We start from the raw sequence: 226,459 nt of genomic DNA, 5'->3' as shown, positions 1-226,459 counted from the left end.
GCAGCCACATCCACACCGCGCTCACCGACATGGCCGGCGAGATCCTCGCCGCGCACCGCCGCGCCTACGACGTGGCCGCCGGGCCCCGCAAAGTCCTCGGGCGGGTCGCCGCCGACTTCGAGCGGCTCCTCGACGAGGCGGGCGAGCAACGCGAACGCGTCCGCGGCATCGGCATCGGCGTCCCCGGCCCCGTCGAGGCCGGCACCGGACGTGTCGTCAGCCCGCCCATCATGACCGGCTGGGACGGCTACGTGGTGCCGGACTTCTTCCGCTCGCAGTACGACTGCCCGGTGCTCGCCGACAAGGACACCAACCTGATGGCGCTCGGCGAACACCGCGCCAACTGGCCCGCGGAACAGCACCTGTTGTTCCTCAAGGCCGGCACCGGCATCGGCTCCGGGCTCATCCTCGGCGGCCGCCTGCACCGCGGTGCGCAGGGCGCCGCCGGCGACATCGGCCACATCCCCGCCCCCGGCGTCGACGAGACCTCCCCGGATGCGCTGCCCTGCCGCTGCGGCCAGTCCGGCTGCCTGGAGGCCATGACCGGCGGCTGGGCCCTCGTACGCGAACTGCGGGCGGCGGGGCACGCGGTGCGTACGACGGACGACGTGGTGGAGCTCGTCCGTTCCGGGAACGCCGACGCGGTACGGCTGATGCGGCAGGCCGGGCGGCTCCTCGGGCAGGCCCTGGCCGACACGGTCAGCCTCCTGAACCCTTCGCTGCTCGTGATCGGGGGCGGCCTCGCGTACGCCCAGGACCATCTGCTCGCGGGCATCCGCGAGGTCACCTACCGGCGGTCCCTGCCACTGGCCACGCGCGAACTCCGCGTCACGGCCTCGCCGTTGCGGCACCAGGCGGGCGTCACGGGGGCCGCGCACGAGGTCGCCGACGCGTTGTTCGCCCCGGCGGCGGTGGACGCGGCTTTGCGGTGAGGGTTGGGGCGGGGTCGGGTGGGGTCGTTGCCTTGTGTGGTGGCGGCCGGTTCGTGCTCCGGTCAGTCCAGCAGCAGGGAGTCGGTGGCCAACTCGATCGCGGCGCCGACGGATTCGGGGAGGGTGAAGGTCTCGCCCTTCTTGTACGTGGAGCGGGTGCGGTACGTGCCGTCCTGGGGGTCGGTGAGGACGACGACCTCGCCGTGCTTGCGGTCCCCGACGACGTACACGGGGATGCCGGCGCGAGCGTAGTCGCCCGGCTTCTGCTCCAGGTCGTCACGCCAGTTCGTGGATGTGACCTCGACGACCAGGCGGAAGACCGCCGGGTCATAGCACTTGTACTTCACCTCGTGCTCCCGGAAGTCCGCGTCGACGACGGCGAGGTCGGGGACCGCGTGGTCGTCGTCGCCGGTGGGGAGCCACAGTCCGACAGCTTGGACGACGTTGGTCTCATCGCCGTGCAGAGATGCCAGAGCCAAGGTCATGTCGGTGAGTGACTTCGCATGTGCGCCGTCAGCGGATGGGGTCACGATGAGTCGTCCTCCGAGGATCTCCACCCGATGTCCGGGGAGTCGCCGGGCCGCGAAATCGGCCATGTCGATGAGGCTCATCGTCGGGTCCGTCGGCGCAGCAGGGCTGGGGCGCTCGGGGGCAACCGTCATGTCCTCGCTCCTCTGGCTCGCCTCGCCGGTCATCGGCCTCACCCTCGATCGTAGGACTGGCTCAGGAACGATTCTGCCGGTCAAAGCACCCTAAAGACACCGCTGTGGTGGTCCGGCATCCGTGTGCCGGACTGCTGTGGAACGGGGCGCACGGTAGCGCGACGGGGTGCTCGTGGGTGACGGGGCGCGCTGGGCGCAGCAAACGAGGCCCGCCTCCGGGGAATCGGAGGCGGGCCTCGTGGTGTGGACGGGCGGAGCCGTCAGAGGCGTTCGGGGGTGCGGATTCCGAGGAGGGCCATGCCCTCGTGGAGGGTGCGGGAGGTGAGGTCGCAGAGGAAGAGGCGGTTCTCCACCTGCTCTTGGGTGTCGGCCTTGAGGACGGGGCAGTTCTCGTAGAACGGGCTGAAGAGGGAGGCCAGTTCGTAGAGGTACGCGGCGAGCTTGTGGGGCTCGTAGAGCTCCGCTACGGACGCGAGTGTGTCGCCGAAGTCGTCCAGGTGGAGGGCGAGGGCCCGCTCCGCCGGGGCCAGTTCGAGCTCCGGGTGGGCGACCGGGGCCGCCGTGTCGCCGGCCTTGCGGAAGATGGAGCGGGTCCGGGCGTAGGCGTACTGGAGGTAGACGCTGGTGTCGCCCTGGAGGGAGACCATCCGGTCCAGGTCGAAGACGTAGTCGCGGGTCATGGAGTTGGAGAGGTCCGCGTACTTCACCGCGCCGATGCCGACCTGCTGGGCGCGCTCCTGGATCTCGTCCTCGGTGAGGCCGAGACCGCCCGCCTCGGCCTTCTCGCGGACGACGACAGCCGCCCGCTCCACGGCCTCGTCGAGGAGGTCGACCAGCCGGACCGTCTCGCCCTCACGGGTCTTGAACGGCTTGCCGTCCTTGCCGAGCACCGTGCCGAACGCCAGCTGCTTCGCCGCACCCTCGGGCAGCCAGCCCGCCCGCTGCGCGGTCTCGAAGACCATCCGGAAGTGCAGCTCCTGGCGGGCGTCCACGACGTACAGCAGCGTGTCGGCGTGCAGCTTGCCGATGCGGTCGCGGATGGCGGCCAGGTCCGTCGCGGCGTAGCCGAAGCCGCCGTTGGACTTCTGGACGATGAGCGGCGAGGGCTCGCCGTCGGGGCCCTTCACGTCGTCGAAGAAGACGCAGAGCGCGCCGTCGGAGCGCACGGCCACGCCGGACTCCTCCAGGTCCTTCACGACGTTCTGCAGATCGTCGTTGTAGGCGCTCTCGCCGACCACGTCCTCGTCGCGGACCTCGACGTCCAGCTCGGCGTAGACCGAGCGGAAGTACGTCTTCGACTCGTCGACGATCTTGTGCCAGAGGGCGAGGGTCTCCTCGTCGCCGGCCTGGAGCTGCACGACGCGGTTCCGGGCGCGGGTCTTGAACTCCTCGTCGGAGTCGAAGAGGGCGCGGGACGCCTTGTAGAGCCGGTTGAGACGGGCCATCGCGGCCTCGCCCTCGTCCGCGGCGCCGGCCGCGTCCGAGGCGTGGTCCAGCTCGTGCGGGTGCTCGATCAGGTACTGGATGAGCATGCCGAACTGCGTGCCCCAGTCGCCGATGTGGTGCCGGCGGATCACCTTCTCGCCGCGGTGCTCCAGGATCCGCATGACCGAGTCGCCGATGACCGTGGAGCGCAGATGGCCGACGTGCATCTCCTTGGCGACGTTCGGCTGCGAGTAGTCGATCACCGAGATGCCGGGCTCCGCGGCGTACGGCACGCCGAGGCGGTCGTCCTCGTACCGCGCGGCCAGCGTGCGCAGGATCGCCGCGTCGGAGACGGAGATGTTGAGGAAGCCGGGCCCGGAGACCTCGATCTCCTTGATCTCGTCATTGGCCGGGATGGCCTCGACGACCTGGGTGGCCAGCTCCCGCGGATTGCCCTTCAGCTTCTTCGCCAGCGCCAGCAGGCCGTTGGCCTGGAAGTCGGCTCGGTCGCTTCGGCGCAGCAGGGGGTCGGCGTCGCCGGCCTCCGGCAGAGCTGCCGAGAGGGCGTCCGAGACGCGCTGGTTGACCGTGGCGGCGAGGGAAGGGACCGAAGCCATGTGTACTGCCGTTCCGTAGGTGCGTGGCGTGGTATCAGCACCCGAGTATCCCATGCGCAGACCTCGCCCCCCGCGGTGGGAGAATGGGCGCCGCAAGGCTTGCAAGCGCAGACGAGAAGGAAGTGCCGGACGTGGCTCAGACCACTCAAGAGGCCGACTGGGTCTCCCGAATCGCCGATGAGGTCATCGCCGAGGCGGAGCGTCGCGCCCCCGGCAAAACTGTCGTCTGCGCGTCGGGTCTGTCGCCCTCGGGCCCCATCCACCTCGGCAACCTCCGCGAGGTGATGGTGCCGCACCTGGTGGCGGACGAGATCAAGCGCCGCGGTGTGCCGTGCGAGCACATCCTCTCCTGGGACGACTACGACCGGTTCCGCAAGGTGCCGGCCGGCGTGCAGGGCGTCGACGAGTCGTGGAACGCGCACATCGGGAAGCCGCTGACCTCCGTGCCCGCGCCGGAGGGCAGCCCGTACGACAGCTGGGCCGCGCACTTCCGTGCCGCGATGGAGGCCTCGCTGGACGAACTGGGCGTGGAATACCGGGGGATCAGCCAGACCGCGCAGTACACCTCGGGCGTCTACCGCGAGCAGATCCTCTTCGCGATGCGCGAACGCGAGGCGATCGACGCGGTGCTGGACCGCTACCGCACCAAGGACAAGCCGAAGCCGAAGAAGCAGCAGCAGAAGCCGGCCGACGAGGCCGAGCTGGAGGCCGCCGAGGGCTCCGGCGCGGCCGGTGAGGACGACGGCTCCGGCGCGGGCGGCGGCACGTACTACCCGTACAAGCCGTACTGCACCGTCTGCGGCCGCGACGTGACGACCGTCGTCAGCTACGACGACACGACGACCGAACTCGCCTACACCTGCCAGTGCGGCCACTCGGAGACCGTGCTGCTCAACGAGTTCAACCACGGCAAGCTCGTGTGGAAGGTCGACTGGCCGATGCGCTGGGCGTACGAGGGCGTCGTCTTCGAGCCGAGCGGTGTCGATCACCAGTCGCCGGGTTCGTCGTTCGTCGTCGGCGGTCAGCTCGTGAAGGAGATCTTCGGCGGCCAGCAGCCGATCGGCCCGATGTACGCGTTCGTCGGCATCAGCGGCATGGCGAAGATGTCCTCCTCGAAGGGCGGCGTGCCGACCCCGGCCGACGCGCTGCAGATCATGGAGGCGCCGCTGCTGCGCTGGCTGTACGCGCGGCGCAAGCCCAACCAGTCCTTCAAGGTCGCCTTCGACCAGGAGATCCAGCGCACCTACGACGAGTGGGACGCGCTGGAGCGGAAGATCGCCGAGGGCAAGGCGCAGCCGGCGGACGTCGCCGCGCACCTGCGCGCCTCGACGACCGCGGCGGGCCCGCTCACGTCGACTCCGCGCCCGCTGCCGTACCGGACGCTCGCCTCGGTCGTCGACGTCACCGCCGGGAACGACGAGCAGACGCTGCGGATCCTCGGCGAGTTCGACCCGGCGAACCCGGTGCACTCGCTCGGCGAGGTACGGCCGCGGCTCGACCGGGCCGAGCGCTGGGTCAACACGCAGGTGCCGGAGGAATCCCGGACCCGGGTGCTTTCCGAGCCGGACACGGAACTGCTCGGCTCCCTGGACGACGAGCAGCGCGAGTCCCTGCGGATGCTGCTCGACGGGCTCGACGACCACTGGTCGCTGGACGGGCTGACGCAGCTCGTGTACGGCGTGCCGAAGATCCGCGCCGGGCTGGACCCGGACGCGAAGCCGACGCCCGAACTCAAGGTGGCGCAGCGGGCGTTCTTCGCGCTGCTCTACAAGCTGCTCGTCGGTGGGGACACGGGGCCGCGGCTGCCCACGCTGCTTCTGGCCGTGGGGCTGTCGCGGGTGCGGAAGCTGCTCGGCGGCTGACGGTGCCCCTGGCGGGGCGTGCCTCCGCGTTTTGGCCCGGCCCTTGGGGCCGGGCCTTTTCCTTTTGCCCCTGGCGGGGCGGGCGTTGGGTGCGGGGTGCGTGCCCTGCGCGGGTGCGGTCCGGTGTGCCCACCCGTTCCGCCCCTTGGGCGGACCAGCTGCCCACACCTCGGTGGTGTGTCCGCCCCGCGCGGCGGAGCCGCATATCCGACGCAGCCGCCCCTTGGGCGGACCGCGTGCCCACACCTCGGTGGTTAGCCGGTTAGGCCCATGTCTGTGGTGTAGCGGGTCTTGAACTCTCTTATGTGGGGGAGCAGGTAGGCCTCGCTGAGGAGGGAGCCGTCCGCGCGGGTCACCCCGTGGGCGTCGTGCAGCATGCGGGAGAGCTGGCGCGCCGTGGGGAAGTCGCCCTGCGACGCCGCGTACTGGCGGTAGGCCGTGTAGTAGAACTCCTCGAACGGTATGTCGTCCGGGATGCCGACCGGGGTGTCGTCCACGACGGGCTCGGGTTCGGGTTCCGGTTCGGGCCCGGGGCCCGGTTCCGCTTCGCGCTGGTGCGGTACGGGCGCGCCCGCCGTGCCCAGCGAGCGGCGCCGGTTGGGGCCGACCGGGACGGTGACGCGGGAGGGGTCGGAGTCCTGCGGCTCGGCCATCCGGTCCGGTTGCGCCGCCGCCTGCTGGTGTTCCGGGGCGGGTTCGGGAACGGGGCCGTGGGAGGGCTGCGGGGCGGGCTCCACCACCGGAGCCCTCACGGCCGCCGACTCCTGTGCGGGCGCCGCCAGTTCGGGCTGCTGTGCGTACGGGCCCGGGGCCGGGTCAGGGGCGGGCCCGGCCTGCCCCGCTCGTACGGCGGCTCCGTGTGAGGGGAGCGGCGCGAGGCCCGCGGCCTCCAGGCCGGAGGGGCCGGTCTCGGTGAGGGGGATGCCGTAGCGGGCGAGCTTCAGCGGCATCGTCGACTCGACGGGCGCGCGCCGCCGCCAGTTGCGTCCGTACCGGGCGCGCAGCCGCGCCTCGTACACGAGCCGGTCCTGTTCCATCCGGATGACCTCGTCGTAGCTGCGCAGTTCCCACAGCTTCATGCGCCGCCACAGCCGGAACGTGGAGGGGAAGGCGAGCAGCCAGCGCGAGATGCGGACGCCCTCCATGTGCTTGTCCGCGGTGATGTCGGCGATGCGGCCGACGGCGTGCCGGGCCGCCTCGACGGCGACGACGAACAGCACGGGGATGACGGCGTGCATGCCGACGCCGAGCGGATCGGGCCACGCGGCGGCGCCGTTGAAGGCGATGGTCGCGGCCGTCAGCAGCCACGCGGTCTGGCGCAGCAGCGGGAACGGGATGCGGATCCAGGTGAGCAGCAGATCCAGTGCGAGCAGGACGACGATGCCCGCGTCGATGCCGATGGGGAAGAACGGGGAGAAGGCCCCGAATCCCTTCCGTTCGGCGAGATCGCGGACCGCCGCGTACGAACCGGCGAAGCCGATCGCGGCGATCACCAGGGCGCCGCCGACGACGACGCCGACGAGTATGCGGTGTGTACGAGTCAGCTGTACGGGCTGCACAGGTTGTTGCCCCCACCCCTCGGTATCCGGCAGCGACCCAGACTGGCACATGCGACGAGGCTCCGAGCGCGCGGGCGCTCGGAGCCTCGTTCAGCGTGGGGGGTCCGCGGTGGCCACGAGGGGCCGGCGCGGCGTCACTTCAGGGACTTCACGGCCTCCTTGGCCGCCTTCTCCGCGCCCTTCTTCAGGTCGCCGGAGCTGGGGGTCTTCGCGTCCTCGAAGCCGGCGCCCTCGTAGTCGACAGAGACGATCACGTTGGCGGACCGGGCCAGGACGTACTCCTCGTGGTAGTCCTCGGAGTTGCCCTTGTTGTCCTTCTTCTTGGCGTCGTAGCTCAGCAGCGTCCCCTCGTCGCCGATGCCGGACACCGCGGACGACTTGACGCCCTTGTTGGCCTTGTCGCTCTTGACCTCTTCGGTCTGCTGCTTCAGGAACGCCTTCGCCTGCGCGTCGCCGGAGCCGCGCGTGGTGTCGGAGTCGAAGCGCTTGAGCGAGACAGTCAGCTGCCGGTAGTCGTACTTGTCCAGGCCGCTCCACAGGCAGGTGCCGGAGTCGGTGGTGTCACCGGTGCCGATGCGCTTGCCGGACTGGTTGTCCGTCCCCGGCACCAGGTCCTTGACGGTGCCCTTGGACAGGGTCTTGCAGGAGTCCGGCAGCGTCTTGAACTTCACGGGAGCCGCGCTCGGCGACGCGCTCTTGGAGGCCGAGGGAGAGGCCGCCTCCTCGCCGCCGCCGGAATCCGAGGAGCAGCCGGCGACGAGCAGCACGGGGAGCGCCACTGCCGCACAGGCGAGCGTCCGAGCGACTCGCGGGGCGTTTCGCGGGGATTGTCGGTGCATGGGTCCTTCGCTTCCAGGAATGGTGTGTGGCTCTTGTGTGCTGGTGTGCACACCGTGGGGACGGAGTACTGCAGAGGGAAACGGTACGCGGCCGATGGCCCGGTGTGGGCGATTCGTGGCATCAGCCACACTCGGTTTCCGTCCGGTTCGTCCGTCTGTGCGCGTCACTCCTCGTCGAAGTGCGCGGCCAGCTCCTGAGCCACTGTCCTGGCCTTGCCCTGCAGTTCCGCGCTGTCGGGAAGGCGCCGCTTGTCCGTCGTCCACTGGTCGTACGTCACCGTGGCGATGACGTTGGAGGAGCGGAAGACGAGAGTGATGTCACGGTGGACGCCCGAGTGTCGGGTGTCCAATTGGTCGTTGATGTACGCACTGTCCCCGACGCCGTCGAGCATGCGGGGCGACAGGTCGTCGCTCGGGGAAGCGGAGGGGGAGGCCCCGTCGGACGGGGAGTCCGAGGGCGAGTCCGACGGTGACGCGCCGTCAGAAGGCGAGGCGGAGGAGGACGGGGCCGCGGCCTGCGCGCGCCGGTCGCCCTGCGCGTTCTGCTGCTGCGCGCCCTGCTTCTGCGCGTTCTGGCCCTGCGCGTTCTGACTCTGCGCGTTCTGGTCCTGTGTGCTCTGCTTCTGCGCGCCGGCGCCGCTCGGGGCGTCGCTCGGGGAGGGGCTGCCGCTCTCCGCACCGGGCGAGCTCTCGTCCGCCGAGGGCGAGCCGGACGAGGGGATCTCCGCCTGGCCGGCCCGCTCGTCGTACAGCAGCTCGGCCTGCTCGTCGTCGCTGACGGACGGGTCGTACGAGACCACCCGTTCCATGTCGACCGTCAGATGGCGGGTGCCGAGCGTCGTCGCGCCCTTCCAGCCGCAGCCGACGCGGCGGTCGGTGTCGTAGGTCACCTTCGCCTTGCCCTCGTACGGGGAGGTGCCCTGCTCGCCGCTGCCGGTGCCGCTGTCGGAGGAATCCGCGCCGGGCAGCAGCTTCTTGAGGGTGCCCGGGTTCACCGCGCTGCACGGCTCGGGAAGCGAGTCGTACTTGCCGGGGGCGGCCGGGGACGCGGAGCTGCCGGTGGAGCCCGGCTTGGTGTCCTCGCCCGTGTCACCGCCGGAGGAGCCGGTGCATCCCGCCAGCCCGCCCGTCAGGGTGATGGCCAGCGCGGCGCTGATGGCGTACGTCCTGGGCCTCCGCTGCACTGCCTTGCCCTCCGGCTCGGTCGGAAACGTGGTGCCGCCAGGGGCGGCGGAAACACAATGTCTACCGCACACACGGGGCGGCCGTCCGGTCGGGCGGTGCCGATGTGGTGCAATGTCCGTCTCGCCACTCTTCGTTGAGTGCTGAGTGGATTGTTGCGCGATGTCCGTCGAGAGGGCGAGGTGCCCCGCGGAAACGGCCGCACGGACCTGACGCCCCGTCCGGAGCGCCCCGCGCGGGGCCTGTTGCCGCGCGGGGCGTACATGATGACAGCCCTGCCGGAACGGCCGGGTCCGTCCGGGAGCTACGCGGCGGGGCCCGTCCAGTCCGCGAGTGCCCGTTCCAGCTCCGCGCGGTCGGGCCGCGGGTCGGTGGAGGCCCAGGCGATGTAGCCGTCCGGCCGGACGAGGAGCGTGTGCCGGCTGTCCTTGCGCAGCTCGGCGTGGCGTACCGCCGCGTTGTGCGGTGGCGCGGGCGCGCCCGCCGGGGTGACCAGCACGAAGTGGCCGTCGCGCAGCGCCTCGTACAGCCGGCCCCCGCCGTCCAGCGCCAGGTCGGGGGCGCGCTTGCCGGTGAGCGGGTGGGTGCCGGGCGGGGCGGGGTACGCGATGCCGATGCCGGAGATCATCCGGATGGCGCGGGAGGCCACCGGGCGGGCCCTGTTGACCAGTTCGGACACGGCGGTGCGCAGGGCCGGGGCGCCGGGGCGGTTCAGCAGCGCGAGCCGGAGGATGCCGCCGCTGGCGCGCAGCACCATCGTGCCGACGGGGTGGCGCTCGCTCTCGTACGTGTCGAGGAGCGCGGCGGGGGAGCGGCCGGCGAGCACGGAGGTCAGCTTCCAGCCGAGGTTGGCGGCGTCCTGCAGCCCGGTGTTCATGCCCATGCCGCCCGCGGGGGAGTGCACATGGGCGGCGTCGCCCGCGAGGAACACCCGGCCGATGCGGTACGCGGGGGCCTGCCGTTCGTCGCTGTGGAAGCGAGAGATCCAGCGCGCGTCGTGCATGCCGTAGTCGTCGCCGAGCGCGCGGCGCGTGAAGTCCCGCACCTCCTCCAGGTCCGCGGGCGCGCTGTCGGGCAGCTGCCGTTCGCGGGCCCAGCCCATCACGCGGTGGTAGCCGTCGCCGAACCCGCCGATGAGGGCGAACGCGTCACCCCCGGCGTTGACGGTGAACGGGGACTCGGGCGCGCGGGCGAGCCGTACGTCGGCGAGCACGATGGACCGCAGCACGGACTTGCCGGGGAACGGCAGGTTGAGCGCGTCCCGCACGGTGCTGTGCACCCCGTCCGTGCCGACGAGGTACGCGGCACGGAGCGTTTCCTCGGAGCCGTCCGTGTGCCGTACGTACGCCTCGACGCCGTCCGCGTCCTGCCGCAGTCCGGTCAGCCCGGTGCCGTACCGGAAGTCGACGCCCGCATCGCGCGCACGCCGCTCCAGCAGCCGCTCCACCTCGTACTGCGGAGTGATGAGCACGTACGGGAAGCGGGTGCGCAGCTGTGTCGGATCGAGCGTGGCGTGGCCGAACAGGCGGAGTTCCTCTATGCGGTTGCCGGTCTTCAGCAGATCGTCGGCGAGGCCGCGGGCGTCCAGCGTCTCCAGAGTGCGGGCGTGGACGACGAGGGCGCGGGAGAGGTTGCTCGTGGTGTCGTCGCGGCGCTCCAGGAGGGTCACGGAGTGGCCGGCCTCGGCGAGATCTCCCGCGAGCAGCAGGCCAGTTGGCCCTGCACCGACGACGAGAGTGTGCGGACTGGTGTGACGGGGCGCCATGGGGGTGCCTTCCGTTGGGAGTCGGCGAAGTGCGCGGTGCCCAACGATTGTTGGCTTGCCGGGTGTGGGTGCGCCAGCGCTGTGCGGGGGCGGGGCGGTGTGCTCCGGGAGACCCCGCCCCGCCCGCCGTCATGAGGCGCAGTCGTCCTTCGCCGGTTTGCCCGTGAAGCGGTCGCCCAGCCATGTGACCGCGTCGTCCACGGCCAGGCGGTCGGTGGTCAGGTGTTCGCCGGGGTACACCTTCCACGTGGTGGGGACCTTCGCGTCGCAGTACGCCTTGCGCGTCGCGTCCTCCGCCTCGGTGGGGATCACCTCGTCGGCGGCGCCGCGGTACTGCAGGACGGGGAAGCCGATCTCGTGCCGGGCGCCCGAGCCCTCCGGGCCCACGCCGGCGCCGAGTTTCTGCTCGTCGACGACCTCGCCCCAGGTCTTCCCGCTCGTCCCCTTCAGGCGGTACAGCTCGTCGAGCCCGTAGCCCTCGGTGTTGAGGTTCTCGATCTTCTCGCCGGGGACGCTCGCCAGAGTCCCGGCCAGACAGACCGACTTGAGCTTCTGCTGCGCCTCCTTGCCCTTCTTGTTGAGGAGTTGGCCGAAGGGCATGTCGGGGTGCGCGGCCGACAGGCCGATGAGCGCGTCGCCCAGGAAGCCCGCGAACGGGCTCCCGTTGAGGGCCTTCGCGACCGTCTTCAGGTCGCCGGGCACGCCGCCGGACGCGTCGCCGACGATGTTCACCTCTGGCGCGTACGACTTCGCCTTCTGTGCCGCCCAGAGGCTCGCCGCGCCGCCCTCCGAGTAGCCCCACAGACCGACCCTGGTCTTCCTGCCGATGCCGCTGCCGGGCACATTCGGCGCCGCGCGGGCGATGTCGAGCAGCGCGTGCGCGGCGTCGGCGCCGGAGACGTACGGGTGGGTCCGCCCGTCCAGGTAGCCCGCGCCGTCGGTCGCGGCGACGGCGTAGCCGGCCTTGAGGGAGGCCGCGATGTTGTCGCCCTCGTACTCGTCCTGGTACTTCCCCGCGAGCTGCTTCGAGAACGCGCACTGCGGTCCCAGCCCGAGCGTGCCGGGGTGGAAGGCGACGAGCGGACGTGAACCGGGCCCGTTCCAGGCCTTCTTGGGGACGGCCACGGTGCCGGACACCGCGACGGGCTCGCCGCGGTTGTCCTCCGACGCGTACTGGACCTTCCACGCCGTCATGGGGATGTTGCCCGGGACGTGCGGCAGCCGCGTCTCCCGGCAGGAGAGGACCGCGCCGGGCGTACCGGGCACGGACGGCGGCGGGCTGTAGATCCGGCCGTCCGAGGCCGTGCAACCCGCCCCGCTCCGGGCGCCGTTGCCGCCCGCGCCGCCGCCCTCCTCGGCACCCGCCGTGACGGCCGTGGTGCCGAGGCCGGCGCCGAGCAGCGCCGCCGCGGCGGTCACGGCCAGTCCCCTCCGGCCCCTGAACAGCCCTCTGCGGCCTCTGGACAGCCCTCTCCTGTGCGTGTTTCTCGCCCTCACCAATGCTCATCCCTTCGCGAGCGGTGCCGTGGCTGATGACGGCGGCGACGCTACGGACGGCTACAGGGGGCCGATAGTTATTGGACTGACAGTCAACGAGGGGCAGTTCGTCCCCCGGGGACGAACACTCCGCCCCCGCGCACGGAACGGGCACGCAAAAAGGCCCGGGGCTCCGTGAGCCTCCGGGCCGCGTCGGCGGTGGTACGGGCCGTGCCCGCCACTACGGGATCAGGGCCACACCAGACAGTAGGGCTGGTGGCCCGCCATGTGCAGACGGTCGGAGAAGTCCCGCCACTCGTGCAGCAGTTGGTACACGTTGAAGGCGTCCTGGGGGCCCGCACGGTCCGGGACCGTGGACCAGATGAACGCCGCGGCGCCCACCGACTCCTCGCCGATGCCGCGCAGCGGATCGACGACCGTCATCGGGAGCTTCACCACGGCGTAGTCGGGGTGCAGCACGACGAGTTCGAGAGGGGGAACGCGGTAGAGGGGTATGCCCTCGATGCCGGTGAGCACCATCGCGGCCATGGTCTCGGGCTTGATCTTGGTGAACATGCCGCCCTGGCCCAGCTCGTCACCGCCGAGCTCCTCGGGGCGCATCGAGATCGGCACCCGCGCCGCTGTCGCGCCGTCCGGTGCGCCGAAGTATTTGTAGGTCACCCCCACTCGGCCGCCACCCTTGCTGCTCCCAGTTGTCCCTGCGTCTCGCCGGTGGCGTCCCCTCGCGCGCTCGGCGCCCGCGTCTGACGGCTCGCCGGTCCCCTCACCCAGTCCGCCACCGCGCTGCATGTCACCACCCGACCACTCGCGGCCACCGCCGCGCAACCCGATCATCGTCTCAGAGACCTCCCCGTCTCACGGGCCGCGAAACGCCCGGCCGTTGAACCGGGTGAGGCTCTGACACCATGGATCGCGTGACTTACTCGTACGACGATGCCCCAGTATCGCAGTCGCTCTTCGAGCGGGCTGCCGCCGTGACGCCGGGCGGCGTGAACTCGCCCGTCCGTGCCTTCCGAGCCGTGGGCGGTACGCCCCGGTTCATGGTGTCCGGCACCGGTCCGTACCTCACCGACGCAGACGGCAGGGAGTATGTCGACCTGGTCTGCTCGTGGGGGCCGATGATCCTCGGCCACTCGCATCCCGAGGTGATCTCCGCCGTACAGGAGGCCGTCAGCCGCGGCACCTCCTTCGGCACGCCCGGCGTGGACGAGGTCGCCCTCGCCGAGGAGATCGTCGCCCGGATCGCCCCGGTCGAGCAGGTCCGCCTCGTCTCCTCCGGTACGGAGGCGACCATGTCCGCGGTCCGGCTGGCCCGCGGCTACACCGGACGCGCGAAGGTCATCAAGTTCGCGGGCTGCTACCACGGCCACGTCGACGCGCTGCTGGCTTCCGCGGGTTCCGGTGTCGCCACCTTCGGCCTGCCCGACACCCCCGGAGTCACCGGCGCCGCGGCCGGCGACACGATCGTCCTGCCGTACAACGACCTCGACGCCGTGCGCGCGGCGTTCGCCGCGAACCCGGGCGAGATCGCCTGCGTCATCACCGAGGCGTCCCCCGGCAACATGGGCATCGTCCCGCCGCTGCCCGGCTTCAACCAGGGCCTGCGCGACCTGTGCACCGACAACGGCGCGCTGTACGTCTCCGACGAGGTCATGACCGGCTTCCGCGTCAGCCGCACCGGCTGGTACGGAATCGACGGCGTCACCCCGGACTTGATGACCTTCGGCAAGGTCATGGGCGGCGGCTTCCCCGCGGCGGCCTTCGGCGGCCGCCGCGACGTGATGAACCACCTCGCCCCGGTCGGCCCCGTCTACCAGGCCGGCACCCTCTCCGGTAACCCCGTCGCCACCGCGGCGGGCGTGGCGCAGCTGCGGCTGCTCGACGAGGCCGCGTACGAGAAGGTCGACGCCGTCTCCGCGCAGCTGCGCTCGCTGGTCACCGACGCGCTGGCCAAGGAGGGCGTCGCCCACCAACTCCAGGTCGCGGGCAACATGTTCTCGGTGTTCTTCACCGACACCCCGGTCACGGACTTCGCGGGCGCGAGCGCGCAGGAGACGTTCCGCTTCACCGCCTTCTTCCGCTCCATGCTGGAAGCGGGCATCTACCTCCCGCCGTCCGCGTTCGAGTCGTGGTTCGTGTCCACGGCCCACGACGAGCGCGCCATCGAACGGATCGCCGCGGCGCTGCCCGCCGCGTCCCGCGCAGCGGCGGAGGCCACCGCATGACGAACCTGCCGGGCAACGCGGCACAGCACGGCCGCGACGGGGCGAGAGACAAGACGGTCACCGTCGTGCACGTCATGCGGCACGGCGAGGTCGAGAACCCGGAGGGCATCCTCTACGGCAGGCTCCCCGGCTACCACCTCTCCGACCTCGGCCGGCGCATGGCCGACCGGGTCGCGGAACACCTCGCCGACCGGGACGTCGTCCACGTCGGCGCCTCCCCGCTGGAGCGCGCCCAGGAGACCGCCGCACCGATCGCCAAGGCGCACGGCCTGGACCTCGCCACCGACGAGCGGCTCATCGAGGCCGGCAACGTCTTCCAGGGCAAGACCTTCGGCGTCGGCGACGGCGCGCTGCGCCGCCCGGGCAACTGGCGGCACCTGTTCAACCCGTTCAAGCCGTCCTGGGGCGAGCCGTACGTCCAGCAGGTCGTCCGCATGACGGGGGCGCTCGACGCGGCCCGGGACGCGGCACGCGGACACGAGGCGGTGCTGGTGAGCCACCAGTTGCCCATCTGGATCCTGCGCAGCTACGTCGAGAACCGCCGGCTGTGGCACGACCCGCGCCGCCGCCAGTGCACCCTCGCGTCGCTGACCCGCTTCACCTACCTCGGCGACCGGATCGTGTCCGTGGGCTATACGGAACCGGCCCGCGACCTCGTACCCGCACACCTGCTGAGCAAGGGGTTCGGGGCCTGAGCAGGAACCGGACGAACGGCGAGGGGGGCGCGGAAGATCACCCGAAGGCCCATGCGAAACTTTTCACATGAGCCAGACCCGCGCCTTCCGCCGCCGCGCCGCCCTGCTGATCGCCGGGGCCGCGGCCGGCTCGCTCGTGCTGGCCGGCTGCGGCAAGGGCGAGACCGGAGCGTCCTCGGGCGACACCAAGTTCGTCCAGGGCACCGGCGAGATCACCAAGGTCGCCGACGGCAAACGGCAGGCCGCCCCGGACATCTCCGGACAGGACGTCAACGGCGGCGACTTGAAGCTCTCCGACTTCAAGGGCAAGGTCACCGTGCTGAACGTCTGGGGCTCCTGGTGCTCGCCCTGCCGCGCCGAGGCACCCAACCTCGCCAAGGTCGCGAAGGACACCAAGGACAAGGACGTCCAGTTCGTCGGCATCAACACCCGTGACCTGGACAAGGCCAACGCCAAGTCGTTCGAGCGCAATTACGGCATCGACTACCCGAGCTTCTACGACCCCAGCGGCAAGCTGATCCTGAAGTTCCCCCGCAACAGCCTCTCGCCGCAGGCCATCCCCTCCACGCTGATCCTGGACCGGCACGGCAAGATCGCCGTGCGCGCGCTGAAGGAACTCGGCGAGAAGGAACTGCGCGACGCGCTCAATCCGGTGATCGCGGAGAAGAAGTAGTGAGCACGGACCTCGCCGCCGCCGGAGTCAACCAGACAGTTCTCTCCGGCGCGCTGCTGCTCGCCCTGCCCATCGCGGTGCTCGGCGGGCTGGTCTCCTTCTTCTCGCCGTGCGTGCTGCCGCTGGTGCCCGGCTACCTCAGCTACGTCACCGGCGTCTCCGGCACCGATCTCGCGGAGGCGAAGCGCGGCCGGATGTTCGCCGGCGCCGGCCTCTTCGTCCTCGGCTTCACCGCCGTCTTCGTCTCCGGCGGCGCGCTGTTCGGCGGATTCGGCGCCACGCTGCAGGCGCACAAGGAGACCATCTCCCAGGTGCTGGGCGCGCTGACGATCGTGCTCGGCCTCGCGTTCATGGGGACGTTCGGGATGCTGTCCCGGCTCACCTCCCGCGAGTTCCGCATCCACCGCAGACCCGCCGTCGGGCTCGCCGGCGCGCCGATGCTCGGCGTGCTGTTCGGCATCGGCTGGACGCCGTGCATCGGCCCGACGCTCGCCGCCGTGCAGAGCCTCGCCTTCAACCAGGCGAGCGCGGGACGCGGCGCGCTGCTGACGGTGGCGTACTGCGTGGGCCTCGGAGTGCCGTTCGTCGTGGCGGCCCTCGCCTTCCGCCGTGCGCTCGGCGCGTTCGGCTGGGTCAAGAAGCACTACGCGTGGGTGATGCGGATCGGCGGCGGGATGCTCGTCGTCGTCGGCATTCTTCTCGTAACGGGGATCTGGGACCGGATCGTGTACGACCTGCAGGTCTGGTCGTCCGACTTCACCGTGGGGATTTAGTAATGAGCACAACAGGCGCCGGCCCGCCCGGGACCGACGACCGTACGGCCGACGGCCAGCCCGCCGACGAGAGCGAACTCGGCGCCGCCGGGGCGCAGCTGTCGACCGCGCCCGTCGAGGACGGCACGGTGCGCGCGGGCTCGTTCGGCGGGGTCCGCAGGCCCGGCCTCAAGGGCGGGATCGGCTGGTGGCTGCGCGAGGTGACCGGCTGGTTCCGGTGGATCTGGCGTCAGCTCACGTCCATGCGCGTCGCGTTGCTTCTGCTGCTCCTGCTGTCGCTCGGCGCGATCCCCGGCTCGGTCATCCCGCAGACCAACGTCGACAAGGTGAAGGTCGAGGACTTCCACAAGAAGCACGACGTCCTCGCGCCCATCTACGACAAGCTGCAGCTGTTCGACGTCTATACGTCGGTGTGGTTCTCCGCGATCTACATCCTGCTGTTCATCTCGCTGGCCGGCTGCATCGTGCCGCGCACCTGGCAGTTCGTCGGCCAGCTGCGCAGCAGGCCGCCGCGGGCGCCCAAGCGGCTCGACCGGATGCCGGCGTACGCGACCTGGCACACCGAGGCGGAGCCCGAGAAGGTGCTCGGCGCGGCGCGCGGGCTGCTGCGCAAGAAGCGCTTCCGGGTCACCACCGACGGGGACGCCGTCGCCTCCGAGAAGGGCTATCTGCGCGAGGCCGGCAATCTGCTGTTCCACATCGCGCTGATCGTGCTGCTGCTGGCGTTCGCCGCCGGGCAGCTGTGGAAGTCCGACGGCGGCAAACTGATCGTGTCCGGCGACGGGTTCTCCAACACCCTCACCCAGTACGACGACTTCAAGTCCGGCTCGCTCTTCAGCTCCGAGGACCTGGACTCCTTCGGGTTCACCATGAAGGACTTCAGCGCCACGTACTGGGAGGACGGCCCGAACAAGGGCACCGCCAAGGACTACACCGCCGCGGTCGACTACTGGGAGGGCGCGGACGGCAAGCAGCAGAAGGGGAAGATCCAGCCGAACCATCCGCTGAAGGTCGGCGACACCAAGGTCTTCCTCCAGGGCAACGGCTTCGCGCCGGTCGTCTCCGTCAAGGACGGCCAGGGCCACGTCGCCTACCGCGGTCCGGTCGCCTTCCTGCCGCAGGACAAGAACCTCACCTCGTCCGGCGTCGTGAAGGTCACCGACTACCGGGACGCCAAGAACCGCCGCGACCAGCTGGGATTCCAGGGCTTCTTCGTGCCGACGTTCGGCGGGACCGGCTCCGGCTCGATGATGTCCCAGTCGCCGGCGCTGAAGAACCCGGTGATGTTCCTCACCGCGTACCACGGCGACCTCGGCCTGGACTACGGCGCGGCGCAGAACGTGTACCAGCTGAACACCGACGAGCTGAAGCAGTTCAAGAAGAAGAACGGACAGCCGGTCGCCGAGAAGGTCCAGCCCGGCCAGTCCCTGAAACTGCCGAACGGGGCCGGCTCCCTCAAGTTCGAGGGCGTCAAACAATGGGGTCAGTTCCAGATCGTCCACCAGGTCGGCAACGGCTGGGCCCTGGCGGGAGCGCTCGGCGCGATCGGCGGCCTCGCCGGTTCGCTGTTCATCCAGCGCCGCCGCGTCTGGGTGCGCGCCGTGCCGGGCCCGGACGGCCGTACGGTCGTGGAACTGGCCGGACTGGGCCGCAGCGAGTCGGCGAAGCTCCCCGAGGAGCTCGGCACGCTCGCCGCCGACATGCAGACGGACGCGCCCGCCGTGGCGGACGACGCCGCGTCGGACGGGGCCGCATCAGACGAGAGCGGCGCCTCCGCCTCCGCCGATTCTGCTGAATCTCCTGAAGGAGCAGCCAAGTGACATTCCTCGCCGCACAGACCAACGAGGGCCTCGCCCAGATCAGCCTCTATCTGGTCTATTCCTCGATGGCGGTCTACACGCTGGCCTTCCTGGCGTACATCGCCGAGTGGACCTTCGGCAGCCGCAGCAAGGTGGCCCGCACCGCCATGGCGCTGACCGGGGACAAGGACGGCGCGGAGGACTCCGCGAGCGTGCCCGGACAGCCGAAGGTGACGGTCAAGTCGGGCAGCGGGGGCGGCACTTCGGTGCTGGAGAAGACCACGCCCAAGGTAGTCACCCGCTCCTCGGCGGGCCGCCGAGGCGACCTGCCGGACGGCCCCGGCGCCGCGGCCGGCGACGAACAGGGCGATCTGTACGGGCGGATCGCGATCTCGCTGACCGTGCTGGCGTTCCTGTTCCACGCGGGCGGCGTGGTCGGCCGCGCGCTCGCGGTGCAGCGTGCCCCCTGGGGCAACATGTACGAGTTCTCCACGGCCTTCTCGATGGTCGCGGTCGCCGCGTACCTCATCTTCCTGATCGCGAAGAAGAACGTCCGCTGGATGGGGCTGCCGCTCGTCACCACGGTCCTGCTGGACCTCGGCCTCGCCGTCACCGTGCTCTACACGGCGTCCGACCAGCTGGTCCCGGCGCTCAAGTCGTACTGGCTGTGGATCCACGTCTCGCTCGCCATCATCTGCGGCGCGCTCTTCTACATCGGCTTCGTCGCCACGGTCCTCTACCTCTTCCGCGACCCGTACGAGGCGAAGCTGCTGCGCGGCGACCAGCCGGGCAAGTTCGCCACCTCGGTGCTGGAGCGGCTGCCCTCGGCGGCCTCGCTCGACAAGTTCGCGTACCGGATCAACGCCGCGGTCTTCCCCTTCTGGACCTTCACCATCGTCGCGGGCGCCATCTGGGCCGGCGACGCGTGGGGCCGCTACTGGGGCTGGGACCCCAAGGAGGTCTGGTCGTTCATCACCTGGATCGCGTACGCCTGCTACCTGCACGCCCGCGCGACCGCCGGCTGGAAGGGCCGCAAGGCCGCGATCCTCGTGCTCGTCGCCTTCGCGTGCTTCCTCTTCAACTACTACGGCGTGAACATCTTCTTCAACGGCAAGCACTCCTACGCCGGCGTCTGACCGTTGCTTTGATCATCAAGTGATCTCTGCAATCCCGGCGTTTCCGCCGGGATGGTCCGTAACGGTGTCGCCAGAGCGCGCGTTGCGTCCTGGCGTCCTGCTGACGGTCTCCCGTTTCCTTCCCGCCCGGGGGCTGGGGACTGCGCCGCCTGCCCGCCCCTCCCGCGCCGTGTGGCGCGGGAGGGTGGTGCGGGTCTTGTGGTCGGCTCCACGGGGCTTCGACTCCGCCGAGGCGGCGTTGTCCAGGTCTCCGGCCACTCCGGTACCTGTACTGCGGGTGGTGCGGGCCGCGAGGGCGGCCAGATTCCGTGCGGCGTTGTCGTCCCGGTCCAGGACTAGACCGCAGTGCTCGCATGCGAAGACCCGTACGCTGAGGGGCAGTTTGGCTTTCACCACACCACAGCGCGAGCAGGTCTTCGAGGAGGGAAACCAGCGATCGGCGACAACGAGCCGGGTGCCGCGCCGACGGGTTTTGTAGGTGAGCTGCGATGGGGTCTCCCCTGCTCGAACGTAGTTGAGAGCTTGGGGAAGGATCTCGCCGAACGCGGCATCCGCGAGGCGGCGGGACAGCCGCCGGTTGCGGCCCATCCCGGCCACATTCAGGTCTTCGACCACGATCGTGCCGTACTCGGACGCGAGGCGAGCCGTCAGCTTGTGCAGGGTGTCCTCGCGCAGGTTCGCGACCCGGTGATGAACCGTGTTCCGCGCCTGGTTCGCCTTCTCCCAGCGCTTCGAGGGCCGCTGCCCACTCTGCCGGTCCGGGCCCTGGCGGCGCGAGACGACCCGACTGGCACGCCGCAACCGTTTCTGGGCACGGTCGAGATGCCGCGGGTTGGGCTCCGCACCAAGGGCACCGTCACTGTCCGCGAGGACCGCCAGGGTCTTGAGGCCGAGATCGACACCGACCGCCGCATCCGGGCGGGCGACCCTCGTCAGCTGGTGTCTCTGCTCAACCTGGAGGGACACGAACCAGCGGCCCCGCTGGCGGCTTACGGTCGCGGACAGGATCCGCATGCTCCCCGCATCAATGAGGGCACGCAGGTCAGCGCGGTGCTCGTGGAGCCGGACGGTGCCGACCCTGGGCAGCGTGACGTGCCGCCCGCCCGGCTCGAGGCGGATCGTGCCGGTGGTGAACCGGCACGAGAGGCGCGCTCTGCGCTTCGACTTGAACCGCGGCACACCCACCTTCGGGCCCCTGCGCCTGCCGCTCCGGGACTTCGCGTAGTTCTCGAACGCTGCGGCCGCGTGGGCCAGGCCGGTGTTGTAGGCCTCCTTGGAATTCTCCTCCCACCAGCCGGCGAAGCGCGGATCGGTGCGCTTGGCCTCGTTGAACGCCTTGCGCAGCGCGGGCAGCGACCACGACCGCCACGGTGTCAGCTCGTGTTCGCCGATGCCGTAGGACTCCTCGGCCTTGCGCTGCCACCACACGGAAGTGACATGGGCGACCGCCCAGTTGTAGGCGGCCCGCGCCGCACCCGCATGCGAGCGCAGGCGGGTGGCGGCCGTGGCGTTCGGATCCAGCGCGAGCTTGTATGCGAGGACGGCAAAGCCCGGCTGCGGCGTGAACTTACCCACCCCACCTCCCCTTCGCCCGCGCTCCGCCCCCCCGATGGACGCGGTCATACCGTCCAACGAGCCACTTCCCGCCCAGACACGCGATCGAGGAGAGAACACCCCTTCCCGTCACCCCGGAACGCCACCACACCAAAAACACCCGCTTGATCCGCGCCCCGCCACCACACCCACCGACGCCCCCAGATATTCACCGAGCACAACCGCAGCTGCTGCGACCCCGTGCGGGCCGCGCGCCCTTACTTCAGGGTGGACACCATGAGCACCGACAGCCACGTCCCGTACGGCACCGCGGAAAGCAGCGGCGAAGCCCACACCCTCCGGTACGAGCTGCGGCTTCCCCACCCTGTGGACACGGTCTGGGCCGCCGTCGCCACCCCCGGCGGACTCCGGGGGTGGCTGGCGGCGGCCGACCCGTTCGAGCCGGGGCCCGGCGGCGAGATCGCGCTGCGCTGGCAGAACACCGACCCGGACGGCAACGCGACCGTCGCCCCCGGCCGGATCACGGCCTGGAAGCGCGCCTCCATCGCGGAGTACACCGTCGACGCGCACGGCTGTATCCGCTTCGCACTGACCCCGTCCCCGGCCTCGTCCCCGGCACCGGACGCCACGGACGGGGAGGCCACGGTGCTGCGCTTCAGCAACGACTTCACCGGCTCCGACGAGGTCGTGCTCGACACCCTCGCGGGCTGGCACCACCACTTGGAGTTCCTCACCGAAGCGCTGGAGGGCCACCCCAAGGACTGGTCCACCTGGACGCTCGACCGCTGGCGCGAACTCCGCGGGGAGTACGCGGCCATGGGGCGCTAGCCCTGGAATGTCAGGCGCACGGGCCGCGCCCGCGGCTCATGCGCCGATGTCCTCGTTCCACAGGTCGGGGCGGTCCGCGATGAAAGCGGTCATCAGCGCCGTGCAGTCCGGATCGTCCAGGAGGACGGTCTCGACGCCCAGTTCCGCCAGCCAGCCGTGGCCGCCGGAGAAGGTCCGCGCCTCGCCGATCACCACGCGGGAGATGCCGAACTGCCGCACCAGGCCGCTGCAGTACCAGCACGGCGACAGCGTGGTGACCATCGTCGTCCCCTTGTACGTACGCTGCCGTCCCGCCGCGCGGAACGCCGCCGTCTCCGCGTGCGCCGACGGATCACCGTCCTGCACCCGGCGGTTGTGGCCGCGGCCGAGCAGGACGCCGTCCGCGTCGTACAGCGCGGCCCCGATCGGCACCCCGCCCTCCGCCAGCCCGGCCCGCGCCTCCGCCAGCGCGGTCGTCAGCATCTCCCGGTCGGCGTCCCGTACATGCGTGTTCATGGCGCTCGCTCTCCGCTGAAGGGCCGGCTCCGGGGGCAACGTACAAGGGGGCGGGGCTACTTGGCGGGCGGGTCCTCGGGGCCGCCGCCGTTCTCGCGGCGGCGGAGCTCGTCCTCACGGCGGCGGAGGTCGTCCTCCCAGCGGCGCAGCCCGGACTCCGCGTCCGCGGACCCGGCACCCTGGTCCGCCGGCCGGTCACGGGGCTTCTCCGGCTCCGGCGCCGGCTCCGCCTCGGCATCACGGCCGGCGCCGCCGCGGCTCTCCGTGCCGTCCGTGCCGTCGTCGCCGTCCTTGCCGTCGTTTCCGTCGTTCCGGAGCGACTTCAGGAAGTCCGGGTTGTCGTCGGGCGCCACCCACTGCCGCTCCTGCGGCTTGACCGCGCCGTACGGAGCGTTCTTCCGGGGGCGGCCCACGACGAACCATGCGACGGGACCGAGCAGAACCTGCCCGAACAGCAGGATGATGATCGCCCAGGCGACCTTGGGGAGCTTTCTGACCTCTTTTTCCGGTGTGTTGAGGCAGTCGATGAAGGCGTAGATCCACACCGCCAGGACGAGCAGAAACGGGAGATACCTGAGCATGCGGAACGCCCCCTGAGTACGAGTGCCGTGTACCGGCCAGGGTAACGGGGCGCCCGGGGGCGGAGGGGAAATGCCGATGCCCGATACTGGGGCGTATGGCATACGACGATCTCCGCTCGCTGCTGCGGTCGCTCGAGCGTGACCGGGACCTGAAGCGCATCAAGGCCGAGGTGGACCCGTACCTGGAGGTCGGGGAGATCGTCGACCGGGTGCAGAAATCCGGCGGCCCCGCGCTGCTCTTCGAGAACGTCAAGGGCTCCTCGATGCCGTTGGCGATGAACGTCTTCGGTACGGACCGGCGGCTGCTCAAAGCCCTCGGCCTGGAGAGCTACGACGAGATCAGCGAGCGGATCGGCGGGCTCCTGAAGCCCGAACTGCCGCAGGGCTTCGTCGGGATGCGCGAGGCGTTCGGCAAGCTCGGCTCGGTGGCGCACGTCCCGCCGAAGAAGGTGAAGGAAGGCCCCGTACAGGAGGTCGTGTACACCGGCGACGACGTCGACCTGGACCGGCTGCCCGCCCTGTTCACCTGGCCCGAGGACGGCGGCTCGTTCTTCAACCTCGGCCTCACCCACACCAAGGACCCCGAGTCGGGCGTCCGCAACCTCGGGCTGTACCGCCTCCAGCGGCACGACCGGCGCACCATCGGCATGCACTGGCAGATCCACAAGGACAGCCGGAACCACTACCAAGTCGCCGCGCGGCGCGGGGAGAAGCTGCCCGTCGCCATCGCGTTCGGCTGCCCGCCGGCCGTGACGTACGCGTCGACCGCGCCGCTCCCCGGCGACATCGACGAGTATCTGTTCGCCGGCTTCGTGCAGGGCAAGCGCGTCGAGATGGTCGACTGCAAGACCGTGCCGCTCCAGGTCCCCGCCGACGCGGAGGTCGTGCTGGAGGGCTGGCTGGAGCCCGGGAAGATGCTGCCCGAGGGCCCGTTCGGCGACCACACCGGTTTCTACACGCCGCAGGAGGACTTCCCGGCGCTGACCATCGACTGTGTGACGACGCGGAAGCGCCCCCTGCTCCAGTCGATCGTGGTCGGCCGGCCGCCGACGGAGGACGGGCCGCTGGGCCGCGCCACGGAGCGGTTCTTCCTCCCGCTGCTCAAGATCATCGTGCCGGACATCGTGGACTACCACCTGCCGGAGTCGGGCGGCTTCCACAACTGCGCGATCGTCTCGATCGACAAGAAGTACCCGAAGCACGCGCAGAAGGTCATGAGCGCCATCTGGGGCGCGCACATGATGTCGCTGACCAAGCTGATCGTGATCGTGGACTCCGACTGCGACGTACGGAACATGCACGACGTGTCGTGGCGGGCGCTCGGCAACACCGACTACGCGCGCGACCTGACCGTCGCCGAAGGTCCCGTCGACCACCTCGACCACGCCTCGTACCAGCAGTTCTGGGGCGGCAAGGCGGGGATCGACGCGACCGCGAAGCTGCCCGAGGAGGGCTACACCCGCGACGGCGGCTGGCCCCACATGATCGAGTCCGACCCGGACACGGCCGCGAAGGTCACCCGGCGGTGGAAGGAGTACGGGCTGTGACAGCCGCCGAAGATGTGGTGGGCCCGGAGCCCGTGGAGCGCGGCAGGGCCAAGGCATTTCTGCGGCTGGTGATGATCGAGCACTCGGTCTTCGCGCTGCCCTTCGCGTACATCGCCGCGCTGACCGCGATGTTCCTCGACGACGGCAGCGTGCACTGGTGGCAGCTGTTCCTCGTCACCGTCGCGATGGTCGGCATGCGCACCTTCGCGATGGCCGCGAACCGGATCATCGACCGGGAGATCGACGGCCGCAATCCCCGTACCGCGGGCCGCGAACTGGTCACCGGCGCGGTGTCCGTGCGCACCGCGTGGACCGGCGCGGTCGTCGCCCTCGCCGTCTTCCTCGTGGCCGCCGCGCTGCTCAACCCGCTCTGTCTCGCGCTCGCGCCGCTCGCCGCCGTGCCGATGGTGGTCTATCCGTACGGCAAGCGGTTCACGAACTTCCCGCAGGCCATCCTCGGTCTCGCGCAGGCCATCGGGCCGATCGGCGCCTGGCTCGCGGTGACCGGCAGCTGGTCGTGGGACGCGGTGGTGCTGGGGCTCGCGATCGGCGTCTGGATCGGCGGCTTCGACCTCATCTACGCCTGCCAGGACGTCGAGTCGGACCGCGCGCAGGGCGTGAAGTCGGTGCCGGTCCGCTTCGGTGTCGCGAACGCGCTGCGCGGCGCGCGCGGCTGCCACGCCGTCACCACCGCGCTGCTCCTCCTCTTCGGTGTGCTCACCGGGGCCGGCGTCTTCTACTGGCTCGGGATGCTGATCGTCGCGGGGGCCTTCCTGTACGAGCACTCGATCGTCCGGCCGCACGACATCTCCCGGGCCGACAAGGCCTTCTTCCAGGTCAACAGCTTCATCGGGATCGCACTGTTCGTGTGCGCGCTGCTCGACCTCGCGGTGCGCGGCCTGGGGATCTGACGGGCCGTCCGGCAACCGGCGCCCCGGCGGGCCGTCAATGCCAGGTGGGTCTGGCCTCGCCGGGGGCGCGGGCCGGGCCCGCCGTGACGAACGCGGCCAGGACCCCGCCGATCAGTCCGAACAGATGGCCCTGCCAGGACACTCCGCCGTCCGCCGTGGGCAGCGCGCCCCACAGGATCGAGCCGTAGAACAGCGCGACGACGCCGCCGATCGCCACATCGGTTATCCGCCGGTCCACGAAGCCGCGCACCAGGAGATAGCCGAACAGGCCGAAGACCAGGCCCGAGGCGCCCGCGGTGTTGCTGCCGGACGGCGCGACGAGCCACACGCCGAGCCCGCTGACGACGATCGTGATGAAGGCGACCGCCAGGAAACGCCCGGTGCCGCGCAGCGCGGCGAGGAAGCCGAGCACCAGCAGCGGAATGGTGTTCGCCGCGAGGTGCTCGAAGCCGAAGTGCAGGAAGGCGGCCGGGACGATGTCGGCCAGCTCGTCGGCGCGGCGCGGCTCGATGCCGTACGTGTCGAGGGCGTTCCCCGTCGCGTAGTCGACGCCTTCCAGGAGCCACAGCAGGGCCGTCCAGAGCAGGATCAGCCGGGCCGCGGGCAGCGCGCCCGAGCGCGGGGACCCGGCCGTGCGTGCGGGATGCGTCCCGCCGTACCCGTTGCCCACCATGCCTCCCCAACGTCTGTGCCACGCCTCGGGGTTCCGGCTCCGCCGGACAGCCGGGACTGCCCGGCTGCGCCGGACGGCCGGGACTGCCCGGCCGGGCCGGACCCGTAGGCGGCTGTGGCACAGCTCCAGGATGCGGTCAGTGGGCCGTCCTGCCCAGGGCGCCGTACGCGGCGGCGGCCACCAGGTCCTGCGGCAGCAGCTGCTTCGCGCCGCCGGAGGTCCACACGGGGATCGCGGCGCCGCCGCCGAGGGACAGCTTCAGCGGCAGGTGCGCGCCCGCGCCGCGGCCGCCGGGCGTGAACTGGCCCAGGTCGACGGTGAGGTTGGTCAGCTGCCCGCGCCGGATGGACAGCTCGGCCGACACGTTCTTCTCCGGCACCGAGGACGGGTCGAGCCGCACCCCGAGCGGCTTCAGCGCCGCGGCCAGGTCCTTCGCCGCCGCGCGCGCCGGCATGCCGACCCGTACGAGGTCCGCGCCGTTCCGCGAGCCGGCCTTCGTGAACGTCGCGTGGTCCGCGAGGGTCTTCTCCACGCCGCTCAGGAACTCGCGCTGCGCCTGCCCGTTGAGGCCCGAGCTGATGTCGGACGCCTCCCGCAGCCCGCTGCTCACCTCTGAGGCGGCGTGCCGCACCGTGCCGCCGCCGCCCGGCACCTTCTCCAGGGACATGGCCTGCGCGGCGCGCGCGAAGTCGGCGAAGGCGTACGGGTTCACCTGCACCCACTTGCCCTGGAGCGCGTCCCGCGCCGCGGCGAGGGAGCCGGGCAGCTTGCCGGCCAGCGCCACGGCCTCCGCGGCGCGCTGCCTGTCCCGGTACGAGCCGCCGGCCTGCTCGGCGAGGGTCTGCGGCCCGGCCCGGACGTACACCTTCTCGCCCACCGACCTGACCTCGGCGACGTCGGGGCCGCCGAAGTTGAGGGAGGCCGCCACGTCGGCCGCGTCGGAGCGCTCCATGTCCTTCAGCGGGGTCTCCGGGTCGCCGGAGCTGGTGGCCAGGGTGAGTTCGGCGCGGGAGAGCAGCTCGGCCTGCCTGTGCGAGGGGCTGCCGCCGCGGGTCTTCTCCAGGAAGGAGTACGCCTCGCGGGGCGAGCCCTGCACCGAGGCGATGACGGTCGCCGACGGTGAGTCGCCGAGTTTCTCGACGGCGCTCTTCACCTTCATACCGGTGGTCAGCTTCTCCGCGGCTCCGCACGAGGCGACGGTGAGCGTGAGCACGGCCGCGCACCCTGCGGCAGCGGCGACGCGGCGGGAACGGCGGGAGGGGAGCGGTCGGCTTGGGCGCATGCATCAGACCCAACAACATGAGCGGTGTCCCGCGCCAGTCGCCCCGTACCGCAGTCCGGATGACGGGCCGTCAGGCTCCGTTCGGGGCAGCCGTATCAGCCCCGTACGGACAGCGGTGTCAGCCTCCGTGCGGGCCGTCGGCGATGTCCTGCTGCGCCGAGCCGAGGGTGCCGCGCCAGCGCGTGTACAGCTTGTGCGGGACGCCCGCCGCGTCCAGCACCCGGCCGGCGACGAAGTCGACCATCTCCTGCGCGGACGTCGCGCCGGCGTAGAAGGCGGGCGAGGCCGGCAGGACCACGGCGCCCGCCGCGTCCAGATCCACGAGGTGCCGCAGGGTCTGCCCGTTCAGCGGTGTCTCGCGCACCGTGACCACCAGCGGGCGCCGCTCCTTGAGGGTCACCGACGCGGCGCGCTGGAGCAGGTCCTTGGAGAGCCCGAGGGCGACCCCGGCGACGCACGCGGTGCTCGCGGGGACGATCAGCATGCCGCGCACCGGGTACGAGCCGGACGACGGTCCGGCCGCCAAGTCGCCCGCGGGCCAGTGCCGTACGCGCGAGACGTCGGGGTCGTACGCGTCCGGGGTGCCGTCCGCGCCGCGGGCCAGCCAGCGCCGCAGGTCCTCCTCCGCGTGCGCGTCGCGGAAGGGGTGCCCCGTCTCGTCGAGCAGCGTCAGCCGGGAGGCGCGGCTGACGACGAGGTCCACGTCCTCGCCCGCGTCCAGCAGCGCACGGAGGACCGAGGCGGCGTACGGGGTGCCGGACGCGCCGGACACGCCGACGATCCACGGGCGGCGTACGGGTGCGGCAGTCGTATCGGTGCTCACGCCATGAGCGTACGTGCCGTGCCATCGGCTTCCGCTGGTTCCTCCGCCAGGCGCGCTTCCGACCCCCTGCGGGGCAAGCGGCGCACAGCCCATGCCTTAGATTCGTCTGCGGGGAATCGGCGTACGGACGGAAGGCACCAGGACGTATGGACGCGGTGGACAGGCAGCTCATTCAGGCGCTGCGGGAGAACGGCAGGGCCTCCTATGCCGAGCTGGGCCGGCTCGTCGGGCTCTCGGGTCCGAGCGTCACCGACCGCATCAACCGTCTGGAGACGGCGGGAGTGATCACCGGCTACCGGGCGACTGTCGACGCGTCGACGGTCGGGCTGGGTGTGACCGCGCTGATCGGCATCCAGCTGTCGGACGCCACCGACCACGAGGAGGTCGCGACACGGCTGCGGGACCTGCACGAGGTGGAGGACTGCTGGTTCATCGCGGGCGACGACTCGTACATGCTCAAGGTCCGTGCCGCCGACGTGGACGGTCTGGAGAGCATCATCCGGCGGCTCTCCGCGACCAAGGGCGTCTCCCGCACCCGCACCACGATGGTGCTCTCCACCAAGTGGGAGAACCGGGTGGGTGACCTCCCGGAAGAGTCGTAGGCGTAGTCTCGGCAAGGCGCTCGGAGGCGACATCGACAGGAGGCGCGACGGCATGGACGCTGGGCTGAAACGGGAGCTCGAGGAGAAGGTCCGCTCCGGCGAGCGGCTCAGCCGCGAGGACGGGATCGCGCTCTACGAGTCCGACGACCTGGCCTGGCTGGGCGGTCTCGCGCACGAGGTACGCACCCGCAAGAACGGTGATGTCGTCCACTTCAACATCAACCGTCACCTCAACATGACCAACGTGTGCACGGCTTCGTGCTCCTACTGCTCGTTCCAGCGGAAGCCGGGCGAGAAGGACGCGTACACGATGCGCATCGAGGAGGCCGTGCGGCTGGCCCAGGAGATGGAGGGCGACAAGCTCACCGAGCTGCACATCGTCAACGGCCTCCACCCCAACCTGCCGTGGCGGTACTACCCGCGGTCGCTGAGCGCGCTGAAGGAGGTGCTGCCGGACACGGTGTCGCTCAAGGCGTTCACCGCGACCGAGATCCAGCACTTCGAGAAGATCTCCGGGATGGACGCGGGCGAGATCCTCGACATCCTCATCGAGTCCGGTCTGGAGTCGCTGACCGGCGGCGGCGCCGAGATCTTCGACTGGGAGATCCGGCAGCACATCGTCGACCACGACTGCCACTGGGAGGACTGGTCGCGCATCCACCGGCTCGCGCACCAGAAGGGTCTCAAGACCCCCGCGACGATGCTGTACGGGCACATCGAGGAGCCCCGGCACCGCGTCGACCACGTGCTGCGGCTGCGTGAACTCCAGGACGAGACCGGCGGGTTCCAGGTCTTCATCCCGCTGCGCTACCAGCACGACTTCGTCGACATGCAGGACGGCAAGGTCCGCAACAAGCTGCAGGCCCGCACCTCGATGGCGTCCGGCGCCGAGGCGCTGAAGACCTTCGCGGTCTCCCGTCTGCTCTTCGACAACGTGCCGCACGTCAAGGTGTTCTGGGTCATGCACGGCGTGCAGACCGCGCAACTCGCCCTGCAGCACGGCGCGGACGACATGGACGGCTCGGTCGTCGAGTACAAGATCACGCACGACGCGGACAACTTCGGCACGCCCGACAAGCTGACCCGCGAGGACATCCTCGACCTGATCCGCGACGCCGGGTTCCGCCCGATGGAGCGCAACACCCGGTACGAGATCGTCAACGAGTACGACGGGCCCGACCCGGACCGGCGCGAGTCGCCGCAGCCGATGCGCCTGTGACGCACTCGGTGTGATGTACGCGGCGGTGTGACGTACGCGGTGATGTGGCGTACGCGGTGATGTGGCGTACGCGGGCGTTGACTTGAAGCGCGCTTCACGTTTCATGCTGGCGTGTGTCCGGCCGGTCCCGGGGTTCCGGGACCGGTCCCGCCGTCGCCCCGTATGAGGAGCAGCCGCCATGGAACAGTCCATCCCGCTCACGACCTTCGACAGCGCCTACGAGACGGGCACCCCGCCGTGGGTGATCGGTGAACCGCAGCCGGCGGTCGTGGAGCTGGAGCGCTCCGGCGCGATCAGCGGCACCGTGCTCGACCCGGGCTGCGGCACCGGTGAGCACACCATCCTGCTGACCCGGCTCGGCTACGACGTACTCGGCGCCGACTTCGCGCCGCACGCCCTCACCCAGGCGCGGGAGAACGCGCAGCGGCACGGCGTGGACGCGCGCTTCCAGGCCGCCGACGCGCTGAAGTTCGGCGAGACGCTGGGGGAGGAGCGCTTCGACACCGTCGTGGACAGCGCCCTGTTCCACGTCTTCGACGACGCCTCCCGCCCGGCGTACGTGGAGAGCCTGCACGCCGTCTGCCGGCCCGGCGCCGTGGTGCACGTACTCGCGCTCTCCGACCGGGAGCCCGGCTTCGGCCCGCGGATCGCCGAGAGCGTGATCCGCGACGCGTTCGGCGCGCACCCCGGCTTCACCGTCGAGTCCGTCGAGCCGTCCACGTACCGCGGCCTCGCGCCGGCCGAGGAGGCGGCGGAGCTCGGCCTAGAGCCGGGCGAACGCACCGACGTCGCGGCCTGGCTGGCCCGCATCCGTCGCATGTGACAGCCGTCGCGTCTGAGGCCCGCTTCGGAGAGTCCCTCCGTACCCGAACCGTTCTGCCGCACGACCGGAATCCGTACAGGTGCCATGAGTCTTCGCTACGTGCTCGACCCGTCCGTCACGCCCGAACTCCGCGACCAGCTGCTGCGGTTGTGGGCGGACGTCAGCAACGCGGGCGGCGCGGTCGGCTTCGTCCCGCCCGTCACGACGGACGATGTCCGGCCCGAACTGCTCAGGCACCTGACCGGCATGGCCGAGGGCTCCACCCGGCTGCTGGTCGCGCTCGACGAGGAGGGCCGCGCCGTCGGCACGGCCTTCCTCACCGTCAACCGCCGCGCCCTGAAGCGGCACTGGGTGTGGCTCTACACCGTGATGCTGCACCCGGACCGGCAGGGCAACGGCGAGGGCCGCGACCTGATGGCCGCGGCGGCCGACGCGGCCCGCGGCATGGACGGCGTCACGGCGATCCGGCTCACCTGCCGCGGCGGCACGGGCGTGGACGCGTTCTACGCCCGCTGCGGATACAAGGAGGTGGGCCGGGTGCCGGGCGCCCTGAAGGTCGCCGAAAACGATCTCCGGGACGACATCACCATGTGGCTGCCCCTCTGATCGTCCGGCGGCTCTGAGACAATCGAAGAACCGAGACAGAGTACGCAGTACGCGAGAAGAAGGTCCCCGTGAGCAACAAGTCGCACGCCACGCTCCGTTACACCCTGATGCGGCTGGGCGTCTTCGTCGGCTGCCTCGTCGTGATGGCGGTCCTCTCGTACGCCGGTGTCATCCCGGCCGGCATCGGCAAGTCCAACCCGGTCTGGATCGTGCTGATCGCGCTCGTCGTCTCGGCCCCGCTCTCCTTCGTGCTGCTGCGCAAGCAGCGCGACGCGATGTCCGAGCAGATCGTCGACGGCGTCGACCGGGCGAAGGGGAAGCTCGCCGCGAACCAGAGCCAGGAAGACAGCGCCGCGTAACGGGCCTTCGGCCCGCCCCACCGCGTACTTGGCGCGTTCCGCGCCCCTGTACCGGGATCCCGCCCGCGCGGCCAGTGCTCCGCGCCCTCGTAACGCTCGTCACACCCGCTTCCGCGCCCCGTCGGGAATCTCCTTTCCCCGGCGGGGCGTTGTGCATCGGCGTACGCAGTGCTCAAAGCAAACCTTTGGGCACGTCAAACACCCAGTGTTAACGTGATGCTCATGTCGACCGCAGCCCCCACTTCCGAGCCGCACGGCGCGCCGCCCGGTGCGCAGCTCGTGGCGCGGCTGCACGTCGATCTCTGCCGCTGTATGTCCGCGACCTGTCGCCGGGCCTGCTGAGCAGGTACAAACGGCGTCGATGCGGCCGGACAGCCTCCGGCGCACCGCTCCGCACCGCACGTGCCCCCGTCCCGTGAAATTGAGAAGCCTTACCGGAGTCTGTCCGTGTCCTCGTCATCCGCGTCCCCGGCCTCTGCCGAGCAGCAGCAGCCGGAGAGCCCCGCGCGCAAGCGCATACCCTTCCCCAAGATCCCGTTCTGGGTGCAGATCCTGCTGGGTCTCGTCCTCGGCGTGGCGCTCGGCTGGGTCGCCCGCAGCGGCGACATCGGCTGGCTCGGCACGACGCTGCAGCAGGTCGGCGACATCTTCATCCAGCTGCTGAAGCTGGCCGTCGCACCGCTGGTGTTCTTCGCGATCACCATCTCGATCACCAACCTGCGGAACGTGCACAACGCGGCCCGCCTCGCGACGCGCACCCTCCTGTGGTTCATGGCCACCTCGCTGATCGCGGTCGCCATCGGCCTGCTCATCGGGCTGGTCACCAGCCCCGGTTCCAGCACCGGCCTGTCCGCCTCGGGTGCCGCGAAGCCCGACGAGTCCGGCTCCTGGCTGGACTTCATCACCGGCATCGTGCCGACCGACATCATCACGCCCTTCAAGGACCTCCAGGTCCTGCAGATCGTCTTCATGGCCGTGGTCGTCGGCGTCGCCGCGCTGAAGCTCGGCGAGAAGGCCCAGCCGATCCTCACCCTCGGCGAGTCCGTGCTCGCCCTGCTGCAGAAGGCCCTGTGGTGGGTCATCCGGCTCGCCCCGATCGGCACCATCGGCCTGATCGGCACCGCCATCAAGGACTACGGCTGGGGCCTGATCGGCGACTACGCGACCTTCACCGCGGACATCTACGTGGGCTGCGCCCTGGTGCTGTTCGGCGTCTACCCGCTGCTGCTGGCCACCGTCGCCAAGGTCAACCCGGTGCAGTTCTTCCGCGGCGCCTGGCCCGCCATCCAGCTGGCGTTCGTCTCCCGCTCCTCGGTCGGCACCATGCCGCTGACCCAGAAGGTCACCGAACGCCTCGGCGTCCCCAAGGACTACGCGTCCTTCGCGGTGCCCTTCGGCTCCACCACGAAGATGGACGGCTGCGCCTCGATCTACCCGGCGATCGCCGCGATCTTCATCGGTGAGTTCTACGGCATCGACATGGGCATCAAGGAGTACCTGCTGATCGTCCTCGTCTCGGTCATCGGCTCCGCGGCCACCGCGGGTCTGACCGGCGCCACGGTCATGCTGACCCTCACCCTCTCCACGCTGGGCCTCCCCCTCTCGGGCGTCGGCCTGCTCCTCGCCATCGACCCGATCCTCGACATGATGCGCACGGCCACCAACGTGGCCGGCCAGGTCGTGATCCCGGTCCTGGTCGCGGCCCGCGAAAAGGTCCTCGACCTCGACGTGTTCAGCAGCGCCAAGAGCTTCAGCATGGACAACTGGGACGACGACACCGTCGCCCCGTCCGACGCCGAGCAGAAGCCCTCCGTCCCGGCCCCGGCAGGCGTCGGAGGCTGAACCGGAAGCGCGGCGGGGGCCCGTACCCGAGGGGTCTCGCACAACCGGGTTTCCGGCACGACTGACAGAGCGGAACCGGTCGTCCGCCCGTACACGCGGTTGCGTGTGCGGGCGGGCGCGTACGCTGGCTGGGGTTTGAGCGGCAGGGGTGGAGGAGAGAGCGGTGGCGACGGGTCGGCAGAGGCGGATGCCGCGGGAAGTGCGCGAACGGCAGATGCTGGACGCCGCGGTCGCGGGCTTCGCGCAGCACGGCTACCAGGCGGCGTCGATGGACGACATCGCCGAGGCGGCCGGGGTGTCCAAGCCGCTGGTGTACCTCTATCTGAAGTCGAAGGAAGAGCTGTTCACCGCCTGCATCAGGCGGGAGGGCGCGGCGCTGGTCGAGGCCGTACGCGACGGCACCCGGGAGGTCGCGGTCGGCGCCGACCAGCAGCTGTGGAACGGGCTCTGCGCGTTCTTCGCGCACACCGCGGCGCAGCCGGACGGCTGGCAGGTGCTGCACCGTGCCGGTACGCAGGGGCAGCCCTTCGCGGACGAAGTGGCCGCCATGCGTGCCGAGATCACCGAACTGGTGCGGACGCTGCTCGCGCAGGCCGCGCAGGACGCGGGCTGCGACGGCGAGCTCGCGGACCGCGAGGTGTCCGGTCTCGCCCACGCGCTCGTGGGCGCGGCGGAATCCCTCGCCGGCTGGGCCAACGACCGTACGGACGACGGTCCGACGGCGAAGGAGACCGCGGCCACGCTCATGAACTTCTGCTGGGCCGGTCTGGAGAACCTTCTCAAGGGCGCCCGTTGGCGGCCGGCCCCCCGGTGACCAGCGATCCGCTGAGGTGCAGGCGGCCGTCACCGCCCGCGCCGCGCAGCTCGAACGCGCCGTCCCGCTCCCCGTACGTGACCGTGCCGGGCAGCAGCACCGGGGCCTTGAACTCGGCCTGAGCCGTGAACCGTTCGGGCGGCGCGGCTTCCGCGAGGCAGCGCGCGAACGTCCACATGCCGTGCGCGATGTGCCGCGGGAAGCCGAACAGCTTCGCGGTGAGCGGGTGCAGATGGATGGGGTTGCGGTCGCCGGACGCGGCGGCGTAGCGGCGGCCGAGCCCGCCGGGCAGCTCCCACGTGGCGCGCACCGGCAGCGGGTCCCGCTGCCCGGGCCTGCTCCGTTCCTCCGGCGCGGAGTCCTTCGGCGCGGCGTCCGTACGGTGCCGGCACAGGTACGTGCTGCGGGACTCCCACACCGTCTCACCGCCCAGGTACGCCTCGGTGACGACCGTGAACTGGCTGCCCTTCCGGTGCGGTTCGAGCCCTTCGGCGTGTACGGCGATCTCCGGGCGGTCCGCCGTGTGCAGCGCCCGGTGCTGCGTCAGCCCGATCTCCGTGTGGACGAGACCGAGCAGCGGGAACGGGAAGCCGCGGTCGGCCATCAGTCGCATGGCGAGCGGGAAGCCGAGGATGTGCGGGTAGGTGGGCGGCAGTTGGGCGGCCGTCGGGAAGCCGCACACCTGCGTGTAGGCGCGCAGCGCCCTGGCGTCCACGGAGGCGTCGCTCAGGACGAGCCGCGTCTCGGGCAGCCGCGCCCCCTCGTACGGGCCGCGCTTGCCCGGCGACGTGAGTGCCCCGGTGGCCAGCAGCAGGGGCAGATTGGGCGGCACGGAAAGCTGCCGGTCGGCAGGACTGGGCATGGAAGTTCCCTAGGTGGTCGGGATGTTGGTCGGGAGCGGCGGGCGAGAGCGGCCACACCATGTGCGTTCCCCTCACCCCCCGCGGAGGCACGCGTTCACGGACGGCGGGTCCGGCACCCCCTTCTCCGCCGCGGCGGCACTGCGGCAGCGGGCCAGGCGAGCCGGGCACCCCTTCTCCGCCGCGGCGGCACGCGCCCACGGCGTAACGGGCCGGCGGTATGAGCGGGCAGCGACCCACGCGGCACTGCGGCAGCAGGCCGGGCGGGCCGGGGCCGCCCCCCCTTCTCCGCCGCAGCGGCACGTGCCCCACGGAGTAACGGGTCGGCGGTGTGAGCGGCGGCTAGCCACGCGGGCCCGGCCCGGCCACCCGGCGCCGCCGCGTACGGCTCGCCTCCCGTACACCGGCCTGCGGTGCGCCGCCAGGCGCTTCACGCGCCGAGGAGGCTCTGGCCGCAGACGCGGACCACCTGGCCGTTCACGGTGTTGGACGCGGGGCCCGCGAACCAGGCCGTCGTCTCCGCCACGTCGATCGGAAGCCCGCCCTGGGAGAGGGAGTTCATCCGCCGCCCCGCCTCCCGGATGAAGAACGGGACCGCCGCCGTCATCTTCGTCTCGATGAAGCCCGGCGCCACCGCGTTGACCGTCACGCCGTGCTGCTCCGCGGCCCGCGGCGCCAGCGACCGTACGAGGCCGATGATTCCCGCCTTGCTGGCCCCGTAGTTGGTCTGGCCCATGTTGCCGGCGATGCCCGCGATGGAGGCCGTGGCCACGACGCGGCCCGAACCCTCGCGCAGCGCCCCGGCCTTGAGCAGACGGTCCGTCGTACGCAGCACGCTGTCGAGGTTCACCTCCAGCACGGAGTCCCAGCGGTCCGCGCCCATGTTGGCGAGCTTGCGGTCGCGGGTGATGCCCGCGTTGTGCACGAGGACGTCGAGGCCCTTCTCCGGCAGCGTGGACGCGATGAGCTCCGACGCGTCGTCCGCCGTGATGTCCAGCGTCAGCGCGGTGCCGCCGAGCCGTTCGGCGACCCGCCCCAAGTCGTCCTCGGCCTGCGGCACATCGAGGCACAGCACGTGCGCGCCGTCCCTGGCGAGCGTGGCGGCGACCTGTTCGCCGATGCCGCGCGCCGCGCCCGTGACCAGCGCCGTACGTCCGGCCAGCGGCCGGCCCCAGTCGGCGACCGGCAGCGGCTCGCCGGCGGAGGTCTCGATGACCTGGCCGCTCACGTAGGCGGACCGCGGCGACAGCAGGAAGCGCAGGGTGGACTCGGCGCCGCGGGCCGAGGCGCCGGGCGCGAGCCGTACGAGCTGCGCGGTGCGGCCCTTGCCCGCCTCCTTGCCGAGCGAGCGGACGAAGCCCTCCAACGCCTGCTGTGCGGCGGCCTGATGGTGGTCCTCGGGGTCGGGACGGGTGCCCAGCACCACGATCCGGCCGCAGTCGGCGAGGCGGCGCAGCACCGGGTGGAGCGCCGCGTACACACCCTGGAGTTCCGAAACGGTGCGGATACCCGTAGCGTCGACCGCCACGGCGGCGTAGCGGGTGCCGTCCCGGTCCTCGCGGACCACGGGGATCCCGCAGCTGCCGAGCACCGCTGCCAGTTCCTCCCAGCCGCACGCCGACGGGTGTGCGGCGGTGAGGTGCAGCAGCGGGCCGCCCTCCAGCACGGAGCGCTCCGCCGACCAGCGGTGCAGCGGTGTGGGCTGCGGGAGGCCGAGGCGTCGGGAAAGGAAGCGGCCAGGGCCGGTGTTGGTCAGGTGAAGGTAGCGGTCGCCCATGTTCCCCAGCTCCTCGTGCTCGCGTAAATTTACTTCGGAGTAAGGTTACTTACAGGTCAGGAGTCGGTCGAGGATGAGTTCCAGCGGCCTCACACTTCCCCGGGCCCCGCGCCGCGTCGCGGTCGTCGGCGGCAGCCGGGTCCCCTTCGCACGGTCGGACGGACCGTATGCGACCTGCTCGAACCAGGAGATGCTCGGCGCCGCGCTCGACGGACTCGTCGAGCGGTACGGGCTGACCGGCGCGGGTGACGTCGGCGAGTTCGTGGCCGGCGCGGTCCTCAAGCACAGCCGCGACTTCAACCTGGCGCGGGAGACGGTGCTCGGGTCGCGCCTCGACCCGCGTACCCCGGCGTACGACATCCAACAGGCCTGCGGCACAGGGCTGCAGGCCGTCATCGCCGCCGCCAACAAGATCGCCCTGGGGCAGACGGAGTCCGCCGTCGCGGGCGGCGCCGACACCGCGAGCGACGCGCCGCTGGGCGTGCACGACGAGCTGCGCCGCATCCTGCTGGCCGCCCGCCGCGCCAAGGACTGGAAGGAGCGGGCGCGCGAACTCGCCCGCGTACGGCCCCGGCACCTCGTTCCCGAGATCCCGCGGAACAGCGAGCCGCGCACCGGGCTCTCCATGGGCGAGCACGCGGCGCGCACCGCGCGGGAGTTCGGCATCTCCCGGCGGGAGCAGGACGAACTGGCCGCCGCGAGCCACCGCAACCTGGCCACCGCGTACGACAGCGGCTTCCTGCACGACCTCGTGCTGCCCTTCAACGGTCTCGCCCGGGACCAGAATCTGCGCCCCGGCACGTCGGTGACCAAACTCGCGGAGCTGAAGCCGGTGTTCGGCACCGGCTACCCCGACGAGGCCACCATGACCGCGGGCAACTCCACGCCGCTCACCGACGGCGCGGCCACCGTGCTGCTCGCGAGCGAGGAGTGGGCCGAGGAGCGGGACCTGAAGCCGCTCGCCTACCTCACCGCGTACGAGACCGGTGCGGTGGACTTCGTCGGCGACGGCGGCGCTGAGGGCGCGGAGGGCATGCTGATGGCGCCCGCGTACGCCGTGCCGCGGATGCTGGAGCGGGCCGGGCTCGGCATGGAGGATTTCGAACTCGTGGAGATCCACGAGGCGTTCGCCTCGCAGGTGCTCGCCACCATGGCGGCCTGGGAGAAGCAGGGCCTCGCGCCCGTGGACCGGGACCGGCTGAACACGGCAGGATCCTCGCTGGCCATGGGCCACCCGTTCGCCGCGACCGGCGCCCGGATCGTCGCCACGCTCGCCAAGCTGCTGGCGGAGCGCGACGGTGCGGAACCGGGAGCGCGCGGGCTGATCTCCATCTGTGCGGCGGGCGGGCAGGGAGTGACGGCCATTCTGGAACGCGCCTGACCGCGCGCCCCGGGGCCGCCCCGCCCCGTACGCCGCTGCCGAGGAGGTACGTCATGGAGAGGAGCCGCTCGTGTCGTCCCAGCAGGTGAGTAGCGCGTCTGGCGACGCCGGAGCCGAGAACCCCGAAAGCGTCAACAGCGCTGCCGGCGCGTCCGGCGCCGAGGGCGCGGGGAGCGCCAACCCCGTTGCCGGCGCGCCCGGTTCGGCCGGCGTGACCGGTCCGGCCGCCGGCGTGCCCGGCGTCGCGCGGCTCGTCGAGCCGGAGAAGGTGCGGGTCGGCGGCACCGTGCGGGAGGTGTCCGTGCCGGCGCTGGTGTCGCCGGTCACCCGAGGGTCCCTCGGCGACATCCCGTTCACCAACGCCGCCGAGGCACCCGAGGCGCCCGTCCTCTCCCACCGCGAACCGGACGGCCGGTGGCGGGATGTGACGGCACGTGAGTTCGCCGCGGAGGTGCAGGCTGTCGCGCAGGGGTTCGTCGCGCACGGTCTCCAGCCCGGCGACCGGCTGGCCATCATGGCGCGTACGACGTACGAGTGGACGCTGCTGGACTTCGCCGGCTGGGCGGCCGGCCTCGTCACCGTGCCGGTCTATCCGACGTCCTCCGCCTCGCAGGCGCGCAGCATCCTGCAGGACGCGCGCGTACGGGCCTGCGCCGTGGAGGACGTCGAGCAGGCGCGGATGCTCAGCGCCGAACGCGGCAATCTGCCGGACCTCGAACTGCTCTGGCAGATCAGCACAGGAGCCGTCCAGCAGATCACCGACGCGGGCCGGAACACCCCCGCCGAGGCCGTCACCGAGCGGCGCGGGCGGACCACACCGGAGCACGTCGCCACCCTCATCTACACCTCCGGCACCACGGGCCGCCCCAAGGGCTGCGCGCTGACCCACGGCAACTTCTTCGCCGAGGTCGACAACGCCATCGAACTGCTCCACCCCGTCTTCCGCGAACAGGCCGGCGGCGACGACCCCTGCACCCTCCTCTACCTGCCGCTCTCGCACGTCTTCGGCCGGATGGCGGCCGTCGGCTGCATGCGCGCCCGGGTGCGGCACGGGCACGCGCCCAGCACCGGGACCGGGGAACTGCTCGACAGCCTCTCCTCGTTCCGCCCCACGTTCCTGCTCGGCATCCCGTACGTGCTGGAGAAGATCTACAACACCGCGCGCGCCACGGCCGAGAACATGGGCCGCGGCGCCTCGTTCGACCGCGGCGCGCGGATCGCCCGGCGGTACGGGACGGCCGTCGAGGAACAGGAGCACGGCCGCGGCAAGGGCCCCGGCTCCGGGCTGCGCGCGGCACGCGGGCTGTACGACGTACTCCTGTTCCGCCGTATCCGGGCCGCGCTCGGCGGCCGCTGCCGGTACGTGATCTGCGGCGGCTCACCGCTGGGGCGGCGGCTGGCCGCGTTCTACGAGGGCGCCGGCATCTCCGTATTCGAGGGCTACGGCCTCACCGAGACCACCGCCGCGTCCACCGTGACCCCGCCGCAGCGGCCCCGCCTCGGCACGGTCGGCCGGCCCATGCCGGGCACCGCCGTCCGCATCGCCGACGACGGCGAGGTGCTGCTCAAGGGCGGGCAGGTCTTCGCCGGCTACTGGGACGCCGGTACGGGAACCGTCGACGCCGGTCTCACCGACGGCGGCTGGTTCCCCACGGGCGACATCGGCGAACTCGACGACGACGGCTATCTGACGCTCACCGGCCGCAAGAAGGACCTCATCATCACGACCGGCGGCAAGAACCTGTACCCGGCGCCGTTGGAGGACTGGCTGCGGGCCCACCCGCTCGTCAGCCAGTGCCTGGTGCTCGGCGACAACCGCCCGTACGTCAGCGCGCTGCTCACCCTGGAACCGGACGGCCTGCGGCACTGGAAGCGGATGCACCGGAAGGAGCAGCTGACCCCGCACGAACTCCTCGACGACGACGACCTGCGCCGCAACCTCCAGCAGGCCGTCGACGAGGCCAACTCCCTCGTCTCGCGCGCCGAGTCCATCCGCCGCTTCACGATCCTCCCGCAGGACTTCACCGAGGACCGCGGCCACCTCACGCCGTCCCTGAAGCTCCGCCGCGCGGCGATCCTCCGCGACTTCGAGCGGGAGGTCGACGCGATGTACGCCGACTACGGCCGCCGCCCGGGCCGTTGACCCGACCCGGCCGTCGACCCGACCCGGCCGTCGACCCGACCCGGCCGTCGACCCCGCGGGGCCTGCGTGGCGGGGGCTCCGTGGCGGGCGGATAGCCTGGCCCGTCCGGTCAAGTACGCAGAAAGGCGAAGCACATGGCGGACATCATCGAGGCTGCGGCGCGGAAGGTCTTCGACCGCTACGACGTCGACGGCGACGGTCTGGTCACCGCGGACGAGTACCGCAAGGTCGTCAGCGAGCTGGGCTCCGAGATCACCGAGGCGGAGGCCCAGCAGCTGATCGACGACCTCGACGCGAACGGCGACCGCCAGATGTCGTTCGAGGAGTTCTGGAAGGCCATCAACGGCTGACACCCGCACCGCGCCGGTCCCGGCCGCCCGGTCCACGGACGACCGGGCGGCGCGGAACCGCATGCGGTGCGAAACCCCATGCGGCGCGGAACCCCACGCCGTACGGAACCCGGGGCCCGTCAGCCGTCGAGGTGCCGGGACAGCCAGTTCATGGCGAGCGGGGCGCCGGCCACCGCGCCGCTGATGTGTTCCAGGGGAAGGGCGCGGAAGGTGACGTCGGCGCCCTCGTCGCGCCAGGCGTCGCGGAGGCGGGTGCCCGTCCGGTACGGGATGAGGGTGTCGGCCGTGCCGTGGTAGAGGAAGACCGGCGCGTCGGGCGCGACCGTGCCCAGGTCGGACTCGCGCAGCCGCCTCTGCCAGTCCGGCTCGTACAGCGGGTTCTTCGTGGTGATGTCGTCGATCTTCGAGAACGGCGAGGATCCCGCGGCCAGTTCGATGCACTGGGTCTCGGCGATCCTCTTCTGGACCCTGCCGCGCGCGTTGAGGTACTTCTCCAGGTCCAGTTCGGGGAACGCCGCGTCCTGGCCGACCGCGGCCATGGCGATGAGCGCCGAGCCCATGTTGCCGTCGTTGAAGTCGGCGACCTCGTTCATGGCGGCGGGCACGCCGCCCGTCGCGGTGCCCCTGACCTTGAGGTCGGGGGCGTACGACTTGTGCAGCTGGGCCGCCCAGCTGCTCGCCTGGCCGCCCTGCGAGTAGCCCATGATGCCGACGGGCGACGCGTCGGAGACGCCCATGTCGCGGGCCTGGGGCAGGCGTTGGGCCGCGCGCGCCGCGTCCAGGACGGCGGTGCCCTCGGCCCGGCCGACCGTGTAGGTGTGCGTGCCCGGTGTGCCCAGGCCCTCGTAGTCGGTGACGGCGACCGCCCAGCCGCGGGCCAGGGCCTGCTGGATGAGGGAGCCCTCCTTGGTGGTGCCCTTCGGGAAGCCCGCGGAGGGCGCGCACTTGTCGGCGAGGCCCACCGTGCCCACCGCGTACGTGAGCAGCGGGCGCGGGCCCTTCCTGCCGTCGTCGGGGACGATGACGGTGCCGGACACGGTGTTGGCCCGGCCCGTCGCCGACGTCGAACGGTAGTGAATCTTCCAGGACTTGGCGTCCGACGGGGTCACGGGGTTCGGCAGGAAGCGCTGCGCCTGCGCGGAGACCACATCACCCGGCGCGGAGCCGGACGCGGCGCCGCCGTCCGCCGTGGCGGCGCCCCCGGTCAGCGTGGCGGCCGGCACGCTGAGCGCGACGGCCGCCACGGCGGCGCGGGCGCGCCGGGACAGTCTGCGGTGCGTACGCGGAGGCTGCGTACGGAGGTGCTGCGTACGGCGGCTGCGCGTACGGCTGCTGCGGTGCGTACGGAGGGGCATGCGGCTCTCCCGGCATCGGCTGGCTCGGCTCGTTGCCGGGAGAACGTAATGACCTGACGGTACGTCACGCGCTGACGGGAACGCTCACTTTCGCTGACCGCAGTTGCCCTGCGAGGGCATCCCCGCGAAGCGCCCCGCCAGCCAGTTCATCGCCGGGCCCGAGCCGAGGATCGCCCCGCCGACATGCTTCTGACCGGGGTAGTTGTGCCAGCTGACGTCGACCCCGCGACGGCACCAGTCGTCGCGCAGCTGCTGCCCCACGCCGTACGGAATGATCTCGTCCGCGTCGCCGTGGTACAGGTACACGGGATGGGCCGGGGACCGGGTGCCGAGCTTGTCGGCCTGTATGGCGCGCCGCCAGTCCGGCTGGTCGAGCGGATTCCGCACGGTCATGTCGTCGATGGTCTTGCCCAGCGCCGCCTGCGAGTTCTCCGCCACGCACTGTCCCCGCATGGTCGAGATGAGCTTCCGGCCCTCCTTGGTGAGGTACTTGTCCAGCCGCAGCCGCGGGTGGGCCGCGTCGTGGCCGATCGCCGACATGAAGATCAGCGCCGTGTCGGTGTCGGCGTTGTTGTCGTTGTACGCGGCCGTCTTCTCCAGATCGGCCGGGACGCCGCCGGACGCGGTGCCCTTGACCTTGAGATCGGGTGCGTACGAGCCCTGCAGCTCGGCGGCCCAGGCGCTGGCTTGGCCGCCCTGCGAGTAGCCCGTGATGCCGACGGGCGACGCGTCCGAGACGCCCATGTCCCGTGCCTGCGGGAGGCGTTGGGCCGCGCGCGCCGCGTCCAGGACGGCGGTGCCCTCGGCCCGGCCGACCGTGTAGGTGTGGTCGCCGGGGGTGCCGAGGCCCTCGTAGTCGGTGAGGACAACGGCCCAGCCGCGCGCGAGGGCGCCGTTGACCAGCGGCCCCTCGGAGGTTCTGCCCTGCGGGAGAGTGGCGGAGGGCGCGCACTGGTCGCCCATGCCGACGGTGCCGACGGCGTACGTGATCAGGGGGCGCGGCCCCTTCTTGCCGTCGTTCGGGACGATGACGGTGCCGGAGACGGTGTTGGGTCTGCCGGTCGCGGACGTGGACCGGTAGTGGACCTTCCAGGCCGAGGTGTTGGTGGGGCCGCCGGGCACGCTGCGGAAGGCGGACGGCTCGGCGCGCACGACGTCGCCGGGCGCCGGACGGTGCCCCTGCTGCGGGGCCTGCCCGGCCTGCCCGGACTGCGGGGCGTGCGGGGAGTGCGGGGACAGCGCGGACTGCCGCTCGTGCGCGGTGACGCTGCCCGCCGGTACGAGGCCCGTCAGGCCGAGCGCGGTGGTGACCGCGACCAGACGCGCGCCTCTTCTGCGGAGGTACGGCTGCATACGGTGGTCTCTCCCAACGGTCAGTGGTGCTGGGATGTACTACTTGACCGTAATGACGATTCAGTAGGGTCTGGAATGACCGAAACGCTCAACTTCCCGGCTGAATGGATTCCCCCGGACGGCCCCGGGGGTCGTGCCGGTCCAGCGGCGGAAGGCCCGGTGGAAGGCGGTGTCCTCGGAGAAGCCGAGCCGGAGGGCCAGTTCCGCTATCGGCTCCCGGCCCGCGGCGAGCGAGGCGAGCGCCGCGTCCCGGCGCACCGCGTCCTTCAGCGCCTGGAACGAGGTGTGCTCGTCCGCGAGTCTGCGGCGCAGCGTGGCCGGGCTGACCGCCAGCGCCACGGCGACCGCGCCCAGTTCCGGCAGCCGGTTCCGCTCCCGCAGTGACCGGTGCAGGGTGTGCCGTACCCGCTCGGCCACCGTGGTGTCCCACGCGCGGCGGCTGAGCAGATCCGTGGGGGAGCGGCGCAGCAGCGCCCGCAGCGTGGACTCGTCCTGGACGACGGGCGCCCGCAGCCAGCGCGCGTCGATGGCGGCGCGGGTCCAGCGCGCGTCGAAGCGCGGCACACAGCCGAGCATCGCCTCGTACTCGGCGCGGTGCGCCGGCGCCGGATAGGCGAACTCCGCCCACAGCAGCGGTACGGGCCGGCCCACCAGCCACGCGGACAGCCGGTGCCACAGCACGATCAGGCACTCGGCGAGAAAGTGGTCGCGGTCCTCGCGCAGCCGGTTGCGGACCGTGTAGCGGAAGGCACCGTCGCGCAGGTCGAGGGAGAGCTCGGGGCCCTGCGGGAACAGCCCGTAGAAGCGGATGGCGCGGCGCAGCGCGCTGCCCAGGTCGGGGCAGCCGATCGAGGCGTAGCACATCATCGCGAAGGTGCCGGTCCTGCTGCGGGCCGGGCCGAGGCCGAGGAACTCGTCCTCCGTCGCGGTGTAGACGGCGCGCAGCAGCCCGGCGAACTGCTCGGGTGTGACCCGCCCTTCGTCGTCGCCGAGCAGCAGCGGCGGGATGCGGGCGCGCTGGAGCAGCGGCGCGGTGTCGAGCCCGAGCCGTTCCGCGCCCCGCAGCGCGGCGCGGACGCGGCGCACGGTGATGGTCCGGCGGTGACTGTCCACGGAGTTCACCTCGCAGCACACGAGGTGCACGGTAACCGCGTTGAGCGCAGAGGTCAGCGGTGGTGACGTTTCCTGTCATCCCGGTGCGCAGACGGAGTGCCCAGACTCGTCTACCGTCCGCCGCGCAGCATTCGAGGGACGACCTCAGGAGAAGCCATGCCGATGGAGACGCGTCCGCACAGTCTCGCCCTGCTCGCGGAGTTCGCCGCCGACCGGTACGAAGGCCGGCCTGCGGTGCGGCACAAGACAGCGGAGGGTGCCTGGAAGAGCGCCACCTTCGAGGAACTGCGCGACGCCGTACGGGCGGTGGCGCGCGGCCTCATGGGCGGCACCGTCGGCCTGCGGGCCGGTGAGCGGGTGGGCATCCTGTCCGAGACCCGACCCGAGTGGGTGCACGCCCATCTGGCCGCTTTCGCGGCGGGCGGCGTGGTCGTACCGGTCTATCCGACGGCGGGCGAGGAGGAGGTCGCCTGGGTGCTGGGCGACTCGGCGGCGTCCGTCCTGATCTGCGAGGACGCGGCGCAGGCGGCGCGCGTGGAACGGCTGCGCGCGGAGGGCCGGCTGCCCGGACTGCGGCATGTGGTGCTGATGGCGGACATGTACGGGCTGCCTCAACCGGCAACGGTGGAGGCGCTGTTGGCGCGCGCCGAGGCCATCGGACCGGACGAGCTGTGCTCCCTCGTCTACACCTCCGGCACCACGGGCCCGCCCAAGGGCTGCATGCTGACGCACGGCAACATCACCGCGCTGCACGACGCGACCTTCCCGCTGCTGGAGAGCGGCCCGGACACCGTCACGTACCTCTATCTGCCGCTGGCGCATCTCCTCGCGCAGCTCATCGAGTGGCGCTCACTGCTGGCCGGCAGTGAACTCGCCTGCTTCGGCGGGCGGATCGAGGACGTCGTCACCGAACTCGCCGAGGTGCGTCCGACGCATCTGCCGTCCGTGCCGCGGCTGTTCGAGAAGGTGCACGCGATGGTCGAGCAGATCGCGGAGTCCAAGGGCCCGGACGGCGCGGAACGGTTCGCCGCAGCCGTACGGACCGGCGTCGAGGTGGCCGACATGCGGGCGCGCGGCGAGGAGCCGTCGGGCGAACTGCTGGAACGCTGGAAGGCGGCCGACGAGCAGCTGTACGGGCTGGTACGGGGCGTGTTCGGGGGCCGGCTCCAGTGGGCGCTGACCGGCGCGGCGCCGATCGCGCCGCAGACGCTGGACTTCCTGCGGGCGTGCGGCGTCGAGGTGTTCGAGGGGTACGGGATGACGGAGTCCGGGGGCGTCATCTCCCTCAACCACCCGGGAGCCGTGCGGTACGGCACGGTGGGGCGGCCCATCCCCGGCTGCGAGGTGCGGATCGCGGAGGACGGGGAGGTACTGGCGCGCGGCGCGACCGTGTTCTCCGGCTACCACGCGAACGGTCCCGCCACGGCCGAGGCCCTGGACGGCGACGGCTGGCTGCACACCGGCGACCTCGGGTCGCTCGACGAGGACGGCTATCTGCGCATCACGGGCCGGAAGAAGGAACTCGTCATCACCTCGGCGGGCAAGAACCTCTCGCCGTCCGAGGTCGAACTCGCCATCCAGCAGTCCCGGTTCGTGGCCCGCGCCGTCATGATCGGCGACAACAGGCCGTACCCGGTCGCGCTCATCACCCTCGACCCGGACACGGCTTCCGGGCTCGACGCGGAGGTGCTGCGGCAGCGCGTACAGGAGGCCGTCGACGCGGCGAACGCGGGGGTGGCGCGGCCGGCGCGGGTCCGTGAATTCGCCATCCTGGACGAGGAGTTCACGGTCGAGACGGGCGTCCTCACCCCCACCCTCAAGGTCCGCCGCACGGTGGTATCGGACCGCTACGCGGCCGTCATAGAGCAGCTGTACACATAGCTGTGGGCAGCTGGTCCGCCCAGGGGGCGGAACGGGTGGGCACAGCGGACCGCACCCGCGAGGTCACGTCCCCGTGCACCCGACGTACGCGTACGTCAGGCGCGGGGTGCGGAACCCTGCGCGGGTGCGGTCCTGCGCTGTGCCCACCCTGCGCCCCTGGCGCAGACTGCCCACAGCGCAGGCTGCCTACAGCGGTCAGAAGGGACGGTCGCCCGCGATGGCGACCCGCTCGGCGAGCCGCCGATGCGGGAAGTAGTCGTCCACCGCATAGTGCTGCGTCGCCCGGTTGTCCCAGAAGGCGATGTCGCCCTGCTGCCACGTGAACCGCACCTGGAACTCCGGCGTGTGGGCCTGCCGGACCAGGAACGCCAGCAGCCGGTCGCTCTCCTCGCGGCTCATGCCCTTGATGTGCGTGGTGAAGGAGGTGTTGACGAAGAGCAGCTTCCGGCCGGTCTCCGGGTGCCGCCGCACGACGGGGTGCTCCACCGGCGGGAACTCGTCCTGCATCGGGATGAGCGTCTCGTCGTCGTAGAAGCGGCGGAAGCCGGGGATGAAGTCGTGCACGGCGACCGCGTCCTGGATCCGCTCCTTCACGTCCTCGGGCAGGTTGTCGTACGCGGCGGCCATGTCGGCCCACATGGTGTCGCCGCCCACGGGCGGCACCTCGCGCAGCTGGAGCACGGCGCCCATGGCCGGCTTCTCGCGGAAGGTGACATCGACGTGCCAGACGTTCTCGAACGTCGGGACGGCGCTGTCGCCCTTGTCGAAGCGGGCGACCTCGTCCGAAGAGCCGCGCGCCAGCAGCGGGTTGGTCTCCAGCGGGCCCCAGTGCTTCGCGAAGCCGGCCTGCTGCTCGGGGGTGAGGTGCGCGCCGCGGAAGAAGAGGACCTTCCACTCCAGGAACGCCCGGTTGAGCTCTTCGAAGACCGCCGGGGCGAGCGGGCCGGTCAGATCCACGTCGCGGATCTCGGCGCCGATGATGCGGCCCTGCGGCACGACGGTGATGTGCTCGTACGGGCGGTCCTGCCAGTCCTCCGGCACGCGGTTGAGGACGCGGCGGCCCTCGTACATGCCGCCCTCGGGAATGCGGGCCTCACGCAGCGTGCAGGCCCCCTCCGGAGAGTCCTGGACGGGGGAGTTCTGGGCAGGGGTGTCCTGGGAAATGACAGTCATGGTGATCCTTGTGAGCGGTCGGAATGCGAGTTTCCGGACGGAAAGTCGAGACTCTGAGCGCGGAGTCCTCCGGAGGGAGGAACGTGCCGCAGCCTCCCGAAGGGGAGGCGCGGGCCGCAGCTAGAGACCCGACCGCTCACACCCGCGACGCCACGGCACACCGAGCAGAGCGGCGGGGGCGGTGGTGTGAGGGATCATGTTCGCCATTGTGCGAGGGCGGTGACGGCACAGTCAACCGCCGGAGGTACCGCATCGTGCCACTGAGCGCCAGGTCACAGCTTCGACGGCGACCGGGAGCACCGTGTGGGGAGACGGCGCGGGCGGAAACGGCAGAAGGGTGTTCCCGGCACGCGCGTGCCGGGAACACCCTCCTGTGTCCGGGGACTTCAGCCGGCCTTCGGCACCGGGCCGATGGCGCGGCCCGCCCACTCCGGGAGGTCCTTGGCGACCAGCCCGGCGAAGCGCGACTGCACCGCGTCCGGGAGCGGCGTCGAGCGGCCCTTGCCCTGGTCGACGTGGATGCCGAGCAGCTCCGTCGTCGCCACAGGCGCGGCCTTCTCGGCGTCGGCGTCGCCCACGTACATCTCGTGCGCGAACCGGACCTTCTTCGCGTCCGCCCCCAGAATGCGCGTACGGACGGTGAGTTCGGCACCCTCCGCCACCTCGTCGAGGTAGCGGATGTGGGCCTCGGCCGTGTACAGCGAGCAGTTGCTCTGCTCGCGGTAACGCGGCCCGAGACCGGCCTCGATCATCATCGCGTCCGTGGCGTGGCCGAACACGAGCACGTAGAACGCCTCGCTCATGTGGCCGTTGTAGTCGATCCACTCGGGGCGTACGGTCTGCCGGAAATCCGGCAGCGGCCCGTCGTTGATGCCGACCGGCTCCGCCTCGGCGGCGGCCTGTGTTTCCTTTTCGGCTGTCTGCTCGGTCACTTGGAGCCTCCCTTCGAACTACTGGGACAGTCGGCCGGTCGCCCGCAGAACGTCGATGACGCCCTGGTCGCGCTCGGCGACGAGGTCCGCGATCGAGCGCTCGCCGGCGGCCTCGTCACAGCCGTCGACCATCGCATCACGCAGCGCCTTGTCGAGCTCCGGCGCCTCGAGACGCGTCCACGGCGACTTCAGCGACGGGCCGAAGTGATCGAGCATATGTCCCATGCCGCCCTCGCCGCCCGCGAGGGCGAAGGTCAGGCAGGGACCCATGAACGCCCAGCGCAGACCGGGGCCCTCAGTGATCGAGTCGTCGATGTCCTGCACGGTGGCCTCACCGTTCGCGACCATGTGCAGGGCCTCGCGCCACAGCGCCTCCTGGAGGCGGTTCGCGATGAAGCCGGGCAGCTCCTTGTCCATCTTGATCACGGACTTGCCGGCGACCTCGAAGAACTCCGCGGCCCAGTCCACCTTGTCCTGGTCCGTCTGCTCGCCGCCGACGACCTCGACGAGCGGGATCAGGTACGGCGGGTTGAAGGGGTGGCCGACGAGCAGCCGGCTCGGGTCGGCCGCCTTCGTCTGCATGTCGGTCATCGGGTAGCCGGAGGTGGAGGAGGACACGACGACACCGGCCGGTGCGGCGGCGTCGATCTGCGCCAGCAGGTCCTGCTTCAGCTCCAGGTTCTCCGGGGCGCTCTCCTGCACGAAGTGCGCGTCGGCGACGGCCTCTTCGACGGTCGGTACGACGGCCAGCCGGTCCGGCGAGGCGCCCTCGGCGAGGCCGAGCTGCTTCAGCGCGGGCCAGGCGGCGTCGACGAGGCGGCGCAGCTTCTCCTCGGCGTCCGGCGCGGGGTCCCACGCCTTCACGTCGTAACCCTTGGCGAGAAAGTGCGCGACCCATCCGCCACCGATAACGCCCGCGCCGACACAGGCGACCCGGGCGACGTCCTGCGGCGCGACAGGAGTGGAAGTGCTCATGAGTTTTTCCTTACGGGAGAGAGAAAGTCTGTGTCCCGCCGCAGCGGCGGGTGACCACGGCGGTGCCGGCCGGCGGTCCGATGCGGGAGCGAGCCCGGTCGTCGTGGCCGGGTCCGCCCAGGACCGCCGGCCCGCCCCGTACGGGGAGCTCGCCGTCGCGGCGGGAAAGAGAGGGCGCGGAGCCCTCGGTACGGCGGAAAGGCGAGGGCGGAGCCCTCAGCGCGGCGGAAAGGCGAGGGCGAAGCCCTCAAGGCGCGGGGGTCAGGACCGGGGCTTCAGCCCCATCCGCTCGCGCGCCTCGTCAGCGGAAGCGACCTTCGCGCCGAGGGACTCGGTGATCGTGACGGCGCGCTCCACGAGCTGCGCGTTCGTCGCCTTGACGCCCTTGCTGAGGTACAGGTTGTCCTCCAGGCCGACCCGCGCGTTGCCGCCGAGCAGGATGGACTGCGCGACCCACGGCATCTGCATGCGGCCCAGCGCGAAGCTGGCCCACTCGGTGCCCGCGGGCAGCGCGTTGACCATCGCCTGGAGCACACCCGGGTCGGCGGGGGCGCCCCACGGGATGTCCATGCACAGCTGCGCGACGATCGGGTCGTCGAGCAGGCCCTCGGCCTGCAACTGCTTCGCGAACCACAGCTGCCCGGTGTCGAAGATCTCCAACTCGGGCCGTACGCCCAGCTCCTGGATCCGCTTGGCGCCCTTGCGCAGCATCTCCGTGGTGGAGATGTAGAGCTGGTCGCCGAAGTTCAGCGAGCCGCAGTCCAGCGTGCAGATGTCCGGCAGCAGGTCCTCGACGTGCGGCAGCCGGTCGAGGCCGCCGACCAGGTCGGTGCCCGGCTGGGCGCCCTTCTCCAGCGGCTGGTCGGGGTCGAGCGCCAGGTCGCCGCCCATGCCGGCGGTGAGGTTGATGACGACGTCGGTGCCGGTCTCCTTGATGCGGGAGACGGTCTCCGCGTACAGCTTCGGGTCGCGGGAGGGCGCGCCCGTCTCGGGGTCGCGTACGTGGATGTGCACCACGGCGGCACCCGCGTTCGCCGCGTCCACGGCCGAGGCGGCGATCTGCTCGGGCGTCACGGGGACGTGCGGGCTGCGGCTCACGGTGTCGCCCGCGCCGGTGAGGGCCGCGGTGATGATGACCGACTGGTTCATGGCCATGGGGATTCTCCTTCTCCGTGTGTACGGGTACGGGAACGGACCGGCAAAAGGGCAGAAACGTGCCCGGGAACGGGCAGAGACGTGTCCGGGAACGGGCAGAAAAGATCGGTGAGTTGAGGTCTCGGCTTGTCTGCGGGGCTGCGAGCGCAGCGTCCTACGCGGCGAGTTCGGCGTCGACGTACGCGAGCAGGGCCGTGCGCATCTCTTCGATGCTGGTGCCGCCACCCGGCTCGTCGCTGTCGGACCTGCCGGCGATGACCTGCGCGGCGAGGCCGTCGATCAGCGCGGTGAGGCGCAGTGCGCTGAACTCCGGGTCCACGTCGCGGAAGACACCCTGGCGGATGCCGCGGCGCAGGACGTCGGCGACGGTGCTGCGCCACACGCGGTAGTAGTGGGTGTGCAGCTGTCCGATGGCGGTGGACCGGGCGGCCTCCGCCCACAGGTCGAACCACACGAGCCACTGGATGCGCTGCTGCCGGCTGTCGGGGATCTGGAACTCGATCAAGTGCCGCAGCTCGCCCGCCGCGTCGCCCGCTTCGGCGATGTGCTCGGCACGGCGCACCGTGTCCTCGTCCATGCACCAGCGGACCGCCGCCTCCAGCAGCTCGGCGCGGCCGGGAAAGTGGTAGTGAATGGCCGCCGTGCTGGTCGTGCAGGCCTCGGCGATGTCGGAGACCCGTACGGCATGGAAGCCGTGCTCGGCGATGAGCCGCACCGTCTCCCGGACGATCTGCAACGGCCGGCCGCCCTCGGGGGCGTGCGCCGCGGTGCGCGGCACCGGCGGTGAGCCGTACGGCTCCGGGTCCTCGGGGGAAGCCGGCGCAGGGGCGTGCTCGGGGGATGCCCCTGCGCCGGAAGTCCCGGCACCCAGCAGCCAGCCCGCGTCCGCGTCGCCCTCGTCGGCGATGCGGGCGAGCTCCGCGGCGGTGAACCGGCGGCTGCCGCTCAGCGAACGGGACAGCTTCGACGGATCCATCACGATCCGCCGCGCGAACTCCCGCTGGCTGCAACCGGCTTCGGCGATCACCTGCCGCACGCGCTCGGCCACGTCTCCGCCGCTGTCGGCGACGCGGTGACCGGGTGCTTGCTGCATGGCCACCAACGTAGGCCAGTGATGAGATGAGCGCAATCCCCCGAGTGAAATTGCATCGAGCAACGGCATAAAATACGGACAGAACCCCCGCAATTGTGCAGTGATGAGCCCTGACTGATCCGCAAGTCAGTTGCCCGGGTCAACGGGCCGCCCGCCCCGGGGCGCGGTCTGCTTTCGCTGCGGGCCGGGGCGGAAAAGGTCCGAGGCGGGCCCGCGGCGCTGTGCCGCGGACCCGCCTCGGAGGGGGAACTGCGCATTCCACGAGTGGACCGGCGGAGCGTGCGTCCTACGCGGGGGCCGGGGCCGAGGAGGGGGTTTCCTTGCCGCCCGAGCCGGCGTCCGCTCCCGAACCGCCCTTCTCGCCGGGCAGCTTGAGGAACAGGGTCAGCACCAGCGCGAGCAGGTAGAGCCCCATGAAGATGAGCGTCACGCCGCCCGCGCCGACCAGCGGGAAGAACAGGCTGGCGACGGCGGGCCCGACGAACGTGGCGCCGCCCGCGCCCAGGTTGAGCAGGGCCATGGAGCCGCCCTTGTTCTCCGGGGCCATGGACGGGATGAGCGCCGAGATCGGCACGAATCCGGCGAGCGTGGCGCCGTACAGGACGCCCGCGAGGACGGCCACCCAGTAGTAGTCCGGGCCGAGCCAGGTCGGTACGAAGTACAGGACCGTCACGCTGATCGCGCAGCCGAGCGCGCCGAACGTCGCGATGGTCGTACGCCAGCCGATCTTGTCGGAGAGGGCGCCGAAGATGAGGTTGAAGAAGATGTTGGTGCCGTAGATGATCGCCAGCAGCTGGAGCCACTTGTCGGTGCCGAAGCCCACGTCGTCGGAGAAGATCCGCGGCAGATAGACCAGCATGCCGAACTCCGGCGCTGTGTTGATCACTCGGACCAGGCAGCCCACCAGCACCCGGGGGTGGGTCCAGATGATCGAGACACTGTTCTTCAGCGACTCCGCCGTGGTGACCTCGGGCGGTGCGAGCCGGTCGCCGCCCGCGCGCTTGCGGGCGCCGATGAGGGCGAAGCCGCCGCCGACGAGGATCAGTACGAGCGCGGACCACAGGGTGCCCATCTCGCCGAGCGACGGGATCGTCCAGCTGGACCAGAGCGAGCCGAGCGTGGGCAGACCGCCGGTGAAGGCGAAGTAGAACCAGCCGACTGCCGTGCCCAGCCGGGCGGTCGGCGCCGTGTCGGTGATCCAGACGAGGAAGCCGAACGCGAAGAGCGGGTAGCCGAAGCCGCGGATGCCGTACAGCAGCATCATCATCGGGTAGTTCTCGGCGCCGAGGGCGACGACGAGGTACAGCACGTCGAAGACGGCCCAGATGGCGAGGCCGACCCACATCACCCGGCGCGGCCCCCACACCTGGCACAGCGCCCCGGAGAACCAGGAGGCCAGCATGACCGCGACGCCGTACGCCGTGATCACGTAGCCGGCCCGTACGTCCGTCCCGGCGCCGTGGTCGGCCATGTAGGGGGCGATGAAGCCGCTCTCCACACCGTCGCCGATCATGAACAGCAGGACGCCGATATAGCCGAACAGCAAGGGTTTCGGCAGCCCTATGCGGTCAAGCAGCCCGCCCGTACCCGCTCCCGCGGCTCGTCCCGGCATTGCGGCCTCCACTCTGAGGTGATGTCGTACAGCCGCTGATAATCAAACTCCCTGAGAGAAATATCAAGGGGTCTGTGAAAAATAACCGCCAGGACTGTTAAGCCTCGCGCGACTGAGGGCCTCCTCAGGGGCGCGGGGAACGGCGCAGATCAGGGGCGCGGGGAACGGCGCGAACAAGGGGCGCGGGGAACTGCGCAAACCCCAGCGGTACCGCACTGTCAGCACGCACCGCACCCGAAGCGCGAAGCGCGAACCGCACCCACCGCCGGGGTCACTCCCGCTCCGCCACGCGTACATCCGTCACCTTGCCCATGCCCTCCAGCACCGCGTCGTCGACGGGCCCCGTAAGCACGACATGGTCGAAGGACTCCACGCTCTCCAGCCGGTGCAGCGCGCTGCGCCCCACCTTGCTGTGGTCCATCAGCAGCACGCTGACCGCGCCGGCCTCCCGCATGCCGCGCTTGATCGCCACCATCTCCTGCTCCTGGTGGTACGTCATGGTCCCGGTCATCGCGGAGGTGGAGACGACCGCGACGTCCACGGAGAAGCCGCCGATCATCTCCTGCGCGGGGAGGCCGATCCAGGAGTCGTGGGTACGCGAGTACTCGCCGCCGATGCAGATCAGCCGGATGTCGTCGGCGGACCGCAACTCCTCGGTGATCAGGCGGTAGTTGGTGACCACGGTCAGCGGCCCCACCTGCGGCAGCAGCCGTGCCAGCGCCAGTGCGGTGGTGGAGTCGTCGAGCATCAGCGACATGCCGGGGGAGATGAAGGAGAGGGCCTCGCGGGCCAGCGCCTCCTTCTCGCCGCTGTGCGCGTGCAGCCGGAAGTCCGAGCTGGACTCGAAGACGGTGGAGGGCTGCGCGGAGACCCCGCCGTGGTACTTGCGCAGAATGCCGCGGTCGGCCAGCTCCGCGATGTCCCGGTGCACGGTCATCAGGCTGACCCCGGTCATCTCGGTGAGCTCGGCGACGCTGGCGTCGCCGTGTGCCAGCACATGGTCGATGATCATCTGCTGTCGCTGCTGCCGCGTGGCGCGCGCTCCCCGGTCCGTCATGCACCCCATCCTGCACCGTGCGGACCTCCCGGTGACCCACCGGGAGGCTGATAGCTCTCCCACGACCCTAGTGACAAGTAACAGTGCCGGTGTTAATTTTCCATTACCGCGACGTGCTGCACCCCCGGGGGGACGACCCCGGACCCCGGCCGGGAACGGGCGGGGGGCGGGACGTCAGGGCGAGGCGAAGCTCAGTTGGGAGTGCCGATCGTGGCCGATGCAGTGGTGTTTGACATGGACGGAGTGCTCGTCGAGAGCGAGCACCTCTGGGAGGAGCTGTGGTCGGCGTTCGCCGCGGCGCGCGGCGCCCGGTGGGGGCCCGAGCAGACCAAGAGCGTGCAGGGCATGAGCGCACCCGAATGGGCCGCGTACCTCACGGAGTTCGCCGGCGGCGGCGACTCGGCCGAGGACACCGAGCGGTCCGTCGTGGACGGCATGATCGGCGCCCTGGAGGAGGGCCGCATCGACCTGCTGGACGGCGCCCGCGAGATGGTCGCGGACACCGCGGCCCGCGGCCCCATCGCCCTCGCCTCCTCCGCGCCCCGCCGCGTGATCGACGCGGTGCTGGTGCACCACGGCATCGACCACCACTTCAAGGCGACCGTCTCCAGCGCCGAGGTGCCGCGCGGCAAGCCCAGCCCGGACGTGTATCTCGCCGCGGCCGAGAAGCTGGGCGTCCCCGCGGCCGACTGCCTCGCCGTGGAGGACTCCAGCAACGGGCTGCGCGCCGCGGCCGCCGCTGGGATGACGGTTGCCGCCATCCCCAACCCGCAGTACCCGCCGGCCGAGGACGCCCTGGCGGGCGCCTCCTTCGCGGCACCCGAACACGACGCCGTACGGCGCTTTCTGATCGACCGTCTGATGGACTCCGCGAAGGAGGGTGACCGGGCATGACGACCACGGTCCTGGTTTCCGGTGACGACTTCGTCGCCCCCGAGCTGTTCACCGCCGCCCTCCACGAGGCGGCACCCGGCACCGAATTCGCCTTCCGTGAGATGCGCACGCGCTGGCCCGTCGAGCCGTTCGGCCCCGTCGGCGGTGTGAAGGAGGCCAGCGGCACCGAGGAGCAGGTCATCGAGGCACTCGGCGACGCCGAGATCGCGCTGACCCAGATGGCGCCGTTCACCCGCAAGGTCATCGAGGCCGCGCCGAACCTGAAGATGATCGGCGTGTGCCGCGGCGGCCCCGTCAACGTCGACCTGGAGGCCGCCACCGAGCACGGCATCCCGGTCTCCTTCACGCCCGGCAGGAACGCCGCCGCGGCCGCCGAGTTCGCGCTCGGGCTGATGCTGGCCGCGCTGCGCCGGATCAGCATCGCCGACGCCGACCTCAAGAGGGGCACCTGGCGCGGCGACTTCTACGCGTACGAGAACGCCGGGCTGGAGCTGGAGGACGCGACCGTCGGTCTCGTCGGCTACGGCGCGATCGGCGCCCGCGTCGCGAAGGTGCTGAACGCCTTCGGCGCCCGGGTGCTGGTGCACGACCCGTACACCGACCGGGAGAAGGCGGCGGCCGACGGCGTCGAACTCACCGAGCTGGACGACCTGTTGCGCCGCAGCCAGGTCATCAGCCTGCACGCGCGGGTCACCCCCGAGACCACGCACATGCTGAACGCGGAGAACCTCAAGCTCGTCCCGCACGGCGCCGTCCTCGTCAACTCCGCGCGCGGCGGCCTCCTCGACTACGCCCCGCTGCCCGCGCTGCTGGAGTCCGGACAGCTCGGCGCACTGGCCCTGGACGTGTACGACGTGGAACCGCCGCCCGCCGACTGGCCGTTGCACAGCGCGCCCAACGTCATCACCACCCCGCACCTGGGCGGCGCCACCCGGCAGACCGCCGAGCGCGCGGCCGCCATCAGCGCCGCCGAGGCCGTCCGCTTCCTGAACGGTGAGCCCCTCCAGCACCTGGCCAACCCCGAGGCCCTGGCCGGAGGTTCCCGGTCATGATCGTCGGGGTGGACGTCGGGACGTCGGTCACCAAGGCCCAGCTGATCGGCCGCGACGGCCGCACCACACCCGCGCACGAAGCCCGCAGCACCGTCTACACCCTGCCCGGCGGGCGCGTCGAGCAGGACCTGGACGAGGTCGTCGGCACGGTCGTCACCGTGGTGCGGTCGGCGGTCGCGGACGCTCATCTCCTGGGCGCGGACGAGGAGATCGAGGCCCTCGCCCTCACCGGGCAGGGCGACGGCCTGTGGCTGCGGGACGCCGAGGGCCGGCCCGTCGGCCGCGCCCTGTCCTGGATGGACGGGCGCGCGGCCGAGGTGCTGGACGGCTGGACCGGGAACGGTGTGGCGGCCGGCGTCCACCGCCGTACGGGTGCCGGCATGTTCCCCGGCGCGGCCGGTCCGCTGCTCGCGTACCTCGCCGCGCACGAGCCGGAGCGGCTGGAGGCGGCGGCCGTCGCCGGCTACTGCGTCGACGCGATCGTGCAGCGCTTCACCGGCGAGATCACGGTCGACGCCTCCGACGCGTCCCAGCCGTTCCTGAACGTCGGCTCCCGTACGTACGACGAGCAGGCGCTGGAACTGTGCGGCCTCACCCCGTACCGGCGGCTGCTCGCCGAGCCCGCGGCGCCCGGCGCCCTGCACCGGCTGCTGCCGAAGGCCGCCGCCGAACTGGGGCTGCCCGCCGGACTGCCGGTCTCCGCAGGGCCTTTCGACATTCCGGCCTGCGGATTCGGCGCAGGGCTGGAAAACGTCGGCGAGGGCAACCTCATCATCGGGACGACCCTGGCCAGCCAGGTCCTCACCGACGACCCCACCCCGACGGTCAGCGACGAGCCCGCGGGAATGCTGCTCGCCACCCCGTACGAGGGCCGCTATCTGCGGGTCATGCCGGCGATGATCGGCACGGCCGGACTGGACTGGCTGCTCAACCTCCTCGGCGTCGGCATCCCCGAACTGGACTCGCTGCTCGCCCAGTCGCCGCACGGCGCCGCCGGGGTGACCGCGCTGCCGTTCCTCTCCGCCAGCGGGGAGCGCGCGCCCTTCGTGGACGCGCGGGCACGCGGCCGGCTCGACGGTCTGTTGCCGACGACCGGACGGGCGGACCTCGTACGGGCGTTGTGCGAGTCCGTGGCGTACTCCGCGCGGCACTGCATGGAGACCCTCGGCGTGAACGGCACCATCACCGCGTCCGGCGGCGGCGCCCGGTCCGGCGAGTGGGCCCGGATCTTCGCCGGCGTCCTCGGCCGCGAACTGCACGTGTGCGACGACGCGGTGGGCATCCGCGGCGCGGCGCGCGTCGCCTGGGACGCGCTCGGCGCCCCCGTCGACCCGGAGGAATGGCGCGCGGGCCGCCGCGTCGTCACCGCCGACCAGGACGCCATCGACTACTACGCGCAGGGCTACGAGACCTATCTGCGCACCCTCACCACCGCCCGCGAGGGATGGAGCACGACATCCTGCGCCACGCCGGGGGACGACCCCCGGACCCCCGGCGGAGCCACACCGCAAGGAGGAGCAAGGTGACACGGCTGTTCAACGATCCCGCGTCCTTCACCGAGGACATGGTGACCGGCTTCGCCGCCGCGCACGCGGAACACGTACGCGCGGTGCACGGCGGCGTCGTACGGGCCGAGCCGGGCCCCGAGGGCAAGGTGGCCGTGCTGACCGGCGGCGGCTCCGGCCACTATCCGGCCTTCTGCGGCGTGGTCGGCCCCGGCTTCGCCGACGGCTCCGTCATCGGCAACATCTTCACCTCGCCGTCCGCGGCGCAGGCCCGCTCGGTCGCCGAGGCGGCCGAGACCGGCGGCGGCGTCCTCTTCCTCTTCGGCAACTACGCGGGCGACGTCATGAACTTCGGCCTCGCCGCACAGCAGTTGACGGCCGAGGGCATACCGGCGCAGTGCTTCGCCGTCACCGACGACATCGCCAGCGCCCCGGCGGGCGACGAGACGAAACGGCGGGGCATCGCGGGCGACTTCACGGTCTTCAAGACCGCGTCCGCCGCGGCCGAGGAGGGCGCCTCGCTGGACGAGGTCGTACGGATCGCCCGGCACACCAACGACCGCACCCGCACCCTGGGCGTGGCCTTCGCGGGCTGCACCCTGCCGGGCCAGGACGAGCCGCTGTTCACCGTGCCCGAGGGCAAGCTCGGCCTCGGCCTCGGCATCCACGGCGAACCCGGCGTCAGCGAGAGCGCGTTGGGCAGCGCCGAGGAGCTGGCGCGGACGCTCGTCGACGGGCTGCTGGAGGAACGCCCGGCCGACGCCGGCAACCGCGTCGCCGTGATCCTCAACGGACTGGGCGCCACCAAGTACGAGGAGCTGTACGTCCTCTGGGGCACCATCTCCCGGCTGCTCACCGAGGCGGGCCTCGAACTCGTCCGCCCCGAGGTGGGCGAACTCGTCACCAGCCTCGACATGGCCGGCTGCTCCCTCACCCTCACCTGGCTGGACAACCACCTGGAACACCTCTGGCTAGCCCCAGCAGACACCCCATCGTTCCGCCGAGGCGGTGTGGGCAGCTGGTCCGCCCAAGGGGCGGAACGGGTGGGCACACCGGACCGCACCCGCGAGGCCAAGTCCCCCACCCGCACAGGCCAGGCGCAAGCCGCAACCGCAGAAGGCGCCGCAACGCAAACCTCCGCGTACGCGCTCAACGCCCTGACCGCCGCAAAGGCACTGCTCCACGAGCAAGAAGAGGCCCTAGGACGGCTCGACGCCATCGCAGGAGACGGCGACCACGGCCGCGGAATGTGCAAGGGCGTCGACGCCGCAGTAACCGCAGCCCAAAAAGCACAAGCCGAAAACGCCGCCCCCGCCCCCCTGTTGGGCGCCGCAGGCGACGCCTGGGCCGCCGAAGCCGGCGGCACCTCCGGCGCCCTGTGGGGCGCAGGGCTGCGCGCCCTCGGCGCGGGACTGCCCGCCGACCGCGCGCCGGAGCCGAAGGAACTGGCCGCCGCCGCACAGGGCGCGCTGGACGCCGTGACCGGTCTCGGCAAGGCCGAGGCGGGCGACAAGACGCTGGTCGACGCGCTCCAGCCGTTCGTCACCGCCTTCACCCGGGAGCTCGGCGCCGGCACCGCGCCCGCCGCCGCGCTCACCGCCGCGGCGCGGGAGGCGCAGGACGCGGCCGAGGCCACCGCCGGACTCCGTCCCCGGCTGGGCCGCGCCCGTCCGCTCGCCGAACGCAGCATCGGCACCCCCGACCCCGGCGCCGTCTCCCTCGCCGCGGTGCTCGGCGCCGTCGCCCGACTCTCGTGAACGACACCGCCCGCGTACACGACTCCGCCTGAACGACCCTGGAGGTACCCGCACATGGCCACCGACACCTTCCGCATAGTCGTCGGCTCCGACGACGCGGGCCTCGACTACAAGGAGGCGCTGAAGCAGGACCTGAAGGGGGACGGCCGGGTCTCCGAGGTCACCGACGTCGGCGTCGGCAGCGACGAGCACACGGCGTACCCGCACGTGGCGGTCGAAGCCGCCCGCCGGGTCGCCGAAGGGGAGGCGGACCGCGCGCTGCTGATCTGCGGCACCGGCCTCGGCGTCGCCATCAGCGCCAACAAGGTGCCCGGCATCCGCGCCGTCACCGCGCACGACAGCTACTCGGTCCAGCGTTCCGTACTGAGCAACAACGCCCAGGTGCTCTGCTTCGGCCAGCGCGTGATCGGTCTGGAACTGGCCAGGACTCTCCTCGACGAATGGCTGGACCAGCACTTCGACGAGCGGTCGTCGTCCGCGGAGAAGGTGGCCGCGATCGGCTCGTACGAGCGCGGCTGCTGAGAGACCCGCTGCCGAGAGCCCCCGGCTCTGCAAGATGCCCCTGAAAAGGCAGGAGCCCCCCGCCAACGGCGGGGGGCTCCTTGGGTACTGCTATTCGGTCACGTCGCGGTGACGTTCTCCGCCTGCGGGCCCTTCGGACCCTGCGTCACGTCGAAGGTCACGATCTGGTTCTCCTCAAGGGAGCGGAAGCCAGACGCGTTGATCGCGGAGTAGTGGACGAAGACATCGGGACCGCCGCCGTCCTGAGCGATGAAACCAAAGCCCTTCTCGGCGTTGAACCACTTGACGGTTCCGGTAGCCATAAGCCCTCCCTGGGCCTATAAGGGTCGCCCTGCTCCCAGATCCCCGCTAAGAAGTCTCTGAAAACGACGAGAGCCCGCGGTCACATGCTCCGCAGGCTCTGTACTGCAAGGGAAACCAAACTGCAACTTGCTCGGGAGCCTAGCACGGGGATCCGGTGGGGTGGAAGAGTCCAAGATCTCCTGTGCGGAAGGGCGGACGGGCCCGGCAGGGACCCACGCATCGGGACGTATCGGCCCCAGGCGTACGCTCGCGACCGTGACTGTGCAACCGAGATCCCGCCCCCGCGTCGGGCACATCCAGTTCCTCAACTGCCTCCCGCTCTATTGGGGCCTCGTCCACACGGGCACGCTCCTCGATCTGGAGCTGACCCGGGACACCCCCGAAAAACTGAGCGAACAATTGGTGAACGGCGATCTCGATATCGGGCCGATCACACTTGTTGAATTCTTGAAGAACTCGGACGACCTCGTCGCGCTGCCGGATATCGCCGTCGGCTGCGACGGTCCCGTGATGTCGTGCGAGATCGTCAGCCGGGTGCCGCTGGAGGAACTGCACGACGGTTCCCGGGTCGCGCTCGGTTCCACTTCGCGCACGTCGGTGCGGCTGGCCGAGCTGCTGCTGTCCGACCGGTACGGGGTCCACCCCGAGTACTACCGCTGCCCGCCCGACCTGCCCACGATGATGCGCGAGGCGGACGCCGCCGTCGTCATCGGCGACCTGGGACTGCGGGCCTATCTGCGGGACGTGCCGGACCAGGACCTGTACGTCTACGACCTCGGTGAGCTGTGGAAGGAGTGGACGGGCCTCCCCTTCGTCATGGCCGTCTGGGCCGCCCGCCGCGACTTCCTGGAGCGCGAGCCGGAGACCGTACGGGAGGTGCACCGCGCCTTCCTCTCCTCCCGCGACCTGTCGCTGCAGGAGGTGGCCAAGGTCGCCGAGCACGCCGCCCGCTACGAGGTCTTCGAACCGGCCGTCCTGGAGCGGTACTTCACCACCCTCGACTTCCGCTTCGGGGAGCGGCAGCTGGAGGGCGTGACGGAGTTCGCCCGCCGCGTCGGCGACACGACGGGCTTCCCCCCGAACGTACGAGTCGAACTCCTCCGCCCCTGACGCCGAGGTGTGGGCAGTCGTTCCGCGGGGCGGAACGGGTGGGCACACCGGCACCGCACCCGCGCAGGGAACGCACCCCGCACCCCTACGCAGGCGCACCCCGTACAACGGGACGCGTAAGCCGGGCGCGGGGTTACGGAGTGCTGGCGGGCGCCGGTCCGCTGTGCCCACCCGTTCCGCCCCTTGGGCGGACCGCGTGCCCACAGCCGGCGCGGCTCATCCGCCGCGCGGCATAAGCTGGTTCGCCCGGGGAACGCCCCGGCACGGAAGCGTGGGGGGACACATGCAGCCGCTGGAAGCCGGCGATCCGCGGACCATCGGTGCGTACCGGCTGCTGGGCCGGCTCGGCGCGGGCGGCATGGGCCGCGTCTATCTGGGCCGCAGCACCGGCGGCCGTACCGTCGCCGTCAAGGCAGTCCATCCGCACTTCGCCGCGGACGAGCAGTTCCGCGAACGCTTCCGCAGAGAGGTCGACTCGGCCCGCCAGGTGGGCGGTTCGTGGACGGCCCCGGTGCTGGACGCGGGCCCCGAGGCGACCGTCCCCTGGGTCGCCACCGGCTATGTGGCGGGCCCCTCCCTCCAGCAGGCCGTCGGTGAACACGGCGCGCTGCCCGAGCACTCCGTACGGGCGCTCGGCGCCGGTCTCGCCGAGGCGCTCCGCCACGTGCACGGTCTGGGCCTGGTGCACCGGGACGTCAAACCGTCCAACGTGCTGCTCACGCTGGACGGTCCGCGCCTCATCGACTTCGGCATCGCCCGCGCGACCGACGGCACGGCCTCGCTGACCTCCACCGGCGTCTCCGTCGGGTCCCCGGGCTACATGTCGCCCGAGCAGGTGCTGGGTAACGGCGCGGGCGCCGCGTCGGACGTGTTCTCGCTGGGCGCGGTGCTGGCGTACGCGGCGACGGGCGAGGCGCCGTTCCCCGGCGACAGTTCGGCCGCGCTGCTCTACAAGGTCGTGCACGAGGAGCCGGAACTGGGCGGGCTCGACGGGGAGTTGCGCGAGCTCGTCGCCGCCTGCCTGGCCAAGGACGCGGCGGCCCGGCCCGCCCCCGAGGAGCTCGCCCGCCGGCTCGCGGGGCCCGCGGTCGGGCACGGTGCGGCCGGTCTCGTCCAGGCCGGATGGCTGCCCGGGCTGCTCGTGGAGCAGGTCAGCAGGAAGGCCGTCGAGCTGCTGAACCTGGAGCCGGAGGACGAGGCGGGTCCCGCGCCGGACACCGGCTCCGGCCCCGTGCCGTTCACGCAGGCGTCCGAGGGGCCCGCCGGTACGGCGCCGGACGGTGCGTTCGGACCGCCCCCGCCCCCGACGGTCACCGGAGCCCGGCCGCCGGTCCCGGCCACGCCGCCGCCCGCGCCGGACGCACCGGACGGGCCCGCGGGCGGGGCGGGAATCTCCGTGAAGTCCCAAGTGCGGCGCGAGAAGCGGGGGGTGAGCTGCACGCTGGCGGTGTCGGTGGCGTGCACGCTGGTCGCCGTGACGCTCGGCGCGTACTTCCTGGAGCTCCTCCCCGGTACGGGCGGCGGAGGCGGCGACGCCGCGAAGCCCCCGACGGGGGACTCCTCCCCGTCGGCGAGCGCGTCACCGCCCCCGGCGGGCGGCGGGTCCGGCGCGGTGCCGGACGGCTTCCTCGGCACCTGGCAGGGCGACCTCACCTCCGACTCGGACCAGCCCGTCGGCACGATGCGGATCACCATCAAGGGAGGGGACACCGGCGAACGGGTCGCCACCAGCACGGTCTCCCTCCTCGGGCAGCAGTGCCCGGGACGCTGGACGCTGGCCGACGCGAGCGAGAAGACGCTGATGCTGAAGGGGAAGCTGACGCAGAAGTCGGTGCTGTGCACGGACAGCGCGGCGGCGGACGAATTCACCCTGCGCAACAGCGAGACGCTGCGCTTCCGCTCCCACGACCCCGGGGGCGGCAACGCGACGGGCACGCTTCGCAGAGTCGACTGAGGCGTGGGTCGGCGTCCCGCCGAGGTGTGGGCGGCGGTCCGCCCAGAGGGCGGGACGGGCGGGCACACCGGACCGCACCCGCGCAGGGTTCGCACCCCGTACGTGACCGACGCGTACGCAGAGCGCGGGGTTACGGAGCGCCGGCGGCCGGCGTCCGCTGTGCCCACCCGTTCCGCCCCCAAGGGCGGACCAGCTGCCCACAGCCCGACCCCCCGGGAGGCAGGGCGTACGCTGGGGCGGACCGTACGAAGTCCGTCAGCCACCCCGGGAGGGACGCCGGTGCCCGCGAACGCCGACCTGCAGTCCGCACTCGACCGCGCCGCCGCGGGCGGCCGCCTCAGCCCCGAGGAGGCGCTGGACCTCTACCGCTCCGCTCCCCTCCACGCGCTCGGCGCCGCCGCGGACACCGCCCGCCGCCGCCGCTACGCCGGTACGGAGCACATCGCGACGTACATCATCGAGCGGAACATCAACTACACCAACTCCTGTGTGACGGCGTGCAAGTTCTGCGCCTTCTACGCGGCGCCGAAGAGCGACAAGGTGTGGACCCGCAGCCTGGACGAGATCCTGCACCGCTGCGAGGAGACCGTGCAGCTGGGCGGCACGCAGGTGATGTTCCAGGGCGGGCACCACCCGGACTTCGGCGTGGAGTACTACGAGGAGCACTTCGCCGCGATCAAGAAGCGGTTCCCCGAGCTGGTCATCCACTCGCTCGGCGCCTCCGAAGTCGAGCACATGGCGCGCATTTCGGGCGTGACGCCCGAGGAGGCGATCCGCCGGATCCACGCCGCGGGCCTCGACTCCTTCGCCGGCGCAGGCGCGGAACTCCTGCCGGAGCGGGCCCGCACGGCCATCGCCCCGCTGAAGGAGTCCGGCGAGCGCTGGCTGGAGATCATGGAGACGGCGCACACCATGGGCGTCGAGTCCACCTCCACCATGCTGATGGGCACCGGCGAGACCAACGCCGAGCGCATCGAGCACCTCCGCATGATCCGCGATGTGCAGGACCGTACGGGCGGCTTCCGCGCCTTCATCCCGTACACCTACCAGCCGGAGAACAACAAGCTGAAGGGCCAGACGCAGGCCACGATCTTCGAGTACCTGCGGATGATCGCCATCGCGCGCCTCTTCATGGACAACGTCGCGCACATCCAGGGCTCCTGGCTCACCACCGGCAAGGAGGTCGGCCAGCTGTCGCTGCACTACGGCGCGGACGACCTGGGCTCCGTGATGCTGGAGGAGAACGTGGTCTCCTCGGCCGGCGCCAAGCACCGCTCCAACCGACTGGAGCTGCTCGACCTGATCCGCAAGGCGGACCGCGTCCCCGCGCAGCGCGCCACCACGTACGAGCACCTGGTGGTGCACGACGACCCGGCGAACGACCCGGTCGACGACAAGGTCATCTCACACTTCTCGTCCACCGCGATCGAGGGCGGTACGGCTCGTCCCGAGCTGAACCTCGTCGAGGCCAACTGACCGCCCGGCAGGGCACCGAGAGGGCATTTCCACCGGCATGCTGACGATCCACCGGGGCACGGGCGTACGGGTCTCCGACGCGCCCGGCTGCCCGGTGAACCGCGGGTACGCCCTCGTCGTGTCGGCGGACCGCATCGCCGCGGTCGGCCCGTACGCGGAGCTGTACGAGGAGTTCGGCGAGGGCGCGCGGGTCCGCGAGTGGTCCGGGACGATTGTGCCGGGGCGCCACGAGCCGGACGGCGCGGCCCTGTTGGAGCACACGTACTGGCCCGACCCGCGGGAGGCCGGCGAGCTCGGCACCGAGCCGCTGACCGGTGACGCGGTGGCGGCGCTGGAGATGACCGACACCCGCTGGGGCGCCAGCGCCCGCCGCGGGCTGCAGCGGCTGCTGGCCTCCGGCACCACGTCGCTCTCCGGCGAGCTGCACCGGCCGTCGGTGCGTACGGCGGTGCAGCGCTCCCCGCTGCACCATCTCCCCACGGCCCGCGCCCACACGCTCGAACCGTCGGCGCCCGCGGACTTCGCCGTCGTCGCCGAAGAAGCCGGGCTCGCCGACGACGAGGCCGGTCCCGCCGAGGACGGAGCCGCCCTCGCCGTGGACGGTGTCTGCCTCGCCACGGTCCTCGGCGGCCGTCTGCTGCACCGCCGCCGGTGAACCGGTCCGCGCATCGCCCGCGGGCCCGTCGCCGGGGCCTTGCGTACCGCCGCCGGTGAGTCCGGCGGACCTGCCACGGACCCGCCGTCCCGCACCCGGCACAATGGGCCGGGTGACCCGTGCATCTCTGGACAAGCAGCCGCAAGAAGTCGCCGCGATGTTCGACGACGTGGCGGCCCGGTACGACCTGACCAACGATGTGCTGTCCTTCGGACAGACACGGCTGTGGCGGCGCGCGGTGGCGCAGGCCGTCGACGCGCGGCCCGGGGAGCGGGTGCTCGACCTCGCCGCGGGGACCGGCACCTCCTCGATGCCCTTCGCGGACGCCGGCGCCTACACCGTGCCGTGCGACTTCAGCCAGGGGATGCTCCAGGAGGGCAAGAAGAAGCATCCGTGGATGCCCTTCACCGCGGGCGACGCCATGCGGCTGCCGTTCCGGGACGGCGTGTTCGACGCCGTCACCATCTCCTTCGGGCTGCGGAACGTGCAGGACACCGACGCGGCGCTGAAGGAGATGCTGCGCGTGGTGCGCCCCTCCGGCGGACGTGTCGTCATCTGCGAGTTCAGCCACCCCACTTGGGCGCCGTTCCGCACCGTGTACACGGAGTACCTGATGCGGGCGCTGCCCCCGGTGGCCAGGACCGTCTCCAGCAGCCCCGACGCGTACGTCTACCTCGCCGAGTCCATCCGCGACTGGCCCGACCAGTCCGCGCTGGCGCGCAAGCTCCAGGGCGCCGGCTGGTCCAAGGTGGCCTGGCGGAACCTGACCGGCGGCATCGTCGCCCTGCACCGGGGCGTCCGGCCCTGAGGCCGTAGGGCCCCAACGCCCTTCTACACTGCATCTGTCCATCCCCCAGCCCGCGGGAGCCCTCGTGTCCGAGTCCGTCGAGACCGCCGGGAGTGCCGGAGAAACCGTCACCTCCGAGACCGCCGATGTCATCGTCGTGGGGGCCGGCCCGGCCGGGTCCGCGGCCGCGTACCACCTGGCCCGTGGCGGCCTCGACGTCCTGCTGCTGGAGAAGTCCGCGTTCCCGCGCGACAAGGTGTGCGGTGACGGGCTGACGCCGCGCGCCACCAAGCAGCTCATCAACATGGGCATCGACGTGTCCGAAGAGGCGGGCTGGCTGCGCAACAAGGGGCTGCGCATCATCGGCGGCGGGCACCGGCTGGAGCTGGACTGGCCCGAGCTGGCCAGCTTCCCGAACTACGGACTCTCCCGGACGCGCGCCGACTTCGACGAGCAGCTGGCCCGGCAGGCCGAGAAGGCCGGCGCGCGGATGTACGAGCGGTGCAACGTCGGCGAGCCCATCGTCGACGACCGCACCGGCCGCATCACCGGCGTCCAGGCGAAGCTCGGCGAGGACAAACGGCCCGTCAGCTTCCACGCCCCGCTGGTCGTCGCCGCGGACGGCAACTCCACCCGGCTCTCCCTGAAGATGGGCCTGCACCGCCGCGAGGACCGCCCGATGGGCGTCGCGGTGCGTACGTACTTCCACTCGCCCCGGCACGACGACGACTATCTGGAGTCCTGGCTGGAGCTGTGGGACCGGCGCGGCGCGCAGGACCGGCTGCTGCCCGGTTACGGCTGGATTTTCCCGATGGGTGACGGTACGTCCAATGTCGGGCTGGGCGTGCTCAACACCTCGTCCTCCTTCAAGGACATGGACTGGCGCGAGGTCCTCAAGGCCTGGTGCGCGTCGATGCCCGAGGAGTGGGGCTACACCCCGGAGAACATGACCGGGCCGATCCGCGGCGCGGCGCTGCCGATGGCCTTCAACCGGCAGCCGCACTACACGCGCGGCCTGCTGCTCGTCGGCGACGCGGGCGGCATGGTCAGCCCGTTCAACGGCGAGGGCATCGCGCAGGCCATGGAGGCCGGCGCGATGGCCGCGGAGAGCATCGTCCAGGCCAAGGCGCGCTCCACGGCCTCCCAGCGGGAGCTGGCGCTCCAGGCGTACCCGAAGGCGCTCAAGGAGCTGTACGGCGGCCACTACAACCTGGGCCGCGCCTTCGTGAAGATGATCAGCTACCCGAAGGTCATGAAGCTGGCGACCGAACGGGGCATGTCGCACCCGGCGTTGATGCGGTTCACGCTGAAGCTGATGGCGAACCTTACGGACCCCACGGGCGGCGACGCCATGGACCGCGTCATCAACGGCCTCGCGAAGGTCTCCCCCCGAGCCTGACGAGCACGTCGCGCCCCGCAGGGGGCTCACACCAAAAGGCCCCACCGCCCGAGGCGGTGGGGCCTTTCGCGTGTGTGTGCCGCTCAGAGGACGCGGACCGCGCCGGACGGGGGGTCGTAGTCCAGGTCCTGCTCGACCACGCCGGTGGAGGAGTTCTGGGCACCGATGAACTTGCCGTCACCGATGTAGACACCCACGTGGTACGCGCTGCCCTTGCCGCCCCAGTACAGCAGGTCGCCGGTCTGGAGGTTGTCCATGCTGACGTCCGTGCCCGACGTGGACTGGTCCTGCGAGACGCGCGGCAGGTCGACACCGACCTGCTTGTACGCGGCCTGCGTCAGACCCGAACAGTCGTATGCGGAGGGGCCGGTGGCGCCGGACACGTATGCCTTGCCGACCTGGGCCTTGAGGAAGCTGACGAGGCCGGAGGAGTTGCCGCTGCCGACGTTCTCCACGGCCTTGCTCACGCCGGCCAGCGGGCCGCGGTCGGAGCTGCGGGAGGCGCGCTCCTGCGCCGCCTCCTTCTTGGCCTCCGCTGCCTCTGCCTTGCGCTTGGCCTCGGCGCGGGCCTTGGCCTCTGCCTTCTCCTTGGTCTCCTTGGCCTCCTGCTGGGCCTTGGCGACCGCCTTCTCCTGGGCGTCCTGCAGCTCGTACTGCTGCGCCGTGGCCTCCATGGAGTCGGCGGCCTGCGTGGTGCCCTTGGCGATGTCGCCGGACAGGGCGGGCATCTCGACGGTGTGGGCCTGCTGGTCAGCGTCGGCAGCCCAAGAGCTGGCGGCGGTGGTCAGCGCGACGGTGCCCATCACGCCGCCGGTCACGCCGGCGCGCAGGGCCATGCTCGCCTTGCGGGACCGGGGCTTCCGGTGGCTGGGTATCTGAGCTTTCGGGGACATGGGTGCATGGGTAGCAGGAGCGTCCGGGGGTGCTCAACAAAGGTGCGATGCGCCACAGTCGTCGCGTACACGGCGAGTTGGCGTCTTAATGATCTTCTCAGAATGCCGTCTGACGCCCCCTCAATGCCCAACTACGGGGCTGTGACCATGGTGTTCTCCCTTTTGCCCGATTCCGCCTGAACGCTTACCACGGGCGTAACCCGCTGGCAAACATGGCAGCACCTGTCACTGAGACCCCGTGGCATAGGTCACGGCATGTCCGTCCCGTCGGCCCCAACTGACGGTATGAATCGGACGTTGACGATCCAACGGAACATACCGGGAGTCACTTCAACCCCGGTTCATGCTCTCTTCCCCGTCCCGGCCGGCCGGTCCCTCGTACTCCGCCGGGCACCCCGTCGCGCACTCGCCGCCTACCCGGAGTGCGCTCGGACATGTGTGTCCGAGTACCCCGGCCGGGTGCCTCCCGCGCTCGCCGGCTTGTGCCGGCGTTCACGACCTTCGCGGCGGCCAAGACCCGTACACGTCTCACCCTCAAGAGGGGCGTGCATCTATCAGTTGACGTTGTCCAGTGCGAATTTGCCATCCGATTCGGCGCCTTGATATAGCGCCACGCCTTCAAGTGGCCTGCTCAGGGCTTTCGCGTGACCGCCGGTGATCATCCGACAGCCGCCGGTGTGACGATCGGGCATGCTGAAAGCGGGTGATCCACCGTCAGGTGGTGGAGATCACAAAGGCGTTGGCGACCCCCGTGTCGCAGATCACAGACCCTCAGGCATAAGATGCCTCCCGCGAGGGCTTGTGAACTGCCTCACATAGAAGCGATCTTCTGTGGGAGACGGGCCACCGGCCCGGAGCAGTCAACGGCAGTCAGCGTCGACGGGCCCACGACGGCCAGTCCGACTGGAAGGAGCGGGGATCGGTGAACGCCTACACACCAATCCTTGTGCTGGGAGCGATCGGGGCGGCCTTCGCGATCTTCTCCGTGGTGATGGCCTCGCTGGTCGGCCCGAAGCGCTACAACCGGGCCAAGCTCGAGGCCTACGAGTGCGGCATCGAGCCCACTCCCCAGCCGGCCGGGGGCGGACGCTTCCCGGTGAAGTACTACCTCACCGCGATGCTGTTCATCGTCTTCGACATCGAGATCGTCTTTCTCTACCCGTGGGCCGTGCACTTCGACTCCCTCGGGATGTTCGGCCTCCTCGAAATGCTGGTCTTCGTCGCCCTCATCGGCGTCGCGTACGCCTACGACTGGCGGCGCGGCGGCCTGGAATGGGATTAGGGGCACAGAGCAATGGGACTTGAAGAGAAACTGCCGAGCGGCTTCCTGCTGAGCACCGTCGAGCAGGCAGCCGGGTGGGTGCGCAAGTCGTCGATGTTCCCGGCGACCTTCGGACTCGCCTGCTGTGCCATCGAGATGATGACGACGGGGGCCGGCAGGTACGACCTCGCGCGGTTCGGCATGGAGGTCTTCCGCGGTTCGCCCCGGCAGGCCGACCTGATGATCGTGGCCGGCCGGGTCAGCCAGAAGATGGCCCCGGTGCTGCGCCAGGTCTACGACCAGATGCCCAACCCCAAGTGGGTCATCTCCATGGGCGTCTGCGCCTCCTCCGGCGGCATGTTCAACAACTACGCGATCGTGCAGGGCGTCGACCACATCGTGCCGGTCGACATCTATCTGCCCGGCTGCCCGCCGCGTCCCGAGATGCTGCTGGACGCCATCCTCAAGCTGCACTCCCACATCCAGGACTCCAAGCTCGGCGTCAACCAGGAGCAGGCGGCCCGCGAGGCGGAGGAAGCGGCACTGAAGGCGCTCCCCACGATCGAGATGAAGGGGCTGCTGAGGTGAGCGACGAGCACGCGAACGGCAATGGAGCCCCCGACGGTCATGGGGTCCCGGCTCCGCGGGGCGACGACCCGGGCGAAGTGATCGGCGTACGCCGCGGGATGTTCGGCACCCGCAACGGCGGCGACACCTCCGGGTACGGCGGCCTCGTACGGACCGTGCGGCTGCCCGGCGGAAGCCACCGCCCGTACGGCGGCTGGTTCGACGAGGTGGCCGACGAGTTCGAAGGGGCCCTGGAGGAACAGGACCTGGTCCCCGAGAACGTCATCGAGAAGACCGTGGTGGACCGCGACGAGCTCACGTTCCACATCGCCCGCGAGCATCTGCTGCCGGCCATGCGGATCCTGCGCGACGACCCGGCGCTCCGCTTCGAACTGTGCACCGGCGTGGCCGGGGTGCACTTCCCCGAGGACAAGGGCCGCGAGCTGCACGCGGTGAACCACCTGCGGTCGCTCACCCACAACCGGATGATCCGCATCGAGGTGACCGCGCCGGACAGCGACCCGCACATCCCGTCCGTCGTCGACGTCTACCCGACCAACGACTGGCACGAGCGCGAGACGTACGACTTCTTCGGTCTGATCTTCGACGGTCATCCGGCGCTCACACGGATCATGATGCCGGACGACTGGCAGGGCCATCCGCAGCGCAAGGACTACCCACTGGGCGGTATCCCCGTCGAGTACAAGGGCGCCCAGATCCCGGCTCCGGACCAGCGGAGGTCGTACAACTGATGAGCACTCCCTCCACCCATGCCCCCGCGGGCATCCGCGAGACCACCGAGGGCACCGTCTACGACGTCACCGGCGGCGACTGGGACGAGATCGCGCAGGCCATCTCCTCCAGCGACGACGAGCGCATCATCGTCAACATGGGTCCCCAACACCCCTCCACACACGGGGTGCTGCGGCTGATCCTGGAGATCGACGGCGAGACGGTGACCGAGGCCCGCTGCGGCATCGGCTATCTGCACACCGGCATCGAGAAGAACCTCGAGTACCGGACCTGGACGCAGGGCACCACCTTCGTCACGCGCATGGACTATCTGACGCCGTTCTTCAACGAGACGGCGTACTGCATGGCCGTGGAGAAGCTGCTCGGCATCGAGGACGACATCCCGGACCGGGCGAACGTCATCCGCGTGCTGCTGATGGAGCTCAACCGGCTCTCCTCGCATCTGGTGGCCATCGCCACCGGCGGCATGGAGCTGGGCGCGACCACGGTGATGATCTTCGGGTTCCGGGACCGCGAACACGTCCTGGACCTCTACGAGTTGATCACCGGGCTGCGGATGAACCACGCCTTCATCCGCCCCGGCGGCCTCGCCCAGGACCTCCCCCCGGGGACCGTGGACGCGCTCCGCGAATTCCTGAAGAAGATGAAGAAGAACCTCACCGAGTACGACAAGCTCTGCAGCGGCAGCCCGGTCTTCAAGGCCCGGCTCCAGGACATCGGCCATCTCGACCTGTCCGGCTGCATGGCTCTCGGCGCCACCGGGCCCATCCTGCGCTCCGCGGGTCTCCCGCACGACCTGCGCAAGGCACAGCCCTACTGCGGTTACGAGAACTACGACTTCGAGGTCCCGACGGTCGACACCTGCGACTCGTACGGCCGCTTCCTGCTCCGCCTGGAGGAGATGCGCCAGTCGCTCCGGATCATCGAGCAGTGCATCGACAAGCTGGAGCCGGGCCCGGTCATGGTCGGCGACAAGAAGATCGCCTGGCCCGCGCAGCTCGCGCTCGGCCCGGACGGTCTCGGCAACTCCCTGGACCACATCAAGAACATCATGGGCACCTCGATGGAAGCCCTGATCCACCACTTCAAGCTGGTGACCGAGGGCTTCCGGGTGCCGCCCGGGCAGACGTACGCCGCCGTCGAGTCCCCCAAGGGCGAACTCGGCGTGCACGCGGTCAGCGACGGCGGCACCCGTCCCTACCGGGTGCACTTCCGCGACCCCTCCTTCACCAACCTCGAAGCCATGGCGGCGATGTGCGAAGGCGGCCAGGTCGCCGACGTCATCGTCGCCGTCGCGTCCATCGACCCCGTGATGGGAGGAGTCGACCGATGACCACAGCGCCCTCCGGGGGGACGCCCCCCACCTCTCTGGGCATCCCGCAGATGCCCGCGTCCGACTACCCGGACGATGTTCGAGCGCGGCTGGAGACGGACGCGAAGGAGATCATCGGCCGCTATCCCGACAGCCGTTCGGCGCTGCTTCCGCTGCTGCACCTCGTGCAGTCCGAGGAGGGGCATGTGACCCGCACCGGACAGCGGTTCTGCGCGGAGCAGCTGGAGCTGACCACCGCCGAGGTGAACGCGGTCGCCACCTTCTACTCCATGTACCGGCGCAAGCCGTCCGGGGACTATCAGGTGGGCGTCTGCACCAACACGCTCTGCGCGGTGATGGGCGGCGACGCCATCTTCGACGACCTGAAGGAGCACCTGGGCGTCGGGAACGACGAGACCACCGACGACGGCAAGGTCACCCTCGAACACATCGAGTGCAACGCGGCCTGCGATTTCGCCCCCGTCGTGATGGTCAACTGGGAGTTCTTCGACAACCAGACGCCGGGATCCGCACGGCAGTTGGTGGACGACCTGCGCGCCGGCCGCGAGGTGCGGCCGACCCGCGGCGCCCCGCTGTGCACATTCAAGGAGACAGCCCGGATCCTGGCCGGCTTCCCCGACCAGCGGCCCGGCGCCGTCGAGGCCACGGGGGCCGCGGGCGCCCCGTCGCTCGCCGGGCTGCGGCTGGCCAGGGGCGGGGAGCCGCCGTCCGGCAGCGGCACGCGAAACGGCGACCACGTCGTACCGCCGCGTGACGCGCCCCGCGACGCCGAGGAGGGGGAGTGATGACCGTGGCCGCAGAGGTCGACGAGACCAGTCCGGAGAAGCTGCTGTCCCCCGTGCTCTCCGCATTCTGGGACGAGCCGGAGCCGTGGACGCTGGCGACCTACCGCCGGCACGAGGGCTATCAAGGGCTCGGCAAGGCCCTGGAGATGCAGCCCGACGACCTCATCGCGTACGTGAAGGACGCGGGGCTGCGCGGCCGCGGCGGCGCCGGCTTCCCGACCGGCATGAAGTGGCAGTTCATCCCGCAGGGCGACGGCAAGCCGCACTATCTCGTCGTCAACGCCGACGAGTCGGAGCCCGGCACCTGCAAGGACATTCCCCTTCTCTACGCCAACCCGCACTCCCTCATCGAGGGCATCGTGATCGCCTGCCACGCGATCCGCTCCTCGCACGCCTTCATCTATCTGCGCGGCGAGGTCGTCCCCGTGCTGCGCCGGCTGCACGAGGCGGTGCGCGAGGCGTACGAGGCCGGGTATCTGGGCAAGGACGCGCTCGGCCCGGGCAAGGATCTCGAACTCACCGTGCACGCGGGCGCCGGCGCCTACATCTGCGGTGAGGAGACGGCGCTGCTGGACTCCCTCGAAGGGCGCCGCGGCCAGCCGAGGCTGCGGCCCCCCTTCCCGGCGGTCGCCGGTCTGTACGCGTGCCCCACCGTCGTGAACAACGTCGAGTCCATCGCCTCGGTTCCCGCCCTGATCCGCAAGGGCAAGGAGTGGTTCCGCTCGATGGGCAGCGAGAAGTCCCCGGGCTTCACGCTGTATTCGCTCAGCGGGCACGTGGCGGGTCCGGGGCAGTACGAGGCGCCGCTCGGCATCACCCTGCGCCAGCTGCTGGAGATGAGCGGCGGCATGCGGCCCGGGCACCGGCTCAAGTTCTGGACGCCGGGCGGCTCCTCGACCCCGCTGCTGACCGACCAGCACCTCGACGTACCGCTGGACTACGAGGGCGTCGGGGAGGCCGGGTCGATGCTCGGCACCAAGGCGCTGCAGTGCTTCGACGAGACCACGTGCGTGGTGCGCGCGGTGACGCGCTGGACCGAGTTCTACGCGCACGAGTCCTGCGGCAAGTGCACGCCGTGCCGTGAAGGCACGTACTGGCTCGTGCAGTTGCTGCGCGACATCGACGCGGGCAAGGCGGAGCGGGCCGACCTGGAGAAGATCGCCGACATCGCCGACAACATCAACGGCAAGTCCTTCTGCGCGCTCGGCGACGGCGCGGCCTCGCCGATCTTCTCGTCGCTGAAGTACTTCCGCGAGGAATACGAGCAGCACGTCACCGAGGGCGGCTGTCCCTTCGACCCGGCGCGCTCCACCGCCTGGTCCGACAGCAGCCACCCGCACACGGAGGTGTCCGCATGACTGTCACCACGTCGTCCCCCTCCGGGGGAGGGGCCGCGGGGCCGCCGCCCGAAGACCTGGTGTCGCTCACCATCGACGGGGCCGAAATCTCCGTGCCGAAGGGCACGTTGGTGATCCGCGCCGCCGAACAGCTCGGCATCGAGATCCCGCGCTTCTGCGACCATCCACTGCTGGACCCGGCGGGCGCCTGCCGGCAGTGCATCGTGGAGGTCGAGGGGCAGCGCAAGCCGATGGCGTCCTGCACCATCCAGTGCACCGACGGCATGGTGGTCCGCACCCAGCTGACCTCGGACGTCGCCGAGAAGGCGCAGCGCGGGGTGATGGAGCTGCTGCTCATCAACCACCCGCTGGACTGCCCGGTCTGCGACAAGGGCGGTGAATGCCCGCTCCAGAACCAGGCGATGAGTGCGGGCAGCGCCGACTCCCGCTTCGAGGGGAAGAAACGCACCTTCGAGAAGCCGGTGGCGATCAGCCCCCAGGTGCTGCTGGACCGGGAGCGCTGCGTGCTGTGCGCGCGCTGCACCCGCTTCTCGAACCAGATCGCCGGCGACCCCATGATCGAGCTGCTGGAGCGCGGCGCCCTTCAGCAGGTCGGCACCGGCGAGGACACCCCCTTCGAGTCGTACTTCTCCGGCAACACCATCCAGATCTGCCCGGTGGGCGCGCTGACTTCGGCCGCGTACCGGTTCCGCTCCCGGCCGTTCGACCTCACCTCCTCGCCGAGCGTGTGCGAGCACTGCGCGGGCGGCTGCGCGACCCGTACGGACCACCGGCGCGGCAAGGTCATGCGGCGGCTCGCCGCCGACGACCCCGAGGTCAACGAGGAGTGGATGTGCGACAAGGGCCGCTTCGGGTTCCGCTACGCGCAGCGCCCCGACCGGCTGACGCACCCGCTCGTGCGGAACGACGAGGGTGAACTCGTCGTCGCCTCCTGGCCCGCGGCGCTGGAGAAGGCGGCCGCGGGACTGGCGGCCGCGCGGGGCCGGGCCGGCGTCCTCACCGGAGGCCGGCTCACCGTCGAGGACGCCTACGCATACGCGAAGTTCGCGCGGGTCGCGCTCGGTACGAACGACATCGACTTCCGCGCCCGGGTGCACTCCGGCGAGGAGGCCGACTTCCTCGCCTCGCAGGTCGCGGGGCACGGCCGGGACCTGGACGGGGACGGGCTCACGTACGGCGCGCTCGAAGCGGCGCCGGCCGTCCTGCTCGTCGGGTTCGAGGCGGAGGAGGAGGCGCCCGGCGTCTTCCTGCGGCTCCGCAAGGCGATGCGCAATCACGGCCAGCAGACGTTCTCGCTGGCCACGCACGCAACTCGCGGTCTGCACAAGGCGGGTGGCACGCTGCTGCCGGCCGCGCCCGGCACCGAGACCGAGTGGCTCGACGCCCTCGCGGGCCGCGTCGGACTCGACGCGGAGGGCGAGCGGGCCGCCGAAGCGCTCCGCTCGGACGGCTCGGTGATCGTCGTCGGCGAGCGGCTGGCCGCCGTACCGGGTGGGCTGACCGCGGCCGTACGGACGGCGACCGCGACCGGCGCCCGGCTGGTGTGGATCCCGCGGCGGGCGGGGGAGCGCGGCGCGGTCGAGGCGGGCGCCCTCCCGGGGCTGCTGCCCGGCGGCCGCCCGGTCACCGACCCGCGGGCCCGGGACGAGGTCGCCGCGGTGTGGCGGGTCGCCGAACTCCCCGGCAGGTACGGGCGGGACACCGGTCAGATCGTGGAGGCCGCGGCCGCCGGTGAACTGGCCGCGCTGGTCGTCGCCGGCGTCGAGCTGCGCGATCTGCCGGACCCGGCACGCGCCGCGGAGGCGCTGGACACGGCCGGCTTCGTGGTCAGCCTGGAGCTGCGGCCCGGCGAGGTGACGGAGCGGGCCGACGTGGTCCTCCCGGTCGCCGCCGTGGCCGAGAAGGCGGGCACGTTCCTCAACTGGGAGGGCAGGGTCCGGCCGTTCGAGGCCGCGCTGAAGCCGGACCAGATGACACGGCGCGCCGTCCCGGCCGACGGGCGGGTGCTGCACATGCTCGCCGACGCCATGGACGTGCATTTCGCGCTGCCCGATGTGCGGGCCGTACGGGTCGAGTTCGACCGGCTGGGCCACGCGGACTCCGTCGCGGCCCCGGCCCCGATGGGGACGGCCCAGCCGCTGCCGCAGCCCGCGGTGGGCGAGGCGGTCCTGGCGGGCCACCGGATGCTGCTGGACCAGGGGTTGCTGCAGGAGGGCGACGAGGCGCTGGCGGGCACACGGCACGCCGCGCCCGCGCGGGTGTCCGCCGCGACGGCCGCCGAGACGGGGCTCACGGACGGCGCGTCCGTCACGGTGACGGGGCCCGCGGGCGACGCCCGCTATCCGCTGGCCGTCACGGAGATGCCGGACCGAGTGATCTGGCTCCCGCTCAACTCCACGGGCGAGGGCGTCCACAAGGACCTCGGAGCCCGCCACGGCGACCTGGTCCGCCTCGCGGCCGACCCCTCCGCAGGCGCCGGCGGGACCGGCGCACCTCCGCTCGCCGCGGGGGAAAACGACGACCGGGAGGCCACGCCGTGAACGTCCTCGCCGCGGAAGACCTCTCCATGTTCGGCACCGACCCCTGGTGGCTGGTCGCCCTCAAGGCCGTCTTCTGCTTCGCCTTCCTCATGGTGACCGTCCTGATCTCCATCGTCATGGAGCGCAAGGTCGTCGCCTGGATGCAGCTGCGCGTCGGCCCCAACCGGCACGGCCCCTGGGGGATGCTCCAGTCCCTCGCCGACGGCATCAAGCTGATGCTGAAGGAAGACGTCGTCGTGAAGGGCTCCGACAAGCTCGTCTACATCCTCGCCCCGATCCTCGGCGCCATCCCGGCGTTCATGGCGATCGCCGTGATCCCCTTCGGGCCCGCGGGCAACGAGGTGTCGATCTTCGGTACCCGCACCGCGATGCAGCTCACCGACCTTCCGGTGGCGGCCCTCTACATCCTGGCCACCTCCTCCATCGCCGCGTACGGCGTGGTGCTCGCCGGCTGGTCGTCCGGCTCCACGTATCCGCTGCTGGGCGGCGTGCGCGCGACGGCGCAGATCATCTCGTACGAGATCGCGATGGGCCTCAGCTTCGCCGCGGTCTTCCTCTACTCCGGCTCCATGTCGACCTCGACGATCGTGGGGGCGCAGTCGGACACCTGGTTCGCGTGTCTGCTGCCGGTGTCCTTCCTCATCTACATGGTGTCGATGGTCGGCGAGGCGCACCGCGCCCCGTTCGACATGCCGGAGTCGGAGGGCGACCTCGTCGCGGGCTTCCAGACCGAGTACAGCTCGATCAAGTTCGCGATGTTCATGCTCGCCGAGTACATCCACATGGTCACCGTCTCGGCCCTCGCGGTCACGCTCTTCCTGGGCGGCTGGCGGGCGCCGGCGCCCATCTCCACGTACTGGGAGGGCGCCAACCACGGCTGGTGGCCGATGCTCTGGTTCTTCCTGAAGCTCGTCGTGCTGCTGTTCTTCTTCGTGTGGATCCGCGGCACGCTGCCGCGCGTCCGCTACGACCAGTTCATGAAGCTCGGCTGGAAGGTGCTCATCCCGGTCGCGCTGGTGTGGCTGATGCTCGTCGCCACGGTCCGCGCCATGCGGAACGAGGGCATCGCGCTGGGCGGGATCCTCACCTGGGTCGGCGGAGCCGCGGTCGTGATCATCCTGGTCTCGTTCGCCGTCGACATCGTCCGCGGACGGCAGGAGGAGAAAGAGGCCGAACAGGCCCGTACGGAGGCCGAGTCGGAGGTCTTCGACCCGATGGCGGGCGGCTACCCCGTACCACCACTGCCAGGACAGACGCTCCCGCCCGTGCCCCGCAGGCGCTCGCGCGGCGAGCGGCCCCTGGTCGGCACGGGTGGCGCGGCGTCCGAAGAGTCCCACGGAAACAATGGCGATAAGGGGGCCGACGGTGCCTGACAATCCCGTGGCCGGCTTCGGCGTGACCTTCAAGGACATGTTCAAGAAGCGGCTGACCGAGCAGTACCCCGAGTACAAGAAGCCGACGGCGCCCCGCTTCCACGGCCGCCACCAGCTCAACCGGCATCCGGACGGGCTGGAGAAGTGCATCGGCTGCGAGCTGTGCGCCTGGGCCTGTCCGGCCGACGCGATCTATGTGGAGGGCGCGGACAACACCGAGGAGGAGCGCTACTCCCCGGGCGAGCGGTACGGCCGCGTCTACCAGATCAACTATCTGCGCTGCATTCTCTGCGGCCTGTGCGTCGAGGCGTGCCCGACCCGGGCGCTGACCATGACGAACGAGTACGAACTCGCCGACACGTCACGCGAGTCGCTCATCTACACCAAGGAGGAGCTGCTCGCGGGACTCGACGAGAACATGGTCGACTCCCCGCACGCGATCTTCCCCGGGATGACGGAGAAGGACTACTACCAGGGACTCGTCGCCGGCGCCGCGCCCGGTACGGAGCAGCAGACCGTCACCGACACGGGCGTCCCGCAGGAGAGCGCCGACACGTTCGGACCCGACGAGCCGGCGGCCGCCGAGGCCGAGCCGAGTGGCACCGACTCCGCGGAACAGGGGGGCCGTTGATGTCCACCGTGCTCGCGGCCTCCACCGCGGTCTCCACGGGGGAGGCCTTCCAGTTCTGGGTGCTCGGCAGTGTGGCGGTGCTCGGCGCGCTCGGCACCGTGCTGCTGCGCCGTGCCGTGCACGCCGCGCTCTGCCTCGCCGGCACCATGATCATCCTCGCGCTGTTCTATCTGGCGAACGGCGCGTATTTCCTCGGCATCGTGCAGATCGTCGTCTACACCGGCGCCGTCATGATGCTCTTCCTCTTCGTCCTGATGCTGGTCGGCGTCAGCGCGGCGGACTCGCTCAAGGAGACGCTGAAGGGCCAGCGCTGGCTGGCCGCCGGATGCGGCCTCGGGCTCGGCGTCCTGCTGCTCTCCGGCCTCGCGCAGACCCCGGTGACCTCGTACATCGGGCTCGGGCAGGCCAACGCGGGCGGCAACGTCCCCGCGCTCGCCGCGCTGCTGTTCACCAAGTACGTGGTCGCCTTCGAGGTGGTCGGCGCGCTGCTCACCGTCGCGGCCGTCGGCGCCACCCTGCTCACCCACCGCGAGAAGGTCGAGAAGACCAAGTCGCAGCGGGAGCAGGCCGAGGCGCGCGTCCGGAGCGGCAAGCAGCTGCCGCCGCTGCCGGCGCCCGGTGTGTACGCACGGCACAACGCCGTGGACCGGCCGGGCCTGCTGCCGGACGGCACCCCGTCCGAACTCACCGTCAGCTCCACGCTGCTGAGCCGGGGTCAGGTCCGCGAGGTCGATCCGGATCAGCTGCGCGGCCTGGCGGCACTGGAACAGCGCACGGCGGACCGGTTCGATCAGCAGCAGGGCGAGACGCCCCAGGAGGCGGCGGATCACCCGGACACCTCCGGCGACGACGACGCCGGCGAGCCGGCCGGCGCGACACCGCGAGGTGAGGTGCAGTGAACCCCGTCAACTACGTCTATCTCGCGGCTGTGTTGTTCACCATCGGTGCCGCCGGCGTGCTCATCCGCCGCAACGCCATCGTGGTGTTCATGTGCATCGAGCTGATGCTGAACGCCGCGAACCTCACGCTGGTCGCCTTCTCCCGCATCCACGGCAATCTCGACGGCCAGATCATGGCGTTCTTCGTCATGGTCGTCGCCGCCGCCGAAGTCGTCGTCGGGCTCGCGATCATCGTGATGCTCTACCGGTCCCGTCACTCGGCCTCGGTCGACGACGCCAGCCTGATGAAGCTGTAAGGGGTACCCACCAGTGGAATCACTGATCGCACTGCTCGTCGGCGCCCCGCTGCTCGGCGCCGCCGTCCTGCTCTGTGGCGGCCGGCGGCTCGACAGGTCGGGGCACTGGCTGGGCGTCCTGCTCTCCGGCGCCTCCTTCGTCATCGGCGCCGTGCTCTTCACCGACATGCTCGGCAAGGACCCGGACCAACGCGCCCTGCACCAGCACCTGTTCAGCTGGGTGCCGGTGGAGGGCTTCCAGGCGGACGCCGCCTTCCAGCTGGACCAGCTGTCGATGACGTTCGTGCTGCTGATCACCGGGGTGGGCACGCTCATCCACCTCTACTCGGTCGGCTACATGGAGCACGACGCGGGCCGCCGCCGGTTCTTCGGCTATCTGAACCTGTTCCTCGCGGCGATGCTGCTGCTCGTCCTCGCGGACAACTTCCTGCTGCTGTACGTCGGCTGGGAGGGCGTCGGCCTCGCCTCGTACCTGCTGATCGGCTTCTGGCAGCACAAGCCGAGCGCGGCGACGGCGGCGAAGAAGGCGTTCATCGTCAACCGCGTCGGTGACGCGGGGCTCGCCATCGCCATCTTCCTGATGTTCACCACCTTCGGCACGTTCGCCTTCGCGCCCGTCCTCTCCAACGCGACGGACGCGAGCGAGGGCAAGCTGACAGCCATCGGCCTGATGCTGCTGCTCGCCGCCTGCGGCAAGTCGGCCCAGGTGCCGCTCCAGTCCTGGCTGGGCGACGCGATGGAGGGCCCGACCCCGGTCTCGGCCCTCATCCACGCGGCGACGATGGTCACCGCCGGGGTGTACCTCATCACCCGCTCCGGCGCGATCTTCAACGCGGCGCCCGACGCGCAGACCGTGGTCGTCGTGGTCGGCGCGGTCACGCTCCTCTTCGGTGCGCTCGTCGGTTGCGCGAAGGACGACATCAAGAAAGCCCTCGCCGGCTCCACGATGTCGCAGATCGGCTACATGATCCTGGCGGCCGGACTCGGCCCGATCGGCTACGCGTTCGCCATCATGCACCTGGTCACGCACGGCTTCTTCAAGGCCGGGCTGTTCCTCGGCGCGGGCTCCGTCATGCACGGCATGAACGACGAGGTCGACATGCGGAAGTACGGCGGGCTGCGGAAGTACATGCCGGTCACCTTCGTGACGTTCGGCCTCGGCTATCTCGCCATCATCGGCTTCCCGGGCCTGTCCGGCTTCTTCTCGAAGGACCAGATCATCGAGGCGGCCTTCGCGAAGGGCGGCACCCAGGGCTGGATCCTGGGCGCGGTCACCCTGATCGGCGCGGCCATCACGGCGTACTACATGACGCGCGTGATGCTGATGACGTTCTTCGGCGAGAAGCGCTGGCAGCCGGATGCAGAGGGGCACGAACCGCACCCGCACGAGTCCCCGAAGTCCATGACGATCCCCATGATCGTGCTCGCCTTCGGATCGGTGTTCGCGGGCGGCCTGTTCAAGCTCAACGAGGGCTTCGTGCACTGGCTGGAACCGGTCACGCAGTTCGAGCACGGACACCCGCCGGTGTCCGCCGGGGCGGTCACCGCGGCGACGGTCGTCGCCCTCCTGCTCGGCGTCGGCGCGGCCTGGCTGCAGTACGGACGGCGGGCGGTGCCGGCGGTCGCGCCGCGCGGCAGCGTCCTCACCCGGCTCGCCCGGCGCGACCTGGGCCAGGACGACTTCAACCACGCCGTGCTCGTACGCGGCGGCGAGCACCTCACCCGCAGCCTGGTCTACCTCGACCACTCCGTCGTCGACGGCATGGTCAACGGGACGGCCGCCGGATTCGGCGGACTGTCCGGCCGGCTGCGGCTGCTCCAGAACGGCTTCGTCCGCTCGTACGCGGTCTCGATGTTCGGCGGTGCGGCGGTCCTGGTCGCCGCCACCCTGCTGATGAGGGCGGTCTGATTCATGTCATTTCCACTTCTGACGGCCACGGCCGCGCTGCCCGCGCTCGGGGCGATCGCCACCGCCGCCGTACCCGCGGCGAAGCGCACCGCGGCCAAATGGCTCGCGCTGCTGTTCTCGCTGGCCACGCTGGTCCTCGCGGCGGCCGTGCTGATCCGCTTCGAACCGGGCGGCGCGCGCTACCAGTTGACCGAGTCCCGCGCGTGGATCGCGGACTTCGGCGTCCGGTACGAGCTCGGGGTCGACGGCATCGGTGTCGCGATGGTCGCGCTGACCGCGCTGCTGATCCCGTTCATCGTCGTCGCCGGCTGGCACGACGCCGACCCCCTGGAAGAGGGCAACCAGGACCGGAAGCGCTGGCGGCCCACGCAGGGCTTCTTCGCGCTGATCCTCGCCGTCGAGGCGATGGTGATCATCTCGTTCGAGGCCACCGACGTCTTCCTCTTCTACATCTTCTTCGAGGCCATGCTCATCCCGATGTACTTCCTCATCGGCGGCTTCGGGGACCGTGCGCACGCGCAGGGTGAAGAGGAGGGCGCGCGGCAACGCTCGTACGCGGCGGTCAAGTTCCTGCTCTACAACCTCGCCGGCGGCCTCATCATGCTGGCCGCGGTGATCGGCCTGTACGTGGTCACCGCCGACCAGCTCGGCGAAGGCACGTTCTCCCTCCAGCAGATCACCGAGGCCCGCGCGCAGGGCGATCTGTCCATGGCGACCAGCACCGAACGCTGGCTGTTCCTGGGCTTCTTCCTCGCCTTCGCCGTCAAGGCGCCGCTGTGGCCGCTGCACACGTGGCTGCCCAACGCCATGGGCGAGGCAACGGCCCCGGTCGCCGTACTGATCACCGCGGTCGTCGACAAGGTCGGCACCTTCGCGATGCTCCGCTTCTGCCTAGGCCTGTTCCCCGGCGCCAGCGACTGGGCCACCCCCGTCGTCGTCGCCCTCGCCCTGGTCAGCATCCTCTACGGGGCGCTGCTCGCGGTCGGACAGCGGGACATCAAACGCCTCGTGGCGTACGCGTCGATCTCCCACTTCGGCTTCATCGTCCTGGGCGTCTTCGCGATGACCTCGCAGGGCCAGGGCGGCGCCACGCTCTACATGGTGTTCCACGGCATCTCCACCGCGGCCCTGATGCTGGTGGCCGGCTTCCTCATCTCCCGCCGCGGCTCCCGCCTCATCGCGGACTACGGCGGAGTGCAGAAGGTGGCGCCTGTGCTCGCCGGGACCTTCCTCATCGGCGGCCTCGCCACCCTGTCGCTGCCCGGGCTCGCCCCGTTCATCAGCGAATTCCTGGTCCTGGTCGGCACGTTCAGCCGCTACCCGGCCGCGGGCATCGTGGCGACGGCGGGCATCATCCTCGCCGCGCTGTACGTGCTGCTGCTCTACCAGCGGACCATGACCGGGCCCGTCGAGAAGGCCGAGATCAAGGCGATGCCGGACCTGAAGATCCGGGAACTCGCCGTCATCACCCCGCTGATCGCCCTCCTCGTCCTCCTCGGCGTCTACCCGCAGCCGCTCACGAAGATCGTCAACCCGGCGGTCGAGCACACCCTGTCGGACGTCCGGCAGACCGACCCGAAGCCCCAGCACCCCGTCGCCGAGCGGGGCTGGTTCTCGTACACACCGGAGCCGCACGCCGGCGGATCCGGCTCTGCCGGAGGTGACCACGAATGAGCGCGCTGGAAACAGCCGCCGCTGTCCCCAGCCTGTGGACAGTGGCGGCCCCCGGTGAACTGAAGGCGCCCAGCATCGAGTACGCGCAGCTGTCGCCGACGATCATCGTGCTCGGCATGGCGGTGCTCGGCATCGTCGTCGAGGCGTTCGCGCCGCGCCGCGGCCGGTACGTCACACAGGTGCTGCTCGCGGTGCTCGGCCTCGCCGGCGCCTTCGCCGCCGTGGTGATGCTCGCCCTCGGCGGGCACGCCAACAGCAAGGCCGCCATCGCCGGCATGGGCGCCATCGCCGTCGACGGGCCCGCCCTGTTCCTTCAGGGCACGCTGGTACTGGTCGCGCTGGTCTCGGTGTTCGTCTTCGCCGAGCGCCGGCTGGAGCCCAAGTCCCACGGCGCGCACGTCGATTCCTTCGCCGCGCAGCCCGCCTCCGTACCGGGCGGCGAGGGCGAGCGGGAGGCCGTACGGGCCGGCTGGACGACCACCGAGGTCTTCCCGCTGCTGCTCTTCGCGACCGGCGGGATGCTCATCTTCCCCGCCGCGAACGACCTGTTGACGCTGTTCATCGCGCTGGAGGTGTTCTCCCTCCCGCTGTATCTGCTGTGCGCGCTGGCCCGCCGCAGGCGGCTGCTGTCCCAGGAGGCGGCGGTCAAGTACTTCCTTCTCGGGGCCTTTTCGTCCGCCTTCCTGCTGTTCGGCATCGCCCTGCTGTACGGCTACGCGGGCACCGTCAACTACTCCGGCATCGCCCGCGTCGTCTCCGGCGCCGAACAGACCACCAACGCGGCACTCGCCCAGACCACCGGCAACGACGCGCTGCTGCTCATCGGCGGCGCCATGGTGCTCATGGGCCTGCTGTTCAAGGTCGGCGCCGTGCCGTTCCACATGTGGACCCCGGACGTCTACCAGGGTGCGCCGACCCCGGTCACCGGCTTCATGGCGGCGGCGACGAAGGTGGCCGCGTTCGGCGCGCTGCTGCGGCTGCTGTACGTCGTCCTGCCGGGCCTGCGCTGGGACTGGCGGCCCGTCATGTGGGGCGTCGCGATCCTCACCATGGTGGCCGGCGCGATCGTCGCCATCACACAGACCGACATCAAGCGGCTGCTGGCGTACTCCTCCATCGCGCACGCCGGCTTCCTGCTCGCCGGTGTCATCGCCACCTCGGAGGACGGCGTCTCCTCGGTGCTGTTCTACCTGGGCGCCTACTCCTTCGTGACGCTCGGCGCGTTCGCCGTGGTCACGCTGGTACGGGACGCGGGCGGCGAGGCGACGCACCTGTCCAAGTGGGCGGGCCTCGGGCGCCGTTCACCCCTGCTCGCCGCGGTCTTCGCCGTCTTCCTGCTGGCCTTCGCGGGCATCCCGCTGACGTCCGGCTTCGCCGGGAAGTTCGCCGTCTTCAAGGCGGCGGCCGAGGGCGGCGCGGGTGTCCTGGTCGTCTTCGGTGTACTGGCGTCGGCCATCGCGGCGTTCTTCTACATCCGCGTGATCGTGCTGATGTTCTTCAGCGAGCCGAAGGCGGACGGCCCCACGGTGGCCGTCCCCAGCATCCTGACCTCGGCGGCCATCACGGTAGGCGTAGCCGTAACCCTGGTCCTGGGCCTGGCCCCCCAATACTTCCTGGACCTGGCAGGCCACGCAGGAGTATTCGTCCGATAAGGGGCGCGGGGAACTGCGCAAACCCCACGAGAACCGCACGGCGGTCTGAGCGCACCACGCGCCCAGACCGCCGCTGCGTTTCCCGCACCCACCCGCGAAAGCGGTACGTCACCGGCCGATTTGAAGCCTCCTGAGCTCTTTCCACTGCTCATCCGTCAGCTGCGGAACGCCGCTGAGCCCGGCGTCACAGGCCCGCCGCCAGGCGGATTCGCTCACGCTCCCGGGCCGTCCCCGGAGATTCAGAAACGGCTCACGCGGCCGGACGAGGATCAAATGCGACGGACGCCCGCGGAGGGCCACCACTCCGCCGAATCGTGGGTCGCCCGCGAAGAGAAAGCCTTCGGCCGAGGCAACGGTCAAGGTCTGTCGCCAGGTCCTTCCCGGAGTGGAGCGCACGGCGATCACGCCGAGGTTCTTCTCCGGGTTGTCCGGGTCCGGCACTTTGAGATGCCGGATGGCCTTCTTCGCCGAGCTTTCGTCGATCTTGAGCGCATGTTTGTGAGTGGCCGATCCGGGCCGCCACGCATACGTCTTGAGGATCGGCCGCATGGTCTTGATCTGCTCCGAGCGCACCGCGCAGGCCACAAGCCCGACGATGGCGGGGATCGCGACGATGAAGAAGGGAGCCGCGGAGACGGGACCCTCGACCTGTTCCCACGCTGCTGTCAGAAGCAGAGGGGGAACGAACATGGCCAACGTCCACAAGGGCAAGCCCCACAACACGCGGCGCCTGATTTTTCTCCATGCGCGGAGAGTCTGAACGTCGTCGAACGCACTGTTGGCCGTTCCGTCCGACACGATGTGTACATCCTCCTTACGGCGTTACTGAGTCGGCAGCCCGCTCGGCAGGGCGCTGGGCTTGCCGCTCTTCACGAGCGTCTGCTTTTTGCCCGAGTCCCAGGTGACAGTCAGCCGCTTGTCCTGGACGCCGGTCACCTTGCCCTTGTCCCAACCGCCGCCGGAACCCTTGCACTTGAGGGCGAAGGAGAGCGGGAAGGCGTCGCCCGTCAGGGTGCCCGCGCAGGACGAGTTCTTCGAACTGCCCATGGTGACCACCTGGTTCTTGGTGATGATCAGCCCCAGCATCTCGGCCTTGCCGGTCATCGCGGCCTTGTCCATCCAGTTGCCCTGGACCTTCTTGGCGTCGCCCGTGGCCTCGCGCGGAGCCTGCGTCGGATCGGGCGGTGTCGGGTCGGACTCCGGCGTCTTCTCCGAAGGCGTCGCGCCGGACGACTTGTCCTCGCCCCCGCCGCCCCCGTCATCGCCACTGCCGCAGCCCGCCAGCACCATTCCGGCCACCGCGACTCCCGCCACCGCCACGGCCGTTCGCCTAGAAGCGCGCACGTGTTCATCCCTCCGTTTGTATTGCAGGCGCATGTCAAGCTACCGCAGCCCCCAGAGCCGCAGGACAACGCCAACGGCCAAGGGTGGGGGAGGGGAAGCGGCGCGAATAAGGGGCGCGGGCAACGGCGCGAGATAAGGGGCGCGGGGAACTGCGCGAACCACACGCGAACCGCAGCCCCCGCACCCAGCGCCCCCTCAAGGCGACAGCCGCCCACGTCATCGCGCCGGCTGAACCACCCCCCGCACCTCCCCGAGCCCAACACGCGAACCCCCACCCGCAACGCCCGGCGCCCAAGCCGAAAGCACGACCTCGTCCCCGTCCTCCAAGAACGTCCGCTCCCCGGAAGGCAGCTTCAAGGACTCCGCCCCACCCCACGTCAGCTCCAGCAGGCTGCCCCGCTCCGACGGCTGCGGGCCGCTGACCGTGCCCGACGCGTACAGGTCGCCCGTGCGCAACGAGGCGCCGTTCACCGTCATATGGGCGAGCTGCTGCGCGGCCGTCCAGTACATGGTGGAGAACGGCGGCTCCGCGATGACGTGCCCGTTCAGGGACACCGTCATCCGCAGATCCAGCCCGCCGGGACGCTCCGCCCCGGAGTCGTCCAGATAGGGGCTCGTGTCGTCCAAATACGGAAAGAGCTCCACATCCCGTACGGGCGGCGCCGTCCACGCGCCGTCCAGCGCGTCCAGCGGGGTGATCCACGGGGACACCGACGTGGCGAAGGACTTGCCGAGGAACGGGCCCAGCGGCACGTACTCCCAGGCCTGGATGTCCCGCGCCGACCAGTCGTTGAGCAGCGTCACCCCGAACACGTGCTCAGGGAAGTCCTCCAGGGGCACCCGGGACCCGAGCTCGCTGCCCGTCCCCACCACGAAGCCGACCTCGGCCTCGATGTCCAGCCGCTTCGACGGGCCGAACAGCGGCGCCTCCGCGGCCCGCGGCTTGCGCTGCCCCTGCGGCCGTACGACGGGTGTGCCGGACACCACGACGGTGCCGGCCCGGCCGTGGTAACCGATGGGCAGATGTTTCCAGTTGGGCGTGAGGGGCTCGCTGTCCGGGCGGAAGATCTTCCCGACGTTCGTCGCGTGGTGCTCGCTGGCGTAGAAATCGACGTAGTCGGAAACCGCGAAGGGCAGGTGCAGCGTCACCCCGGAAAGGGGGCGCAGATACTGCACGACGTCGCCCGCGCGCTCCGGCGCCGTCAGCCACTCGCGCAGTTCCGCGCGCACCGCCCGCCACACCGAACGGCCCGCCGCCATCAGGGGGTTGAGCAGCGGCTGCCGCAGCAGTTCCGCGTGCGGGGAGCGGAACGCCTCCGCTGCCGCGCCCGCGTCCAGTACGGAATCCCCGTACCGCACCCCGATCCGGGGCAGTCCGGGGTCGTCCGGAGTCGTAAACAGGCCATAGGGGAGGTTGTCCGGGCCGAAGGGATCGCCTTCGGAAAGCGCCAGAGGGTTCACGGCGGTCATGCGGTGGTGCCTCGCCTTCGCGTACGTCGCCGGTCAGGAGCCGGATCAGCGTACGGCCGGAACGCGGTGCCACTGAAGAGGCCGTTGACATGGCAAAGACACTGCAATGTCCGGAAACGTCTTGGCGGAATAGGACATTCGGCCTTAGCGTGCTTCGGGGTGTGGTTGGGGAGGGCCTCGTGCGACTGACGTACGAGCCGGGGCCGCGCTCGTATGAGGGGGATGAGTATCCGGTATGGGTGCGCGCTTGGACATCGACCGGTCGGTTCCAGGACTGATCGTGAAAATCGGGAACTACCCGCTGCACCACGGCGGGGTGGGGGCCATCCGGAGTCTGGGGCGCCTCGGCGTGCCCATGTACGCGATCACCGAGGACCGGTGGACGCCGGCCGCCCGCTCGCGCTACCTCAGCGAACCTTTCGTCTGGCCGACCACCGGACGGGAGCCCGCGGACGCGCTGCTCGCGGGATTACGCGCGGCGGGCCGCCGCATCGGCCGCCCAACCGTGCTGATCCCGACCGACGAAGAGGCCGCGGTGCTCATCGCCGAGCACCAGGCCGAGCTGGCAGGGCAGTTCCTCTTCCCGGAGGTGGACGCCGGCCTGCCCCGCCGGGTCGCCAGCAAGCAGGGCCTGCACGAACTGTGCGTGGAGCACGGGGTGCCCTCGCCCGCCGCCGGCTTCCCCGAGTCGTTCGCGGACGTGGAACGCTTCGCGGCCACCGCCCGGTTCCCCGTGGTGGCCAAGAACCGCGAGGCGTTCGTGCGCCGCGAGCGGCCCGCCGTGCCCGGCACCACACGGATCGGGAGCCCGCGTGAACTCCTCGCCCTGGCCCGCGGCTGGGGCGAGCGGCCCGGCGTGATCCTCCAGGAGTATCTGCCGCGGGAGCACGCCGAGGACTGGATCGTGCACGGCTACTTCGGCGAGGGCAGCCAGGCCCGCGCGGCCTTCACCGGCGTGAAGGTCCGTTCCTGGCCGCCGCACGCCGGCATGACGGCCGCCGCGTACGTCGTCGACAACCCCGAACTGGCCGAGCTGTCCGCCCAGTTCATCAAGCGGATCGGTTTCGCCGGCACCATCGACCTCGACTGGCGCTTCGACCGCAGGGACGGGCAGTACAAGCTGCTCGACTTCAACCCGCGGATGGGCGCCCAGTTCCGGATGTTCGAGAACGAGGCCGGCGTCGACGTCGTACGGGCCCAGCACCTCGACCTGACAGGCCGCGCCGTCCCCGAGGGGGAACAGCGCGAGGGCCACCGCTACGTGGTGGAGAACATCGACCCGGCAGCCTGGCTGGCGTACCGGCGCGGGGGATACACCGCGCCGCACGCGCCGGCGCGTGCGACCAGTACGGAGCTGGCCTGGGCGGCGGCGGACGATCCCGCGCCGTCCCTGCTGATGGCGGCGCGGCTGCTGGGGCCCGGTGCGAAGCACCTGTGGCAGCTGTGGAGGAGCACACCCGGGAGCAGCGGCCGGGGGAGCGCGCAGGGGAGCGCGCGAAAGCGCCGGTAGCGCGGAGCCCGGACGCGTCACAGGGGTGGATCCCCCGTACCCGTCAGGGTCCGCCGTCCGGCGGCGAGTTGGAGAGATACGCCCCGTGAGCTCACGGGGCGGTGTGTCCGGGGAGGGACAAAGCAGTGACTGACAACCGACCTGTCGTGGTCATCGGGGCCGGCCCCTACGGGTTGTCGACGGCCGCACATCTGCGGGCGCGCGGCATACCCGTACGCGTCTTCGGCGAACCGATGGTGAGCTGGCGCCACCACATGCCCGCCGGAATGCTGCTCAAGTCGACGCCCGTCGCGTCGAGCATCGACGCACCGCAGCGCGGCAGCAAACTGCTGGACTTCTGCATCGCCACGGGCGAGAAGCGGTACGAGTCGGACTGGGACATCGTCCCCGTCGAGACCTTCGTGCGCTACGGCCAGTGGTTCCAGGAGAAGTTCGTACCGGAGCTGGAACAGGTACGGGTGGTGTCCGTCGACCGCTCCGGCAAGGGCGGCGGCTTCGACGTCAAGCTCGACTCCGGCGAACAGTGCGAGGCGCGGGCCGTCGTCGTGGCCACGGGCCTGGGCGGCTGCTCCCACACCCCGCCGGAACTGGTGGCCGCCACGGAGGACGGACCGTCCCCCTCGGGGCCCGTCTCGCACGTCTCCCAGCACGCCGACATGAGTGTCTTCGAGGGACGCGACCTGATCGTCGTCGGAGCGGGCCAGTCGGCGCTGGAGAACGCGGTGCTGGCCGCCGAGGCCGGCGCCAAGTCCGTACGGGTCGTGGCCCGTTCGGCCGGCGCGGTGCGCTTCGGCGCGCCGCCGGACCGGCAGCCCCGGTTCCGCCCCGAGACGCCGTTCGGGCGGGCGTACTCGCTGTACGTCCTCAGCTACCACGCCCAGCTGTTCCGCCCGCTGCCCGCGCCGGCCCGCGAATATCTCGTACGCCGCGTCCTCGGCCCGCTCGGCGCTTGGTGGCTCCGCGACCGCTTCGTCGCCTCCGGCGTCAACGTCACCCAGGGCCAGGCCCTCCTGCGCAGCCGCTACGACACGGGCTCCCGCCGGGTGGAACTCGCCCTCACGGACGGCAAACGCCTGGAGGCCGACCACGTCCTCGCGGCCACCGGCTACCGAGTGGACCTCGCGGCCCTCGACTTCCTGGGCCACGGCCTCCGCGCCGGCCTCGGCCGCAGCGGCCGCACGGCCGCCCCCCTCCTGGACGCCGGCTACCAGTCCACGGAACGCGGCCTCTACTTCACCGGCCTCCCGGCGGCGGCGAGCTTCGGTCCGGTGATGCGCTTCGTGGTCGGCACGGAATTCGCGTCCCCGCGCCTGGCGAACTCGGCGGCCACAACCACCTGATCCGGGCCTCCGCCCCGAGCCGCCTGTCCCTCCCACCCCTGTTGGGTGGGGTTCCGGGGCACGCCCCTTCCCGCCCCACCCCTACTGGGTGGGGTTCCGGGACGCGCCCATCCCTTCCCCCACCCCTACCGGGCGGGATTCCGGGGCGCGTCCACCCCTCCCCCCCACCCCTGTTGGGTGGGGTTCCGGGGCGAAGGGGCGGACCGGGGCGGAGCCCCGACCGGGGTCCGGGGCGGAGCCCCGAAAGAAACGGGTAGGGGCGGGTCAGGGGCCAACCCCGAAGGGGCGCGGGGCACGGCGGGGCCGGACCCCCAAGGGGGCGCGTACGTCGGGTGCGGGGCGCGAACCCTGCGCGGGTGCGGTCCGGTGCGCCCACCCGTCCCGCCCCTTGGGCGGACCGCCTGCCCGCACCTCGCGCGGACTGCGTGCCGCACCTCGCGCGGACCGCGTGCCCGCACCTCGCGCGGCCCCCTAAGGGGCGCGGCCGCGCGACGCCACGCGCTCACACACAAGAGGGGTCTCAAGGGGGACCCGGGAACGGGGAGCGCGCCGCGGCCTAAGGTGGCGGGATGCACTCCACCGCGGACCCCGGAACGGCCGAGCCCACCGAGCCCCCCGGAACGCCCGAGCACGGCGCCGAGCACGGCGCCGAGGACGGCGTCGGGAACGCCGCCGAGAACGGCGTCCCGGCCGGACAGTCCCCCGCCGCCGTCCTCCACCGCGTCTTCGGCTACGAGACCTTCCGCGGGGAGCAGCAGGAGATCGTCGAGCACGTGACCGCCGGCGGCGACGCCGTCGTCCTCATGCCGACCGGCGGCGGCAAGTCGCTCTGCTATCAGATCCCCGCCCTCGTCCGCCCCGGCACCGGCGTCGTGATCTCCCCGCTGATCGCCCTCATGCAGGACCAGGTCGACGCGCTGCGCGCCCTCGGCGTCCGCGCCGGCTTCCTCAACTCCTCGCAGGATCCCGACGAACGCCGTACGACGGAGGCCCTCTTCCGCGCCGGCGAGCTCGACCTGCTGTATCTCGCACCGGAGCGCCTCCGTACGGAGTCCGCGCGCGAGCTGCTCGCCGCGGGCGAGATCTCCCTCTTCGCGATCGACGAGGCGCACTGCGTCGCCCAGTGGGGCCACGACTTCCGCCCCGACTATCTCGCCCTGTCGCTGCTGGGCGAGCGCTGGCCGGACGTGCCGCGCATCGCCCTGACCGCGACGGCGACCCACGCCACGCACCAGGAGATCACCCAGCGGCTCGGCATGGACCGCGCCCGGCACTTCGTCGCCAGCTTCGACCGCCCCAACATCCAGTACCGGATCGCGCCCAAGACCGATCCGAAGAAGCAGCTGCTGAAGCTGCTCCGCGAGGAGCACCCCGGCGATTCCGGGATCGTCTACTGCCTCTCCCGCAACTCCGTTGAGAAGACAGCCGAGTTCCTGAACAGGAACGGCGTCGACGCCGTCCCGTACCACGCCGGTCTCGACAGCGAGGTACGCGCCGCGCACCAGTCGCGCTTCCTCCGCGAGGACGGCCTCACCGTCGTCGCCACGATCGCCTTCGGCATGGGCATCGACAAGCCGGACGTCCGCTTCGTCGCGCACCTCGACCTGCCCAAGTCCGTCGAGGGCTACTACCAGGAGACGGGCCGCGCCGGCCGGGACGGACTGCCGAGCACGGCGTGGATGGCGTACGGCCTCCAGGACGTCATCCAGCAGCGGAAGATGATCGAGAGCGGCGACGGCGACGAGGCGTTCCAGCGCCGCGCCGCCTCCCATCTCGACGCCATGCTCGCCCTGTGCGAGACGGTCGACTGCCGCCGCGCGCGCCTCCTCACGTACTTCGGGCAGGAGCCGGAGAAGCCCAACTGCGGCAACTGCGACACCTGCCTCACCCCGCCCGAGACCTGGGACGGAACCGTCCCCGCGCAGAAGCTGCTCTCCACGGTCGTACGACTGCAGCGCGAGCGCGGCCAGAAGTTCGGTACGGGCCAGATCGTCGACATCCTCCTCGGCCGCCGCACCGCGAAGATCAGCCAGTTCCGCCACGACGAACTGTCCGTCTTCGGCATCGGCGAGGAGCTCGCGGAAGCCGAATGGCGCGCCGTGACACGCCAGTTGCTCGCGCAGGGCCTGCTGGAGGTCGAGGGCGAGTACGGCACGCTGGTCCTCGCCGACGCGAGCGGCGAGGTCCTGCGCCGCGAACGCGAGGTACGGCTCCGCCGCGACCCGAAAGCCGCGGCGGCGGGCGGCGGCGCCCGCGAGAAGCGGGCCAAGACGGCCCCGGCCGCGGCGGACCTCCCGGAGGAGGCGCTCCCCCTCTTCGAGGCCCTCCGCGCATGGCGCGCCGAACAGGCCCGCGAGCAGGGCGTCCCCGCGTACGTCATCTTCCACGACGCAACCCTCCGCGAAATCGCGACCCAACGCCCGGCGAGTGTCGACGAGTTGGGCGGCATCAGCGGAGTAGGCGAAAAGAAGCTCGCAACGTACGGCGAGGGCGTCCTGGCAGCGCTTTCCGCCCCGGCGGAGGGCGAGGCGGAGGGGGAGGCAGAGGGGGATGGTGCGTCGTAACGTTCGTTGAACGAGCGGTATGACGCAACATGCCCTTCAGTGCGAGCGGACCCCCGCGATGAACGCGCGCCAGGCGGCAGCGCCGAAGACGAGCGCGGGCCGCGCGATGTCCTTGCTGTCCCGGACGGGGACGATGCCGCCGGTGGCGTCGTCCGCGACCTCCAGGCAGGCGCCGCCATGGCCGTCGCTGTAGCTGGACTTACGCCACGGGGCCGCGCCCGGGAAGCCCTCGGCGACTTCCAGGCACTCGCCGCCCTGGCCGTTGCTGTGCCGGGACTTGCGCCAGGTGGCCGCGCCCGGGAAGTCCGAGGCGACCTCGACGCAGGCACCACCCTGGCTGTCGCTGTAGGTCGACTTCCGCCAGCTTGCGGTGCTCAGGTCTCGTCCGAAGGCGGGGGACATGCGGGCCGCTCCTTCATTGTCGCCGCAATCAAGTCCCGACTGTCGTCGAGCGTCAGGGACTTGACCATCAAGCGTTGGTAGATCTTCGCCAACCGATTGACTGCTCGTGGCGACTCTACAAACTCGCCCGATCCCAGCCCAGGGAGGTAGGCGGCATCCGGCCTGTCCGGGAACCCCAGCAGGATGAGGGGTGCGTCGAGCAAGCCATGATGCCCACCTTCAAGTGGGGCGACTTGAAGATCGACATTGGGGCGTCCCGACATCATCAGGAGATGGGCTAGCTGGTCCTGCATCACTGCCGGTTCATCACCGAACGGGCGGAGCAGGACGGTCTCGTCCAGGAGTACCCACAGGTCGAGCGGGCACGGCCCCTCCAGTAGCGCTTGGCGGCTGACCCGTGCTTCGACCTGCTGTTTCAGATCCTCCTCCGTGCTGTCGGGTTGGCCCGCGCGCAGCAACGTATGCGCGTAGGCGGGGGTCTGGAGAAGGCCGGGCACGAGCTGCGGGGCGAAGTACCGCATCGTGTCCGCGTGCTGTTCCAAGTCGATATACCGGCGGACCCAATCGGGGTGCCTGTCTCGATTCATGTGCCACCAGGCGACGTTGATCTCGTCCCCGGCCTTGAGGACGCGGTCGAGGTCTGCCGCCAGCGCCTCGTTCGGAGGGTCCGTCGCGAGTTCGATCTGCGCGATCCGAGTAGGGGAGACGTACACACGCTCGGCCAGATCTTGCTGTGACCAGCAATTTCCCTCGCGCAGCCGTCGGACCTTGGAGCCGAGGGCAGCCGCCAACGATGAACGTGGATCAAGTGACTTGGAGCGGCCCATGGTCTTCCCGATCTTTAATTCGCGATTCTTAAAGATGTCACCCCTAGTGATCGTACGGACACGGCGGAAGCATCGGTGGTGGAACGCCACAACTCACCACCGAGGAACCACACATGAAGCAATCACCCGAAGCTGTGCCCCTCCAAGGCCAGGTAGGCCGGCCCGTCACTGACGAACTGACTGGCCGTACCGGGGTGTTGATGGCCGTCATGTCTGCCGACGAACTGGCCTACACAGCAGGGCTGGAGCATCTGGGCCGTGCACGCTGGGTCGTGTTTCTGCGGCCGCAGGGCGGGGGCCGGGAATGGGTTACGACGCCGGACGCGGTGCGCGGCGCGTGAACGACGCCGAACGCGAGGAACTCCACTCGCGGCTCCGCAAGATGAACGCCGATTCGAGCGGTGACAGGTCCGGCAAGCGGGGGGAGGTACGGCAGTGGCTTCTCGCCTGGGTCTGCTGGGCTGTCATCGTGGCCGTCCTCGTGTACGGACTGCTCGCCGCGCGGCCTGCGCACTCATGACAGCGCTGTTGTCCGCCCTGTTGGCCTGCCTGTTCCCGCCGACGGGAGGCCGTCGTCGCGCCACGGCGCCCACCCCCGCGCCGTCGTACCCCCTCGAAGAGCAGCCCCGAGGGCTGCCCCCGCATCGCAGTCCGTACGCCCAACAGGCAATGGGGGAGCGGCCGTTCATAGCTGACGCGCAGCCTCTCGCGCGCCCGTACCTCGGTGTCCGCGAACACGAGGCGGAGCGCCGTCTCCAGGCGGAACGCCGTATCGCGCTCGAACTGGCCCTGGACGGGATCGATGTGGGCCCGTCCGTCATCCACGGGGTTCACGTCCCCCGTGACTGGCGCCTCCTCTGTGTATGACGCGCGTATGACGCGCACGAGTGGCGCGCGACCGCGCGAACTGTCCGGTTTTCGTCAACTGCGGGCGGGTGACCGTCGGGTAGGGGGTTCACAGGGGGTTCAACAAACTGTTGAATGCTGCCGCATGAGGATCTCCATCGTCTGGCCCGCGGGACGGGTCACCGCGACCCTCGCGGACACACCGACCGCCGCGGCCCTCGAGGACGCGCTGCCGATCGAGTCGTCGGCCAACACCTGGGGCGAGGAGGTGTACTTCGACATCGGACTCGCTCCGGGGCTGGAAGCCGACGCGCGGCAGGTCGTGGAGCCCGGGACCGTCGCCTTCTGGACGGACGGCGACGCCCTGGCGCTCCCCTACGGGCCGACCCCGATCTCGCGCGGCGACGAGTGCCGGCTCGCGGGCCCCTGCAACGTACTCGGGGTCATCGACGGCGACCCCCGCACGCTCGCCACCGTCCGCAGCGGCGACCCGATACGGGTCGAGCGCGCGTAACGGACAGGCGCGCGCAACGGGCAGGACTGCCGGTGGGGCCTTGAGAGGGGGAGGCCCCACCGCGCACACCCCACCGCGCACACCCGTCGCTCACGACCCGCCGCGCGGGAAACGAAATCCGCGCTACCGCCGAAATCACGACAATGACCGCCAACTGCCGCTCAGCGGATGCTGTAGGGAGGATTCCGCACCTACCGTCCGTCGGATGAGCTTCTCTCGGAGGTCGGTCCTGGCCGCGGGGGTCGGCGTGCCGCTGGCCGTGGCCACGAACGTGGACGTGAACGGGGGCGTGAGCGGGGCGGCGCCGCTGGCCGGGGCCGTGCCGCGGGACCCGTCGGAGTTCCGTCTGTCCCGGCGGCTGCGTCCCCCGCGAGGCGGCGCCCCGTACGCGGACACCGTCGACAAGCTGGCCGGTGTGCTGGAGACCGTCTCCGTGCAGGACGTGCTCGCGGACACCGGCGGCCTGCGTACCGGTACGCGCATCGGCCCGGCCGAGGGCAGGGGCATCGCCGACGGATGGGTCCGCGGCTTCGGCTGGCAGGGGCACGGGGAAGAGGACGACAGGAACGGGGACAGCGCGGTGCGCGGGTGGCGTCCGCAGGGCATCACCAGCGATCACGACGCACACGGCGGACGCCTCAGGACGCTGCTGGTGAGCTGGCACGACCGCGGCGGGAAGGTGGACAAGGGGATGCGCGTCAGCATCGTCTCCTGGTCCGGGAACGCCGAACCGGTGTACCGGCACGTGCTGTTGGCCGAGCCGTACCGGGACGCCGGGGGGCGCGCGACCTTCGCCCCGATCCGCCGGCACGCGGGCGGCATCGCCTGGTACGGCGACCTGCTGTACGTCGTCGACACCTGGGGCGGGCTGCGGGTCTTCGACCTCCGCCGGCTGCTGCGCGTACGGGACAGCACGCGGGATCACGTCGGACTGCGCGCGGCGGGGAGCGGGGACGCGCACGGGCCGGGCCACTCCGCTTTCGGCTACACGTACGTGCTGCCGCAGATCGCCGCGTACGACAACACCGGCCGGGAGTTCCGCTACACCGCGGTGTCCGTGGACCGCACGTCCGTCCCGCACAGCCTGCTTGTGTGCGAGTACACCGAGGACACCGGGCGGAGGCCGCGGGTGCTGCGGCTTCCTGCGCTCCCGGAGCGCGAGGCGCTGCCGCGGCGGATCGCGGGCGGCGAGGTGCACGGCGTCACGACGGTCAGGGCCCGTGACGACGAAGTGATCGGACGGCGCCGTATCCAGGGCGTGGCCGGAGTGCGGGGGACGTACTACTTCTCGGTGAGCGCCGGGGACAGCCGCAAGGGGAAGCTGTACGCCTGGACCCCGGGCGCCGACCGCCCCGACCGGTTGGGCCGCCTGTCCCGGGGCCCCGAGGACCTGAGCTACGACGGCACCGCCAACGTGCTGTGGACCGTCGGCGAATACCACGCCGACCGCTACGTGTACGCGGTCACGCCGAAGCGCAACGGATGAACCCGCGAAGGGTGAGCCGGCGACGGATGAGCCCGCGACGGGTGAGCCCGCGGGCCGGGGCTCACCCGTCGGAACGGCGTGCTGCGCGTCGGGTGCGGGCGGTCAGCCCGCCGTACGCGGGATGCGGCGTTCCCACGTGCGGTGGAAGAGCTCCGTCTCGCCCTCGCCGCACCACACCTCGTTGGAGGTGACGAAGTCCGTGCCGTCCGTGGTGATTTCGGAGCGGACGCGCATGCTCGTGTCCCAGCCGAGGTCGGGGCGGTGGAGGCGGATCGACCAGTCGGAGCGGGTGCGTGCGCTCAGCGGGTCGGCCTCGTTGATGACGTACGTCTCCAGCGCGTCCTCGGTGAACTCCAGCCCGTCCGGGTAGATCCGGGTGCCGCCGTAGCGCGGGTCGACCTCCAGCTTCCAGGTGCCCTCGGCGACATCGCGTACGACGCGGCGCTCCGGCCGCTGGTCGGCGGGCGGCTCCGGGTAGACCACGGCGAGGGGTTCGGACTGCTCCGGCTCCTCGAAGGTGATCGCCGGCCGCTCCGCGTCCCCGGACGCGTCCCGTACGGGAAGGTCGAGCGCGGAGTCGCCCGGGTCGACGGTCCAGCCCGCTTCGCTGCCGCGCTGCGGCCACACCCACGGCCAGTACGCGGAGGACAGCGCGAGCCGGATGCGGTGGCCGGCGGGGAAGGCGTGGCCGATGCCGTTGAGTTCGAACTCGACGTCCTCCGTCGTGCCCGGCTCCCAGTCCGCGTTCTTGTCCCGGCCGTACCGCGAGGACAGGTTGAAGACCCCGCGGGTGACGTTCGTGGAGGAACCGTCCGGTGCCACGTCGCAGACGCGCGCGATGACCTGCCCGCGCGGCACGTCGCTGGTGATCCGCAGCCGTACCTTCGGGCGCCCCAGGATCTCCACCCTCTCCTCCAGCACCGTGGAGTCGAAGCAGACCGAACGGCCGTCCTCCTCACGCTGGTCGGGCGGCAGATCGGAGTCGTTCCCGTAGGGGAAGTACCGGCCCGCGTCGACGCCCGTGTGCTGCGGCGAACGGACCACCGTCGACCCGGTGCCGGGCAGCGCGAACGAGACGGAGCCGACCGTGGGCGACGGCCAGGAGTCCTCGCCGACCCAGCGGCCCGGGAGTTCGGGGTAGACCGTGGCCGGCGGATGCGACTCGCTGATCCAGGCGCGCAGCAGCGGCTCGTCCATGACACCGGTGGACTCGTCCTTCAGCCAGTGGTCCCACCAGCGCAGCGTCTCCTGGAGGAAGCCGATGGCCGGGCCCGGCGGCAGCCCCCGGTCCGGGTACTGGTGCGACCAGGGGCCGATCAACCCCCGTACGGGCGCGTCGAGATGCTCGACGAGCCGCAGGACGGTGTCCCGGTACGGGTCGTGCCAGCCGCCGACCGCGAGCACCGCCGCCTGCACGGCGGAGTAGTCCTCGCAGACGCTGCCGTGCTTCCAGTAGTCGTCGCGCGTCTGGTGGTCCAGCCAGGTGTGGATGAACGGGTCGACCTTGTCGAGCCGGCTGAGCCACATGTCCCGCCACACGTCGCCGACGTGCGCCGGGTCCGGCGGCCGGGAGACGAAGGCGAGCATGGTCGACGCCCAGGCGTGCATGTCGACGGCGAGCACCGAACCGCCGGTGTAGTGCACGTCGTTGTCGTACCGGTCGTCGGCCGAGCAGACCGTGACGATCGCCTTGAGCGCCTCGGGCCTGCGGGCCGCCAGCTGGAGGCTGTTGAAGCCGCCCCAGGAGATGCCGAACATGCCGAGCTTCCCCGTCGACCAGGGCTGCGAGGCCAGCCAGTCGATGACGGCGAGCCCGTCGGACAGCTCCTGCTCGTCGTACTCGTCGCCGGGCATGCCCTCGGAGTTGCCGTGCCCGCGCACGTCCACGCGGACGGAGGCGTAACCGTTGCCCGCGTACCAGGGGTGGCGCTGGGAGTCCCGCGGCGCGGTCCAGTCGCTCAGCCGGTACGGCAGATACTCCAGCAGAACGGGGACGGGCTCCTCGGTCCTCGGGCGCCAGATGCGCGCGTAGAGCCGGGCACCGTCCGGCATCGGGATCCGTACGTCCTCGCACTGGATCTCGTAGGGGAAGCGGTCGTCGGGGCGGAGATACATGAGGCGTCAGTCCTGCGGTGCGGGTGCGGATGAGGGGTCGGCCGGCGCGGAGGCCGGTCTGTGGGAGGGACAGCGTCCCGAAGGGGCGCGGGGAACTGCGCGAAACCGGCCACAGCGTGAGCCGCAGCCGCCCGACACGCGTACGGGGCACACGAAGCGGGGCATGCGGTCCTCCTGCGGAGCGCTCAGTGGACGGGGTGCATGGTGCGGCGCAGCCAGGGCGCCAGTGCCATCACCACGAGGCCGAGCACGACGGTCACGGCGCCGTTCAGGCCGAAGTACGCGGGCGGGGAGAGCGTGTCGTAGAGCTTGACCGTCTGCGCCTGGATGCCGTTCGCGAGCGCGATCGACAGCATCCACAGCGCCATGGTCTGGCTGGCGAACGCAGCGGGCGCGAGCTTGGTCGTGGCGGACATGCCGGTCGACTGGAGGATGACGTCGCCGCTGCCGAGCAGCACGTACGCGCCGAGGATCCACCAGGCGGCCATCAGCCAGTGCTCGCCGGACCGTCCTGCCGTCGCCCACGCCATCAGCAGGAAGGAGAGACCGCCGAGCACGACACCGATGGCGATCTTGTTGGAGGCGTGCGGCTGCCGGCGGCCGAGTTTCAGCCAGACTGCCGCGATCACCGGGGCCGACAGCACCTCGATCAGCCCGAGCGCGGAGTTGTACCAGGTGGAGGGGAACTCCCAGCCGAAGATCTCGGTGTCCGCGTGATCGGCGGCCAGCAGCGTCACCGTCGAGTACGACTGGAACAGCACCAGGTTGAAGACCACGGACGAGGCGAACAGCACGATGTACGGCCGGAGCCTGCGCCGTTCGTGCTGCTCGACGCGGGGGCTGCGGAACATCACCGCGAAGTACACGACGGGCGCCAGCACCGACACCAGCGAGCTGATGTCGACGACCTTCGCCATGGTCAGCCAGCCCGCCGCGGTCAGCGCCCAGGCGAGCGCGGCGACCACGACGAGCCCGCCGCCGATCAGCCACAGCGCCCGGCGCATCGCGGAGGGCGGCAGCGCGAACTCGGCGTGCTTGCTGCCCGCGAGATCGCGGCGGCCCAGCACGTACTGGACGATGCCGAGCGTCATGCCGACGGCCGCCGCGGAGAAGCCCCAGTGCCAGCCCTGCTTCTGGCCGAGCCAGCCGGCGATGAGCGGGCCGAGGAAGGCGCCGATGTTGATGCCCATGTAGTAGAGGGCGAAGCCGGCGTCGCGGCGGGTGTCCTCCGTCGCGTACAGCTTGCCGACCATCGAGGAGACGTTGGGCTTCAGCAGGCCGGTGCCGACGATGATCAGCCCGAGACCGGCCCAGGTCGCCGCCGCGGCGGGAATGGCCATCGTGTAGTGGCCGCAGGCGATGAGGATGCCGCCGACGAGCACGGCCCGGTACGAGCCGAGGATCCGGTCGGCGAGCCAGCCGCCGGCGACCGAGACGAGATAGACGAACGTGCCGTACGCGGCGACCACGGAGGCGGCGACGCCGGAGGCCATGCCGAGCCCGCCGTTCGCGGCCGAGTCGGCGAAGTACAGGACGAGGATCGCCTGCATCCCCAGGAACGAGAACCGCTCCCAGACCTCCAGCCCGGAGAGCGGCAGCAGTCCGCGCGGGTGGCCCAGGAAGCTCCGGTGCCGTGCGGGGGAGTCGTCGCGAACGTCCGTCTCACCGTCGGAACGGCCGGGTGAGGGAGGCTCGGCAGGATGGCTGGATCTTGGCGGCAGTGACAAAGGTGGCTCCAGGGACGCAGCTGTTTCGGGTGCTCTGCTCCCCCGTTCTTCCGCGACGCTCCCCTGTTCTTGAGCGACAAAACGGGTAAATAGGGTGACGAGCAACATATCCCGGATATGGCTCAAGCCGCCGTCCACTACCCGGGCCCTCGCTGTGATCGTCGGGTGACCGGATACGCTGCCAGGAGATGGTGGCCGAAGAGAATTTGAGACACCGCACGATCGCTGTTGATCGTTAATTCATCGTACGCAGACAGGAGTACCCCTCGTGACCGTCGTCGGGCCCTTTGGACTGACCGTGCGGGACCAGGCTCTCGAAGCAGATGTCCAGGCCGGGTTGGCGGCTGTCGAGGAAGGTCTCATCGAGGCCACCAAGAGCGAGGTCCCCTTCGTCACGCGGGCCGCCCAGCACCTGGTGCGGGCGGGCGGCAAGCGATTCCGGCCGCTGCTGGTCCTGTTGGGCGCGCAGTTCGGCGACCCGTTCGCGCCGGGCGTGGTGCCCTCCGCCGTGGTCGTGGAGCTGACCCACCTGGCGACGCTGTACCACGACGACGTGATGGACGAGGCGGACGTGCGGCGCGGTGTGGCCAGCGCCAACGCCAACTGGGACAACTCGGTGGCGGTGCTCACCGGCGACTTCCTCTTCGCGCGCGCCTCGCAGACCCTCGCCGACCTGGGCCCGGAAGCCGTTCGCGTACAGGCGGAAGCCTTCGAACGCCTGGTCACCGGGCAGATCCTGGAGACGGCGGGCCCCGGTGAGAACGGCGACCCGGTCAGCCACTACCTCGACGTCATCGCCGGCAAGACCGGCTCCCTGATCGCCGTCGCGGGCCGCTTCGGGGCGATGATGTCCGGCGCCGACGAGAGCGCGGTGTCCGTCCTGACCCAGTACGGGGAGCGGATCGGCACGGCGTTCCAGCTGGCCGACGACGTGCTCGACATCGCCAGCGACTCCCACGAGTCCGGCAAGACGCCCGGCACCGACCTGCGCGAGGGCATCGCCACGCTTCCGGTGCTGCGCCTGCGGGAACGCGCCGCCTCCGAGGCGGCCACGCCGGAGGACCGCGAGCTGAGCGAACTGCTCGCCGGTGACCTCACGGACGACGCCCGGCACGCCGAGGCGCTCGCGGGACTGCGGGCCAGCCCCGCGCTGGAGCAGGCCCGCAGGGACACCGTCCGGTACGCGGAAGAGGCCCGCGACACCCTCGCCCCCCTCCCGGACTGCGCCGCGAAGCGCGCCCTGGCCCAACTCTCCGAAGCCGTGGTCCACCGAGCAGGCTGACCGCCCCAAAACAAGGGCCGCGGGGAACGGCGCAAACAAGGGGCGCGGGGAACGGCGCAGATTAAGGGGCGCGGGGAACGGCGCAGATTAAGGGGCGCGGGGAACTGCGCGAAATAAGGGGCGCGGGGAACTGCGCAAACCCCAGCGCGAACCGCAGCACCCACGGCCAACGCCCCCACCGGACCCCTCCCGGCTGAAGCCCCGCGCAGCGGCCGTCATACCGCAGGAGTACACAAGGTTGACTCCCCGGGCTGATGCCCGCCCCGTGGCTGATCTGGTGCCATGGAACCTTCAACCCGCCCCCATTCGTACTCACTCGGGTGAGAATGGCGCGCAGGGATGGACAAGTGCGACGCAGGAACCGCCGACACGGAGGTAGGGCACACAGATGGCTCAGATCCCGAACAGGTCCCGCAGGAAGGCCGTCCGGTACGGCATACCGGTCGCGGTCGCGGGGGTGGCCGCGGCGAGCGTCGGCCTCGTTCCCGCGATCGCCAGCGCCGGTTCCCCGGAACTCCCGAAGATCACAGCGGAACAACTCGTCGCCAAAATGGCCAAGTCGGATGTGCAGCACCTCTCCGGCACGGTGAAGACGAGCACCGACCTCGGCCTTCCCGCGCTGCCCGGCGGCGCCGGAGGCGGCGGCCAGGAGCAGGGCGGCGGCAGCCCGTTCGGCGGTGGCGGCGCCCACGGCGAGGGCGCCGGGAAGAGCGCGGAGGCCGGCAGCGGCGGTGACAGCGAGGGCGGCGGCAGCGCCGACCCGCAGCAGAAGCTCATGGAGCTCGCGTCCGGCACGCACACCATGCGCGTCGCCGCCGACGGCCCCGAGAAGCAGCGCGTCTCGCTCGTCGAGAAGGCCTCCGAGTACAGCTTCGTGCACAACGGCAAGGACGTGTGGGGCTACGACAGCGGCTCCAACTCCGCCTACCACGCGACCGCTCCGAAGAGTCCGAAGGGCGCCGACGACCGGCACTCCACCGGGAAGGGCCTGGAGAACGCCACCCCGCAGAAGGCGGCGCAGCAGGCGCTGAAGGCCGTTTCGGACACCACGTCCGTCTCCGTCGACGGCACCCAGACCGTCGCGGGACGCGATGCGTACCAGCTCGTCATCACCCCCAAGGGCAAGGGCGCCGCGGACTCCACCGTGGACGCGATCCGGGTCGCGGTGGACGCGAAGAACGGCGTGCCGCTGAAGTTCACGCTGACCCCGAAGGGCGGCGGCAAGCCGGTCATCGACACGGCCTTCACCGACGTCGACTTCGGCAAGCCGGACGCCGGCACCTTCGACTTCAAGCCGCCCAAGGGCGCGAAGGTCACCGAGCACAAGGCGCAGGAGCACGGCAAGGGCCTGCCCGGCGGCAAGGCCCTCCCGGAGGGCGAGACCCTGCCGGACGGCAAGAAGGCTCCCGGGGAGAAGGGGAAGCCGGACATGCAGGGGCTGAACGTCCTCGGCGAGGGCTGGGGCTCGGTCGCCGAAATCCAGGGCCCCAAGGGCGGCTTGGGCGCGGCGCAGGGCGGCGCCGCGGGCGGCGCGCAGGCCGAGCGGATGCTGAACAGCTTCACCAAGGAGGCCAAGGGCGACTTCGGCACCGGCCGCGTCTTCAGCACCCGGCTGGTGAACGCCCTGATGACGGACGACGGGAAGATCTACGTCGGCGCCGTCAGCAAGGAGGGCCTGATCAAGGCGGCCGACGGGGCCGCGAAGTAACAGGCAGCCGACCGCGACCGCCCGCCCGGCACCGTCCGGGCGGGCGGCGCGGACGGTCCCGACCCCGGGGAGCAGCATGGCAGTGTCCGAACCGCCGCCGTCGGCCGAGGGATCCGGCCCGCAAGCCGGCGCCGTCGTCGAGACGCGGGGCCTCAGCAAACGGTTCCGCGGCGGTCAACTGGCCGTCGACGGGCTCGATCTGACGGTGCCCCGGGGCAGCGTCTTCGGGTTCCTCGGGCCCAACGGCTCCGGCAAGACCACCACCATCCGGATGCTCCTCGGCCTGATCGACGCCACCGCGGGCAGCGCCGCGCTGCTCGGCGAGCCCATGCCGCGCGCCGCCAAGAGCGTGCTGCCGCGCGTCGGCGCCCTCATCGAGGGTCCGGCGCTCTACGGCTTCCTGTCGGGGCGCGACAATCTCCTCCGCTTCGACTCGGCCGACCCGACCGCCGACCCCCGCACCCGGCGGGAGCGGGTCGGGCTGGCCCTGGAGCGGGTGGGGCTGTCCGCCGCCGGCGCGAAGAAGGCGCGGGCGTACTCGCTGGGCATGAAGCAGCGCCTCGGCCTGGCCGCCGCGCTGCTCCAGCCGCGCGAGCTGCTGGTGCTGGACGAGCCGACGAACGGCCTGGACCCGCAGGGCATGCGCGAGATCCGGTCCCTGGTACGGGAGTTGGCGGGCGACGGCATCACCGTCTTCCTCTCCTCCCACCTGCTGGACGAGATCGAGCAGGTCTGTTCGCACACGGCCGTGATGAACCGCGGACGGCTCGTCACGCAGGGCACCGTCGCCGAGATGGCCGCCGGGGCCCGCGGCCGGCTCGCCGTCACCACCCCGGACCCCTCCGAGGCGGTACGGGTACTCAAGGAGCAGGGCCTCACCGACGTCACCGCCGACGAGGACGAGGTGACGGGGGAGCTGCCCACGACGGGCGAACCGCCGGACCTCGCCGCGGTGAACGCCGCGCTCGTCCACGCCGATGTCCGCGTACGGGATTTCGGGCTCCGGCGCGCCTCCCTGGAGGACGTCTTCGTCTCGCTCACCGGGGAGGGCTTCAATGTCGCGGGCTGATACGTCGCGGGCTGACACGCCGCAGACCGACACCAAGACCGGCGCGACGGACGCCGCTTCCGGCACCGGCGCGACGGCCGGTCCGGACGTGCCCGCCGGTCCGGCCGCGGGCCCGGACACGACCGTCCGCCGTCCCGGTGCGCTGTGGACGCTGGGTCTGTTCCGCAGCGAACTGACCGTCACCTTCCGCCGCTGGCGCAGCCTCGCGCTGCTCGCCGTGCTCGCGGCGGTCCCGGTGCTGGTCGGCATCGCCATCAGGATCGAGACGGGGGATGACGGTTCGGGAGGCGGCGGGGGGCCGGCGTTCATCTCGCAGGTCACCAACAACGGCCTGTTCCTGGTGTTCACTTCGCTCGCCGCGACACTGCCGTTCTTCCTGCCGATGACCGTCGGCGTCATCGCGGGCGACGCCGTCGCCGGTGAGGCGAGCGCCGGGACGCTCCGCTATCTCCTGGTCGCCCCCGCGGGACGGACCAGGCTGCTGCTCGTCAAGTTCGCGACGACGCTGGTGTTCTGCCTGGCCGCGACCCTCGTGGTCGCCCTGTCCGCGCTGATCACCGGGGCGCTGCTGTTCCCCGTCGGGGACGTCACCCTGCTGTCCGGGACGACCATCCCGTTCGCCGAGGGGCTGCTGCGGGCGCTGGCCGTCGCCGTCCTGGTCGCCGCCTCGCTCATCGGGCTCGCCGCGGTCGGCCTGTTCATCTCGACGCTGACCAACAGCGGCATCGCCGCCATGGCCGCGACGGTCGGGCTGCTCATCACGGTGCAGATCCTCAACACCATCCCGCAGCTCGACGGCATCCACCCGTACCTCTTCCCGCAGTACTGGCTGAGCTTCGCCGACGTGCTGCGCGACCCGGTCTACTGGGACGAGATCCTCAAGAACCTCGGCCTCCAGGCCCTGTACGCCGCGGTGTTCGGCTCCGCCGCCTGGGCGCGCTTCACCTCCCGGGACATCACGGTGTGACGGCACCGGCGCCGGGACCGGTACCGGCACCTGCGTTGCGTCAGGCGACGCAGAAGACGTTGCCCTCCGGGTCCTCCAGGACGGTCCATTCGCCCTGCGGCTCCGTGACGTGCCGCTGCACCGTGGCGCCCAGCGTCTCCAGCTTCGCCACCGTCGCCTCCCGCCGGCCCGGGCCCGCGTGCACATCGATGTGCAGCGGATTCTTCGGCCGCTCCGTGCCCTCGGCGATCCGCTGCTCCGCTTCCGGGACGCGCTGGAAGAGCAGCCGCCGGCCCTGCCCGATGCCGGTCTCCTCGTCGTACGGATCGTCGGGGTGCCGCACGGCGACCGCGTCGCGGAAATACCGCCGGCCGTCGGCCTCCGCGAGGACCGATTCGTCGATCACGCCGATTCCCAGCAGCTTGCCGATGAGGACGCTGTTGTCCTCCCGCTCGTACTCCAGCGCCGCCGCCCAGAAGGCGGCCTGCCGGTACGGATCCGCCGCGTCGACCACGAGTTTCCAGCCGAGTGCCATGAAGAACCCCTTCGTCCGTCACGCTGTGCCCGTCGAGCGCGAAATCCGCGCTCTCCCAGGGGTGCTGACGCTAGCTCAGCCCACTGACAACGGAGCGCCGGCAGGGCTCGGGACGGGGCGCCGTTCAGTCGCGCCGCGCTCCGCGGGCGAGCAGCAGCAGCGCGTCGACGAGGTCCTCGGCCGGCGACCCCGTGGCGAGTCGGCGCAGCTGCAGCCCGAGCACGAGCGCCACGACGGTGCCCGCGGCCCGTTCGGCGTCCGGTACGCCGAGCCCGGTCAGGATCCGCGCGGCCAGCCGGTCGTACGCGGCGAAGCAGTCGGCCGCCGCCGGGCGGAGCCGTTCATCGCGGCCGGCCTGCACGTACAGCTCGAACGGCGCGATCTTCCTGCTGTCGAACGTGGTGCTCTCCGCGACCTGCCCGACCAGGGCCGCCGCGCCGTCCATGTCGATCCCCTCGGCCCGGCACTGGTCGGCGAGTTCGGTGAAGTGCCGGGTCTCCTCGGTGACGAACCGGAGCAGGCTCTCCCGCAGCAGATCGTGCTGGGTGGCGAAGTGATAGGTGACCGAACCGAGCGCGACCCGCGCCTCCTTGGCGATCCGCCGGTTGGTCACGGCGCCCACCCCGTCCTCGCCGATGATGCGCAGCACGGCGTCGACGATGCGCTGCCGCGTACCGGAGGCCGCGGGCGCGTGCGGGGCGGAGGGTACGGAAGAGGGCCTGGCCATGCCGGTCATTGTTCCAGCGGACGGGTCATCTGCCGTCGGCCGGGGCGGAGGCGGGCGGCTGGGTCGGAGTGTCCGGGTCCTGAGCGTCGGATGCCGTGTCCGGTACGGCAGTTGCCGCCGCTTCGCGCAGCGCGGCCCGTCCCCGCCGGGCGTTGTGCAGCGCGTCCCAGCTGAGCAGGCACAGCGCCGCCCACACGAGGAGGAAGCCCGCCCAGCGCTCGGCCGGCATGTCCTCGTGGAAGGCCAGCAGGCCCAGCACGAACATGAACGTCGGCGCGAGGTACTGGAGCAGGCCGATGGTGGACAGCGGCAGCCGGACCGCCGCACTGCCGAAGAAGATCAGCGGGAGGGCGGTGGCCAGCCCGGAGAGAACGAGCAGCACGGCGTGCCCGGTGCCCTCGGCGGTGAAGCCCGAATCGCCGCTCGCGGTGAGGTAGACGAGGAAGCCCAGCGCGGGCAGGAACTGCACCGCCGTCTCGGCGCTGAAGCCGTCCACCCCGGCCAACTGCACCCGCTTCTTGAGCAGCCCGTACGTGGCGAAACTGAAGGCGAGGACCAGCGAGATCCACGGCATCCGCCCGTACGCGATGGCCATCACGACGACCGCGAGCGTCCCGATGCCGACGGCCACCCACTGTGCGGGGCGCAGCCGTTCGCGCAGCAGCAGGACGCCGAAGGCGATGGAGACGAGCGGGTTGATGAAGTAGCCGAGCGAGGCCTCCAGCACCCGGCCGGCGTTCACCGACCAGATGAACACGCCCCAGTTGACCGAGATGACGACCGCGCAGCCGAGGACCAGCAGGAGTTTCCTCGGCTGCCGCAGCAGCGGCCCTATCCAGGACCAGCGCCGCAGCGCGAGGAGTATCAGGACGGCCGTCGGCAGCGACCACACCATGCGGTGCGCCAGCAGTTCGGCGGCGCCGATGCCGCTCAGCGCGTGCCAGTAGAGGGGGAGGAGCCCCCACATGCCGTAGGCGGCGAAGCCGAACAGCAGGCCGGTGCGTTGCTCGCTCTGTGTTCCCACGGGACCCCTCCGGGAGGACTGCCGGACACCCCGAAGGTAGCGCCGCGCACCCGCCCCTGTCATTCCCGTTCCGCATTTTGGTCCTGTCGTCCTGCGACCCCTGCGGAGCATCCCGTACGGGGCGCGGCGGCGTGCGTCCGCGCGGCAGAAAGGGCCGGCAGCGAAGAGCTGCCGGCCCTGAAGTGCCGCACCGGGAAGTGCCGTACGGGAACGTGCGCCCCGGTGCCGTACGGAGATGTCAGCCGACGACGGTCCAGGTGTCGTTGCCCGCGAGCAGCGCGCCGAGGTCGCCCTTGCCGTTCTGCTCGACGGCCTTCTCCAGCTGGTCGGCCATCTCGGTCTCGTACACCGGGCGCCGCACGCTGCGCAGCACACCGATCGGCGTGTGGTGCAGCGTGTCCGCGTCGGCCAGCCGGGACAGCGCGAACGCCGTACCGGGGGAGTCGGCCTGGGCGTCGTGGGTGAGCACGCCGTCCGTGCCCTCCTCCGCGATGTTCACGATGCGCAGCTCGCCACTCGCCGCGTCGCGGACGACGCCCTTGGAGCCGAGGCCGTCCTCGGCCGGGCTGCCGAAGCGGATCGGCTGCCCGTGCTCCAGCCGGATCACGGCCTCCTGCGCCTGCTCCTTGTCCTTGAGGACCTCGAAGGCGCCGTCGTTGAAGATGTTGCAGTTCTGGTAGATCTCCACCAGTGCCGTGCCCGGGTGGTCGGCGGCCTCGCGCAGCACGCTCGTGAGGTGCTTGCGGTCGGAGTCGACTGTACGGGCCACGAAGGTCGCCTCGGCGCCGAGCGCCAGCGACACCGGGTTGAAGGGCGCGTCGAGCGAGCCCATCGGCGTCGACTTGGTGATCTTGCCGGCTTCCGAAGTGGGGCTGTACTGGCCCTTGGTGAGCCCGTAGATCCGGTTGTTGAACAGCAGGATCTTCAGGTTCACATTGCGCCGCAGCGCGTGGATGAGGTGGTTGCCGCCGATGGACAGCGCGTCGCCGTCACCGGTGACCACCCACACGCTCAAGTCCCGCCGCGCGGACGCGAGTCCGGTGGCGATGGCCGGGGCGCGGCCGTGGATGGAGTGCACCCCGTAGGTGTTCATGTAGTAGGGGAAGCGCGAGCTGCAGCCGATGCCGGAGACGAAGCAGATGTTCTCCTTCGCCAGCCCCAGCTCGGGCATGAAGCTCTGCACGGCGGCCAGCACGGCGTAGTCACCGCAGCCGGGGCACCAGCGCACTTCCTGGTCCGATTTGAAGTCCTTCATGGACTGTTTGCCCTCGGCCTTGGGCACGAGGGAGAGCGCGTCGCTCTCCGCGGGAATGCCCTCGGTCAGCGTTTCACCCATGGGTGATGGCCTCCTTGAGTGCGGTCGCGAGCTGCTCTGCCTTGAAGGGCATGCCGTTGACCTGCGTGTACGACTGGGCGTCGACGAGGAATTCGGCCCGGATCAAGGTGGCGAGCTGCCCGAGGTTCATCTCGGGGATCACCACCTTGTCGTAACGGCGCAGCACTTCACCGAGGTTGCCCGGGAACGGGTTCAGACTGCGCAGATGGGCCTGCGCGATCCGCTCCCCGTCGCGGCGTACGCGGCGCACGGCTGCCGTGATCGGACCGTAGGTGGAACCCCAGCCCAGCACGAGGGTGTCGGCGCCCTCCGGGTCGTCGGCCACCAGATCCGGGGTCTCGACACCGTTCACCTTGGCCTGCCGGGTGCGGACCATGAACTCGTGATTGGCCGGGTCGTACGAGATGTTGCCCGTGCCGTCCTGCTTCTCGATGCCGCCGATCCGGTGCTCCAGGCCCGGCGTACCGGGCACGGCCCAGGGGCGGGCGAGGGTGTGCGGATCGCGCTTGTACGGCCAGAAGACCTCGGTACCGTCGTCCAGCGTGTGGTTCGGACCCGACGCGAACTGGGTGCGCAGGTCGGGCAGTTCCTCGATGTCCGGGATCCGCCAGGGCTCGGAGCCGTTGGCCAGATAGCCGTCGGACAGCAGGAACACCGGCGTGCGGTACGTCAGCGCGATGCGTGCCGCGTCCAGCGCGGCCGTGAAGCATTCCGCCGGGGTGGCCGGGGCGACGATCGGCACCGGGGCCTCGCCGTTCCGCCCGTACATCGCCTGCAGCAGGTCGGCCTGCTCGGTCTTGGTCGGCAGCCCGGTCGACGGGCCGCCGCGCTGGATGTCGATGATCAGCAGCGGCAGTTCGAGGCTGACCGCGAGACCGATGGTCTCCGACTTCAGCGCGACACCCGGGCCCGACGTGGTCGTCACGCCCAGCGAACCGCCGAAGGCGGCACCCAGCGCCGCGCCGATGCCGGCGATCTCGTCCTCGGCCTGGAAGGTGCGCACGCCGAAGTTCTTGTGCTTGGACAGCTCGTGCAGCACGTCGGAGGCCGGCGTGATCGGGTACGAGCCGAGGAACAGCGGCAGATCGGCCTGCTGACTCGCGGCGATCAGACCGTAGGCCAGCGCGAGATTGCCGGAGATGTTCCGGTATGTCCCGGGCGGGAACGCGTGGGAGGCCGGGGCGACCTCGTAGGAGACCGCGAAGTCCTCCGTCGTCTCGCCGAAGTTCCAGCCCGCCCGGTACGCGGCGATGTTCGCCTCGGCCACTTCGGGCTTCTTCGCGAACTTCGTCCGCAGGAAGTGTTCGGTCTGCTCCGTCGGCCGGTGGTACATCCACGACAGCAGGCCCAGCGCGAACATGTTCTTCGAGCGGCCCGCGTCCTTCCGGCCGACGTCGAACTCCTTCAGCGCCTCCACCGTCAGCGTGGTCAGCGGCACCTCGTGCACGCTGTACGCCTCCAGGGAGCCGTCCTCCAGCGGATTCGCGTCGTACCCCACCTTGGCCATGGCGCGCTTCGTGAACTCGTCCGTGTTCACGATGATTTCCGCGCCGCGCGGCACGTCCTCGATGTTCGCCTTCAGCGCCGCCGGGTTCATCGCGACCAGCACGTCCGGCGCGTCGCCCGGCGTGAGGATGTCGTGGTCGGCGAAGTGCAGCTGGAAGCTGGAGACACCCGGCAGGGTCCCCGCGGGAGCGCGGATCTCGGCCGGGAAGTTCGGCAGGGTCGACAGGTCGTTGCCGAAGGAGGCGGTCTCCGAGGTGAACCGGTCGCCCGTCAGCTGCATCCCGTCGCCGGAGTCCCCCGCGAACCGGATGATGACCCGGTCGAGGCGCCGTACCTCTTTGCCGGTCGTGTCCGGAAAGCCCTCACTGCCTGGGTTGTCGGCAGGAGACTGCCCGGCCGGGCTACTGACCTGACTGGTCACAGTTGATCGGACCTCCCTCGAGGCGGCGGCTCGCCAGCCATCGTACGTCGGTAAGGGTCGCCTTCCTGAGACGAATCACACACTGGACAGCATTCCCGGACGCCTCTGCATTCCGGTCGGCCATCAGCAGTTCACCCCCCGGAGCGCCCCCTGGGCTCCGCATTGCGCCCTGTCCCGATGGAATCTGACAGAGCGTCAGGCCGGTTGTCCCCGTACGGATCCGCGTCCCGCCGCGGCCCCGTAAGGGTCCGGTCTACGAGTCAAGATAGGTGAGTACCGCGAGCACCCGGCGGTGATCCCCGTCACTCTGCGACAGGCCCAGCTTCAGGAAGATGTTGCTCACGTGCTTCTCGACCGCGCCGTGGCTCACCACCAGCTGCTGGGCGATCGCGGAGTTCGTACGGCCCTCGGCCATCAGCTCCAGCACCTCGCGCTCCCGCGGGGTCAGCCCCGCCAGCACATCCTGCTTGCGGCTGCGGCCCAGCAGCTGCGCGACCACCTCCGGGTCGAGTGCGGTCCCGCCCTCGGCCACCCGGACCACCGCGTCAACGAATTCACGCACGTCGGCTACCCGGTCCTTCAGCAGATAGCCGACCCCCTTGCTGGATCCGGCCAACAGCTCCGTCGCGTACTGCTCCTCCACGTACTGCGAGAGGACCAGCACCCCGAGCCCCGGATGCGCCGCGCGCAGCGCGATCGCGGCGCGCACGCCCTCGTCCGTGTGCGTCGGCGGCATCCGTACGTCGGCGACCACCACGTCCGGCAACTGGTCCGCGTCCGCGAGCTCCCGAACGGTCTTGACCAGCGCGTCTCCGTCGGACACCCCCGCGACGACCTCATGCCCCCGGTCGCGCAGCAGCCGGGCGAGCCCCTCCCGCAACAACACCGAATCCTCGGCGATGACCACGCGCACTCTTCCGCCCTCCACCCCAACACCCTGACGAGACGCCCCAAGCATCCCAGAACGGACGCGAATTGTGGCCTCACCCCAACGCCGTAAAACCCCCTCACCCCCGTCTCCCACTCCGGGTGGGGTGCGGGGCGAAGGGGCGCAGGGGGTCCGGGGCGCAGCCCCGAAGAGGGCCAGGGGCGCAGCCCCGAAAGAAACGGGTAAGGGCGGGCCAGGGGCCAATCCCTCGGCGGGCCAACGGCGTTGACCGCACGCGCGAAGGGGCCCGGCCAGAATTGGCCGAACCCCTCCCACCCCCGTGCCCCGTCAAGCAGCGCCGCCCCTAACGGCCATCCCGCCAGGGCAACTGCGCCGTCACGACAGTCGGCCCCCCACCCGGCGACCGCAACGTGAGCAGCCCGTCCACCGACGACAACCGCTCCGCGAGCCCGGCCAGCCCCCCGCCAGGGGAAAGCGTCGCGCCCCCCGCCCCGTCATCGGAGACCTGCAGCATCAGATAGTCCCCCGTACGCCACAGCTCGGCCGTCGCACTCCGAGCCCCCGCGTGCTTGCTGATGTTCTGCATGAGCTCCGACGCCGTGAAGTACGCGATCCCCTCGATGGCCCGCGCCGGCCGCTCCCCGTCCAGGTCGTCCGTGACGGCGACCGGTACGGCGCACCGTGACGCCAGGTGCGACAGCGCCGCGCCGAGCCCCCGGTCGGTGAGGATCGCCGGATGGATCCCCCGTGCCAGGTCCCGCAGTTCCTGCAGCGCGATCTTCACCTCGCCGTGTGCCCCGTCGACCATCCTGGCCGCCGCTTCCGGGTCCTCCAGGAGCTTCTCCTTGGCCAGCCCCAGATCCATGGCCAGCGCCACGAGCCGCGCCTGCGCCCCGTCGTGCAGATCGCGTTCGATGCGCCGCAGGTCCGCGTTGGCCGTGTCGGCGACCGTGCCCCGGTCCGTCTCCAGCTCCGCGATCCGCGTCGCGGAGCGGGAGGGGCCGAGCAGCCCGTACACCATCAGCCGGTCGACCTGCGTGAGCCCGCGTACGAGCCAGGGCGTGCCCAGCACCAGCACGAGCCCCACCGCGGAGAACGCCGCGATCTCCGGCGGAGAGTCCACGTACCAGCCGTTGCCCTGGCCGTCGTCGAAGAGCTGCACCCCGGACTGGTCGGTGTACGTGGGCAGCACCCATCCCCACGCCGGATACAGGAACGCGCTCCAGCCGGCCGTGAAGAAGGCCAGCGACACCGAGAAGTTGAGGACCGCCCAGGGGAAGTGCAGGACGCTGAACAGCGCATGACGCCACGACACCCCGCTGCGCAGCAGCGCACCGAGCCGGCCGAGCAACCCCGGCTTGCGCTGCACGGTCCGCAGCGGCTCCGGCGACGCCACGTGCAGCCCGAGCAGCGACCGCGCCCGCAGCCGTTCCACGGCGCCGAACCCGCGGCACGCCTCCAGCCAGAAGGCCAGCAACGGCACACCGATGAAGGTGATCAGCAGCCCGACCCCCAGGGAGAAGAGCGTCACGCTGAAGCAGAACGCCGCGACCGCCACGGGAAAGCTCGTCAGCACGTACAGATACTCGCGCCAGGTGCGCCCCTCGAACGGTGCACGCAGTACGGCGGGCACCCGGCTCCGCTTCGCCGGCCCGGCTTCCGGCCTCTCCACCATGCCCACGCTTCCGAAGATGTCTGTCACGGCACTCTCGTCTCTCCTCATGCAGCCCCGACGGCCCTTACGGCTCCGGTGACTTGAGCGGTCCGACGGCCTGTGCGGCTCCGGCGGCCCCTGCCCCGAAGCCCGTACGGGTCTCGGGGTACTCCCAAGCATCGGCGTCCGTACCGCCCCGGACCATGGCGTGAGCAGGCGTCTCGGGGTGGGGTTCCCCCTACCGTTCCTGGTTCCGTTCCCGCCAGGGGAGCTGCGCGGTGACGGTGGTCGGACCGCCCGCCGGGGACTGGAGCGTGAGCATCCCGTCGACGGCGCGCAGCCGTTCGCCCAGCCCGGCGAGCCCGCTGCCGGCCGCGGCGGACGCGCCGCCCTGCCCGTCGTCCTCGACCTGGAGCAGCAGCCGGTCCCCGCTGCGCCACAGGTCGAGCGAGGCCGTACGCGCCCGCGCGTGCTTGCTGATGTTCTGCATGAGCTCGGACGCGGTGAAGTACGCGATGCCCTCGATGGCGGACGCGGGCCGCTCGCCCAGATCGTCCGTGACGGCGACCGGTACGGCGCACCGTGACGCCAGATGGGACAGCGCCGGCCCCAGACCGCGGTCGGTGAGGATCGCCGGATGGATGCCGCGGGCCAGGTCGCGCAGTTCCTGCAGGGCGAGTTTCACCTCGCCGTGCGCCTCGTCGACCATCTTGGCCGCGGCCTCCGGGTCCTCCAGGAGCTTCTCCTTGGCCAGCCCCAGGCCCATGGCCAGCGAGACCAGCCGGGCCTGCGCCCCGTCGTGCAGATCGCGTTCGATGCGCCGCAGGTCAGCGGTCGCGGTGTCGGCGACCGTGCCCCGGTCCTCCTCCAACTCCGCGATCCGGCGCTCCAGTTCGTCGGAGGGCGACAGCAGCGCCCGTACCATCCCGCGGTCGACGTTCGTCAGCCCGCGCGCCAGCCACGGCAGTACGGGCCATCCGACGAACAGCGACACCAGGGTGACGGTGAAGGTGAACCACCCCCACGGCAGCCGGATGAACAGATACAGCGCGTGCCGCCACGCCACCGAGTCACGCAACTGCAGCCACAGCCAGGCGAAGAACCCCGACTCCCTGCCCCGCAGCGGGCTCGGCTCCTCGACCCGCACCCCCAGCAGGGCCCGCGCCCGGGCCCGTTCCAGCCTGCCCAGCTGCCGGCAGCCGAGCAGCGTCAACGCGAGCAGCGGCAACCCCACCACGGTGACGGACAGCGCGGCACTGATCCACAGAAAGACGGTGATGTAGAGGAAACCGAGCAGATCGACCGGCATGTTGCCGAGCAAGTGCGCGATCTCGCGCCACGTCTGCGCCTCCAACGCGGCCCGCGGCGGCGGCAGCCGGCCCTCGACGGCATCCCGTACGGGGCCTGCACCGGTGTCCCCTACGGACTCCGGGCCCTGTGCGGGGTGCCCGGTCTCCTGCCCGGAGTGTCCGGTCTCCTGTCCGGAGTGTCCGGTCTCCTGTCCGGAGTGTCCGGGCCCTCGGCCGGCCCCCTGTCCGGCCTTCTGAAACTGTGCGCTGGCGGTCATGCGCCAAGAGTGCCCTGCCCGCCCCCTGGTGACTATGGGGTGAATCGGTGCGTGACGGTGGGGTTTTCCCCACCGGGGCCGCACCGGACGAACCGGGAACAAGCCGCGCCGCAGAGTGACGCACCGGTCCGGCGGGAGAGGCGAAGGGCCTAGACTCCCGTGCGTACAGATCGTCGAACGCGGACACCACCACAGCGAGCGAGTAAGGACGGGCGAGGGACGTGCCGGACTATTTCCACGGCTACTCGGTCGTCGGGCTGGTCGCGGTCGTCGGGGTGCTCTTCGTCGCCGCGGCCTTCGGATCCGGACGGCTGCTGCGGCCGGTGGTCCCCACGCGGGAGAAGCTGCTGACGTACGAGTGCGGCGTCGACCCGGTCGGCGACGACTGGGCGCACACGCAAGTGCGCTACTACGTCTATGCGTTCCTCTACGTGATCTTCGCAGTCGACTCGGTCTTCCTGTTCCCGTGGGCGACGGTCTTCGCCGCGCCGGGCTTCGGCGGCATCACGCTGGTGGAGATGTTCATCTTCCTCGGCTTCCTCACCGTCGGCCTGCTGTACGCATGGAAGAAGGGCGTCCTGGAATGGACGTAACGCAGACGCCGCACAGCACTTCCGGTGCGCCGGGCGCTTCGGGCGCCGGCGCCCCGGTGGACCTCCCCGACCCGGTGCCCCCGTCGGCCCGGGCCGGCGCCGCGCCCGCGGGCAAGCTCGGGGTGCTCTCGCGGCTGGCACCAGAACCGATGAAGGTCGTCCTCAACTGGGGCCGCCGCTACAGCCTCTGGGTGTTCAACTTCGGGCTCGCGTGCTGCGCCATCGAGTTCATCGCCGCCTCCATGGCCCGGCACGACTTCATCCGGCTCGGCGTGATCCCCTTCGCACCGGGGCCGCGGCAGGCCGACCTGATGGTGGTCTCCGGCACCGTGACGGACAAGATGGCGCCCGCGGTGAAGCGGCTGTACGAACAGATGCCGGAGCCGAAGTACGTCATCTCCTTCGGCGCGTGCTCCAACTGCGGCGGCCCGTACTGGGACTCGTACTCCGTGACGAAGGGCGTCGACCAGATCATCCCGGTCGACGTGTACGTACCGGGCTGCCCGCCGCGGCCCGAGGCGCTGCTCCAGGGCGTGCTGAAGCTCCAGGAGAAGATCTCCCGCGAGTCGACCGCCGACCGGTACGCGGCCCCGGCCGCCGAGGGACGCCCCTCCAACGCGGCACTCACCAGCGGCCTGGTCACCCCGCCGGCTCCGGCGGACGCGGCCGGTGCGGAGGGCACGGACGGAAACGAGGGCACGGAGGGGAACGGCCGGTGACCGAGCCGAACAAGCCCAACGACCCGACCACCCCCGTCCCCCCACCAGACGACACCACCGAGACGGAAGCGGCCCAGACGGAATCCGCGAAACCGGCGGCTGAGCAGGCGGAGTCCGCGCAGGCTGAAGCGGAACAAGCCGGGGCGGAAGCCCCGCCCGCGGCGCCCGTCGGCTGGCTTCCCGCGAGCGCCGAGGACCTCTTCGGCGAGGGCGCGACGGCCGAGGAGTCGTACGGGCTGCTCACCGTCGACGTGCCGCCCGGCAGCTGGCTGCCCGCGCTGGCGACCGCCCGCGACCAGCTGGGCTGCAGCTACTTCGACTGGCTGAGCGCCGTCGACGAACCGGGCACGGGCTTCCGCGTGTGCGCCCACGTCGTCGCGCTGCCCGCCGCCGCGGGTGACGGACTGCACCGGCTCGTGCTGCGCACGACCGTCCCGCACGAGACGCCGGAACTGCCGACCGCGACCGGCGTGTACGCGGGCGCGTCCTGGCACGAGCGCGAAACGCACGAGATGTTCGGCATCGCCTTCGCGGACCACCCGCACCTCGTACCGCTGCTGCTGCCCGACACCTTCGAAGGGCACCCGCTGCGCAAGGACTTCGTGCTGGCGGCACGCGTCGCCAAGGCCTGGCCCGGCGCCAAGGAGCCCGGCGAGTCCGGCCACGGCGGGCCCAAGCGGCGGCAGATGCTGCCCCCCGGCGTACCCGACCCGAACGAGTGGGGCCCGCTCAAGGGCCAGCTCCCGCCCGTACCGGCGCGCCCGGCACGCGGCCGCGCCCGTACGGAGGGGGCCGCCGGTGAACGCCCGGCCCGCCGCACCCGCAGCGCGAGCGCCGGCTCGGCGAGCCAGCAACGCGCGGCGGCCGCACCGTCGGAGGGCACACCCGCGGAGGGTGCGGCCACACCGGAGCCGCCCCGTTCCACGGACGCCCCCTGGCACAAGCCGGCCCCGTCCGACCAAGCCGAGCAACCGGCACAGCCCGAGCAACCCGCACCGCCGGAGCAACCCGCACAGCCCGAGCAACCGGAGCAGCCGGAACGCGCCCCGGAATCCGAGAGGAGGGACGACGCCTGATGGACGTCCTCGACGTCGTACTCCGCCTGCTCGCCGTCCTGGTCGCCTTCCTCGTGCTGCCGCTGCTCGTGGGCCAGTCCGAACACAAGGTCATGGCCCATATGCAGGGCCGCGTCGGCCCCATGTACGCGGGCGGCTTCCACGGCTGGGCCCAACTCGTCGCCGACGGTGTCAAGTTCGCGCAGAAGGAAGACATCGTCCCGGGCGGCGCCGACCGCCGCATCTTTCAGCTCGCGCCTGCCGTGGCGCTCATCCCGTACCTCCTCGTCCTCGTGGCCATCCCGGTCGCCCCGGACGGCGGCGTCATCCAGGACCTCGACACCGGCATCTTCTTCGTGCTGGCCGTCATGGGTGTCGGCGTGCTCGGCTCGCTCATGGGCGGCTGGGCGTCCGCCAACAAGTTCTCCCTCCTCGGCGGTCTGCGGACCGCCGCACAGCTGATGGCGTACGAGCTGCCGATGCTGCTCGCCGCGGCGTCCGTCGCCATGGCGGCGGGCACCCTGTCGCTGCCCGGCATCCTCGACGCCTGGCAGTGGTGGTGGCTGCCGTGGCAGGTCATCGGCGGCGTCGTCTTCTTCGTCGCCGGTCTTGCCGAACTGCAACGGCCGCCGTTCGACGCGCCGGTGGCCGATTCCGAGATCATCTTCGGCGCCTACACCGAATACACGGGACTGCGGTTCGCGCTGTTCCTCCTCGCCGAGTACGCGGGCATCGTCATCCTCTCCGCGCTCACCGCCGTACTCTTCCTCGGCGGCTGGCACGGTCCGTTCGCCGGTGAACTGGGCTGGGTGTGGACGCTGCTGAAGACGGCGGTCCTCGCCTTCGGCGTCATCTGGCTGCGCGTCACCTACCCGCGGCTGCGCGAGGACCAGATCCAGCGCATCGCGTGGACCACGCTCGTCCCCCTCGCCCTGTTCCAGATCGCGCTCACCGGCGTCGTCAAGGTGGTGATCCAGTAATGCCCATCCCCGGAACCGGCCTCGCCAAGGGCCTGGCCGTCACCCTGCGCACGATGACCCGGCGGTCCGTCACCGACCACTATCCCGACGCCCAGCCCGAACTGGCCCCGCGCACCCGCGGCGTCATCGCGCTGTTCGAGGAGAACTGCACGGTCTGCATGCTGTGCGCGCGCGAGTGCCCCGACTGGTGCATCTACATCGACTCCCACAAGGAGACGATGCCGGCGGCCGCGCCGGGCGGACGCGAGCGCAGCCGCAACGTGCTGGACCGCTTCGCCATCGACTTCTCGCTCTGCATGTACTGCGGTATCTGCATCGATGTCTGTCCTTTCGACGCGCTGTTCTGGTCACCGGAGTTCGAGTACGCGGAGACCGACATCCGCGACCTCACCCACGAGCGGGACAAGCTCCGCGACTGGATGTGGACGGTGCCCGAGCCGCCGGCCCTCGACCCGAACGCGGAGGAGCCCAAGGAACTCGGCGCCGCCCGCAAGACGGCCGACAAGCTCGCCGCCCAGCAGCAGGAGGCCGAACGGCAGGAGGACGAGCAGTGACCCTCGCCGCAGCCGCCCCTCAGGGCTTCCTCTCACCCACCGGGGTGGAGATCGTCTTCGTGCTCGTCGGCCTCGCCACTCTCGGCGCGGCCCTCGTCACCGTCACCACCAAACAGCTGGTGCACGCAGCGCTCTGGCTGGTGGCGGCGCTCGGCGGCATCGCCGTCGAATACCTCCTCCTCACCGCGGAGTTCATCGCCTGGGTCCAGGTGCTGATCTACGTGGGGTCCGTCGTCGTGCTCCTCCTCTTCGGGCTGATGCTCACCAGGGCGCCCATCGGCCGTTCCCCGGACGCCGATTCGGGCAACCGCTGGATCGCGCTGGCCGTCGCCGTGGCCGCCGCGGCGACGCTGGTCACGCTCGTCGTCGATGCCTTCAGGGCCACCTGGATCGACCTCGACTCGGCCGTGCTGGGCTCCACCCGCGTCACCGGCGTCGCCCTCTTCCGGCACTGGGTGCTGCCCTTCGAGGCGCTCTCCGTCCTCCTCCTCGCCGCACTCGTCGGCGCGATCGTGCTCTCCCGCAGGGGCACCCCCGAGGCCGAGGACACCCCCGAGACCCCGCCCTCCCGCAAGGCTGCGTCCTCCGCCAAGGACGCCTCCGAGCACAACTCCGAGGAGGGGGACGCCTGATGCACCTCGCCTATCCCGCGGTCCTCGCCGTCCTCCTCTTCTGCACCGGGATCTACGGAGTCCTCGCGCGCCGGAACGCCATCCTGGTGCTCATGTCGGTCGAGCTGATGCTCAACGCCGTCAATCTCAATCTCGTCGCCTTCGATGTCTGGCTCCGCGACACCCTGCACACGGGCCAGGCCCTCACTCTCTTCACCATCGCCATCGCCGCCGCCGAGATCGGCATCGGCCTCGCCATCGTGCTGCTCGTCTACCGCAACCGCGGCAGCTCCGATGTCGACGGCCTCCGGGACCTCCACGAGCCGGAGGGACCCGACGCGACCGGCGGTTCCGACGGAGCCCCCGGCGGCTCCGACAGTCCCGACGGCCCCGTGCCCGGGGACGGTTCGAGCGATACGGAGAGTGTGGCACCCGCCACTGACAGCGCCCCCGGAGGCGCTTCCGCCGCCGCCCCCGACCAGGTCACCCCCACCCGGAGGCAGACCGCGTGACCACCACGACCCTCGCCGCCCTCGTCCCGCTGCTGCCCTTCCTCGCCGCCGTCGCGGGTCTGCTCCTCGGCCGCCGTGTCCCCGGACTCGTACAGCCACTGGCCGTACTGCCCACGCTTCTCGCGACCGTCCTCGCCGTCCTCGTCGCGGCCCGCCAGGGCGGCGGCACGGCGCTGCGCGCCTCCACCGAGCTGACCCCCACGGGCAACGCGTCCCTCCCGGTCGAACTCGCCCTGCACCTGGACGGTTTCGCGGTGCTCGTCGCCGTCCTCGTCGGCGTCGTCGCGTCCTGTGTGCAGCTCTACTCCACCGGCTACCTCCGCGACGACCCGCGCTACTCGTCGTACGCGGCGCTCGTCTCGCTGTTCACGTCGGCGATGTTCCTCGTCGTCTACAGCGACGACCTCATCGTGCTGCTGGTCGGCTGGGAAATCATGGGCATCTGCTCGTACTTCCTCGTCGGGCACTACTGGGAGACGCAGGCCGCGCGGGCCGCCTCGATCAAGGCGTTCCTCGTCACCAAGTTCGGCGACGTGCCCTTCCTGATCGGCATCCTGGCGCTGGCCTCCGAGGCGCACAGCTTCCGCATCAGCGAGATCACCACCCGGCTCACCTCGACCATCTCCGGGTTCGAACTCGCGCACCCCACCGTCATCGCGCTGCTGCTGCTGGCCGGAGTCGCGGGCAAGTCCGCGCAGTTCCCGCTGAACATCTGGCTGCCCGACGCGATGGCGGGCCCCACCCCCGTCTCCGCGCTGATCCACGCCGCCACGATGGTCGCGGCCGGCATCTACTTCGTCGCACGGCTGCTGCCCGTCTTCGCCGCCTCCGCCGCGGCGCTCGTCGTGCTGGCCGTCATGGCCGCCGTCACGATGGTCGGCTCGGCGCTCGCGGCCCTCGCACAGGACGACATCAAACGCGTCCTCGCCTGGTCGACCATCGGCCAACTCGCCTACATGGCGGGAGCACTGGCCGTACTCGACCGCGGCGCGGCCGTCTTCCACCTGCTGTCGCACGGCGCGTTCAAGGCGCTGCTGTTCCTCGCCGCCGGCGTCGTCATCCACGCCGCCGGTACGAACTCCCTCGCCGCGATGGCCCGGATGGGCGGCATCGCCAAGCGCGCCCCCGACGCCTTCTGGACGATGACCGTCGCGCTGCTCGCGCTCGCCGCCGTCCCGCCGTTCGCCGGGTTCTTCTCCAAGGAGGCCGTGCTCGGCGCCGCCGAACACGCGGCGGTGGGCGAGGGACACGGCGTCCCCACCGCGGCCGGCTGGACCGTACTGGCCGCGGGCCTGCTCACCGCCGTACTCACCGCCGCCTACGCGGCCCGCCTCTGGCTGCTCGCCTTCCGCGGCAACACGTCGGCCGCCGTCGCCGAGAAGCCCGCCGAGGCAACAGACGAACACGCCCGCCAGCCCGTCGTCATGAACGCCGTGCTGTGGGTGCTCGCCGTCCCCTCCCTCGCGTTCGGCATCCTCTACGGCACGCTCCCGCAGTGGTTCGACGGCGGCTCCCTCGGGCCGACCCTCACCACCTCCGTGCTCGCCACGGCCCTCGCCCTCGCCGGCGGCATCGTCATGTACGCGGCCTGGCGGCACACGACCGCGCGCGCCGCGGCCCGCGCGCCCCTCGGCGCCGTCGCCGCGCACCCCGGCGCCGACCCGGCGGTCTCCGAGGCCGAGGCCATCGCCAGCCACGAACCGGCGTACGGCGACCGGGCGTCCGCGCCCGACCCCGCCGACCCGGGACGCCTCCTGCTCGGCCCGCTGTACCGGCACGCCGCGCACGGCTTCCACCTCGACGCCGCCTGCCAGGCGCTCGTCGTCCGCCCGACCCGGGGCGCCGCCCGGCTCGTCCGCTTCCTCGACCGCGAGGTCGTCGACACCTACGTGCGCGGGGCTGGGCTCGGCCCCCGCGTCCTCGGCACCCTCGTACGCCGCGCACAGACCGGCAATGTGCAGACCTACCTCGGCGCGCTGCTCGCCGGCTCCCTCGTCCTCGCCGTGGCCCTCGTCATCCTCGCCACCGGAAGCGGAGGAGCCTGACCGTGATCGCACTCCCCGGCACCGCGATGCAGCTGCTGCTCGTCGCCGTCGTCGCCGTTCCGCTGCTCGGTGCGCTCGCCGCCCTGCTGCCCGCCCCGCCCGGACTCGGAGGCCGCGGGCCCGACCAGGCCGTACTGCGGCACGGCGTCACTGTCACCGGTGTCGTCCTGCTCGCCTCGGTGCTGCTCGCCCTCGGCTTCGACCACGACAAACCGGCCGCCATGCAGGCCGAGTCGAACGTCGACTGGATCCCGGCACTCGGCATCCGGCTGCACTTCGGCATCGACGGGATCTCGCTGCCGCTGCTCGTCCTGACCGCGCTGCTGACGTTCCTGTGCGCGCTCTACAGCTACTTCCGCATGCCCGCGGGCCCGAGCCCCAAGGCGTTCGTCGCGCTCATCCTGGTCCTCGAATCGGGCACCCTCGCGACGTTCGCCGTGCTCGACCTGATGCTGTTCTTCCTGGCCTTCGAGATGGTCCTCATCCCGATGTACTTCCTCATCGCCCGCTGGGGCGGCGAGAACAGGGCGAAGGCAGCCTGGAAGTTCATCCTCTACACGCTGCTCGGCTCCGTCGTGATGCTGCTCGGGCTGCTGCTCATCGGTCTGAAGGGCGGCACGTTCGACATGGTGGCCCTGGCCACCGACGGACACTCCGGCCTGACCCGCACGACCCAGCTGATCGCCGTTCTCGCCGTCGGCATCGGACTGGCCGTCAAGGCGCCCATGTGGCCGCTGCACAGCTGGCTGCCCGACGCGCACACCGCGGCGCCCACCGTGGGCTCCGTCCTGCTCGCCGGCGTGCTGCTGAAGATGGGCACCTACGGGTTCGTACGGATCCTGCTCCCCGTAACACCGGACGGCATGCGGACGTTCGCCCCCTATGTGGCCGCCTTCGCCGTCGTCGGCATCATCTACGGATCGCTCGCGTGTCTCGCCCTCGCGCGCCGGGGCGCGCGCGGCGACCTCAAGCGGCTCATCGCGTACTCGTCCGTCGGGCACATGGGTTTCGTGCTGCTGGGCATCGCCTCCATGACGCACACCGGCGTCAACGGCGCACTGTTCGCCAACATCGCGCACGGCCTCATCACCGGCCTGCTCTTCTTCCTCGTCGGCGCCCTCAAGGACCGCACCGGCACGACGGATCTCGACGCACTGTCCGGCAGCGCGGGAACGGGCGCCGCACTGTACGGACGCACCCCGCGGTTCGGCGGACTGCTGGCCTTCGCCGCCGTGGCGTCCCTCGGACTGCCCGGACTCGCGGGATTCTGGGGCGAGATGCTCGCGCTGCTCGGCGCGTTCCACCCGGCGGACGGACTCAGCCGGCCCGCCTTCCTCACCTTCATGGTCCTCGGCGCCCTCGGCACCCTGCTGACCGCCGCGTACATGCTGGTGGTCGTGCGACGTGTCTGCATGGGCGACCCGCAGACCGCCCCGCACGGCGACGCACAGCCCGTCCGCGAGGAACTGACCTCCACAGCGCCGGAGAAGACGGCGACCGCGGACAGGACAGCGGCCGCGGACAAGACAGCCGCCCCGGAGGCCGCCGCACCCGACGCGACCGGCGTGCAGGAGGAGACGGCCGTGGCCGCCCTCCCCGACGTCCGTCCGTACGAACTGGCCGCCTGGACGCCGCTCGTCGCCCTCACCGTCCTCGCCGGACTGTGGCCCGCGCTCCTCCTCGGGCTCACCGATCCGGCCGTGCAGCACCTCCTGCCAGGAGTGTCCCGATGACCGCCGCCACCACCGAACTCGCAGCGAACGCCGTCCAGTCCGTCGACTGGCTCGCGATCGCGCCGCCCACCGTCACCGCCGTGGCGGCGCTCGTCCTGCTGGTCGCCGACCTCTTCCTGGAAGGCTCGCGCAAGCGGCTGCTCGGACCCGCGGCGGCGGTCTTCCTGGCCGTCGCCGTACTGACGCTGATCCCGGTCAGCACGCACAAGGGCGAGACCTTCTGTCTCACCCAGGGGTCGCACGCCTGCAGCTACTACGCCGACTCCTTCACGCTCGTCATCCAGTTCCTCGTCCTCGCCGCCGGGTTCGTCACCGCACTGCTGTCGATGCCCGCGGTGCGCGAACAGGGGCTGCCGCCGGGCGAGTTCTGGTTCCTGCTGCTGTCCGCCACCGCGGGCGCCGCACTGATCCCCGCCTCGCGCGACCTGGTCACCCTCGTCGTCGCCCTCGAAGTGGCCTCCCTGCCGGCCTTCGCACTGGTCGGACTGCGCCGCGGCGACCGCCGTTCGTCCGAGGCGGCACTGAAGTTCTTCCTGTCGTCGGTGACCGCCACCGCCGTCACCCTGCTCGGTGCGAGCTTCGTGTACGCGGCCACCGGCACGCTCCACCTGTACGAGGTCGACAAGGCCCTCGGACACACCGACCCGCAACTGCGCACCCTCGCCACGACGGGCATCGTGCTCACACTCGTCGGCTTCGCCTTCAAGGCCGCCGTGGTCCCGTTCCACTTCTGGGTGCCCGAGACGTACGTCGGCGCCCCCGTGCCCGTCGCCGCGTTCCTCTCAGTCGTCGGCAAAACTGCCGGACTCTCCGGCCTCGTCCTGCTCACGGTGCGCGGCTTCAGCTCCCTCGCGGACGTCTGGGGCCCGGCCCTCGCGGTGCTCGCCGCGCTCACGATGACTCTCGGCAACGCGGCCGCGCTCCGCCAGCGCCCCGGCCGGTCTCGCGGCGCCGTACGCCTGCTGGCCTGGTCCTCCGTCGGACAGGCGGGCTATCTGCTGGTGCCCCTCGCCGCCGCCGCGCAGGACGCGGGCCCGGAGACCGACCTCGCCCTCGCCTCCGTCGGCGCCACCGTCGCCTACCTGCTGATGTACGCGGCCGTGAACCTCGGCGCCTTCGCCGTCGTCGCCCACGTGGCCCGTACGCGCAGCGCCAACCGGCTCGACGACTACCGCGGCCTGTACGCGTCCCACCCGCTGGCCGCGCTCGCGCTGGCCTTCTTCCTGCTCTGCCTGGCCGGCCTGCCGCCGGGCCTCATCGGCCTGTTCGCCAAGGTCGCCGTGTTCTCCACGGCCGTCGGCAACGGACTCGGCTGGCTCGCGGTCGTCATGGCCGTCAACGTCGTCATGGCGCTCTACTACTACCTCCAGTGGACAGCGCTGCTGTTCCGCCCGGCCCCGGCGCACGCGCCCGCGCGCACCCGTTTCTCCGCGCCGCTCGCGACGGCCGTCGCCCTCACGGCAGTTGCCGCGGTCGTCCTCTCCCTCTGGCCCGAACTGGTCCTCACGTACGCGGGCGGCGGCCTCCAGTGACACCTCCCGCCGCCCGCCCCCTCTGACCTGACCCGGGCTGCGCCTGCGTGACCTGGGCTGCGTGACCTGGGCTGCGCTGACCTGGGAACTGGAGCACTCCGCCTCGCGTTGACCACTACGTGAGGGTCCACTGGAGAGGTGGGACGACCACCTGGCTCAGGGTTCCCCTGCCGCACCACCTGGAGGGCGTACCGTGCACCGGCACAACGGGCTGAGGACGGCTTTGCTCCTCGGGGGCTTGTCCGCTCTCATCATCGTCATCGGAAGTTTCTTCGGCCGTGCGGGCCTTGTCCTCGCCCTGCTCATCGCACTCGGCGTGAACGCCTACGCGTACTGGAACAGCGACAAGATCGCCCTGCGCGCCATGCGGGCCCGGCCCGTCAGCGAGTTCGAGGCCCCGCAGCTGTACCGCATCGTCAGAGAGCTGTCGACGGCCGCGCGGCAGCCGATGCCCCGGCTCTACATCTCACCGACCCAGGCGCCCAACGCGTTCGCCACCGGCCGCAACCCGCGCAACAGCGCGGTGTGCTGCACCGAGGGCATCCTTCGCCTGCTCGACGAGCGCGAGCTGCGCGGCGTCCTCGGCCACGAGCTGAGCCACGTCTACAACCGCGACATCCTCATCTCGTCCGTGGCGGGCGCGCTCGCCTCCGTCGTGATGTTCCTGGTCAACTTCGCCTGGCTGATCCCCTTCGGCCGCTCGGACGACGACGAGGGGCCCGGCCTGTTCGGCATGCTGCTGATCATGATCCTGGGGCCGCTCGCGGCCTCGCTCATCCAGCTCGCCGTCTCCCGCTCCCGGGAGTACGAGGCGGACGCGTCCGGCGCCCAGCTGACCGGTGACCCGCTGGCGCTGGCGTCCGCGCTGCGCAAGCTGGAGTCCGGTACCCAGCAGGCGCCGCTGCCGCCGGAGCCCCGGCTGGAGACCGCCAGCCACATGATGATCGCCAACCCGTTCCGCCGCGGCGAGGGTGTCAGCAAGCTCTTCTCCACCCACCCGCCCATGGGCGAGCGCGTGGCCCGGCTGGAGAAGATGGCAGGGTGGCGCTCATGAAAACGCTGCTGAACCTGATCTGGTTCGTGTTCTCCGGCCTCTGGATAGCGCTCGGTTACGTGCTCGCCGGCGTCATCTGCTGCGTCCTCATCGTGACGATCCCGTTCGGCATCGCCGCGTTCCGGATCGCCGGCTATGTGCTGTGGCCGTTCGGCAGGATGACGGTCGAGCGGCGCGGCGCCGGTGTCGCCTCCGGCATCGGCAACATCATCTGGCTCGTGTTCGCGGGCATCTGGCTCGCCATCGGGCACATCACCGCCGGCATCGCCTTTTGCGTGACGATCATCGGCATCCCGTTCGGGATCGCCCACTTCAAGATGATCCCCATCTCCCTGATGCCGCTGGGCCGGGACGTCGTCCCCACCCGGTCGCCGACGGCCTACCCGCACTACCGCTGGTAGCCGGCCGTGCCGGCGCGCCGCGCCGGCACGGACCGCACGCCGGCCCACGGAACCGCTGGTCAGCGGTAGTTGACGAACTGCAGCGGGAAGTCGAAGTCCTTGCCCTTGAGCAGCGAGATGACGTCCTGCAGGTGGTCCCGGCTCTTCGAGGTCACCCGGAGCTCATCGCCCTGAACCTGGGCCTTGACGCCCTTGGGGCCCTCGTCCCTGATCGTCTTCGCGACCTTCTTCGCCTCGTCCTGGGAGATACCTTCCTTCAGGGACGCGAAGATCTTGTACTCCTTGCCGGAGGGCTGCGGCTCGCCCGCGTCCAGCGCCTTCAGCGAGATCCCGCGCTTGATCAGCTTGCCCTGGAAGATGTCGAGTACGGCCTTCACGCGCTCCTCGGAGTTGGCGCGCATCTCGATCTTCTCGCCCGACCAGTCGACCGTGGCGCCGATGCCCTTGAAGTCATAGCGCTGCGAAATCTCCTTGGCCGCCTGGTTGAGGGCGTTGTCGACCTCCTGCCGATCGACCTTCGAGACGATGTCGAAACTGGAGTCGGCCATGGTGAGTTGGCTCCTCGTATGTAGATCGGTCGGGGAATGCGGGCCTTGCGGACCGCCCCGCCAGCCTAGCCATCCCCCTGGTGCTCCACGGCTGATCAACCGGGTGGCGAACCACCCCCCGTCATCGGGTATGGTTTACACCGTTGCCACGGAGCACCGCCCACAGCGGCGCCCCACGGCGGCATTCCCAGGCGGTGTGCCCGAGCGGCCAAAGGGAGCAGACTGTAAATCTGCCGGCTCAGCCTTCCTAGGTTCGAATCCTAGCGCCGCCACAGCTGGGAAAAGGCCCCCGACTTCCGAGTCGGGGGCCTTCTCTGTGTGCCGGGTGTGCCGTTCCTTTTGCCGCGGGCGGCGGCTCAGCCGCCCGTCACCTCGGCGACGGCCTTCTGGATCGGGGTGTCCCCGCCGATCAGCTCCAGCGTGCGGCCCGCCGTGCCCGGCGTGTCCAGCAGCCCGACGAGCACCGCGGCGACATCGTCGCGCGTCACCTCGTCCCGCCCGGTCTTCTCCGCGAGCCGCACCAGGCCCGTGCCCGTGTCGTTCGTCAGCAGGCCCGGCCGCAGGACCGTCCAGTCGAGGTCGTCCCGTGCCCGTACGGCGTCGTCCGCCGCGCCCTTCGCGCGCTGGTACGTCGCGAAGACCGGGTCCATGCCCTCCGGCGTCCCCTGCAGCGAGGCGTCGGCGCCCATCGACGAGACGATGATGTACCGCCGTACGCCTGCCTGTTGGGCAGCGTCGGCGAAGAGCAGCGCCGCGTCCCGGTCGACGGTCTCCTTCCGTTCCGCGCCGCTGCCGGGTCCCGCGCCCGCGGCGAAGACCGCGGCGTCCGCGCCCTCCAGGTGCTTTGTGACCTCTTCCACAGAGGCCGATTCCAGGTCGCATACGACGGGCTCGGCGCCTGCCGCGAGCAGGTCGCTCGCCTGCTCGGGCCGCCGGATGACGCCCGCCACCTCGTCCCCGCGTCCGGCGAGCAACCGCTCCAGCCGCAACGCGATCTGACCGTGTCCACCAGCGATAACTGTGCGCATGTCACCGACCGTACGCCTCCCGGTACGCAGCCTGGGTGATCGGCGCCGGAACGGGTGCCGAACGGTCAGCCCTGCGCCTGCCGGGGCAGATCGAGCTCACCCGTGGGGGCGATGTCGCAGTACTCCCGCACTGCGCTGGTCCGTGCCACGACACGCCCCCGGTGCACGACCACCCGGCTGTACGCGAGCGACAGCACGCCCGCCAGATCCTGCCCGCGCACCGCCAGCAGTTCGGCCGGAAAACCGGCCTCCACACGGACCTTCGGCAGGCCCATGGCCCGCCGGGCGCCGGCGGCGACCGTGTCGTACGCGCCCTCAGGACGGGCCTCTCCGTGCGACGCCAGCAGGTAGGCGGCCTCCAACGGGTCGCCCCTGCCCACCTCGTTGGCCGCGTCCCGCAGCGCCCCGCTGCCCGCGGCCACCGGTACGCCGGCGGCGGCGAGCAGCCGTACGGGCGGCAGGGCGGCGGGGCCGGACGGGGAACGGCGGCCCACCGCCCCGCAGTTGCCCTGCGGCAGGCAGATGACGGTGACTCCCGCCGCGGCAAGCTGGCCGGCCGCGCGCGCCGCCGCCTCCTGCGGCAGCCGGGCCAGCCCCGCGCACGGTCCGATGGCGACGTCCGGCCTGAGCCCGCCCGCGGCGGCTGCCAGCCGGGCCAGCCGGGCCGGGTCGTCGCCCTCGGTGTGCAGATCGACCGCGCAGCCGTGTTCGGCGGCGACCTCCAGCACGGCGTCGACGTAGCCGCCCGGGTCCGGGTCCAGGTCGGGGCAGCCGCCGATCACCGTCGCGCCCATCTTCACCGCGTCCCGCAGCACCGCGAGCCCTTCGGCGCCCGCGGCCCCGGTCAGCAGCCGCGGTACGGCGACGGTCTGCAGCTCGGTCAGTCCGCGCAGCGCGTGCCGGGCCTGCAGTACGGCTTCCAGGGAGCGCAGTCCGGCCACGTCGCCGACGTGCACGTGGGTGCGCAAGGCCGTGGCGCCGTGGCCGAGTTGGAGCAGCGCGGCCTCCGTCGTACGCCGCTGGAGTTCCTCGGGGGTGCAGGCCGGCGGCCCGTCGGGTCCCGGGAGTCCGGCGGTGAGCGCCGTGTCGTAGTGCGCGTGCGGTTCGGCGGGGGCCGGCAGCAGCAGATAGCCGGACAGGTCGACCCGGGCGCCCTGGGACGGCAGTTGTCCCGGCGCGAGGCTGCCCGCCGTGCCCACGGCCTCGATCCGGCCGCGGCAGATCCGTACGTCGACGGTGCGTCCGTCGGCGAGCCGCGCGCCGCCGAGCAGCAGCGGGGGAGTGGCGGTCGGCTCCTGCTGACTCTCGGCCATCGGACTCCCCACGGCTTGCTGGACGGTTCTGGTGGCCGGTGATCCGGTCGGTGACGCTGCCCTGTGATCGCGTCAAGATCACGCGACGCGGAACGAGCCTAGGACGGGCTCGGGGCACCGGCAGGGAGGAGCCGAATAGTCGTACTGGTGTGGTGTGCGGGGCAGTTGAGAGGCCGTGCGGCAGTGGTGGCGGGGGTGCCCCCATACCGATTTCACCTTCGGCGGCCAAGCGTGTAATGTCTTCATCGCTCGCCCCAATAGCTCAGTCGGCAGAGCGTCTCCATGGTAAGGAGAAGGTCAGCGGTTCGATTCCGCTTTGGGGCTCTGATGTGAGAGGTCATCCGTCGAAAGGCGGGGGCCGCCGCATCGCGGCGGTGTAGCTCAGTCGGTAGAGCAAGCGGCTCATAATCGCTGTGTCACCGGTTCAAGTCCGGTCACCGCTACTTCACCGACAGTAGCCGGTTGTAGGCTCGGTCCTCCGATCGGCTACTCTTTCTGTGTTCAATCCGTCCGTCCGTCAAGGAGCACTTCTCGTGGCTACCACAGACGTCCGCCCGAAGATCACGCTGGCCTGCGTGGAGTGCAAGGAGCGGAACTACATCACCAAGAAGAACCGGCGCAATCACCCGGATCGCATGGAGATGAAGAAGCACTGCCCGCGCTGCAACGCGCACACCGCGCACCGCGAGACGCGCTGATCAAAGCACTGTGACGAGGCCATCCCCGAATTCGGGGATGGCCTCGACGCGTTGGCGGCCGCCTGTTCACGGGGGCCGCCGACGCCGTTCCGCATTCCGCACTCAGCCGCAGGAGGTGCCGCGCCCATGGCGCTCGACCAGTCCTTCGTCGGGCGGAGTTATCCGCCCACCCGCCCGTACGAGGTGGGCCGCGAAAAGATCCGCGAATTCGCGGAGGCCGTCGGCGACGGCAATCCGGCCTACACCGATCCGGAAGCCGCGAAGGCGCTGGGCCATTCCGATGTGATCGCCCCGCCGACCTTTGTGTTCTCGATCACCTTCCGGGCGGCCCAGCAGGTCATCGAAGACCCGCAGTTGGGTCTGGACTACAGCCGGGTGGTGCACGGCGACCAGAAGTTCGCGTACGCGCGCCCGGTGCGCGCCGGCGACCGGCTGACCGTCACCTCGCGCATCGAGGGGGTCAAATCGCTGGCAGGCAACGACATCCTGGACGTCCGCGGCGAGGTGCACGACGAGGCGGGAGAGCTCGTGGTGACCGCCTGGACCAAGCTCGTGTCGCGCGCGGCCGAGCCTGCGGCAGAGGGGGCGTGAATCCGATGACGGCGAAGATCGCGTACGCGGATGTGGAGAAGGGCACCGAACTGCCCGCGCAGTCCTTCCCCGTGGACCGGGCGACGCTCGTGCGGTACGCGGGCGCGTCGGGCGACTTCAACCCGATCCACTGGAACGAGCGGTTCGCCAAGGAGGTCGGTCTCGACGACGTGATCGCGCACGGCATGTTCACCATGGCCGAGGCGATCCGCGTGGTGACCGACTGGACCGGCGACCCGGGGGCCGTCGTCGAGTACGGCGTGCGGTTCACCAAGCCGGTCGTCGTCCCGGACGACGACAAGGGCGCGGTCGTCGAGGTCACCGGCAAGGTGGCCGAGAAGCTCGACGACGACGCGCGCACCGTACGGGTCGATCTGACGGCGATCAGCAACGGACAGAAGGTGCTGGGCATGTCCCGCGCCGTCGTCCGTCTCGCCTGACACACGGACTCGCCCGACGGGTATGGGCGCGCGGGCGCGGAGGGGCGGCGACAGGTCGCCCGCCGGAACGCCCCGCGCGCCCTCTCGTACTCTTGAGCGCGTGCAGGAACTTCACGACGCCCCTCTCGCCCCGCTGACCACCTTCCGGCTCGGCGGCCCGGCCACCCGGCTGATCACCGCCACCACCGACGACGAGGTGATCGCGGCGGTCCGCGAGGCCGACGCGGCCGGTACGCCGCTGCTGCTCGTCGGCGGTGGCAGCAACCTCGTCATCGCGGACGAGGGCTTCGACGGCACCGCTGTGCGGATCGCCACATCCGGCGTCGGTCTGACGGGCAGCCGGCTCGAACTCGCCGCCGGCGAGAACTGGTCGGACGCCGTCGCCCGGACCGTCGAGGCCGGTCTGGCCGGTGTCGAGTGCCTGGCGGGCATCCCCGGTTCGGCGGGCGCGACGCCCATCCAGAACGTCGGCGCGTACGGGCAGGAGGTCTCCTCCACCATCACGGAGGTCGTGGCCTACGACCGCCGTGCCGGCGAGACGGTCACCATCCCGAACGCCGACTGCGGCTTCTCGTACCGGCACAGCCGCTTCAAGGCCGAGCCCGAGCGCTACGTCGTGCTGCGCGTCCGCTTCCGGTTGGAGGACGCCGGCGGCATGTCGGCCCCTCTCAAGTACGCGGAGACGGCGCGCGTTCTGGGCGTCGAGCCCGGCGACCGGGTGCCCGCCGCCACCGCCCGCGAGACGGTGCTGAAGCTGCGCGCCGGCAAGGGCATGGTGCTCGACCCGGAGGACCACGACACCTGGTCGGCAGGCTCCTTCTTCACCAACCCGATCCTGGCCGACGCCGAGTTCGAGGCGTTCACGGCGCGCGTCGCCGAGCGGCTCGGCGACGATGTGGCCGCGCCCGCCTTCCCGGCGGGTGAGGGGCTGACCAAGACCTCCGCCGCGTGGCTCATCGACAGGGCGGGCTTCACCAAGGGGCACGGCGACGGGCCCGCACGGATCTCCACCAAGCACACGCTCGCCCTGACCAACCGCGGCGGGGCCAGTACGGAGGACCTGCTCGCGCTGGCACGCGAAGTGCGCGACGGCGTGTACGAGGCGTTCGGCGTGACGCTCGTCAACGAGCCGGTGACGGTCGGCGTCAGCCTTTGACCCGGCCCGTTCCGAGGCCGGCGGCAAACGGCTGACCGGCCGTCAGGAGGCCACGCCCACCGACTGCTTCACGGTCGTCTCGTCGTCCAGCATGGCGAGCATCGCGCACGCCAGATCGGCGCGCGAAATGGAGTGACCGCGCGCCACCACCCCGTCGAGGCTCGTCCGGTACGTGCCGGTCAGCGGCTTGTCGGTGAGCTGCGGGGGCCGCGCCACGGTCCAGTCCGTCGCGCTGTTGCGGATCTCCTCCTCCATCAGCGCCAGATCCGCGTAGACCGCTTTGAAGGCGCGGCGTACGAGCGGCCACATCACGTACCGGAAAACCGCGCTCTCGTCTGCCGGAATCTTCCCGACGGGTGCGGCGCTCACGGCGACATAGCGCCGCACGCCTTCGGCCTCCAGCGCGCGCAGGATGGCGCGCGTTCCGGTGGAGGCGATGCCCGCCGCCTTGTTGTTCGGCGCCCCGAGTCCCGAGAGGGCCGCGTCCCTGCCCTCCACGGCGGGCCGCAGTGCTTCAGGATCCGTCACGCCGGCCTGGACGATCTCCAACTGCGCGTGCTGTACGGGCAGCCGGTCCGGGTTCCGTACCACTGCCGTGACCTCGTGCCCCGCGTCGAGGGCCTGCCGCACCAGCTGCTGTCCCGTACCGCCGGTGGCGCCGAAGACGGTGAGTCGCATGACGTTCCCCCTCAGGGTGGGTAAGTGTTCACTCACCACTAGAGTGAGTGCATGCTCACCGGGAAGTCAACGCGGGACCGCATCCTCGACGCCGCCGCCGAACGGATGCGCACCATCGGTCTGGCCCGTGCCACCACGAAGGAGATCGCCCGCGCCGCCGGCTGCTCGGAGGCGGCCCTCTACAAGCACTTCACCAGCAAGGAAGAGCTCTTCGTGCAGGTGCTCAAGGAGCGGCTGCCGCGCCTCAACCCGCTGCTCGACGAGCTCAACTCCGGTACGGCGGGGGAGCGGACGGTCGAGGAGAACCTGGCCGACATCGTCCGTCAGGCGGTCCTCTTCTACGAACAGAGCGTCCCGATAGCCGCCTCCCTCTACGCCGAACCACGGCTCAAGGACCGGCACTACAGGGCGATGGCGGACATGGGCATGGGCCCGCACATCCCCGTGACGGCCCTGACGGACTATCTGCGCACGGAGCGCGACGCGGGCCGCCTCCGCGCCGGCGCCGACCCCGAGGCCGCCGCCACCCTCCTCCTGGGCGCGTGCAGCCAGCGGGCGTTCCTCGCCGACTTCAGCCGCACCACGGGACAGGAGCCGTCCCCGGTCGACGAGTTCGCCGAGGCGCTGGTCCGTACGGTCCTGGACGGCATCGCCCAGGGGTGCGGGTCCTAGGGGCACACCCTCAGGACCCGCACCCCCGATTCCCCTACGGCAGCTGTGCGAGTGCCTCGTCCCACGCGGACGGGGCGGCCACCAGCCCCCGCAGGCCCCTCATCTGACGGGGCGGCACCCCGATGCCCAGTACGCCGACGGCCCGTCCGGCCTCCCCGTACAGGGCGACCAGTTGCAGCGGGTCCTTGCCCAGCACCCGCACCTCGACGGTGTCGGCGCGCTCCAGCGAGCCGTACGCCTGGAGCTTCAGGCCGAACTGGTCCGACCAGAAGTACGGCACGGGCCGGAACGCCTTCCGCTCCCCGAACCGCGCACCGGAGTCCTCTCCGGCCTCCTCACCGTCCGCAGCGCCGAAGCACTCCGCGAGCAGGTTGCGTGCCGCCGCCATGCCCTGCTCCGTGGCGTTCATACGGTGCTCGATCCGCAGCGAGCGGCCGAGCGTCTCGTGCTCCCAGCGAGCCACGTCCCCGGCCGCGTAGACGCCGGGCGCCGCGGCGCAGTACGCGTCACACTGCACGCCGTTCACCGGGTCCGCGTCGAGGCCGGAACCCTCCAGCCAGTCGACCGCCGCGTCGGAGCCGACGGCGACCAGCACGGTGTCGCCCTCGACGACAGTCCCGTCCGCGAGCCGCACTCCGGTCGCACGTCCGCCCTCCTGGAGGACACCGTCGACACGCTGACCCGTGTGCAGAGTGACGCCCTGTTCGCGGTGCACCTCTGACAGCAGCGCCCCGACCCGCGTACCGAGCATCCGCTCCATGGGTGCGTCCCCGGTGCCGGTGAGGGTCACGTCGTGCCCCAAGTCGCGTGCCACCGCGGCGGCTTCGGTGCCGAGTACGCCCGTACCGACGACCACGACCCGCCGCCCCGGCGTACGGAGCCGCTCCCGCAGTGCGAGCGCGTCGTCCAGGGTGCGCAGCACATGCACGCCGTCAATGCTGTCCGACCCCGGGAGCCGCCGTGCGCGCACGCCTGTGGCGATGACGATCCCCGCACAGTCCAGCACCGCGCCGTCGTCCAGCGTGACCCGCCGTGCCGCAGCGTCCAGTGCCACGGCCCGGGTGCCCAGCCGCAGGTCGAGCCGGAGTGCGTCGAGCTGTTCGGCCCCGCGCAGGGCGACCCGTTCGGCGTCCCACTCGCCGCTCAGCAACTGTTTGGACAGCGGCGGCCTGTCGTACGGTGGCCGGTCCTCGTCACCGATCAGGGTGATGTCGCCGTCCCACTCCGCACGCCGCAGCGCCTCGGCCGCGGAGAGGCCCGCGGCCGAGGCGCCGACGACGGCGATGCGCGAGGTCACTCGCTCACCGTGATGACGGCGGCCGGGCAGATGGCCAGCGCCTCCCGTACGGCCTCGTGCTGTTCGGCCGGCGGGTTGGCGTCGAGCAGTTCGACGATGCCGTCCTCGTCACGCTGGTCGAAGACCTCGGGCGCGACGAGCACGCACTGGCCGGCGGCACAGCATTTGTCGGCGTCAAGGGTGATCTGCATGGTGCTTCTCCTTAGGGAACTTCGGAACGTCGGGGGTTCGGAACGTGGGGAGGTCCGGAACGTCGGCGGGGAGTCCGTCACCAGGTGACGGGCAGCGAGTGGCAGCCGTAGATGGCCATGTCCGTACGGAAGGGCACCTCGTCCAGCGGCGCGGCGGGCTGCATGCCGGGGAAGCGGCGCAGCAACGTACCGATGACGACCTGGAGTTCGGCGCGCGCGAGCGCCTGGCCGAGGCACTGGTGGATGCCGTAGCCGAAGGCGACGTGGTGCTGGGCGTTGGGCCGGCAGACGTCCAGCTTGTCCGCCTCGGGGAAGGTCTCCTCGTCCCGGTTGGCGGAGGGCACGGCCACGATGACGCCCTCGCCGGCGCGGATGATCTGCCCGCCGACCTCGACGTCCTCCGTGGCGGCACGGCGCGGGCCGTTGCGGATGATGCTGTGGAAGCGCAGCAGCTCCTCCACCGCGCCGCGGATCAGCGTCGGGTCCTGACGCAGCCGTTCCGCCGTGTCCTGGTCGAGCATCAGGCTGAGGGCGCTGAGCCCGATCATGTTGGCGGTCGTCTCGTGGCCCGCGACGAGCAGCAGCCCGGCGAAGGCGACGATCTCCTGGTGGTTCAGCTCGTCGTTCGCCTCGCGGTCGGTGATGAGCCGGCTGAGGATGTCGTCGCCCGGCTGCTCGCGCTTGGCGTCCACCAAGCCGCTGAGGTAGCGCGTGAGTTCACCGCGCGCCTTGTCGCGCTCCTCCTCGTCGATCTCCCGCGCCAGCAGCTTGCCGGTCAGCTCCTGGAACAGCCCGTGGTCCTCGTACGGCACGCCGAGCAGCAGGCTGATGGCGAGCGAGGGCAGCGGCAGGGCGAGCGTCTCCACGAGGTCGACGGGGCGCTCGGCGGGGTCGGTGCGCTCCATCGCGTCGCACAGTTCGTCCGTCAGGCTCTGCAGTGTCGGCCGCAGCGCCTCGACCCGTTTGACCATGAAGTCGCGCGTCACCATGCGGCGCAGCCGTGTGTGCTCGGGCGGGTCCATGCGGATGAACCCGCGGACCGCCGCGGAGCCGGCCGCCGCGCCGCCGGTCATGCCGCTGAGCGGGTAGCCCGCGCGCGTGGTGTCGGAGCTGAAGCGCTGGTCGCCGAGGATCGCGCGGATGTCGGCGTACCGGGTGGCGAGCCATGCCCAACTGCCGTCCGCCAGCGACACCTTGGACAGCGGCTCCTCGACGCGCAGCCGTTCGAGCCCGGCCGGCGGGTCGAACGGGCAGCCGGAGGGCGGTTCCACGGGCAGGGGCTCCAGTGCGGTGGCGTTCATGCCGCTCCTTCTCTGACGTCTCGGGCGATCGACTAACACGCGTTAGCTTACGCATGTATCAAGAGGCGCCGCGCGACCAGGTCGCCGTAAAACGGCCCGGAAAAGCGCAATCAAAATGGAGAAAAAGGGCATACCGCAGCCGTCGACGGCACCCGAACTCATCGAGAATTAAGAGAAATCCGCAGAGCCCGCAGCCGTGTACGCACGGCCACCGCCCCGGCGGCGCTTCCGCCTCAGCGGTCCAGCAGCAGTTCGAGCAGCTCGTCCACGAACCGGTCCAGCCGCGCCGGATCCTTCTGCCGCGGCATCACATGCCACAGCGAGACCCGCCCGTGCACCGCGGCCCACAGCACGTACGGCGCCTCGTCCCACGAACACCGCACCGGACGGCCGGCGTCCTCGCACCGCCGCAGCGCCTGGCTCCAGCCCTCCACCAGCACCCGCGCGGGGTGCTCGGGCAGCCGCTCGGGGCCCACCGGGGTCTGCGAAGTCGCGTACATCAGCCGGTACTTGGCCGGGTGCGCCACCGCATAGCGGCAGTACGCCCGCAGCTGCGCGCGCAGCCGCTCCACGGGATCGCCGCCGCCGTCCGCGCCGGCCGCCTCGTCGTCCGCCTCCGTCATGGCCGCGGCCAGCCGGTCGTAGCTCTGCGCGAGAGTCGCCCACACCAGCGCGGTCTTGTCGGGGAAGTGCCGGTAGATGCTCGGCGCGGCGATCCCCGCCTCGCGCGCGACGGCCCGCAGCGACAGCGCGTCCTCGCTGCCGACCTGCTCCAGCAGCCGCTCGGTGGCCTGCAGCAGTTCCTCGCGGAGACGCTCGCCCTGGCCACGCGGGTTACGCGGCCGCGCCCCCGCAGGCCGCTCCGCATCCGCCGCACGCTCCGCACTCACAGCCCGCTCCGCCACTGTCCGTCACCTCCGCACTCCACAACCCACCGTAGCGAGGTGTGGGCGATCGGTCCGCCCGAGGGGCGGAGGGGGCACCTCCCAGCGTTAGCTGGGGGAGGGCGGGCACACCGGACCGCACCCGCGAGGTCAGGTCCCCACGCACGCAACGCCCGCACAGCGAGACCGGCGCGACCGCCACAACCGGCCGTCAGCCCACCCACGCATCGATGTCCCGAAGCACACCCTCACGCACACCCGCCGGCATGGCCGCCGCCCGCACCGACTGCCGCGCCAGCTCCGCCAGTTCCACGTCGGTGAACCCGTGCGACTGGCGCGCGATCTCGTACTGCGCCGCAAGCCGCGAGCCGAACAGCAGCGGGTCGTCGGCGCCCAGCGCCATCGGCACCCCGGCGTCCCACAGCGTCCGCAGCGGTACGTCCTCCGGCTTGTCGTACACCCCCAGCGCCACGTTCGACGCCGGGCACACCTCACAGGTCACCCCGCTCGCGGCGAGCCGTTCCAGCACCCGCGGGTCCTCCACGGCCCGTACGCCGTGCCCCACCCGCTGCGCCCGCAGATCGTCCAGGCAGTCCCGCACACTGCCCGGCCCGGACAGCTCCCCGCCGTGCGGCGCCGCGAGCAGCCCGCCCTCGTGCGCGATGGCGAAAGCCCGGTCGAAGTCCCGCGCGAATCCCCGCCGTTCGTCGTTCGACAGTCCGAAGCCGACGACCCCGCGGTCCCGGTAGCGCACCGCCAGCCGCGCGAGCGTACGGGCGTCCAGCGGGTGCTTCATCCGGTTCGACGCGACCAGCACCCGCATGCCGAGCCCGGTGTCCCGCGAGGCGCGTTCCACGGCGTCGAGGATGACCTCCAGCGTCGGCGTCAGACCGCCCAGCCGGGGCGCGTACGACGTGGGGTCGACCTGGATCTCCAGCCAGCGCGACCCGTCCCGCACATCCTCCTCGGCCGTTTCCCGCACGAGCCGCTGGATGTCCTCGGGGGTGCGCAGACAGGACCGCGCGATGTCGTACAGCCGCTGGAAGCGGAACCAGCCGCGCTCGTCGGTGGCCCGCAGACTCGGGGGTTCCCCGCCGCTCAGCGCCGCCGGCAGCCGGACGCCGTACTTGTCGGCGAGCTCCAGCAGCGTGCCGGCCCGCATCGAGCCGGTGAAGTGCAGATGCAGATGGGCCTTCGGCAGGTCTCCGAGGTCTCTCGTCGCGGCGTCCCCGCGGGCACGGAAGCTCTCCATCCCAAGATCCTGCCGTATTGCCATACCGCCAGGAAGACCGGATCCCCGAACGAGTGCTTGCCCGAACACGAACTCGGGCGGACACCCGCCGAGTTCGGCAGGTGCCCGCCCGGAGCGGTACGGGGAGCGCGTCAGTCGCGCGCCTCCGCCAGCAGCTTCTGCATCCGCGAGACGCCCTCGGCCAGATCCTCGTCGCCCAGCGCGTAGGACAGCCGCAGGTAGCCCGGCGTACCGAACGCCTCGCCCGGCACCACCGCGACCTCGGCCTCCTCCAGGATCAGCCCGGCCAGCTCGACGCTGGTCTCCGGCCGCTTGCCGCGGATCTCCTTGCCCAGCAGCCCCTTCACCGACGGGTACGCGTAGAACGCGCCCTCCGGCTCCGGGCAGACCACGCCGTCGATCTCGTTCAGCATCCGCACGATGGTGCGCCGCCGCCGGTCGAAGGCCTCCTTCATCTTCTCGACCGCGTCCAGGTCGCCCGAGACCGCCGCGAGCGCCGCCCGCTGCGCCACGTTGCTGACGTTGGAGGTCGCGTGCGACTGCAGATTGGCCGCGGCCTTCACCACGTCCTGCGGGCCGATGATCCAGCCCACCCGCCAGCCGGTCATCGCGTACGTCTTGGCCACGCCGTTCACGACGATGCACTTGTCGCGCAGCTCCGGCACGACCACCGGCAGCGACGTGAACTCAGCCTCCCCGTACACGAGATGCTCGTAGATCTCGTCCGTCAGCACCCACAGCCCGTTGTCCGCGGCCCACCGGCCCACGGCCTCGACCTGCTCACGGGTGTACACCGCGCCGGTCGGGTTCGACGGCGAGACGAAGACCAGCACCTTCGTCTTCTCCGAGCGCGCCGCCTCCAGCTGCTCGACCGAGACCCGGTAACCCGTCGACTCGTCGGCCACCACCGGCACCGGCACACCGCCCGCGAGCCGGATCGACTCGGGGTACGTCGTCCAGTACGGCGCCGGGACGATGACCTCGTCGCCCGGGTCCAGGATCGCGGCGAACGCCTCGTAGATCGCCTGCTTCCCGCCGTTGGTCACCAGCACCTGCGAGGCCTCGACCTCGTACCCGGAATCACGCAGCGTCTTCGCGGCGATGGCCGCCTTCAGCTCCGGCTGGCCGCCGGCCGGCGTGTAGCGGTGGTTCTTCGGGTCGCGGCAGGCCTCGACCGCCGCTTCGACGATGTAGTCCGGCGTCGGGAAGTCCGGTTCACCGGCGCCGAAGCCGATCACCGGACGCCCGGCGGCCTTCAGGGCCTTCGCCTTGGCGTCGACGGCGAGCGTGGCGGACTCGGAGATCGCACCGATCCGGGCCGAGACGCGTCGTTCGGAGGGGGACTGTGATGAGGGAGTCGCAGCGGTCATGGAGGCATGTTCCCAGACCGCGCGGACGCCGGGCACCGTCCTGTGCGGGACCGCACAGCGGCATGCGCGGGAACCGGCGCGGGACCCGGGATCATGGGCCAACGGCTGCCCCCGCGTTACGTGTTCGACGCCTGGCCACGAAGCACGTACACTCCTACGTCGTTGGCCTTCACGCCCACCGATTCCGGTTGCGTCACGCGCTGTTCCGGATGGGGTAAGTTGAGGGACCACAAAGGGTCGTAGCTCAATTGGTAGAGCACTGGTCTCCAAAACCAGCGGTTGGGGGTTCGAGTCCCTCCGGCCCTGCTCCACACATCGTCACCAAGGTGTGTGTGCTTGCGTACGTACTGAATTGCACCGCCGTGCGGCCGGGCCGGACGCCGCAGGGCACCCGACCCGGACAGGTGAGGACGAGTGACGGAGATCACGGACACCACCGAGGTCCCCGAGCCCGGAGGGTCGTCGGACGACAAGAAGCCGCGGCGCGGGGGCAAGCGCGGCAAGAAGGGTCCGTTCGGCCGGCTCGCGCTCTTCTACCGCCAGATCGTCGCGGAGCTCCGCAAGGTCGTCTGGCCCACGAAGCAGCAGCTCTCCACGTACACCTGGGTCGTGATCGTCTTCGTCGTCGTCGTCATCGGCATGGTGACCGTGATTGACTATGGGTTCACCGAAGCCGTCAAGCGCGTCTTCGGCTGAGGCACCCGCGGAGGCGCCGCCCCGCGGTGCTTTCCGCATGTTCGACCCCTTGAAGCCAGGAAGAAGCAGCCACCGTGTCTGACCCGAACCTGAACGACGCCGTCGACCCCGCCGAGGGCGATGACACCGCGCGCGACATCGTCGAGGCGGCAGACAGCGTCGACCAGGCGGAAGCTGCCGAGGCCGCGGCCGGCGAAGCGGCCGAGGAGGCCGCGGTCCACGTCGAGTCCGACGCGGTCGCGGAGACCGCCGAAGACGTCACGGAGGAGACGGCCGAGGAGGCCGCCGAGGCTCCCGAGCAGGAGGAGCCGGCCGACCCGATCGCCGAACTCCGCCAGGAGCTGCGTTTCCTCCCCGGCGAGTGGTACGTGATCCACACCTACGCGGGTTACGAGAACCGCGTGAAGACCAACCTGATGCAGCGGGCCGTCTCGCTGAACGTCGAGGACTTCATCTTCCAGGCCGAGGTGCCGCAGGAAGAGGTCGTCCAGATCAAGAACGGCGACCGCCGCACCGTCCGGCAGAACAAGCTCCCCGGCTACGTCCTGGTCCGGATGGACCTGACGAACGAGTCCTGGGGCGTCGTGCGGAACACCCCCGGCGTCACCGGCTTCGTGGGCAACGCCTACGACCCGTACCCGCTGACCCTCGACGAGATCGTGAAGATGCTCGCCCCGGAGGCCGAGGAGAAGGCCGTCAAGGCCGAGGCCCAGGCCGAGGAGGGCAAGCCCGCCGGCGGCCCGAGCCGCAAGGTCGAGGTCCAGGTGCTGGACTTCGAGGTCGGCGACGCCGTCACGGTCACCGACGGCCCCTTCGCGACCCTCCAGGCGACGATCAACGAGATCAACGCCGACTCGAAGAAGGTCAAGGGCCTGGTGGAGATCTTCGGCCGGGAGACCCCGGTCGAGCTGAGCTTCGACCAGATCCAGAAGAACTGACCGGTCCCGCCGGGCGGTTCACAGAAGACTTCCGACAGGTCAGACGGGCTCAGAAGAGCCCGTCTGACCTGCTGGTTTCAGCGCGCACCACGGTACGGGCTATCGTGGTGCGGTATGCCTCCATCCGGATGACGGGTGGAGGAGAATCACCTCTCACTAGGACCCGGAGAGAGTTATGCCTCCCAAGAAGAAGAAGGTCGCGGGGCTTATCAAGCTCCAGATCCAGGCCGGCGCCGCGAACCCGGCTCCGCCGGTCGGCCCGGCGCTGGGTCAGCACGGCGTCAACATCATGGAGTTCTGCAAGGCCTACAACGCCGCGACCGAGTCGCAGCGTGGCTGGGTCATCCCGGTGGAGATCACGGTCTACGAGGACCGTTCCTTCACCTTCATCACGAAGACCCCGCCGGCCTCGAAGATGATCCTCAAGGCCGCCGGCGTGGACAAGGGCTCCGGCACCCCGCACACCACCAAGGTCGCGAAGATCACCCGTGACCAGGTGCGCGAGATCGCCGACACCAAGATGCCCGACCTCAACGCCAACGACATGGACGCCGCCGAGAAGATCATCGCCGGCACCGCGCGTTCCATGGGTGTCACCGTCGAGGGCTGACACGGCAGTTCACCGTTCCGCGGTGAAGCCTCAGCACCCCGTGGCAGGGCCTGCGCCGGCCCGCACCACGACTCCGTATCCGTCCCGCGGTGAGCCCCGCGGGGACAACTGCCAGGAGCAGAAGTGAAGCGCAGCAAGACACTCCGCAACGCGGACGCCAAGGTCGACAAGACGCGGCAGTACGCGCCGCTCGAGGCCGTGCGTCTCGCCAAGGAGACCTCCACCGCCAACTTCGACGCCACCGTCGAGGTCGCCTTCCGTCTGGGCGTCGACCCGCGCAAGGCCGACCAGATGGTCCGCGGCACCGTGAACCTCCCGCACGGCACCGGTAAGACCGCCCGGGTCCTGGTCTTCGCGACCGGTGACCGTGCCGCGGCCGCGGAAGCCGCGGGCGCCGACATCGTCGGCTCCGACGAGCTGATCGACGAGGTCGCCGGCGGCCGCCTGGACTTCGACGCCGTCGTCGCCACCCCGGACCTCATGGGCAAGGTCGGCCGCCTCGGCCGCGTGCTCGGTCCGCGTGGTCTGATGCCGAACCCGAAGACCGGCACCGTCACCCCGGACGTCACCAAGGCCGTCACCGAGATCAAGGGCGGCAAGATCGAGTTCCGTGTCGACAAGCACGCGAACCTGCACTTCATCATCGGCAAGGCGTCCTTCGACGAGCAGCAGCTCGTCGAGAACTACGCCGCTGCCCTCGATGAGATCAACCGGCTCAAGCCGTCGGCGGCCAAGGGGCGTTACATCAAGAAGGCGGCCCTGACCACGACGATGGGCCCCGGCATCCCGGTCGACCCGAACCGCACCCGGAACCTCCTCACCGAGGAGGACCCGGCCGCGGTCTGACCTTCCCGGTCACCGACCCCGCCGTACGAACGGCCCCGAAAGCGGATTTGGAGCTTTCGGGGCCGTTCGCGTATTGTCATTGCGAAGCCAAAGACCGCTGGTCGTCGCCGTACTCGTTCCGAGAGTCGGCGGCCGAAGGATCCGCTAGCTGCGGGCGACCCGCGCAGGTGTCGAGGAAAGCAAGTCTCCCGGTGTGTCCGCATGTTGTGCATGCTGCCCCGGTAGAGCTACGCCCCGCGCCCTGCGTTGGGGCGTTTCGTTTTGTCCAGCCCCTTCCGAGCGGTCCTCATCACCCGGAAGGAGGCCGAGGCTCATGGCGCGAGAGCAGGTCGCACCTGAAAAGATCGATGCCGTTGAGGAGATGACGGACAAGTTCCGGAACTCCAACGCCGCAGTGGTCACCGCGTACACCGGGCTTTCCGTGGCCCAGCTCCAGCAGCTGCGCCGCTCGCTCGGTGAAGGCGCTCAGTACCGTGTGGTGAAGAACACGCTGACCAAGATCGCGGCCAATGAGGCCGGGATCAGTGAGCTGGACGAGTTCCTTGTGGGCTCGTCTGCCGTCGCCTTCGTGACCGGTGACTCGGTCGAGGCGGCGAAGGGTCTCCGTGACTTCGCCAAGGACAACCCCGCCCTCGAGATCAAGGGCGGCATGGTCGACGGTGCGCTGTACAGCGCCGCCGACCTGAAGATGCTCGCGGACCTCGAGTCCCGTGAGGTGCTGCTCTCCAAGCTGGCAGGCGCCATGAAGGGATCCATGGCCAAGGCCGCGGCGACCTTCGAGGCCCCGCTCACGAAGTTCGCCCGCACTGCGGACGCGCTGCGCAGCAAGGTCGAGCAGGGCGGTGCCGAAGCTTCGGCTCCCGCCGAGGCCGAGTAACGCGCTCCGGCGCAGACCTCGGTCGCAGCGGGCCGGCAAGCCCGCCGAAATCACACATCCGGCACCAGCCGATCTAGTGGAAGGACCGCCACCATGGCGAAGCTCAGCCAGGACGAGCTGCTCGAGCAGTTCAGCGACATGACCCTCCTCGAGCTCTCCGAGTTCGTGAAGGCCTTCGAGGAGAAGTTCGACGTCGAGGCCGCCGCCCCGGCCGCCGCCGTTGTCGCCGCCCCCGCGCAGGGTGGTGGCGAGGAGGCCGCCGAGGAGCAGGACGAGTTCGACGTCATCCTCGCCGGCGCCGGCGACAAGAAGATCCAGGTCATCAAGGTCGTGCGTGAGCTGACCTCCCTGGGTCTCAAGGAGGCCAAGGAGCTCGTGGACGGCACCCCGAAGCCGGTCCTCGAGAAGGTCTCCAAGGACGCCGCGGAGAAGGCCAAGGCCTCCCTCGAGGAGTCCGGCGCCTCCGTCGAGGTCAAGTGACTTCAGTCGCATGACCCCGGGTCGGATGACCCGTTTCCAAAGGGCGATCACCCGTACGGGTGGTCGCCCTTTGGCGTGGCTGCGACGCTTACGTTGTCTCGTCGGCAACGGCAGGTATGGTGATCTTCGTTGCCCTGGGGGCCTTGACGTACGGCACGCAGCGCGCAATTCTCGGGACGCGTCGTCACATCGGTCCGGTAACCGAGGCATGGATCGAAGGCGTAGCGGGAAGTGTTGCGGCAAGCAGGATCCGACCCGGCGAATCGAGGCCGCCGGGGAGGCGGCGCGGCATCGGAGAACAACAAGGAGACCTCCCGGAGGAGAGATTGCCACCGGCTGGAGGCGGAGACCGGAGCGTCACCCGGTCTCCGGAAATCTGCTCTGGACATCAGTGGGCCTTGTGGCTACACTGACCCTTTGCGCTGCCTGATAGCTGCCCCCTGTCCGTCACCAGGGGCACCGGTATGCGCGCAGAGAGTCCGAGCCCTCGGAAGGACCCCCTCTTGGCCGCCTCGCGCACCGCCTCGACCTCCAATTCGAACAACGGCGCCAGCACTGCCCCGCTGCGTATCTCCTTTGCAAAGATCCAGGAGCCCCTCGAGGTTCCGAATCTCCTTGCGCTCCAGACCGAGTCCTTTGACTGGCTGCTCGGCAACGACGCCTGGAAGTCCCGCGTCGAGGCTGCGCTGGAGAGTGGACAGGACGTCCCGACCAAGTCCGGTCTGGAGGAGATCTTCGAGGAGATCTCCCCGATCGAGGACTTCTCCGGGTCGATGTCGCTGACGTTCCGCGACCACCGTTTCGAGCCCCCGAAGAACTCCATCGACGAGTGCAAGGAGCGCGACTTCACGTACGCGGCTCCGCTCTTCGTCACCGCCGAGTTCACCAACAACGAGACCGGCGAGATCAAGTCCCAGACAGTCTTCATGGGCGACTTCCCGCTCATGACGGACAAGGGCACCTTCGCCATCAACGGCACCGAGCGTGTCGTCGTCTCGCAGCTGGTGCGCTCCCCGGGCGTCTACTTCGACAGCTCCATCGACAAGACCTCCGACAAGGACATCTTCTCCGCCAAGATCATCCCGTCCCGGGGTGCCTGGCTGGAGATGGAGATCGACAAGCGCGACATGGTCGGTGTGCGCATCGACCGCAAGCGCAAGCAGTCGGTCACCGTTCTGCTCAAGGCGCTCGGCTGGACGAACGAGCAGATCCTCGAGGAGTTCGGCCAGTACGAGTCGATGCGCGCCACCCTGGAGAAGGACCACACCCAGGGTCAGGACGACGCGCTCCTCGACATCTACCGCAAGCTGCGTCCGGGCGAGCCGCCGACCCGCGAGGCCGCGCAGACGCTGCTGGAGAACCTCTACTTCAACCCGAAGCGCTACGACCTGGCCAAGGTCGGCCGGTACAAGATCAACAAGAAGCTCGGCGGTGACGAGCCGCTGGAGTCCGGCGTGCTCACCAGCGCCGACATCATCGCCACGATCAAGTACCTGGTGAAGCTGCACGCGGGGGAGACCGAGTCGCAGTCGGCCGAGGGCGACACGATCGTCATCGAGACCGACGACATCGACCACTTCGGCAACCGCCGTCTGCGGAACGTCGGCGAGCTCATCCAGAACCAGGTGCGCACCGGCCTGGCCCGTATGGAGCGCGTCGTCCGCGAGCGGATGACCACCCAGGACGTCGAGGCGATCACGCCGCAGACGCTGATCAACATCCGGCCGGTCGTCGCCTCCATCAAGGAGTTCTTCGGCACCAGCCAGCTGTCCCAGTTCATGGACCAGACGAACCCGATCTCGGGTCTCACCCACAAGCGCCGTCTCTCGGCGCTCGGTCCGGGTGGTCTGAGCCGTGAGCGGGCCGGCTTCGAGGTCCGTGACGTGCACCCCTCGCACTACGGCCGGATGTGCCCGATTGAGACCCCTGAAGGTCCCAACATCGGTCTCATCGGTTCGCTCGCCTCGTACGGCCGGGTCAACGCCTTCGGCTTCGTCGAGACGCCGTACCGCAGGGTCCACGACGGCATCGTCAGCGACGAGGTGGACTACCTCACCGCCGACGAGGAGGACCGCTTCGTGATCGCCCAGGCGAACGCGCCCCTCACCGAGGACCAGCGCTTCGCCGAGGAGCGGGTGCTGATCCGCCGCCGTGGCGGCGAGGTCGACCTGATCCCGGGCGACGACGTGGACTACATGGACGTCTCGCCGCGCCAGATGGTGTCGGTCGCGACCGCCATGATCCCGTTCCTCGAGCACGACGACGCCAACCGCGCGCTCATGGGCTCGAACATGATGCGCCAGGCGGTGCCGCTGATCAAGGCGGAGTCGCCGCTGGTCGGCACCGGCATGGAGTACCGCTGTGCGGTCGACGCCGGCGACGTCATCAAGGCCGAGAAGGAGGGTGTGGTCCAGGAGGTCTCCGCGGACTACATCACGGTCGCCAACGACGACGGCACGTACACCACGTACCGCATCGCCAAGTTCACCCGCTCCAACCAGGGCACCTCCTTCAACCAGAAGGTGCTCGTGGACGACGGCGCCCGCGTCGTCGAGGGCCAGGTGCTGGCCGACGGCCCGTCCACCGACGAAGGTGAGATGGCGCTCGGCAAGAACCTGCTCGTGGCCTTCATGCCGTGGGAGGGCTACAACTACGAGGACGCGATCATCCTCAGCCAGCGTCTGGTGCAGGACGACGTCCTCTCCTCGATCCACATCGAGGAGCACGAGGTCGACGCCCGTGACACCAAGCTCGGCCCGGAGGAGATCACCCGGGACATCCCGAACGTCTCCGAAGAGGTCCTGGCCGACCTCGACGAGCGCGGCATCATCCGGATCGGCGCCGAGGTCGAGGCCGGCGACATCCTCGTCGGCAAGGTGACCCCCAAGGGCGAGACCGAGCTGACCCCCGAGGAGCGGCTGCTTCGCGCGATCTTCGGCGAGAAGGCCCGCGAGGTCCGTGACACCTCGCTGAAGGTGCCGCACGGCGAGACCGGCAAGGTCATCGGCGTCCGCGTCTTCGACCGCGAGGAGGGCGACGAACTGCCCCCCGGCGTGAACCAGTTGGTGCGCGTCTACGTGGCGCAGAAGCGCAAGATCACCGACGGTGACAAGCTCGCGGGCCGGCACGGCAACAAGGGCGTCATCTCGAAGATCCTGCCGGTCGAGGACATGCCGTTCATGGAGGACGGCACCCCGGTCGACGTCATCCTCAACCCGCTGGGTGTCCCGTCCCGGATGAACCCGGGTCAGGTCCTGGAGGTCCACCTCGGCTGGCTCGCCAGCCAGGGCTGGAACGTCCAGGGGATCGACGAGGAGTGGGCGCAGCGCCTCACCGAGATCGGCGCGGACGACGTCAAGCCGGACACCAACGTCGCGACCCCGGTCTTCGACGGTGCCCGCGAGGACGAGATCGCCGGCCTGTTCAACGCGACGGTGCCGAACCGCGACGGCGACCGGATGGTGCAGCCGTCCGGCAAGGCCCACCTGTTCGACGGCCGTTCCGGCGAGCCGTTCCCGGACCCGATCTCCGTCGGGTACATGTACATCCTCAAGCTGCACCACCTGGTCGACGACAAGCTGCACGCGCGCTCGACCGGTCCGTACAGCATGATCACCCAGCAGCCGCTGGGTGGTAAGGCCCAGTTCGGTGGCCAGCGCTTCGGTGAGATGGAGGTGTGGGCCCTGGAGGCGTACGGCGCCGCGTACGCACTGCAGGAGCTGCTCACCATCAAGTCCGACGACGTCACCGGCCGCGTGAAGGTCTATGAGGCCATCGTCAAGGGCGAGAACATCCCCGAGCCGGGCATCCCCGAGTCCTTCAAGGTGCTCATCAAGGAGATGCAGTCGCTCTGCCTGAACGTGGAGGTGCTGTCCTCGGACGGTATGTCCATCGAGATGCGTGACACCGACGAGGACGTCTTCCGCGCGGCGGAGGAGCTCGGTATCGACCTGTCCCGGCGCGAGCCGAGCAGCGTCGAAGAGGTCTGACGGGCCCGGAGGGAGCGCCGACACCATGGCGCTCCCTCCGCCCCGCGACCCCGTTCAGACCACCATTGACACGACCCTGAGAGGGATTGACGAGAGTGCTCGACGTCAACTTCTTCGACGAACTGCGAATTGGCCTCGCCACCGCTGACGACATTCGTCAGTGGTCGCACGGTGAGGTCAAGAAGCCGGAGACCATCAACTACCGCACCCTCAAGCCCGAAAAGGACGGACTCTTCTGCGAGAAGATCTTCGGTCCGACCCGGGACTGGGAGTGCTACTGCGGGAAGTACAAGCGCGTCCGTTTCAAGGGCATCATCTGCGAGCGCTGCGGCGTCGAGGTGACCCGTGCCAAGGTGCGCCGTGAGCGGATGGGCCACATCGAGCTCGCCGCCCCGGTCACCCACATCTGGTACTTCAAGGGCGTCCCGTCCCGGCTGGGTTACCTGCTGGACCTGGCGCCGAAGGACCTCGAGAAGGTCATCTACTTCGCGGCGTACATGATCACGTACGTCGACGAGGAGCGCCGTACCCGCGACCTGCCCTCCCTGGAGGCGCACGTCGGTGTCGAGCGTCAGCAGATCGAGCAGCGCCGTGACGCGGACCTCGAGGCCCGCGCCAAGAAGCAGGAGTCGGACCTCGCCGAGCTGGAGGCGGAGGGCGCCAAGGCGGACGTCCGCCGCAAGGTGCGCGAGGGCGCCGAGCGCGAGATGAAGCAGCTCCGCGACCGCGCGCAGCGCGAGATCGACCGCCTCGACGAGGTGTGGAACCGCTTCAAGAACCTCAAGGTGCAGGACCTGGAGGGCGACGAGCTGCTCTACCGCGAGCTGCGCGACCGCTTCGGGACCTACTTCGACGGCTCCATGGGCGCCAACGCTCTGCAGAAGCGCCTGGAGACCTTCGACCTGGACGAGGAAGCGGAGAAGCTCCGCGAGGTCATCCGTACCGGCAAGGGCCAGAAGAAGACCCGCGCGCTGAAGCGCCTCAAGGTCGTCTCGGCGTTCCTGCAGACCAGCAACAGCCCCAAGGGCATGGTGCTGGACTGCGTGCCGGTGATCCCGCCGGACCTGCGTCCGATGGTGCAGCTGGACGGTGGCCGCTTCGCGACCTCCGACCTGAACGACCTGTACCGCCGCGTCATCAACCGCAACAACCGTCTGAAGCGTCTGCTCGACCTCGGTGCGCCCGAGATCATCGTGAACAACGAGAAGCGGATGCTCCAGGAGGCCGTCGACGCGCTCTTCGACAACGGCCGCCGCGGCCGCCCGGTCACGGGCCCCGGCAACCGTCCGCTGAAGTCGCTGTCCGACATGCTCAAGGGCAAGCAGGGCCGCTTCCGTCAGAACCTGCTCGGTAAGCGCGTCGACTACTCGGCCCGTTCGGTCATCGTCGTCGGCCCGCAGCTCAAGCTGCACCAGTGCGGTCTGCCGAAGGCCATGGCGCTGGAGCTCTTCAAGCCGTTCGTGATGAAGCGTCTGGTCGACCTGAACCACGCGCAGAACATCAAGTCGGCGAAGCGCATGGTCGAGCGCGGCCGCACGGTCGTGTACGACGTGCTCGAAGAGGTCATCGCCGAGCACCCGGTGCTGCTGAACCGTGCGCCGACCCTGCACCGCCTCGGCATCCAGGCCTTCGAGCCGCAGCTGGTCGAGGGCAAGGCCATTCAGATCCACCCGCTCGTCTGCACCGCGTTCAACGCGGACTTCGACGGTGACCAGATGGCCGTGCACCTGCCGCTGTCCGCGGAGGCGCAGGCCGAGGCCCGCATCCTGATGCTGTCCTCGAACAACATCCTCAAGCCGGCCGACGGCCGGCCGGTGACGATGCCGACGCAGGACATGGTCCTGGGTCTGTTCTTCCTCACCACCGACGAGGAGCAGCGCACGACCATCGGCGACGGCCGGTCGTTCAACTCCACCGCCGAAGCGATCATGGCCTTCGACGCCGGGGAGCTCTCGCTCCAGGCGAAGATCGACATCCGCTTCCCGGTCGGCTCCACCCCGCCCGCGGGCTGGACCCCGCCGGCGCCGGAGGAGGGCGAGCCGGAGTGGCAGCCGGGCGACGGTTTCCGTCTGCACACGACGCTGGGCCGGGCGCTCTTCAACGAGCTGCTGCCGGAGGAGTACCCGTACGTCGAGTACTCGGTCGGCAAGAAGCAGCTCTCGCAGATCGTCAACGACCTGGCCGAGCGCTACCCGAAGGTGACCGTCGCCGCGGCGCTGGACAACCTGAAGTCGGCCGGTTACTTCTGGGCGACCCGTTCCGGTGTCACCATCGCCATCTCGGACGTCGTCGTCCCGGACGCCAAGCCGGAGATCATCGCCGGTTACGAGGCCCAGGACGAGAAGGTCCAGAAGCAGTACGAGCGCGGTCTGATCACCAAGGACGAGCGCACGCAGGAACTGATCGCGATTTGGACCAAGGCGACCAACGAGGTCTCCGAGGCGATGAGCGACAACTTCCCGAAGACGAACCCGATCTTCATGATGGTCGACTCGGGCGCCCGAGGGAACATGATGCAGATGCGTCAGATCGCGGGTATGCGTGGTCTGGTGTCCAACGCGAAGAACGAGACCATCCCGCGGCCCATTAAGGCGTCGTTCCGTGAGGGTCTCTCCGTGCTGGAGTACTTCATCTCCACGCACGGTGCCCGTAAGGGTCTCGCGGACACCGCCCTCCGTACCGCGGACTCCGGTTACCTGACGCGTCGTCTGGTCGACGTCTCGCAGGACGTGATCATTCGCGAGGAGGACTGCGGCACCGACCGCGGCCTCAAGCTGACGATCGCCTCCAAGGGCGCCGACGGTGTGCTGCGCAAGGCGGAGGACGCCGAGACCAGCGTGTACGCACGCTGCCTCGCCGAGGACATCGTCGTCGACGGCAAGGTGCTGGCCCCGGCCGGCACCGACCTGGGCGACGTGCTCATCGACGAGCTGGTCCGGCACGGTGTCGAGACGGTCAAGACCCGCTCGGTCCTCACCTGCGAGTCCGCCGTGGGCACCTGCGCGATGTGCTACGGCCGTTCGCTGGCCACCGGCAAGCTGGTCGACATCGGCGAGGCCGTCGGCATCATCGCCGCCCAGTCGATCGGTGAGCCCGGTACCCAGCTGACGATGCGTACCTTCCACACCGGTGGTGTGGCGGGTGACGACATCACCCAGGGTCTGCCGCGTGTCGTCGAGCTCTTCGAGGCCCGTACGCCCAAGGGCGTCGCGCCGATCTCGGAGTCGGCCGGCCGCGTGCGGGTCGAGGAGACCGAGAAGACCAAGAAGGTCGTCGTCACGCCGGACGACGGGTCGGACGAGACGTCGTACCCCGTCTCGAAGCGTGCCCGTCTGCTGGTCGGCGACGGTGACCACGTGACCGTCGGCCAGGCGCTGACCGTCGGTGCCACCAACCCGCACGACGTGCTGCGCATTCTCGGCCAGCGCGCGGTGCAGGTGCACCTGGTGGGCGAGGTCCAGAAGGTCTACAACTCGCAGGGTGTGTCGATCCACGACAAGCACATCGAGATCATCATCCGGCAGATGCTGCGCCGTGTGACGATCATCGAGTCCGGCGACGCGGAGCTGCTGCCGGGCGAGCTCGTGGAGCGCATCAAGTTCGAGGGTGAGAACCGTCGCGTCGTGTCGGAAGGCGGCCACCCGGCCTCCGGCCGTCCGCAGCTGATGGGTATCACCAAGGCCTCGCTGGCCACCGAGTCGTGGCTGTCGGCGGCGTCCTTCCAGGAGACGACCAGGGTCCTGACCGACGCGGCGATCAACGCCAAGTCGGACTCCCTGATCGGCCTCAAGGAGAACGTCATCATCGGTAAGCTCATCCCGGCCGGTACGGGCCTGTCCCGCTACCGCAACATCCGGGTCGAGCCCACCGAGGAAGCCAAGGCCGCGATGTACTCGGCCGTCGGTTATGACGACATCGACTACTCGCCCTTCGGTACGGGATCCGGCCAGGCCGTCCCGCTGGAGGACTACGACTACGGTCCGTACAACGCCTGAAAGCACGGGAGTTGAACTCCTGAGCTGATACACAGAGGGCGGTCACCCCTATCGGGGTGGCCGCCCTCTGTGCAGTATGAGCGGTGGGGGTGGTGCGGATGCTGGCGGGCGACGCGGACCGGGAGCGGGCCGCCGATGTTCTGAAGGCCGCTTTCGCCGAAGGGCGGTTGCTGAAGCCGGAGTACGACCAGCGGCTCGCGCACGTCATGGCGGCCCGTACGGTCGAGCAGCTGCGGCAGTTGCTCGAGGACCTGCCGCACGGCCCCGGGCTCGGCCAGCCGCCCGCGGTGCCGCCCTCCCTCACCGCCTACTCGGCCCGGCCGCCGGCGCCCTACAGGCCGTACGCGCCCCGCCCGGTGAACGGCGCCGCGACCGGCGCGCTGGTGTGCGCGCTGCTGACGCCGATGACGTTCGGGCTGAGCGGGATCCCCGCGGTGATCCTCGGGACCCGGGCGCGTGCGGAGATCCGGGAGACGGGGGAGCGGGGCGAAGGCGCCGCCGTGGCCGGCCTCGCCGTGGGGTGGCTGGCGCTGAGCGTGATGGCGATGATCCTGTTCATCGTCCTTGTCACAGCGGGGCGTTGACGCCGCGGGTGTCCGAATTCGCTGCCGCGTGGGTACTTGTTTTGACCGGGGACGACGCGATAGGTACGCTCTGACCTTGTGCCTGGGGTATCCCCTGCGCTCCCGTATGCGCGACGACGCACGGGAAGCACAGATGGCGACACCGAAATCTGCACTTCCTCCGCCTTGGCGGAAGTGTGCAGTCTTCGACACACCCGACCTCGTGGGTCGGGAAGGTGTTCCAGGTTAGCTTTACCGAGACTGGCACACAGAAACCGGAGAAACGGTGCCTACGATCCAGCAGCTGGTCCGCAAGGGCCGGCAGGACAAGGTCGAGAAGAACAAGACGCCTGCGCTTGAGGGTTCACCCCAGCGTCGCGGCGTCTGCACGCGTGTTTTCACGACCACCCCGAAGAAGCCGAACTCGGCCCTGCGTAAGGTCGCGCGTGTGCGTCTGACCAGCGGGATCGAGGTCACCGCTTACATTCCGGGTGAGGGTCACAACCTGCAGGAGCACTCGATCGTGCTCGTGCGCGGTGGCCGTGTGAAGGACCTGCCGGGTGTTCGCTACAAGATCATCCGCGGCTCCCTCGACACGCAGGGCGTCAAGAACCGCAAGCAGGCTCGCAGCCGCTACGGCGCCAAGAAGGAGAAGTAAGAATGCCTCGTAAGGGCCCCGCCCCGAAGCGACCGGTCATCATCGACCCGGTCTACGGTTCTCCTCTGGTGACCTCCCTCATCAACAAGGTGCTGCTGAACGGCAAGCGCTCCACCGCCGAGCGCATCGTCTACGGCGCCATGGAGGGCCTGCGGGAGAAGACCGGTAACGACCCGGTCATCACCCTGAAGCGCGCGCTCGAGAACGTGAAGCCGACCCTCGAGGTCCGCTCGCGTCGTGTCGGTGGCGCCACCTACCAGGTTCCGGTCGAGGTCCGCCCCGGCCGTTCCTCCACTCTCGCGCTGCGCTGGATCGTGGGTTACTCCCGCGCCCGCCGCGAGAAGACCATGACCGAGCGTCTGATGAACGAGCTGCTCGATGCCTCCAACGGGCTCGGTGCCGCCGTGAAGAAGCGCGAGGACACCCACAAGATGGCCGAGTCCAACAAGGCCTTCGCGCACTACCGCTGGTAGTCGCTCACCCCATCGAGACCGAGAGAAGACGACAGCCTTATGGCTACCACTTCACTTGACCTGGCCAAGGTCCGAAACATCGGGATCATGGCCCACATCGACGCGGGCAAGACGACGACGACCGAGCGGATCCTGTTCTACACCGGTGTCTCGTACAAGATCGGTGAGGTCCACGACGGCGCTGCCACGATGGACTGGATGGCGCAGGAGCAGGAACGCGGCATCACGATCACGTCTGCCGCGACGACCTGTCACTGGCCGCTCAACGACGACGACTACACCATCAACATCATCGACACCCCGGGCCACGTCGACTTCACCGTCGAGGTGGAGCGTGCGCTTCGCGTGCTCGACGGTGCCGTGACGGTGTTCGACGGTGTCGCCGGCGTTGAGCCGCAGTCCGAGACCGTCTGGCGTCAGGCGGACCGGTACGGCGTCCCGCGCATCTGCTTCGTCAACAAGCTGGACCGCACGGGCGCCGAGTTCCACCGCTGCGTCGACATGATCCAGGACCGCCTCGGCGCGGTGCCGCTGGTCATGCAGCTCCCGATCGGTACCGAGTCGGACTTCAAGGGCGTCGTCGACCTCGTGTCGATGAAGGCCATGGTGTGGTCCGCCGAGACCAAGCTGGGCGAGGCCTACGACACGGTCGACATCCCCGACACGCACGTCGAGGCTGCCGACGAGTGGCGCGGCAAGCTGCTCGAGGCCGTGGCGGAGAACGACGAGGAGATGATGGAGCTGTACCTCGAGGGCCAGGAGCCCGACGAGGACCAGCTGCGTGCGGCGATCCGCCGTATCACCCTCGCCTCCACCGGCGTCGAGGGCACGACCACGGTCACCCCGGTGTTCTGCGGTACCGCGTTCAAGAACAAGGGCGTTCAGCCCCTGCTCGACGCGGTCGCCCGTTACCTCCCCTCGCCGCTCGACGTCGAGGCCATCGAGGGCCACTCCGTGAAGGACTCCGAGGAGATCCTGAAGCGGCGTCCCTCGGAGGACGAGCCGATGTCGGCGCTCGCATTCAAGATCGCGAGCGACCCGCACCTCGGCAAGCTGACCTTCCTCCGGGTCTACTCCGGCAGCATCAAGTCCGGCACCCAGGTGCTGAACTCGGTGACCGGCAAGAAGGAGCGCATCGGCAAGATCTACCGGATGCACTCGAACAAGCGCGAGGAAATCGAGTCGGTGAGTGCCGGCGACATCGTCGCCGTCATGGGTCTCAAGCAGACCACCACCGGTGAGACCCTCTGCGACTCGAGCAACCCGGTGATCCTGGAGTCGATGGAGTTCCCGGCCCCGGTGATCCAGGTCGCCATTGAGCCCAAGTCCAAGGGCGACCAGGAGAAGCTCGGTGTCGCGATCCAGCGGCTCGCCGAGGAGGACCCGTCCTTCCAGGTGAACACCGACGAGGAGACCGGCCAGACCATCATCTCCGGCATGGGCGAACTGCACCTCGACGTGCTGGTCGACCGCATGAAGCGGGAGTTCAAGGTCGAGGCCAACGTCGGTAAGCCGCAGGTGGCTTACCGCGAGTCGCTTCGCAAGAAGGTCGAGAGCATCGACTTCACCCACAAGAAGCAGACCGGTGGTTCCGGGCAGTTCGCCAAGGTGATCATCGACGTCGAGCCTCTTGAGGGCGACGGCTACGAGTTCGTGAACGCTGTCACCGGTGGTCGCATCCCGCGGGAGTACATCCCGTCCGTGGACGCCGGCTGCCAGGAGGCCATGGAGTTCGGCGTTCTCGCCGGCTACCCGCTGACCGGCGTCCGCGTGACGCTGCAGGACGGGCAGTACCACGACGTGGACTCCTCCGAGATGGCGTTCAAGATCGCCGGTTCGATGGCCTTCAAGGAGGCTGCCCGGAAGGCGAGCCCGGCCCTGCTGGAGCCGATGATGAAGGTCGAGGTCACCACGCCCGAGGAGTACATGGGCGACGTGATCGGCGACATCAACTCCCGGCGTGGCCAGGTTCAGTCCATGGAGGACCGGAGCGGAGCCAAGCTCGTCACCGGCCTGGTCCCGCTGTCGGAGATGTTCGGCTACGTCGGAGACCTTCGGAGCAAGACCTCCGGTCGCGCGAACTATTCCATGCAGTTCGACTCCTACGCCGAGGTTCCCCGGAGCGTCGCAGAGGAGATCATCGCGAAGGCCAAGGGCGAGTAACGCGGCTCTGCCGCGCATTCTCCAACCCTTAAGCTGGAGCAAAGGCATTCGGGGCATTCCGGTGCACACCGCCCAACAGGCGGTGTGCACCGGGCCCCGCTAGCCCGCCCCCAAAGCGAACAGGTCAAGGGCGTCCCCCTCGGGGTCCTGACCGGTTCGGTACGACCACCTGAACCCCTCCGCAGAATGTGGAGGGTGTACAGCACCAGTCCACAGGAGGACCCCAGTGGCGAAGGCGAAGTTCGAGCGGACTAAGCCGCACGTCAACATCGGCACCATCGGTCACATCGACCACGGTAAGACGACTCTTACCGCGGCGATCACCAAGGTGCTGCATGACAAGTACCCGGAGCTGAACCAGGCTTCTGCGTTCGAGAACATCGACAAGGCGCCGGAAGAGCGCCAGCGCGGTATCACGATCTCGATCGCGCACGTCGAGTACCAGACGGAGAACCGTCACTACGCGCACGTCGACTGCCCGGGTCACGCGGACTACATCAAGAACATGATCACCGGTGCCGCCCAGATGGACGGCGCCATCCTCGTGGTCGCCGCCACCGACGGCCCGATGCCGCAGACCAAGGAGCACGTGCTCCTGGCCCGCCAGGTCGGCGTGCCGGCCATCGTCGTCGCCCTGAACAAGGCCGACATGGTGGACGACGAGGAGATCATGGAGCTCGTCGAGCTCGAGGTCCGTGAGCTTCTCTCGGAGTACGAGTTCCCGGGCGACGAGACCCCGGTCGTCAAGGTCTCCGCGCTCAAGGCGCTGGAGGGCGACGAGGACGCCGCTCAGGGCATCCTCAAGCTCATGGACGCCGTCGACGAGGCCATCCCGTCGCCGGACCGTGACACCGACAAGCCGTTCCTGATGCCGATCGAGGACGTCTTCACCATCACCGGTCGCGGTACGGTCGTCACCGGCCGCATCGAGCGCGGTGTGCTGAAGGTCAACGAGAACGTCGACATCATCGGCATCAAGGACACGAAGACCTCGACCACCGTCACCGGTATCGAGATGTTCCGTAAGCTCCTTGACGAGGGCCAGGCCGGTGAGAACGTCGGTCTGCTGCTCCGCGGTATCAAGCGCGAGGACGTCGAGCGCGGCCAGGTCATCATCAAGCCGGGCTCGGTCACCCCGCACACGGAGTTCGAGGCGCAGGCGTACATCCTGTCGAAGGACGAGGGTGGCCGTCACACCCCCTTCTTCAACAACTACCGCCCGCAGTTCTACTTCCGCACCACCGACGTGACCGGCGTCGTGACCCTCCCCGAGGGCACCGAGATGGTCATGCCGGGCGACAACACTGAGATGAACGTTCAGCTCATCCAGCCGGTCGCCATGGAGGAAGGCCTCAAGTTCGCCATCCGTGAGGGTGGCCGTACCGTGGGCGCCGGCCAGGTCACCAAGATCCTGAAGTAATTCCGGATCAGGGTCACTTGACCTTTGGAAACCCCACTCACCGTCAGGTGGGTGGGGTTTCCCACTGCCTGGCTCGGGGCCCGCGGCCGAGCCGCTATTGACACATACTCCGATTGGCCTTGACCGACCGGCCTGTGGCACACTGTCCAGGTTGCTCGGTTGAGTGCCGATGCCGCGCGCCTCCCGCCGGGAGGACTGGAAGCGAGTCCCAGAGTATTCGTCGCCTCTTATCAGGGGCGGAAATACGGGAATCTTCCGGGAAGCGTGGGAGGGGCTTCAGCCAGGCACCCGGTGGGCTTCAACCCCCGACTCCTTCCCTAGGGACATCTCCTCGGAGAAATCCGGGAGGGTTACGACACGCCCGACCGCGTGGGTCGGGCACGGGGTGAAGACCCACGGGTTCCAGAGCGTTACGAGAGACAGGACTACGAAGTAGCCATGGCGGGACAGAAGATCCGCATCCGGCTCAAGGCCTACGACCACGAGGTCATCGACAACTCGGCGAAGAAGATCGTCGAGACGGTGACCCGTACCGGTGCGTCGGTCGCGGGCCCGGTGCCGCTGCCCACTGAGAAGAACGTGTACTGCGTCATCAAGTCGCCGCACAAGTACAAGGACGCGCGCGAGCACTTCGAGATGCGTACCCACAAGCGTCTGATCGACATTCTCGAACCGACCCCCAAGACCGTTGACTCGCTGATGCGCCTGGACCTTCCGGCCGGCGTCGACATCGAGATCAAGCTCTGAGGGGTGTCGTAGAGATGGCTAAGCAGATCAAGGGCGTCCTGGGCGAGAAGCTCGGCATGACTCAGGTCTGGGACGACAACAACCGCGTTGTCCCCGTGACCGTCGTCAAGGCCGGGCCGAATGTCGTGACCCAGGTCCGCACCGCAGACAAGGACGGCTACGAGGCCGTTCAGATCGCCTTTGGCGAGATCGACCCGCGCAAGGTGAACAAGCCCCTCAAGGGCCACTTCGCCAAGGCCGATGTGACCCCGCGCCGCCACCTCGTGGAGCTGCGCACCTCCGACGCCGCCGAGTACACGCTCGGCCAGGAGATCAGCGCCGAGGCTTTCGAGGCCGGCTTCAAGGTCGACGTGACCGGCAAGTCGAAGGGCAAGGGCTTCGCGGGCGGTATGAAGCGGCACGGCTTCCGTGGTGGCAAGGCCTCCCACGGTGCGCACCGCATCCACCGCAAGCCGGGCGCCATCGGTGGCTGTGCCACCCCGGGCCGAGTGTTCAAGGGCACCCGCATGGCCGGCCGCATGGGCAACGAGCGGGTCACCACCCAGAACCTGACCGTCCATGCCGTTGACGCGGAGAAGGGCCTGCTGCTCATCAAGGGCGCAGTCCCCGGTCCGAACGGCGGCCTCGTCCTGGTCCGTACGTCGGCCAAGGGGGCCTGAGGTAACGATGAGCACCATTGACATCCTTTCGCCGGCAGGCGACAAGACCGGGACCGTCGAGCTCCCCTCGGAGATCTTCGACGCGCAGGCCAGCGTTCCGCTGATCCACCAGGTCGTTGTCGCGCAGCTGGCCGCGGCCCGTCAGGGCACGCACAAGACCAAGACGCGCGGCGAGGTCCGCGGCGGCGGCAAGAAGCCGTACCGCCAGAAGGGCACCGGCCGTGCCCGGCAGGGCTCGGTGCGTGCACCGCAGTTCGCCGGCGGTGGCACCGTCCACGGCCCCGTCCCGCGTGACTACTCGCAGCGGACCCCGAAGAAGATGAAGGCCGCCGCCCTGCGCGGTGCCCTCTCCGACCGGGCCCGTCACGAGCGCATCCACGTCGTCTCCGGCGTGGTCGAGGGCGAGTTCTCCACGAAGGCCGCCAAGTCCCTGTTCGGCAAGATCAGCGAGCGCAAGAACCTGCTCCTGGTGGCCGAGCGCAGTGACGAGGCCGCGTGGTTCTCCGCCCGCAACCTGCCCCAGGTGCACATCCTGGAGCCGGGCCAGCTGAACACGTACGACGTGCTCGTTTCCGACGATGTGGTCTTCACCAAGGCCGCCTTCGAGTCCTTCGTGGCCGCGCGTACGAAGACCGAAGGGAGCGAGGCCTGATGGCTACGCGACACCCGAGCATCGCGCCCAAGGCTGCGAAGGCGGCCAAGGCCGCTCGCAAGGCCAAGGCGGCCCGGATCGCCGTCGAGGGCAAGAACACCGTCGAGACCCCGGCGAGCAAGGCCTTCACCGACCCGCGTGACGTTCTCGTCAAGCCGGTGGTTTCGGAGAAGAGCTACGCGCTGCTGGACGAGAACAAGTACACGTTCATCGTCGACCCGCACGCCAACAAGACCCAGATCAAGCAGGCCGTCCAGGCGGTCTTCTCGGTCAAGGTCACCGGGGTCAACACGATCAACCGGCAGGGCAAGCGCAAGCGCACCCGCACCGGTTACGGCAAGCGTGCCGACACCCGGCGCGCCATCGTGACCCTCGCCGAGGGCGACCGTATCGACATCTTCGGCGGTCCGGTCTCCTAACGGAGACAGGATCGTCCGATATCGGACGAGGACTGAGAAATGGGTATCCGCAAGCACAAGCCGACGACCCCGGGCCGTCGTGGCTCCAGCGTCGCCGACTTCGTCGAGATCACGCGGTCCACGCCGGAGAAGTCGCTGGTCCGCCCGCTGCACAGCAAGGGCGGCCGTAACAACGCCGGTCGTGTGACCGTTCGTCACCAGGGCGGTGGCCACAAGCGCGCCTACCGAGTGATCGACTTCCGTCGTCACGACAAGGACGGCGTGCCGGCCAAGGTCGCGCACATCGAGTACGACCCGAACCGCACCGCGCGCATCGCGCTGCTGCACTACGCCGACGGCGAGAAGCGCTACATCCTCGCGCCGGCCGGCCTGAAGCAGGGCGCCCGCGTGGAGAACGGCCCCGGGGCCGACATCAAGCCGGGCAACAACCTGGCGCTGCGCAACATCCCGGTCGGTACGACCATCCACGCCATCGAGCTGCGGCCCGGTGGCGGGGCGAAGCTGGCCCGTTCCGCGGGTGCTTCCGTGCAGCTCCTCGCGAAGGAGGGCCGCATGGTCCACCTCCGCATGCCTTCCGGTGAGATCCGGCTGGTCGACGTCCGCTGCCGCGCCACTGTCGGCGAGGTCGGCAACGCCGAGCAGTCGAACATCAACTGGGGCAAGGCCGGCCGTATGCGCTGGAAGGGCGTTCGCCCGACCGTCCGCGGTGTGGTCATGAACCCGATCGACCACCCGCACGGTGGTGGTGAGGGTCGTACCTCCGGTGGCCGGCACCCGGTGTCGCCGTGGGGTCAGAAGGAGGGCCGTACGCGCTCGCCGAAGAAGGCCAGCAACAAGTACATCGTCCGCCGCCGCAAGACGAACAAGAAGCGTTAGGAGGCGGGTCTTTAGATGCCGCGCAGTCTCAAGAAGGGACCCTTCGTCGACGACCACCTCATCAAGAAGGTGGACACGCAGAACGACGCGGGTTCCAAGAACGTCATCAAGACCTGGTCTCGCCGCTCGATGATCGTCCCGGCCATGCTCGGCCACACGATCGCGGTGCACGACGGCCGCAAGCACGTCCCGGTGTTCGTCACCGAGTCGATGGTCGGCCACAAGCTCGGCGAGTTCGCGCCGACCCGCACCTTCAAGGGCCACGTCAAGGACGACCGCAAGTCGCGGCGTCGCTGACCGGCGGGTGTGAATGACTATGACTGACACCGAAGGGACAACCATGGAAGCCAGGGCCCAGGCACGCTACGTGCGTGTCACGCCCATGAAGGCCCGCCGTGTGGTGGACCTTGTCCGCGGCATGGATGCCACGGACGCTCAGGCGGCCCTGCGTTTCACCCCGCAGGCCGCGAGCGTGCCGGTGGGCAAGGTGCTGGACAGCGCCATCGCCAACGCCGCGCACAACTACGACCACACGGACGCCGACAGCCTCTTCATCTCCGAGGCGTATGTCGACGAGGGCCCGACCCTGAAGCGGTTCCGGCCGCGCGCCCAGGGCCGCGCCTACCGGATCCGCAAGCGGACGAGCCACATCACCGTGGTCGTGAGCAGCAAGGAAGGAACCCGGTAATGGGCCAGAAGGTAAACCCGCACGGGTTCCGGCTCGGCATCACCACGGACTTCAAGTCCCGTTGGTACGCCGACAAGCTGTACAAGGACTACGTCAAGGAAGACGTCGCGATCCGTCGCCTGCTCACGCAGGGCATGGAGCGGGCCGGCATCTCCAAGGTGGAGATCGAGCGCACGCGTGACCGCGTCCGCGTCGACGTCCACACCGCCCGGCCGGGCATCGTCATCGGCCGTCGCGGCGCGGAGGCCGACCGTCTCCGGGGCAACCTGGAGAAGCTGACCGGCAAGCAGATCCAGTTCAACATCCTCGAGGTCAAGAACCCCGAGACGGATGCGCAGCTGGTGGCCCAGGCCGTTGCCGAGCAGCTGTCCTCCCGCGTCTCCTTCCGTCGCGCCATGCGCAAGAGCATGCAGACGGCGATGAAGGCCGGCGCCAAGGGCATCAAGATCCAGTGTGGTGGCCGTCTCGGCGGTGCCGAGATGTCGCGTTCGGAGTTCTACCGCGAGGGCCGCGTGCCCCTGCACACGCTCCGCGCGAACGTCGACTACGGCTTCTTCGAGGCCAAGACCACCTTCGGCCGCATCGGCGTGAAGGTCTGGATCTACAAGGGCGACGTCAAGAACATCGCTGAGGTCCGCGCCGAGAACGCTGCCGCCCGTGCGGGCAACCGCCCGTCGCGCGGTGGCGGCAACGACCGCCCCCGTCGTGGTGGCGAGCGTGGCGGCCGCGGCCGTAAGCCGCAGCAGCAGAATGCCGCCGCTGCCGAGGCCCCCAAGGCCGACGCAGCTGCCGCTCCGGCTGCTGAAAGCACCGGAACGGAGGCCTGACCACAATGCTGATCCCTCGCAGGGTCAAGCACCGCAAGCAGCACCACCCCAAGCGCAAGGGCATGGCCAAGGGTGGCACCGAAGTTGCTTTCGGTGAGTACGGCATCCAGGCCGTCAGCGGCGCGTACGTGACGAACCGTCAGATCGAGGCAGCTCGTATCTCGATGACCCGTCACATCAAGCGTGGCGGCAAGGTCTGGATCAACATTTACCCGGACCGCCCTCTCACCAAGAAGCCCGCCGAGACTCGCATGGGTTCCGGTAAGGGTTCGCCTGAGTGGTGGGTCGCGAACGTCAAGCCCGGTCGGGTGATGTTCGAGCTGTCCTACCCGAACGAGAAGATTGCCAAGGAGGCGCTGACCCGCGCCGCCCACAAGCTTCCGATGAAGTGCCGGATCGTTCGGCGCGAGGCAGGTGAATCGTGATGGCGGCCGGAACCAAGGCGTCCGAGCTGCGCGAGCTGGGCAACGAGGAGCTTGTCGGCAAGCTCCGCGAGTCCAAGGAGGAGCTGTTCAATCTCCGCTTTCAGGCGGCGACCGGACAGCTTGAGAACCACGGCCGTCTCAAGGCCGTGCGCAAGGACATCGCCCGGATCTACACCCTGATGCGTGAGCGTGAGCTGGGCATCGAGACGGTGGAGAGCGCCTGATGAGCGAGACGAATGTGACTGAACAGCAGAAGCAGGAGCGTGGCTTCCGCAAGACCCGCGAGGGTCTGGTCGTCAGCGACAAGATGGACAAGACCGTCGTCGTCGCCGTTGAAGACCGCGTGAAGCACGCGCTGTACGGCAAGGTCATCCGCCGTACCAACAAGCTCAAGGCGCACGACGAGCAGAACGCTGCGGGTGTCGGCGACCGTGTCCTCCTCATGGAGACCCGGCCGCTGTCCGCGACCAAGCGCTGGCGCATCGTCGAGATCCTCGAGAAGGCCAAGTAGGCAATTCCCGCAAGGGAATCCCACAAATTGCAGCCTGGGACTTCCCAGGGCTAGTTCCGCCAGGCTTGGCAGGGGCCTCCTCCTTCGTGGAGGAGCCCCTGCCGGGAACCGGCAGACGATCAGGAGATAGACGTGATCCAGCAGGAGTCTCGGCTTCGCGTCGCCGACAACACGGGTGCGAAGGAAATTCTCACCATCCGTGTTCTCGGTGGCTCGGGCCGGCGCTACGCGGGCATCGGTGACGTCGTCGTCGCTACCGTCAAGGACGCGATCCCGGGCGGGAACGTGAAGAAGGGCGACATCGTCAAGGCGGTCATCGTGCGCACCGTGAAGGAGCGCCGCCGCCCCGACGGCTCGTACATCCGCTTCGATGAGAACGCGGCCGTCATCCTCAAGAACGATGGCGACCCCCGCGGCACCCGTATCTTCGGCCCGGTGGGCCGTGAGCTGCGCGAGAAGAAGTTCATGAAGATCATCTCGCTCGCGCCGGAGGTGCTGTGACCATGAAGATCAAGAAGGGCGACCTGGTACAGGTCATCACCGGTAAGGACAAGGGCAAGCAGGGCAAGGTCATCGCGGCCTTCCCCCGCGAGGACCGCGTCCTGGTCGAGGGTGTCAACCGGGTCAAGAAGCACACCAAGGCCGGCCAGACCGCTCGCGGTTCGCAGACCGGCGGCATTGTGACGACCGAAGCACCCGTCCACGTGAGCAACGTGCAGCTCGTCGTGGAGCACGAGGGCAGCAAGGTCGTCACGCGCGTCGGGCACCGCTTCGATGAGGACGGCAACAAGATCCGCGTTGCCAAGCGGACCGGTGAGGACATCTGATGACTGCCACCACTGACTCCCCGCGCCTCAAGCAGCGCTACCGCTCCGAGATCAAGGACCAGCTGCAGGAAGAGTTCTCGTACGAGAACGTCATGCAGATCCCGGGTCTCACCAAGATCGTGGTCAACATGGGTGTGGGCGACGCCGCCCGCGACTCCAAGCTGATCGAGGGTGCCATCAAGGACCTCACCACGATCACCGGCCAGAAGCCGGCCGTGACCAAGGCCCGCAAGTCCATCGCGCAGTTCAAGCTGCGTGAGGGCCAGCCGATCGGTGCCCACGTGACCCTGCGTGGCGACCGGATGTGGGAGTTCCTGGACCGCCTGCTGTCGCTCGCGCTGCCGCGCATCCGCGACTTCCGCGGGCTGTCGCCGAAGCAGTTCGACGGCCGGGGCAACTACACCTTCGGTCTCACGGAGCAGGTCATGTTCCACGAGATCGACCAGGACAAGATCGACCGGGTCCGGGGCATGGACATCACCGTGGTCACCACGGCGACCAACGACGACGAGGGTCGTGCCCTCCTTCGTCACCTCGGCTTCCCGTTCAAGGAGAACTGACATGGCGAAGAAGGCTCTGATCGCCAAGGCTGCGCGCAAGCCCAAGTTCGCGGTGCGTGCCTACACGCGCTGCCAGCGTTGCGGCCGCCCGCACTCCGTCTACCGCAAGTTCGGCCTGTGCCGCGTGTGCCTTCGCCAGATGGCGCACCGCGGTGAGCTGCCGGGCGTGACCAAGAGCTCCTGGTAATCCTCCCTTTCGGGAAGACCAGCCAGGACTCTCGGTAAGAGCTCAGGGACGGCGGGAGCCCGACCCCGCATGGCTTAGCCTTGTGTGGTTGGGCCCCCGTCGCCCATGACCGTCCGCGGGTCACCCCCCGCGAGAAGACGCTTACTACGCCGTAGGTCCCCGCACCCCACCCGTCCCGTCCTGATACGGGGAGAGGGAGGGCGCATACAGGAAACCCCGGCGAGAGAGGCCGAAGGCCATCACATGACCATGACCGATCCGATCGCAGACATGCTGACGCGTCTGCGGAACGCGAACTCGGCTTACCACGACTCTGTCGTGATGCCGCACAGCAAGATCAAGTCGCACATCGCGGAGATCCTCCAGCAGGAGGGCTTCATCACCGGATGGAAGACCGAGGACGCCCAGGTGGGCAAGAACCTCGTACTTGAGCTGAAGTTCGGTCCGAACCGCGAGCGCTCGATCGCCGGCATCAAGAGGATTTCGAAGCCGGGTCTGCGGGTCTACGCGAAGTCCACCAACCTGCCGAAGGTTCTCGGCGGCCTCGGCGTGGCGATCATCTCCACGTCGCACGGTCTGCTGACCGACAAGCAGGCGAGCAAGAAGGGCGTGGGTGGGGAAGTCCTCGCCTACGTCTGGTAACGGAAGGGAACGGAGGAAAAGCAATGTCGCGTATCGGCAAGCTCCCCATCCAGGTTCCCGCCGGTGTGGACGTCACCCTTGACGGCCAGAAGGTCGACGTGAAGGGGCCCAAGGGCAACCTGTCCGTCACCGTCTCGGAGCCGATCAAGGTCGCGAAGGACGAGGAGAACGGCAACATCGTCGTCTCCCGCCCGAACGACGAGGGCAGGAACAAGGCCCTGCACGGCCTGTCCCGCACGCTGGTGGCGAACATGATCACTGGCGTGACCACGGGATTCAGCAAGAACCTCGAAATCAGTGGCGTGGGTTACCGCGTCCAGGCCAAGGGCTCCAACCTGGAGTTCTCCCTGGGCTACAGCCACCCGATCCTGATCGAGGCGCCGGAAGGTATCTCGTTCGCTGTCGAGTCCCCGACCAAGTTCTCGGTCGCGGGCATCGACAAGCAGAAGGTCGGCGAGGTCGCCGCCAACATCCGCAAGCTGCGTCGTCCTGACCCGTACAAGGCCAAGGGCGTCAAGTACGCGGGCGAGACCATCCGCCGCAAGGTCGGAAAGGCTGGTAAGTAAGCCATGGCATACGGCGTGAAGATCGCTAAGGGCGACGCCTACAAGCGCGCCGCCGCCAAGCGCCGTCACATCCGCATCCGTAAGAAGGTCTCGGGCACGCCCGAGCGCCCTCGGCTGGTTGTGACGCGCTCCAACCGCGGTATCACCGCTCAGGTCATCGACGACATCGCGGGCCACACGCTGGCCTCGGCGTCCCACCTGGACGGTTCCGTCCGTGGTGGCGAAGCTGCCAAGGGCGAGCAGGCCAAGCAGGTCGGCACCCTGGTCGCCGAGCGTGCGAAGGCCGCGGGTGTCGAGGCCGTCGTGTTCGACCGCGGTGGCAACAAGTACGCCGGGCGGATTGCCGCTCTGGCTGACGCCGCCCGCGAGGCCGGACTCAAGTTCTGAGCCGCCCGTCGCGGCAGCGACTGAACATCGCTGTGAGCTAGCGGACGTAAACGAGAGAGGTAATTCCAATGGCTGGACCCCAGCGTCGCGGTGGCGGCGCCGGCGGCGGCGAGCGGCGGGACCGTAAGGGCCGGGACGGCGGCGCAGCCGCCGAGAAGACCGCGTACGTTGAGCGCGTTGTCGCGATCAACCGCGTCGCCAAGGTAGTGAAGGGTGGTCGTCGCTTCAGCTTCACCGCGCTGGTCGTGGTGGGCGACGGTGACGGCACCGTGGGTGTCGGATACGGCAAGGCCAAGGAGGTGCCGGCCGCCATCGCCAAGGGCGTTGAGGAGGCCAAGAAGCACTTCTTCAAGGTCCCCCGCATCCAGGGCACCATTCCGCACCCGATCCAGGGTGAGGAAGCCGCGGGTGTCGTGCTCCTCAAGCCGGCTTCGCCCGGTACCGGTGTTATCGCCGGTGGCCCGGTGCGTGCCGTGCTCGAGTGCGCAGGCATCCACGACGTGCTGAGCAAGTCGCTCGGCTCGTCGAACCCGATCAACATCGTGCACGCCACGCGTGCGGCTCTGCAGGGGCTTCAGCGCCCCGAGGAGATCGCCGCCCGTCGTGGTCTGCCGCTCGAGGACGTCGCACCCGCCGCTCTGCTGCGGGCGCGTGCTGGGGTGACCGCGTAATGGCGAACCTCAAGATCACGCAGACGCGTTCCGTCATCGGGACGAAGCAGAACCACCGTGACACGCTGCGGACCCTCGGTCTGAAGCGCGTCAACGACGTGGCCGTGCGCGAGAGCAACGCCGTGGTGCTCGGGCAGCTGCACGCCGTGCGGCACCTCATCACGGTCGAGGAGGTCGACTGAGATGGCGGAGAACAACCCGCTGAAGGTCCACAACCTCCGTCCTGCCCCGGGCGCCAAGACCTCCAAGACCCGTGTGGGTCGCGGTGAGGCCTCGAAGGGCAAGACCGCGGGTCGTGGCACCAAGGGCACGAAGGCCCGGTACCAGGTTCCGGCAGGCTTCGAGGGTGGGCAGATGCCGCTGCAGATGCGGCTGCCCAAGCTCCGTGGCTTCAAGAACCCCGCCCACAAGCAGTTCCAGGTGGTGAACCTGGAGAAGCTCGCCGACCTCTACCCCGAGGGCGGCGAGGTCACCAAGGCCGACCTGGTGGCCAAGGGCGCGGTGCGCAAGAACCAGCTCATCAAGGTTCTGGGCGCCGGCGAGGTGTCCGTCGCGCTGACGGTGACCGTGGACAAGGTCTCCGGCACCGCCAAGGAGAAGATCACCGCCGCTGGCGGAACCGTCACTGAGCTCGGCTGAGCTCGTTGACTCACAGGCCGGGGATGTCCCAATGGGGCGTCCCCGGTCTGTATTTCCATGGGTGTTCGTTCCTAGGGAAGTGCCGCCGCCGGTAAGGTGGCGTGCACTGTAGATAACTGTCGATCCTCAAGACCGTCACCTCTCGCGTAGCGAACGCGGGGGGCGCAGGAGGCACCGTGCTCACCGCGTTCGCCCGGGCGTTCAAGACGCCCGACCTGCGCAAGAAGCTGCTCTTCACAATCGCCGTCATGGTGCTCTTCCGGCTCGGGGCGCACATCCCGGTCCCGGGGGTGAGCTTTGAGAACGTGAATGTGTGCATGAAGCAGGCCCAGGGCAGCCAGGGGCTGTTCGGCCTGGTCAACATGTTCAGTGGTGGCGCGCTGCTGCAGTTGACCATCTTCGCCCTCGGGATCATGCCGTACATCACGGCAAGCATCATCCTGCAGCTGCTGGTGGTGGTCATCCCACGGCTCGAAGCCCTGAAGAAGGAGGGGCAGGCCGGCCAGGCGAAGATCACCCAGTACACGCGCTATCTCACGATGGCGCTCGCAATCCTGCAGGCGACCGGCCTGGTGGCCACCGCCCGCAGCGGCTCCCTCTTCCCGCAGTGCCAGCTCCGTGACCAGATCATCCCGGACCAGGGGATCTTCACCACCATCACGATGGTGATCACGATGACGGCCGGCACGGCGCTCATCATGTGGCTCGGCGAGCTCATCACCGACCGCGGCATCGGCAACGGCATGTCGATCCTGATGTTCACCTCGATCGCCGCCGGCTTCCCCGGCGCCCTCTGGGCCATCAAGAAGCAGGGCAAACTGGCCGACGGCTGGATCGAGTTCGGCGCCGTCATCGCCTGCGGTCTCGCGATGGTCGCCCTGGTGGTCTTCGTCGAGCAGGCTCAGCGGCGCATCCCCGTGCAGTACGCGAAGCGAATGATTGGCCGCCGGTCCTACGGTGGTACGTCCACTTACATTCCGCTGAAGGTCAATCAGGCGGGTGTGATTCCCGTCATCTTCGGGTCGTCGCTGCTCTACATCCCGGCGCTCATCGTTCAGTTCAGCGGATCCCAGGCAGGCTGGGCCCAGTGGATCCAGGCGCACTTCGTCAAGGGCGATCACCCCATCTACATCGCCACGTATTTCCTGCTGATTGTCTTCTTCGCCTTCTTCTACGTCTCCATCTCCTTCAACCCCGAGGAAGTTGCTGACAACATGAAGAAGTATGGTGGCTTCATCCCGGGCATCCGGGCGGGCCGCCCCACGGCCGAGTACCTGAGTTACGTGCTGAACCGCATCACGTGGCCCGGCTCGCTCTACCTGGGGCTGATCGCCCTGGTGCCGACCGTCGCGCTGATCATGTTCAACACTCAGCAGAACTTCCCGTTCGGCGGTACGAGCATCCTGATCATCGTGGGTGTGGGGCTTGAGACCGTGAAGCAGATCGAGAGCCAGCTTCAGCAGCGCCATTACGAAGGGTTCCTCCGCTGATGCGTATCGTCCTCGTCGGACCGCCGGGCGCGGGCAAGGGAACACAGGCCGCGTTCCTCGCCGAGAACCTGTCCATTCCGCACATTTCGACCGGTGACCTCTTCCGGGCCAACATCAGCCAGGGCACTGCCCTCGGGCAGCAGGCCCAGGAGTACATGAGGGCCGGGCAGTTGGTGCCGGACGAGGTCACGATCGGCATGGCCCGCGACCGGATGGCAGAGCCGGACGCCGAGAACGGCTTCCTGCTCGACGGGTTCCCCCGGAACACCGCCCAGGCCGAGGCACTGGACGGACTCCTCGACGAGGCCGGCCAGAAGCTGGACGCGGTGCTCGACCTGGAGGTCCCCGAGGACGAGGTCGTGAAGCGGATCGCCGGCCGGCGTATCTGCCGCAGCGACAGCAGCCACGTCTTCCACGCCGAGTACAGCCCGCCCAAGAAGGAAGGCGTCTGCGACGTCTGCGGCGGGGAGCTGTACCAGCGGGACGACGACCGCGAGGAGACCGTGCGCAAGCGGCTCGCCGTCTACCACAGTGAGACCGAGCCGATCATCGACCACTACAAGGCGCAGGATCTGGTCACCACGATCTCCGCGCTGGGCAAGGTGAGCGACGTCACCGAGCGCGCCATGCGCGCGCTGGGCCGCGACTGAGCCCTCAGGTCCCTCTGCGGCCGCGGTGCTCCACGGAGCGCCGCGGCCGTATTGTGTATGAGGGGTACGCCCCGCACGTCCCCTAGATCCAGCAAGTCCCGTTCCACGAAGTCGAGGAAGGCGTCAGCCGCATGGTGGAGATCAAGACCCCGGAGCAGATCGCGAAGATGCGCGCGGCGGGGCTGGTCGTCGCCGCGATGCACGAGGCGTGCAGTGCGGCGGCCGTGCCGGGCGCGACGACGAAGGACCTGGACGAGGTGGCGGCGAAGGTGCTCGCCGACCACGGCGCGAAGCCCAACTTCCTGGGCTACGGCGGCTTTACGGGCAACATCTGCACGTCGGTGAACGAGGTCGTGGTGCACGGCATCCCGGACCGCGAGACCGTGCTGAAGGCCGGGGACATCATCTCCATCGACGCCGGCGCCATCATCGACGGCTGGCACGGTGACGCCGCGCTGACCGTCTTCGTCGGCGAGGGCCACTCCGCCGAACTGCACGAACTCAGCCGCGTCACCGAGGAGTCGATGTGGGCGGGGCTCGCCGCGATGCGGAAGGGCAACCGTCTCGTCGACATCTCGAAGGCCGTCGAGGGCTACATCCGCCGCCAGCCGCGGCCGGCCTCCGGCAAGTACGGGATCATCGAGGACTACGGCGGCCACGGCATCGGCTCCCAGATGCACATGGACCCGCACCTGCTGAACTACGTCGACCGCCGGCGCGGCCGCGGTCCGAAGCTGGTGCCCGGCATGTGCCTCGCCATCGAGCCGATGGTCAGCCTGGGTACGGCGAAGACCCACGTACTGTCCGACGACTGGACGGTGAAGACCAACGACGGCACCTGGTCCAGCCACTGGGAGCACTCGGTCGCGCTGACCGAGGAGGGCCCGCTGGTGCTCACCGCGCGCGACGGCGGCAAGGCGAAGCTCGCCGAACACGGCGTGAAGGCCGCCCCGGACCCGCTGGGCTGACGGCCCGCTCCGACGTGAAGGCCGCCCCGGATTCCTCGGGTTGAGGCCTCCGTCGTCGGCGACCGGCTTGCCCTCGTACGGTTAACGATCTTGCTGTGCGGGGAGGATGACCGAATTCGTCTTTCCGGGGGTACGTACCGTAGGATGGCTCGTCGGTCCCGGTGTCGTCGTATGCCTGGGACCAACCCAGGTAGCCGATCCCGGAAGGTGAAGCGCTAGAGCATGGCCAAAAAACAAGGGGCCATTGAGATCGAGGGCACTGTCGTCGAGTCTCTGCCGAACGCCATGTTCAAGGTGGAGCTGCAGAACGGCCACCAGGTCCTCGCGCACATCAGCGGCAAGATGCGGATGCACTACATCCGTATCCTGCCCGACGACAGGGTCGTGGTGGAGCTTTCTCCCTACGACCTGACGCGCGGGCGGATCGTCTACCGCTACAAGTAGATCGACAGATCGAGCCGCGGTCCTCGCCTCCCGTGAGTGCCGTGGCCTGACCCGGAGAACCTCACATCCCATGAAGGTCAAGCCGAGCGTCAAGAAGATCTGCGACAAGTGCAAGGTGATCCGCCGTCACGGCCGGGTCATGGTCATCTGCGACAACCTGCGCCACAAGCAGCGCCAGGGCTGACGCATTCCGGCTTCGGCCGGGCCAACCTTCGCACCTCGCACTCTTCGCGCGACGCAAGCGAAAAGTACATACGCAGTCGCCCGACCCCCCGCCCTGAATCTTTCATGTCGGTGGGGACGACACCCCCGGTCGGAGGCCGGGGACCTTGCGCGTCCTGAGCCCGTTGCGGTCACAGGCGCAAGGGACGGTGCTGCGGCAGACCTCCGAATAGCAATCAGGAGCCACATCCATGGCACGCCTCGCAGGCGTCGACCTCCCGCGTGAGAAGCGCATCGAGGTCGCCCTCACCTACGTCTTCGGCATTGGTCGCACCCTTGCCCAGCAGACTCTGAGTGAGACCGGGGTCAGCCCGGACACTCGCGTGCGCGACCTGTCCGAAGAGGACCTGGTCAACATCAACAAGTACGTGGACGCCAACCTCCAGGTGGAGGGTGACCTCCGTCGTGAGATTCAGGCCGACATCCGCCGCAAGGTGGAGATCGGCTGCTACGAGGGTCTGCGGCACCGCCGTGGTCTCCCGGTCCACGGTCAGCGCACGAAGACCAACGCCCGTACCCGCAAGGGTCCGCGTCGCGCGATCGCCGGCAAGAAGAAGCCGGGCAAGAAGTAGTCCTCACCGGACGCGTTTCCGCGGTCCGCGTTGTAGGACCGACCACCTCCACGGGAGTTATGCATGCCTCCGAAGGGCCGTACGGCCGGCGCCAAGAAGGTGCGCCGCAAGGACAAGAAGAACGTCCCCGCTGGGCACGCTCACATCAAGAGCACGTTCAACAACACCATCGTTTCGATCACCGACCCCACCGGGAACGTGGTCTCCTGGGCCTCGGCCGGCCACGTCGGCTTCAAGGGCTCGCGCAAGTCGACGCCGTTCGCGGCGCAGATGGCGGCGGAGAACGCCGCGCGTCGCGCCCAGGAGCACGGCATGCGGAAGGTCGACGTGTACGTCAAGGGTCCCGGCTCCGGCCGTGAGACCGCGATCCGTTCGCTCCAGGCCACCGGCCTCGAGGTCGGGTCCATCCAGGACGTCACGCCGACGCCGCACAACGGCTGCCGCCCGCCGAAGCGTCGTCGGGTCTGACGACCAGCTGAAGTAGGAGATAACTAGAAAATGGCGCGATACACCGGGGCCGACTGCAAGCGTTGCCGTCGGGAGAAGCAGAAGCTCTTCCTCAAGGGGAGCAAGTGCGAAAGCGCGAAGTGCCCGATCGAGATCCGTCCTTACCCCCCGGGTGAGCACGGTCGCGGGCGCACCAAGGACTCCGAGTACCTGCTGCAGAAGCGTGAAAAGCAGAAGGCAGCCCGTATTTACGGCGTCCTGGAGAAGCAGTTCCGCGGGTACTTCAACGAGGCCAACCGTGGGCAGGGCAAGACTGGTGAGAACCTGCTCCGGATCCTCGAGACCCGTCTGGACAATGTGGTGTACCGGGCAGGCTTCGCCAAGTCCCGGGACCACGCTCGTCAGCTGGTCAAGCACGGCCACATCGCCCTCAACGGGCGGAAGACCGACATTCCGTCGGCCCGCGTGTCCGTGAACGACATCGTCGAGGTCCGTGAGTCCTCCCGCTCCATGACCCCCTTCCAGGTGGCTCAGGCGGAGGCCGGCGAGAAGACCACTCCGGCATGGCTGGAGGTCATCCCGTCGCAGATGCGGATCCTCGTGCACTCGCTGCCCGAGCGTCCTGTGATCGACACGCAGGTGCAGGAGCAGCTGATCGTCGAGCTGTACTCGAAGTAATTCGGGCCGGTTCCATGATCCCGGGGTTCTGTCCCGTACAGAGCCCGACGGATACGGGTGGAGCCGCACGGAATGTGTGGTTCCGCCCGTACCCTTGAAGCATCGTTGTCTGGCTTGGCATCAAATAGCGGGTGCCGAAGACTGGAGTACTTCCCATGCTGATCGCTCAGCGTCCCTCTCTGACCGAAGAGGTCGTCGACGAGTTCCGCTCCCGGTTCGTGATCGAGCCGCTGGAGCCGGGCTTCGGCTACACCCTCGGCAACTCCCTCCGTCGTACGCTCCTCTCCTCGATCCCCGGTGCGGCTGTGACCAGCATCCGGATCGACGGCGTTCTGCACGAGTTCTCGACCGTGCCGGGCGTCAAGGAGGACGTCACCGACCTGATCCTCAACATCAAGTCCCTCGTCGTCTCCTCGGAGCACGACGAGCCGGTCGTGATGTACCTGCGCAAGCAGGGCCCGGGTCTGGTCACCGCCGCGGACATCGCGCCGCCGGCCGGTGTCGAGGTGCACAACCCGGACCTCGTCCTCGCCACGCTGAACGGCAAGGGCAAGCTGGAGATGGAGCTGACCGTCGAGCGCGGTCGCGGCTACGTCTCCGCCGTGCAGAACAAGCAGGTGGGCCAGGAGATCGGCCGTATCCCGGTCGACTCCATCTACTCCCCGGTGCTCAAGGTCACGTACAAGGTCGAGGCGACCCGTGTCGAGCAGCGCACCGACTTCGACAAGCTGATCGTCGACGTCGAGACCAAGCAGGCCATGCGTCCGCGCGACGCCATGGCGTCGGCCGGCAAGACCCTGGTCGAGCTGTTCGGTCTGGCGCGCGAGCTCAACGTCGACGCCGAGGGCATCGACATGGGCCCGTCCCCGACGGACGCCGCGCTGGCCGCCGATCTGGCACTGCCGATCGAGGAGCTGGAGCTCACCGTCCGTTCCTACAACTGCCTCAAGCGCGAGGGCATCCACTCCGTGGGTGAGCTCGTGGCGCGTTCCGAGGCGGACCTGCTCGACATCCGCAACTTCGGTGCGAAGTCGATCGACGAGGTCAAGGCGAAGCTGGCCGGCATGGGCCTGGCCCTCAAGGACAGCCCGCCCGGATTCGACCCGACCGCCGCGGCGGACGCGTTTGGCGCGGACGACGACGCGGACGCGGGCTTCGTGGAGACCGAGCAGTACTGAGCCCTCTGGCCGGACGGGCCGGGTCCCTCGGGGCCTGGTCCCGCCCGGTGAGGAGGGCTGCGGGAGCGCTGTGCTTTTGCGCAGTTCCCCGCGCCCCTGAACCCGGAGCTGCGGACCCGCTGTGGGTTTGCGCAGTTCCCCGCGCCCCTGTTGGGGCGCATCCGTACACCCCGGTACCTGATACGGCCGGGACTGCCGTCGGTGCCTGGTACGGCCGGCGCAGGACAACAAAGGAGAACGAACCATGCCGAAGCCCACCAAGGGTGCCCGTCTGGGCGGCAGTGCCTCGCACCAGAAGGCCATGCTGGGGAACCTCGCCACGGCCCTTTTCGAGCACGGCCGGATCACCACGACCGAGGCGAAGGCCCGCCGCCTGCGCCCGGTCGCGGAGCGTCTGATCACCAAGGCGAAGAAGGGCGACCTTCACAACCGCCGTCAGGTCATGCGCACGATCCTGGACAAGGGCGTCGTGCACACCCTGTTCACCGAGATCGGCCCGCGTTACGAGAACCGCCCGGGTGGCTACACCCGCATCACCAAGATCGGTAACCGCCGTGGCGACAACGCGCCCATGGCCGTCATCGAGCTGGTGGAGGCCCTGACCGTGCAGCAGCAGGCTGTCGGTGAGGCCGAGGCGGCGACCAAGCGCACCGCGAAGGACGCCGAGGCGGCTGCCGAGTCCAAGGACGAGGCCGCGGACGCCGAGGGCGAGTCCAAGGACGCCTGAGGCTCGCTGAGCTGACCGAAGTGGGCCCGCTCCCCGTTGGGGGCGGGCCCACTCGTGTGTGGTGAGAGGATCACGGTGTGAGTGACGCGGTGGAGCCCGGGTTCGTGCGGGTGCGGCTGGATCTGGCGTACGACGGGCGGGAGTTCAGCGGCTGGGCCAAGCAGAAGGGCGGGCAGCGGACCGTACAGGGCGAGCTGGAGTCCGCGCTGCAGGTCGTCATGCGGCTGCCGGAGCCGGTCGAGCTGACGGTGGCCGGGCGTACGGACTCGGGGGTGCACGCCCGTGGGCAGGTCGCGCATGTGGATCTGCCGGAGGACGTCTGGGCCGAGCACGGCGAGCAGTTGCTGCGGCGGCTGGCGGGGCGACTGCCCATGGACGTACGGGTGTTCCGCGTGGGGGAGGCGCCGCCGCACTTCAACGCGCGCTTCTCGGCGATCTGGCGGCGGTACGCGTACCGGGTGTGCGATCACCCCGGGGGAGTGGACCCGCTGCGCCGCGGGTTCGTGCTGTGGCACAACTGGCCGCTGGACGTGGACGCCATGAACGAGGCGGCCCAACAGCTCGTCGGCGAGCACGACTTCGCGGCGTACTGCAAGAAGCGCGAGGGCGCGACGACCATCCGTACGCTGCGCGAGCTCAGTTGGGTGCGGCAGCCGGACGGGGTGCTGGAGGCGACCGTGCTGGCGGACGCCTTCTGCCACAACATGGTGCGTTCGCTGGTCGGCGCGATGCTGTTCGTCGGTGACGGGCACCGGCCGCCGGAGTGGCCCGGCAAGGTGCTGGCCGCGGGCGTACGGGACTCCGCCGTGCACGTCGTACGGCCGCACGGGCTGACCCTCGAAGAGGTCGGCTACCCGGCGGACGAGGAGCTGGCGGCCCGCAATCTCGCGTCCCGCAACAAGCGGTCGCTGCCCGGGGCCGGCGACGCCCCGGGCTGCTGCTGACGCTCCCTGACAGGGGTGCCCCTGAGAGGGGAGCCCCCGTCAGGGACGCCCCTCAGGACTGGGGCGAGGCCGTGGCCGCCGCGGCGGCCTGGGCCTGACCGCGCTGGAGGACGCGCTGGTAGGTGTACTTCGAGGCGTCCAGGCTCGTGCGGATCGCCGGCTTGTCGGAGGGGCCCGCCTCCTTGCCGTTGGTGTGCCCGGAGATGGTGAAGAAGGCGTACCGGCCGAGGGAGTCGGCCGTCGTACGGCAGCCGACCGTGCGGCAGAAGTCGGGAACGCCCTTGCCGGGGAGGGCGACGACGTTCGGCTTGTACTGCTTCTTCACGGCGGCCGCCGTCCTGGCGTCCTCGAAGACGGCGACGCCGACGGTGACCGCGAGCCCGTTCTTGGTGAAGGTCGCGCGGAACATCCGCTCGCAGTCGTGCCTCGACAGCACGGGGCCGAGCTCCGCGTGCGCGGCGGACGTGCACTTCTTGCTGGTCGACGTGGCCTTCCTGGCGTACTCCCGGCCGTTCACCGCCGCCTTGCTCTCCGGGAAGAGCGACGCCACGCTGAGCGGCGCCTTGTCGTGCTGCCTGTCCGCGATGAAGTCCTCGGGAGGGGGCGGGGGCGGCGCGTCGTCCTGGAAGCTCGGCCCCGGCTGACTCGGCGAGTCGGAGGGCAGGTCCTCCGGCGCGGGAAGGGACTCGGACGGGTTGTCCGAGGCGCTCCCGCCGCCGCTCTCGCTGACGACCGCGACCGCGACGATGCCCGCGACCGCGGCGGTGGCCAGCGCCCCTCCGCCGATCAGCAGCCATCGCTTGCGACGGCTGCGCTTCTGCTCCGCTTCCTCGGCGAGCGCCGCCCAGTCCGGGGTGGACGTGCCGCCGGGACCCCACTCGGGTCCCCCCTGCCCAAAGCTCATGGAGCGCATCTTATGCGCTGCCGAAAACGGGTTGGGCGGGGTGGACGGGGTCGGAGAGAATCCGCTGTATGGGTCATGTGGAGGTCGCGCACCTGGACTGTGGTCTGCCCGACGGGCGGCCGCTGCTCACCGATGTCTCGTTCCGGGTGGGGGAGGGCGCCTCCGCCGCGCTGGTCGGGCCGAACGGGGCGGGCAAGACGACCCTGGTGCGGCTGATCTCCGGTGAACTCGCCCCGGACGCCGGGTCGGTGACGGCCAGTGGGGGACTGGGCGTGATGCCGCAGTTCATCGGCTCCGTACGGGACGAGAGCACCGTGCGGGACCTGCTCGTATCGGTGGCTCGGCCCGCACTGAAGAAGGCCGCGTACGCGGTGGACGCCGCCGAACTCGCCGTCATGGAACGGGACGACGAGGCCGCGCAGATGCAGTACGCGCAGGCGCTCGCCGACTGGGCCGAGGTGCAGGGGTACGAGGCGGAGACGCTGTGGGACATGTGCACCGTGGCGGCGCTCGGCATCCCGTACGAGAAGGCCCAGTGGCGTCAGGTGCGCACGCTGTCCGGCGGTGAGCAGAAGCGGCTCGTCCTGGAGGCGCTGCTGCGCGGCAACGACGAGGTGCTGCTGCTGGACGAGCCGGACAACTATCTGGACGTGCCCGGCAAGCGGTGGCTGGAGGGGAAGCTGCGCGAGACCCGTAAGACGGTGCTCTTCATCTCGCACGACCGGGAGCTGCTCGCGCAGGCGGCGGACCGCATCGTCAGCGTCGAGCCGAGCCCGGCCGGCAGCGACGTATGGGTGCACGGCGGCGGATTCGCGAGCTATCACGAGGCGCGCAAGGAGCGCTTCGCCCGCTTCGAGGAGCTGCGCCGCCGCTGGGACGAGAAGCGCGCGCAGCTGCGGAAGCTGGTGGACAGCCTGCAGCGGGCCGCAGCGGTCAGCCACGAGATGGCCTCGCGGTACGCGGCGGCGCAGACCAGGCTGCGGAAGTTCGAGGAGGCGGGCCCGCCGCCGGAGCCGCCCAAGGAGCAGGACATCCGGATGCGGCTGCAGGGCGGCCGTACCGGGGTGCGCGCCGTGACCTGCGAGGAGCTGGAGCTGACCGGGCTGATGAAGCCCTTCTCGCTGGAGATCTTCTACGGCGAACGCGTCGCCGTGCTGGGCTCGAACGGGTCGGGGAAGTCGCACTTCCTGCGGCTGCTCGCCGGCGACGGCGTACCGCACACCGGCGGCTGGAAGCTCGGCGCGCGCGTCGTACCCGGGCACTTCGCGCAGACCCACGCCCACCCGGAGCTGGAGGGGCGCACGCTGCTGGACATCCTGTGGACGGAGCACGCCAGGGACCGCGGGGCCGCGATGTCGGCGCTGCGCCGGTACGAGCTGACGGGCCAGGCGGAGCAGCGGTTCGACCGGCTGTCGGGCGGCCAGCAGGCGCGGTTCCAGATCCTCCGGCTCGAACTGGACGGCGCCACCGCGCTGTTGCTCGACGAGCCGACGGACAACCTGGACCTGGACTCGGCCGAGGCGCTGCAGGAGGGGCTGGAGGCGTACGACGGGACGGTGCTCGCCGTCACCCACGACCGCTGGTTCGCCCGGTCCTTCGACCGCTTCCTTGTCTTCGGCGCGGACGGCCGGGTGCGGGAAGTGGGAGAGCCCGTGTGGGACGAGGGACGCGTGGTGCGCGACCGCTAGCGGAGGCCCGGTCGCGGGGCACGGCCGCGTTTTGACCCGGATGGGTGGAGGCCGGTACTCTGCGAGGTCGTTGTGTGTATTGGCTTGCTCATTCTCACGTGGGAGGCCTTGCACCGGCCACATCGGCCGATGACCCATCGATCAGCACGAGCGGCTTGCGTCACCGTGGTGCGATCGGGGATGTCGAATTGCCAGGTGGCCTTGTCAGGACCCACTCACTGAAGAAGCGAAGGCTACGACCGTGCGTACGTACAGCCCCAAGCCCGGCGACGTCCAGCGCCAGTGGCACATCATCGACGCCCAGGACGTCGTCCTGGGCCGGCTGGCCTCTCAGGCCGCCACGCTCCTGCGGGGCAAGCACAAGCCCGTGTACGCCCCCCACGTTGACACCGGTGACTTCGTCATCATCGTCAACGCCGACAAGGTGCACCTGTCCGGCAACAAGCGGACGCAGAAGCTGGCCTACCGGCACTCCGGCTACCCGGGCGGCCTGCGGTCCGTCCGCTACGACGAGCTGCTGGAGAAGAACCCGGAGAAGGCCGTCGAGAAGGCCATCAAGGGCATGATCCCGAAGAACACGCTCGGCCGGCAGATGCTGTCCAAGCTGAAGGTGTACGCGGGTCCCAACCACCCGCACGGCGCCCAGCAGCCGGTGCCGTTCGAGATCTCCCAGGTCGCGCAGTAAGTCCGGCCACACCACCTAAGACGAAAAGAAGCTGAGGAGAATCGTGGCCGAGACCACCCCTGAGACCCCCGTCGAGGGCGTCGAGGAGTACACCACCGAGACCCCCGAGGGCAGCCTGGAGGAGTTCACCTCCGAGTCCCTCGCGTCCCGCTTCGGCGACCCGCAGCCGGCTGCCGGCGTCGGCCGCCGCAAGAACGCCGTCGCCCGCGTCCGCATCATCCCGGGCTCCGGCAAGTGGAAGATCAACGGGCGCACCCTTGAGGGCTACTTCCCCAACAAGGTGCACCAGCAGGAGGTCAACGAGCCCTTCAAGGTGCTCGAGCTGGACGACCGCTACGACGTGGTCGCCCGCATCTCCGGCGGCGGCATCTCGGGCCAGGCGGGCGCGCTGCGCCTGGGCGTGGCCCGTGCGCTCAACGAGGCGGACGTGGACAACAACCGCGGCCCGCTGAAGAAGTCCGGCTTCCTGACCCGCGACGCGCGTGCCGTCGAGCGGAAGAAGGCCGGTCTCAAGAAGGCCCGTAAGGGCACGCAGTACAGCAAGCGCTGACGCTCGGCGCGCGCTGCACTGCTGCTCAGCTGTCCGGGCGAGTTTCTCGCCCGGGCCCGCAGCATCGACGCCCCGGCGGCACGGCACGTGCCGCCGGGGCGTTGTCTTATTCGGTTTTATCGGGGGCGTACACCTGACAGGGCATCAGGGGCGGAGCAGCCCGTGTGCCAGGCACGAACTCGCGGAGGAAGCACGGTGGGACGACTCTTCGGTACGGACGGCGTACGCGGTGTCGCCAATGAGGGGCTGACGGCCGAGATGGCGCTCGGTCTGTCGGTCGCGGCGGCGGATGTTCTGGCCGAGGGGGGATCCTTCGAGGACCAGCGGCCGGTGGCCGTGGTCGGGCGGGACCCGCGTGCTTCGGGCGAGTTCCTGGAGGCCGCCGTGGTGGCGGGCCTGGCGAGCGCCGGGGTCGACGTACTGCGGGTGGGCGTCCTGCCGACGCCGGCCGTCGCCTATCTGACCGGCGCGCTCGGCGCCGATCTGGGCGTGGTGCTGTCGGCGAGCCACAACGCCATGCCGGACAACGGCATCAAGTTCTTCGCGCGGGGCGGGCACAAGCTGCCCGACGCGCAGGAGGACCGCATCGAGACGCTGTACCGCGCGCACGAGGCGGGCCAGGAGTGGGACCGTCCGACCGGCGCCGGCGTGGGCCGCGTCCGGGAGTACGTGGAGGGCTTCGACAACTACGTCGCGCACCTCGTGGGCGTCCTGCCGAACCGGCTCGACGGGCTGAAGATCGTCATCGACGGCGCGCACGGCGCGGCCTCCCGGGTCTCGCCCGAGGCCTTCGCGCGGGCCGGCGCCGACGTGATCACGATCGGCACGGACCCGGACGGCCTGAACATCAACGAGGACTGCGGCTCGACCCACCTCTCCGGCCTGCAGGCGGCCGTCGTGGAGCACGGCGCGGACCTCGGCGTCGCGCACGACGGTGACGCGGACCGCTGCCTGGCCGTCGACGCCGAGGGCAGGGAGATCGACGGGGACCAGATCCTCGCCGTGCTCGGCGTCGCCATGAAGGAGGCCGGGGCGCTGCGCAAGAGCACCGTGGTCGCCACGGTGATGTCCAACCTCGGCTTCAAGCTGGCCATGGAGCGCGAGGGCATCGCGGTCCTGCAGACCGCCGTCGGCGACCGGTACGTGCTCGAGGAGCTGAAGAACGGCGGCTACTCGCTGGGCGGCGAGCAGTCCGGGCACGTGATCGTGCTGGACCACGCGACCACCGGCGACGGCACGCTGACCGGCCTGATGCTGGCCGCGCGGGTCGCCGCGACGGGCAAGTCCCTCGCGGAACTGGCCACCGTGATGGAGCGGCTGCCGCAGGTCCTGGTGAACGTGCGGGACGTCGACAAGTCCCGGGTCGCCACGTCGCCCGAGGTGGCCGCCGCGGTCGCCGAAACCGAGGCCGAACTCGGCGAGACCGGACGGGTGCTGCTGCGCTCCTCCGGTACGGAGCCGCTGGTGCGGGTCATGGTCGAGGCGGCGGACGAGGAGCAGGCGCGGGAGGCCGCGGAGCGGTTGGCCGACGTGGTGAAGCGGGCGCTGGGCTGACGCCTCCGCCGCTGGGGGCCCGCGGCCCGAGCTGTGGGCAGCTGGTCCGCCCTTGGGGCGGAACGGGTGGGCACAGCGGACCGCACCCGCGAGCTTTGCCTCCCGGCACGTGACGCAGGCGCGCCGCCTGTGCGGGCGCGTTCCGCTGTACGGCGTGCGCCTGCGTAGGGGTGCGGGGTGCGTTCCCTGCGCGGGTGCGGTCCCGGTGTGCCCACCCGTTCCGCCCCGCGGAACGCCTGCCCACACCTCGCAGGTGTGCCCGCCCCGCGCGGCGGAGCCGCACATCGATGCAGCCGCCCCCGCGGAACGCCTGCCCACACCTCGGAGGTGTGCCCGCCCCGCGCGGCGGAGCCGCACATCGATGCAGCCGCCCCGCGGAACGCCTGCCCACACCTCGCAGGTGTGCCCGCCCCGCGCGGCGGAGCCGTACATTGATGCAGCCGCTCACAGCGCAGGGTTACAGCTTGCGGAGGGACAGGCGTTCTACTGCGTGGTCGCGGCCCTTGTGGAGCTGGAGGGTGGCGCGGCCGCGGGTCGGGGCGATGTTCTGCTCCAGGTTCGGGCGGTTGATGGTGCGCCAGGTGTTCCGGGCGTAGTCCAGCGCCTCTTCCTCCGAGACCGACGTGTACTTGTGGAAGAACGAGCGCGGGTCCTGGAAGGCCGTCTCGCGCAGCTTCCGGAAGCGGCTCAGATACCACTGCTCGACGTCGGCCGTCCGCGCGTCCACGTACACGGAGAAGTCGAAGTAGTCGGCGACGGCGACGCGGGTGCGGCCGTCCTTGCCGGGCAGGGCCGGCTGGAGCACGTTCAGGCCCTCGACGATCAGGATGTCGGGGCGGTGCACGGTGAGCCGTTCGCCCGGCACGATGTCGTAGATCAGATGTGAGTAGACGGGCGCCGTCACCTCGGGCTTGCCGGCCTTCACGTCGGCGACGAAGCGGGTGAGCGCGCGCCGGTCGTACGACTCGGGGAAGCCCTTACGGGACATCAGGCCGCGCTGCTCCAGTTCGGCCTTGGGCAGCAGGAAGCCGTCCGTGGTCACCAGCTCCACCCGCGGGTGTTCGGGCCAGCGGGCGAGCAGGGCCTGCAGCAGGCGCGCGACCGTCGACTTGCCGACGGCGACGCTGCCCGCGACGCCGATGACGAACGGGGTGCCGCGCTGTGCCCCGTTGCCGCCGGCGTCGCCGACGAAGGTGTTCAGGGCGTCGCGCAGATGGTTCGTGGCGCCGACGTACAGATTGAGCAGCCGGGACAGCGGCAGATAGATGTCCCGTACCTCGTCGAGGTCGATGACGTCGCCGAGTCCGCGCAGCTCCTCGACCTCGTCGGCGGTCAGCGGCAGGGGCGTGCGCTCGCGGAGCGCACTCCACTCCGCGCGCGAGAGATCCACGTATGGCTTCGTTGGCACGCTGCCATTCTCCGCCCTGGCCTGCGGCGATCACTTCCGGGGGCCCGGTGTCCAGCGGTAACCGCGGTACGGGTGTGACGCATATGTGGGCAGCAGGTGTACGCGTGAGGCTTTTACCGTTACGTTTCCGGCATGTCTCGCAGCCCGAGCCGTCTGCGGCTCAAGTTCCGCTTCCGGAAAGGCCGTTCCGCCGCTCCGGGGTCTGCGCTGCCTCCCGGTGACCACGCGGCGCGGGTGTGCGAGGACCTCTCCGCCGACCTTCCCGACGAGGACCTGACGGAGGACCTCTCGGACGCGCTGGACCTCTACGTGGTGGGCAGCAAGCCGCGCTGCGAGGAGGCCGAGTATCTGGAGCTGGTCGAGGACGCCATCGACCGGATCGCGCACGGCGAGCAGCCCGACAGGTGACCGGACAGGTGATCGCCGCCGGGTGGGGCGCCGCGTAGGCTGCGCGCATGTGCGGAATCGTCGGTTACGTGGGAGGGCGTTCGGCCCTCGATGTCGTCATCGCCGGATTGCAGCGGCTGGAGTACCGCGGCTATGACTCCGCGGGAGTCGCCGTGCCGGCCGACGGCGGCCTGGCTGTCGCGAAGAAGGCCGGGAAACTCGCCAATCTGCACAAGGAGCTGGCGGAGCGTCCGCTGTCCGCCGGCACCTCCGGGATCGGCCACACCCGCTGGGCCACCCACGGGGCCCCGAACGACGTCAACGCCCATCCGCATCTGGACAATTCGGGCCGGGTCGCCGTCGTGCACAACGGCATCATCGAGAACTTCGCCCGGCTGCGCGCCGATCTGGCCGACCGCGGTCACGACCTGGTCTCCGAGACGGACACCGAGGTCGTGGCGCACCTGGTCGCCGAGGAGTTCTCCGCCACCGGCGATCTGGCGGAGGCGATGCGGCAGGTGTGCCGGCAGCTGGAGGGCGCCTTCACGCTCGTCGCGGCCTGCGCCGACGACCCGGACGTGGTGGTCGGCGCGCGCCGCAACTCGCCGCTGGTGGTGGGTGTCGGCGACGGCGAGAGCTTCCTCGCCTCGGACGTGGCGGCCTTCATCGAGTACACCCGGGAGGCCGTCGAGCTCGGCCAGGACCAGGTCGTGGAGGTGCGCAAGGACGGCGTCACCGTCACGGACTTCGACGGCGCGCCGGCCGACGTCCGGCCGTTCCACATCGACTGGGACGCCTCGGCCGCCGAGAAGGGCGGCTACGACTACTTCATGCTCAAGGAGATCGCCGAGCAGCCGCGGGCCGTCGCTGACACCCTGCTCGGCCGGATCGACGCCGCGGGCGAACTGACCCTGGACGAGGTGCGGATCCCCGACTCGGTGCTGCGGGAGATCGACAAGGTCGTGATCGTGGCCTGCGGTACGGCGTTCCACGCGGGCATGATCGCGAAGTACGCCATCGAGCACTGGACCCGCATCCCCTGCGAGACGGAGCTGGCCAGCGAGTTCCGCTACCGGGACCCGATCCTCGACCCGCGCACGCTGGTGATCGCGGTCAGCCAGTCCGGCGAGACCATGGACACCCTGATGGCGCTCCGGCACGCGCGTGAGCAGGGCGCGAAGGTGCTCGCCATCTGCAACACCAACGGATCGACCATCCCCCGCGAGTCGGACGCCGTGCTCTACACGCACGCGGGCCCGGAGGTCGCCGTCGCCTCCACCAAGGCGTTTCTGACCCAGCTCGTCGCCTGCTATCTGGTGGCGCTCTACCTGGGCCAGGTGCGCGGTACGAAGTGGGGCGACGAGGTCGTCGGCGTGATCCGCGAGCTGTCCGCGATCTCCACACAGGTGGAGGACGTGCTGCAGACCATGGAGCCCGTACGGGAGCTGGCGCGCGGCCTCGCCGACAAGGGGACGGTGCTGTTCCTGGGACGGCATGTGGGCTATCCGGTGGCGCTGGAAGGGGCGTTGAAGCTCAAGGAGCTGGCGTACATGCACGCCGAGGGCTTCGCGGCCGGAGAGCTGAAGCACGGCCCGATCGCGCTCATCGAGGAGGACGTGCCGGTGGTCGTCGTCGTGCCGTCGCCGCGCGGGCGCTCCGTGCTGCACGACAAGATCGTGTCGAACATCCAGGAGATCCGGGCGCGCGGCGCCCGCACGATCGTCATCGCGGAACGCGGCGACGAGACGGTCCGGCCGTACGCGGACCACATGATCGAGATCCCGGAGACGCCGACGCTGCTGCAGCCGCTGGTGGCCACCGTGCCGTTGCAGGTCTTCGCGTGCGAGCTCGCCACGGCCCGCGGCAACGAGGTCGACCAGCCGCGGAACCTGGCGAAGTCGGTGACCGTGGAGTGAGCGTCATCGGAGTCGGCATCGACGTCGCCGAGATCGACCGCTTCGAGCAGGCGATGGAGCGCACGCCGACGCTGGGCGAACGGCTCTTCGTGGCGGGCGAGCTGTGGCTGCCGAGCGGCGAGCGCCGGGGCATCGCCTCGCTGGCCGCGCGGTTCGCCGCGAAGGAGGCGCTCGCCAAGGCGCTGGGCGCCCCCAAGGGGCTGCGCTGGACGGACGCGGAGGTCGTGACGGCCGACTCGGGCCAGCCCTCGCTGTTCGTACGGGGCACCGTCGCCGCGCGGGCGCAGGAGCTCGGCGTACGGGGCTGGCACGTGTCCCTGTCGCACGACGCGGGAGTCGCCTCCGCCGTGGTGATCGCCGAGGGGTGACGCGGTGGTCCCCGCGATGACGCTCCTCGCGATCTGCCGACGGTCCGTCAGACTGGGCGCATGAGGACTGCGTACAGCGTGGAGGACGTACGGGCGGCCGAGCGGGAACTGATGGCGCGGCTCCCCGGGGGAACCCTGATGCAGCGCGCCGCCGCGGGGCTGGCCGCCGCGTGCGCCGGGATGCTCGGGCACACCTACGGGGCGCGGGTCGTACTGCTGGCCGGCAGCGGTGACAACGGGGGCGACGCCCTGTACGCCGGGGCGCGGCTCGCCCGGCGGGGCGCCGCGGTGACGGCCGTACTGCTCTCCCCGGAGCGTGTGCACGAGGGCGGACTGACGGCGCTCCGGCGTGCGGGAGGGCGCACGGTGGTGGCGCCCGGCGCCGTGGTCGAAGGGGCCGCGGTGCCCGTCGGGCCGCTGCTGGAGCGGGCGGACCTCGTCGTGGACGGGATCGTCGGCATCGGCGGCAAGGGCGGACTGCGCCCGGTGGCCGTCGAGTTGATGGACCTGGTCCGGGAGGCCGGGGTGCCGGTGCTCTCCGTCGACCTGCCGAGCGGCGTGGACGCCGACACCGGGGAGATGCAGGGCGAGGCCGTACGGGCCGACGCGACGGTGACCTTCGGCGCGTACAAGCCGGGGCTGCTCATCGACCCCGCGCGGGAGCGCGCGGGCGCACTCCGGCTCGTCGACATCGGACTCGGCACGGCGGGCGCCGCCCCCGAGGCGGAGGCCCTCCAGCACGCGGACGTACGGGAGTTGCTGCCGCGGCCCTCGGCGGAGAGCGACAAGTACCGCCGGGGTGTCGTGGGCGTCTCCGCCGGGTCCGCGCGCTATCCGGGCGCCGCCGTGCTCGCCGTGTCCGGGGCGCTGCGCGGGGGCGCGGGCGCCGTGCGGTACGCGGGGCCGGCGGCGGACGCGGTCGTCGCCCGCTTCCCGGAGACGCTCGTGTCGGGCGGGCCGCCGTCCGAGGCGGGGCGCGTACAGGCGTGGGTGGCCGGACCCGGGCTGGGCGAGGACCGGGTGGCGGTCGACGACGTCCTGGCCGCCGAGGTGCCGGTGCTCATCGACGCGGACGGGCTGCGGCTGGCGGATGAGGGAGCGCTTCAGGGGCGCGCGGCGCGCGGGCTGCCGACGCTGCTGACCCCGCACGCCGGGGAGGCCGCCGCGCTCCTCGGCCGGTCGCGCGAGGAGGTCGAGGCGGGCCGCCTCGCCGCGGTACGCGAACTGGCGTCCCGTACGGGGGCGACGGTGCTGCTCAAGGGGTCCACGACGGTCGTCGCCGACGCGACGGGGCCCGTACGGGTCAACCCGACGGGGACCGGCTGGCTCGCCACGGCGGGCAGCGGCGACGTGCTGTCGGGCCTCGTCGGCGCGCTGCTCGCCGCGGGGCTGCCGGCCCGCGACGCGGGGTCCGTGGGCGCCTATCTGCACGGGCTGGCGGGGCGGTTCGCGGCGGTGCCGGTGAGTGCGTCGGATGTGGCGGCGGCGCTTTCCCGCGCGTGGCGCGAGGTCCTGACGGACTGAGGACCCCGCCAAGCTGTGGGCAGCTGGTCCGCCCTGGGGGCGGAACGGGTGGGCACAGCGGACCGCCGGCCGCGAGGTCTGTCCCCTACGCACCCGGCCCATGCGCACCGCGTGCGGGGCACGTCCCGCTGAACGGCCTGCGCCTGCGTGGGGTGCGGGGTGCGAACCCTGCGCGGGTGCGGTCCGGTGTGCCCGCCCGTCCCGCCCTCTGGGCGGACCGCCGCCCACACCTCGGTGGGACGCCGGCCCACACCTCTGCGGAGCGCAGCCCCACACCTCGGGTAAGGGTGTGGGCCACCGGGGTGGACTTCGGGGGAGCTCGGGCGGGGACGGGGACGGGTAGTCGGTGTGTTGAGACGACAGATGAAGGCGATGGGTGTGCTGCTCGCCACCCTCACTCTGGTGCCCCTCACCGGCACCGCCGACGCCGACCCCGGCCCCGTCCCCGTACGTGATCTGGTTCCCGGCGTGCCCGCGCCCCACGAGGAGCGCTACCAGCAGGACACCCCGGACCAGGGCACGGTGCCCCGTAAGGGAGACCGTCCCCGGCTGACGCCCGGCGCCCAGTACGCGCGGCACGACAGCGACGCCATCGAGTACGTGCCGCGCAGCGAGGCGGAGCACAGCCGCACCGAGGCCGGTACCGGTCCGCGCGCCAAGTGCACCGCGAAGACCGGCCCGTACCAGCGCAAGATCGAGCGCTTCCTGAAGCGGAAGGCCGACGGCCGTCAGTCGCGCGCCGACTGCGCGGCCATCCGCAGCTACCAGAAGAAGCACCGCATCAAGCCCGCCAACGGCTTCGCGGGGCCGGTCACGTACCGGGTGATGCGCCTCCAGTGGGCCCGCGCCAACCCGGAAAAGCTGCGCGGCTGTCCGAAGAAGCGCGGGCGGGTGGCCTGCGTGGATCTGACGCACCAGCTGATGTGGGTGCGCAAGGCCGGCCGGACGGAGATGCTGCCGGTGCCGATGCGGTCGGGGCGGGACGGGTACGAGACCCGTAAGGGATGGTTCCGGGTCGAGTGGCGGCACAAGCACCACCGTTCGTCCATCTACGGCTCGCCGATGCCGTACAGCCAGTTCTTCAGCGGCGGCCAGGCCTTCCACGGAATCTACAAGAGCGTATACAACCCGCCCGGTTCGTACGGGTGCGTCAACCTCCGCTACCGCGACGCCGGGAAGCTGTGGAAGACGCTGCACAAGGGCGACCGCGTGTACGTCTGGGGCCGCAAGCCCGGCACCTGACCGGCAGTGAGCTACGTCCCACGCCGCCTCGCCGCCCGGCCCCGCCGGACCGACCTGGGACACTGGCTGCGTGAACGACCAGCTTCCGCACCGCGCGTACGCCGAGATCGACCTCGGCGCCGTGCGCGACAACGTCCGCGTGCTGCGCTCCTGTGCGCCCCGCGCGGAGCTGATGGCCGTGGTGAAGTCCGACGCGTACGGCCACGGCGCCGTGCAGTGCGCCCGCGCGGCCCGGCAGGCCGGCGCGAGCTGGCTGGGCACGGCGACGCCCGAGGAGGCCCTGGCGCTGCGCGCCGCGGGGGACCGGGGCCGCCTGATGTGCTGGCTGTGGACGCCGGGCGGCCCGTGGCGGGAAGCCATCGAGGCCGACATCGACGTGTCGGTGAGCGGGAGTTGGGCGCTGGACGAGGTGCTCGCCGCGGCGCGCGCCTGCGGGCGTACGGCGCGGGTGCAGCTGAAGGCCGACACGGGGCTGGGCAGAGGCGGCTGCCAGCCCGCCGACTGGCCCGGCCTCGTCGCCGCGGCGCGTGCCGCCGAGGCGGAGGGCGCGATCAAGGTGACCGGCGTCTGGTCGCACTTCGCCTGCGCCGACGAGCCGGGCCACCCGGCGAACGCCGCCCAACTCGACGCGTTCCGCGAGGCGCTGGCCACCGCCGAGCGGGCCGGCCTCGATCCGGAGGTGCGGCACCACGCCAACTCCCCGGCGACGCTGACCCTTCCGGAGTCCCACTTCGATCTCGTCCGGCCGGGCGTCTCGGTGTACGGCCTGTCACCCTCGCCCGAGGTCGGGGTGGCCGCCGAGCTGGGGCTGCGCCCCGCGATGACGCTGACCGCGTCGCTGGCGCTGTGCAAGCGGGTGCCCGCGGGACACGGCGTGTCGTACGGGCACAGCTATCACACGACGGGCGACACGACCCTCGCCCTGATCCCCCTCGGCTACGCCGACGGCATCCCGCGGCACGCCTCGGGCGCCGGGCCCGTGCTGGTGGCGGGGAAGCGGCGGACGGCGGCCGGGCGGATCGCGATGGACCAGTTCGTGGTGGATCTCGGCGGCGATCTGGCCCGGGCCGGCGACCAGGCCCTGCTGTTCGGCCCCGGCGACCGGGGCGAGCCGACGGCGGAGGACTGGGCACGGGCCGCCGGCACCATCTCGTACGAGATCGTTACGAGGATCAGCAGCCGGGTACCGCGCGTCCATGTGCAGGAACGGACCGAAGCGGCCACTGCGCCCGAAGCGGCGGACGTGACCGGAGTGACCATGAGCGACACCCAGAGCAGTGCGGGCAGCGGGGGCTGAACAATGAGCGAGGGCAAGCGGACCGTGGACACGGCCGGTACGGCCGCGCGCGCGATCGTCGACGCGGCGGAGGCGGGCGCGGCCGGCGCCGGAGGCGGCAAGTGGCGCAGAGCCGGGTTCGCGGGCGCGGCCATAGGGCTGGTGGCGGCGGGTGTCGCCACCGAGCGGCTGACGGTGCACCGCGCCGTACGGCAGAAGGCGCGCCTCGCGCTGGACGCGGCGGGGCCGTACGGCTCGCTGCGCGGCACGGAGGGCTCGGCCGTCGCGGAGGACGGCACCGCGCTGCACTTCGAGACCGACGAGATCGGCGACCTCGCGGAGGACGGCAGTACCGAGGGGAACGCCGCGGCGGACGGCAGTGACGCCGGGCACGGTGCGGGCCCGCACAGCCGGGAGGCCGCGGCCGCGGCGGCGGCGGACGGCGCGGGCGGCCCGAGCGTCGAGCCGATCCGGCTGGGTCCGCCGGGCGCGCAGCCGGTGCCGGCCGCGGAGGAGGGCGGCTCGCAGCGCAGCAGGCTGCTGCGGCTGCTGGGCAGAAAGCGCGCGCGTTCCGGAGCCGAACAGGCGGCGGGCGCCGCGCAGTTGCCCACGGTGGTGTTCTGCCACGGGTACTGCCTCAGCCAGGACGTCTGGCACTTCCAGCGCGCGGCCCTGCGCGGCGCCGTGCGCGCCGTCTACTGGGATCAGCGCAGCCACGGCAGGTCGGGCCGGGCGCCCGTCGGCGAGCCGGTCAGCATCGACCTGCTCGGCCGGGATCTGAAGGCGGTGCTGGACGAGGCCGTGCCGGAGGGCCCGATCGTGCTGGTCGGGCACTCGATGGGCGGCATGACGGTGATGGCCCTCGCCGACCAGTTCCCGGACTTCGTCGCGGAGCGCGTCGTGGGCGCCGCCTTCATCGGCACCAGCGCGGGCGGCCTGGAGGATCTCACCTACGGGCTGCCGCTGCCGCCCGCCGGGGTGAAGGCCGTGCGGCGGCTGGTGCCCGGGGTCCTCAAGGCGCTGGTCGCGCAGACCGAGCTGGTCGAGAAGGGCCGGCGGGCCGCGGCCGACCTGTTCACGGGGCTGGTCAAGCGCTATTCGTTCGGCGAGGTGCGCGAGGTCGACCCGGGGGTGGCGCGGTTCGCGGAGCGGCTCATCGAGTCGGTGCCGATCGACGTCGTCGCGGAGTTCTATCCGGCCTTCGAGGCGCACGAGAAGACCGAGGCCCTCGCCGCGTTCGACGGGCGGCCCGCGCTGGTGCTGGCCGGCGACCGCGATCTGCTCACCCCGTACGCGCACAGCGAGGCGATCGCCGCCGCGTTGCCCGCGGCGAAGCTGCAGATCCTGGAGCGTACGGGCCATCTGGCCATGCTGGAGCGCCCGGAGACGGTCAACGAACGCATTGCCGAGTTGCTGACGCGTACCATCCGGACGCATGGGAATGGAAGCACCGCAGTACTCCCCGCAATCACCGGCAGCCGTCGACGGGCGTCCGAGCGGCGCGGCTAGCGCCGACGGCGTCGTCACGACAGTCGACGCGCACACCCCGGAGGGGATGCGCGAGCTGGGGCGGCAGCTCGCCGCGCTGCTGCGCCCCGGTGATCTGGTGCTGCTCACGGGCGAGTTGGGGGCCGGCAAGACCACGCTGACCCGCGGCCTCGGCGAGGGGCTCGACGTACGCGGCGAGGTGACCTCGCCGACCTTCGTCATCGCGCGGGTGCATCCCGCGCTGCGGGACGGCCCGCCGCTGGTGCACGTCGACGCGTACCGGCTGGGCGGCGGTCTCGACGAGATGGAGGACCTGGACCTCGACGTGTCGCTGCCCGAGTCGGTGGTGGTCGTCGAGTGGGGCGAGGGCAAGGTCGAGGAGCTCTCCGAGGACCGGCTGCACGTCGTGATCGAGCGCACCACGGGCGGCACGGAGGCGGCGGACGCGCTGGAGGCCGGCGAGGACGACGTACGGAAGGTCACCGTCACCGGGCTCGGTGCCCGCTGGGCCGGGGCCGATCTGACACCGCTCGGCCGGACCGTCTGAGGGCGGGCCCGTACGGGAGCCCGTAGGGGGGGCCGTACGGGAGCCATGACGGGAGCCCTTACGGGGTCAGTACGGGTCGGCGCGGGAACTCCGGGCGCCGCGGGTTCGTTTCCGACATGGTGTCGGGAAGATGTTGCGCGCGTGGTGGGCGACGTGGTCCTATGGAGACCGAGAGCTGGGTTAGGTCTGCCTAACCACGCGCCCAGGAGCCCCGGAGGGACCCCCATGACGGCCCAAGAGCACGAGAACAGGCAGGGAACGCCCTCGATGCGTCAGCTGCTGGAGTCCTGTGCGGCCGCTGACGCGGTGTCGACTCCGCCTGCGGACGAGACGGGCGGCACGGGCGAGGCCGGCGCGCGGACCGGAAAGCCGGCCGGGCGTGCGGGCGCGGTGGACGCGGACGCCGTGAGCGCCGCGGCCGTTCTCTCCGTTCCGGACCAGCGCCCCGGCCGCGACCAGGACGCGGCCTGAGCTCCTGAACCCCTGAACCGGAGCCCCGGCGGCGTTACTTGACGACGACGACCGGTGTGCCGATGGTCGCGAACGTCCACAGGGCCTCGCCGTCCGTGCGGCTCTCCCGGATGCCGCCGGTCTTCCGGCTCGGGTCCGGCTCCGCCGTCGAGCCGTTGAGTGCCGCGCTGAAGCCGATCGTGGTGTCGCCCACGGTGGCGAACCGCACGACGTTCTCCACCGGCACCCCGTCGGAGCCCGTGATGTGTCCCGAACGGGTCGTCACCTTGTAGCTGCCCGGCTGCGGGCTGACCGTGCTGGGCTTCACCGTGTAGGTACGGGAGACCTTGCCGTCGGCGCCGACGAGCCAGACACGTTCCCGGCCGAGGGCGTAGACCACACGCTGTCCGCTGCCGGAGGCGGCCGGCAGCTCCTTGCCCTTCGCCTTGTCCCCGGACTTGTGTCCGCCGGACCCCGGCGAGGCGGAGGCGCTGGGCTTTCCGGCAGGTGAACCCGCCTTGTCCTGGGCGGCGTTGGCCTGGAACGCGAAGAAGCCGATGACCGCTATCGCCACCGCCGTCAGGCCGGCGACGAACACTCCCGGGCTGCCGCCTCCGCTGCGTGCCACCGTGCGCCACCTCTCGCATAGCACTCTTGTGCGTCGCCGTCCGCACTTTCGTGCTAACCGGCCATTCCGGCGTTGACGGTAGCAGGATGAGGAGGCAGATCCCGTCAGACCATGCCCGGGAGCGCCTCTGGCAAAAGGTGGGACTTGGAGTAACCACGCCCATTGTGGTCGCATGTGCCGATGGCCCCCCACGGATCATCGACAAGCTCCACAGGCCGCATACCAGCGGCACGGAATCCTTACGAAGAGTTGGCCTCGCCGGACCACCCCGACCCCTCCGGGACGGCGCGGCCCAATCCGTACGAGGCACTGGCAGCCGACCCCGACCCTTACGGGCAGCCGTACGAGAACCCCCACACGTACGGCACGGGACACGGCCCCGGTGCGGACCGCGGCGGCGAGGGACCGCTCGGGTTCTCGCTCCGCTCGGACTACGACGACCGCGAAGCCGCCCCCTCCGACTACGACGCGGACTACGGCTACGAGGACCGGATGCCGTACATCCGGGCGGTGCGACGGCGCCGCAGGTCGCGGGTGCGCAGGACGCTCAAGGTCGTCATCGCCGTCACCGTGCTGCTCGCCTTTCTCGCCGTCGGCGACCGCTGGGCGGCGCTGTACGCGGAGAACAAGGCGGCGGACAAGGTGCAGAGCGCGCTGAAGCTGCACGCCCAGCCCGAGGTGCACATCAACGGCTTCCCCTTCCTCACGCAGGTCGCCCGGGACCGCATCGACCACGCCGACGTCACCATTCCCGACATGCAGGCGGGCCGGGTCTCGGTCGCGCAGGTGAAGGGCTCGGTCAACGACGTACGGATCGTCGGCGGCGACACCCCCACTTCCATCAAGGGCGCCGTCCTGGGGAAGATGCGCGGCGACGTGCTGCTCGACTTCGACGACCTGGACCGTGAACTGGGCACCTCGCAGGTGAAGTTCCGGGCCGGCGGCGGCTCCAACACGGTGCTCGCCGACGGCGAGCTGCCGGTGGCGGGCAAGAAGGTGAAGGTGCGCGGCCGTGCCCATCTGGAGCGCACCGGCGACCACGGCGTCGGCACCACGGTGGACGCCATGCGGCTGGACGTGCCCGGGCTGTTCTCGTACACGCCCGGCAAGGACGGCGGGCTGCGGCTGGCGAAGCCGCTCGCCGACCGGATCCGGCACGACGCGGCGAAGGCCAAGGCGCTGTTCGGCGTCGGCTCGGTCGCGAAGCGCCTCGGGCTGACGCCGGAGCGGGCCGAGAAGGTGCGGCAGAGCGAGAGCGAACTGCACCGGGTCACCGGGGCGCCGAAGTTCGTGGACAAGCTCATGAAGGTCAACATGCTGGACGTCGTCGCCCAGCATCCGTGGATGCTGAAGAAGGTCGGCATCGACCCGGGTCTGCTCGGCAGCCTGAAGAAGCTCGAGGAGCCCAAGCTCGCGGACAAGCTCTCGCTGAACACCCGCCTCCCGGACATCCCCGGGAACGTGAAGCTGCGGGAGATCTCCGTGAAGAAGGACGGCATCCACGCGAAGCTCACCGGCTCCGGGATGAAGGTCGGCGGCCACTGAGCGGCAGCCACTGATCGGAGGCCGTCGGCCACTGAGCGGTCCGTGCCGGGATCGTCCCGGTCCCGTACGGGTGCCCGTAAGGGGCCCCGTACGGGTGGACCCCGTCCCGACCGGTTTGCCCGCCGCCGTACTCTGGCTACGTGCTGCTGCTCGCTCTTGACACCGCTACGCCCGCCATCACCGTCGCCCTGTACGACGCCGACGGCGCCCGCACGCTCGCCGCGTCCGACCAGAACGACGCCCGGCACCACGGGGAGCTGCTGCTTCCCGCGGTCGATCGGGTGCTGCGGGACGCGGGCCGCGGCCTGGACGAGGTCTCCGCGCTCGTCGTCGGCGTCGGCCCGGGCCCGTACACCGGGCTGCGGGTCGGCCTGGCCACCGCCGAGTCCTTCGGCGCCGCGCTCGGCATCCCCGTGCACGGCCTGTGCACCCTGGACGGGCTCGCGTACGCCTCCGGGCTCGACTCTCCCTTCGTCGTGGCGACGGACGCCCGGCGCAAGGAGGTCTACTGGGCGCGGTACGCCGACTTCCGCACCCGCGTGAGCGAACCGGCCGTCGACCGGCCCGCGGAGCTCGCCGGGCAGGTCGCGGACGTACCGGCGGTCGGCGCCGGCGCGCTGCTGTACGCGGACTCCTTCCCCGGCGTACGGAAGGACCTGCCCGCCGACCAGTCGGCCGCGGCACTGGCCCGGCTCGCCGCCGAGAAGCTGGCCCGCGGCGAGGAACTGCTGCCGCCCCGGCCGCTGTATCTGCGCAGGCCCGACGCCCAGGTGCCGGCCAACTACAAGGTGGTCACCCCCAAGTGACGCCCGCCACAGACCGGTTCACCGCGGCCGATGCCGAGCTGCGCGAGATGCGCTGGTGGGACATCGAGGCCGTGCTCGGGCTGGAGGCCGCGCTGTTCCCCGACGACGCCTGGACCTCGGGCATGTTCTGGTCGGAACTCGCCCGCGCCCGCGGCCCGGAGGCCACCCGCCGCTATCTCGTCGCGGACCGCGGCGACGGCACGCTGGCCGGCTACGGCGGGCTCGCCGCCGTCGACGGCACCGGCGACGTACAGACCATCGGGGTGCTGCCGGCCCACGAGGGCACCGGGCTCGGCGCGCGGCTGCTGGGCGCGCTGATCGAGGCGTCCCGCGGCTTCGGCTGCCACGAGGTGCTGCTGGAGGTGCGGGTGGACAACGCCCGCGCCCAACGGCTGTACAAGCGCTTCGGGTTCGTCCCCGTCGGCTACCGGCGCGGCTACTACCAGCCCGGCAACATCGACGCGCTCGTCATGCGCCGCGCGGCGGACACACCCCTCACCACCCCCGCGAACGACCAGAACCAAGGAACACGGAGCCATGGCTGACGAACCCCTCGTCCTCGGCATCGAGACCTCCTGCGACGAGACCGGCGTCGGCATCGTCCGCGGTCACACCCTGCTCGCCGACGCGGTCGCCTCCAGCGTCGACGAGCACGCGCGCTTCGGCGGCGTCGTGCCCGAAGTCGCCAGCCGCGCCCACCTCGAAGCCATGATCCCGACCATCGAGCGCGCCCTGCGCGAGGCCGGCGTCGCCCCGCGCGACCTCGACGGCATCGCCGTCACCGCCGGGCCGGGACTCGCGGGCGCGCTGCTCGTCGGCGTCGCGGCGGCGAAGGCGTACGCGTACGCGCTGGGCAAGCCCGTGTACGGCGTGAACCACCTCGCCTCGCACATCTGCGTCGACCAGCTGGAACACGGCGCGCTGCCCGAGCCGACGATGGCGCTGCTGGTGTCGGGCGGGCACTCCTCGCTGCTGCTCGCGCCGGACATCACCGCCGACGTACGGCCGCTCGGCTCCACCATCGACGACGCGGCGGGCGAGGCCTTCGACAAGGTGGCCCGCATCCTCAACCTCGGCTTCCCCGGCGGCCCCGTCATCGACAAGTACGCGCGCGAGGGCGACCCGTCCGCGATCGCCTTCCCCCGCGGGCTGACCGGACCGCGGGACGCGCCGTACGACTTCTCCTTCTCCGGCCTGAAGACCTCCGTCGCCCGCTGGATCGAGGCCAAGCGGAAGGCCGGCGAGGACGTGCCTGTACGGGACGTGTCCGCGTCCTTCCAGGAGGCCGTCACGGACGTGCTCACCCGCAAGGCCATCCGCGCCTGCAAGGACGAGGGCGTCGACCACCTCATGATCGGCGGCGGTGTCGCGGCGAACTCCCGGCTGCGGGCGATGGCGCAGGAGCGGTGCGCGGACGCGGGGATCACGCTGCGCGTGCCGCGGCCGAAGCTGTGCACGGACAACGGCGCGATGGTCGCCGCGCTGGGCGCCGAGATGGTCGCGCGGAACCGCGCGGCGTCCGGCTGGGACCTGCCCGCCGACTCCTCGCTGCCGGTGACGGAGCCTCATGTGCCGGGCACGCCGCAGGAGTCGGGGCCGGACCACGACGGCCACGCCCACGGCCACGACGGCCACGGGCACGGCGCGGACCACGCCCACGACCACGTACACGAACTCAGCAGGAAGAACCTCTACTCCTCATGACCGTCGCCCTGATGTGGGAGGCCAAGGCCGCAGAGGGCCGTGGCCCCGAGCTGCTCTCCTGGGCCCGCGCCCAGACCCCGGAAAGCCGGACCCCGGAGCAACAGCCGCTGCGCCGCGAGCACTTCTCCGCGCCCGGCGGCCGCGTCCTCGTCATCACCTGGTGGGACGGCGCGTACGACGCCGAACTGCCCGAACTCCCGGACCCCGCACCGGAACTGATCGCCCGTCCGGTGCACCGCTGGCGCTTCGAGCAGGTCTCCTAGCTGCACAGCTCCCCAGCTGAACAGGCGCCCCGGCTAATGCAGGTGTCGGATTTTCCGTACGCAGGGAGTCTTGAGGGGAAACTTCCCGCTTTAATGGGCGCATATGCCCGGTGATCAGTCCGGGCCTGCCCGTGGGGGGTTCCTATGAAGATCCGTCGTGCGCTGATAGCCGGAACGGCCGTGGGGGCGGCCGCCGTTCTCGGCGTCACCGTCTCCGCGCCCGCACAGGCCGCGTCGTATCCCGTGCAGTTCCGCTACTTCCAGTACGACAGCCCGGGTTCGGACACCCGCGCCAACTCCCAGATCAACAAGGAGTACTTCACGCTCAAGAACACCTCGCGGGCCGGCGTGAACCTCAAGGGCTGGAAGGTGCGGGACAACCACGGCTACACGTACACCTTCACCTCGTCCTACACGCTGAAGTCCGGCAAGAGCGTGCGGGTCCACACCGGCAAGGGCGCGAACACCAGCACCGACCGCTACTGGTGGCGCAGTTGGTACACCTGGAACAACACGGGGGACAAGGCGACGCTGCGCAGCTCGTCCGGCGCCTGGAAGGACTCCTGCTCCTGGGGCAGGAGCGGAAGCTACAAGTACTGCTGACCCGGCACCGCCGGAGCCCCGCGAGTCACCCCGCCGGGTGACCCAGCAGCGTCGTGGGCGCTCCGGCGACCCGCGTGAGGAACACCGTGGTCGAGTGCGGGCCCTGGAGCTTGAGCTTCTTCCGCAGCTCCTCGGGCTCGACGGCGGAGCCGCGCTTCTTCACGGTGGCCACGCCGACTCCGCGGTCCCGCAGCAGGGCCCTCAACTTCTTGACGTTGAAGGGGATTTCGTCGGTGATCTCGTAGACGGTCGCGTACGGCGTCGGGTGCAGCTCGTCGCTCGTCACGTACGCGATCGTCGGGTCCACCAGCCGCCCGTTCACCTGCTCGGCCACCTCGCTCACCAGGTGCGCCCGGATCACGGCCCCGTCCGGCTCGTACAGATAGCGGCCCACGGGCCCCGGCTCCGGGTCGGGCAGCCCGCGCCCGGCGAGGCTGTCACCGCGGGGGAGCAGAGTCGCTCGTACGTTCCCGGCGCGCACGCCCTCCCCGAACCACAGCACGGCCTCCTTCACATCCCCGCCGTCCGAGACCCACTCGGCCTCGGCGTCCTCGGGGACGGCCTCGTGCGGAATGCCCGGGGCCACCTTCAGCGCCGCGTACGACACCCGGCGGGCGACCTCCACGGACCGGCTCAGCGGCGGCGAATACGCCTCCGGATCGAACACCCGGCCCCGGCCGCCCCGCCGCGCCGGATCGAGGAACACCGCGTCACAGTCCGACACATCGGTGTCCCCGACCTCCTGGCAGCGCACCTCGATCAGGCCGGACAGCCCCAGCGCCTCCGCGTTCGCCCGGGCGACGGCGCAGGTCACGGGGTCCCGGTCGACGGCCAGTACGGAGATCCCGGCGCGGGCGAGCGCGATCGCGTCGCCGCCGATGCCGCAGCACAGATCCGCGAGCCGGCGTACGCCCGCGTCCTCGGCGAAGCGGCGGGCGCGCCGCGTGGCGACGGCCGTACGGGTCGACTGTTCGAGGCCGTCAGGCGTGAAATACATCCGTGCCGCGTCCCGCGCGCCGAACTTCGCCACCGCGCGCTGCCGCAGCCGCGCCTGGGCCAGCGCCGCGGAGACCAGACCGGCGGGGTGTTCGCGGCGCAGCCGGGTGGCCACGGCCAGCTCGTCGCCCGCGTCGTAGTCGCGCAGGCCGTGCAGCAGGTCCTGCCCCTCGGCGGTCAGCAGTGCGGTGAAAGCGTCAAGATCCACGCCCCCATTGTCCCGGCGCGGGGGCGGGCCGGAGACCGCCGGGTTCCGGTACTTCGGCGAGCCATTGGCACTCTGGTTGACGGAGTGCTAACCGCGGCATAATCTCGACCCTGGCACTCTCCCCCGGTGAGTGCCAGCTATACGCGACGGGCAGATCCGGCACCCGCGACGACGGATCTACCAGGTCGCCACCCCAGACATAAGACCCCGTGATGAGAACTCCGAAGGGGGAGGTCGGATCGTGTCGACCGCCAGCTCCAAGGTTGCCATCAAGCCGCTCGAGGACCGGATTGTGGTCCAGCCGCTCGACGCCGAAGAGACCACGGCCTCCGGCCTGGTCATCCCGGACACCGCGAAGGAGAAGCCCCAGGAGGGCACTGTCCTCGCCGTTGGTCCGGGTCGCTTCGAGGACGGCAACCGCCTGCCGCTCGACGTGAAGGTCGGCGACATCGTGCTGTACAGCAAGTACGGCGGCACCGAGGTGAAGTACAGCGGCGAGGACTACCTCGTCCTCTCGGCCCGCGACGTTCTCGCGATCGTCGAGAAGTAAGTCACCGAAGCCGGAAGAGACCGCTTCTGATCCGCGCCCTGGTTCCCGCATCCGCACTCAAGGGATGACCGGGGCCGGGGCGCGGTTCGTTTGAGAGGACCCAACAGCTGCCATGGCGAAGATCCTGAAGTTTGACGAGGACGCCCGTCGCGCCCTCGAGCGCGGCGTCAACAAGCTCGCCGACACGGTCAAGGTGACCATCGGCCCCAAGGGCCGGAACGTCGTCATCGACAAGAAGTTCGGCGCCCCGACCATCACCAACGACGGCGTCACCATCGCCCGTGAGGTCGAGGTCGAGGACCCGTACGAGAACCTCGGCGCGCAGCTGGTGAAGGAGGTGGCGACCAAGACCAACGACATCGCGGGTGACGGCACCACCACCGCCACCGTGCTGGCCCAGGCGCTGGTCCGCGAGGGCCTGCGCAACGTCGCCGCCGGCGCCTCCCCGGCCGCCCTCAAGAAGGGCATCGACGCCGCGGTCAAGGCCGTCTCCGACGACCTGCTCGCCACGGCCCGGCCGATCGACTCCAAGGAGGACATCGCCTCCGTAGCCGCGCTGTCCGCCCAGGACAAGCAGGTCGGCGAGCTCATCGCCGAGGCGATGGACAAGGTCGGCAAGGACGGCGTCATCACCGTCGAGGAGTCCCAGACCTTCGGCCTGGAGCTGGACTTCACCGAGGGCATGGCCTTCGACAAGGGCTACCTGTCGCCGTACATGGTGACCGACCAGGAGCGTATGGAGGCCGTCCTCGACGACCCGTACATCCTGATCCACCAGGGCAAGATCAGCTCCATCCAGGACCTGCTGCCGCTGCTCGAGAAGATCATGCAGTCCGGTGGCTCCAAGCCGCTGCTGATCATCGCCGAGGACGTCGAGGGCGAGGCGCTCTCCACCCTCGTCGTCAACAAGATCCGCGGCACCTTCAACGCGACCGCGGTGAAGGCCCCCGGCTTCGGCGACCGCCGCAAGGCGATGCTGCAAGACATGGCCACCCTCACCGGCGGCACTGTCATCGCCGAGGAGGTCGGCCTCAAGCTCGACCAGGCCGGTCTGGACGTGCTGGGCACCGCCCGCCGCGTCACGATCACCAAGGACGACACCACCATCGTCGACGGCGGTGGCAAGTCCGAGGACGTGCAGGCCCGCGTCGCCCAGATCAAGGCCGAGATCGAGAACACCGACTCGGACTGGGACCGCGAGAAGCTGCAGGAGCGCCTGGCCAAGCTGGCCGGCGGCGTCTGCGTCATCCGCGTCGGTGCCGCGACCGAGGTCGAGCTCAAGGAGAAGAAGCACCGTCTGGAGGACGCCATCTCCGCGACCCGCGCCGCGGTCGAGGAGGGCATCGTCTCCGGTGGCGGCACGGCGCTCGTGCACTCCGCCAAGGTGCTGGAGAACTCCCTCGGCAAGGAGGGCGACGAGGCCACCGGCGTCGCCGCCGTCCGCCGCGCCGTCGTCGAGCCGCTGCGCTGGATCGCCGAGAACGCCGGCCTCGAGGGCTACGTCATCACCGCCAAGGTGAGCGAGCTCGAGAAGGGCCAGGGCTTCAACGCCGCCACCGGCGTGTACGGCGACCTCGTCAAGGAGGGCGTCATCGACCCGGTCAAGGTGACCCGGTCCGCGCTGGAGAACGCCGCCTCCATCGCCTCGCTGCTGCTCACGACCGAGACCCTGGTCGTCGAGAAGCCGGCCGAGGAGGAAGAGGCGCAGGGCGGTGGCCACGGCCACGGCCACGCGCACTGAGCGCAGTCGCACGAAGGGCCGGTACGGAGTACCGGCCCCCGAGGCCCGGCACCCCCGCACGGGGGCGCCGGGCCTCGTCCGTGCGCGGCCCGGTGCGGGGGCCGGCCCGGGACGAACTGCCCTACTGCGGCCCGTACTTGCGGCCCGTCGTGGAGGAGGCGCGGGAGATCAGCGCGCTGGGCATCAGCTTCACCGCGCCCATCACCACCTTGTAGCGCGGGTCCGGAATCGACAGGGTCTTGCTCCGTGCCAGGTCCCGCATCGCCGCGTCCACCAGCTTGTCCGCGTCGAGCCACATCCAGTCCGGGATGTTGCCGGTGTCCATGCCGGCCCGCTGGTGGAACTCCGTACGGACGAAGCCCGGGCACAGCGCCATCAGCCGCACCCCCGTGCCCGCCAGGTCCTTCGCCGCGCCCTGCGTGAACTGCACGACCCACGACTTGCTCGCGCCGTACGTGCCGCGCGGTACGAACGCCGCCACCGAGGCGACGTTCACCACGCCGCCGCGGCCCCGCCCGCGCATGCTCTCCGCCGCCGCCGAGGTGAGCCGCAGCACCGCCTCGCAGTGCACCTTCAGCATGGTCAGCTCATCCGCCATCGGGACGTCGAGATAGCGGCCCTTGTTGCCGAACCCGGCGTTGTTCACCAGCAGATCGACGGGGTGGTCCGGGTCCCGCAGCCGGTCCTCGACCGACGTGATGCCCTCATCCGTGGCGAGGTCGGCGGAGAGCACCGACACCTCGACACCGTGCCGGTCGTGCAGTTCTGTCGCCTCGGCCCGCAGGCGTTCCGCATCGCGGGCCACCAGCACCAGGTCGAGTCCGTCGCGGGCCAGCCGCCGCGCGAACGCCGCCCCGATGCCCGCTGTCGCTCCCGTAATCAACGCTGTCGTCATGGGGGCACGCTATCCACGACCGCCCGCGGCCCGAGAGCCCAGCCCGTACGCCTTCGCGCACGCCCGGGGCCGGGGTCTCGTCGGGGAGACGACCGGATGAAAGGGGCCGGCGGTATTTTCCGGTTCCGCCCAAGCCCGCCTTATGCTCGGGAGTGTGATCGAGGCCCGCCATCTCCGTGTCCTGCGCGCGGTCGTCCAGACCGGTTCGTTCTCCGCCGCCGCCCGCGAGCTGGGCTGCACCCAGCCGGCCGTCAGCCAGCAGATGAAAGCCCTCGAACAGTCCGCCGGGACACCGCTGTTGGTGCGCACGGGACGGGAGACCCGCCCCACCGAGGCGGGCGAGGCCCTGCTGCGGCACGCGGCCGGCATCCTCGCCGGGCTGACCGCGGCCGAGGAGGAGGTCGCCGCCATCGCGGGCCTGCGCGCCGGGCGCGTACGCCTGGTCTCCTTCCCCAGCGGCAGCTCGTCGCTGGTGCCGACAGCCGTCGCGGCGATGCGTACGGACCACCCCGGCACCCGCGTGTCGCTGGTGGAAGCGGAGCCCCCGCGCTCGGTGGAGATGCTGCGCGCGGGGGAGTGCGACATCGCGCTCGCCTTCCGCTATGAGCCCTCGCCCGAGTGGGACGACCTCGTCGTCCGGCCGCTGCTCACCGACCGGCTCGTCGGACTCGTCCCGCAGGAGCACCCCTTCGCGCAGTCAGGCGAGGAGGAAGTGGAGATCGGCCGGCTCGCCGAGGAGCCGTGGATCGCCGGCTGCCCGCGCTGCCGCAAGCACCTGGTCGACGTGTGCGAGGCCGCGGGCTTCACCCCGCGCATCGACTTCGCGACCGACGACTATCCGGCCGTCGTGGGACTGGTCGGCGCGGGCCTCGGCGTGGCCGTCCTGCCGGAGCTCGCGGTCGAGTCCGTACAGCCGAAGGGCGCCCGTACGGTCCGGGTGTCCCCGGCCGTACGGCGCGAGGTCGTCGCTCTGACGCTGCCGGACCTGGCCCGGGTGCCCGCCGTCGCCGGCATGCTGGACCGTCTGGAGACCGCGGCCGCGCGCTGAAGCCGGGCCCGGACTGTGCCCGGACCCGGCTTCGGGCGGCTCTGCTCCTCCGGCTCTGCTCGACTGTCTCTGTTCGGCGGTCTCCGTCGGAACGGCTCCGTGGGACCGTCCTGCTGGAACGTTTCTGCTCAGCCGGCCGCCCTGCTCGGTTCCGGGGCACGGCCCGGTCCCGCGGCCGTGGACATGCGGTTGCGGGCGCGGCCCATCAGTTCCTCACGCTCGTCCTCGGTGAGGCCGCCCCACACGCCGTACGGCTCCCGGACCGCCAGCGCGTGCGCCGCGCACTCGGAGCGGACGGGGCAGCGCATGCAGACCTCCTTCGCGGAGGTCTCGCGCGCGCTGCGGGCCGCACCGCGCTCCCCTTCGGGGTGGAAGAAGAGGGAGCTGTCGACACCGCGGCAGGCGGCCAGGAGCTGCCAGTCCCACAGGTCGGCGTTCGGGCCCGGAAGGCGGGAGAAGTCTGCCATCACGTGTCCTCTCGAAGGCGCCCTGAGGCTCACCAGTCAATCGTGCGTAAATATGACTCATTGAGAATCTAGTCATAGAAATCACGAAACGGAAGGAAGCGCCGTCAAGTAGGGCAAAAACGGACAAGACTTCCGGGGGTCGCGGCAGCCCTGCGATGCGGCTGAACCGTGTACGGGTGATCACGTAGAGTGCCGAATGTGGCCGCAGAAGGCCGTAACTCTTTTGGGTGACCGTCGTTGAGAAGGCGGAAGCGGTTGACGGAAGACCGGCTCGGGTATTGCTCTCCGAGGCCGTCGGCCGCACAGGTGACGATTCAACAGCAGCCTGGAGGCTCAAGGTGATGCGCATCAGCTGCGGAGGGCGGTCATGACATCCGTCCTCGTCTGCGACGACTCCCCGCTTGCCCGAGAGGCGCTCCGCCGCGCGGTGGCGACCGTTCCCGGCGTCGAGCGTGTGACGACGGCGGCCAACGGCGAGGAAGTCCTCCGCCGCTGGGGCGCCGACCGCTCCGATCTGATTCTGATGGACGTCCGGATGCCTGGACTCGGCGGAGTGGAGACCGTTCGGCGGCTGCTCTCCGCCGACCCCGGCGCCCGGGTCATCATGCTGACGGTGGCCGAGGATCTCGACGGCGTGGCACTGGCCGTGGCGGCCGGCGCCCGCGGTTATCTCCACAAGGACGCTTCGCGTGCCGAGCTGCGTGCCACGGTCACGCAGGCGCTCGCGGACCCGACGTGGCGGCTCGCGCCGCGCCGGCTGCGCTCCGCCGAGATGGGGGCCGCGCCGACTCTGACGGCGCGTGAGATCCAGGTCCTCGAAGGCATGAGTCACGGCAGGTCCAATGCCGAGATCGGGCGGGAGCTCTTCCTGTCCGAGGACACGGTGAAGACCCACGCGCGCCGTCTGTTCAAGAAACTCGGCGCCTCCGACCGGGCACACGCGGTGGCTCTCGGCTTCCGCTGGGGTCTCGTGCGCTAACTCACGTTCGACTCACGTTCGCCACCCGCCCGCCTGCCCCGACCGGGTCTTCTCGCCGCGACGAGGGGCCGGCAGGGGAAAGGCGGGGGCGGCAGGGCGGCACGTAATCTCGCGCGTGCCGCATGCTTGGAGTATGGAGTTCCTCGGGGACCGGCCGGTCAGGCGTGAGGGGAGGGCGCGGGACATGAGGGCCAGTGCGCCTGCTCATAACGCTTCGGTGCACAACTACGGGCGCGGTGCCGCGGATCGTACGGCGTCGGTGCACCATGGACCGATGCGCGATGACGGGCACGACGAGACGGCGGTCGTGAGCGCCCTCGTACAGCGCGCCGCCGAGGGGGACGAGCAGGCGACCCACGATCTTCTCGCGCATGTGCACCCGCTGGCGCTGCGCTACTGCCGCACGCGACTGACCCGACTGCCCGGCGACGCCCGGCACTTCGTGGACGACCTCGCGCAGGAAGTCTGCATCGCCGTGCTCTGCGCGCTGCCGCGCTACCGCGACACGGGGAAACCCTTCGAGGCGTTCGTCGTGGCCATCGCCCAGCACAAGGTCGCCGATCTGCAGCGCGCCGCCATGCGCGGACCCGGCAGCACCGCGGTGCCGTCCGACGAGATGCCGGAGCGCCCCGACGACTCGCTGGGTCCCGAGGAGCGCGCGGTGCTCAGCAGCGACGCGGAGTGGGCGAAGAAGCTCCTAGCCAATCTGCCCGACCACCAACGGGAGTTGGTGCTGTTGCGGGTCGCCGTCGGGCTCACCGCGGAGGAGACGGGGCAGATGCTCGGAATGTCCCCCGGGGCCGTGCGCGTTGCCCAGCACAGAGCGCTGAGCAGGCTGCGGGCCCTCGCAGAGCAGTAGCGGAGCCTGTGGTTCCCCCACTCCGGAGACGGTCCGGGCAGTGCTCGTGGACCGATAGCATGGGCTTCCCGCCGTGGCAAGCATTGGAAAGGTGTCATGACAGACAACGTCGACGGAGTCCCCGCCAAATTCGCCATGCTCGGGCTGACATACGACGACGTGCTGCTGCTGCCAGGCGAGTCGGACATGGCCCCGCAGGACATCGACACCGCCTCCCACATCTCGCGCAACGTCAAGGTGAACGTCCCGCTGCTGTCCGCGGCGATGGACAAGGTCACCGAGTCGCGGATGGCCATCGCCATGGCCCGTCAGGGCGGCGTCGGCGTGCTGCACCGCAATCTTTCGATCGAGGCCCAGGCCAACCAGGTCGACCGCGTGAAGCGGTCCGAGTCCGGCATGGTCACCGACCCGATCACCATCCGCCCGGACGCCACGCTGCGGGAGGCCGACGAGCTGTGCGGGCGCTTCCGTATCAGCGGCGTGCCGGTCACGGACGGCGCCGGGAAGCTGCTCGGCATCGTCACCAACCGCGACATGGCCTTCGAGTCGGACCGCGAGCGTGAGGTCCGCGAGGTCATGACGCCGATGCCGCTGGTCACCGGCAATGTCGGGATCTCCGGTGTCGAGGCCATGGAGCTGCTGCGCCGGCACAAGATCGAGAAGCTGCCGCTGGTCGACGACGCCGGGGTCATCAAGGGCCTGATCACGGTCAAGGACTTCGTGAAGGCCGAGCAGTACCCGAACGCGGCGAAGGACAGCGAGGGCCGGCTCGTCGTCGGCGCCGCGGTCGGCGTCGCGGGCGACGCGTACGACCGGGCCCAGGCGCTGATCGAGGCGGGTGCCGACTTCATCGTCGTGGACACCGCGCACGGCCACTCGCGGCTCGTCGGCGACATGGTCGCGAAGATCAAGTCGAACTCGTCGGTCGACGTCATCGGCGGCAACATCGCGACGCGCGAGGGCGCCAAGGCGCTCGTCGACTCGGGCGCGGACGGCATCAAGGTCGGTGTCGGTCCGGGCTCCATCTGCACCACGCGTGTCGTCGCCGGTATCGGCGTTCCGCAGGTCACGGCCATCTACGAGGCCGCGGAGGCCGCGAAGAGCGCGGGCGTCCCGGTCATCGGCGACGGCGGCCTGCAGTACAGCGGCGACATCGCCAAGGCGATCGTGGCCGGCGCCGACACGGTGATGCTCGGCAGCCTGCTGGCCGGCTGTGAGGAGTCGCCGGGCGAGCTGCTGTTCATCAACGGCAAGCAGTTCAAGTCGTACCGCGGCATGGGTTCGCTGGCCGCGATGCAGACGCGTGGCGACGACCGTTCGTACTCCAAGGACCGCTACTTCCAGGAGCAGGTCAGCGGCGACGACAAGCTGATCCCGGAGGGCGTCGAGGGCCAGGTGCCGTACCGCGGCCCGCTGTCCGCCGTGACGCACCAGCTGATCGGCGGTCTGAAGCAGTCGATGTTCTACGTCGGCGGGCGCACGATCCCGGAGATGAAGGAGAACGGCCGCTTCGTCCGGATCACGTCGGCGGGCCTCAAGGAGAGCCACCCGCACGACATCCAGATGACGACCGAGGCGCCGAACTATTCGCGGCGCTGACGCAGCACTGATTTTTCCCGGAGCCCGTGGCCTTCCCCGGCCGCGGGCTCCGCTGAGCGAGTACGGGGAATTGCCGCTGTTCCGGCGCGCCGTGTGTGCGCCGTGCCCCGTAGGGGGTACGGCGTCCGAGGGGCGCAGTGTCTCCCGGGAAGGCGCAGCGGAGATACTGGGACGGCACGACAGAGCGAAGGCTGAAGGGCAGAGACGTGACTGAGATCGAGATCGGGCGCGGGAAGCGCGGGCGGCGGGCGTACGCCTTCGACGACATCGCCGTGGTGCCGAGCCGCCGCACACGTGATCCGAAGGAGGTCTCGATCGCCTGGCAGATCGACGCCTACCGGTTCGAGCTGCCGTTCCTGGCCGCGCCGATGGACTCGGTCGTCTCGCCGCGCCAGGCGATCCGGATCGGCGAGCTGGGCGGCCTCGGTGTGCTCAACCTCGAGGGCCTGTGGACCCGTTACGAGGACCCGGAGCCGTTGCTGGCGGAGATCGCCGAGCTGGACGAGGTCACCGCGAACCGGCGGATGCAGGAGATCTACGCCGAGCCGATCAAGGAAGAGCTGATCGGCCAGCGGATCAAGGAGGTCCGGGACTCCGGCGTCGTGACCGCCGCGGCCCTGTCGCCGCAGCGCACCGCGGAGTTCTCGAAGACTGTCGTGGACGCGGGCGTCGACCTCTTCGTGATCCGCGGCACGACCGTCTCCGCCGAGCACGTGTCGAGCGCGGCCGAGCCGCTGAACCTCAAGCAGTTCATCTACGAGCTGGACGTGCCGGTCATTGTGGGCGGCTGCGCCACGTACACCGCGGCGCTGCACCTGATGCGTACCGGCGCGGCGGGCGTGCTCGTCGGCTTCGGCGGCGGCGCCGCGCACACCACGCGGAACGTGCTCGGCATCCAGGTGCCGATGGCGACTGCCGTCGCCGATGTCGCCGCGGCCCGGCGGGACTACATGGACGAGAGCGGCGGCCGCTACGTGCACGTCATCGCGGACGGCGGCGTCGGCTGGTCCGGCGACCTGCCGAAGGCCATCGCGTGCGGCTCGGACGCCGTGATGATCGGTTCGCCGCTGGCGCGCGCCACGGACGCGCCGGGGCGCGGGCACCACTGGGGCATGGAGGCCGTGCACGAGGATGTGCCGCGCGGAAAGCGGATGGACCTCGGCGTGGTCGGCACCACCGAGGAGGTGCTCCACGGTCCCTCGCACACGCCGGACGGTTCGATGAACTTCTTCGGGGCGCTGCGGCGGGCGATGGCGACGACCGGGTACTCCGATCTGAAGGAGTTCCAGCGGGTTGAGGTCATCGTCGCGCGGTAGCGCTGCGCTGAGCCTCGCCGGTTTTTAGGGGCACCCCCTTGTGGGGTGCCCCTTTGCGTGTCCGGGCTGCGCCCGGGGCGCATGCGTTGGGGTGCGGGGTGCGGTTCCCTGCGCGGGTGCGGTCCGGTGTGCCCACCCGTTCCGCCCCTTGGGCGGACCAGCTGCCCACACCTCGCTACAGCCTGTGCGCGGCTCCTGTGGGGGTGGCTCCTCTGGTGTCGAGGAGGAGTTGGGACTTGGCGGCCAGGCCCTGCAGGTCGTACGTGCGGTGGTGTTGGAGCAGCACGGTGAGGTCCGCGGCCGCCGCGGTCTCGTACAGCGCGTCGGCGCGCGGAACGGGGCGCCCCGCGACGTGCCACTGGAAGACGTACGGGTCGTGGAAGCTCAGCTGCGCGCCCAGGTCCTTGAGGCGGGTGGCCACTTCCCGCGCCGGCGCGCCCTCCTGGTCGGCGAGGTCCGGCTTGTAGGTGACGCCGAGCAGCAGGATGCGGGCGCCGCGGGCCGACTTGCCGTGCTCGTTGAGCAGCGCGGCGGCGCGCTGCGCCACGTACCGGGGCATCCGCGCGTTCGCCTCCTGGGCGACCTCGATCATCCGCAGTGGGTAACCCAGGGAACGGCTGCGGTACGAGAGGTACGTGGGGTCGACCGGTACGCCGTGGCCGCCCACGCCGGGGCCCGGCCGGAAGGCCTGGTAGCCGAACGGCTTGGTCTCCGCGCAGCGGATGACGTCCCACAGGTCCACGCCGATGTCGTGGCAGAAGACCGCCATCTCGTTCACGAGCGCGATGTTGACCTGGCGGTAGTTGGTCTCCAGCAGTTTGACCGTCTCGGCCTCGCGCGGGCCGCGGGCGCGGACGACCTTGTCGGTGAGCCGGCCGTAGAACGCCGCGGCGGCCTCCGTACAGGCGGGGGTGAGGCCGCCGATGACCTTCGGGGTGTTCGCGAAACCGAAGCCGCGGCTGCCGGGGTCGACCCGTGCGGGGGAATGGGCGAGATGGAAGTCGCGTCCCGCGCGCAACCCTGACCCCTCCTCCAGCAGGGGTCGCAGGATTTCCTCCGTACTCCCCGGGTACACCGTCGACTCGACGATGACGGTCGTACGGGGACGCAGCTGGGAGGCGAGCGTGTGAGCGGCGGCGCGTACCGCGGTCAGGTCCAGCGCGCTGTCCTCGCCGAGCGGCGTGGGGGCGCAGATGACGGCGGTGCGGGCGCGGCCGAGCACAGCGGGGTCGCTGGTGGCGCGGAAGCCCCCCGAGAGCATCCGGCGGATGGCCGCGGGGGACAGCGAGCCGTTCGTGGGCGGGCGGCCGGAGTTGAGGTCGGCGACGGTGTGCTCGTCCGGGTCGTAACCGATGGCCCCGATGCCGGCGGCGATGGCCGCCTGGGCCACAGAGAGCCCCGAATGGCCGAGACCCAGTACGGCGAGATCTGCGGGCATGACGGCGGACCTCCTCCTCTCGCAGCGCTCAGCGCGGAGTTGTGCTCAGCGCATTGTCAGGTTAAGCGCCTATATGACAGATATGCGGGATTGGGAGCACGGCCATGCCAGCGTGAGGTCAAAGTCGTAGAAATGGGGGAGCATCGGCGGGGGGAGGCCCTGGGGGACGCAGTCAGACATCGACGAACAGCCACACGTCACTGGAGGCAGCGGTGAGGACAGCGACACTGGGACCGGAGCAGCGTGCCGAAGCACTCGCGAAGATGGCCGAACGCGAGCTCGACGTACTCGTCGTCGGCGCGGGAGTGGTCGGCGCCGGCACCGTGCTCGACGCCGCGACGCGCGGGCTCTCCACCGGCATCGTCGAATCCCGCGACTGGGCGTCGGGCACGTCCAGCCGGTCGAGCAAACTGATCCACGGGGGGCTGCGCTATCTGGAGATGCTGGACTTCGCCCTCGTACGGGAGGCACTGAAGGAGCGCGGGCTGCTGCTCTCGCGGATCGCGCCGCACCTGGTGAAGCCGGTGCCGTTCCTGTATCCGCTGCAGCACAAGGGATGGGAGCGGCTGTACGCGGGGGCGGGCGTCGCCATGTACGACGCGATGTCCGTGTCCTCGGGGCACGGCCGCGGGCTGCCGACGCACCGGCATCTGTCGCGCCATCACGCGCTGCGTGTCGCCCCCGCGTTGAAGAAGGACGCGCTGGTGGGCGCGTTGCAGTACTACGACGCGCAGATGGACGACGCGCGCTACACGGCGACGCTGGTGCGTACGGCCGCGGCGTACGGGGCGCTTGCCGCGAACCGCGCGCGGGTGGTCGGTTTCCTGCGTGAGGGCGAGCGGGTCGTCGGCGCCCGGATCGAGGACCTGGAGCAGGGCGGGGAGTTCGAGGTACGGGCCAAGCAGGTCGTCAACGCGACCGGTGTGTGGACGGACGACACGCAGGGCCTCATCGCCGAGCGCGGGCAGTTCCACGTACGCGCGTCGAAGGGCATCCACCTCGTCGTCCCGAAGGACAGGATCAACTCGACCACGGGTCTGATCCTGCGTACGGAGAAGAGCGTGCTGTTCGTCATCCCCTGGGGGCGGCACTGGATCATCGGCACGACGGACACCGACTGGGACCTGGACAAGGCGCATCCGGCCGCGTCCAGCGCGGACATCGACTATCTGCTGGAGCACGTGAACTCGGTGCTCTCGACGCCGTTGACGCGGGACGACGTCCAGGGTGTGTACGCGGGTCTGCGGCCGCTGCTCGCGGGCGAGTCGGAGGCGACGAGCAAGCTGTCGCGGGAGCACACGGTGGCGCACCCGGTGCCGGGGCTCGTCGTCATCGCGGGCGGCAAGTACACGACGTACCGGGTGATGGCGAAGGACGCGGTCGACGAGGCGGTGCACGGCCTCGACGTACGGGTGGCGGACTGCGTCACCGAGGACGTGCCGCTGGCCGGCGCGGAGGGCTATCACGCGCTGTGGAACACGCGCGCGCGGATCGCGGCGCGCACCGGCATCCACGAGGTGCGGGTGGAGCATCTGCTCAACCGCTACGGGTCGTTGGCCGAGGAGGTGCTGGAGCTGATCGCCGCCGACCCGAAGCTGGGCGAGCCGCTGCCGGCCGCCGACGACTATCTGAAGGCCGAGGTCGTGTACGCGTGCACGCACGAGGGGGCGCGGCACCTCGACGACGTGCTGACCCGGCGTACCCGCATCTCCATCGAGACCTTCGACCGGGGCACGCTCAGCGCGCGGGAGTGCGCTGAGCTGATGGCGCCGGTGCTGGGCTGGGACATGGACCAGGTGGAGCGCGAAGTCGCGCACTACGAGAAGCGGGTGGAGGCGGAGCGCGAGTCGCAGCGCCAGCCCGACGACCAGACGGCGGACGCGGCCCGCCTCGGCGCCCCCGACATCGTCCCCCTCTGACGGCCCGTCGCGCCGCGGCCCCACTGCCCCTTCGGGATGGTGGGGCCGCGGTCGTTCCGCTTCGGGGGTGGCGACCGCTACGTCCACGAACGCCGTGAGTCTCACCAGTCGGAAAGGTGTGCGGAAGCAGCCCGCGCCGACGGTGAGAAAGCAACGGTGCGGAATCTCCCGGCCGTTGACCGGTAATCGCGGCACACCGCAGCCGGGCGGGGCGGCTCCTTCTTCGAGTCCGCAGTTCCTCATTCTGTCACCTGATGCCATGTTATTCCGGTGCTACAGTGCCGCTTCTCAACGGCATGGGCCCCAACAATTGTGCTCATGGCCGGAGTTGGCCGAGGGAGCCTGCCATGGGTGATCTGACTGTGGGGGATGGCGTTCTCAAGAAGGGCGCCAGGGACGTCATCGAGTGCTTGAGGCCTACCGAGGGGTTCGACCTCGAGACGCCGGCGGGGAAGAGCGGCTCGTTCGGTGACGCGGGCGCGGGATCGTCTTTCGTGAGGTTCTGCGGCACATGGCAGGTGGCCGGCCAAGCTCTCAGTGGGAGCACAGCAGGGCACGCGAAAGGGCTCCTCTCGGGGCACGCTGCCTTCAAGGGAGCGGATGAAACAGTTCGCGAACTGTTGAACGGTATTCAGGTGAACCACCGGGACAACTAAGGCCAGTCGGGCGAGAACGGGGGGGGGAAGCGGTGGCAGCAGCGCTCGGGTCTACGACAGATCCCCAAGAGCTCATTCCCGGTGACGTCAGTGAAGTGTTCGACCTGGCTTCGACGATGAAGCGCTGGGCGAAGAAATTCGACCAGGTCGGCGACAACCTGCGTGGCATGAGGATTCCCGACTGGACCGGTCGCGCCAGTGATGCGTTCTGGGACAGCCTCGACGGAGAAAAGAGAAACTGGCACGTAGCTTCCAGGCAACTGTCAGCAGTGGGGACAGCCCTCACCGAGTACGGCCATGCGTTGTCCTGGTCCCAAGGGCGAGCGGGCGATGCGATCGACAAGTGGGCCGAAGGCGAGCACGAGACAGCCGAACACGCGCTCAGCCAGGCAAAGAGCAATGTGGAGCGTGCGGCCGACGAGTTGACGACTGAACTCGGCCGACAGTCCGGCGGCGCCAAGGACAGCCCGAGCTGGCTTGTCCAGGCAGGTCAGGCCGCCAAGGAGCTCGGGTTCGGACAGGCCGGCGTCGGTACGGAGCTGGCCAATCTCGGCAATGTCCCGGCGGACCAGCGCAAGAGGCTGTGGGGCTACCAGAACCCCAACGCTCCCGCCGGAGACCCCAACGCCCCGAACAAGCCCAGCTGGTCGGTGCAGCTCGCCGGTGTCAGCGGCAGCGCCGCCGTCTGGTCCGCGGAAACCAAGGGCGAGACCACGGTCGGCGGCGTCAAGCTGACGGGAAGCGCCGGCGTCTCGGTGCTCGGGGTGGACGGCTCCGCATCCGCCGGAGTCTCGGACGGGAACGTGGAGGCGAAGGCCTCGGGCAGCGCGTATCTCGCAAAGGCCGAGGTCAAGGGCGGAGCCGAGTACGGGATCCTCGGCGCCCGGTCGCAGGCCGGCGCTTTCGCCGGCGCCAACGCCGAGGCAGGCGTCCGGGCCGGCAAGGACGGGGCGCAGCTGGGTGCGGAGGCGTTCGCCGGTGCGGAGGCCGAGGGGTCGGCCTCCGCCGATGTGGCCGGCATCGGTGCCGGTGTGAAGGGCGAGGCGTGGGCCGGAGCCGGGGTCTCGGCCAGAGCGGACATCGGCAAGGGCTCGGACAGTAAGTGGCACATCGGCGGTGAGGCCGGCGTCGGCCTGGGCCTCGGAGGGAAGGCCGGCGCTGAGGTCACCCTCGACCCGGCCAAGGTCGGTGAGACGGCCGGCGACGCGGCGAGTGCGGTCGGCGACGGAGCCGAGTCGGCATGGGATCACACGCTCGGCAAGGTGTTCTAGAGCGGGTTGAGTCTCATCGGGCCTCACCGGGAACTGTGAGATGCCGGCGCATCAGTGCGCCGGCATTCGGAGTTCCGGGCTGATGCCTCTCAGACCCTCGACCACACCTGCGGCGGGATCCGGTCCAGTACGTCGCACAGGTAGTTGAGTCGTTCGTCGATTCCCTGCGGGCTGAGGCGCCCCTTGTACCAGGTGAGCAATTCGTTGTTGTGCAGCCGGATCGGGGCGTCCTTCTCGGCCCGCAGGTCCGTGGGCAGGAACTGTGCCACGCCACCGGTCAAGGCGTTGCGGGCGAACTGCTCGTCGTCCGAGAATACGCGAAAATTCTCGTCGAACTCCGGTACGCCAAGTCGCACTTGGCGCCCTTGCTGCGTCATCCCGTCGAGCGCCTGCGGCCGCCGCAGGACGAGCCCGGGCCCTGGCCCCGGCGCGGTCACCGCGAATACTGACCAGAAGGTGGGCTGATCGCGGCCCGGACTGTCGTTCACTCCGCTCGTGCCGGTCACGTACACGAAGCAGCAGAAGCCGCGACCCCGGAACTCGCCGGTGATGTAATTCCACGCCCGCAGATTGCTCCCGGAGACGGGCAGCGGTGCCAGGCCGCAGAGCCGGTCGATCGCCCCGTACGAGGTCTGCTGGTGATCCCAGCCGCGCTCCTGCGCCAGCTGGATGGCGGCGGATTGGTCCGCCAGGCCACCGGCGTCTCTCTTACGGCTGCGTACGAACATGGTGACGGCGAAGGCGAGGATCCCGCCCACAACCAGGAACATGAGCACCGGCATCAGCACATTCATGGAAGGCGATTATGTCCGACGTTCAGTACGGCGGACACCTGCTCGGCCGATGTCTGCAGTTCCTCTGTCCACGTACCCGAATCGGATCTGCCGCGTATACTTTCCGCGTCTTTGTGTCCCGGTTACCTGAAGTGGGTCCTCCTCAATGACCAAAGCTCCATTGTCCGCGGCAGCATGGGGTCTTTCGGCCATTGCTGCTGGTGTGCTGCTTGCCGGCTGCTCGTTCTCGGCCGGCGCCGGAGATTCCGACCCGAAGCTGGCGAAGGACAAGCTGGCAGCCGAGGTCTCCGAGAAGCTCGCTGCCCGGACGGGCCGGCCGAAGCCGGATGTCACCTGTCCCGAGGACCTCGTCGGGAAGGCCGGCACCACCACCCGGTGCACGCTGACGGCGGATGACAACAGCACCCTGGGCGTGGCGGTCAAGGTGACCTCTGTCGAGGGCAAGACGATCAACTTCGACATGAAGGCCGACGAGAAGGCGTCCCCGGGCGGGAACTGACAACGGGGCCCTGGCAGTCGCATCCGGACCCTCTGGGAATGCCTCTGTTCGCCCCTTGATACAGCGGCGTGCAGGGGTGGTTGGGATCGTGATCTTGTTGTTGTTCGGGGGAGGGAACCTTGGTGGGGCGTGTCGCGTGGGGGTGTTGGGGAGCGCAGTGGACTCGTGAGGACAGTGTGAGGTCGCTGTGCAGCCCCCGTTACACGCCTTGTCGGAGCGATGGTTCACAATGAAGTCTCCGCTGGGGGTGGGCTCATCGCAGAGGGGACACAAGGGGTTTCATGAGCAGCGAGGACATGGGTCGGCTGGTAGGCGGTCGCTATCGGCTCGGGGATGTCCTCGGGCGCGGTGGTATGGGAACCGTGTGGCGCGGCGAGGACGAAATCCTGGGCCGTACGGTCGCGGTGAAGGAGCTCCGCTTCCCGAACAGCGTTGACGACGACGAGAAGCAGCGCCTCATCACTCGTACGCTGCGTGAGGCCAAGGCGATTGCCCGGATCCGCAGCGGCAGCGCGATCACCGTCTTCGACGTGGTCGACGAGGACGACCGGCCGTGGATCGTGATGGAGCTGGTCGAGGGCCGTTCGCTGGCCGACCAGATTCGTGAGGACGGGCCGCTCACCCCGAAGCGGGCCGCGCAGGTCGGGCTCGCCGTGCTCGACGTGCTGCGCGCCGCGCACCGTGAGGGCATTCTGCACCGCGATGTGAAGCCGTCCAACGTGCTGTTGGAAGAGGGCAGCGGACGTGTCGTGCTCACCGACTTCGGTATCGCGAAGGTCGAGGGCGACCCCTCGGTGACGTCGACCGGCATGCTCGTCGGGGCGCCGTCGTACATCTCTCCCGAGCGGGCGCGCGGCAAGCCGCCGGGCACCCCCGCCGATCTGTGGTCGCTGGGCGGGCTGTTGTACGCGGCGGTCGAGGGCCGGCCGCCGTACGACAAGGGCTCGGCCATCTCCACGCTGACCGCGGTCATGACGGAGCCGGTGCCGCCGTCCGAGAAGGCGGCCGAGCTGTCCGAGGCGATCTACGGGCTGCTCGTGAAGGACCCGGACAAGCGGCTGGACGTCGACGGGGCGCGGTCGCTGCTGGAGCCGGTCGCGACGGGTGCCGCCGCGGTGGCCGAAGTCCCGGACGCCACCACGTCGGTGGCGCTTCCTCCGGCGCCGCCGGAGGAGGACGAGGGCGACGGCGGCCAGGGTGCCGCCTCCGCTTCCGGTGCCGGTGCGGGGTCCGGGACCAAGAGCAGGTCCGGGCCCAAGGGGTGGTCCGGGGCGAAGTCGAAGTCCGGGACACGGACCGGGGCGGGTGCGGGCGCCGCGGCGGCAGCCGGTGCGGCGGCCGCCGGGACCAGGACGGGCACCGGCAAGACGGGCACTGGTGAGACGGGCACCGGTGAGACGGGCACCGGCGCGGGCACGGCGTCCGGCGGGAAGGCGGCCTCCTCCGGGGGGACTTCCGGGACCGGGGCGCGGACCGGGAAGGGCGCGGCGGCTTCCGGGACCGGGAGCGGCGCGCAGGACCGCGAGGGCGCGCTGCCCGAGGAGACCGGCGCCGCGGCGGGTGCCGCGGGGACCGGTGACGCCCGAACTGCCGTACAGGGCACGGCCGGTGGCGGCGGGAGCACGGGCAGCGGCACCTCGGTGTTCGGCACGCTCACCGAGCGCTTCTCGCGGCGTACGCTCGCCGTCGCCGCGGCCGTCGTGGCCGTGCTGGTGCTGGTCGCGGCCGTCATCGCGACCGTCGCGAACGGCGGTGAGGACGACGGGGCGAACGGCGGGAAGCCCGCGGCCTCCGCCGGAGCCTCCGACGACAAGGGCGCCGGCAAGGACAAGGGCGACGGCGGGAAGGGCGGCGACAAGAGCTCGCCCTCCGCGAGCCCGAGCCCCAGCGCCTCGGACGACTCCTCGAAGGACGAGGGGAAGGACAAGGGCGAGGACGGCGGGAAGTCCGGGAAGCCCGCGCTGCCCGACGGGTTCAAGAACGTCGCGGACGGCCGCTTCCACTTCCGGATGGCGCTCCCCGGCGGCTGGCAGCGTACGGGCGTCGCCGGGCAGAACTCCGGCGGCAAGTACGGCGCTTCGGCCGGAAGCCTGCCGAAGATACAGGTGGACCACACCAACGCGCCGGGTGGGGACGCCGCCAAGTCCTGGCGGCAGGCGGAGTCCGCCGTGCGCGGCAGCAGCACCGGGTACAACCTGATCGGTATCGACAAGGTCGGCTGGCGGGGCTATCCGACCGTCGCCGACTGGAAGTTCACCCGCGAGGAGAACGGCCAGAAGGTGCGGGTGCTCAACCGCGGCTTCAAGGTGGACGGTTCGAACGGCTACGCCATCATGATCACGTGCAAGGCCTCGGAGTGGGACGGCAAGGAGTGCCGTGAGCTGCGGGAGACGGCGTTCAAGACGTTCAAGCCCAAGGGCTGAGGCCGTCCCGAAAGACCCTCCCCGAAGGCCCTCTTCGAACCGGGCGTGTGGCCCCGCGGACTGTGTGTCCGCGGGGCCACACGCGGTTCCGCGCCCGTGCGGACGGTTGCGGTCCGTGTATGCCACCGGCAGGGTTCCGGGGTTCCGCGGGTGCCGGGCGGGGGATAGGCATGAGCGGACGGAGTCTGCGGTACGGCGGCGCGGGACCGCATGGACACGTATCGTGAAGCACCGTAGGCCGTAAACGTCCGCAATAGAGCGGATGCGACTGGGAATTAGTGAGGTTTGGCGGTCTCGCGCGCTCTGGGGAGGCGTCGTGGACGAGTACGCGGATGGTACGGGGCGATTGCTGGCGGATCGCTACCGTTTGCCGCGCCCTCGCGCCGGAGCGTTCGGTTCCGCTGGGACTGCGGGGAAGGCCGGTGCCCTGCGGGGCCGTCGGGCCGCCGGGGCCGGTGAGACCGAAGAGGCCGGACCGCACGGTGAGTTCACGGCGGTCGTCGCCTTCGACACGGCGAGTGACCAGGAAGTGCTCGTACGGCAGATCCCGTTGCCGGAGGTCGTGGACGCGGAAGTCGTCGACGGGGGAGCGGACGCGCGAGGTGGCCGGCCGTACGGTGCGGCGGGTGCGCCCGACGGGTTCGCGGGCTCGGGGCGGGCCACCAGACGGCCCGCCGACCCCACGGTGCGGCGTGCGGTGGAAGCCGCGTGGGCGGCCGGACGGATACCGGATCATCCGCGGCTCGACCAGGTCTACGACGTCTTCGTCGAGGGCGACGGGCTGTGGGTCGTCAGCGAGTTGGTGCCCGCGCGGCCGCTGTCGTCGCTGCTGACGGAGCGGCCGCTGGAGGCGCACCGCGCGGCGGAGATCGCGGCGGATCTGCTGGCCGCGCTGCGCGCCGTGCACGCGTACGGCTGGACCCACCGGAACGTCACCGCACAGACGGTGCTCATCTGCGACGACGGCCGGGCGGTGCTGACCGGCCTGGCGGTGGGCGCGGCGGAGGAAGCGCTCTGCGGCTACGACCCGACGCCTGCGGTCGCGGCCGCGCCGGTGCCTTCCGCCGAGGAGCGCGGGGACGAGGGCGCGGACCGGGGCGACGACGCGTACGAGCGCGTTTCGGGTGGTGAAGAGGGCGGTGGCGGCGGCGAGTTCGGTGGCGGCCGGGCCGGTGAGGACGGGACCGGCGGGTACGGCGGGTACGGGGCCGATCGCACCGGGTTCGAGGGCGCCGGCGGTGCGGGCTCCGGGCGGGACGGCTACGGGTCCGGTCCCGGTGGGTTCGAGCGGGCCGGCGGTGACGGCTTCGGCAACGGCGGTTCCGGGTGGGCTTCGGGCCGTGAGGGCTCCGGTCAGGGTGGCGTCCGGGACGGCGGCGAGGGCCGGGAGGGCTTCGCGAGTGACGCAACCGGCCGTCGTGGCCCGGGTGATGAGCACGCGGCCGCACCGGGCCCCCGGCGGCCGGGGAACGGCGGCGCGTACGCGGCTCCGGACGCTCCCGCGACCTGGACCGGCAGTCCGTTGCCCGAGGGTTTCGCGGCGTGGGAGAGCGACGAGCCCGAGTACGACCCGGACCCCGACTACGAGTACGAGGGTGAGGCCGGGGAGGAACGCCTGGAGGGGCGCTGGGAGGACCGCCGGGGCCCGGGCATCTTCGGCTTCGAGGGGCTTCCGCCGGAGGACGGTCCGCACCCCGGGTACGGGGCCGGCTCCGACCCTGAACAGGGCACCCCGGCAGGGGAGTTCGGAGCCGGGCCCCCCGTGGTGCGGCCCGGCTACGAGACGCACGGTGACGAGACATACGGCTACGAGACGCGCAGTGACGAGGCGCACGGTCACGAGTCGCGCGGTGATGAGACGTACGGCTACGAGACGCACGCCGGCACCGGTGAGGTGGGCGCGGACGCACACCTGCGGGCCGCGCGGCGCGGGGCGATAGCGGCGTACCGGGCGGGGACGCGGCGGGCCGCCGAGGTACGGGGCGGCACCGGGCGAACCCCTGAGGGTCAGGGCGACTGGTGGGCGCTGCCCGCGGGCGACCCGGACGGGGAGCAGTCCGCCACCGGGGCCTCACCCGTACCGGACGAGGACGTGGCCTGGCTGCCGCCCGGCGGCGACGAGGTGAGCCCGACGAGCGTGCCGGGAGCCCGGCAGGCCACGAGCCGTTCGGTGTGGACGTCGTGGCGCACGGGGACAGGTGCGGGGCCCGAACACGCGTCGTCCGCCGGGCGGGAAGCGGCCGGTACGGACGAAGAGGCCGGGTACGAAGGCCCGGGCGGACACGAGGAGCCGGCCGGGGCGGGCGCGGGCCCGGAGGGGCCGGCGTACACGGACGTACGGGAAGCCCGGGGCGTACAGCCGGGCCGGTCCGGACATCCGGACCCGCACCCCGGAACGGACCCGGACATGGACCCGGACACGGACCCGGACACGGACCCCGACACGGACCCCGAGACGGACGCGGAGAGGGGCGGCCCCGGCCCGTACGGCGAGGACGCACAGGCGTGGGGCGCGGGAGGGGAAACGTATCGCGGGCCCGGCACCGCGCTGGCCGCCGAACGGGCGCGCCAGGCGCGGATGACCGTGGTCGGCCCCGTCACCGAGCGCTGGTCTCCCGAACAGGCAGGGCCTGTTCACCGGAACTGGCGGCTCGCGCCGCCCGTCGGCCCCGCCGCGGACCTGTGGGCGCTCGGCGCGCTGCTGTTCCGGGCCGTTCAGGGGCACGCCCCGTATCCGGAGGAGAGCGCCGCCGAGCTGGTGCAGCTGGTGTGCGCCGAGCCGCCGGCCTTCGCCGAGGAGTGCGGCCCGCTGCGGCCCGTCGTCGAGTCGCTGATGCGTCAGGACCCCACGGAGCGGCCGGACTTCGAGGAGCTGCGGGGCTGGTTGCGGTCGCTGGTGCGGTCGGCGCCGGAGCCCGAGGCAGGGCACCGTACGGTCGTCGCGCCGCCCTCGCTGGAGCCGGGCCGGCCGTCCGATCCGCGGCGGCTGCCGATCCTGCGACGGCGCGGCGAGCTCGTACGGCGGCGGCGCGGCCGCGGGCGGGGCGCGCGGTCTGTACGGACGGAGGAGCGACCCAGGCCGACGGAGCGCAGACGGCACAAGCGGGGCAGGCCGCGGTCGATCGCCCCGGTGGCGCCGCCCGGCGAGACGGGCCTGCCGCAGGAGCCGCCCGAGCCGCCGCCGGGGTGGGACGGGGCGGAGGCGCCCCGAGAGGCGTATGTGACCCAACAGGTGCGGCAGGCACCGCCGTCGCGGGAGCGGCGTACGAAGGCGCAGAAGCCGGTCCGCGCGCCGAAACCGCCCCGCGCGCCGAAACCGCCCCGTACGCAGAAGCAGCCGCGTGCGGAGAAGCCGCCGCGGCCTCCGAAGCCGCCCAAAGCGGCCAAGAGGTCCGGGAGTTCGCGCAGCCCCCGCAGTCTGGGCTGGTGGATCGTCGGGCTGGTGCTGTTCGGGCTGACCGCTGTCGTGCTGTACGCGATGTGGTTCATGCCCGGGGGCGGTACGGAGAGCGGTGGGCAGGGCGGCCAGCAGCGCGGTTCGGTACAGGTCCCCGACAACGGGCCCTCGTCGGACGGGAGTCGGGGGACCGGCCGGGACAAGGGCGGCGCGGCCGAGGACAAGGGCTCAGGGGAGAAGAAGGGTTCCGGGAAGGACAAGGGTTCCGGGAAGGGTGACGGCAAGGGCGCCGGGCAGCCGCAGCGTACGGCGCCCGCCGACGCGAAGATGCCGGAGGGCTACAAGCTCAGCAAGGACCCGGCCGGCTTCCGGATCGCCGTACCGGACGCCTGGGACCGGAGGTCCACGCCGGGCAACGGCCAAGTGCGGTACAACGGCGGCCAGGTCGAGATGGTGATCGTCAAGGGCCGGGACACGACGCGGAAGTACGGGGAGGACCCCAGCGCGTACCAGTCGGACGACGAGCCGGAGCTCGCCGCGTACCGTGCGTCGGACTGGGCGACGACATCCGGGCTGCGGCGGATCGATGTGGGCGAGACGTCCATGGCCGAGGGCACGTTCGGCTGGCAGGACAGCGGCCGGCAGGTGTACGCGCGGAACAGGGCCGTGATTCTCGACGGCCGGTACCACGTACTGCTGGTCATGGGCTCGGAGGGAAAGAAGAAGGAGATCGACCGCGTCTTCGAGGACGTGGCCGACACGTATCGCGTCACGCGGTGAGCGCGGTGTGCGCGGTGTGCGCTCCGCGGGGCCGTGAGCGCTGCGGGTCGCCTTGTGCGCGGCTTCGGCCGGCCCCGGGTGGAGCGGGCGGCTGCGGTTCGCGTGTGGTTTGCGCGGTTCCCCGCGCCCCTTATCGCGCCGTTCCCCGCGCCCCTTGTTGCGCCGTTCCCCGCGTCCCTTTTCGGGCGCAGTGCGTGACTCCGCTGCTGTTCTCTCGTCACACGCCTCCCACATGCTGAATGATGAGCACATGACCAATGGAGGGGGATGTGCGTACCGGCCGGGCAGTGACGGAGTGTCCGGGGGCAGGGGCCTGTGAACGGCGGCTCCGCGGTGCGTACGGATGCCGGCGGGCGGGACGAGCGCCTGGTCGGTGACCGGTACCGGCTGGGGGAGCGGCTCGCCGCCGGGGGCATGGGCGCGGTGTGGGTGGCGCGGGATGTGCTGATGGAGCGCGAGGTGGCGCTCAAGGAGATGCACGTACCGGCGTACCTCACCGACCGGAGGGCGCACGGCGAGCCGACGGGCGAGCGGGGCGCGGCAGTTGAGCGCATGCGCCGGGAGGCGCGCGCCGCGGCACGCGTCGACCACGCAGCGGTCGTCACCATCCACGACGTGATCCTGCACGACGACCACCCGTGGATCGTCATGGAGCTCGTACGCGGCGAGACCCTCGCGGACCTGCTCGACCGGGAGGGCCCGCAGGCCCCGGCGGAGGCGGCACGGCTGGTGCTGCCGGTGCTGGAGGGGCTGCGCGCCGCGCATGCCGGCGGAGTCCTGCACCGCGATGTGAAACCCGCGAACGTCCTGCTCGGAACGGACGGACGGGTCGTGCTCACGGACTTCGGCATCGCCCGGATCGAGGGTGAGACGTCGCTGACGGTGACCGGGGAGTTCTTCGGCTCGCTGCGCTACTGCGCACCCGAGCGGATGGGCGGCCGGCGGCCCGGCCCGGCGTCCGACCTGTGGTCGCTCGGCGTGGTGCTGTACGAGGCGGTCGCGGGGGTGTCGCCCTTCCACCGGGAGACCATGGAGGCCACCGTCGCCGCGGTCCTCTCCGGCGCGCCCCGCGAGGCCCCGGCCGGGGCCGGGCCGCTGGCGCCGCTGCTGCGGGGGCTGCTGGCGCAGGACCCCGACGAACGGCCGGGCGCGGACGAGGCGTTGGAGGTGCTGCGGCGAGTCGCGGAGCCCGCTGTGGAGCCCGCCGCCGAGCGGGAAGCCGAGCCCGTACCTGCACCCGGGGCCGAGCCCGTAGCCGACCCCGAGTCCGACCCGGAGCCCGACCCCGAGCCCGACCCCGACGTCCCCACGCAGCGCGTCCGGGCAGGGACGCACCCCGATGCGAACCCCGAGCCCGACCCCGACCCCGCACCCCGAAGCGAACCCCCACCCGGCCCCCGGCGCGCATCCCGAGGAGGGTCCCGCGCTCCGTCGGCGCCGGGTGCGCCCCCTGCTGCTGGGTGTCGCCGTGTGCGCGCTTCTGGCCGCGGGGTCCGGAAGCTGGTTTCTGCTGCGCGACGCCGGGGACGGTTCCGGGCCGGACGGCAACGGGCCGCCGCGGGCCCGGAGTTCGGTGTCCGCCGCGCCGGAACCGGCCTGGAAGAAGCGGAGCCGGACGTACCGCGAGGGGGAGCTCGGCTACCGGATCGCCGTACCGGCGAGCTTCGTGCGCAGCGCCGAGGGGGACCGGATCGTCTACCGGGATCCGGAGGACAAGCAGGTGTGGATCGAGGTGTACCGCGACAGTGGCGCGGGCCCCGGCGACCCGGGTGCCTGGGCCCGCAGGGAGATCGGCACGCTGACCCGCGGAGCGCGCGACAGCAGCGGCCGTCGCACCGCCCGTACGGAACCCGGCGTGCTGGCGGAGACGCGGCACGCGGGCCGCCCCGCCGCCCGCTACACCGTGGCGCTGCAGACCATGGGCGCCGACGGCGGGCCCAGCAAGCACATCGTGCAGCGCAATCTGGTCGTGCCGGGCCCGGAGGGCGAGGGCGAGGGGATGTACCAACTCCGGGTCTCCGTCCCGGAGTCCGAGGACGCGGAGGTGGACGGCGAGGCCCTCTTCGACGCGGCGGCAGCGGATTTCGGCTGATGGCACGCAGTCCGGACGATGCGGACGCGTTCTGCCAGTGAACACTGGCGGATTCCGTGAAAAGTGATTACCGACGGGTATACGGGGGCGCACTCACCGTCCTAGTCTCAGCGCTATGACGGACTCGAACGCCATAGTCAGCGAAGCCGATGGCAATCCGGTCGCCCCTGCTCCCGCCGGGGTCCGCACCGCTGCCGACGTGGTCACCCCCGACCTCGTCGCACGCCTCACCCACGGGGTTGCGGGCAGCGGCAGTACGGCGAGCCACAACCCCTTCACGGGCGAGCGGCTGGCCGAGCTCCCCGAGTCCACGCCGGAGGACGTCGCCGCCGCCTTCGACCGCGCCCGCGCCGCCCAGCGCGCCTGGGCCGCCAGGCCCGTACGGGAGCGGGCCGCCGTGCTGCTGCGCTTCCACGACCTGGTGCTGCAGCGGCAGGCCGAGGTGCTGGACCTGATCCAGCTGGAGACCGGCAAGGCGCGGCTGCACGGGCACGAAGAGGTGCAGGCCGTGGCCGTCGCG

216 protein-coding genes, 4 tRNA genes and 2 pseudogenes (2 of these 222 only partly in view) are annotated in these 226,459 nt (G+C 70.5%); 160 read left to right on the top strand and 62 right to left on the bottom strand.

The genetic code is table 11. The features are described from left to right. A protein-coding gene (locus AC3AGO_RS15945; RefSeq protein WP_487820866.1) for an ROK family protein crosses the window boundary here: on the top strand, positions 1 to 932 show its 3' portion. Its footprint begins 322 nt before the window's first position; 932 of the gene's 1,254 nt are visible here — the last part of the coding sequence; the start codon falls outside the window, past its left edge; its stop codon occupies positions 930 to 932. A 62-nt stretch (positions 933 to 994) separates the two neighbouring features. Here AC3AGO_RS15945 and AC3AGO_RS15940 read toward each other — a convergent pair whose 3' ends face one another. Further along, positions 995 to 1,594, bottom strand: a complete 600-nt coding sequence (locus tag AC3AGO_RS15940; protein WP_487820865.1) for a Uma2 family endonuclease — start codon at positions 1,592 to 1,594, stop codon at positions 995 to 997. A gap of 260 nt (positions 1,595 to 1,854) precedes the next feature. Then, the gene (gene argS / locus AC3AGO_RS15935; protein WP_487820864.1) at positions 1,855 to 3,636 is read right to left on the bottom strand and encodes an arginine--tRNA ligase; all 1,782 of its coding nucleotides are present in this window, start codon (positions 3,634 to 3,636) and stop codon (positions 1,855 to 1,857) included. Positions 3,637 to 3,767: 131 nt separating this feature from the next. Here argS and lysS point away from each other — a divergent pair, with 131 nt between their 5' ends. Next, entirely contained in the window at positions 3,768 to 5,498 is a 1,731-nt protein-coding gene (gene lysS / locus AC3AGO_RS15930) for a lysine--tRNA ligase (protein WP_487820863.1), read from the top strand. Between the two features lie 254 nt (positions 5,499 to 5,752). On the opposite strand, the gene AC3AGO_RS15925 is transcribed toward lysS, so the two are convergent. The 6 genes from AC3AGO_RS15925 to AC3AGO_RS15900 form a co-directional block, all read right to left on the bottom strand. Then, positions 5,753 to 7,108, bottom strand: coding sequence for a DUF2637 domain-containing protein (locus AC3AGO_RS15925; RefSeq protein ID WP_487820862.1), 1,356 nt, complete (start codon positions 7,106 to 7,108; stop codon positions 5,753 to 5,755). Positions 7,109 to 7,191: 83 nt separating this feature from the next. After that, positions 7,192 to 7,836 carry a DUF3558 family protein gene (locus AC3AGO_RS15920; RefSeq protein WP_487820861.1) on the bottom strand — a complete coding sequence of 215 codons (645 nt, stop codon included), beginning with the start codon at positions 7,834 to 7,836 and terminating at the stop codon, positions 7,192 to 7,194. 224 nt (positions 7,837 to 8,060) lie between these two features. Further along, on the bottom strand, positions 8,061 to 9,080 hold the full coding sequence (locus AC3AGO_RS15915; protein WP_487820860.1) for a hypothetical protein: 1,020 nt from the start codon (positions 9,078 to 9,080) through the stop codon (positions 8,061 to 8,063). A 302-nt stretch (positions 9,081 to 9,382) separates the two neighbouring features. Further along, positions 9,383 to 10,843: an FAD-dependent monooxygenase gene (locus AC3AGO_RS15910; RefSeq protein ID WP_487820859.1), complete on the bottom strand. Its 1,461-nt coding sequence runs from the start codon at positions 10,841 to 10,843 to the stop codon at positions 9,383 to 9,385. A 129-nt stretch (positions 10,844 to 10,972) separates the two neighbouring features. Next, positions 10,973 to 12,262, bottom strand: a complete 1,290-nt coding sequence (locus tag AC3AGO_RS15905; RefSeq protein WP_487820858.1) for a lipase family protein — start codon at positions 12,260 to 12,262, stop codon at positions 10,973 to 10,975. A gap of 306 nt (positions 12,263 to 12,568) precedes the next feature. Next, entirely contained in the window at positions 12,569 to 13,129 is a 561-nt protein-coding gene (locus AC3AGO_RS15900; protein ID WP_487824677.1) for a hypothetical protein, read from the bottom strand. A 116-nt stretch (positions 13,130 to 13,245) separates the two neighbouring features. On the opposite strand from AC3AGO_RS15900, the gene hemL reads away from it, so the two are divergent. The 6 genes from hemL (at position 13,246) to ccsB (ending at position 19,641) form a co-directional block, all read left to right on the top strand. Further along, on the top strand, positions 13,246 to 14,565 hold the full coding sequence (gene hemL, locus AC3AGO_RS15895) for a glutamate-1-semialdehyde 2,1-aminomutase (protein ID WP_487820857.1): 1,320 nt from the start codon (positions 13,246 to 13,248) through the stop codon (positions 14,563 to 14,565). Continuing rightward, the gene (locus AC3AGO_RS15890) at positions 14,562 to 15,260 is read left to right on the top strand and encodes a histidine phosphatase family protein (protein ID WP_487820856.1); all 699 of its coding nucleotides are present in this window, start codon (positions 14,562 to 14,564) and stop codon (positions 15,258 to 15,260) included. The genes hemL and AC3AGO_RS15890 overlap by 4 nt, the downstream gene beginning before the upstream one ends. 67 nt (positions 15,261 to 15,327) lie before the next feature. Beyond that, positions 15,328 to 15,933, top strand: coding sequence for a TlpA family protein disulfide reductase (locus AC3AGO_RS15885; RefSeq protein WP_487820855.1), 606 nt, complete (start codon positions 15,328 to 15,330; stop codon positions 15,931 to 15,933). Next, the gene (locus AC3AGO_RS15880; RefSeq protein WP_487820854.1) at positions 15,933 to 16,706 is read left to right on the top strand and encodes a cytochrome c biogenesis CcdA family protein; all 774 of its coding nucleotides are present in this window, start codon (positions 15,933 to 15,935) and stop codon (positions 16,704 to 16,706) included. Before AC3AGO_RS15885 ends, AC3AGO_RS15880 begins: the two co-directional genes overlap by 1 nt. Before the next feature lie 2 nt (positions 16,707 to 16,708). Continuing rightward, entirely contained in the window at positions 16,709 to 18,526 is a 1,818-nt protein-coding gene (resB, locus tag AC3AGO_RS15875; protein ID WP_487820853.1) for a cytochrome c biogenesis protein ResB, read from the top strand. Further along, positions 18,523 to 19,641, top strand: coding sequence for a c-type cytochrome biogenesis protein CcsB (ccsB, locus tag AC3AGO_RS15870; protein WP_487820852.1), 1,119 nt, complete (start codon positions 18,523 to 18,525; stop codon positions 19,639 to 19,641). The genes resB and ccsB overlap by 4 nt, the downstream gene beginning before the upstream one ends. Before the next feature lie 15 nt (positions 19,642 to 19,656). Here the strand turns inward: ccsB and tnpB are convergent, their stop codons facing one another. Further along, positions 19,657 to 21,216: an IS607 family element RNA-guided endonuclease TnpB gene (gene tnpB / locus AC3AGO_RS15865; RefSeq protein ID WP_487820851.1), complete on the bottom strand. Its 1,560-nt coding sequence runs from the start codon at positions 21,214 to 21,216 to the stop codon at positions 19,657 to 19,659. 255 nt (positions 21,217 to 21,471) lie between these two features. Here tnpB and AC3AGO_RS15860 point away from each other — a divergent pair, with 255 nt between their 5' ends. Then, positions 21,472 to 22,023: an SRPBCC family protein gene (locus AC3AGO_RS15860; protein WP_487820850.1), complete on the top strand. Its 552-nt coding sequence runs from the start codon at positions 21,472 to 21,474 to the stop codon at positions 22,021 to 22,023. A 36-nt stretch (positions 22,024 to 22,059) separates the two neighbouring features. On the opposite strand, the gene AC3AGO_RS15855 is transcribed toward AC3AGO_RS15860, so the two are convergent. Together AC3AGO_RS15855 and AC3AGO_RS15850 are read right to left on the bottom strand one after the other, a co-directional pair. Then, complete coding sequence (locus AC3AGO_RS15855) at positions 22,060 to 22,518, bottom strand: nucleoside deaminase (RefSeq protein WP_487820849.1); 459 nt, start codon at positions 22,516 to 22,518, stop codon at positions 22,060 to 22,062. Between the two features lie 56 nt (positions 22,519 to 22,574). After that, positions 22,575 to 23,099 carry a PLD nuclease N-terminal domain-containing protein gene (locus tag AC3AGO_RS15850; RefSeq protein ID WP_487820848.1) on the bottom strand — a complete coding sequence of 175 codons (525 nt, stop codon included), beginning with the start codon at positions 23,097 to 23,099 and terminating at the stop codon, positions 22,575 to 22,577. A gap of 95 nt (positions 23,100 to 23,194) precedes the next feature. Here AC3AGO_RS15850 and AC3AGO_RS15845 point away from each other — a divergent pair, with 95 nt between their 5' ends. Both AC3AGO_RS15845 and mqnP read left to right on the top strand, forming a co-directional pair. Next, positions 23,195 to 24,646 (top strand): menaquinone biosynthesis decarboxylase, encoded by a 1,452-nt coding sequence (locus AC3AGO_RS15845; protein WP_487820847.1) that lies wholly within the window; start codon positions 23,195 to 23,197, stop codon positions 24,644 to 24,646. Continuing rightward, positions 24,643 to 25,557, top strand: coding sequence for a menaquinone biosynthesis prenyltransferase MqnP (gene mqnP / locus AC3AGO_RS15840; RefSeq protein WP_487820846.1), 915 nt, complete (start codon positions 24,643 to 24,645; stop codon positions 25,555 to 25,557). The genes AC3AGO_RS15845 and mqnP overlap by 4 nt, the downstream gene beginning before the upstream one ends. A gap of 34 nt (positions 25,558 to 25,591) precedes the next feature. Here mqnP and AC3AGO_RS15835 read toward each other — a convergent pair whose 3' ends face one another. The 3 genes from AC3AGO_RS15835 to AC3AGO_RS15825 form a co-directional block, all read right to left on the bottom strand. Next, on the bottom strand, positions 25,592 to 26,230 hold the full coding sequence (locus AC3AGO_RS15835; protein ID WP_487820845.1) for a rhomboid family intramembrane serine protease: 639 nt from the start codon (positions 26,228 to 26,230) through the stop codon (positions 25,592 to 25,594). A gap of 136 nt (positions 26,231 to 26,366) precedes the next feature. After that, positions 26,367 to 27,443, bottom strand: coding sequence for a hypothetical protein (locus tag AC3AGO_RS15830; protein ID WP_487820844.1), 1,077 nt, complete (start codon positions 27,441 to 27,443; stop codon positions 26,367 to 26,369). Positions 27,444 to 27,630: 187 nt separating this feature from the next. Further along, entirely contained in the window at positions 27,631 to 28,335 is a 705-nt protein-coding gene (locus AC3AGO_RS15825; RefSeq protein ID WP_487820843.1) for a UbiX family flavin prenyltransferase, read from the bottom strand. A 146-nt stretch (positions 28,336 to 28,481) separates the two neighbouring features. Here AC3AGO_RS15825 and AC3AGO_RS15820 point away from each other — a divergent pair, with 146 nt between their 5' ends. The 7 genes from AC3AGO_RS15820 to AC3AGO_RS15790 all read left to right on the top strand — a co-directional run bounded on the left by AC3AGO_RS15820 (position 28,482) and on the right by AC3AGO_RS15790 (position 34,600). Continuing rightward, positions 28,482 to 28,937, top strand: a complete 456-nt coding sequence (locus tag AC3AGO_RS15820) for an Lrp/AsnC family transcriptional regulator (protein ID WP_487820842.1) — start codon at positions 28,482 to 28,484, stop codon at positions 28,935 to 28,937. Between the two features lie 52 nt (positions 28,938 to 28,989). Further along, positions 28,990 to 30,156 carry an aminofutalosine synthase MqnE gene (gene mqnE, locus AC3AGO_RS15815; RefSeq protein WP_487820841.1) on the top strand — a complete coding sequence of 389 codons (1,167 nt, stop codon included), beginning with the start codon at positions 28,990 to 28,992 and terminating at the stop codon, positions 30,154 to 30,156. Positions 30,157 to 30,334: 178 nt separating this feature from the next. Then, entirely contained in the window at positions 30,335 to 30,979 is a 645-nt protein-coding gene (locus tag AC3AGO_RS15810; protein ID WP_487820840.1) for a class I SAM-dependent methyltransferase, read from the top strand. 84 nt (positions 30,980 to 31,063) lie between these two features. Next, positions 31,064 to 31,585, top strand: a complete 522-nt coding sequence (locus AC3AGO_RS15805) for an N-acetyltransferase family protein (RefSeq protein ID WP_487820839.1) — start codon at positions 31,064 to 31,066, stop codon at positions 31,583 to 31,585. A 68-nt stretch (positions 31,586 to 31,653) separates the two neighbouring features. Next, positions 31,654 to 31,944 (top strand): DUF4229 domain-containing protein, encoded by a 291-nt coding sequence (locus AC3AGO_RS15800; RefSeq protein WP_487820838.1) that lies wholly within the window; start codon positions 31,654 to 31,656, stop codon positions 31,942 to 31,944. A gap of 447 nt (positions 31,945 to 32,391) precedes the next feature. Further along, positions 32,392 to 33,786 carry a dicarboxylate/amino acid:cation symporter gene (locus AC3AGO_RS15795; protein WP_487820837.1) on the top strand — a complete coding sequence of 465 codons (1,395 nt, stop codon included), beginning with the start codon at positions 32,392 to 32,394 and terminating at the stop codon, positions 33,784 to 33,786. A 187-nt stretch (positions 33,787 to 33,973) separates the two neighbouring features. After that, complete coding sequence (locus AC3AGO_RS15790) at positions 33,974 to 34,600, top strand: TetR/AcrR family transcriptional regulator (RefSeq protein WP_487824676.1); 627 nt, start codon at positions 33,974 to 33,976, stop codon at positions 34,598 to 34,600. Here AC3AGO_RS15790 and AC3AGO_RS15785 read toward each other — a convergent pair. Next, on the bottom strand, positions 34,566 to 35,462 hold the full coding sequence (locus tag AC3AGO_RS15785) for a MaoC/PaaZ C-terminal domain-containing protein (protein ID WP_487820836.1): 897 nt from the start codon (positions 35,460 to 35,462) through the stop codon (positions 34,566 to 34,568). The genes AC3AGO_RS15790 and AC3AGO_RS15785 overlap by 35 nt on opposite strands. 428 nt (positions 35,463 to 35,890) lie before the next feature. Then, on the bottom strand, positions 35,891 to 37,237 hold the full coding sequence (locus tag AC3AGO_RS15780; RefSeq protein ID WP_487820835.1) for a 3-oxoacyl-ACP reductase: 1,347 nt from the start codon (positions 37,235 to 37,237) through the stop codon (positions 35,891 to 35,893). A 73-nt stretch (positions 37,238 to 37,310) separates the two neighbouring features. Here AC3AGO_RS15780 and AC3AGO_RS15775 point away from each other — a divergent pair, with 73 nt between their 5' ends. The 3 genes from AC3AGO_RS15775 to AC3AGO_RS15765 all read left to right on the top strand — a co-directional run bounded on the left by AC3AGO_RS15775 (position 37,311) and on the right by AC3AGO_RS15765 (position 41,111). Further along, positions 37,311 to 38,618, top strand: coding sequence for an acetyl-CoA C-acetyltransferase (locus AC3AGO_RS15775; RefSeq protein ID WP_487820834.1), 1,308 nt, complete (start codon positions 37,311 to 37,313; stop codon positions 38,616 to 38,618). A gap of 211 nt (positions 38,619 to 38,829) precedes the next feature. Continuing rightward, positions 38,830 to 40,761, top strand: coding sequence for an AMP-dependent synthetase/ligase (locus AC3AGO_RS15770; RefSeq protein WP_487824675.1), 1,932 nt, complete (start codon positions 38,830 to 38,832; stop codon positions 40,759 to 40,761). Positions 40,762 to 40,895: 134 nt separating this feature from the next. After that, positions 40,896 to 41,111, top strand: coding sequence for an EF-hand domain-containing protein (locus tag AC3AGO_RS15765; protein ID WP_487820833.1), 216 nt, complete (start codon positions 40,896 to 40,898; stop codon positions 41,109 to 41,111). Positions 41,112 to 41,230: 119 nt separating this feature from the next. Here AC3AGO_RS15765 and AC3AGO_RS15760 read toward each other — a convergent pair whose 3' ends face one another. The 3 genes from AC3AGO_RS15760 to AC3AGO_RS15750 form a co-directional block, all read right to left on the bottom strand. Then, entirely contained in the window at positions 41,231 to 42,379 is a 1,149-nt protein-coding gene (locus AC3AGO_RS15760) for a lipase family protein (RefSeq protein ID WP_487824674.1), read from the bottom strand. 171 nt (positions 42,380 to 42,550) lie between these two features. Further along, positions 42,551 to 43,819: a lipase family protein gene (locus AC3AGO_RS15755; RefSeq protein WP_487820832.1), complete on the bottom strand. Its 1,269-nt coding sequence runs from the start codon at positions 43,817 to 43,819 to the stop codon at positions 42,551 to 42,553. Positions 43,820 to 43,879: 60 nt separating this feature from the next. Beyond that, on the bottom strand, positions 43,880 to 44,932 hold the full coding sequence (locus tag AC3AGO_RS15750) for an AraC family transcriptional regulator (protein WP_487820831.1): 1,053 nt from the start codon (positions 44,930 to 44,932) through the stop codon (positions 43,880 to 43,882). Positions 44,933 to 45,088: 156 nt separating this feature from the next. Here AC3AGO_RS15750 and AC3AGO_RS15745 point away from each other — a divergent pair, with 156 nt between their 5' ends. Beyond that, complete coding sequence (locus AC3AGO_RS15745) at positions 45,089 to 46,813, top strand: AMP-dependent synthetase/ligase (RefSeq protein WP_487820830.1); 1,725 nt, start codon at positions 45,089 to 45,091, stop codon at positions 46,811 to 46,813. Between the two features lie 195 nt (positions 46,814 to 47,008). On the opposite strand, the gene AC3AGO_RS15740 is transcribed toward AC3AGO_RS15745, so the two are convergent. The 7 genes from AC3AGO_RS15740 to AC3AGO_RS15710 all read right to left on the bottom strand — a co-directional run bounded on the left by AC3AGO_RS15740 (position 47,009) and on the right by AC3AGO_RS15710 (position 54,810). Next, positions 47,009 to 47,884 carry a TauD/TfdA dioxygenase family protein gene (locus AC3AGO_RS15740; RefSeq protein WP_487824673.1) on the bottom strand — a complete coding sequence of 292 codons (876 nt, stop codon included), beginning with the start codon at positions 47,882 to 47,884 and terminating at the stop codon, positions 47,009 to 47,011. Positions 47,885 to 48,372: 488 nt separating this feature from the next. After that, complete coding sequence (locus AC3AGO_RS15735) at positions 48,373 to 48,918, bottom strand: thioesterase family protein (protein WP_487820829.1); 546 nt, start codon at positions 48,916 to 48,918, stop codon at positions 48,373 to 48,375. Between the two features lie 18 nt (positions 48,919 to 48,936). Continuing rightward, on the bottom strand, positions 48,937 to 49,893 hold the full coding sequence (locus AC3AGO_RS15730) for a 3-hydroxyacyl-CoA dehydrogenase NAD-binding domain-containing protein (RefSeq protein ID WP_487820828.1): 957 nt from the start codon (positions 49,891 to 49,893) through the stop codon (positions 48,937 to 48,939). A gap of 261 nt (positions 49,894 to 50,154) precedes the next feature. Continuing rightward, positions 50,155 to 51,042 carry a beta-keto acid cleavage family enzyme gene (locus tag AC3AGO_RS15725; RefSeq protein WP_487824672.1) on the bottom strand — a complete coding sequence of 296 codons (888 nt, stop codon included), beginning with the start codon at positions 51,040 to 51,042 and terminating at the stop codon, positions 50,155 to 50,157. Positions 51,043 to 51,202: 160 nt separating this feature from the next. After that, positions 51,203 to 52,141, bottom strand: a complete 939-nt coding sequence (locus AC3AGO_RS15720; protein WP_487820827.1) for a TetR/AcrR family transcriptional regulator — start codon at positions 52,139 to 52,141, stop codon at positions 51,203 to 51,205. A gap of 286 nt (positions 52,142 to 52,427) precedes the next feature. Next, positions 52,428 to 53,753, bottom strand: coding sequence for an MFS transporter (locus AC3AGO_RS15715; protein WP_487820826.1), 1,326 nt, complete (start codon positions 53,751 to 53,753; stop codon positions 52,428 to 52,430). 271 nt (positions 53,754 to 54,024) lie between these two features. Further along, entirely contained in the window at positions 54,025 to 54,810 is a 786-nt protein-coding gene (locus tag AC3AGO_RS15710) for a DeoR/GlpR family DNA-binding transcription regulator (protein WP_487820825.1), read from the bottom strand. Between the two features lie 210 nt (positions 54,811 to 55,020). On the opposite strand from AC3AGO_RS15710, the gene AC3AGO_RS15705 reads away from it, so the two are divergent. Genes AC3AGO_RS15705 through AC3AGO_RS15685 form a run of 5 tightly spaced genes read left to right on the top strand, consistent with a single transcriptional unit; the run spans position 55,021 to position 60,540 of the window. Next, entirely contained in the window at positions 55,021 to 55,704 is a 684-nt protein-coding gene (locus AC3AGO_RS15705; RefSeq protein WP_487820824.1) for an HAD family hydrolase, read from the top strand. Continuing rightward, positions 55,701 to 56,756: a 2-hydroxyacid dehydrogenase gene (locus AC3AGO_RS15700; protein WP_487820823.1), complete on the top strand. Its 1,056-nt coding sequence runs from the start codon at positions 55,701 to 55,703 to the stop codon at positions 56,754 to 56,756. The genes AC3AGO_RS15705 and AC3AGO_RS15700 overlap by 4 nt, the downstream gene beginning before the upstream one ends. Continuing rightward, positions 56,753 to 58,282: an FGGY family carbohydrate kinase gene (locus AC3AGO_RS15695; protein WP_487820822.1), complete on the top strand. Its 1,530-nt coding sequence runs from the start codon at positions 56,753 to 56,755 to the stop codon at positions 58,280 to 58,282. The genes AC3AGO_RS15700 and AC3AGO_RS15695 overlap by 4 nt, the downstream gene beginning before the upstream one ends. Beyond that, positions 58,279 to 60,018, top strand: coding sequence for a dihydroxyacetone kinase family protein (locus AC3AGO_RS15690; protein WP_487820821.1), 1,740 nt, complete (start codon positions 58,279 to 58,281; stop codon positions 60,016 to 60,018). Before AC3AGO_RS15695 ends, AC3AGO_RS15690 begins: the two co-directional genes overlap by 4 nt. Positions 60,019 to 60,072: 54 nt before the next feature. Next, positions 60,073 to 60,540 carry a ribose-5-phosphate isomerase gene (locus AC3AGO_RS15685; RefSeq protein WP_487820820.1) on the top strand — a complete coding sequence of 156 codons (468 nt, stop codon included), beginning with the start codon at positions 60,073 to 60,075 and terminating at the stop codon, positions 60,538 to 60,540. 98 nt (positions 60,541 to 60,638) lie between these two features. Here AC3AGO_RS15685 and AC3AGO_RS15680 read toward each other — a convergent pair whose 3' ends face one another. After that, on the bottom strand, positions 60,639 to 60,842 hold the full coding sequence (locus AC3AGO_RS15680) for a cold-shock protein (protein ID WP_487820819.1): 204 nt from the start codon (positions 60,840 to 60,842) through the stop codon (positions 60,639 to 60,641). A 256-nt stretch (positions 60,843 to 61,098) separates the two neighbouring features. Between AC3AGO_RS15680 and AC3AGO_RS15675 the strand changes: the two genes are divergently transcribed. From AC3AGO_RS15675 to AC3AGO_RS15650, 6 genes are all read left to right on the top strand, one after another. Continuing rightward, positions 61,099 to 61,953 (top strand): menaquinone biosynthetic enzyme MqnA/MqnD family protein, encoded by an 855-nt coding sequence (locus tag AC3AGO_RS15675; RefSeq protein ID WP_487820818.1) that lies wholly within the window; start codon positions 61,099 to 61,101, stop codon positions 61,951 to 61,953. Positions 61,954 to 62,236: 283 nt separating this feature from the next. Continuing rightward, entirely contained in the window at positions 62,237 to 63,907 is a 1,671-nt protein-coding gene (locus tag AC3AGO_RS15670; RefSeq protein WP_487820817.1) for a serine/threonine-protein kinase, read from the top strand. A 279-nt stretch (positions 63,908 to 64,186) separates the two neighbouring features. Then, on the top strand, positions 64,187 to 65,383 hold the full coding sequence (gene mqnC, locus AC3AGO_RS15665) for a cyclic dehypoxanthinyl futalosine synthase (protein WP_487820816.1): 1,197 nt from the start codon (positions 64,187 to 64,189) through the stop codon (positions 65,381 to 65,383). A gap of 37 nt (positions 65,384 to 65,420) precedes the next feature. Next, positions 65,421 to 66,038, top strand: a complete 618-nt coding sequence (locus AC3AGO_RS15660; RefSeq protein ID WP_487820815.1) for a hypothetical protein — start codon at positions 65,421 to 65,423, stop codon at positions 66,036 to 66,038. A gap of 112 nt (positions 66,039 to 66,150) precedes the next feature. Next, a complete protein-coding gene (locus AC3AGO_RS15655) occupies positions 66,151 to 66,846 on the top strand; it encodes a demethylmenaquinone methyltransferase (RefSeq protein WP_487820814.1) in 696 nt (231 codons plus the stop codon). Between the two features lie 64 nt (positions 66,847 to 66,910). After that, positions 66,911 to 68,224 carry a geranylgeranyl reductase family protein gene (locus AC3AGO_RS15650; protein WP_487820813.1) on the top strand — a complete coding sequence of 438 codons (1,314 nt, stop codon included), beginning with the start codon at positions 66,911 to 66,913 and terminating at the stop codon, positions 68,222 to 68,224. Between the two features lie 83 nt (positions 68,225 to 68,307). On the opposite strand, the gene AC3AGO_RS15645 is transcribed toward AC3AGO_RS15650, so the two are convergent. After that, a complete protein-coding gene (locus AC3AGO_RS15645; RefSeq protein ID WP_487820812.1) occupies positions 68,308 to 69,117 on the bottom strand; it encodes a C40 family peptidase in 810 nt (269 codons plus the stop codon). Positions 69,118 to 69,671: 554 nt separating this feature from the next. Continuing rightward, positions 69,672 to 69,809, bottom strand: coding sequence for a hypothetical protein (locus AC3AGO_RS15640; protein ID WP_487820811.1), 138 nt, complete (start codon positions 69,807 to 69,809; stop codon positions 69,672 to 69,674). 230 nt (positions 69,810 to 70,039) lie between these two features. On the opposite strand from AC3AGO_RS15640, the gene AC3AGO_RS15635 reads away from it, so the two are divergent. From AC3AGO_RS15635 to nuoN, 14 genes are read left to right on the top strand one after another with little or no spacing between them, the layout of a single operon-like run. Further along, positions 70,040 to 70,399, top strand: a complete 360-nt coding sequence (locus AC3AGO_RS15635; protein ID WP_487820810.1) for an NADH-quinone oxidoreductase subunit A — start codon at positions 70,040 to 70,042, stop codon at positions 70,397 to 70,399. Positions 70,400 to 70,411: 12 nt separating this feature from the next. Then, entirely contained in the window at positions 70,412 to 70,966 is a 555-nt protein-coding gene (locus tag AC3AGO_RS15630) for a NuoB/complex I 20 kDa subunit family protein (protein WP_487820809.1), read from the top strand. Further along, complete coding sequence (locus AC3AGO_RS15625; protein WP_487820808.1) at positions 70,963 to 71,697, top strand: NADH-quinone oxidoreductase subunit C; 735 nt, start codon at positions 70,963 to 70,965, stop codon at positions 71,695 to 71,697. The genes AC3AGO_RS15630 and AC3AGO_RS15625 overlap by 4 nt, the downstream gene beginning before the upstream one ends. Beyond that, positions 71,697 to 73,031, top strand: coding sequence for an NADH-quinone oxidoreductase subunit D (locus AC3AGO_RS15620; protein WP_487820807.1), 1,335 nt, complete (start codon positions 71,697 to 71,699; stop codon positions 73,029 to 73,031). The genes AC3AGO_RS15625 and AC3AGO_RS15620 overlap by 1 nt, the downstream gene beginning before the upstream one ends. Continuing rightward, positions 73,028 to 73,816, top strand: a complete 789-nt coding sequence (gene nuoE / locus AC3AGO_RS15615; RefSeq protein WP_487820806.1) for an NADH-quinone oxidoreductase subunit NuoE — start codon at positions 73,028 to 73,030, stop codon at positions 73,814 to 73,816. Before AC3AGO_RS15620 ends, nuoE begins: the two co-directional genes overlap by 4 nt. Further along, the gene (gene nuoF / locus AC3AGO_RS15610) at positions 73,816 to 75,174 is read left to right on the top strand and encodes an NADH-quinone oxidoreductase subunit NuoF (protein ID WP_487820805.1); all 1,359 of its coding nucleotides are present in this window, start codon (positions 73,816 to 73,818) and stop codon (positions 75,172 to 75,174) included. Before nuoE ends, nuoF begins: the two co-directional genes overlap by 1 nt. Further along, entirely contained in the window at positions 75,171 to 77,714 is a 2,544-nt protein-coding gene (locus tag AC3AGO_RS15605; RefSeq protein WP_487820804.1) for an NADH-quinone oxidoreductase subunit G, read from the top strand. Before nuoF ends, AC3AGO_RS15605 begins: the two co-directional genes overlap by 4 nt. A 26-nt stretch (positions 77,715 to 77,740) precedes the next feature. Continuing rightward, the gene (gene nuoH / locus AC3AGO_RS15600) at positions 77,741 to 79,087 is read left to right on the top strand and encodes an NADH-quinone oxidoreductase subunit NuoH (RefSeq protein ID WP_487824671.1); all 1,347 of its coding nucleotides are present in this window, start codon (positions 77,741 to 77,743) and stop codon (positions 79,085 to 79,087) included. Next, on the top strand, positions 79,059 to 79,718 hold the full coding sequence (nuoI, locus tag AC3AGO_RS15595; protein ID WP_487820803.1) for an NADH-quinone oxidoreductase subunit NuoI: 660 nt from the start codon (positions 79,059 to 79,061) through the stop codon (positions 79,716 to 79,718). Before nuoH ends, nuoI begins: the two co-directional genes overlap by 29 nt. Then, positions 79,718 to 80,617, top strand: coding sequence for an NADH-quinone oxidoreductase subunit J (locus tag AC3AGO_RS15590; RefSeq protein WP_487820802.1), 900 nt, complete (start codon positions 79,718 to 79,720; stop codon positions 80,615 to 80,617). The genes nuoI and AC3AGO_RS15590 overlap by 1 nt, the downstream gene beginning before the upstream one ends. After that, positions 80,614 to 80,913 carry an NADH-quinone oxidoreductase subunit NuoK gene (gene nuoK, locus AC3AGO_RS15585; protein WP_487820801.1) on the top strand — a complete coding sequence of 100 codons (300 nt, stop codon included), beginning with the start codon at positions 80,614 to 80,616 and terminating at the stop codon, positions 80,911 to 80,913. The genes AC3AGO_RS15590 and nuoK (AC3AGO_RS15585) overlap by 4 nt, the downstream gene beginning before the upstream one ends. A gap of 13 nt (positions 80,914 to 80,926) precedes the next feature. Then, positions 80,927 to 82,822, top strand: a complete 1,896-nt coding sequence (gene nuoL, locus AC3AGO_RS15580; RefSeq protein ID WP_487820800.1) for an NADH-quinone oxidoreductase subunit L — start codon at positions 80,927 to 80,929, stop codon at positions 82,820 to 82,822. Between the two features lie 3 nt (positions 82,823 to 82,825). Next, positions 82,826 to 84,496, top strand: a complete 1,671-nt coding sequence (locus tag AC3AGO_RS15575; protein ID WP_487820799.1) for an NADH-quinone oxidoreductase subunit M — start codon at positions 82,826 to 82,828, stop codon at positions 84,494 to 84,496. Next, positions 84,493 to 86,148: an NADH-quinone oxidoreductase subunit NuoN gene (gene nuoN, locus AC3AGO_RS15570; RefSeq protein WP_487820798.1), complete on the top strand. Its 1,656-nt coding sequence runs from the start codon at positions 84,493 to 84,495 to the stop codon at positions 86,146 to 86,148. Before AC3AGO_RS15575 ends, nuoN begins: the two co-directional genes overlap by 4 nt. 108 nt (positions 86,149 to 86,256) lie before the next feature. Here nuoN and AC3AGO_RS15565 read toward each other — a convergent pair whose 3' ends face one another. The 3 genes from AC3AGO_RS15565 to fahA form a co-directional block, all read right to left on the bottom strand. Next, complete coding sequence (locus tag AC3AGO_RS15565) at positions 86,257 to 86,946, bottom strand: hypothetical protein (protein ID WP_487820797.1); 690 nt, start codon at positions 86,944 to 86,946, stop codon at positions 86,257 to 86,259. 24 nt (positions 86,947 to 86,970) lie between these two features. After that, on the bottom strand, positions 86,971 to 87,468 hold the full coding sequence (locus AC3AGO_RS15560; protein WP_487820796.1) for a hypothetical protein: 498 nt from the start codon (positions 87,466 to 87,468) through the stop codon (positions 86,971 to 86,973). A gap of 240 nt (positions 87,469 to 87,708) precedes the next feature. Further along, positions 87,709 to 88,962 carry a fumarylacetoacetase gene (fahA, locus tag AC3AGO_RS15555; protein WP_487820795.1) on the bottom strand — a complete coding sequence of 418 codons (1,254 nt, stop codon included), beginning with the start codon at positions 88,960 to 88,962 and terminating at the stop codon, positions 87,709 to 87,711. Between the two features lie 235 nt (positions 88,963 to 89,197). Between fahA and AC3AGO_RS15550 the strand changes: the two genes are divergently transcribed. The 3 genes from AC3AGO_RS15550 (at position 89,198) to recQ (ending at position 94,376) form a co-directional block, all read left to right on the top strand. Then, the gene (locus AC3AGO_RS15550; protein WP_487820794.1) at positions 89,198 to 90,472 is read left to right on the top strand and encodes a carboxylate--amine ligase; all 1,275 of its coding nucleotides are present in this window, start codon (positions 89,198 to 89,200) and stop codon (positions 90,470 to 90,472) included. Between the two features lie 125 nt (positions 90,473 to 90,597). Continuing rightward, positions 90,598 to 91,812, top strand: coding sequence for an FAD-dependent oxidoreductase (locus AC3AGO_RS15545; RefSeq protein ID WP_487820793.1), 1,215 nt, complete (start codon positions 90,598 to 90,600; stop codon positions 91,810 to 91,812). A 569-nt stretch (positions 91,813 to 92,381) separates the two neighbouring features. Next, positions 92,382 to 94,376, top strand: coding sequence for a DNA helicase RecQ (recQ, locus tag AC3AGO_RS15540; protein ID WP_487820792.1), 1,995 nt, complete (start codon positions 92,382 to 92,384; stop codon positions 94,374 to 94,376). Positions 94,377 to 94,412: 36 nt separating this feature from the next. On the opposite strand, the gene AC3AGO_RS15535 is transcribed toward recQ, so the two are convergent. Beyond that, a complete protein-coding gene (locus tag AC3AGO_RS15535; protein WP_487820791.1) occupies positions 94,413 to 94,778 on the bottom strand; it encodes a DUF397 domain-containing protein in 366 nt (121 codons plus the stop codon). After that, complete coding sequence (locus AC3AGO_RS15530) at positions 94,751 to 95,605, bottom strand: helix-turn-helix domain-containing protein (protein ID WP_487820790.1); 855 nt, start codon at positions 95,603 to 95,605, stop codon at positions 94,751 to 94,753. The genes AC3AGO_RS15535 and AC3AGO_RS15530 overlap by 28 nt, the downstream gene beginning before the upstream one ends. A 200-nt stretch (positions 95,606 to 95,805) precedes the next feature. On the opposite strand from AC3AGO_RS15530, the gene AC3AGO_RS15525 reads away from it, so the two are divergent. From AC3AGO_RS15525 to AC3AGO_RS15505, 5 genes are all read left to right on the top strand, one after another. Continuing rightward, positions 95,806 to 95,946 carry a hypothetical protein gene (locus AC3AGO_RS15525; RefSeq protein ID WP_487820789.1) on the top strand — a complete coding sequence of 47 codons (141 nt, stop codon included), beginning with the start codon at positions 95,806 to 95,808 and terminating at the stop codon, positions 95,944 to 95,946. Continuing rightward, positions 95,943 to 96,125: a hypothetical protein gene (locus AC3AGO_RS15520; RefSeq protein ID WP_487820788.1), complete on the top strand. Its 183-nt coding sequence runs from the start codon at positions 95,943 to 95,945 to the stop codon at positions 96,123 to 96,125. The genes AC3AGO_RS15525 and AC3AGO_RS15520 overlap by 4 nt, the downstream gene beginning before the upstream one ends. Further along, positions 96,122 to 96,472: a hypothetical protein gene (locus AC3AGO_RS15515; RefSeq protein ID WP_487820787.1), complete on the top strand. Its 351-nt coding sequence runs from the start codon at positions 96,122 to 96,124 to the stop codon at positions 96,470 to 96,472. Before AC3AGO_RS15520 ends, AC3AGO_RS15515 begins: the two co-directional genes overlap by 4 nt. Positions 96,473 to 96,596: 124 nt before the next feature. Continuing rightward, positions 96,597 to 96,965, top strand: a complete 369-nt coding sequence (locus tag AC3AGO_RS15510; RefSeq protein ID WP_487820786.1) for a cyclophilin-like fold protein — start codon at positions 96,597 to 96,599, stop codon at positions 96,963 to 96,965. A gap of 205 nt (positions 96,966 to 97,170) precedes the next feature. Beyond that, positions 97,171 to 98,451: a hypothetical protein gene (locus AC3AGO_RS15505; protein ID WP_487820785.1), complete on the top strand. Its 1,281-nt coding sequence runs from the start codon at positions 97,171 to 97,173 to the stop codon at positions 98,449 to 98,451. A 102-nt stretch (positions 98,452 to 98,553) separates the two neighbouring features. On the opposite strand, the gene AC3AGO_RS15500 is transcribed toward AC3AGO_RS15505, so the two are convergent. Both AC3AGO_RS15500 and AC3AGO_RS15495 read right to left on the bottom strand, forming a co-directional pair. Then, on the bottom strand, positions 98,554 to 100,566 hold the full coding sequence (locus AC3AGO_RS15500; protein ID WP_487820784.1) for a CocE/NonD family hydrolase: 2,013 nt from the start codon (positions 100,564 to 100,566) through the stop codon (positions 98,554 to 98,556). 185 nt (positions 100,567 to 100,751) lie between these two features. Beyond that, positions 100,752 to 102,287, bottom strand: a complete 1,536-nt coding sequence (locus AC3AGO_RS15495; protein WP_487824670.1) for a peptide MFS transporter — start codon at positions 102,285 to 102,287, stop codon at positions 100,752 to 100,754. Positions 102,288 to 102,561: 274 nt separating this feature from the next. On the opposite strand from AC3AGO_RS15495, the gene AC3AGO_RS15490 reads away from it, so the two are divergent. The 4 genes from AC3AGO_RS15490 (at position 102,562) to AC3AGO_RS15475 (ending at position 107,319) form a co-directional block, all read left to right on the top strand. After that, positions 102,562 to 103,575, top strand: coding sequence for a polyprenyl synthetase family protein (locus AC3AGO_RS15490; protein ID WP_487820783.1), 1,014 nt, complete (start codon positions 102,562 to 102,564; stop codon positions 103,573 to 103,575). A gap of 388 nt (positions 103,576 to 103,963) precedes the next feature. Next, positions 103,964 to 105,283: a LolA family protein gene (locus AC3AGO_RS15485; protein WP_487820782.1), complete on the top strand. Its 1,320-nt coding sequence runs from the start codon at positions 103,964 to 103,966 to the stop codon at positions 105,281 to 105,283. Positions 105,284 to 105,359: 76 nt separating this feature from the next. Beyond that, on the top strand, positions 105,360 to 106,352 hold the full coding sequence (locus AC3AGO_RS15480) for an ABC transporter ATP-binding protein (RefSeq protein ID WP_487820781.1): 993 nt from the start codon (positions 105,360 to 105,362) through the stop codon (positions 106,350 to 106,352). Further along, positions 106,339 to 107,319 (top strand): ABC transporter permease, encoded by a 981-nt coding sequence (locus AC3AGO_RS15475; RefSeq protein ID WP_487820780.1) that lies wholly within the window; start codon positions 106,339 to 106,341, stop codon positions 107,317 to 107,319. Before AC3AGO_RS15480 ends, AC3AGO_RS15475 begins: the two co-directional genes overlap by 14 nt. Positions 107,320 to 107,359: 40 nt before the next feature. Here AC3AGO_RS15475 and AC3AGO_RS15470 read toward each other — a convergent pair whose 3' ends face one another. From AC3AGO_RS15470 to AC3AGO_RS15435, 8 genes are all read right to left on the bottom strand, one after another. Further along, entirely contained in the window at positions 107,360 to 107,833 is a 474-nt protein-coding gene (locus AC3AGO_RS15470) for a VOC family protein (protein WP_487820779.1), read from the bottom strand. Positions 107,834 to 107,957: 124 nt separating this feature from the next. Beyond that, the gene (locus AC3AGO_RS15465) at positions 107,958 to 108,560 is read right to left on the bottom strand and encodes a TetR/AcrR family transcriptional regulator (RefSeq protein ID WP_487820778.1); all 603 of its coding nucleotides are present in this window, start codon (positions 108,558 to 108,560) and stop codon (positions 107,958 to 107,960) included. A 25-nt stretch (positions 108,561 to 108,585) separates the two neighbouring features. Next, complete coding sequence (gene rarD / locus AC3AGO_RS15460) at positions 108,586 to 109,584, bottom strand: EamA family transporter RarD (protein ID WP_487820777.1); 999 nt, start codon at positions 109,582 to 109,584, stop codon at positions 108,586 to 108,588. Between the two features lie 238 nt (positions 109,585 to 109,822). After that, positions 109,823 to 110,920: a 2-oxoacid:ferredoxin oxidoreductase subunit beta gene (locus tag AC3AGO_RS15455; protein WP_487820776.1), complete on the bottom strand. Its 1,098-nt coding sequence runs from the start codon at positions 110,918 to 110,920 to the stop codon at positions 109,823 to 109,825. Beyond that, complete coding sequence (locus tag AC3AGO_RS15450) at positions 110,913 to 112,847, bottom strand: 2-oxoacid:acceptor oxidoreductase subunit alpha (protein ID WP_487820775.1); 1,935 nt, start codon at positions 112,845 to 112,847, stop codon at positions 110,913 to 110,915. The genes AC3AGO_RS15455 and AC3AGO_RS15450 overlap by 8 nt, the downstream gene beginning before the upstream one ends. Before the next feature lie 253 nt (positions 112,848 to 113,100). Next, entirely contained in the window at positions 113,101 to 113,805 is a 705-nt protein-coding gene (locus AC3AGO_RS15445; RefSeq protein WP_487820774.1) for a response regulator transcription factor, read from the bottom strand. Positions 113,806 to 114,079: 274 nt separating this feature from the next. Beyond that, positions 114,080 to 115,411 carry a sensor histidine kinase gene (locus AC3AGO_RS15440; RefSeq protein WP_487824669.1) on the bottom strand — a complete coding sequence of 444 codons (1,332 nt, stop codon included), beginning with the start codon at positions 115,409 to 115,411 and terminating at the stop codon, positions 114,080 to 114,082. A gap of 217 nt (positions 115,412 to 115,628) precedes the next feature. Then, positions 115,629 to 116,957 (bottom strand): sensor histidine kinase, encoded by a 1,329-nt coding sequence (locus tag AC3AGO_RS15435; protein ID WP_487820773.1) that lies wholly within the window; start codon positions 116,955 to 116,957, stop codon positions 115,629 to 115,631. A gap of 221 nt (positions 116,958 to 117,178) precedes the next feature. On the opposite strand from AC3AGO_RS15435, the gene AC3AGO_RS15430 reads away from it, so the two are divergent. From AC3AGO_RS15430 to AC3AGO_RS15375, 12 genes are all read left to right on the top strand, one after another. Further along, a complete protein-coding gene (locus AC3AGO_RS15430) occupies positions 117,179 to 117,550 on the top strand; it encodes an NADH-quinone oxidoreductase subunit A (protein WP_487820772.1) in 372 nt (123 codons plus the stop codon). Beyond that, positions 117,541 to 118,269 (top strand): NADH-quinone oxidoreductase subunit B, encoded by a 729-nt coding sequence (locus AC3AGO_RS15425; protein WP_487820771.1) that lies wholly within the window; start codon positions 117,541 to 117,543, stop codon positions 118,267 to 118,269. Before AC3AGO_RS15430 ends, AC3AGO_RS15425 begins: the two co-directional genes overlap by 10 nt. Then, positions 118,266 to 119,345 carry an NADH-quinone oxidoreductase subunit C gene (locus AC3AGO_RS15420; protein WP_487820770.1) on the top strand — a complete coding sequence of 360 codons (1,080 nt, stop codon included), beginning with the start codon at positions 118,266 to 118,268 and terminating at the stop codon, positions 119,343 to 119,345. Before AC3AGO_RS15425 ends, AC3AGO_RS15420 begins: the two co-directional genes overlap by 4 nt. Next, positions 119,342 to 120,304, top strand: a complete 963-nt coding sequence (locus AC3AGO_RS15415) for a complex I subunit 1/NuoH family protein (RefSeq protein WP_487824668.1) — start codon at positions 119,342 to 119,344, stop codon at positions 120,302 to 120,304. The genes AC3AGO_RS15420 and AC3AGO_RS15415 overlap by 4 nt, the downstream gene beginning before the upstream one ends. Further along, positions 120,304 to 120,858: a NuoI/complex I 23 kDa subunit family protein gene (locus tag AC3AGO_RS15410; protein ID WP_487820769.1), complete on the top strand. Its 555-nt coding sequence runs from the start codon at positions 120,304 to 120,306 to the stop codon at positions 120,856 to 120,858. The genes AC3AGO_RS15415 and AC3AGO_RS15410 overlap by 1 nt, the downstream gene beginning before the upstream one ends. After that, positions 120,855 to 121,490, top strand: a complete 636-nt coding sequence (locus AC3AGO_RS15405; RefSeq protein ID WP_487820768.1) for an NADH-quinone oxidoreductase subunit J family protein — start codon at positions 120,855 to 120,857, stop codon at positions 121,488 to 121,490. The genes AC3AGO_RS15410 and AC3AGO_RS15405 overlap by 4 nt, the downstream gene beginning before the upstream one ends. After that, entirely contained in the window at positions 121,490 to 121,981 is a 492-nt protein-coding gene (nuoK, locus tag AC3AGO_RS15400) for an NADH-quinone oxidoreductase subunit NuoK (RefSeq protein WP_487820767.1), read from the top strand. The genes AC3AGO_RS15405 and nuoK (AC3AGO_RS15400) overlap by 1 nt, the downstream gene beginning before the upstream one ends. After that, a complete protein-coding gene (locus AC3AGO_RS15395; RefSeq protein WP_487820766.1) occupies positions 121,978 to 124,026 on the top strand; it encodes an NADH-quinone oxidoreductase subunit 5 family protein in 2,049 nt (682 codons plus the stop codon). Before nuoK (AC3AGO_RS15400) ends, AC3AGO_RS15395 begins: the two co-directional genes overlap by 4 nt. Before the next feature lie 26 nt (positions 124,027 to 124,052). Next, positions 124,053 to 125,759: a complex I subunit 4 family protein gene (locus AC3AGO_RS15390; protein ID WP_487824667.1), complete on the top strand. Its 1,707-nt coding sequence runs from the start codon at positions 124,053 to 124,055 to the stop codon at positions 125,757 to 125,759. After that, the gene (locus AC3AGO_RS15385) at positions 125,756 to 127,291 is read left to right on the top strand and encodes an NADH-quinone oxidoreductase subunit N (RefSeq protein ID WP_487820765.1); all 1,536 of its coding nucleotides are present in this window, start codon (positions 125,756 to 125,758) and stop codon (positions 127,289 to 127,291) included. The genes AC3AGO_RS15390 and AC3AGO_RS15385 overlap by 4 nt, the downstream gene beginning before the upstream one ends. 193 nt (positions 127,292 to 127,484) lie before the next feature. After that, positions 127,485 to 128,345 carry a zinc metalloprotease HtpX gene (gene htpX, locus AC3AGO_RS15380; RefSeq protein ID WP_487820764.1) on the top strand — a complete coding sequence of 287 codons (861 nt, stop codon included), beginning with the start codon at positions 127,485 to 127,487 and terminating at the stop codon, positions 128,343 to 128,345. Next, entirely contained in the window at positions 128,342 to 128,746 is a 405-nt protein-coding gene (locus AC3AGO_RS15375; protein ID WP_487820763.1) for a YccF domain-containing protein, read from the top strand. The genes htpX and AC3AGO_RS15375 overlap by 4 nt, the downstream gene beginning before the upstream one ends. A gap of 59 nt (positions 128,747 to 128,805) precedes the next feature. Here AC3AGO_RS15375 and AC3AGO_RS15370 read toward each other — a convergent pair whose 3' ends face one another. Beyond that, positions 128,806 to 129,294 (bottom strand): YajQ family cyclic di-GMP-binding protein, encoded by a 489-nt coding sequence (locus AC3AGO_RS15370; RefSeq protein ID WP_487820762.1) that lies wholly within the window; start codon positions 129,292 to 129,294, stop codon positions 128,806 to 128,808. Between the two features lie 190 nt (positions 129,295 to 129,484). Between AC3AGO_RS15370 and AC3AGO_RS15365 the strand changes: the two genes are divergently transcribed. Then, a tRNA-Tyr gene (locus tag AC3AGO_RS15365) sits at positions 129,485 to 129,566 on the top strand. A gap of 84 nt (positions 129,567 to 129,650) precedes the next feature. Here the strand turns inward: AC3AGO_RS15365 and AC3AGO_RS15360 are convergent. Both AC3AGO_RS15360 and AC3AGO_RS15355 read right to left on the bottom strand, forming a co-directional pair. Beyond that, a complete protein-coding gene (locus AC3AGO_RS15360) occupies positions 129,651 to 130,322 on the bottom strand; it encodes an NAD(P)H-binding protein (RefSeq protein ID WP_487820761.1) in 672 nt (223 codons plus the stop codon). A 65-nt stretch (positions 130,323 to 130,387) separates the two neighbouring features. Beyond that, a complete protein-coding gene (locus AC3AGO_RS15355; protein WP_487820760.1) occupies positions 130,388 to 131,635 on the bottom strand; it encodes an amidohydrolase family protein in 1,248 nt (415 codons plus the stop codon). A 251-nt stretch (positions 131,636 to 131,886) separates the two neighbouring features. Here AC3AGO_RS15355 and AC3AGO_RS15350 point away from each other — a divergent pair. The 6 genes from AC3AGO_RS15350 (at position 131,887) to AC3AGO_RS15325 (ending at position 134,520) form a co-directional block, all read left to right on the top strand. Continuing rightward, positions 131,887 to 131,959 (top strand) — tRNA-Thr (locus AC3AGO_RS15350). A 46-nt stretch (positions 131,960 to 132,005) separates the two neighbouring features. After that, a tRNA-Met gene (locus tag AC3AGO_RS15345) sits at positions 132,006 to 132,078 on the top strand. Between the two features lie 90 nt (positions 132,079 to 132,168). Further along, on the top strand, positions 132,169 to 132,333 hold the full coding sequence (gene rpmG, locus AC3AGO_RS15340; RefSeq protein ID WP_487820759.1) for a 50S ribosomal protein L33: 165 nt from the start codon (positions 132,169 to 132,171) through the stop codon (positions 132,331 to 132,333). Between the two features lie 126 nt (positions 132,334 to 132,459). After that, positions 132,460 to 132,924 carry an FAS1-like dehydratase domain-containing protein gene (locus tag AC3AGO_RS15335; protein WP_487820758.1) on the top strand — a complete coding sequence of 155 codons (465 nt, stop codon included), beginning with the start codon at positions 132,460 to 132,462 and terminating at the stop codon, positions 132,922 to 132,924. 5 nt (positions 132,925 to 132,929) lie between these two features. Further along, a complete protein-coding gene (locus tag AC3AGO_RS15330; protein WP_487820757.1) occupies positions 132,930 to 133,364 on the top strand; it encodes a MaoC family dehydratase in 435 nt (144 codons plus the stop codon). Positions 133,365 to 133,464: 100 nt separating this feature from the next. Next, a complete protein-coding gene (locus tag AC3AGO_RS15325; RefSeq protein WP_487820756.1) occupies positions 133,465 to 134,520 on the top strand; it encodes a UDP-N-acetylmuramate dehydrogenase in 1,056 nt (351 codons plus the stop codon). A gap of 42 nt (positions 134,521 to 134,562) precedes the next feature. Here the strand turns inward: AC3AGO_RS15325 and AC3AGO_RS15320 are convergent, their stop codons facing one another. Next, positions 134,563 to 135,198 (bottom strand): NAD(P)-dependent oxidoreductase, encoded by a 636-nt coding sequence (locus AC3AGO_RS15320; RefSeq protein WP_487820755.1) that lies wholly within the window; start codon positions 135,196 to 135,198, stop codon positions 134,563 to 134,565. A 51-nt stretch (positions 135,199 to 135,249) separates the two neighbouring features. Between AC3AGO_RS15320 and AC3AGO_RS15315 the strand changes: the two genes are divergently transcribed. Continuing rightward, positions 135,250 to 135,870 carry a TetR/AcrR family transcriptional regulator gene (locus tag AC3AGO_RS15315; RefSeq protein WP_487820754.1) on the top strand — a complete coding sequence of 207 codons (621 nt, stop codon included), beginning with the start codon at positions 135,250 to 135,252 and terminating at the stop codon, positions 135,868 to 135,870. 34 nt (positions 135,871 to 135,904) lie between these two features. On the opposite strand, the gene AC3AGO_RS15310 is transcribed toward AC3AGO_RS15315, so the two are convergent. The 6 genes from AC3AGO_RS15310 to AC3AGO_RS15285 all read right to left on the bottom strand — a co-directional run bounded on the left by AC3AGO_RS15310 (position 135,905) and on the right by AC3AGO_RS15285 (position 142,165). Next, positions 135,905 to 137,167: an NAD(P)/FAD-dependent oxidoreductase gene (locus AC3AGO_RS15310; RefSeq protein WP_487820753.1), complete on the bottom strand. Its 1,263-nt coding sequence runs from the start codon at positions 137,165 to 137,167 to the stop codon at positions 135,905 to 135,907. Further along, positions 137,164 to 137,358 (bottom strand): ferredoxin, encoded by a 195-nt coding sequence (locus tag AC3AGO_RS15305; protein WP_487820752.1) that lies wholly within the window; start codon positions 137,356 to 137,358, stop codon positions 137,164 to 137,166. Before AC3AGO_RS15305 ends, AC3AGO_RS15310 begins: the two co-directional genes overlap by 4 nt. Before the next feature lie 77 nt (positions 137,359 to 137,435). Next, positions 137,436 to 138,659: a cytochrome P450 gene (locus AC3AGO_RS15300; protein WP_487820751.1), complete on the bottom strand. Its 1,224-nt coding sequence runs from the start codon at positions 138,657 to 138,659 to the stop codon at positions 137,436 to 137,438. A 233-nt stretch (positions 138,660 to 138,892) separates the two neighbouring features. Beyond that, the gene (locus AC3AGO_RS15295; protein WP_487820750.1) at positions 138,893 to 139,549 is read right to left on the bottom strand and encodes a TetR/AcrR family transcriptional regulator; all 657 of its coding nucleotides are present in this window, start codon (positions 139,547 to 139,549) and stop codon (positions 138,893 to 138,895) included. 205 nt (positions 139,550 to 139,754) lie between these two features. Next, positions 139,755 to 140,795 carry an adenosine deaminase gene (locus AC3AGO_RS15290; protein WP_487820749.1) on the bottom strand — a complete coding sequence of 347 codons (1,041 nt, stop codon included), beginning with the start codon at positions 140,793 to 140,795 and terminating at the stop codon, positions 139,755 to 139,757. Between the two features lie 131 nt (positions 140,796 to 140,926). After that, positions 140,927 to 142,165 (bottom strand): pyridoxal phosphate-dependent aminotransferase, encoded by a 1,239-nt coding sequence (locus AC3AGO_RS15285; RefSeq protein ID WP_487820748.1) that lies wholly within the window; start codon positions 142,163 to 142,165, stop codon positions 140,927 to 140,929. Between the two features lie 233 nt (positions 142,166 to 142,398). Here AC3AGO_RS15285 and AC3AGO_RS15280 point away from each other — a divergent pair. From AC3AGO_RS15280 to truA, 46 genes are all read left to right on the top strand, one after another. After that, positions 142,399 to 142,471: transfer RNA gene (locus AC3AGO_RS15280), tRNA-Trp, on the top strand. Positions 142,472 to 142,579: 108 nt separating this feature from the next. Next, complete coding sequence (secE, locus tag AC3AGO_RS15275) at positions 142,580 to 142,861, top strand: preprotein translocase subunit SecE (RefSeq protein ID WP_487820747.1); 282 nt, start codon at positions 142,580 to 142,582, stop codon at positions 142,859 to 142,861. A gap of 74 nt (positions 142,862 to 142,935) precedes the next feature. After that, positions 142,936 to 143,799: a transcription termination/antitermination protein NusG gene (nusG, locus tag AC3AGO_RS15270; RefSeq protein WP_487820746.1), complete on the top strand. Its 864-nt coding sequence runs from the start codon at positions 142,936 to 142,938 to the stop codon at positions 143,797 to 143,799. A 175-nt stretch (positions 143,800 to 143,974) separates the two neighbouring features. Next, on the top strand, positions 143,975 to 144,409 hold the full coding sequence (gene rplK, locus AC3AGO_RS15265; RefSeq protein ID WP_487820745.1) for a 50S ribosomal protein L11: 435 nt from the start codon (positions 143,975 to 143,977) through the stop codon (positions 144,407 to 144,409). Between the two features lie 123 nt (positions 144,410 to 144,532). After that, positions 144,533 to 145,255 carry a 50S ribosomal protein L1 gene (gene rplA, locus AC3AGO_RS15260; protein WP_487820744.1) on the top strand — a complete coding sequence of 241 codons (723 nt, stop codon included), beginning with the start codon at positions 144,533 to 144,535 and terminating at the stop codon, positions 145,253 to 145,255. Positions 145,256 to 145,568: 313 nt separating this feature from the next. Next, positions 145,569 to 146,132, top strand: coding sequence for a 50S ribosomal protein L10 (rplJ, locus tag AC3AGO_RS15255; RefSeq protein ID WP_487820743.1), 564 nt, complete (start codon positions 145,569 to 145,571; stop codon positions 146,130 to 146,132). 93 nt (positions 146,133 to 146,225) lie between these two features. Next, positions 146,226 to 146,612, top strand: coding sequence for a 50S ribosomal protein L7/L12 (rplL, locus tag AC3AGO_RS15250; protein ID WP_487820742.1), 387 nt, complete (start codon positions 146,226 to 146,228; stop codon positions 146,610 to 146,612). Between the two features lie 503 nt (positions 146,613 to 147,115). Next, entirely contained in the window at positions 147,116 to 150,601 is a 3,486-nt protein-coding gene (rpoB, locus tag AC3AGO_RS15245; RefSeq protein WP_487820741.1) for a DNA-directed RNA polymerase subunit beta, read from the top strand. Positions 150,602 to 150,696: 95 nt separating this feature from the next. Further along, positions 150,697 to 154,596, top strand: a complete 3,900-nt coding sequence (locus AC3AGO_RS15240; protein ID WP_487820740.1) for a DNA-directed RNA polymerase subunit beta' — start codon at positions 150,697 to 150,699, stop codon at positions 154,594 to 154,596. 98 nt (positions 154,597 to 154,694) lie between these two features. Further along, the gene (locus tag AC3AGO_RS15235) at positions 154,695 to 155,180 is read left to right on the top strand and encodes a DUF1707 and DUF4190 domain-containing protein (RefSeq protein WP_487820739.1); all 486 of its coding nucleotides are present in this window, start codon (positions 154,695 to 154,697) and stop codon (positions 155,178 to 155,180) included. Positions 155,181 to 155,445: 265 nt separating this feature from the next. Next, positions 155,446 to 155,817, top strand: a complete 372-nt coding sequence (gene rpsL / locus AC3AGO_RS15230) for a 30S ribosomal protein S12 (protein WP_003948652.1) — start codon at positions 155,446 to 155,448, stop codon at positions 155,815 to 155,817. A 2-nt stretch (positions 155,818 to 155,819) separates the two neighbouring features. Beyond that, on the top strand, positions 155,820 to 156,290 hold the full coding sequence (gene rpsG, locus AC3AGO_RS15225) for a 30S ribosomal protein S7 (protein WP_019354980.1): 471 nt from the start codon (positions 155,820 to 155,822) through the stop codon (positions 156,288 to 156,290). Positions 156,291 to 156,329: 39 nt separating this feature from the next. After that, positions 156,330 to 158,453, top strand: a complete 2,124-nt coding sequence (fusA, locus tag AC3AGO_RS15220; protein WP_487820738.1) for an elongation factor G — start codon at positions 156,330 to 156,332, stop codon at positions 158,451 to 158,453. Positions 158,454 to 158,679: 226 nt separating this feature from the next. Continuing rightward, positions 158,680 to 159,873, top strand: a complete 1,194-nt coding sequence (tuf, locus tag AC3AGO_RS15215; protein WP_487820737.1) for an elongation factor Tu — start codon at positions 158,680 to 158,682, stop codon at positions 159,871 to 159,873. Between the two features lie 438 nt (positions 159,874 to 160,311). Continuing rightward, positions 160,312 to 160,620, top strand: a complete 309-nt coding sequence (rpsJ, locus tag AC3AGO_RS15210) for a 30S ribosomal protein S10 (RefSeq protein WP_487820736.1) — start codon at positions 160,312 to 160,314, stop codon at positions 160,618 to 160,620. Between the two features lie 14 nt (positions 160,621 to 160,634). Continuing rightward, positions 160,635 to 161,279: a 50S ribosomal protein L3 gene (rplC, locus tag AC3AGO_RS15205; protein ID WP_487820735.1), complete on the top strand. Its 645-nt coding sequence runs from the start codon at positions 160,635 to 160,637 to the stop codon at positions 161,277 to 161,279. Between the two features lie 7 nt (positions 161,280 to 161,286). Beyond that, entirely contained in the window at positions 161,287 to 161,931 is a 645-nt protein-coding gene (gene rplD / locus AC3AGO_RS15200; RefSeq protein WP_487820734.1) for a 50S ribosomal protein L4, read from the top strand. Continuing rightward, on the top strand, positions 161,931 to 162,350 hold the full coding sequence (gene rplW / locus AC3AGO_RS15195; RefSeq protein WP_487820733.1) for a 50S ribosomal protein L23: 420 nt from the start codon (positions 161,931 to 161,933) through the stop codon (positions 162,348 to 162,350). The genes rplD and rplW overlap by 1 nt, the downstream gene beginning before the upstream one ends. A gap of 39 nt (positions 162,351 to 162,389) precedes the next feature. Beyond that, the gene (gene rplB, locus AC3AGO_RS15190; RefSeq protein WP_487820732.1) at positions 162,390 to 163,226 is read left to right on the top strand and encodes a 50S ribosomal protein L2; all 837 of its coding nucleotides are present in this window, start codon (positions 162,390 to 162,392) and stop codon (positions 163,224 to 163,226) included. Between the two features lie 15 nt (positions 163,227 to 163,241). Then, a complete protein-coding gene (rpsS, locus tag AC3AGO_RS15185) occupies positions 163,242 to 163,523 on the top strand; it encodes a 30S ribosomal protein S19 (protein WP_487820731.1) in 282 nt (93 codons plus the stop codon). A gap of 43 nt (positions 163,524 to 163,566) precedes the next feature. Continuing rightward, the gene (rplV, locus tag AC3AGO_RS15180; protein ID WP_487824666.1) at positions 163,567 to 163,914 is read left to right on the top strand and encodes a 50S ribosomal protein L22; all 348 of its coding nucleotides are present in this window, start codon (positions 163,567 to 163,569) and stop codon (positions 163,912 to 163,914) included. Next, a complete protein-coding gene (gene rpsC / locus AC3AGO_RS15175; RefSeq protein ID WP_487820730.1) occupies positions 163,914 to 164,741 on the top strand; it encodes a 30S ribosomal protein S3 in 828 nt (275 codons plus the stop codon). The genes rplV and rpsC overlap by 1 nt, the downstream gene beginning before the upstream one ends. A 5-nt stretch (positions 164,742 to 164,746) precedes the next feature. Further along, positions 164,747 to 165,166, top strand: coding sequence for a 50S ribosomal protein L16 (gene rplP, locus AC3AGO_RS15170; RefSeq protein ID WP_487820729.1), 420 nt, complete (start codon positions 164,747 to 164,749; stop codon positions 165,164 to 165,166). Continuing rightward, on the top strand, positions 165,166 to 165,390 hold the full coding sequence (gene rpmC / locus AC3AGO_RS15165) for a 50S ribosomal protein L29 (protein WP_345748018.1): 225 nt from the start codon (positions 165,166 to 165,168) through the stop codon (positions 165,388 to 165,390). The genes rplP and rpmC overlap by 1 nt, the downstream gene beginning before the upstream one ends. Then, complete coding sequence (rpsQ, locus tag AC3AGO_RS15160; RefSeq protein ID WP_487820728.1) at positions 165,390 to 165,677, top strand: 30S ribosomal protein S17; 288 nt, start codon at positions 165,390 to 165,392, stop codon at positions 165,675 to 165,677. Before rpmC ends, rpsQ begins: the two co-directional genes overlap by 1 nt. A gap of 132 nt (positions 165,678 to 165,809) precedes the next feature. After that, positions 165,810 to 166,178, top strand: coding sequence for a 50S ribosomal protein L14 (rplN, locus tag AC3AGO_RS15155; RefSeq protein WP_019354942.1), 369 nt, complete (start codon positions 165,810 to 165,812; stop codon positions 166,176 to 166,178). Positions 166,179 to 166,180: 2 nt separating this feature from the next. After that, positions 166,181 to 166,504, top strand: a complete 324-nt coding sequence (rplX, locus tag AC3AGO_RS15150; RefSeq protein WP_487820727.1) for a 50S ribosomal protein L24 — start codon at positions 166,181 to 166,183, stop codon at positions 166,502 to 166,504. Beyond that, positions 166,504 to 167,064 (top strand): 50S ribosomal protein L5, encoded by a 561-nt coding sequence (gene rplE / locus AC3AGO_RS15145; protein WP_487820726.1) that lies wholly within the window; start codon positions 166,504 to 166,506, stop codon positions 167,062 to 167,064. The genes rplX and rplE overlap by 1 nt, the downstream gene beginning before the upstream one ends. Before the next feature lies 1 nt (position 167,065). Continuing rightward, complete coding sequence (locus tag AC3AGO_RS15140) at positions 167,066 to 167,251, top strand: type Z 30S ribosomal protein S14 (RefSeq protein ID WP_028427770.1); 186 nt, start codon at positions 167,066 to 167,068, stop codon at positions 167,249 to 167,251. Positions 167,252 to 167,494: 243 nt separating this feature from the next. Continuing rightward, the gene (gene rpsH / locus AC3AGO_RS15135) at positions 167,495 to 167,893 is read left to right on the top strand and encodes a 30S ribosomal protein S8 (RefSeq protein ID WP_487820725.1); all 399 of its coding nucleotides are present in this window, start codon (positions 167,495 to 167,497) and stop codon (positions 167,891 to 167,893) included. A 23-nt stretch (positions 167,894 to 167,916) separates the two neighbouring features. Continuing rightward, positions 167,917 to 168,459 (top strand): 50S ribosomal protein L6, encoded by a 543-nt coding sequence (gene rplF, locus AC3AGO_RS15130; protein WP_487820724.1) that lies wholly within the window; start codon positions 167,917 to 167,919, stop codon positions 168,457 to 168,459. A 3-nt stretch (positions 168,460 to 168,462) separates the two neighbouring features. Next, positions 168,463 to 168,846, top strand: a complete 384-nt coding sequence (gene rplR / locus AC3AGO_RS15125) for a 50S ribosomal protein L18 (RefSeq protein ID WP_487820723.1) — start codon at positions 168,463 to 168,465, stop codon at positions 168,844 to 168,846. A gap of 68 nt (positions 168,847 to 168,914) precedes the next feature. Then, the gene (gene rpsE, locus AC3AGO_RS15120) at positions 168,915 to 169,517 is read left to right on the top strand and encodes a 30S ribosomal protein S5 (protein ID WP_487820722.1); all 603 of its coding nucleotides are present in this window, start codon (positions 168,915 to 168,917) and stop codon (positions 169,515 to 169,517) included. Continuing rightward, positions 169,517 to 169,699: a 50S ribosomal protein L30 gene (gene rpmD, locus AC3AGO_RS15115; protein WP_487820721.1), complete on the top strand. Its 183-nt coding sequence runs from the start codon at positions 169,517 to 169,519 to the stop codon at positions 169,697 to 169,699. Before rpsE ends, rpmD begins: the two co-directional genes overlap by 1 nt. Before the next feature lies 1 nt (position 169,700). Next, a complete protein-coding gene (gene rplO, locus AC3AGO_RS15110) occupies positions 169,701 to 170,156 on the top strand; it encodes a 50S ribosomal protein L15 (protein ID WP_487820720.1) in 456 nt (151 codons plus the stop codon). Positions 170,157 to 170,332: 176 nt separating this feature from the next. After that, the gene (secY, locus tag AC3AGO_RS15105) at positions 170,333 to 171,646 is read left to right on the top strand and encodes a preprotein translocase subunit SecY (RefSeq protein ID WP_487820719.1); all 1,314 of its coding nucleotides are present in this window, start codon (positions 170,333 to 170,335) and stop codon (positions 171,644 to 171,646) included. Then, a complete protein-coding gene (locus tag AC3AGO_RS15100) occupies positions 171,646 to 172,296 on the top strand; it encodes an adenylate kinase (RefSeq protein WP_487820718.1) in 651 nt (216 codons plus the stop codon). The genes secY and AC3AGO_RS15100 overlap by 1 nt, the downstream gene beginning before the upstream one ends. Before the next feature lie 131 nt (positions 172,297 to 172,427). After that, positions 172,428 to 173,264 carry a type I methionyl aminopeptidase gene (map, locus tag AC3AGO_RS15095; RefSeq protein WP_487820717.1) on the top strand — a complete coding sequence of 279 codons (837 nt, stop codon included), beginning with the start codon at positions 172,428 to 172,430 and terminating at the stop codon, positions 173,262 to 173,264. 222 nt (positions 173,265 to 173,486) lie between these two features. Continuing rightward, positions 173,487 to 173,708 (top strand): translation initiation factor IF-1, encoded by a 222-nt coding sequence (gene infA / locus AC3AGO_RS15090; RefSeq protein ID WP_003948620.1) that lies wholly within the window; start codon positions 173,487 to 173,489, stop codon positions 173,706 to 173,708. A 70-nt stretch (positions 173,709 to 173,778) separates the two neighbouring features. Further along, positions 173,779 to 173,892: a 50S ribosomal protein L36 gene (gene rpmJ / locus AC3AGO_RS15085; protein ID WP_003956441.1), complete on the top strand. Its 114-nt coding sequence runs from the start codon at positions 173,779 to 173,781 to the stop codon at positions 173,890 to 173,892. 229 nt (positions 173,893 to 174,121) lie between these two features. After that, positions 174,122 to 174,502 carry a 30S ribosomal protein S13 gene (rpsM, locus tag AC3AGO_RS15080; protein WP_487820716.1) on the top strand — a complete coding sequence of 127 codons (381 nt, stop codon included), beginning with the start codon at positions 174,122 to 174,124 and terminating at the stop codon, positions 174,500 to 174,502. 63 nt (positions 174,503 to 174,565) lie between these two features. After that, positions 174,566 to 174,970, top strand: coding sequence for a 30S ribosomal protein S11 (gene rpsK / locus AC3AGO_RS15075; RefSeq protein WP_487820715.1), 405 nt, complete (start codon positions 174,566 to 174,568; stop codon positions 174,968 to 174,970). Between the two features lie 30 nt (positions 174,971 to 175,000). Further along, a complete protein-coding gene (gene rpsD, locus AC3AGO_RS15070) occupies positions 175,001 to 175,627 on the top strand; it encodes a 30S ribosomal protein S4 (RefSeq protein ID WP_487820714.1) in 627 nt (208 codons plus the stop codon). Positions 175,628 to 175,782: 155 nt separating this feature from the next. Further along, a complete protein-coding gene (locus AC3AGO_RS15065) occupies positions 175,783 to 176,805 on the top strand; it encodes a DNA-directed RNA polymerase subunit alpha (protein ID WP_019354927.1) in 1,023 nt (340 codons plus the stop codon). Between the two features lie 244 nt (positions 176,806 to 177,049). Continuing rightward, positions 177,050 to 177,532, top strand: a complete 483-nt coding sequence (rplQ, locus tag AC3AGO_RS15060; RefSeq protein WP_487820713.1) for a 50S ribosomal protein L17 — start codon at positions 177,050 to 177,052, stop codon at positions 177,530 to 177,532. A gap of 77 nt (positions 177,533 to 177,609) precedes the next feature. Beyond that, positions 177,610 to 178,476 carry a tRNA pseudouridine(38-40) synthase TruA gene (gene truA / locus AC3AGO_RS15055; RefSeq protein WP_487820712.1) on the top strand — a complete coding sequence of 289 codons (867 nt, stop codon included), beginning with the start codon at positions 177,610 to 177,612 and terminating at the stop codon, positions 178,474 to 178,476. Positions 178,477 to 178,528: 52 nt separating this feature from the next. Here truA and AC3AGO_RS15050 read toward each other — a convergent pair whose 3' ends face one another. After that, the gene (locus tag AC3AGO_RS15050; protein ID WP_487820711.1) at positions 178,529 to 179,380 is read right to left on the bottom strand and encodes a hypothetical protein; all 852 of its coding nucleotides are present in this window, start codon (positions 179,378 to 179,380) and stop codon (positions 178,529 to 178,531) included. Positions 179,381 to 179,448: 68 nt separating this feature from the next. Between AC3AGO_RS15050 and AC3AGO_RS15045 the strand changes: the two genes are divergently transcribed. From AC3AGO_RS15045 to glmM, 4 genes are all read left to right on the top strand, one after another. Further along, positions 179,449 to 181,068, top strand: coding sequence for an ABC-F family ATP-binding cassette domain-containing protein (locus AC3AGO_RS15045; protein ID WP_487820710.1), 1,620 nt, complete (start codon positions 179,449 to 179,451; stop codon positions 181,066 to 181,068). 241 nt (positions 181,069 to 181,309) lie between these two features. Next, positions 181,310 to 181,753, top strand: a complete 444-nt coding sequence (gene rplM / locus AC3AGO_RS15040; RefSeq protein WP_487820709.1) for a 50S ribosomal protein L13 — start codon at positions 181,310 to 181,312, stop codon at positions 181,751 to 181,753. Positions 181,754 to 181,796: 43 nt separating this feature from the next. Beyond that, a complete protein-coding gene (rpsI, locus tag AC3AGO_RS15035) occupies positions 181,797 to 182,303 on the top strand; it encodes a 30S ribosomal protein S9 (protein ID WP_487820708.1) in 507 nt (168 codons plus the stop codon). Positions 182,304 to 182,498: 195 nt separating this feature from the next. Next, a complete protein-coding gene (glmM, locus tag AC3AGO_RS15030; RefSeq protein WP_487820707.1) occupies positions 182,499 to 183,857 on the top strand; it encodes a phosphoglucosamine mutase in 1,359 nt (452 codons plus the stop codon). A gap of 457 nt (positions 183,858 to 184,314) precedes the next feature. Here glmM and coaA read toward each other — a convergent pair whose 3' ends face one another. Further along, positions 184,315 to 185,265, bottom strand: coding sequence for a type I pantothenate kinase (coaA, locus tag AC3AGO_RS15025; RefSeq protein ID WP_487820706.1), 951 nt, complete (start codon positions 185,263 to 185,265; stop codon positions 184,315 to 184,317). 132 nt (positions 185,266 to 185,397) lie between these two features. Here coaA and AC3AGO_RS15020 point away from each other — a divergent pair, with 132 nt between their 5' ends. The 9 genes from AC3AGO_RS15020 to AC3AGO_RS14980 all read left to right on the top strand — a co-directional run bounded on the left by AC3AGO_RS15020 (position 185,398) and on the right by AC3AGO_RS14980 (position 194,484). Continuing rightward, positions 185,398 to 185,673, top strand: a complete 276-nt coding sequence (locus AC3AGO_RS15020) for a hypothetical protein (protein ID WP_487820705.1) — start codon at positions 185,398 to 185,400, stop codon at positions 185,671 to 185,673. Positions 185,674 to 185,720: 47 nt separating this feature from the next. After that, positions 185,721 to 187,568 (top strand): glutamine--fructose-6-phosphate transaminase (isomerizing), encoded by a 1,848-nt coding sequence (gene glmS, locus AC3AGO_RS15015; RefSeq protein WP_487820704.1) that lies wholly within the window; start codon positions 185,721 to 185,723, stop codon positions 187,566 to 187,568. After that, entirely contained in the window at positions 187,565 to 187,936 is a 372-nt protein-coding gene (locus tag AC3AGO_RS15010) for a holo-ACP synthase (protein WP_487820703.1), read from the top strand. The genes glmS and AC3AGO_RS15010 overlap by 4 nt, the downstream gene beginning before the upstream one ends. A 60-nt stretch (positions 187,937 to 187,996) precedes the next feature. Beyond that, positions 187,997 to 189,460 carry an NAD(P)H-hydrate dehydratase gene (locus AC3AGO_RS15005; protein WP_487820702.1) on the top strand — a complete coding sequence of 488 codons (1,464 nt, stop codon included), beginning with the start codon at positions 187,997 to 187,999 and terminating at the stop codon, positions 189,458 to 189,460. A gap of 363 nt (positions 189,461 to 189,823) precedes the next feature. Further along, positions 189,824 to 190,702 carry a L,D-transpeptidase family protein gene (locus AC3AGO_RS15000; protein ID WP_487820701.1) on the top strand — a complete coding sequence of 293 codons (879 nt, stop codon included), beginning with the start codon at positions 189,824 to 189,826 and terminating at the stop codon, positions 190,700 to 190,702. Between the two features lie 70 nt (positions 190,703 to 190,772). Then, positions 190,773 to 191,999 (top strand): alanine racemase, encoded by a 1,227-nt coding sequence (gene alr / locus AC3AGO_RS14995; protein WP_487820700.1) that lies wholly within the window; start codon positions 190,773 to 190,775, stop codon positions 191,997 to 191,999. 3 nt (positions 192,000 to 192,002) lie between these two features. Beyond that, entirely contained in the window at positions 192,003 to 193,487 is a 1,485-nt protein-coding gene (locus AC3AGO_RS14990) for an alpha/beta fold hydrolase (RefSeq protein ID WP_487820699.1), read from the top strand. Further along, the gene (tsaE, locus tag AC3AGO_RS14985; RefSeq protein ID WP_487824665.1) at positions 193,420 to 194,013 is read left to right on the top strand and encodes a tRNA (adenosine(37)-N6)-threonylcarbamoyltransferase complex ATPase subunit type 1 TsaE; all 594 of its coding nucleotides are present in this window, start codon (positions 193,420 to 193,422) and stop codon (positions 194,011 to 194,013) included. Before AC3AGO_RS14990 ends, tsaE begins: the two co-directional genes overlap by 68 nt. 225 nt (positions 194,014 to 194,238) lie before the next feature. Next, on the top strand, positions 194,239 to 194,484 hold the full coding sequence (locus AC3AGO_RS14980) for a hypothetical protein (RefSeq protein WP_487820698.1): 246 nt from the start codon (positions 194,239 to 194,241) through the stop codon (positions 194,482 to 194,484). 34 nt (positions 194,485 to 194,518) lie between these two features. On the opposite strand, the gene AC3AGO_RS14975 is transcribed toward AC3AGO_RS14980, so the two are convergent. Further along, positions 194,519 to 195,091, bottom strand: a complete 573-nt coding sequence (locus AC3AGO_RS14975; RefSeq protein WP_487820697.1) for a hypothetical protein — start codon at positions 195,089 to 195,091, stop codon at positions 194,519 to 194,521. A gap of 249 nt (positions 195,092 to 195,340) precedes the next feature. On the opposite strand from AC3AGO_RS14975, the gene AC3AGO_RS14970 reads away from it, so the two are divergent. From AC3AGO_RS14970 to AC3AGO_RS14945, 6 genes are all read left to right on the top strand, one after another. Beyond that, entirely contained in the window at positions 195,341 to 196,636 is a 1,296-nt protein-coding gene (locus AC3AGO_RS14970; protein WP_487820696.1) for an LmeA family phospholipid-binding protein, read from the top strand. Positions 196,637 to 196,776: 140 nt separating this feature from the next. Then, on the top strand, positions 196,777 to 197,442 hold the full coding sequence (tsaB, locus tag AC3AGO_RS14965; protein WP_487820695.1) for a tRNA (adenosine(37)-N6)-threonylcarbamoyltransferase complex dimerization subunit type 1 TsaB: 666 nt from the start codon (positions 196,777 to 196,779) through the stop codon (positions 197,440 to 197,442). Positions 197,443 to 197,489: 47 nt separating this feature from the next. After that, the gene (gene rimI / locus AC3AGO_RS14960) at positions 197,490 to 197,987 is read left to right on the top strand and encodes a ribosomal protein S18-alanine N-acetyltransferase (protein WP_487824664.1); all 498 of its coding nucleotides are present in this window, start codon (positions 197,490 to 197,492) and stop codon (positions 197,985 to 197,987) included. Next, positions 197,980 to 199,146, top strand: a complete 1,167-nt coding sequence (gene tsaD / locus AC3AGO_RS14955; RefSeq protein WP_487820694.1) for a tRNA (adenosine(37)-N6)-threonylcarbamoyltransferase complex transferase subunit TsaD — start codon at positions 197,980 to 197,982, stop codon at positions 199,144 to 199,146. The genes rimI and tsaD overlap by 8 nt, the downstream gene beginning before the upstream one ends. Beyond that, entirely contained in the window at positions 199,143 to 199,409 is a 267-nt protein-coding gene (locus AC3AGO_RS14950) for a hypothetical protein (protein WP_487820693.1), read from the top strand. The genes tsaD and AC3AGO_RS14950 overlap by 4 nt, the downstream gene beginning before the upstream one ends. A gap of 144 nt (positions 199,410 to 199,553) precedes the next feature. Next, positions 199,554 to 200,012 carry a lamin tail domain-containing protein gene (locus AC3AGO_RS14945; RefSeq protein WP_487820692.1) on the top strand — a complete coding sequence of 153 codons (459 nt, stop codon included), beginning with the start codon at positions 199,554 to 199,556 and terminating at the stop codon, positions 200,010 to 200,012. Between the two features lie 25 nt (positions 200,013 to 200,037). Here the strand turns inward: AC3AGO_RS14945 and AC3AGO_RS14940 are convergent, their stop codons facing one another. Next, positions 200,038 to 201,216 (bottom strand): THUMP-like domain-containing protein, encoded by a 1,179-nt coding sequence (locus AC3AGO_RS14940; RefSeq protein ID WP_487820691.1) that lies wholly within the window; start codon positions 201,214 to 201,216, stop codon positions 200,038 to 200,040. 241 nt (positions 201,217 to 201,457) lie between these two features. On the opposite strand from AC3AGO_RS14940, the gene groES reads away from it, so the two are divergent. Both groES and groL read left to right on the top strand, forming a co-directional pair. Continuing rightward, positions 201,458 to 201,766 (top strand): co-chaperone GroES, encoded by a 309-nt coding sequence (gene groES, locus AC3AGO_RS14935; RefSeq protein WP_487820690.1) that lies wholly within the window; start codon positions 201,458 to 201,460, stop codon positions 201,764 to 201,766. Positions 201,767 to 201,878: 112 nt separating this feature from the next. Next, positions 201,879 to 203,507 (top strand): chaperonin GroEL, encoded by a 1,629-nt coding sequence (groL, locus tag AC3AGO_RS14930; RefSeq protein WP_487820689.1) that lies wholly within the window; start codon positions 201,879 to 201,881, stop codon positions 203,505 to 203,507. A gap of 121 nt (positions 203,508 to 203,628) precedes the next feature. Here the strand turns inward: groL and AC3AGO_RS14925 are convergent, their stop codons facing one another. After that, positions 203,629 to 204,402 (bottom strand): SDR family NAD(P)-dependent oxidoreductase, encoded by a 774-nt coding sequence (locus AC3AGO_RS14925; protein WP_487820688.1) that lies wholly within the window; start codon positions 204,400 to 204,402, stop codon positions 203,629 to 203,631. 154 nt (positions 204,403 to 204,556) lie between these two features. On the opposite strand from AC3AGO_RS14925, the gene AC3AGO_RS14920 reads away from it, so the two are divergent. Then, positions 204,557 to 205,450: a LysR family transcriptional regulator gene (locus AC3AGO_RS14920; protein WP_487820687.1), complete on the top strand. Its 894-nt coding sequence runs from the start codon at positions 204,557 to 204,559 to the stop codon at positions 205,448 to 205,450. Positions 205,451 to 205,578: 128 nt separating this feature from the next. Here AC3AGO_RS14920 and AC3AGO_RS14915 read toward each other — a convergent pair whose 3' ends face one another. After that, positions 205,579 to 205,917, bottom strand: coding sequence for a WhiB family transcriptional regulator (locus AC3AGO_RS14915; protein WP_487820686.1), 339 nt, complete (start codon positions 205,915 to 205,917; stop codon positions 205,579 to 205,581). 367 nt (positions 205,918 to 206,284) lie between these two features. On the opposite strand from AC3AGO_RS14915, the gene AC3AGO_RS14910 reads away from it, so the two are divergent. From AC3AGO_RS14910 to AC3AGO_RS14895, 4 genes are all read left to right on the top strand, one after another. Next, positions 206,285 to 206,896, top strand: a complete 612-nt coding sequence (locus tag AC3AGO_RS14910; protein ID WP_345747978.1) for a response regulator — start codon at positions 206,285 to 206,287, stop codon at positions 206,894 to 206,896. Between the two features lie 274 nt (positions 206,897 to 207,170). Then, positions 207,171 to 207,755 (top strand): sigma-70 family RNA polymerase sigma factor, encoded by a 585-nt coding sequence (locus tag AC3AGO_RS14905; protein WP_487820685.1) that lies wholly within the window; start codon positions 207,171 to 207,173, stop codon positions 207,753 to 207,755. Between the two features lie 96 nt (positions 207,756 to 207,851). Continuing rightward, positions 207,852 to 209,354: an IMP dehydrogenase gene (gene guaB / locus AC3AGO_RS14900; RefSeq protein ID WP_487820684.1), complete on the top strand. Its 1,503-nt coding sequence runs from the start codon at positions 207,852 to 207,854 to the stop codon at positions 209,352 to 209,354. 206 nt (positions 209,355 to 209,560) lie between these two features. After that, on the top strand, positions 209,561 to 210,670 hold the full coding sequence (locus tag AC3AGO_RS14895) for a GuaB3 family IMP dehydrogenase-related protein (protein WP_487820683.1): 1,110 nt from the start codon (positions 209,561 to 209,563) through the stop codon (positions 210,668 to 210,670). A 175-nt stretch (positions 210,671 to 210,845) separates the two neighbouring features. Here AC3AGO_RS14895 and AC3AGO_RS14890 read toward each other — a convergent pair whose 3' ends face one another. Then, the gene (locus tag AC3AGO_RS14890; protein WP_487820682.1) at positions 210,846 to 212,108 is read right to left on the bottom strand and encodes a nucleotide sugar dehydrogenase; all 1,263 of its coding nucleotides are present in this window, start codon (positions 212,106 to 212,108) and stop codon (positions 210,846 to 210,848) included. A 212-nt stretch (positions 212,109 to 212,320) separates the two neighbouring features. Here AC3AGO_RS14890 and AC3AGO_RS14885 point away from each other — a divergent pair, with 212 nt between their 5' ends. The 3 genes and pseudogenes from AC3AGO_RS14885 to AC3AGO_RS14875 all read left to right on the top strand — a co-directional run. Continuing rightward, on the top strand, positions 212,321 to 214,027 hold the full coding sequence (locus AC3AGO_RS14885; RefSeq protein WP_487820681.1) for a glycerol-3-phosphate dehydrogenase/oxidase: 1,707 nt from the start codon (positions 212,321 to 212,323) through the stop codon (positions 214,025 to 214,027). Positions 214,028 to 214,374: 347 nt separating this feature from the next. Then, a complete protein-coding gene (locus tag AC3AGO_RS14880; RefSeq protein ID WP_487820680.1) occupies positions 214,375 to 214,683 on the top strand; it encodes a hypothetical protein in 309 nt (102 codons plus the stop codon). Positions 214,684 to 214,706: 23 nt separating this feature from the next. Continuing rightward, positions 214,707 to 215,954 (top strand): annotated as a pseudogene (locus AC3AGO_RS14875) (putative T7SS-secreted protein); the annotation flags it as partial. An 89-nt stretch (positions 215,955 to 216,043) separates the two neighbouring features. Here the strand turns inward: AC3AGO_RS14875 and AC3AGO_RS14870 are convergent. Next, positions 216,044 to 216,748 (bottom strand): hypothetical protein, encoded by a 705-nt coding sequence (locus AC3AGO_RS14870; RefSeq protein WP_487820679.1) that lies wholly within the window; start codon positions 216,746 to 216,748, stop codon positions 216,044 to 216,046. A 145-nt stretch (positions 216,749 to 216,893) separates the two neighbouring features. Between AC3AGO_RS14870 and AC3AGO_RS14865 the strand changes: the two genes are divergently transcribed. The 6 genes and pseudogenes from AC3AGO_RS14865 to AC3AGO_RS14840 all read left to right on the top strand — a co-directional run. Then, a complete protein-coding gene (locus AC3AGO_RS14865) occupies positions 216,894 to 217,247 on the top strand; it encodes a DUF4333 domain-containing protein (RefSeq protein ID WP_487820678.1) in 354 nt (117 codons plus the stop codon). Between the two features lie 353 nt (positions 217,248 to 217,600). Beyond that, complete coding sequence (locus AC3AGO_RS14860) at positions 217,601 to 219,670, top strand: serine/threonine-protein kinase (protein ID WP_487820677.1); 2,070 nt, start codon at positions 217,601 to 217,603, stop codon at positions 219,668 to 219,670. Between the two features lie 316 nt (positions 219,671 to 219,986). Next, entirely contained in the window at positions 219,987 to 223,847 is a 3,861-nt protein-coding gene (locus AC3AGO_RS14855) for a hypothetical protein (protein WP_487820676.1), read from the top strand. A 414-nt stretch (positions 223,848 to 224,261) separates the two neighbouring features. Then, positions 224,262 to 224,954, top strand: a pseudogene (locus AC3AGO_RS14850) (serine/threonine-protein kinase); the annotation flags it as partial. 232 nt (positions 224,955 to 225,186) lie between these two features. Beyond that, positions 225,187 to 225,939 carry a hypothetical protein gene (locus AC3AGO_RS14845; protein WP_487824926.1) on the top strand — a complete coding sequence of 251 codons (753 nt, stop codon included), beginning with the start codon at positions 225,187 to 225,189 and terminating at the stop codon, positions 225,937 to 225,939. Positions 225,940 to 226,054: 115 nt separating this feature from the next. Continuing rightward, positions 226,055 to 226,459: the start of a succinic semialdehyde dehydrogenase gene (locus AC3AGO_RS14840; protein WP_487820675.1), read on the top strand. 1,212 nt of this gene lie beyond the right edge of the window; 405 of the gene's 1,617 nt are visible here — the first part of the coding sequence; the start codon lies at positions 226,055 to 226,057; its stop codon lies off the right edge, out of view.

The sequence above is a fragment of the Streptomyces sp. BL1 genome (genome assembly GCF_057628045.1).
The sequence above is the reverse complement of the archived record's forward strand: the minus strand, read 5'-3'. Positions and strand labels throughout refer to the sequence as shown.

Bases quoted from the DNA above. Each gene is read 5' to 3' on its own strand.
- AC3AGO_RS14870 (WP_487820679.1), bottom strand. From the start codon at position 216,748: ATGAATGTGCTGATGCCGGTGCTCATGTTCCTGGTTGTGGGCGGGATC.
- AC3AGO_RS14890 (WP_487820682.1), bottom strand. From the start codon at position 212,108: ATGCCCGCAGATCTCGCCGTACTGGGTCTCGGCCATTCGGGGCTCTCT.
- AC3AGO_RS14990 (WP_487820699.1), top strand. From the start codon at position 192,003: ATGAGCGAGGGCAAGCGGACCGTGGACACGGCCGGTACGGCCGCGCGC.
- AC3AGO_RS15530 (WP_487820790.1), bottom strand. From the start codon at position 95,605: ATGGGCCGCTCCAAGTCACTTGATCCACGTTCATCGTTGGCGGCTGCC.
- AC3AGO_RS15355 (WP_487820760.1), bottom strand. From the start codon at position 131,635: ATGGCCGAGAGTCAGCAGGAGCCGACCGCCACTCCCCCGCTGCTGCTC.
- groL (WP_487820689.1), top strand. From the start codon at position 201,879: ATGGCGAAGATCCTGAAGTTTGACGAGGACGCCCGTCGCGCCCTCGAG.
- argS (WP_487820864.1), bottom strand. From the start codon at position 3,636: ATGGCTTCGGTCCCTTCCCTCGCCGCCACGGTCAACCAGCGCGTCTCG.
- AC3AGO_RS15845 (WP_487820847.1), top strand. From the start codon at position 23,195: ATGGCATACGACGATCTCCGCTCGCTGCTGCGGTCGCTCGAGCGTGAC.
- glmS (WP_487820704.1), top strand. From the start codon at position 185,721: ATGTGCGGAATCGTCGGTTACGTGGGAGGGCGTTCGGCCCTCGATGTC.
- AC3AGO_RS15605 (WP_487820804.1), top strand. From the start codon at position 75,171: ATGACTGTCACCACGTCGTCCCCCTCCGGGGGAGGGGCCGCGGGGCCG.
- AC3AGO_RS15335 (WP_487820758.1), top strand. From the start codon at position 132,460: ATGGCGCTCGACCAGTCCTTCGTCGGGCGGAGTTATCCGCCCACCCGC.
- AC3AGO_RS15835 (WP_487820845.1), bottom strand. From the start codon at position 26,230: ATGGTGGGCAACGGGTACGGCGGGACGCATCCCGCACGCACGGCCGGG.
- rplD (WP_487820734.1), top strand. From the start codon at position 161,287: ATGAGCACCATTGACATCCTTTCGCCGGCAGGCGACAAGACCGGGACC.
- AC3AGO_RS15480 (WP_487820781.1), top strand. From the start codon at position 105,360: ATGGCAGTGTCCGAACCGCCGCCGTCGGCCGAGGGATCCGGCCCGCAA.
- AC3AGO_RS15695 (WP_487820822.1), top strand. From the start codon at position 56,753: ATGATCGTCGGGGTGGACGTCGGGACGTCGGTCACCAAGGCCCAGCTG.
- AC3AGO_RS15640 (WP_487820811.1), bottom strand. From the start codon at position 69,809: ATGCCCGATCGTCACACCGGCGGCTGTCGGATGATCACCGGCGGTCAC.
- AC3AGO_RS15790 (WP_487824676.1), top strand. From the start codon at position 33,974: ATGCCGCGGGAAGTGCGCGAACGGCAGATGCTGGACGCCGCGGTCGCG.
- AC3AGO_RS15550 (WP_487820794.1), top strand. From the start codon at position 89,198: ATGGGTGCGCGCTTGGACATCGACCGGTCGGTTCCAGGACTGATCGTG.
- AC3AGO_RS15575 (WP_487820799.1), top strand. From the start codon at position 82,826: ATGTCATTTCCACTTCTGACGGCCACGGCCGCGCTGCCCGCGCTCGGG.
- rpsK (WP_487820715.1), top strand. From the start codon at position 174,566: ATGCCTCCGAAGGGCCGTACGGCCGGCGCCAAGAAGGTGCGCCGCAAG.
- fusA (WP_487820738.1), top strand. From the start codon at position 156,330: ATGGCTACCACTTCACTTGACCTGGCCAAGGTCCGAAACATCGGGATC.
- AC3AGO_RS15660 (WP_487820815.1), top strand. From the start codon at position 65,421: ATGCTGACGATCCACCGGGGCACGGGCGTACGGGTCTCCGACGCGCCC.
- nuoK (WP_487820767.1), top strand. From the start codon at position 121,490: ATGCACCTCGCCTATCCCGCGGTCCTCGCCGTCCTCCTCTTCTGCACC.
- AC3AGO_RS14845 (WP_487824926.1), top strand. From the start codon at position 225,187: ATGCGAACCCCGAGCCCGACCCCGACCCCGCACCCCGAAGCGAACCCC.
- AC3AGO_RS15775 (WP_487820834.1), top strand. From the start codon at position 37,311: ATGAGTTCCAGCGGCCTCACACTTCCCCGGGCCCCGCGCCGCGTCGCG.
- AC3AGO_RS15910 (WP_487820859.1), bottom strand. From the start codon at position 10,843: ATGGCGCCCCGTCACACCAGTCCGCACACTCTCGTCGTCGGTGCAGGG.
- AC3AGO_RS15780 (WP_487820835.1), bottom strand. From the start codon at position 37,237: ATGGGCGACCGCTACCTTCACCTGACCAACACCGGCCCTGGCCGCTTC.
- AC3AGO_RS15500 (WP_487820784.1), bottom strand. From the start codon at position 100,566: ATGTATCTCCGCCCCGACGACCGCTTCCCCTACGAGATCCAGTGCGAG.
- AC3AGO_RS15375 (WP_487820763.1), top strand. From the start codon at position 128,342: ATGAAAACGCTGCTGAACCTGATCTGGTTCGTGTTCTCCGGCCTCTGG.
- AC3AGO_RS15065 (WP_019354927.1), top strand. From the start codon at position 175,783: ATGCTGATCGCTCAGCGTCCCTCTCTGACCGAAGAGGTCGTCGACGAG.
- AC3AGO_RS15440 (WP_487824669.1), bottom strand. From the start codon at position 115,411: ATGGTGGAGAGGCCGGAAGCCGGGCCGGCGAAGCGGAGCCGGGTGCCC.
- map (WP_487820717.1), top strand. From the start codon at position 172,428: ATGGTGGAGATCAAGACCCCGGAGCAGATCGCGAAGATGCGCGCGGCG.
- rpsQ (WP_487820728.1), top strand. From the start codon at position 165,390: ATGAGCGAGACGAATGTGACTGAACAGCAGAAGCAGGAGCGTGGCTTC.
- AC3AGO_RS15730 (WP_487820828.1), bottom strand. From the start codon at position 49,893: ATGAGCACTTCCACTCCTGTCGCGCCGCAGGACGTCGCCCGGGTCGCC.
- nuoH (WP_487824671.1), top strand. From the start codon at position 77,741: ATGTTCGGCACCGACCCCTGGTGGCTGGTCGCCCTCAAGGCCGTCTTC.
- AC3AGO_RS15900 (WP_487824677.1), bottom strand. From the start codon at position 13,129: ATGCAGCGCGGTGGCGGACTGGGTGAGGGGACCGGCGAGCCGTCAGAC.
- AC3AGO_RS15020 (WP_487820705.1), top strand. From the start codon at position 185,398: ATGTCTCGCAGCCCGAGCCGTCTGCGGCTCAAGTTCCGCTTCCGGAAA.
- AC3AGO_RS15850 (WP_487820848.1), bottom strand. From the start codon at position 23,099: ATGCTCAGGTATCTCCCGTTTCTGCTCGTCCTGGCGGTGTGGATCTAC.
- AC3AGO_RS15745 (WP_487820830.1), top strand. From the start codon at position 45,089: ATGCCGATGGAGACGCGTCCGCACAGTCTCGCCCTGCTCGCGGAGTTC.
- nuoF (WP_487820805.1), top strand. From the start codon at position 73,816: ATGACCGTGGCCGCAGAGGTCGACGAGACCAGTCCGGAGAAGCTGCTG.
- AC3AGO_RS15710 (WP_487820825.1), bottom strand. From the start codon at position 54,810: ATGACGGACCGGGGAGCGCGCGCCACGCGGCAGCAGCGACAGCAGATG.
- AC3AGO_RS15315 (WP_487820754.1), top strand. From the start codon at position 135,250: ATGCTCACCGGGAAGTCAACGCGGGACCGCATCCTCGACGCCGCCGCC.
- AC3AGO_RS14880 (WP_487820680.1), top strand. From the start codon at position 214,375: ATGGGTGATCTGACTGTGGGGGATGGCGTTCTCAAGAAGGGCGCCAGG.
- AC3AGO_RS15720 (WP_487820827.1), bottom strand. From the start codon at position 52,141: ATGCAGCAAGCACCCGGTCACCGCGTCGCCGACAGCGGCGGAGACGTG.
- rplL (WP_487820742.1), top strand. From the start codon at position 146,226: ATGGCGAAGCTCAGCCAGGACGAGCTGCTCGAGCAGTTCAGCGACATG.
- AC3AGO_RS14910 (WP_345747978.1), top strand. From the start codon at position 206,285: ATGACATCCGTCCTCGTCTGCGACGACTCCCCGCTTGCCCGAGAGGCG.
- AC3AGO_RS15855 (WP_487820849.1), bottom strand. From the start codon at position 22,518: ATGAACACGCATGTACGGGACGCCGACCGGGAGATGCTGACGACCGCG.
- nuoE (WP_487820806.1), top strand. From the start codon at position 73,028: ATGACCACAGCGCCCTCCGGGGGGACGCCCCCCACCTCTCTGGGCATC.
- AC3AGO_RS15630 (WP_487820809.1), top strand. From the start codon at position 70,412: ATGGGACTTGAAGAGAAACTGCCGAGCGGCTTCCTGCTGAGCACCGTC.
- rplE (WP_487820726.1), top strand. From the start codon at position 166,504: ATGACTGCCACCACTGACTCCCCGCGCCTCAAGCAGCGCTACCGCTCC.
- rpsJ (WP_487820736.1), top strand. From the start codon at position 160,312: ATGGCGGGACAGAAGATCCGCATCCGGCTCAAGGCCTACGACCACGAG.
- rpmD (WP_487820721.1), top strand. From the start codon at position 169,517: ATGGCGAACCTCAAGATCACGCAGACGCGTTCCGTCATCGGGACGAAG.
- rplO (WP_487820720.1), top strand. From the start codon at position 169,701: ATGGCGGAGAACAACCCGCTGAAGGTCCACAACCTCCGTCCTGCCCCG.
- AC3AGO_RS15445 (WP_487820774.1), bottom strand. From the start codon at position 113,805: ATGCTTGGGGCGTCTCGTCAGGGTGTTGGGGTGGAGGGCGGAAGAGTG.
- AC3AGO_RS14950 (WP_487820693.1), top strand. From the start codon at position 199,143: ATGACCGTCGCCCTGATGTGGGAGGCCAAGGCCGCAGAGGGCCGTGGC.
- AC3AGO_RS15485 (WP_487820782.1), top strand. From the start codon at position 103,964: ATGGCTCAGATCCCGAACAGGTCCCGCAGGAAGGCCGTCCGGTACGGC.
- AC3AGO_RS14905 (WP_487820685.1), top strand. From the start codon at position 207,171: ATGCGCGATGACGGGCACGACGAGACGGCGGTCGTGAGCGCCCTCGTA.
- AC3AGO_RS15670 (WP_487820817.1), top strand. From the start codon at position 62,237: ATGCAGCCGCTGGAAGCCGGCGATCCGCGGACCATCGGTGCGTACCGG.
- AC3AGO_RS15620 (WP_487820807.1), top strand. From the start codon at position 71,697: ATGAGCACTCCCTCCACCCATGCCCCCGCGGGCATCCGCGAGACCACC.
- AC3AGO_RS15465 (WP_487820778.1), bottom strand. From the start codon at position 108,560: ATGGCCAGGCCCTCTTCCGTACCCTCCGCCCCGCACGCGCCCGCGGCC.
- AC3AGO_RS14915 (WP_487820686.1), bottom strand. From the start codon at position 205,917: ATGGCAGACTTCTCCCGCCTTCCGGGCCCGAACGCCGACCTGTGGGAC.
- mqnE (WP_487820841.1), top strand. From the start codon at position 28,990: ATGGACGCTGGGCTGAAACGGGAGCTCGAGGAGAAGGTCCGCTCCGGC.
- rplF (WP_487820724.1), top strand. From the start codon at position 167,917: ATGTCGCGTATCGGCAAGCTCCCCATCCAGGTTCCCGCCGGTGTGGAC.
- tsaD (WP_487820694.1), top strand. From the start codon at position 197,980: ATGGCTGACGAACCCCTCGTCCTCGGCATCGAGACCTCCTGCGACGAG.
- AC3AGO_RS15100 (WP_487820718.1), top strand. From the start codon at position 171,646: ATGCGTATCGTCCTCGTCGGACCGCCGGGCGCGGGCAAGGGAACACAG.
- rpsS (WP_487820731.1), top strand. From the start codon at position 163,242: ATGCCGCGCAGTCTCAAGAAGGGACCCTTCGTCGACGACCACCTCATC.
- AC3AGO_RS15755 (WP_487820832.1), bottom strand. From the start codon at position 43,819: ATGCAGCCGTACCTCCGCAGAAGAGGCGCGCGTCTGGTCGCGGTCACC.
- rplQ (WP_487820713.1), top strand. From the start codon at position 177,050: ATGCCGAAGCCCACCAAGGGTGCCCGTCTGGGCGGCAGTGCCTCGCAC.
- AC3AGO_RS15435 (WP_487820773.1), bottom strand. From the start codon at position 116,957: ATGACCGCCAGCGCACAGTTTCAGAAGGCCGGACAGGGGGCCGGCCGA.
- rpsM (WP_487820716.1), top strand. From the start codon at position 174,122: ATGGCACGCCTCGCAGGCGTCGACCTCCCGCGTGAGAAGCGCATCGAG.
- AC3AGO_RS15765 (WP_487820833.1), top strand. From the start codon at position 40,896: ATGGCGGACATCATCGAGGCTGCGGCGCGGAAGGTCTTCGACCGCTAC.
- rplV (WP_487824666.1), top strand. From the start codon at position 163,567: ATGGAAGCCAGGGCCCAGGCACGCTACGTGCGTGTCACGCCCATGAAG.
- AC3AGO_RS15425 (WP_487820771.1), top strand. From the start codon at position 117,541: ATGGACGTAACGCAGACGCCGCACAGCACTTCCGGTGCGCCGGGCGCT.
- rpsD (WP_487820714.1), top strand. From the start codon at position 175,001: ATGGCGCGATACACCGGGGCCGACTGCAAGCGTTGCCGTCGGGAGAAG.
- AC3AGO_RS15300 (WP_487820751.1), bottom strand. From the start codon at position 138,659: ATGAACGCCACCGCACTGGAGCCCCTGCCCGTGGAACCGCCCTCCGGC.
- rplX (WP_487820727.1), top strand. From the start codon at position 166,181: ATGAAGATCAAGAAGGGCGACCTGGTACAGGTCATCACCGGTAAGGAC.
- rplC (WP_487820735.1), top strand. From the start codon at position 160,635: ATGGCTAAGCAGATCAAGGGCGTCCTGGGCGAGAAGCTCGGCATGACT.
- rplW (WP_487820733.1), top strand. From the start codon at position 161,931: ATGGCTACGCGACACCCGAGCATCGCGCCCAAGGCTGCGAAGGCGGCC.
- AC3AGO_RS15525 (WP_487820789.1), top strand. From the start codon at position 95,806: ATGGCCGTCATGTCTGCCGACGAACTGGCCTACACAGCAGGGCTGGAG.
- rplB (WP_487820732.1), top strand. From the start codon at position 162,390: ATGGGTATCCGCAAGCACAAGCCGACGACCCCGGGCCGTCGTGGCTCC.
- AC3AGO_RS15515 (WP_487820787.1), top strand. From the start codon at position 96,122: ATGACAGCGCTGTTGTCCGCCCTGTTGGCCTGCCTGTTCCCGCCGACG.
- AC3AGO_RS15005 (WP_487820702.1), top strand. From the start codon at position 187,997: ATGAGGACTGCGTACAGCGTGGAGGACGTACGGGCGGCCGAGCGGGAA.
- AC3AGO_RS15385 (WP_487820765.1), top strand. From the start codon at position 125,756: ATGACCGCCGCCACCACCGAACTCGCAGCGAACGCCGTCCAGTCCGTC.
- nuoN (WP_487820798.1), top strand. From the start codon at position 84,493: ATGAGCGCGCTGGAAACAGCCGCCGCTGTCCCCAGCCTGTGGACAGTG.
- AC3AGO_RS15455 (WP_487820776.1), bottom strand. From the start codon at position 110,920: ATGGGTGAAACGCTGACCGAGGGCATTCCCGCGGAGAGCGACGCGCTC.
- AC3AGO_RS15390 (WP_487824667.1), top strand. From the start codon at position 124,053: ATGCAGCTGCTGCTCGTCGCCGTCGTCGCCGTTCCGCTGCTCGGTGCG.
- rplP (WP_487820729.1), top strand. From the start codon at position 164,747: ATGCTGATCCCTCGCAGGGTCAAGCACCGCAAGCAGCACCACCCCAAG.
- AC3AGO_RS14945 (WP_487820692.1), top strand. From the start codon at position 199,554: ATGAAGATCCGTCGTGCGCTGATAGCCGGAACGGCCGTGGGGGCGGCC.
- rpmJ (WP_003956441.1), top strand. From the start codon at position 173,779: ATGAAGGTCAAGCCGAGCGTCAAGAAGATCTGCGACAAGTGCAAGGTG.
- AC3AGO_RS15925 (WP_487820862.1), bottom strand. From the start codon at position 7,108: ATGTGCCAGTCTGGGTCGCTGCCGGATACCGAGGGGTGGGGGCAACAA.
- recQ (WP_487820792.1), top strand. From the start codon at position 92,382: ATGCACTCCACCGCGGACCCCGGAACGGCCGAGCCCACCGAGCCCCCC.
- AC3AGO_RS15505 (WP_487820785.1), top strand. From the start codon at position 97,171: ATGAGCTTCTCTCGGAGGTCGGTCCTGGCCGCGGGGGTCGGCGTGCCG.
- AC3AGO_RS15805 (WP_487820839.1), top strand. From the start codon at position 31,064: ATGAGTCTTCGCTACGTGCTCGACCCGTCCGTCACGCCCGAACTCCGC.
- guaB (WP_487820684.1), top strand. From the start codon at position 207,852: ATGACAGACAACGTCGACGGAGTCCCCGCCAAATTCGCCATGCTCGGG.
- AC3AGO_RS15645 (WP_487820812.1), bottom strand. From the start codon at position 69,117: ATGTCCCCGAAAGCTCAGATACCCAGCCACCGGAAGCCCCGGTCCCGC.
- rpmC (WP_345748018.1), top strand. From the start codon at position 165,166: ATGGCGGCCGGAACCAAGGCGTCCGAGCTGCGCGAGCTGGGCAACGAG.
- rpsG (WP_019354980.1), top strand. From the start codon at position 155,820: ATGCCTCGTAAGGGCCCCGCCCCGAAGCGACCGGTCATCATCGACCCG.
- AC3AGO_RS15715 (WP_487820826.1), bottom strand. From the start codon at position 53,753: ATGCCGGGACGAGCCGCGGGAGCGGGTACGGGCGGGCTGCTTGACCGC.
- AC3AGO_RS15680 (WP_487820819.1), bottom strand. From the start codon at position 60,842: ATGGCTACCGGAACCGTCAAGTGGTTCAACGCCGAGAAGGGCTTTGGT.
- rpsH (WP_487820725.1), top strand. From the start codon at position 167,495: ATGACCATGACCGATCCGATCGCAGACATGCTGACGCGTCTGCGGAAC.
- AC3AGO_RS15700 (WP_487820823.1), top strand. From the start codon at position 55,701: ATGACGACCACGGTCCTGGTTTCCGGTGACGACTTCGTCGCCCCCGAG.
- AC3AGO_RS14865 (WP_487820678.1), top strand. From the start codon at position 216,894: ATGACCAAAGCTCCATTGTCCGCGGCAGCATGGGGTCTTTCGGCCATT.
- resB (WP_487820853.1), top strand. From the start codon at position 16,709: ATGAGCACAACAGGCGCCGGCCCGCCCGGGACCGACGACCGTACGGCC.
- infA (WP_003948620.1), top strand. From the start codon at position 173,487: ATGGCCAAAAAACAAGGGGCCATTGAGATCGAGGGCACTGTCGTCGAG.
- AC3AGO_RS15330 (WP_487820757.1), top strand. From the start codon at position 132,930: ATGACGGCGAAGATCGCGTACGCGGATGTGGAGAAGGGCACCGAACTG.
- rplJ (WP_487820743.1), top strand. From the start codon at position 145,569: ATGGCGCGAGAGCAGGTCGCACCTGAAAAGATCGATGCCGTTGAGGAG.
- nuoI (WP_487820803.1), top strand. From the start codon at position 79,059: ATGGCGATAAGGGGGCCGACGGTGCCTGACAATCCCGTGGCCGGCTTC.
- AC3AGO_RS15820 (WP_487820842.1), top strand. From the start codon at position 28,482: ATGGACGCGGTGGACAGGCAGCTCATTCAGGCGCTGCGGGAGAACGGC.
- AC3AGO_RS15045 (WP_487820710.1), top strand. From the start codon at position 179,449: ATGGGTCATGTGGAGGTCGCGCACCTGGACTGTGGTCTGCCCGACGGG.
- AC3AGO_RS15510 (WP_487820786.1), top strand. From the start codon at position 96,597: ATGAGGATCTCCATCGTCTGGCCCGCGGGACGGGTCACCGCGACCCTC.
- AC3AGO_RS15000 (WP_487820701.1), top strand. From the start codon at position 189,824: ATGAAGGCGATGGGTGTGCTGCTCGCCACCCTCACTCTGGTGCCCCTC.
- AC3AGO_RS15885 (WP_487820855.1), top strand. From the start codon at position 15,328: ATGAGCCAGACCCGCGCCTTCCGCCGCCGCGCCGCCCTGCTGATCGCC.
- AC3AGO_RS15810 (WP_487820840.1), top strand. From the start codon at position 30,335: ATGGAACAGTCCATCCCGCTCACGACCTTCGACAGCGCCTACGAGACG.
- AC3AGO_RS15725 (WP_487824672.1), bottom strand. From the start codon at position 51,042: ATGAACCAGTCGGTCATCATCACCGCGGCCCTCACCGGCGCGGGCGAC.
- AC3AGO_RS15940 (WP_487820865.1), bottom strand. From the start codon at position 1,594: ATGACGGTTGCCCCCGAGCGCCCCAGCCCTGCTGCGCCGACGGACCCG.
- AC3AGO_RS15740 (WP_487824673.1), bottom strand. From the start codon at position 47,884: ATGTACGAGGGCCGCCGCGTCCTCAACCGCGTGCCGGAGGACTGGCAG.
- AC3AGO_RS15785 (WP_487820836.1), bottom strand. From the start codon at position 35,462: ATGCCCAGTCCTGCCGACCGGCAGCTTTCCGTGCCGCCCAATCTGCCC.
- AC3AGO_RS15320 (WP_487820755.1), bottom strand. From the start codon at position 135,198: ATGCGACTCACCGTCTTCGGCGCCACCGGCGGTACGGGACAGCAGCTG.
- AC3AGO_RS15235 (WP_487820739.1), top strand. From the start codon at position 154,695: ATGCTGGCGGGCGACGCGGACCGGGAGCGGGCCGCCGATGTTCTGAAG.
- rpsE (WP_487820722.1), top strand. From the start codon at position 168,915: ATGGCTGGACCCCAGCGTCGCGGTGGCGGCGCCGGCGGCGGCGAGCGG.
- AC3AGO_RS15685 (WP_487820820.1), top strand. From the start codon at position 60,073: ATGGCCACCGACACCTTCCGCATAGTCGTCGGCTCCGACGACGCGGGC.
- fahA (WP_487820795.1), bottom strand. From the start codon at position 88,962: ATGACCGCCGTGAACCCTCTGGCGCTTTCCGAAGGCGATCCCTTCGGC.
- AC3AGO_RS15890 (WP_487820856.1), top strand. From the start codon at position 14,562: ATGACGAACCTGCCGGGCAACGCGGCACAGCACGGCCGCGACGGGGCG.
- hemL (WP_487820857.1), top strand. From the start codon at position 13,246: ATGGATCGCGTGACTTACTCGTACGACGATGCCCCAGTATCGCAGTCG.
- rpsC (WP_487820730.1), top strand. From the start codon at position 163,914: ATGGGCCAGAAGGTAAACCCGCACGGGTTCCGGCTCGGCATCACCACG.
- AC3AGO_RS15050 (WP_487820711.1), bottom strand. From the start codon at position 179,380: ATGAGCTTTGGGCAGGGGGGACCCGAGTGGGGTCCCGGCGGCACGTCC.
- AC3AGO_RS14925 (WP_487820688.1), bottom strand. From the start codon at position 204,402: ATGACGACAGCGTTGATTACGGGAGCGACAGCGGGCATCGGGGCGGCG.
- tsaE (WP_487824665.1), top strand. From the start codon at position 193,420: ATGGAAGCACCGCAGTACTCCCCGCAATCACCGGCAGCCGTCGACGGG.
- AC3AGO_RS15535 (WP_487820791.1), bottom strand. From the start codon at position 94,778: ATGTCCCCCGCCTTCGGACGAGACCTGAGCACCGCAAGCTGGCGGAAG.
- AC3AGO_RS14980 (WP_487820698.1), top strand. From the start codon at position 194,239: ATGACGGCCCAAGAGCACGAGAACAGGCAGGGAACGCCCTCGATGCGT.
- rplR (WP_487820723.1), top strand. From the start codon at position 168,463: ATGGCATACGGCGTGAAGATCGCTAAGGGCGACGCCTACAAGCGCGCC.
- AC3AGO_RS15305 (WP_487820752.1), bottom strand. From the start codon at position 137,358: ATGCAGATCACCCTTGACGCCGACAAATGCTGTGCCGCCGGCCAGTGC.
- AC3AGO_RS15410 (WP_487820769.1), top strand. From the start codon at position 120,304: ATGCCCATCCCCGGAACCGGCCTCGCCAAGGGCCTGGCCGTCACCCTG.
- rplK (WP_487820745.1), top strand. From the start codon at position 143,975: ATGCCTCCCAAGAAGAAGAAGGTCGCGGGGCTTATCAAGCTCCAGATC.
- AC3AGO_RS15590 (WP_487820802.1), top strand. From the start codon at position 79,718: ATGTCCACCGTGCTCGCGGCCTCCACCGCGGTCTCCACGGGGGAGGCC.
- AC3AGO_RS15475 (WP_487820780.1), top strand. From the start codon at position 106,339: ATGTCGCGGGCTGATACGTCGCGGGCTGACACGCCGCAGACCGACACC.
- AC3AGO_RS15285 (WP_487820748.1), bottom strand. From the start codon at position 142,165: ATGACCGCTGCGACTCCCTCATCACAGTCCCCCTCCGAACGACGCGTC.
- AC3AGO_RS15360 (WP_487820761.1), bottom strand. From the start codon at position 130,322: ATGCGCACAGTTATCGCTGGTGGACACGGTCAGATCGCGTTGCGGCTG.
- AC3AGO_RS14860 (WP_487820677.1), top strand. From the start codon at position 217,601: ATGGGAACCGTGTGGCGCGGCGAGGACGAAATCCTGGGCCGTACGGTC.
- AC3AGO_RS15370 (WP_487820762.1), bottom strand. From the start codon at position 129,294: ATGGCCGACTCCAGTTTCGACATCGTCTCGAAGGTCGATCGGCAGGAG.
- AC3AGO_RS15290 (WP_487820749.1), bottom strand. From the start codon at position 140,795: ATGGAGAGCTTCCGTGCCCGCGGGGACGCCGCGACGAGAGACCTCGGA.
- rimI (WP_487824664.1), top strand. From the start codon at position 197,490: ATGCGCTGGTGGGACATCGAGGCCGTGCTCGGGCTGGAGGCCGCGCTG.
- AC3AGO_RS15140 (WP_028427770.1), top strand. From the start codon at position 167,066: ATGGCGAAGAAGGCTCTGATCGCCAAGGCTGCGCGCAAGCCCAAGTTC.
- AC3AGO_RS15470 (WP_487820779.1), bottom strand. From the start codon at position 107,833: ATGGCACTCGGCTGGAAACTCGTGGTCGACGCGGCGGATCCGTACCGG.
- AC3AGO_RS15860 (WP_487820850.1), top strand. From the start codon at position 21,472: ATGAGCACCGACAGCCACGTCCCGTACGGCACCGCGGAAAGCAGCGGC.